At 63.5% G+C, this 230,686-nt stretch carries 213 protein-coding genes and 3 pseudogenes (2 of these 216 only partly in view); 118 read left to right on the top strand and 98 right to left on the bottom strand.

Features of this window, described 5'->3' with window-relative positions; all coding sequences use genetic code 11:
* From WDS16_RS16475 to WDS16_RS16435, 9 genes are all read left to right on the top strand, one after another.
* A protein-coding gene (locus WDS16_RS16475; protein ID WP_338886301.1) for an antibiotic biosynthesis monooxygenase crosses the window boundary here: on the top strand, window positions 1-790 show its 3' portion. The gene continues 194 nt to the left of window position 1, outside the view; the window shows 790 of its 984 coding nt (coding positions 195-984); its start codon lies off the left edge, out of view; its stop codon occupies window positions 788-790.
* Between the two features lie 115 nt (window positions 791-905).
* Window positions 906-1,421 carry a DUF3558 domain-containing protein gene (locus tag WDS16_RS16470; protein ID WP_338886300.1) on the top strand — a complete coding sequence of 172 codons (516 nt, stop codon included), beginning with the start codon at window positions 906-908 and terminating at the stop codon, window positions 1,419-1,421.
* The gene (locus WDS16_RS16465) at window positions 1,418-1,936 is read left to right on the top strand and encodes a DUF3558 domain-containing protein (RefSeq protein ID WP_338886299.1); all 519 of its coding nucleotides are present in this window, start codon (window positions 1,418-1,420) and stop codon (window positions 1,934-1,936) included. Before WDS16_RS16470 ends, WDS16_RS16465 begins: the two co-directional genes overlap by 4 nt.
* Window positions 1,937-2,239: 303 nt before the next feature.
* On the top strand, window positions 2,240-2,614 hold the full coding sequence (gene rpsL / locus WDS16_RS16460; RefSeq protein ID WP_008714048.1) for a 30S ribosomal protein S12: 375 nt from the start codon (window positions 2,240-2,242) through the stop codon (window positions 2,612-2,614).
* Window positions 2,614-3,084 (top strand): 30S ribosomal protein S7, encoded by a 471-nt coding sequence (rpsG, locus tag WDS16_RS16455; RefSeq protein WP_003941856.1) that lies wholly within the window; start codon window positions 2,614-2,616, stop codon window positions 3,082-3,084. Before rpsL ends, rpsG begins: the two co-directional genes overlap by 1 nt.
* 130 nt (window positions 3,085-3,214) lie before the next feature.
* Window positions 3,215-5,317, top strand: a complete 2,103-nt coding sequence (fusA, locus tag WDS16_RS16450; protein ID WP_338893493.1) for an elongation factor G — start codon at window positions 3,215-3,217, stop codon at window positions 5,315-5,317.
* Window positions 5,318-5,440: 123 nt separating this feature from the next.
* Window positions 5,441-6,631, top strand: a complete 1,191-nt coding sequence (gene tuf, locus WDS16_RS16445; protein WP_338886298.1) for an elongation factor Tu — start codon at window positions 5,441-5,443, stop codon at window positions 6,629-6,631.
* A 282-nt stretch (window positions 6,632-6,913) separates the two neighbouring features.
* Window positions 6,914-8,299 carry a 3' terminal RNA ribose 2'-O-methyltransferase Hen1 gene (locus tag WDS16_RS16440; protein ID WP_338886297.1) on the top strand — a complete coding sequence of 462 codons (1,386 nt, stop codon included), beginning with the start codon at window positions 6,914-6,916 and terminating at the stop codon, window positions 8,297-8,299.
* Entirely contained in the window at window positions 8,296-10,782 is a 2,487-nt protein-coding gene (locus WDS16_RS16435; protein ID WP_338886296.1) for a polynucleotide kinase-phosphatase, read from the top strand. Before WDS16_RS16440 ends, WDS16_RS16435 begins: the two co-directional genes overlap by 4 nt.
* Here the strand turns inward: WDS16_RS16435 and WDS16_RS16430 are convergent.
* Genes WDS16_RS16430 through WDS16_RS16410 form a run of 5 tightly spaced genes read right to left on the bottom strand, consistent with a single transcriptional unit; the run spans window position 10,725 to window position 13,237 of the window.
* Complete coding sequence (locus WDS16_RS16430; RefSeq protein ID WP_338886295.1) at window positions 10,725-11,339, bottom strand: hypothetical protein; 615 nt, start codon at window positions 11,337-11,339, stop codon at window positions 10,725-10,727. The two genes, WDS16_RS16435 and WDS16_RS16430, sit on opposite strands and share 58 nt — an antisense overlap.
* Window positions 11,336-12,268, bottom strand: a complete 933-nt coding sequence (locus tag WDS16_RS16425) for an Asp23/Gls24 family envelope stress response protein (RefSeq protein ID WP_338886294.1) — start codon at window positions 12,266-12,268, stop codon at window positions 11,336-11,338. The genes WDS16_RS16430 and WDS16_RS16425 overlap by 4 nt, the downstream gene beginning before the upstream one ends.
* Window positions 12,268-12,447: a DUF2273 domain-containing protein gene (locus WDS16_RS16420; protein ID WP_338886293.1), complete on the bottom strand. Its 180-nt coding sequence runs from the start codon at window positions 12,445-12,447 to the stop codon at window positions 12,268-12,270. The genes WDS16_RS16425 and WDS16_RS16420 overlap by 1 nt, the downstream gene beginning before the upstream one ends.
* Window positions 12,444-12,743 (bottom strand): hypothetical protein, encoded by a 300-nt coding sequence (locus tag WDS16_RS16415; protein WP_338886292.1) that lies wholly within the window; start codon window positions 12,741-12,743, stop codon window positions 12,444-12,446. Before WDS16_RS16415 ends, WDS16_RS16420 begins: the two co-directional genes overlap by 4 nt.
* The gene (locus tag WDS16_RS16410) at window positions 12,740-13,237 is read right to left on the bottom strand and encodes an Asp23/Gls24 family envelope stress response protein (RefSeq protein ID WP_338886291.1); all 498 of its coding nucleotides are present in this window, start codon (window positions 13,235-13,237) and stop codon (window positions 12,740-12,742) included. The genes WDS16_RS16415 and WDS16_RS16410 overlap by 4 nt, the downstream gene beginning before the upstream one ends.
* A 231-nt stretch (window positions 13,238-13,468) precedes the next feature.
* Between WDS16_RS16410 and WDS16_RS16405 the strand changes: the two genes are divergently transcribed.
* Entirely contained in the window at window positions 13,469-14,479 is a 1,011-nt protein-coding gene (locus WDS16_RS16405; protein ID WP_422395678.1) for an alpha/beta hydrolase, read from the top strand.
* 10 nt (window positions 14,480-14,489) lie between these two features.
* Here WDS16_RS16405 and WDS16_RS16400 read toward each other — a convergent pair whose 3' ends face one another.
* Window positions 14,490-15,533 carry an alpha/beta hydrolase gene (locus WDS16_RS16400; protein WP_422395836.1) on the bottom strand — a complete coding sequence of 348 codons (1,044 nt, stop codon included), beginning with the start codon at window positions 15,531-15,533 and terminating at the stop codon, window positions 14,490-14,492.
* Between the two features lie 172 nt (window positions 15,534-15,705).
* Here WDS16_RS16400 and WDS16_RS16395 point away from each other — a divergent pair, with 172 nt between their 5' ends.
* Window positions 15,706-16,848: an NAD(P)/FAD-dependent oxidoreductase gene (locus WDS16_RS16395; RefSeq protein WP_338886289.1), complete on the top strand. Its 1,143-nt coding sequence runs from the start codon at window positions 15,706-15,708 to the stop codon at window positions 16,846-16,848.
* Window positions 16,845-18,065, top strand: coding sequence for a threonine ammonia-lyase (ilvA, locus tag WDS16_RS16390; RefSeq protein WP_338886288.1), 1,221 nt, complete (start codon window positions 16,845-16,847; stop codon window positions 18,063-18,065). Before WDS16_RS16395 ends, ilvA begins: the two co-directional genes overlap by 4 nt.
* 13 nt (window positions 18,066-18,078) lie before the next feature.
* On the opposite strand, the gene WDS16_RS16385 is transcribed toward ilvA, so the two are convergent.
* Window positions 18,079-18,453 carry a VOC family protein gene (locus tag WDS16_RS16385; protein ID WP_338886287.1) on the bottom strand — a complete coding sequence of 125 codons (375 nt, stop codon included), beginning with the start codon at window positions 18,451-18,453 and terminating at the stop codon, window positions 18,079-18,081.
* Between the two features lie 101 nt (window positions 18,454-18,554).
* On the opposite strand from WDS16_RS16385, the gene WDS16_RS16380 reads away from it, so the two are divergent.
* The 3 genes from WDS16_RS16380 to WDS16_RS16370 all read left to right on the top strand — a co-directional run bounded on the left by WDS16_RS16380 (window position 18,555) and on the right by WDS16_RS16370 (window position 21,788).
* Complete coding sequence (locus WDS16_RS16380; RefSeq protein ID WP_338886286.1) at window positions 18,555-19,871, top strand: PQQ-binding-like beta-propeller repeat protein; 1,317 nt, start codon at window positions 18,555-18,557, stop codon at window positions 19,869-19,871.
* Between the two features lie 160 nt (window positions 19,872-20,031).
* Complete coding sequence (locus tag WDS16_RS16375) at window positions 20,032-21,000, top strand: ATP-binding cassette domain-containing protein (RefSeq protein ID WP_338886285.1); 969 nt, start codon at window positions 20,032-20,034, stop codon at window positions 20,998-21,000.
* A complete protein-coding gene (locus tag WDS16_RS16370; protein WP_338886284.1) occupies window positions 20,997-21,788 on the top strand; it encodes an ABC transporter permease in 792 nt (263 codons plus the stop codon). The genes WDS16_RS16375 and WDS16_RS16370 overlap by 4 nt, the downstream gene beginning before the upstream one ends.
* Here WDS16_RS16370 and WDS16_RS16365 read toward each other — a convergent pair.
* From WDS16_RS16365 to WDS16_RS16355, 3 genes are all read right to left on the bottom strand, one after another.
* Window positions 21,778-23,028 (bottom strand): acyl-CoA thioester hydrolase/BAAT C-terminal domain-containing protein, encoded by a 1,251-nt coding sequence (locus tag WDS16_RS16365; RefSeq protein WP_338886283.1) that lies wholly within the window; start codon window positions 23,026-23,028, stop codon window positions 21,778-21,780. The genes WDS16_RS16370 and WDS16_RS16365 overlap by 11 nt on opposite strands.
* Before the next feature lie 151 nt (window positions 23,029-23,179).
* Window positions 23,180-23,674, bottom strand: coding sequence for a transcription elongation factor GreA (gene greA, locus WDS16_RS16360; RefSeq protein WP_026347856.1), 495 nt, complete (start codon window positions 23,672-23,674; stop codon window positions 23,180-23,182).
* A 234-nt stretch (window positions 23,675-23,908) separates the two neighbouring features.
* Window positions 23,909-24,334: a DUF4307 domain-containing protein gene (locus WDS16_RS16355; RefSeq protein WP_338886282.1), complete on the bottom strand. Its 426-nt coding sequence runs from the start codon at window positions 24,332-24,334 to the stop codon at window positions 23,909-23,911.
* 121 nt (window positions 24,335-24,455) lie between these two features.
* Here WDS16_RS16355 and mca point away from each other — a divergent pair, with 121 nt between their 5' ends.
* The 3 genes from mca to WDS16_RS16340 are packed head-to-tail and all read left to right on the top strand — an operon-like array spanning window position 24,456 to window position 27,621.
* Window positions 24,456-25,349, top strand: coding sequence for a mycothiol conjugate amidase Mca (gene mca, locus WDS16_RS16350; RefSeq protein WP_338886281.1), 894 nt, complete (start codon window positions 24,456-24,458; stop codon window positions 25,347-25,349).
* An 11-nt stretch (window positions 25,350-25,360) separates the two neighbouring features.
* Window positions 25,361-25,609, top strand: a complete 249-nt coding sequence (locus WDS16_RS16345; RefSeq protein ID WP_338893490.1) for a hypothetical protein — start codon at window positions 25,361-25,363, stop codon at window positions 25,607-25,609.
* A gap of 2 nt (window positions 25,610-25,611) precedes the next feature.
* Entirely contained in the window at window positions 25,612-27,621 is a 2,010-nt protein-coding gene (locus tag WDS16_RS16340; RefSeq protein ID WP_338886280.1) for a thioredoxin domain-containing protein, read from the top strand.
* Between the two features lie 6 nt (window positions 27,622-27,627).
* Here the strand turns inward: WDS16_RS16340 and trhA are convergent, their stop codons facing one another.
* Window positions 27,628-28,293, bottom strand: a complete 666-nt coding sequence (gene trhA, locus WDS16_RS16335) for a PAQR family membrane homeostasis protein TrhA (protein WP_338886279.1) — start codon at window positions 28,291-28,293, stop codon at window positions 27,628-27,630.
* Between the two features lie 130 nt (window positions 28,294-28,423).
* Here trhA and WDS16_RS16330 point away from each other — a divergent pair, with 130 nt between their 5' ends.
* Window positions 28,424-29,185, top strand: coding sequence for an isoprenyl transferase (locus WDS16_RS16330; RefSeq protein WP_338893489.1), 762 nt, complete (start codon window positions 28,424-28,426; stop codon window positions 29,183-29,185).
* A gap of 109 nt (window positions 29,186-29,294) precedes the next feature.
* On the opposite strand, the gene coaA is transcribed toward WDS16_RS16330, so the two are convergent.
* The gene (gene coaA / locus WDS16_RS16325; protein ID WP_338886278.1) at window positions 29,295-30,227 is read right to left on the bottom strand and encodes a type I pantothenate kinase; all 933 of its coding nucleotides are present in this window, start codon (window positions 30,225-30,227) and stop codon (window positions 29,295-29,297) included.
* Between the two features lie 212 nt (window positions 30,228-30,439).
* Here coaA and WDS16_RS16320 point away from each other — a divergent pair, with 212 nt between their 5' ends.
* Together WDS16_RS16320 and glyA are read left to right on the top strand one after the other, a co-directional pair.
* Window positions 30,440-31,648, top strand: coding sequence for a DUF885 domain-containing protein (locus WDS16_RS16320; RefSeq protein WP_338886277.1), 1,209 nt, complete (start codon window positions 30,440-30,442; stop codon window positions 31,646-31,648).
* Window positions 31,649-31,741: 93 nt separating this feature from the next.
* Window positions 31,742-33,025, top strand: coding sequence for a serine hydroxymethyltransferase (gene glyA, locus WDS16_RS16315; protein ID WP_338886276.1), 1,284 nt, complete (start codon window positions 31,742-31,744; stop codon window positions 33,023-33,025).
* 83 nt (window positions 33,026-33,108) lie between these two features.
* On the opposite strand, the gene WDS16_RS16310 is transcribed toward glyA, so the two are convergent.
* Window positions 33,109-33,414, bottom strand: coding sequence for a hypothetical protein (locus WDS16_RS16310; protein WP_338886275.1), 306 nt, complete (start codon window positions 33,412-33,414; stop codon window positions 33,109-33,111).
* Window positions 33,415-33,524: 110 nt separating this feature from the next.
* Here WDS16_RS16310 and WDS16_RS16305 point away from each other — a divergent pair, with 110 nt between their 5' ends.
* Complete coding sequence (locus WDS16_RS16305; protein WP_338886274.1) at window positions 33,525-36,266, top strand: helix-turn-helix transcriptional regulator; 2,742 nt, start codon at window positions 33,525-33,527, stop codon at window positions 36,264-36,266.
* Between the two features lie 248 nt (window positions 36,267-36,514).
* Window positions 36,515-37,840 carry a PhoH family protein gene (locus tag WDS16_RS16300; protein ID WP_338886273.1) on the top strand — a complete coding sequence of 442 codons (1,326 nt, stop codon included), beginning with the start codon at window positions 36,515-36,517 and terminating at the stop codon, window positions 37,838-37,840.
* A 101-nt stretch (window positions 37,841-37,941) separates the two neighbouring features.
* Here WDS16_RS16300 and WDS16_RS16295 read toward each other — a convergent pair whose 3' ends face one another.
* Window positions 37,942-38,346 carry a limonene-1,2-epoxide hydrolase family protein gene (locus tag WDS16_RS16295; protein WP_338886272.1) on the bottom strand — a complete coding sequence of 135 codons (405 nt, stop codon included), beginning with the start codon at window positions 38,344-38,346 and terminating at the stop codon, window positions 37,942-37,944.
* Window positions 38,343-39,938: a serine hydrolase gene (locus WDS16_RS16290; RefSeq protein ID WP_338886271.1), complete on the bottom strand. Its 1,596-nt coding sequence runs from the start codon at window positions 39,936-39,938 to the stop codon at window positions 38,343-38,345. Before WDS16_RS16290 ends, WDS16_RS16295 begins: the two co-directional genes overlap by 4 nt.
* Before the next feature lie 127 nt (window positions 39,939-40,065).
* Here WDS16_RS16290 and WDS16_RS16285 point away from each other — a divergent pair, with 127 nt between their 5' ends.
* The gene (locus tag WDS16_RS16285) at window positions 40,066-40,923 is read left to right on the top strand and encodes an acyl-ACP desaturase (protein ID WP_338893487.1); all 858 of its coding nucleotides are present in this window, start codon (window positions 40,066-40,068) and stop codon (window positions 40,921-40,923) included.
* A 105-nt stretch (window positions 40,924-41,028) separates the two neighbouring features.
* Here WDS16_RS16285 and WDS16_RS16280 read toward each other — a convergent pair whose 3' ends face one another.
* Window positions 41,029-42,429 carry a class II fumarate hydratase gene (locus WDS16_RS16280; RefSeq protein WP_338886270.1) on the bottom strand — a complete coding sequence of 467 codons (1,401 nt, stop codon included), beginning with the start codon at window positions 42,427-42,429 and terminating at the stop codon, window positions 41,029-41,031.
* Between the two features lie 47 nt (window positions 42,430-42,476).
* A complete protein-coding gene (gene glpX / locus WDS16_RS16275) occupies window positions 42,477-43,517 on the bottom strand; it encodes a class II fructose-bisphosphatase (protein WP_338886269.1) in 1,041 nt (346 codons plus the stop codon).
* A 123-nt stretch (window positions 43,518-43,640) separates the two neighbouring features.
* Between glpX and WDS16_RS16270 the strand changes: the two genes are divergently transcribed.
* Entirely contained in the window at window positions 43,641-44,210 is a 570-nt protein-coding gene (locus tag WDS16_RS16270; RefSeq protein ID WP_338886268.1) for a DUF4245 domain-containing protein, read from the top strand.
* Here WDS16_RS16270 and WDS16_RS16265 read toward each other — a convergent pair.
* The 3 genes from WDS16_RS16265 to WDS16_RS16255 are packed head-to-tail and all read right to left on the bottom strand — an operon-like array spanning window position 44,207 to window position 46,233.
* Complete coding sequence (locus WDS16_RS16265) at window positions 44,207-44,422, bottom strand: exodeoxyribonuclease VII small subunit (RefSeq protein WP_068381612.1); 216 nt, start codon at window positions 44,420-44,422, stop codon at window positions 44,207-44,209. The genes WDS16_RS16270 and WDS16_RS16265 overlap by 4 nt on opposite strands.
* Window positions 44,423-44,434: 12 nt before the next feature.
* Entirely contained in the window at window positions 44,435-45,655 is a 1,221-nt protein-coding gene (xseA, locus tag WDS16_RS16260; protein ID WP_338886267.1) for an exodeoxyribonuclease VII large subunit, read from the bottom strand.
* A complete protein-coding gene (locus tag WDS16_RS16255) occupies window positions 45,652-46,233 on the bottom strand; it encodes a lipid droplet-associated protein (RefSeq protein WP_338893485.1) in 582 nt (193 codons plus the stop codon). The genes xseA and WDS16_RS16255 overlap by 4 nt, the downstream gene beginning before the upstream one ends.
* 91 nt (window positions 46,234-46,324) lie before the next feature.
* On the opposite strand from WDS16_RS16255, the gene WDS16_RS16250 reads away from it, so the two are divergent.
* Window positions 46,325-47,341 carry a 4-hydroxy-3-methylbut-2-enyl diphosphate reductase gene (locus WDS16_RS16250; protein WP_338886266.1) on the top strand — a complete coding sequence of 339 codons (1,017 nt, stop codon included), beginning with the start codon at window positions 46,325-46,327 and terminating at the stop codon, window positions 47,339-47,341.
* 1 nt (window position 47,342) lies between these two features.
* Here the strand turns inward: WDS16_RS16250 and WDS16_RS16245 are convergent, their stop codons facing one another.
* The gene (locus WDS16_RS16245) at window positions 47,343-48,248 is read right to left on the bottom strand and encodes a DUF6542 domain-containing protein (protein WP_338886265.1); all 906 of its coding nucleotides are present in this window, start codon (window positions 48,246-48,248) and stop codon (window positions 47,343-47,345) included.
* A gap of 20 nt (window positions 48,249-48,268) precedes the next feature.
* Entirely contained in the window at window positions 48,269-49,435 is a 1,167-nt protein-coding gene (locus WDS16_RS16240; protein WP_338886264.1) for a DNA recombination protein RmuC, read from the bottom strand.
* Between the two features lie 222 nt (window positions 49,436-49,657).
* Here WDS16_RS16240 and WDS16_RS16235 point away from each other — a divergent pair, with 222 nt between their 5' ends.
* Entirely contained in the window at window positions 49,658-50,854 is a 1,197-nt protein-coding gene (locus WDS16_RS16235; RefSeq protein ID WP_338886263.1) for an exonuclease SbcCD subunit D, read from the top strand.
* Window positions 50,851-53,841 (top strand): SMC family ATPase, encoded by a 2,991-nt coding sequence (locus WDS16_RS16230; protein ID WP_338886262.1) that lies wholly within the window; start codon window positions 50,851-50,853, stop codon window positions 53,839-53,841. Before WDS16_RS16235 ends, WDS16_RS16230 begins: the two co-directional genes overlap by 4 nt.
* Here the strand turns inward: WDS16_RS16230 and WDS16_RS16225 are convergent.
* The 6 genes from WDS16_RS16225 to WDS16_RS16200 form a co-directional block, all read right to left on the bottom strand.
* Window positions 53,820-55,010: an AI-2E family transporter gene (locus WDS16_RS16225; protein ID WP_338886261.1), complete on the bottom strand. Its 1,191-nt coding sequence runs from the start codon at window positions 55,008-55,010 to the stop codon at window positions 53,820-53,822. The genes WDS16_RS16230 and WDS16_RS16225 overlap by 22 nt on opposite strands.
* Before the next feature lie 81 nt (window positions 55,011-55,091).
* Window positions 55,092-55,595 carry a methylated-DNA--[protein]-cysteine S-methyltransferase gene (locus WDS16_RS16220; protein WP_338886260.1) on the bottom strand — a complete coding sequence of 168 codons (504 nt, stop codon included), beginning with the start codon at window positions 55,593-55,595 and terminating at the stop codon, window positions 55,092-55,094.
* Window positions 55,592-57,037 carry an AlkA N-terminal domain-containing protein gene (locus WDS16_RS16215; protein WP_338886259.1) on the bottom strand — a complete coding sequence of 482 codons (1,446 nt, stop codon included), beginning with the start codon at window positions 57,035-57,037 and terminating at the stop codon, window positions 55,592-55,594. The genes WDS16_RS16220 and WDS16_RS16215 overlap by 4 nt, the downstream gene beginning before the upstream one ends.
* A gap of 74 nt (window positions 57,038-57,111) precedes the next feature.
* Window positions 57,112-57,282, bottom strand: a complete 171-nt coding sequence (locus WDS16_RS16210) for a YbdD/YjiX family protein (protein ID WP_338886258.1) — start codon at window positions 57,280-57,282, stop codon at window positions 57,112-57,114.
* Between the two features lies 1 nt (window position 57,283).
* Window positions 57,284-59,569, bottom strand: coding sequence for a carbon starvation CstA family protein (locus WDS16_RS16205; RefSeq protein ID WP_338886257.1), 2,286 nt, complete (start codon window positions 59,567-59,569; stop codon window positions 57,284-57,286).
* A gap of 124 nt (window positions 59,570-59,693) precedes the next feature.
* Window positions 59,694-60,875, bottom strand: coding sequence for an ROK family transcriptional regulator (locus tag WDS16_RS16200; RefSeq protein ID WP_338886256.1), 1,182 nt, complete (start codon window positions 60,873-60,875; stop codon window positions 59,694-59,696).
* Between the two features lie 142 nt (window positions 60,876-61,017).
* Between WDS16_RS16200 and edd the strand changes: the two genes are divergently transcribed.
* Genes edd through ychF form a run of 5 tightly spaced genes read left to right on the top strand, consistent with a single transcriptional unit; the run spans window position 61,018 to window position 65,742 of the window.
* On the top strand, window positions 61,018-62,841 hold the full coding sequence (gene edd, locus WDS16_RS16195) for a phosphogluconate dehydratase (protein ID WP_338886255.1): 1,824 nt from the start codon (window positions 61,018-61,020) through the stop codon (window positions 62,839-62,841).
* A 28-nt stretch (window positions 62,842-62,869) separates the two neighbouring features.
* Window positions 62,870-63,496, top strand: a complete 627-nt coding sequence (gene eda / locus WDS16_RS16190) for a bifunctional 4-hydroxy-2-oxoglutarate aldolase/2-dehydro-3-deoxy-phosphogluconate aldolase (RefSeq protein WP_338886254.1) — start codon at window positions 62,870-62,872, stop codon at window positions 63,494-63,496.
* Window positions 63,497-63,516: 20 nt separating this feature from the next.
* Window positions 63,517-63,825 (top strand): CD225/dispanin family protein, encoded by a 309-nt coding sequence (locus WDS16_RS16185; RefSeq protein ID WP_422395677.1) that lies wholly within the window; start codon window positions 63,517-63,519, stop codon window positions 63,823-63,825.
* A gap of 42 nt (window positions 63,826-63,867) precedes the next feature.
* Window positions 63,868-64,650, top strand: coding sequence for a TIGR03620 family F420-dependent LLM class oxidoreductase (locus WDS16_RS16180; protein WP_338886253.1), 783 nt, complete (start codon window positions 63,868-63,870; stop codon window positions 64,648-64,650).
* A 12-nt stretch (window positions 64,651-64,662) separates the two neighbouring features.
* Entirely contained in the window at window positions 64,663-65,742 is a 1,080-nt protein-coding gene (gene ychF / locus WDS16_RS16175) for a redox-regulated ATPase YchF (RefSeq protein WP_068381654.1), read from the top strand.
* A 122-nt stretch (window positions 65,743-65,864) separates the two neighbouring features.
* Here the strand turns inward: ychF and WDS16_RS16170 are convergent, their stop codons facing one another.
* Window positions 65,865-66,383 (bottom strand): DNA/RNA non-specific endonuclease, encoded by a 519-nt coding sequence (locus WDS16_RS16170; RefSeq protein WP_338886252.1) that lies wholly within the window; start codon window positions 66,381-66,383, stop codon window positions 65,865-65,867.
* Here WDS16_RS16170 and WDS16_RS16165 point away from each other — a divergent pair.
* The 3 genes and pseudogenes from WDS16_RS16165 (at window position 66,382) to WDS16_RS16155 (ending at window position 68,689) form a co-directional block, all read left to right on the top strand.
* Window positions 66,382-67,248 (top strand): annotated as a pseudogene (locus WDS16_RS16165) (ABC transporter ATP-binding protein). The gene WDS16_RS16170 and the pseudogene WDS16_RS16165 sit on opposite strands and share 2 nt — an antisense overlap.
* Window positions 67,245-67,985 (top strand): hypothetical protein, encoded by a 741-nt coding sequence (locus WDS16_RS16160; protein WP_338886251.1) that lies wholly within the window; start codon window positions 67,245-67,247, stop codon window positions 67,983-67,985. Before WDS16_RS16165 ends, WDS16_RS16160 begins: the two are co-directional and overlap by 4 nt.
* Complete coding sequence (locus WDS16_RS16155) at window positions 67,982-68,689, top strand: hypothetical protein (protein WP_338886250.1); 708 nt, start codon at window positions 67,982-67,984, stop codon at window positions 68,687-68,689. The genes WDS16_RS16160 and WDS16_RS16155 overlap by 4 nt, the downstream gene beginning before the upstream one ends.
* Before the next feature lie 21 nt (window positions 68,690-68,710).
* Here WDS16_RS16155 and WDS16_RS16150 read toward each other — a convergent pair whose 3' ends face one another.
* Window positions 68,711-69,877, bottom strand: coding sequence for a winged helix DNA-binding domain-containing protein (locus WDS16_RS16150; protein WP_338886249.1), 1,167 nt, complete (start codon window positions 69,875-69,877; stop codon window positions 68,711-68,713).
* Between the two features lie 129 nt (window positions 69,878-70,006).
* Here WDS16_RS16150 and WDS16_RS16145 point away from each other — a divergent pair, with 129 nt between their 5' ends.
* The 5 genes from WDS16_RS16145 to WDS16_RS16125 all read left to right on the top strand — a co-directional run bounded on the left by WDS16_RS16145 (window position 70,007) and on the right by WDS16_RS16125 (window position 74,349).
* On the top strand, window positions 70,007-70,399 hold the full coding sequence (locus WDS16_RS16145) for a helix-turn-helix transcriptional regulator (RefSeq protein WP_338893484.1): 393 nt from the start codon (window positions 70,007-70,009) through the stop codon (window positions 70,397-70,399).
* Window positions 70,400-70,453: 54 nt separating this feature from the next.
* A complete protein-coding gene (locus tag WDS16_RS16140) occupies window positions 70,454-72,340 on the top strand; it encodes an alpha-amylase family protein (protein ID WP_338886248.1) in 1,887 nt (628 codons plus the stop codon).
* Window positions 72,341-72,422: 82 nt separating this feature from the next.
* Window positions 72,423-73,376, top strand: coding sequence for an alpha/beta hydrolase family protein (locus WDS16_RS16135; protein ID WP_338886247.1), 954 nt, complete (start codon window positions 72,423-72,425; stop codon window positions 73,374-73,376).
* A 123-nt stretch (window positions 73,377-73,499) separates the two neighbouring features.
* Window positions 73,500-73,865: a VOC family protein gene (locus tag WDS16_RS16130; RefSeq protein ID WP_338886246.1), complete on the top strand. Its 366-nt coding sequence runs from the start codon at window positions 73,500-73,502 to the stop codon at window positions 73,863-73,865.
* Window positions 73,866-73,878: 13 nt separating this feature from the next.
* The gene (locus tag WDS16_RS16125; protein WP_338886245.1) at window positions 73,879-74,349 is read left to right on the top strand and encodes an SRPBCC family protein; all 471 of its coding nucleotides are present in this window, start codon (window positions 73,879-73,881) and stop codon (window positions 74,347-74,349) included.
* Here the strand turns inward: WDS16_RS16125 and WDS16_RS16120 are convergent, their stop codons facing one another.
* The 4 genes from WDS16_RS16120 to WDS16_RS16105 form a co-directional block, all read right to left on the bottom strand.
* Window positions 74,350-75,204, bottom strand: a complete 855-nt coding sequence (locus WDS16_RS16120; RefSeq protein ID WP_338886244.1) for a PE-PPE domain-containing protein — start codon at window positions 75,202-75,204, stop codon at window positions 74,350-74,352.
* Window positions 75,205-75,270: 66 nt separating this feature from the next.
* On the bottom strand, window positions 75,271-76,569 hold the full coding sequence (locus WDS16_RS16115; RefSeq protein WP_338886243.1) for a hypothetical protein: 1,299 nt from the start codon (window positions 76,567-76,569) through the stop codon (window positions 75,271-75,273).
* Window positions 76,570-76,619: 50 nt separating this feature from the next.
* Window positions 76,620-77,429 carry a hypothetical protein gene (locus tag WDS16_RS16110; protein ID WP_338886242.1) on the bottom strand — a complete coding sequence of 270 codons (810 nt, stop codon included), beginning with the start codon at window positions 77,427-77,429 and terminating at the stop codon, window positions 76,620-76,622.
* Between the two features lie 106 nt (window positions 77,430-77,535).
* Window positions 77,536-78,114, bottom strand: a complete 579-nt coding sequence (locus WDS16_RS16105; protein WP_338886241.1) for a TerD family protein — start codon at window positions 78,112-78,114, stop codon at window positions 77,536-77,538.
* A gap of 167 nt (window positions 78,115-78,281) precedes the next feature.
* Between WDS16_RS16105 and WDS16_RS16100 the strand changes: the two genes are divergently transcribed.
* On the top strand, window positions 78,282-79,001 hold the full coding sequence (locus WDS16_RS16100; RefSeq protein WP_338886240.1) for a DUF1906 domain-containing protein: 720 nt from the start codon (window positions 78,282-78,284) through the stop codon (window positions 78,999-79,001).
* Between the two features lie 49 nt (window positions 79,002-79,050).
* Here the strand turns inward: WDS16_RS16100 and WDS16_RS16095 are convergent, their stop codons facing one another.
* Window positions 79,051-80,232 (bottom strand): MFS transporter, encoded by a 1,182-nt coding sequence (locus WDS16_RS16095; RefSeq protein WP_338886239.1) that lies wholly within the window; start codon window positions 80,230-80,232, stop codon window positions 79,051-79,053.
* Window positions 80,233-80,280: 48 nt separating this feature from the next.
* Window positions 80,281-81,093: a hypothetical protein gene (locus WDS16_RS16090; RefSeq protein WP_338886238.1), complete on the bottom strand. Its 813-nt coding sequence runs from the start codon at window positions 81,091-81,093 to the stop codon at window positions 80,281-80,283.
* 289 nt (window positions 81,094-81,382) lie between these two features.
* Here WDS16_RS16090 and WDS16_RS16085 point away from each other — a divergent pair, with 289 nt between their 5' ends.
* Complete coding sequence (locus WDS16_RS16085) at window positions 81,383-82,609, top strand: mannosyltransferase (RefSeq protein WP_422395676.1); 1,227 nt, start codon at window positions 81,383-81,385, stop codon at window positions 82,607-82,609.
* On the opposite strand, the gene WDS16_RS16080 is transcribed toward WDS16_RS16085, so the two are convergent.
* Complete coding sequence (locus WDS16_RS16080) at window positions 82,551-82,841, bottom strand: 4a-hydroxytetrahydrobiopterin dehydratase (protein ID WP_338886237.1); 291 nt, start codon at window positions 82,839-82,841, stop codon at window positions 82,551-82,553. The genes WDS16_RS16085 and WDS16_RS16080 overlap by 59 nt on opposite strands.
* Before the next feature lie 101 nt (window positions 82,842-82,942).
* Between WDS16_RS16080 and WDS16_RS16075 the strand changes: the two genes are divergently transcribed.
* On the top strand, window positions 82,943-83,332 hold the full coding sequence (locus WDS16_RS16075) for a (deoxy)nucleoside triphosphate pyrophosphohydrolase (protein WP_338893483.1): 390 nt from the start codon (window positions 82,943-82,945) through the stop codon (window positions 83,330-83,332).
* On the opposite strand, the gene WDS16_RS16070 is transcribed toward WDS16_RS16075, so the two are convergent.
* Window positions 83,310-83,486 carry a hypothetical protein gene (locus tag WDS16_RS16070; RefSeq protein WP_338886236.1) on the bottom strand — a complete coding sequence of 59 codons (177 nt, stop codon included), beginning with the start codon at window positions 83,484-83,486 and terminating at the stop codon, window positions 83,310-83,312. The two genes, WDS16_RS16075 and WDS16_RS16070, sit on opposite strands and share 23 nt — an antisense overlap.
* 189 nt (window positions 83,487-83,675) lie before the next feature.
* On the opposite strand from WDS16_RS16070, the gene typA reads away from it, so the two are divergent.
* From typA to WDS16_RS16045, 5 genes are all read left to right on the top strand, one after another.
* Window positions 83,676-85,613, top strand: a complete 1,938-nt coding sequence (gene typA, locus WDS16_RS16065) for a translational GTPase TypA (protein WP_338886235.1) — start codon at window positions 83,676-83,678, stop codon at window positions 85,611-85,613.
* Between the two features lie 81 nt (window positions 85,614-85,694).
* Window positions 85,695-87,419: an ABC transporter family substrate-binding protein gene (locus WDS16_RS16060; RefSeq protein ID WP_338886234.1), complete on the top strand. Its 1,725-nt coding sequence runs from the start codon at window positions 85,695-85,697 to the stop codon at window positions 87,417-87,419.
* The gene (mshB, locus tag WDS16_RS16055) at window positions 87,395-88,303 is read left to right on the top strand and encodes an N-acetyl-1-D-myo-inositol-2-amino-2-deoxy-alpha-D-glucopyranoside deacetylase (RefSeq protein ID WP_338886233.1); all 909 of its coding nucleotides are present in this window, start codon (window positions 87,395-87,397) and stop codon (window positions 88,301-88,303) included. Before WDS16_RS16060 ends, mshB begins: the two co-directional genes overlap by 25 nt.
* 30 nt (window positions 88,304-88,333) lie before the next feature.
* Window positions 88,334-88,492: a hypothetical protein gene (locus tag WDS16_RS16050; protein WP_338886232.1), complete on the top strand. Its 159-nt coding sequence runs from the start codon at window positions 88,334-88,336 to the stop codon at window positions 88,490-88,492.
* A 28-nt stretch (window positions 88,493-88,520) separates the two neighbouring features.
* Entirely contained in the window at window positions 88,521-88,970 is a 450-nt protein-coding gene (locus WDS16_RS16045; RefSeq protein WP_338886231.1) for a hypothetical protein, read from the top strand.
* Here the strand turns inward: WDS16_RS16045 and WDS16_RS16040 are convergent.
* From WDS16_RS16040 to WDS16_RS16030, 3 genes are read right to left on the bottom strand one after another with little or no spacing between them, the layout of a single operon-like run.
* A complete protein-coding gene (locus WDS16_RS16040) occupies window positions 88,879-89,637 on the bottom strand; it encodes a uracil-DNA glycosylase (protein ID WP_338886230.1) in 759 nt (252 codons plus the stop codon). The genes WDS16_RS16045 and WDS16_RS16040 overlap by 92 nt on opposite strands.
* On the bottom strand, window positions 89,625-91,142 hold the full coding sequence (locus tag WDS16_RS16035) for a PH domain-containing protein (RefSeq protein ID WP_338886229.1): 1,518 nt from the start codon (window positions 91,140-91,142) through the stop codon (window positions 89,625-89,627). The genes WDS16_RS16040 and WDS16_RS16035 overlap by 13 nt, the downstream gene beginning before the upstream one ends.
* Window positions 91,139-91,627 carry a PH domain-containing protein gene (locus WDS16_RS16030; protein ID WP_338886228.1) on the bottom strand — a complete coding sequence of 163 codons (489 nt, stop codon included), beginning with the start codon at window positions 91,625-91,627 and terminating at the stop codon, window positions 91,139-91,141. The genes WDS16_RS16035 and WDS16_RS16030 overlap by 4 nt, the downstream gene beginning before the upstream one ends.
* A 69-nt stretch (window positions 91,628-91,696) precedes the next feature.
* On the opposite strand from WDS16_RS16030, the gene WDS16_RS16025 reads away from it, so the two are divergent.
* The 5 genes from WDS16_RS16025 (at window position 91,697) to dapC (ending at window position 97,179) form a co-directional block, all read left to right on the top strand.
* Window positions 91,697-92,257: a sugar O-acetyltransferase gene (locus tag WDS16_RS16025; protein ID WP_338886227.1), complete on the top strand. Its 561-nt coding sequence runs from the start codon at window positions 91,697-91,699 to the stop codon at window positions 92,255-92,257.
* A gap of 67 nt (window positions 92,258-92,324) precedes the next feature.
* The gene (locus WDS16_RS16020) at window positions 92,325-94,862 is read left to right on the top strand and encodes a bifunctional FO biosynthesis protein CofGH (RefSeq protein ID WP_338893481.1); all 2,538 of its coding nucleotides are present in this window, start codon (window positions 92,325-92,327) and stop codon (window positions 94,860-94,862) included.
* A gap of 2 nt (window positions 94,863-94,864) precedes the next feature.
* A complete protein-coding gene (locus WDS16_RS16015) occupies window positions 94,865-95,632 on the top strand; it encodes a hypothetical protein (protein ID WP_338886226.1) in 768 nt (255 codons plus the stop codon).
* Window positions 95,633-95,749: 117 nt separating this feature from the next.
* Window positions 95,750-96,073: a ferredoxin gene (gene fdxA / locus WDS16_RS16010; RefSeq protein WP_338886225.1), complete on the top strand. Its 324-nt coding sequence runs from the start codon at window positions 95,750-95,752 to the stop codon at window positions 96,071-96,073.
* 2 nt (window positions 96,074-96,075) lie between these two features.
* Window positions 96,076-97,179, top strand: coding sequence for a succinyldiaminopimelate transaminase (gene dapC / locus WDS16_RS16005; protein ID WP_338886224.1), 1,104 nt, complete (start codon window positions 96,076-96,078; stop codon window positions 97,177-97,179).
* A gap of 10 nt (window positions 97,180-97,189) precedes the next feature.
* Here the strand turns inward: dapC and WDS16_RS16000 are convergent, their stop codons facing one another.
* Window positions 97,190-97,585 carry a hypothetical protein gene (locus WDS16_RS16000; protein WP_338886223.1) on the bottom strand — a complete coding sequence of 132 codons (396 nt, stop codon included), beginning with the start codon at window positions 97,583-97,585 and terminating at the stop codon, window positions 97,190-97,192.
* Window positions 97,586-97,602: 17 nt separating this feature from the next.
* On the opposite strand from WDS16_RS16000, the gene WDS16_RS15995 reads away from it, so the two are divergent.
* Entirely contained in the window at window positions 97,603-99,003 is a 1,401-nt protein-coding gene (locus WDS16_RS15995; RefSeq protein WP_338886222.1) for an acyl-CoA synthetase, read from the top strand.
* Window positions 99,004-99,014: 11 nt separating this feature from the next.
* Here WDS16_RS15995 and WDS16_RS15990 read toward each other — a convergent pair whose 3' ends face one another.
* Together WDS16_RS15990 and WDS16_RS15985 are read right to left on the bottom strand one after the other, a co-directional pair.
* Entirely contained in the window at window positions 99,015-99,635 is a 621-nt protein-coding gene (locus WDS16_RS15990; protein ID WP_338886221.1) for a maleylpyruvate isomerase family mycothiol-dependent enzyme, read from the bottom strand.
* 90 nt (window positions 99,636-99,725) lie between these two features.
* Window positions 99,726-100,316 (bottom strand): CHAP domain-containing protein, encoded by a 591-nt coding sequence (locus tag WDS16_RS15985; RefSeq protein WP_338886220.1) that lies wholly within the window; start codon window positions 100,314-100,316, stop codon window positions 99,726-99,728.
* A gap of 193 nt (window positions 100,317-100,509) precedes the next feature.
* On the opposite strand from WDS16_RS15985, the gene WDS16_RS15980 reads away from it, so the two are divergent.
* The 4 genes from WDS16_RS15980 to WDS16_RS15965 all read left to right on the top strand — a co-directional run bounded on the left by WDS16_RS15980 (window position 100,510) and on the right by WDS16_RS15965 (window position 105,633).
* On the top strand, window positions 100,510-102,639 hold the full coding sequence (locus WDS16_RS15980) for an HNH endonuclease signature motif containing protein (RefSeq protein WP_338886219.1): 2,130 nt from the start codon (window positions 100,510-100,512) through the stop codon (window positions 102,637-102,639).
* Between the two features lie 45 nt (window positions 102,640-102,684).
* Window positions 102,685-103,731: a MerR family transcriptional regulator gene (locus WDS16_RS15975; RefSeq protein ID WP_338886218.1), complete on the top strand. Its 1,047-nt coding sequence runs from the start codon at window positions 102,685-102,687 to the stop codon at window positions 103,729-103,731.
* A gap of 262 nt (window positions 103,732-103,993) precedes the next feature.
* Window positions 103,994-105,292, top strand: coding sequence for an O-acetylhomoserine aminocarboxypropyltransferase/cysteine synthase family protein (locus WDS16_RS15970; RefSeq protein WP_338886217.1), 1,299 nt, complete (start codon window positions 103,994-103,996; stop codon window positions 105,290-105,292).
* Window positions 105,289-105,633: a CoA-binding protein gene (locus WDS16_RS15965; protein ID WP_422395675.1), complete on the top strand. Its 345-nt coding sequence runs from the start codon at window positions 105,289-105,291 to the stop codon at window positions 105,631-105,633. The genes WDS16_RS15970 and WDS16_RS15965 overlap by 4 nt, the downstream gene beginning before the upstream one ends.
* Window positions 105,634-105,637: 4 nt before the next feature.
* Here the strand turns inward: WDS16_RS15965 and WDS16_RS15960 are convergent, their stop codons facing one another.
* Window positions 105,638-106,858: an IS110 family transposase gene (locus WDS16_RS15960; protein ID WP_338886216.1), complete on the bottom strand. Its 1,221-nt coding sequence runs from the start codon at window positions 106,856-106,858 to the stop codon at window positions 105,638-105,640.
* Window positions 106,859-107,116: 258 nt separating this feature from the next.
* Between WDS16_RS15960 and WDS16_RS15955 the strand changes: the two are divergent.
* From WDS16_RS15955 to WDS16_RS15945, 3 genes and pseudogenes are all read left to right on the top strand, one after another.
* Window positions 107,117-107,281: pseudogene (locus tag WDS16_RS15955) on the top strand (CoA-binding protein); the annotation flags it as partial.
* Window positions 107,278-107,700 carry a DUF1810 domain-containing protein gene (locus WDS16_RS15950; RefSeq protein WP_338886215.1) on the top strand — a complete coding sequence of 141 codons (423 nt, stop codon included), beginning with the start codon at window positions 107,278-107,280 and terminating at the stop codon, window positions 107,698-107,700. The pseudogene WDS16_RS15955 and the gene WDS16_RS15950, both read left to right, overlap by 4 nt.
* A gap of 21 nt (window positions 107,701-107,721) precedes the next feature.
* On the top strand, window positions 107,722-108,147 hold the full coding sequence (locus WDS16_RS15945; protein WP_338886213.1) for a 6,7-dimethyl-8-ribityllumazine synthase: 426 nt from the start codon (window positions 107,722-107,724) through the stop codon (window positions 108,145-108,147).
* Here WDS16_RS15945 and WDS16_RS15940 read toward each other — a convergent pair.
* The 4 genes from WDS16_RS15940 to dapD form a co-directional block, all read right to left on the bottom strand.
* Window positions 108,144-109,157 (bottom strand): GAF domain-containing protein, encoded by a 1,014-nt coding sequence (locus tag WDS16_RS15940; protein WP_338886212.1) that lies wholly within the window; start codon window positions 109,155-109,157, stop codon window positions 108,144-108,146. The genes WDS16_RS15945 and WDS16_RS15940 overlap by 4 nt on opposite strands.
* A complete protein-coding gene (locus tag WDS16_RS15935; RefSeq protein ID WP_338886211.1) occupies window positions 109,154-110,527 on the bottom strand; it encodes a cytochrome P450 in 1,374 nt (457 codons plus the stop codon). Before WDS16_RS15935 ends, WDS16_RS15940 begins: the two co-directional genes overlap by 4 nt.
* Entirely contained in the window at window positions 110,506-111,219 is a 714-nt protein-coding gene (locus tag WDS16_RS15930; protein ID WP_338886210.1) for a hypothetical protein, read from the bottom strand. The genes WDS16_RS15935 and WDS16_RS15930 overlap by 22 nt, the downstream gene beginning before the upstream one ends.
* A 111-nt stretch (window positions 111,220-111,330) precedes the next feature.
* The gene (dapD, locus tag WDS16_RS15925) at window positions 111,331-112,284 is read right to left on the bottom strand and encodes a 2,3,4,5-tetrahydropyridine-2,6-dicarboxylate N-succinyltransferase (protein WP_338893480.1); all 954 of its coding nucleotides are present in this window, start codon (window positions 112,282-112,284) and stop codon (window positions 111,331-111,333) included.
* A 121-nt stretch (window positions 112,285-112,405) separates the two neighbouring features.
* On the opposite strand from dapD, the gene dapE reads away from it, so the two are divergent.
* The 10 genes from dapE (at window position 112,406) to WDS16_RS15875 (ending at window position 120,601) form a co-directional block, all read left to right on the top strand.
* Window positions 112,406-113,503: a succinyl-diaminopimelate desuccinylase gene (dapE, locus tag WDS16_RS15920; RefSeq protein WP_338886209.1), complete on the top strand. Its 1,098-nt coding sequence runs from the start codon at window positions 112,406-112,408 to the stop codon at window positions 113,501-113,503.
* Between the two features lie 9 nt (window positions 113,504-113,512).
* Complete coding sequence (locus WDS16_RS15915; RefSeq protein ID WP_338886208.1) at window positions 113,513-114,256, top strand: TIGR00730 family Rossman fold protein; 744 nt, start codon at window positions 113,513-113,515, stop codon at window positions 114,254-114,256.
* Window positions 114,253-114,795, top strand: a complete 543-nt coding sequence (locus WDS16_RS15910; RefSeq protein WP_338886207.1) for a TIGR00730 family Rossman fold protein — start codon at window positions 114,253-114,255, stop codon at window positions 114,793-114,795. The genes WDS16_RS15915 and WDS16_RS15910 overlap by 4 nt, the downstream gene beginning before the upstream one ends.
* Before the next feature lie 65 nt (window positions 114,796-114,860).
* Window positions 114,861-116,639, top strand: coding sequence for a long-chain-acyl-CoA synthetase (locus WDS16_RS15905; protein WP_338886206.1), 1,779 nt, complete (start codon window positions 114,861-114,863; stop codon window positions 116,637-116,639).
* A 39-nt stretch (window positions 116,640-116,678) separates the two neighbouring features.
* Window positions 116,679-117,539, top strand: a complete 861-nt coding sequence (folP, locus tag WDS16_RS15900) for a dihydropteroate synthase (protein ID WP_338886205.1) — start codon at window positions 116,679-116,681, stop codon at window positions 117,537-117,539.
* Window positions 117,536-118,468, top strand: coding sequence for a glucosyl-3-phosphoglycerate synthase (locus tag WDS16_RS15895; RefSeq protein WP_338886204.1), 933 nt, complete (start codon window positions 117,536-117,538; stop codon window positions 118,466-118,468). The genes folP and WDS16_RS15895 overlap by 4 nt, the downstream gene beginning before the upstream one ends.
* Window positions 118,469-118,497: 29 nt before the next feature.
* Window positions 118,498-118,821, top strand: coding sequence for a DivIVA domain-containing protein (locus WDS16_RS15890; RefSeq protein WP_338886203.1), 324 nt, complete (start codon window positions 118,498-118,500; stop codon window positions 118,819-118,821).
* Window positions 118,818-119,426, top strand: coding sequence for a DNA-3-methyladenine glycosylase I (locus tag WDS16_RS15885; RefSeq protein WP_338886202.1), 609 nt, complete (start codon window positions 118,818-118,820; stop codon window positions 119,424-119,426). The genes WDS16_RS15890 and WDS16_RS15885 overlap by 4 nt, the downstream gene beginning before the upstream one ends.
* 98 nt (window positions 119,427-119,524) lie before the next feature.
* Window positions 119,525-119,692: a DUF3117 domain-containing protein gene (locus tag WDS16_RS15880; protein ID WP_068369835.1), complete on the top strand. Its 168-nt coding sequence runs from the start codon at window positions 119,525-119,527 to the stop codon at window positions 119,690-119,692.
* A 72-nt stretch (window positions 119,693-119,764) separates the two neighbouring features.
* Window positions 119,765-120,601, top strand: coding sequence for a methyltransferase domain-containing protein (locus WDS16_RS15875; RefSeq protein WP_338886201.1), 837 nt, complete (start codon window positions 119,765-119,767; stop codon window positions 120,599-120,601).
* Here WDS16_RS15875 and glgA read toward each other — a convergent pair.
* Window positions 120,571-121,746, bottom strand: a complete 1,176-nt coding sequence (gene glgA / locus WDS16_RS15870) for a glycogen synthase (protein ID WP_338886200.1) — start codon at window positions 121,744-121,746, stop codon at window positions 120,571-120,573. The two genes, WDS16_RS15875 and glgA, sit on opposite strands and share 31 nt — an antisense overlap.
* A gap of 76 nt (window positions 121,747-121,822) precedes the next feature.
* Between glgA and glgC the strand changes: the two genes are divergently transcribed.
* A complete protein-coding gene (gene glgC / locus WDS16_RS15865; RefSeq protein ID WP_338886199.1) occupies window positions 121,823-123,037 on the top strand; it encodes a glucose-1-phosphate adenylyltransferase in 1,215 nt (404 codons plus the stop codon).
* A gap of 100 nt (window positions 123,038-123,137) precedes the next feature.
* Here the strand turns inward: glgC and WDS16_RS15860 are convergent, their stop codons facing one another.
* A complete protein-coding gene (locus tag WDS16_RS15860; protein ID WP_338886198.1) occupies window positions 123,138-123,770 on the bottom strand; it encodes an O-methyltransferase in 633 nt (210 codons plus the stop codon).
* A gap of 235 nt (window positions 123,771-124,005) precedes the next feature.
* Here WDS16_RS15860 and sigE point away from each other — a divergent pair, with 235 nt between their 5' ends.
* From sigE to tatB, 4 genes are read left to right on the top strand one after another with little or no spacing between them, the layout of a single operon-like run.
* Complete coding sequence (sigE, locus tag WDS16_RS15855) at window positions 124,006-124,635, top strand: RNA polymerase sigma factor SigE (protein WP_422395835.1); 630 nt, start codon at window positions 124,006-124,008, stop codon at window positions 124,633-124,635.
* 16 nt (window positions 124,636-124,651) lie between these two features.
* Window positions 124,652-125,002 carry a hypothetical protein gene (locus WDS16_RS15850; protein WP_338886197.1) on the top strand — a complete coding sequence of 117 codons (351 nt, stop codon included), beginning with the start codon at window positions 124,652-124,654 and terminating at the stop codon, window positions 125,000-125,002.
* A gap of 59 nt (window positions 125,003-125,061) precedes the next feature.
* Window positions 125,062-126,519, top strand: a complete 1,458-nt coding sequence (locus WDS16_RS15845; RefSeq protein ID WP_338886196.1) for a S1C family serine protease — start codon at window positions 125,062-125,064, stop codon at window positions 126,517-126,519.
* Window positions 126,520-126,528: 9 nt separating this feature from the next.
* The gene (gene tatB / locus WDS16_RS15840) at window positions 126,529-126,951 is read left to right on the top strand and encodes a Sec-independent protein translocase protein TatB (protein ID WP_338886195.1); all 423 of its coding nucleotides are present in this window, start codon (window positions 126,529-126,531) and stop codon (window positions 126,949-126,951) included.
* Between the two features lie 74 nt (window positions 126,952-127,025).
* On the opposite strand, the gene WDS16_RS15835 is transcribed toward tatB, so the two are convergent.
* From WDS16_RS15835 to WDS16_RS15810, 6 genes are all read right to left on the bottom strand, one after another.
* Entirely contained in the window at window positions 127,026-127,778 is a 753-nt protein-coding gene (locus WDS16_RS15835; RefSeq protein ID WP_338886194.1) for an amino acid ABC transporter ATP-binding protein, read from the bottom strand.
* Window positions 127,775-129,232 (bottom strand): amino acid ABC transporter substrate-binding protein/permease, encoded by a 1,458-nt coding sequence (locus WDS16_RS15830; RefSeq protein ID WP_338886193.1) that lies wholly within the window; start codon window positions 129,230-129,232, stop codon window positions 127,775-127,777. Before WDS16_RS15830 ends, WDS16_RS15835 begins: the two co-directional genes overlap by 4 nt.
* 65 nt (window positions 129,233-129,297) lie before the next feature.
* Entirely contained in the window at window positions 129,298-130,431 is a 1,134-nt protein-coding gene (locus tag WDS16_RS15825; protein WP_338886192.1) for an Mrp/NBP35 family ATP-binding protein, read from the bottom strand.
* Window positions 130,432-130,460: 29 nt separating this feature from the next.
* Complete coding sequence (locus WDS16_RS15820) at window positions 130,461-131,327, bottom strand: murein transglycosylase (RefSeq protein ID WP_338886191.1); 867 nt, start codon at window positions 131,325-131,327, stop codon at window positions 130,461-130,463.
* A 142-nt stretch (window positions 131,328-131,469) separates the two neighbouring features.
* The gene (locus WDS16_RS15815) at window positions 131,470-132,006 is read right to left on the bottom strand and encodes a DUF1003 domain-containing protein (protein ID WP_338886190.1); all 537 of its coding nucleotides are present in this window, start codon (window positions 132,004-132,006) and stop codon (window positions 131,470-131,472) included.
* Window positions 132,007-132,026: 20 nt separating this feature from the next.
* Window positions 132,027-133,301: a magnesium transporter MgtE N-terminal domain-containing protein gene (locus tag WDS16_RS15810; protein ID WP_338886189.1), complete on the bottom strand. Its 1,275-nt coding sequence runs from the start codon at window positions 133,299-133,301 to the stop codon at window positions 132,027-132,029.
* Window positions 133,302-133,378: 77 nt separating this feature from the next.
* Here WDS16_RS15810 and WDS16_RS15805 point away from each other — a divergent pair, with 77 nt between their 5' ends.
* From WDS16_RS15805 to WDS16_RS15780, 6 genes are all read left to right on the top strand, one after another.
* Window positions 133,379-134,326 (top strand): CoA ester lyase, encoded by a 948-nt coding sequence (locus WDS16_RS15805; RefSeq protein ID WP_338886188.1) that lies wholly within the window; start codon window positions 133,379-133,381, stop codon window positions 134,324-134,326.
* A 68-nt stretch (window positions 134,327-134,394) separates the two neighbouring features.
* Window positions 134,395-134,886: a general stress protein gene (locus tag WDS16_RS15800; protein WP_338886187.1), complete on the top strand. Its 492-nt coding sequence runs from the start codon at window positions 134,395-134,397 to the stop codon at window positions 134,884-134,886.
* Window positions 134,887-135,073: 187 nt separating this feature from the next.
* A complete protein-coding gene (locus WDS16_RS15795) occupies window positions 135,074-136,396 on the top strand; it encodes an extracellular solute-binding protein (RefSeq protein WP_338886186.1) in 1,323 nt (440 codons plus the stop codon).
* On the top strand, window positions 136,393-137,316 hold the full coding sequence (locus tag WDS16_RS15790) for a sugar ABC transporter permease (RefSeq protein WP_338886185.1): 924 nt from the start codon (window positions 136,393-136,395) through the stop codon (window positions 137,314-137,316). Before WDS16_RS15795 ends, WDS16_RS15790 begins: the two co-directional genes overlap by 4 nt.
* Entirely contained in the window at window positions 137,316-138,149 is an 834-nt protein-coding gene (locus WDS16_RS15785) for a carbohydrate ABC transporter permease (protein ID WP_338886184.1), read from the top strand. The genes WDS16_RS15790 and WDS16_RS15785 overlap by 1 nt, the downstream gene beginning before the upstream one ends.
* Window positions 138,150-138,154: 5 nt before the next feature.
* On the top strand, window positions 138,155-139,321 hold the full coding sequence (locus WDS16_RS15780; RefSeq protein ID WP_338886183.1) for a sn-glycerol-3-phosphate ABC transporter ATP-binding protein UgpC: 1,167 nt from the start codon (window positions 138,155-138,157) through the stop codon (window positions 139,319-139,321).
* Between the two features lie 72 nt (window positions 139,322-139,393).
* Here the strand turns inward: WDS16_RS15780 and WDS16_RS15775 are convergent.
* Window positions 139,394-140,860 (bottom strand): annotated as a pseudogene (locus WDS16_RS15775) (MFS transporter); the annotation flags it as partial.
* A gap of 104 nt (window positions 140,861-140,964) precedes the next feature.
* Between WDS16_RS15775 and WDS16_RS15770 the strand changes: the two are divergent.
* The gene (locus WDS16_RS15770; protein WP_338886182.1) at window positions 140,965-142,080 is read left to right on the top strand and encodes a winged helix DNA-binding domain-containing protein; all 1,116 of its coding nucleotides are present in this window, start codon (window positions 140,965-140,967) and stop codon (window positions 142,078-142,080) included.
* On the opposite strand, the gene WDS16_RS15765 is transcribed toward WDS16_RS15770, so the two are convergent.
* Both WDS16_RS15765 and WDS16_RS15760 read right to left on the bottom strand, forming a co-directional pair.
* On the bottom strand, window positions 142,058-142,921 hold the full coding sequence (locus WDS16_RS15765) for a chromosome partitioning protein ParB (RefSeq protein WP_338886181.1): 864 nt from the start codon (window positions 142,919-142,921) through the stop codon (window positions 142,058-142,060). The two genes, WDS16_RS15770 and WDS16_RS15765, sit on opposite strands and share 23 nt — an antisense overlap.
* On the bottom strand, window positions 142,911-143,627 hold the full coding sequence (locus WDS16_RS15760) for a metallophosphoesterase family protein (RefSeq protein WP_338886180.1): 717 nt from the start codon (window positions 143,625-143,627) through the stop codon (window positions 142,911-142,913). The genes WDS16_RS15765 and WDS16_RS15760 overlap by 11 nt, the downstream gene beginning before the upstream one ends.
* A 33-nt stretch (window positions 143,628-143,660) precedes the next feature.
* On the opposite strand from WDS16_RS15760, the gene WDS16_RS15755 reads away from it, so the two are divergent.
* Entirely contained in the window at window positions 143,661-144,269 is a 609-nt protein-coding gene (locus tag WDS16_RS15755; protein ID WP_338886179.1) for a suppressor of fused domain protein, read from the top strand.
* On the opposite strand, the gene WDS16_RS15750 is transcribed toward WDS16_RS15755, so the two are convergent.
* Complete coding sequence (locus WDS16_RS15750) at window positions 144,266-145,363, bottom strand: magnesium and cobalt transport protein CorA (RefSeq protein ID WP_338886178.1); 1,098 nt, start codon at window positions 145,361-145,363, stop codon at window positions 144,266-144,268. The two genes, WDS16_RS15755 and WDS16_RS15750, sit on opposite strands and share 4 nt — an antisense overlap.
* A gap of 58 nt (window positions 145,364-145,421) precedes the next feature.
* Here WDS16_RS15750 and WDS16_RS15745 point away from each other — a divergent pair, with 58 nt between their 5' ends.
* The 4 genes from WDS16_RS15745 (at window position 145,422) to WDS16_RS15730 (ending at window position 148,591) form a co-directional block, all read left to right on the top strand.
* The gene (locus tag WDS16_RS15745; RefSeq protein ID WP_338893477.1) at window positions 145,422-146,285 is read left to right on the top strand and encodes a PHP domain-containing protein; all 864 of its coding nucleotides are present in this window, start codon (window positions 145,422-145,424) and stop codon (window positions 146,283-146,285) included.
* Complete coding sequence (locus WDS16_RS15740; protein WP_338886177.1) at window positions 146,282-146,896, top strand: MarC family protein; 615 nt, start codon at window positions 146,282-146,284, stop codon at window positions 146,894-146,896. Before WDS16_RS15745 ends, WDS16_RS15740 begins: the two co-directional genes overlap by 4 nt.
* Window positions 146,897-146,912: 16 nt before the next feature.
* On the top strand, window positions 146,913-147,161 hold the full coding sequence (locus tag WDS16_RS15735; protein WP_338886176.1) for a hypothetical protein: 249 nt from the start codon (window positions 146,913-146,915) through the stop codon (window positions 147,159-147,161).
* Window positions 147,162-147,394: 233 nt separating this feature from the next.
* Window positions 147,395-148,591, top strand: a complete 1,197-nt coding sequence (locus WDS16_RS15730; RefSeq protein WP_338886175.1) for an NADP-dependent malic enzyme — start codon at window positions 147,395-147,397, stop codon at window positions 148,589-148,591.
* 83 nt (window positions 148,592-148,674) lie between these two features.
* On the opposite strand, the gene WDS16_RS15725 is transcribed toward WDS16_RS15730, so the two are convergent.
* The 4 genes from WDS16_RS15725 to WDS16_RS15710 are packed head-to-tail and all read right to left on the bottom strand — an operon-like array spanning window position 148,675 to window position 152,082.
* A complete protein-coding gene (locus WDS16_RS15725; RefSeq protein ID WP_338893475.1) occupies window positions 148,675-149,355 on the bottom strand; it encodes an ABC transporter permease in 681 nt (226 codons plus the stop codon).
* Window positions 149,352-150,014, bottom strand: a complete 663-nt coding sequence (locus WDS16_RS15720) for an ABC transporter permease (protein WP_338886174.1) — start codon at window positions 150,012-150,014, stop codon at window positions 149,352-149,354. Before WDS16_RS15720 ends, WDS16_RS15725 begins: the two co-directional genes overlap by 4 nt.
* The gene (locus WDS16_RS15715) at window positions 150,011-151,192 is read right to left on the bottom strand and encodes an ABC transporter ATP-binding protein (RefSeq protein ID WP_338886173.1); all 1,182 of its coding nucleotides are present in this window, start codon (window positions 151,190-151,192) and stop codon (window positions 150,011-150,013) included. Before WDS16_RS15715 ends, WDS16_RS15720 begins: the two co-directional genes overlap by 4 nt.
* Window positions 151,192-152,082: an ABC transporter substrate-binding protein gene (locus WDS16_RS15710; RefSeq protein WP_338893474.1), complete on the bottom strand. Its 891-nt coding sequence runs from the start codon at window positions 152,080-152,082 to the stop codon at window positions 151,192-151,194. The genes WDS16_RS15715 and WDS16_RS15710 overlap by 1 nt, the downstream gene beginning before the upstream one ends.
* A gap of 185 nt (window positions 152,083-152,267) precedes the next feature.
* On the opposite strand from WDS16_RS15710, the gene WDS16_RS15705 reads away from it, so the two are divergent.
* On the top strand, window positions 152,268-153,170 hold the full coding sequence (locus WDS16_RS15705) for a glycine betaine ABC transporter substrate-binding protein (RefSeq protein ID WP_338886172.1): 903 nt from the start codon (window positions 152,268-152,270) through the stop codon (window positions 153,168-153,170).
* Here WDS16_RS15705 and WDS16_RS15700 read toward each other — a convergent pair.
* The 3 genes from WDS16_RS15700 to WDS16_RS15690 are packed head-to-tail and all read right to left on the bottom strand — an operon-like array spanning window position 153,126 to window position 156,462.
* Window positions 153,126-154,064, bottom strand: a complete 939-nt coding sequence (locus WDS16_RS15700) for an alpha/beta hydrolase (RefSeq protein ID WP_338886171.1) — start codon at window positions 154,062-154,064, stop codon at window positions 153,126-153,128. The two genes, WDS16_RS15705 and WDS16_RS15700, sit on opposite strands and share 45 nt — an antisense overlap.
* Window positions 154,061-154,900 (bottom strand): SDR family NAD(P)-dependent oxidoreductase, encoded by an 840-nt coding sequence (locus tag WDS16_RS15695; RefSeq protein ID WP_338886170.1) that lies wholly within the window; start codon window positions 154,898-154,900, stop codon window positions 154,061-154,063. The genes WDS16_RS15700 and WDS16_RS15695 overlap by 4 nt, the downstream gene beginning before the upstream one ends.
* Window positions 154,897-156,462 (bottom strand): NAD(P)/FAD-dependent oxidoreductase, encoded by a 1,566-nt coding sequence (locus WDS16_RS15690; RefSeq protein ID WP_338886169.1) that lies wholly within the window; start codon window positions 156,460-156,462, stop codon window positions 154,897-154,899. The genes WDS16_RS15695 and WDS16_RS15690 overlap by 4 nt, the downstream gene beginning before the upstream one ends.
* Window positions 156,463-156,531: 69 nt before the next feature.
* Between WDS16_RS15690 and WDS16_RS15685 the strand changes: the two genes are divergently transcribed.
* Window positions 156,532-157,173, top strand: coding sequence for a TetR/AcrR family transcriptional regulator (locus WDS16_RS15685; RefSeq protein WP_338886168.1), 642 nt, complete (start codon window positions 156,532-156,534; stop codon window positions 157,171-157,173).
* A gap of 171 nt (window positions 157,174-157,344) precedes the next feature.
* On the opposite strand, the gene WDS16_RS15680 is transcribed toward WDS16_RS15685, so the two are convergent.
* From WDS16_RS15680 to WDS16_RS15655, 6 genes are all read right to left on the bottom strand, one after another.
* Window positions 157,345-161,160 (bottom strand): multifunctional oxoglutarate decarboxylase/oxoglutarate dehydrogenase thiamine pyrophosphate-binding subunit/dihydrolipoyllysine-residue succinyltransferase subunit, encoded by a 3,816-nt coding sequence (locus WDS16_RS15680; protein ID WP_338886167.1) that lies wholly within the window; start codon window positions 161,158-161,160, stop codon window positions 157,345-157,347.
* A gap of 112 nt (window positions 161,161-161,272) precedes the next feature.
* On the bottom strand, window positions 161,273-165,070 hold the full coding sequence (locus tag WDS16_RS15675) for an ABC transporter ATP-binding protein (protein ID WP_338886166.1): 3,798 nt from the start codon (window positions 165,068-165,070) through the stop codon (window positions 161,273-161,275).
* Between the two features lie 35 nt (window positions 165,071-165,105).
* Window positions 165,106-165,870: a hypothetical protein gene (locus tag WDS16_RS15670; RefSeq protein WP_338886165.1), complete on the bottom strand. Its 765-nt coding sequence runs from the start codon at window positions 165,868-165,870 to the stop codon at window positions 165,106-165,108.
* On the bottom strand, window positions 165,867-167,009 hold the full coding sequence (locus WDS16_RS15665) for an ABC transporter ATP-binding protein (protein WP_338886164.1): 1,143 nt from the start codon (window positions 167,007-167,009) through the stop codon (window positions 165,867-165,869). The genes WDS16_RS15670 and WDS16_RS15665 overlap by 4 nt, the downstream gene beginning before the upstream one ends.
* Before the next feature lie 143 nt (window positions 167,010-167,152).
* The gene (locus WDS16_RS15660) at window positions 167,153-167,992 is read right to left on the bottom strand and encodes an LLM class F420-dependent oxidoreductase (RefSeq protein ID WP_338886163.1); all 840 of its coding nucleotides are present in this window, start codon (window positions 167,990-167,992) and stop codon (window positions 167,153-167,155) included.
* A gap of 4 nt (window positions 167,993-167,996) precedes the next feature.
* Window positions 167,997-168,749, bottom strand: a complete 753-nt coding sequence (locus WDS16_RS15655; protein WP_338886162.1) for a hypothetical protein — start codon at window positions 168,747-168,749, stop codon at window positions 167,997-167,999.
* Between the two features lie 87 nt (window positions 168,750-168,836).
* Here WDS16_RS15655 and WDS16_RS15650 point away from each other — a divergent pair, with 87 nt between their 5' ends.
* Complete coding sequence (locus WDS16_RS15650; RefSeq protein WP_338886161.1) at window positions 168,837-169,667, top strand: AraC family transcriptional regulator; 831 nt, start codon at window positions 168,837-168,839, stop codon at window positions 169,665-169,667.
* A gap of 19 nt (window positions 169,668-169,686) precedes the next feature.
* Window positions 169,687-170,079 carry a VOC family protein gene (locus WDS16_RS15645; RefSeq protein ID WP_338886160.1) on the top strand — a complete coding sequence of 131 codons (393 nt, stop codon included), beginning with the start codon at window positions 169,687-169,689 and terminating at the stop codon, window positions 170,077-170,079.
* Here WDS16_RS15645 and WDS16_RS15640 read toward each other — a convergent pair.
* Window positions 170,061-171,068 (bottom strand): glutathione S-transferase family protein, encoded by a 1,008-nt coding sequence (locus WDS16_RS15640; protein WP_338886159.1) that lies wholly within the window; start codon window positions 171,066-171,068, stop codon window positions 170,061-170,063. The genes WDS16_RS15645 and WDS16_RS15640 overlap by 19 nt on opposite strands.
* Window positions 171,069-171,077: 9 nt before the next feature.
* Window positions 171,078-171,794: a GNAT family protein gene (locus tag WDS16_RS15635; RefSeq protein ID WP_338886158.1), complete on the bottom strand. Its 717-nt coding sequence runs from the start codon at window positions 171,792-171,794 to the stop codon at window positions 171,078-171,080.
* 148 nt (window positions 171,795-171,942) lie between these two features.
* Here WDS16_RS15635 and WDS16_RS15630 point away from each other — a divergent pair, with 148 nt between their 5' ends.
* Window positions 171,943-172,146: a cold-shock protein gene (locus WDS16_RS15630; protein ID WP_068369974.1), complete on the top strand. Its 204-nt coding sequence runs from the start codon at window positions 171,943-171,945 to the stop codon at window positions 172,144-172,146.
* A 181-nt stretch (window positions 172,147-172,327) separates the two neighbouring features.
* Here WDS16_RS15630 and WDS16_RS15625 read toward each other — a convergent pair whose 3' ends face one another.
* Window positions 172,328-173,473, bottom strand: a complete 1,146-nt coding sequence (locus tag WDS16_RS15625) for an acyl-CoA dehydrogenase family protein (protein WP_338886157.1) — start codon at window positions 173,471-173,473, stop codon at window positions 172,328-172,330.
* Between the two features lie 85 nt (window positions 173,474-173,558).
* Here WDS16_RS15625 and WDS16_RS15620 point away from each other — a divergent pair, with 85 nt between their 5' ends.
* Window positions 173,559-174,350, top strand: coding sequence for an enoyl-CoA hydratase/isomerase family protein (locus WDS16_RS15620; RefSeq protein ID WP_338886156.1), 792 nt, complete (start codon window positions 173,559-173,561; stop codon window positions 174,348-174,350).
* 10 nt (window positions 174,351-174,360) lie between these two features.
* Window positions 174,361-175,302, top strand: a complete 942-nt coding sequence (locus tag WDS16_RS15615; protein ID WP_338886155.1) for an adenosine deaminase — start codon at window positions 174,361-174,363, stop codon at window positions 175,300-175,302.
* Here WDS16_RS15615 and WDS16_RS15610 read toward each other — a convergent pair.
* Window positions 175,289-176,770 (bottom strand): molybdopterin-dependent oxidoreductase, encoded by a 1,482-nt coding sequence (locus WDS16_RS15610; protein WP_338886154.1) that lies wholly within the window; start codon window positions 176,768-176,770, stop codon window positions 175,289-175,291. The two genes, WDS16_RS15615 and WDS16_RS15610, sit on opposite strands and share 14 nt — an antisense overlap.
* Window positions 176,771-176,903: 133 nt before the next feature.
* The gene (locus tag WDS16_RS15605) at window positions 176,904-178,208 is read right to left on the bottom strand and encodes a D-arabinono-1,4-lactone oxidase (protein ID WP_338886153.1); all 1,305 of its coding nucleotides are present in this window, start codon (window positions 178,206-178,208) and stop codon (window positions 176,904-176,906) included.
* Between the two features lie 68 nt (window positions 178,209-178,276).
* On the opposite strand from WDS16_RS15605, the gene WDS16_RS15600 reads away from it, so the two are divergent.
* Together WDS16_RS15600 and WDS16_RS15595 are read left to right on the top strand one after the other, a co-directional pair.
* Complete coding sequence (locus WDS16_RS15600) at window positions 178,277-178,909, top strand: helix-turn-helix domain-containing protein (RefSeq protein WP_338886152.1); 633 nt, start codon at window positions 178,277-178,279, stop codon at window positions 178,907-178,909.
* A 72-nt stretch (window positions 178,910-178,981) separates the two neighbouring features.
* Window positions 178,982-180,211 (top strand): alanine racemase, encoded by a 1,230-nt coding sequence (locus tag WDS16_RS15595; protein ID WP_338886151.1) that lies wholly within the window; start codon window positions 178,982-178,984, stop codon window positions 180,209-180,211.
* Between the two features lie 31 nt (window positions 180,212-180,242).
* Here the strand turns inward: WDS16_RS15595 and WDS16_RS15590 are convergent, their stop codons facing one another.
* Window positions 180,243-183,653: a TM0106 family RecB-like putative nuclease gene (locus tag WDS16_RS15590; protein WP_338886150.1), complete on the bottom strand. Its 3,411-nt coding sequence runs from the start codon at window positions 183,651-183,653 to the stop codon at window positions 180,243-180,245.
* A gap of 56 nt (window positions 183,654-183,709) precedes the next feature.
* Here WDS16_RS15590 and WDS16_RS15585 point away from each other — a divergent pair, with 56 nt between their 5' ends.
* Window positions 183,710-184,324: an alpha/beta hydrolase gene (locus tag WDS16_RS15585; RefSeq protein ID WP_338886149.1), complete on the top strand. Its 615-nt coding sequence runs from the start codon at window positions 183,710-183,712 to the stop codon at window positions 184,322-184,324.
* A 73-nt stretch (window positions 184,325-184,397) separates the two neighbouring features.
* Here WDS16_RS15585 and WDS16_RS15580 read toward each other — a convergent pair whose 3' ends face one another.
* A complete protein-coding gene (locus WDS16_RS15580; protein WP_338886148.1) occupies window positions 184,398-186,185 on the bottom strand; it encodes a long-chain fatty acid--CoA ligase in 1,788 nt (595 codons plus the stop codon).
* A 270-nt stretch (window positions 186,186-186,455) separates the two neighbouring features.
* Between WDS16_RS15580 and WDS16_RS15575 the strand changes: the two genes are divergently transcribed.
* A complete protein-coding gene (locus WDS16_RS15575) occupies window positions 186,456-188,372 on the top strand; it encodes a DEAD/DEAH box helicase (RefSeq protein ID WP_338886147.1) in 1,917 nt (638 codons plus the stop codon).
* 54 nt (window positions 188,373-188,426) lie between these two features.
* Here the strand turns inward: WDS16_RS15575 and WDS16_RS15570 are convergent, their stop codons facing one another.
* Complete coding sequence (locus WDS16_RS15570) at window positions 188,427-188,552, bottom strand: hypothetical protein (RefSeq protein WP_338886146.1); 126 nt, start codon at window positions 188,550-188,552, stop codon at window positions 188,427-188,429.
* 9 nt (window positions 188,553-188,561) lie between these two features.
* Here WDS16_RS15570 and WDS16_RS15565 point away from each other — a divergent pair, with 9 nt between their 5' ends.
* The 4 genes from WDS16_RS15565 to WDS16_RS15550 all read left to right on the top strand — a co-directional run bounded on the left by WDS16_RS15565 (window position 188,562) and on the right by WDS16_RS15550 (window position 193,769).
* Window positions 188,562-190,040 (top strand): carboxylesterase/lipase family protein, encoded by a 1,479-nt coding sequence (locus WDS16_RS15565; protein WP_338886145.1) that lies wholly within the window; start codon window positions 188,562-188,564, stop codon window positions 190,038-190,040.
* 176 nt (window positions 190,041-190,216) lie between these two features.
* A complete protein-coding gene (locus WDS16_RS15560; RefSeq protein WP_338886144.1) occupies window positions 190,217-190,711 on the top strand; it encodes a 2Fe-2S iron-sulfur cluster-binding protein in 495 nt (164 codons plus the stop codon).
* Window positions 190,708-191,703, top strand: coding sequence for a xanthine dehydrogenase family protein subunit M (locus WDS16_RS15555; protein ID WP_338886143.1), 996 nt, complete (start codon window positions 190,708-190,710; stop codon window positions 191,701-191,703). The genes WDS16_RS15560 and WDS16_RS15555 overlap by 4 nt, the downstream gene beginning before the upstream one ends.
* A complete protein-coding gene (locus WDS16_RS15550) occupies window positions 191,700-193,769 on the top strand; it encodes a xanthine dehydrogenase family protein molybdopterin-binding subunit (RefSeq protein ID WP_338886142.1) in 2,070 nt (689 codons plus the stop codon). Before WDS16_RS15555 ends, WDS16_RS15550 begins: the two co-directional genes overlap by 4 nt.
* 83 nt (window positions 193,770-193,852) lie before the next feature.
* On the opposite strand, the gene WDS16_RS15545 is transcribed toward WDS16_RS15550, so the two are convergent.
* Genes WDS16_RS15545 through WDS16_RS15530 form a run of 4 tightly spaced genes read right to left on the bottom strand, consistent with a single transcriptional unit; the run spans window position 193,853 to window position 197,166 of the window.
* Window positions 193,853-194,599 (bottom strand): amino acid ABC transporter ATP-binding protein, encoded by a 747-nt coding sequence (locus tag WDS16_RS15545; RefSeq protein WP_338886141.1) that lies wholly within the window; start codon window positions 194,597-194,599, stop codon window positions 193,853-193,855.
* Window positions 194,596-196,083 (bottom strand): ABC transporter permease subunit, encoded by a 1,488-nt coding sequence (locus WDS16_RS15540; RefSeq protein ID WP_338886140.1) that lies wholly within the window; start codon window positions 196,081-196,083, stop codon window positions 194,596-194,598. The genes WDS16_RS15545 and WDS16_RS15540 overlap by 4 nt, the downstream gene beginning before the upstream one ends.
* A 30-nt stretch (window positions 196,084-196,113) precedes the next feature.
* A complete protein-coding gene (locus WDS16_RS15535; protein WP_338886139.1) occupies window positions 196,114-196,596 on the bottom strand; it encodes a RidA family protein in 483 nt (160 codons plus the stop codon).
* A 3-nt stretch (window positions 196,597-196,599) separates the two neighbouring features.
* Window positions 196,600-197,166 carry a histidine phosphatase family protein gene (locus WDS16_RS15530; RefSeq protein WP_338886138.1) on the bottom strand — a complete coding sequence of 189 codons (567 nt, stop codon included), beginning with the start codon at window positions 197,164-197,166 and terminating at the stop codon, window positions 196,600-196,602.
* 84 nt (window positions 197,167-197,250) lie between these two features.
* Here WDS16_RS15530 and WDS16_RS15525 point away from each other — a divergent pair, with 84 nt between their 5' ends.
* Complete coding sequence (locus WDS16_RS15525) at window positions 197,251-198,426, top strand: acyl-CoA dehydrogenase family protein (protein WP_338886137.1); 1,176 nt, start codon at window positions 197,251-197,253, stop codon at window positions 198,424-198,426.
* Window positions 198,427-198,436: 10 nt separating this feature from the next.
* The gene (locus WDS16_RS15520) at window positions 198,437-199,534 is read left to right on the top strand and encodes an acyl-CoA dehydrogenase family protein (RefSeq protein WP_338886136.1); all 1,098 of its coding nucleotides are present in this window, start codon (window positions 198,437-198,439) and stop codon (window positions 199,532-199,534) included.
* A 97-nt stretch (window positions 199,535-199,631) separates the two neighbouring features.
* Here the strand turns inward: WDS16_RS15520 and WDS16_RS15515 are convergent, their stop codons facing one another.
* Window positions 199,632-200,426, bottom strand: a complete 795-nt coding sequence (locus tag WDS16_RS15515) for an alpha/beta hydrolase (protein WP_338886135.1) — start codon at window positions 200,424-200,426, stop codon at window positions 199,632-199,634.
* Between the two features lie 172 nt (window positions 200,427-200,598).
* Between WDS16_RS15515 and WDS16_RS15510 the strand changes: the two genes are divergently transcribed.
* Window positions 200,599-201,504 carry a phosphodiesterase gene (locus tag WDS16_RS15510; protein WP_338886134.1) on the top strand — a complete coding sequence of 302 codons (906 nt, stop codon included), beginning with the start codon at window positions 200,599-200,601 and terminating at the stop codon, window positions 201,502-201,504.
* A 4-nt stretch (window positions 201,505-201,508) separates the two neighbouring features.
* Here WDS16_RS15510 and WDS16_RS15505 read toward each other — a convergent pair whose 3' ends face one another.
* Window positions 201,509-202,357, bottom strand: coding sequence for an alpha/beta hydrolase (locus WDS16_RS15505; RefSeq protein WP_338886133.1), 849 nt, complete (start codon window positions 202,355-202,357; stop codon window positions 201,509-201,511).
* Window positions 202,358-202,408: 51 nt separating this feature from the next.
* On the opposite strand from WDS16_RS15505, the gene WDS16_RS15500 reads away from it, so the two are divergent.
* Window positions 202,409-202,783 (top strand): MerR family transcriptional regulator, encoded by a 375-nt coding sequence (locus WDS16_RS15500; RefSeq protein ID WP_338886132.1) that lies wholly within the window; start codon window positions 202,409-202,411, stop codon window positions 202,781-202,783.
* Window position 202,784: 1 nt separating this feature from the next.
* On the opposite strand, the gene WDS16_RS15495 is transcribed toward WDS16_RS15500, so the two are convergent.
* From WDS16_RS15495 to WDS16_RS15480, 4 genes are all read right to left on the bottom strand, one after another.
* A complete protein-coding gene (locus tag WDS16_RS15495) occupies window positions 202,785-204,200 on the bottom strand; it encodes a stealth family protein (RefSeq protein WP_338886131.1) in 1,416 nt (471 codons plus the stop codon).
* A 228-nt stretch (window positions 204,201-204,428) separates the two neighbouring features.
* Entirely contained in the window at window positions 204,429-204,779 is a 351-nt protein-coding gene (locus WDS16_RS15490) for a VanZ family protein (RefSeq protein ID WP_338886130.1), read from the bottom strand.
* Window positions 204,780-204,796: 17 nt separating this feature from the next.
* Window positions 204,797-205,414 (bottom strand): class I SAM-dependent methyltransferase, encoded by a 618-nt coding sequence (locus WDS16_RS15485; protein ID WP_338886129.1) that lies wholly within the window; start codon window positions 205,412-205,414, stop codon window positions 204,797-204,799.
* A 122-nt stretch (window positions 205,415-205,536) separates the two neighbouring features.
* Window positions 205,537-206,553 carry an NADPH:quinone reductase gene (locus tag WDS16_RS15480; RefSeq protein WP_338886128.1) on the bottom strand — a complete coding sequence of 339 codons (1,017 nt, stop codon included), beginning with the start codon at window positions 206,551-206,553 and terminating at the stop codon, window positions 205,537-205,539.
* Between the two features lie 166 nt (window positions 206,554-206,719).
* Here WDS16_RS15480 and WDS16_RS15475 point away from each other — a divergent pair, with 166 nt between their 5' ends.
* Complete coding sequence (locus WDS16_RS15475; RefSeq protein WP_338886127.1) at window positions 206,720-207,226, top strand: mycothiol transferase; 507 nt, start codon at window positions 206,720-206,722, stop codon at window positions 207,224-207,226.
* Here the strand turns inward: WDS16_RS15475 and WDS16_RS15470 are convergent.
* Window positions 207,223-208,650 carry an MFS transporter gene (locus tag WDS16_RS15470; RefSeq protein ID WP_338886126.1) on the bottom strand — a complete coding sequence of 476 codons (1,428 nt, stop codon included), beginning with the start codon at window positions 208,648-208,650 and terminating at the stop codon, window positions 207,223-207,225. The genes WDS16_RS15475 and WDS16_RS15470 overlap by 4 nt on opposite strands.
* A gap of 66 nt (window positions 208,651-208,716) precedes the next feature.
* Here WDS16_RS15470 and WDS16_RS15465 point away from each other — a divergent pair, with 66 nt between their 5' ends.
* On the top strand, window positions 208,717-209,373 hold the full coding sequence (locus tag WDS16_RS15465; protein ID WP_338886125.1) for a TetR/AcrR family transcriptional regulator: 657 nt from the start codon (window positions 208,717-208,719) through the stop codon (window positions 209,371-209,373).
* Here WDS16_RS15465 and WDS16_RS15460 read toward each other — a convergent pair.
* Window positions 209,364-209,858, bottom strand: coding sequence for an SRPBCC family protein (locus WDS16_RS15460; RefSeq protein ID WP_338886124.1), 495 nt, complete (start codon window positions 209,856-209,858; stop codon window positions 209,364-209,366). The two genes, WDS16_RS15465 and WDS16_RS15460, sit on opposite strands and share 10 nt — an antisense overlap.
* Window positions 209,855-210,679: an SDR family oxidoreductase gene (locus WDS16_RS15455; protein ID WP_338886123.1), complete on the bottom strand. Its 825-nt coding sequence runs from the start codon at window positions 210,677-210,679 to the stop codon at window positions 209,855-209,857. Before WDS16_RS15455 ends, WDS16_RS15460 begins: the two co-directional genes overlap by 4 nt.
* Window positions 210,680-210,807: 128 nt before the next feature.
* Here WDS16_RS15455 and WDS16_RS15450 point away from each other — a divergent pair, with 128 nt between their 5' ends.
* On the top strand, window positions 210,808-211,833 hold the full coding sequence (locus WDS16_RS15450) for an iron-siderophore ABC transporter substrate-binding protein (RefSeq protein WP_338886122.1): 1,026 nt from the start codon (window positions 210,808-210,810) through the stop codon (window positions 211,831-211,833).
* A 4-nt stretch (window positions 211,834-211,837) separates the two neighbouring features.
* Here the strand turns inward: WDS16_RS15450 and WDS16_RS15445 are convergent, their stop codons facing one another.
* Together WDS16_RS15445 and WDS16_RS15440 are read right to left on the bottom strand one after the other, a co-directional pair.
* Complete coding sequence (locus WDS16_RS15445; RefSeq protein ID WP_338886121.1) at window positions 211,838-212,368, bottom strand: GbsR/MarR family transcriptional regulator; 531 nt, start codon at window positions 212,366-212,368, stop codon at window positions 211,838-211,840.
* Window positions 212,369-212,395: 27 nt separating this feature from the next.
* Window positions 212,396-213,874, bottom strand: a complete 1,479-nt coding sequence (locus WDS16_RS15440; RefSeq protein WP_338886120.1) for a cryptochrome/photolyase family protein — start codon at window positions 213,872-213,874, stop codon at window positions 212,396-212,398.
* A gap of 93 nt (window positions 213,875-213,967) precedes the next feature.
* On the opposite strand from WDS16_RS15440, the gene WDS16_RS15435 reads away from it, so the two are divergent.
* The 4 genes from WDS16_RS15435 (at window position 213,968) to WDS16_RS15420 (ending at window position 218,386) form a co-directional block, all read left to right on the top strand.
* The gene (locus WDS16_RS15435; RefSeq protein ID WP_338886119.1) at window positions 213,968-214,870 is read left to right on the top strand and encodes a ParA family protein; all 903 of its coding nucleotides are present in this window, start codon (window positions 213,968-213,970) and stop codon (window positions 214,868-214,870) included.
* Between the two features lie 76 nt (window positions 214,871-214,946).
* Window positions 214,947-216,620: an alkaline phosphatase D family protein gene (locus WDS16_RS15430; RefSeq protein WP_338886118.1), complete on the top strand. Its 1,674-nt coding sequence runs from the start codon at window positions 214,947-214,949 to the stop codon at window positions 216,618-216,620.
* A gap of 46 nt (window positions 216,621-216,666) precedes the next feature.
* Window positions 216,667-217,509 carry a rhodanese-related sulfurtransferase gene (locus WDS16_RS15425; RefSeq protein ID WP_338886117.1) on the top strand — a complete coding sequence of 281 codons (843 nt, stop codon included), beginning with the start codon at window positions 216,667-216,669 and terminating at the stop codon, window positions 217,507-217,509.
* Between the two features lie 70 nt (window positions 217,510-217,579).
* A complete protein-coding gene (locus tag WDS16_RS15420) occupies window positions 217,580-218,386 on the top strand; it encodes a pseudouridine synthase (protein WP_422395674.1) in 807 nt (268 codons plus the stop codon).
* Window positions 218,387-218,472: 86 nt separating this feature from the next.
* Here the strand turns inward: WDS16_RS15420 and WDS16_RS15415 are convergent, their stop codons facing one another.
* The gene (locus WDS16_RS15415; RefSeq protein ID WP_338886115.1) at window positions 218,473-223,938 is read right to left on the bottom strand and encodes a carboxyl transferase domain-containing protein; all 5,466 of its coding nucleotides are present in this window, start codon (window positions 223,936-223,938) and stop codon (window positions 218,473-218,475) included.
* A 793-nt stretch (window positions 223,939-224,731) separates the two neighbouring features.
* Here WDS16_RS15415 and WDS16_RS15410 point away from each other — a divergent pair.
* The 3 genes from WDS16_RS15410 to WDS16_RS15400 form a co-directional block, all read left to right on the top strand.
* Window positions 224,732-229,336 carry an AAA domain-containing protein gene (locus WDS16_RS15410; protein WP_338893472.1) on the top strand — a complete coding sequence of 1,535 codons (4,605 nt, stop codon included), beginning with the start codon at window positions 224,732-224,734 and terminating at the stop codon, window positions 229,334-229,336.
* Between the two features lie 92 nt (window positions 229,337-229,428).
* The gene (locus WDS16_RS15405) at window positions 229,429-230,073 is read left to right on the top strand and encodes an NAD(P)-dependent oxidoreductase (RefSeq protein WP_338886114.1); all 645 of its coding nucleotides are present in this window, start codon (window positions 229,429-229,431) and stop codon (window positions 230,071-230,073) included.
* A 197-nt stretch (window positions 230,074-230,270) separates the two neighbouring features.
* On the top strand, window positions 230,271-230,686 hold the beginning of the coding sequence (locus WDS16_RS15400; RefSeq protein ID WP_338886113.1) for a metallophosphoesterase. It continues 781 nt past the right edge of the window; only the first 416 of its 1,197 coding nucleotides appear in the window; its start codon is at window positions 230,271-230,273; its stop codon lies off the right edge, out of view.

Genomic DNA, 230,686 nt, shown 5'->3' with positions numbered 1-230,686 from the left:
GCATGCCTGGCTCGACAGCCCGGAGCGCGCTGGTCTGCTCCACCAGGGTGACGCGCAAGGCCATCACCGGATCAGCACCGACCTCGTCGTCATCGAAGGAAGTGCGCCGTCGACCGGCGTCGGGATCATCGCGCACGACGTCGCGAATGGCAGGCAGGACGAGTTCCTGCGCAGTCAGCAGGAGCTTGTCGATCTCAGCGCGGGATTCTCCGGATTCGAAGGTGCGGTACTCCTCGGTCCAGGACGACCGAGCGACGAGGTGCTCGGTGATTCCGCGTCGAGGTGGTTGTCGGTGCTGCGGTTCCGTACGGACCGGCAGCTGTCTGCGTGGATGCAGTCCGACGTCCGAAGTGCCGCGCTACCGGAACTTCGCAAACAGCTCACCGGCGACTTCTCGGTGATCACGCACAGCACTCCGTTCGGTTCCATCGTCCGCGTCGAGGATGGCAAGACGCAGGTGACGCCGGACTGGAAGACGGCGATGCTCGTGCTCCTCGTGCTCTATCCGACGGTGATGACGCTGTCCCGGTTCGTCGGGCCGTTGCTCGATGACGTCGGTTCGCCGCCGTGGCTGTCGATGTGGCTCAGTCAGATCCTCAGCGTCGGCCTGATGACGTACTTCTTCATGCCTGCCGTCACGGGGTGGTTCAGGCGCTGGCTCGACCCGATCGACGGCGCCCCGCGCAGGGTCAGCATCGTCGGAGCGTTGGTGGTGGTGGTTGTCTATGGCGTCACGCTGACGCTGTTCGCGTCGATCAAGTGGCTGCAGTTCTGGGACTATTTCGACTGACAGGCTGTGTGGGCGAGGGCGGCGGCTCCGCCCCCAGTGGCACGGTTAAGTGCATTCCCGTGCACCCAATCGTGCCACTACGACGGAGTCGGTGGTCTCGAGTACTGTCCAGGACATGCGCGCACCAGTGATTCTCGGAGTGGTGGCCTGCAGCCTCCTGCTCGCGGGGTGCGGGGGCCGCGACGAGCCGTCGTCCAGCCAGGATTCCACCACCGCGAATCCCGGTGCCGCGGGCCCGTTCTTCGGCCAGTGCGGATCAGTGGACGACGAGGAAGTCCGCAGCACCTTCGCGGTCGGGGCCTTCACGATGATCACCCGCAACTCCGTCGGGTGCGAGTGGGAGGTGAGCGGGTTCGCCGGGCCGTCGGTCAGCTTCTCGTGGTACCGGGGCAGTCCCATCGGCCGGGAACGCTCGGGCTCGGAACTCATCGGCCGACCTGCCGACGACATCGAGATCGACGGGCACCCGGGCTTCTCTGCAGCCACCGACAACTACTTGTGCGAGGTGGGCGTGGAGTTCGGGAAGGATTTCATGCATTGGTCTGTCACCTACGGTGATCAACCGCCGACGGCCGACCCCTGCGGCGTTGCGCAGCAACTCGCCGAACTGACCATCGAGCGAACGCAATGAAACGCGCATTCGTTGCTCTCGGTGTCGTATTACTTGCCGGCTGCAGTACCACCGTCGAAGGCACTCCCACCGCTCAGCCGTTCGGCAGTGGCACAGACTCCGCGTTCACGGATCTCCTTACCGAGTGCGACGCCGTCGCAGACGACCGCATTGCCGAAACCGTGGGTGGCGACGCCATTCAGCGCGGCTTCTTCGGGGCCATCTGCAGGTGGGACGTGGCAGGGCCGAACGGGATCGTGAAGGTGACTTTCAACTGGTTCGAGAACGGTTCGCTGGACTCGGAACGGGACGCGAACGAGAAGATGATGTACTCGGTGGAGGACATTACGGTGCAGGGCCGCAAGGCGATTCGCTCCCAGCCGCCGAACGACCCCGGGTCCTGCGGGGTGACCGCAGGGTCGCCGGACTCCGGCGTCGTCGGGTGGTGGGTGCAGTACCTGCCTGGTTCGGGATCCACCGATCCGTGCGCGGCGGCGACGACGTTGATGGATCTGACGATCAACCTCAGTCGATAGCACAACCGATACCGTTTTGACCCGAGGCCGCGCCGCCGGGTATCGTTATGGGTCGTGTCCGGCCTGGCCGGACCGTCTGTGTGCCTATGCGAGGTACAGCCGTGCTCATGTTCAGTTTCGAGCGTGCGTTTCGGCTGCCGTGTGGGGGTATGCGACACACCCGACCGCGGGGTGCAAGAGACCCGCGGTAGAAGTACTGGAGCAGCAGCAGTACCGGGTGAGGAGCAGTGTTCTCTTGCTCCAACTGCTAGATCCCTGAAGTCTTTTTCAAGTAGAGACTCGCGACACGAAGAAAGCCGGTTCATGCCAACTATCAACCAGCTGGTCCGCAAGGGTCGCACCGACAAGGTTGCGAAGCTGAAGACCGCTGCCCTCAAGGGCAGTCCCCAGCGCCGTGGTGTGTGCACTCGCGTGTACACCACCACTCCGAAGAAGCCGAACTCTGCTCTGCGTAAGGTCGCGCGTGTGCGCTTGACCAGCTCGGTAGAGGTCACCGCCTACATCCCCGGTGAGGGCCACAACCTGCAGGAGCACTCCATGGTGCTCGTTCGCGGTGGTCGTGTGAAGGACCTCCCGGGTGTGCGTTACAAGATCATTCGCGGCTCGCTCGACACCCAGGGTGTCAAGAACCGCAAGCAGGCTCGCAGCCGCTACGGCGCCAAGAAGGAGAAGAGCTAATGCCACGCAAGGGCCCAGCACCCAAGCGGCCGCTGATCAACGACCCGGTCTACGGATCCCCGTTGGTCACGCAGCTCGTCAACAAGATCCTTCTCGACGGCAAGAAGTCGACCGCCGAGCGCATCGTCTACCAGGCTCTCGAGCAGGCTCGCGAGAAGACCGGCACCGACCCCGTCGTCACGCTCAAGCGTGCACTCGACAACGTCAAGCCGGCCCTCGAGGTTCGCAGCCGTCGCGTCGGTGGCGCCACCTACCAGGTGCCCGTCGAGGTTCGTCCCGGCCGTTCCACCACGCTGGCACTGCGCTGGCTGGTCACGTTCTCGCGCGCTCGTCGTGAGAAGACCATGGTCGAGCGTCTGGCCAACGAGTTGCTCGACGCCAGCAACGGCCTCGGTGCCGCTGTGAAGCGTCGCGAGGACACCCACAAGATGGCGGAAGCCAACAAGGCGTTCGCGCACTACCGCTGGTGACTTACGGCCGGAAGGATGCGGCGAAACTTTCCGTATCCTTTCGGCGTTGTACCGAGTACCTGGACCGGCCTGATCACCATCAAAGCTGGACCAGTCCCACTTCTTCGACTTACAAGGCGGGATGAATTCCGTGGCACAGGACGTGCTGACCGACCTCAACAAGGTCCGCAACATCGGCATCATGGCCCACATCGATGCTGGTAAAACCACCACTACCGAACGCATCCTCTTCTACACCGGTATCTCGTACAAGATCGGTGAGGTTCACGATGGCGCAGCCACCATGGACTGGATGGAGCAGGAGCAGGAGCGTGGCATCACGATCACCTCTGCTGCCACGACGTGCTTCTGGAACGACAACCAGATCAACATCATCGATACGCCCGGCCACGTCGACTTCACGGTCGAGGTCGAGCGTTCGCTTCGCGTGCTCGATGGCGCCGTTGCCGTGTTCGACGGCAAAGAGGGTGTCGAGCCGCAGTCGGAGCAGGTGTGGCGTCAGGCCGACAAGTACGACGTTCCGCGTATCTGCTTCGTCAACAAGATGGACAAACTGGGCGCGGACTTCTACTACACCGTGCAGACCATCATCGATCGTCTCGGCGCCAAGCCGCTGGTCATCCAGCTGCCGATCGGCGCAGAGAACGAGTTCGAGGGCGTTATCGACCTCGTGCAGATGAAGGCTCTCGTGTGGAGCGGCGAGACCAAGCTCGGCGAGAAGTACGAGATCCAGGAGATCCCGGAAAACCTCAAAGAGCGCGCAGACGAGTACCGCAACATGCTGCTCGAGACCGTGGCCGAATCCGACGAGGCGCTTCTGGAGAAGCACTTCGGCGGCGAAGAGCTCACGATCGACGAGATCAAGGGCGCCATCCGCAAGATGACCGTCAACAGTGAGCTGTACCCGATCCTCTGTGGCTCCGCGTTCAAGAACAAGGGCGTTCAGCCCATGCTCGACGCCGTCATCGATTACCTCCCGTCCCCGCTCGACGTTGCCGAGACCATCGGACACGCCGTCGGCGACGAGGAGAAGGAGATCACTCGCAAGCCGTCCGCAGACGAGCCGTTCGCGGCTCTTGCGTTCAAGATTGCGACGCACCCCTTCTTCGGCAAGCTGACCTACGTCCGCGTGTATTCGGGCAAGGTCGACTCCGGCGCTCAGGTCATCAACTCGACCAAGGGCAAGAAGGAGCGTCTGGGCAAGCTTTTCCAGATGCACTCCAACAAGGAGAACGCGATCGCGACCGCGTCTGCCGGTCACATCTACGCCGTGATCGGGCTCAAGGACACCACGACGGGTGACACGCTCTGCGATCCGCAGAACCAGATCATCCTCGAGTCCATGAGCTTCCCGGACCCGGTCATCCAGGTGTCGATCGAGCCGAAGACCAAGTCCGACCAGGAGAAGCTGGGAACAGCTATCCAGAAGCTCGCCGAAGAGGATCCCACCTTCTCGGTGAAGCTGGACGAGGACACCGGCCAGACCGTCATCGGCGGAATGGGCGAGCTGCACCTCGACATCCTCGTCGACCGTATGCGTCGCGAGTTCAAGGTCGAGGCCAACGTCGGCAAGCCGCAGGTTGCGTACCGTGAGACCATTCGCAAGACGGTCGACAAGCACGACTACACGCACAAGAAGCAGACCGGTGGCTCCGGCCAGTTCGCGAAGGTCATCATCAAGCTCGAGCCTTTCGAGGGCGAAGATGGTGCTACCTACGAGTTCGAGAACAAGGTCAGCGGCGGTCGTGTGCCGAGGGAGTACATTCCTTCGGTGGACGCCGGAGCTCAGGACGCCATGCAGTACGGCGTCCTCGCCGGATACCCCCTGGTCAACGTCAAGGTCACACTGCTCGACGGTGCGTACCACGACGTCGACTCGTCGGAAATGGCCTTCAAGGTCGCCGGCTCACAAGCGTTCAAGGAAGCCGCACGCAAGGCCGGCCCCGTCATTCTCGAACCCGTCATGGCCGTCGAGGTCATCACGCCCGAGGATTACATGGGTGAGGTCATCGGCGACCTGAACTCCCGCCGTGGTCAGATTCAGGCCATGGAGGAACGCAGCGGTGCCCGTATCGTCAAGGCACTGGTTCCGCTGTCGGAGATGTTCGGCTACATCGGAGACCTTCGGTCGAAGACTCAGGGCCGCGCTAACTACTCCATGGTGTTCGATTCCTACGCCGAGGTTCCCGCGAACGTCGCGAAGGAAATCATCGCGAAGGCGACCGGAGAATAATCTCTCTGCTAGCTGGACACGCTGTATCTGAAACACCGTACGACCATGCAGTTCACAAGAGCTGTACGAGACAACCGCACTGCTGCATTTCACGCAAGCACCAACAGTCCAGGAGGACACACAGTGGCGAAGGCGAAGTTCGAGCGGACGAAGCCGCACGTCAACATCGGGACCATTGGTCACGTTGACCACGGCAAGACGACGCTGACTGCAGCAATCACCAAGGTTCTGCACGACAAGTACCCGGACCTCAACGAGGCTTCGGCCTTCGATGAGATCGACAAGGCGCCGGAAGAGAAGGCTCGTGGTATCACGATCAATATCTCCCACGTCGAGTACCAGACGGAAAAGCGCCACTACGCGCACGTCGATGCCCCCGGTCACGCCGACTACATCAAGAACATGATCACCGGCGCGGCACAGATGGACGGCGCAATCCTGGTCGTGGCAGCTACGGACGGCCCGATGCCGCAGACGCGTGAGCATGTTCTGCTCGCCAAGCAGGTCGGCGTGCCGTACATCCTCGTTGCACTCAACAAGGCCGACATGGTCGACGACGACGAGATCATCGAACTCGTCGAGATGGAGGTCCGCGAGCTTCTCGCTGCGCAGGACTTCGACGAGGACGCACCGGTCATCAAGGTGTCCGCACTCAAGGCGCTCGAGGGCGACGAGAAGTGGGCCGAGAGTGTTGTCGAGCTCATGCAGGCCGTCGACGATTCCATCCCGGACCCGGTCCGCGAGACGGAGAAGCCGTTCCTCATGCCCGTCGAGGACGTTTTCACCATCACCGGTCGTGGCACGGTTGTGACCGGACGTATCGAGCGCGGCTCGGTCAACGTCAACGAAGAGGTCGAGATCGTCGGCATCCGCCCCGGCTCGACCAAGACCACGGTCACCGGTATCGAGATGTTCCGCAAGCTGCTCGACTCGGGCCAGGCTGGCGACAACGTCGGTCTGCTCGTTCGTGGCATCAAGCGTGAAGATGTCGAGCGTGGACAGGTCATCATCAAGCCGGGCACCACGACTCCCCACACGGAGTTCGAGGGCAACGCTTACATCCTGTCCAAGGACGAAGGCGGCCGCCACACGCCGTTCTTCAACAACTACCGCCCGCAGTTCTACTTCCGTACCACGGACGTTACGGGCGTCGTGACCCTTCCCGAGGGCACCGAGATGGTCATGCCCGGTGACAACACCGAGATGTCCGTCACGCTGATCCAGCCGGTCGCCATGGACGAGGGCCTGCGTTTCGCAATCCGCGAAGGCGGTCGTACCGTCGGCGCCGGTCGCGTCACGAAGATCATCAAGTAGTCTCCGCAGGCTCCGCCTACGGCGATCATCAAGTGATCTAGCTCCACCCAGCTGTACCCAAAGCGGCACTCACCCGAAAGGGTGGGTGTCGCTTTTTTTGGGCTCTCAGGGGCTCCGCCCCCAGTGGCATCAGGGGCTCCGCCCCCAGTGGCATCAGGGGCTCCGCCCCCAGTGGCACGGATGAGTGCACCCCAGGACGCTTAACCACGCCACTGGAGGCGGAGCCGCAAATAAACCGCGCGCGCCTGAACCGACCGTCCCGTAGCGTGGGCAAATGTGCTCATGACTCTGACCGCCGATGCGACAGCCGATTTCACGGACTCCACCGATCTCGGGTACCTGTTGCACAAGCACCCCGACAAGGTGCAGACCTTCGGGCTGTCGGTCGGATCGGCGACTGTGCTGTACCCGGAGGCAGGACAGGAATCGACCTGTGTCGCACTGCTTCTCGATGTCGATCCGGTCCAGCTCGGGCGAACCCAGCCTCGATACTCGTCGAGCGAATTCGCACTCGGCCGCTATGTCAACGACCGTCCGTATGCGGGAGCGTCGATGCTGGCGGTAGCGCTCTCACGGGTGTTCAAGCAGGCGATGTCCGGTGTATGCACGGCCCGGCCCGAGTTGCCGGAGCTTCCGCTGAACCTGACGATCAACCTGCCGTCCGTCCCGTGCCGCGGTGGCAGCGAGCTTGCCACGGAACTGTTCGGACCGCTCGGCTGGACGGTCCAGGCCGTGCCGCGCGCGTTGGACGAGCAGATTCCGGACTGGGGCGACTCGATCTACATCGACCTCACGCTTACCGGACGAGCGACGGTGTCGGTGGCACTCAGACAGCTGTACGTCCTGCTGCCTGTGCTCGACGACGTCAAGCACTATTGGGTGGGCGAGGAGGAAGCAGACAAACTCGTTCGAGCAGCGGGGGATTGGCTTGCCGAACACCCGCACATCACACTGATCACCGAGCGGTACCTCAAGCACCGCCGCGAGCTTGTCGCATCGGTGGTGGAGAGGTTGGTTCCGGATGCGGACCGAAGCGAACCGATGCCGCGGGATCCGAGTCTCGGTGAACTGCGAGCGACTGCTGTTCTGGGCGAGCTGAAGGCTGCAGGTGCGAAGAGTATCGTCGACCTCGGTTGCGGGGAAGGTCGGCTTCTACGAGAGTTGTTCGCGGACAATGGCTTCGAGAAGATCGTCGGAGTCGATGTCAGTGCACGTGCGCTGGACTCCGCGCAGCGCCGGCTACGCCTTGCCGATCTGCCGGATAGACAGCGGGCGCGGATCGAGCTTCTTCAGTCCTCTGCCACCTACCGTGACTCGCGGCTCGTGGGGTTCGACGCGATGGTGCTCATGGAGGTGATCGAACACGTCGATCCGGATCGACTTGCGGCACTGCAACGTTCGGTGTTTCGAGAAGCGCGAGCCGCGACAGTGGTTGTCACAACACCCAACAGCGAATACAACCAGTTGTACGACGGCATGGCCGCAGGCGCATTCCGTCACCCTGATCACCGGTTCGAATTCACTCGCGCCCAATTCCGGGAATGGGCGAATGCAACAGCCGACGACGGCGGCTACGACGTGCGCTATGCGAGCGTCGGTCCCGTCGACGACGCACACGGCGCACCAACCCAGATGGCAGTGTTCACCAGAAGAGAGGACGCGGTATGACGCAGTACGAACTTCCGGACCTCTCGCTCGTGGTCCTGGTCGGCATCAGCGGATCCGGCAAATCATCCTTTGCTGCACAGCATTTCGGACCGTACGAAACGGTATCCAGCGACACCTGTCGGGGCATCGTGAGCGACGACCCCAACCAGCAGAGCGCGACGAAGGATGCATTCGAGCTGCTCGAATTCATCGTTGCCAAACGCCTCGCTGCTGGACGGTTGACGGTAGTCGACGCCACGAACGTACAACCCGCCGCGCGGAAGGCTTTCGTCAAGCTCGCTCGCGAGCACGACGTGCTGCCGGTAGCCGTTGTGCTGGATGTGCCGGAATCGGTGTGCGCGCAGCGCAACGCCGCGCGCGAGGACCGATCGTTCGGCCGCGATGTATTGCGTCGGCAGCACCAGCAGCTGACGCGGTCGATGCGTGGTCTGTCGAAGGAAGGCTTCCGTGCCGTGCACGTCCTCGACGGAACCGACGCGGTGACCGAGGCAACCTTCGTCCGGACCCCACTCCGTAGTGACAGGAGGACGACGGAGGGCCCGTTCGACGTCATCGGTGATATCCACGGCTGCCTCGGGGAGTTGACGACGCTGCTGACAACGCTCGGCTATCGAGTGCGGCGAGATGATGACGGACGTGCAATCGGCGCAGTACCGCCGGACGGCCGAACTGCCGTGTTCCTCGGTGACTTCGTCGACCGGGGACCGGATTCTGCCGGCGTTCTACGGCTCGTCATGGGAATGGTCGGTAGCGGCGGCGCACTTGCTGTTCCGGGAAATCACGAACACAAGCTCGTGCAAGCGCTGCGTGGCCGAAAGGTCAACGTATCGCACGGCCTGGCCGAGACCCTCGCGCAACTTGCCGCGGAGACCGACGAGTTCCGCCGTGAAGTACTGGAGTTCTGCGACGGACTCGTTGCGCACCTCGTTCTCGACTCCGGGAGGCTCGTCGTGGCACACGCCGGGCTGATCGAGAAGTACCACAACAGGGCGTCGGGCAGGGTTCGTAGTTTTGCGCTGTACGGTGACACCACCGGCGAGACCGACGAGTTCGGTCTGCCGGTCCGATACCCGTGGGCACAGGACTACCGCGGTTCGGCCATGGTTCTGTACGGGCACACTCCGATTCCGGAAGCCGAGTGGCTGAACAACACGATGTGTCTCGACACCGGCTGCGTGTTCGGCGGGAAGCTGACGGCGTTGCGTTACCCGGAGCGCGACATCGTGTCCGTTCCGGCAGAGAAGCAGTGGTATGCGCCGGCGAAGCCGTTGAATCAGTTCGTACGAGAGGAGAATTCACTCGATCTGAGCGATGTCCTCGGACCGACGGGTGTCGAGACATCTCTGCGCGGACGCGTCAGCATTCGCGCCGAGAATGCGGCCGGTGCGCTCGAAGTGATGAGCCGGTTCGCCGTCGCCCCCGAGTGGCTGAAGTATCTGCCGCCGACGATGGCGCCGTGTCCGTCGTCGACTCGGGACGGTTACCTCGAGTATCCGACCGAGGCGTTCGACGCGTACCGACGGGTGGGGGTGACGGAGGTGATCTGCGAGGAGAAGCACATGGGCTCGCGGGTCGTGCTCGTCCTTCACCGCGGTGGCGATGGCATCGCCTACACCCGCACCGGTCGACAGGTCTTCGACGACGGTCTCACCCGCGAGTTGGTTACCGCAGCCGACGAGGGTTTCGCCGCAGCGGGAATGTGGGAAGAGCTCGACGCCCGATGGGTGATCGTCGACTGCGAGCTGATGCCGTGGTCCGTCAAGGCGGAGGGTTTGATCCGTACCCAGTACGCGTCGGTAGGGGCGGCTGCGCGGGCCGACCTCGAAGCCGAGCGCTCAGTGTTGGAGCGAGCGGCCGCGCGAGGTCTGTCGGTAGCGGATCGGCAGGAGCGAAACAGCCGACGGCGCGACGGGATTGCGAAGTTCACCGATGCCTACCGCGGTTACGTCTGGCCGACGGTCGGTCTCGACGGCGTATCGCTGGCTCCGTTCCAGATCCTGGCGACGGACAGGGGAGTACACGTGGACAGGCCGCACCTGTGGCACCTCGGAGTTGCGGACCGTCTGGCCGAGGCGCGTCCGGACGTGTTCACTACGACCCGCAGGATCGTGGTCGATCTGGCATCCGAGGAATCGGTGGCCAACGGTGCGTGGTGGTGGGAGGACCTGACGTCGGACGGCGGCGAGGGCATGGTCGTCAAACCTGCTGCGAACAGACCGACCGGAAAAGTGCAGCCGGGCATCAAGGTTCGCGGTCGTGACTACCTACGGTTGATCTACGGCCCGGACTACACCGAACCGGACGCCCTGACCGCGTTGCGTGATCGGAACCTCGCGCACAAGCAGTCGATGGCGTTGCGTGAGTACGCTCTCGGCGTCGAAGCCCTCGAGCGAGCGGTTCGCGGGGAGCCGCTGTGGCGCGTGCATCAGGCAGTGTTCGCGGTGCTTGCGATGGAGTCGGAGCCGGTGGATCCGCGGTTGTGAGCGAGGGGCGAAGCCGCGCCTACATGGACCTGGACACGGAGAGCGACGTCCCCACCCTCCATCGAATCGGCTACGAACTGCGCCTTCAGTTCGGCGTGGCGGGTGAGGGCGTCGATGTCTATGTGGGGGGACGTCTGCACGGTCACCGCGAGAGTCGCGGTTCCGCAGTCGTCGATCGCACGCCCACGTGCGGACTCCACGCCAGGAAAATCGGTGAGATCAGCTGCGACCCCGCGTGCGAGGGAACCGAGATCGACTCGGACGGCAAGAGCGTCGTCGGAGAAGATCTGCACCGTTCCGGTCCGGCGCGGCGACAGGTTGCCGATCAGTAAGGCGACCGCGACGAGCGTGCACACCACCGCAGTGGCAGCGAGAGCGGTTTCCCACCAGCTCTGAATCGGGAAGCCGGCGAAGATGTCGCGGTCGAATCGCGACAGGGTCTTCAAGGCGATCGGCACGTCGAAATACCACCCGAGAGCGAAGACTCCAGCGCCGACGAGTGCGAGTCCGAGCAGCACCACGAGGAGACGGTCGACGGCCGCTGTCGCGCGCTTCACGAGCGAGTCTCCCCGACGCCGGATGGATGCAGTAGGCGGACTCGCACTTTTCTGGTGTCCGCGAGTACTGCCAGTACGGGTGCGACGGCGTCGCGCACCGACTCGGTCAGGATCGCATCGTCACCACTGGCGACGCGTCGCACCTCGACCGTCACCTTCTTCTTGGTCACCGTCGTCCGCACCGATTCGCTACCGGGGACGTTTCCGGCGTGATCGCTGCACATTCGGGCTACATCGGTGGGGCGCAGCCACACCATGGGTGACGGTGAACTCGGGGACCGGACACCCGTATGAGTCTTGGAGCGAGGCGTGAGCCCCATCCCCACCAGGATCGATCCGACCGAGATCAACCCGGCAGCGCCGGCGATCATCCAGGTGGCCCAATGCAGATCGGCGATCCACTCGACGGTATTGGCGATCCACGGAGCGCCGACGATGGTGCCGTGGACGATCAAGAATTCACGGCCGGCGACGAAGGCTACGCCGAGTAGTGCGACCGCCAAGACGACCGCGGCGTAGTGAGCCGCCGGACTCGCGGTCGGCGGCCTCGGTCGAAGAACTGGGTGCGTGTTCTCCGAGATCGGGCTCTGGGCATCGCTTCTCGGTGATGTTCCGGCCACGACAACGTTGAGGCGGTGCAGGGGTAGACCGACGATTTCGTCCAGCGCCCGCGCGACCTCGTCGTGGACTGCGTGTGCGACATCGGAAATCCGCGACGGCCACTGCACCGCGATGTAGAGATTCACCGAGGCGGAGTGTTCACCGACCGAGACATCGGCGCGGGGCAGGTCGCGTCCGGTCAGCCGCGACATTCCGCCGACCTGTCGCACTACATCCGGGACTGTCAGAGCCGCAGCGACCGCGACTCGCGATATGACCCGCTCCTTGATGACGAGCGTGCCGGGTCCACCGGTATCGACGTCGGTCATCAACCACGGCCACGGCTGCGTAGCAGGGACGTCAGATCCAATCGGCCATCGAAGTGGGCGCCGAGAGCCAGCCCGACCGCCCCGAGGAACAAGGCCAGGACGAACCCGCTGAACCCACCGATGATTCCGGCGAGGGCCAGCAGCAATCCGGTGAGCAATCCGACGAAGGTGTAGGTCATGACGTACTCCCTGGATCGATGATGTCTTCGACGGTCACCGAGATCGGAACGGACACGAGCGGCTGTACGGCTCGGCGAACACCGCGAGCAACTCCGTTGACGTCGGATGGGTACGCGGCGCTGATATGGATGTCGCACTGCTCCGAATCGATGCGGATTCCGACGACTTTCCGGCCCGGCAGATACGTCGCGATCTCCCCGAACTGGCCGCCGTGCATCGCCGCGACGCCGGACACCGTCAACGTCGTCGCCGCGACGACATCGGCCAGATCGGCATCGGCGAGATGGGCGGTCATTGAACCCGGCGACGAACGTCGGTGCCCTCGCCCGAGTGCGTGGCTTGCCCCGGGCCGCGGGAATTCTGCCCGGTGACCCGGAGGCCCTGTTCGGTCTCGTCGAACAGAATGACGTCGTAGACGGTGATGTCGACTTCGGTGACCTCCAACCCGGTCATGCCTTCGACTGCGGAGATGACATTGCGGCGGATCGCAGCGGCGAGTTCGTGGAGCGCCACGCCGTACTCGGCGACGATGCCGATGTCGATGGCCGTCTGTTTCTCGCCCACCTCGACGGCGACGCCTTGACTGTGGTTGACGCGGGCTCCTGGGATGCGGTCGCGCAGTGCGCCGACGGCGCGCGCGGTGCCGCCGCCGACGTCGTAGACCCCGTCGACCTCGCGCGTGGCGATACCTGCGATCTTGGCTACCACCGCGTCGGCGATGATCGTCCGACCCTGCGTGGTGGTCAGCGCTGCCGGGGCGGCTGCGGCGAAGCTGGGGTCAGTGCTCATGGAATCGATCGTAGACGGATCCAGGCCGACGGCATGCCTGTCTCGACGCCGATTGCCTACGCCTCGTTCGTTCATCACGTTCGCGCGTCGGATTTCGCACCAGTAACGAACAGTTCGCGGATGAAGACATAAGGTATCGATGGATATGTCAGCCGCAACCACGACGCTGGGTTGGGGAACAACTGCTACGACGGAGCCGACGGCGGCCCGTGGACTGGAATCGACTGCGCAATGAGGCTTTCTTCGCTACGTAAACGAGCGGCGGTGCGGAATACGGCAGTGGCCGTGGCCGCAGCCCTGACCTTCGCCACTTTCGGTGGCGTCGCTGCGGCAGAACCAGGAACTGCATCGTCGGTCTCGTCGGTCGCGAAAGACGGCCGCACCTGGAATCTGCAGGTGTACTCGGCGGCGATGAACAAGGACATCACCGTCCAGGTGCAGCGTCCCGTCGACGAATCCAAGCCGGCACCGAACATGTACTTGCTGAGTGGTCTCGACGCGGGCGAGGGTACGGCGAGCTGGCAACAGCAGACGGACGCGCTGACCTTTCTCTCCGACAAGCAGGTCAATGTCGTTCTTCCGATCGGCGGCCGCGGCAGCTACTACGCCGACTGGCAGCAGGAAGATCCCGCTCTCGGAGTGAACAAGTGGCAGACCTTCCTCACTCAGGAGCTTCCACCGCTCCTCGACGAGACCCTCGGTTCGACGGGGCTGAACTCGCTTGCCGGGTTGTCCACTTCCGGGACCGCAGTGCTGCAGATGGCCGAGGCGAAGCCCGGACTGTTCAAGTCCGTTGCGGCGTACAGCGGCTGTGCACAGATCGCCGACCCGTTGGGTAGGCAATTCGTCAAACTGTCGGTGGAGACATGGGCCGGCGGCAACACCGTGAACATGTACGGCCCCGACAACGATCCAGCATGGGCAGCGAACGACCCGGTCATCAACGCCGAGAAGCTTCGCGGAACCAACCTCTACATCTCCAGCGGTAGCGGGGTTCCGCAGCCGGAGGACGTGCGGTACTACACCGAAGGCAAAGGACCGCAGGGTGTCGTGAACCTGGGCCTCGGCATCGTCATCGAGGGCGCAACGAACTACTGCTCGCACAACTTGCAGAGCAAGCTCGACTCCCTTGGTATCCCGGCGACCTACCAGTTCCCGCCGGTCGGGACACACTACTGGCCGTACTGGGAGCAGGCCCTGCACGATTCCTGGCCAGTGTTGGCCAAGGGGATGGGTATCTGACCGAAGTCCGCTACTCGCCAGCGCCGAGACCGCTGGCGAGTAGCGGCCAGGACTTGTAGAAGGCGTCCTGCCAGTAGCTCCACGAATGGGTGCCGACGGGATCGAAGTCGAACGTAGCCGGTATCGCTAGCTCGTCGAGACGGTCCTGCAGGTTGTGGGTACACCAGTTGACCGCGCTCTCGATGACACCGCCCAGGACGATCTGGTTGGCGACGCCGACTTGCTTCGCGATGTTCTCGGTCGTGGGATCGAAGGTGGCCGGATCGTCGAACATGTCGTAGGGGCCAGGCGATCCGCTGCCGCTGGAGATGTACAGCTTCGACCCCCTCAGACCTTCTGCGTTGACGACGGGATCGTTGTCTACCCAGGCTGGATCGTCGGGTTCGCCGTACATGTTGCGGACATCGCCACCTCCCCATGTTTCGGTGACGAGTTCGACGAACGCCCGACCGACCGGATCGGACGTTTGCGCGCATCCGCTGTATCCGGCCACGGCCGAGTAGAAGCCGGGCCGCGCGATCGCCAATTGCAGCACGGAAGTGGCCGTCATCGAGTTGGCAGCGATCGCCTGCACGCCGTCGGTGCCCAGTGCCGCGTCGACGAGCGGAGGCAGTTCGTCGAGTAGGAACGTGCGCCACTTGTTGCGACCGAGAACTGGATCGTCCTGCTTCCAGTCGGTGTAGTAGGCGAATCTTCCCCCTGCCGGCATCACCATGTTGACGTCCTGCTCGGCGAGAAAGTCGCCGACGTCGGTCTTTTCGAGCCACGTCGCATCGTCGGTGCCGCCGCCGGCGCCATTGAGCAGGTACAGCACCGGCCGCGGTACCGAGGCGTCCTTAGGGCGCTGCACCGTCACCGAGATGTCCTTGTCCATCGCGGCCGAGTACACCTGCAGGGTGAGAGTGCGTCCGGCGATCGACTCGGAGACGATCTTCGAGCCGTCGGCGGAAACTGGGTCGGCCAGCAGTGCATTCGAGGCAATGATGGGGTCGGTCGACAACTCGTCCGCGGCGGCGATGCCTACGCCGGTGGTGGAGGCCACCGCCGCCGCCATGACGCCGGTCATCGCAATCCGTCGAGAGCGGCCGAACACCCTGCGTCTCAATTTCCCACCCTAAGTCTCGTATCTCTTCTCACCCGCCACCTGCTGACCGGACGATACGTCAACGCACGGACTTCGACGTGCCCCCGCCGGTTCACTCGCGCATCTCTGGTAGAGATCTTTCATGACGATCGTGATCGTGGGTGCCGGACTGGCTGGGCTTCGTAGCGCGCAGGAGCTGCGCAAATTGGGGTACGACGGCGAGCTCGTGCTCGTCGGCGACGAGACCCACCTTCCGTACGACAGACCACCGCTGTCGAAGGAGGTGATTCGCGGAGAACGTGAGGACACCACCCTCGAGCCGCGGGGGTACTTCGACGAGCATCGCATCGAACTGCGCCTCGGTTCGGCCGCGACGGCGCTCGATCCGGTGAACCGTGTTCTCGAGCTCGCCGACGGTACGAGGATCGACTACGACCGACTGGTCGTCGCCACCGGACTGCGACCCAGGCAATTGCCCTCGGTGCCGGAGCGTCCAGGTGTCCACGTCCTCCGCTCGCGCGACGACGCCGATGCGCTGCGCCGCGCCGCGATCTCGAGCACTCACGCCGTGGTGATCGGTGCAGGCTTCATCGGGTGCGAACTGGCCGCGGGATTTCGGCATCTCGGGGTGGCCGTGACGCTCGTCGAACCTCAGTCCACTCCGTTGGCGTCGGTTCTCGGTGAAGACGTCGGTGCCCTCGTCGGTCGCATGCACATCGCGGAGGGCGTGGACCTGCGCACCGGTGTCGGCGTGGATACGATCTGTGGCGCCGAGCGGGTGACGCACGTGCTTCTGACCGACGGCACCGAGATCGAAGCTGACACCGTCGTGGTCGGCGTCGGATCGACGCCGGTGGTGGACTGGCTCGATGGCTCCGGAATCGAGATCGGCAACGGCGTCCTTGCCGACGCAACAGGACGGACCAGTGATCCGCACGTGTGGGCAGTCGGCGACGTGGCGGGATGGACAGTGGATGGGACGGTCCGGAGGGTCGAGCACTGGAGCAATGTCGCAGACCAGGTCAAGGTCATGGGGCCTGCCCTGCTCGGTATAGAGCCGGGCGCAACGCGTGCTGTCGTGCCCTACTTCTGGAGTGACCAGTACGAGCTGAAGATTCAGGCCCTCGGATCGCCATCGCCCGACGATACCGTTGAAATCATCGAGGACGACGGTCGAAAATTCCTGGCATACTACGTCCGTGACGGAATTCTTACTGCAGTCGTCGGTGCAGGTAAAGCAGGTGCAGTCATGAAGATGCGCGCCAAGATCGGTCAGCCTACGTGAGCGGCGGTCTCCTCACCGCTCAGGACATCGCCGACGCCGAAGTTCTGCTCGGGCCGGTCATACGCCGCACCCCGGTGGTTGCATCGCGAATTCTGTCCGACCTCACTGGCGTCGAAGTGCGGCTCAAGTGCGAAAACCTGCAGCGCACAGGATCTTTCAAGCCGCGGGGTGCGTACAACCGGATCGCGAAACTGTCTGCCGCCGACCGCGAAAACGGTGTCGTCGCGGCGAGTGCAGGCAATCATGCGCAGGGAGTTGCTTGGGCGGCATCGGAACTGGGTATTGCCTCGACCGTCTTCATGCCGACAGGTGTGTCTTTGCCCAAGCTCGTCGCCACCAAGGCGTACGGGGCAGAGATCACCCTGGTCGGTCAGACGGTCGACGAGGCGCTCGGTCACGCCCGTGAGTTCGCCGCCCGGACCGGTGCGGTTCTCATTCACCCGTTCGATCACGCGGATATCGTTGCCGGACAAGCGACATTGGGTACCGAACTGCTGGGGCAGATGCCGAACGTCGGGACCATCGTCGTACCGACCGGCGGAGGTGGGCTGCTCGCAGGCGTCGCCGCTGCGGTTCACCTGCACAAGCCAGGTGTGCGGGTTGTCGGAGTGCAGGCGGAGGGCGCCGCGGCATGGCCGGCATCGCTGAAGGCGGGCCACCCGATCGCCGCGGAATCGATGTCGACGATGGCCGACGGTATTGCCGTCGGACTGCCGGGCAGCGTGCCGTTCGACCATGTCGTCGACCTCGTAGACGACATCGTGACCGTCTCCGAGGACGCGTTGTCCCGCGCGCTGTTGCTGTGTGTCGAACGCGCCAAGCTCATCGTCGAACCGGCAGGCGCAGCGGCCGTCGCCGCGCTGATGACGCGCGAGGACCTGATGCTCGACGGTCCGGTGTGCGCCATTCTCTCCGGCGGCAACATCGACCCACTGTTGCTGACCCACGTCATCACGCACGGGTTGCGTGCCGCAGGTCGTTACCTTGCCGTGCGCGTGACGATTTCGGACCGGCCAGGTGGCCTGCTCAGTCTGCTCGACGTCGTCAAGAAGCTCGGCGCCAGCGTCGTCGATGTGGTCCATTCTCGTACCGGCGGGCAGTTGGGGCTCGAGGAGGTCGACGTCATGTTGACGGTGGAGACCCGCGGCCCGGCGCATCGTCAGGACGTGCTCGATGCGCTCGCAGCCAGCGGGTATGCGGTCACGGTCGAAAGCTAGAGGTGTCGAGAAGCTAGAAGTACGCCCGCGTGATCAATTCCAGATAGTTTCCGCCTGGGTCGAGGAAGTAGACGCCCCGCCCGTCGTGTTCGGTGTTGGTTTCACCTGGTCGGGTGCGCTGTGGATCGGCCCAGTGCTCGATGTCGCGGGTCCGGATTCGGTCGTAGGCCCGATCGAACAGGGCGTCGTCGACGAGGAATGCATAGTGCTGTGGGTGATACTCGAACGGCGGACTCGCGAACTGCAACATCACCTTGTCGTCGAGCAGGATGTTGACGAACGGCCCCCATGATGGAGCCTCGGTCGCTTCGAGAACGTCGAGGTAGAACTGCGCCGTCGACTGTGGATTCGTGGTGGCAATGATGGTGTGATTGAACGTGATCGACATATTTCATGCCTTCTGCTAGGCCCGTCGGGGGCTCGCCTCGAACGTTAACCGAGCTCGCACGTCGGCGCAAGAAATGGCGCAATAGAAGTACAGTGACCGTGGTGAAGACCGGACGTTGTATTGCGGGGCTTGTCGTGGTGGCGGGACTCATCGCCGGTTGTACCGCCGAAGAGTCACCTCCTCGATCGTCGGGCGACGTGGTCGACGCACGCTTCGGCGCAGGAGACTTCGCGACTGCACCGACGCCTGCCTGGAGACTCGATCCTGCGGCGCGGGGTACTGTCACGCATGCGCGCGGGTTCGCGCTACCGATGATCCCGGGTGACGCCGCGCCCATGTTGGTTGGGCTGGCCGACGGTGACTACACGCAGAATCCGATCGGCCTGAGGGTTCTCGCGTTGGACCCAAGCAGTGGAGAACGGTTGTGGCTCCGCGATATCGGGCCGGTTCGGCAGTGCGCGGAAGAGATCGACGACACCGTGCTGGCCTGCTACGGCGACCATCGCGTCGTGTATCTCGACATCACCGACGGACGCATCCTGGGCGACATCGCCACCGACTTCTACGTTTACCACGTGCGGGCGGCGGCAGGCGTGGGATACGTGTCGGCCAGAAGCGAGGACATGTTGCTGTCCACGATCCACCGCGGAACACTGACCGATCTCGACGCACATTGGCATGCGAGCTTTCCGTCGCCGGTGCCTGGACAGCCTGCGTCACCTGCTGCGTTTCCGGATCGGGGAATCGTCGATGTCTACTCCAGCGGCACGCACCAGATCATCGACATCGACTCGGGTGAACCTCGTTTCACGTTTGCGGGTGAAAATCCGCTTCCTCTGGGGAACGAGCTGTACGCCAATGTGACTCGTAACCCGGATGGCTCGCTACGCGAGGTGATCCTCGACGGGATGGGGCAGATCCGTACCGAGGTACCCGTCGCAACGTTCGGACTCTCACCACAGCCGTGGGCGAACATCGGGGAGGAGGACCTTCCTCTGTTCCTCGGTGACGGTGCATACGACCCGAACTCCGGGGCCGAGCTGTGGCGCAACCCGGCCACGCTGGAAAACAACGGGGGCGCCAACTCTGCGGTGCTTGCCGTGGTGGGCAGAACGGTCATCGTGCGATCGTCGGAGACCCGTACATTTTCGGGTATCGACCTCGAATCCGGTCGGACGACATGGACGACGCCATGGCCGGACGCGTACTGGGCGCGCGCGGGTACGACCGACGGCGAGCACTACGTGTTCGGCGACTACACCGGTATGCATGCGATCCGCGCCTCGGACGGCACGATGATGTGGTCGGTGCCGTGGCCCGCAGGGGCGGATCCACGTGAGATGTCCGTAGCGAAGGTCGCTGGAGTGCTGACCGTATCGGACCGAAACGGTTCGACGGTGTGGGCTCCCACACGCTGAGGGACGACCGAAGCGAACATGTCGGTGTTGCCCAGTACCATCCCCTCCTGGGCGCTGCTCGAAGGATCTGTGGACGGCAGGTTCGATCCGGAGCGGTTAATCTTCGACAGGTTTCGAGTCTGAACTTTCGACCGCTCTACTGGAATGGGGAACTTACATCATGGCGAATGCCATCGAAGTCGAGAATTTAGTACTCGAGTACGGCAAGAACGTGGCTCTGAACGGGATCAGCTTCGTTGTGCCGGAGGGAACGGTCCTCGGCGTGCTGGGTCCGAACGGTGCCGGGAAGACCACTGCGGTTCGTATTCTGGCGACGCTGCTCAAGGCGACATCGGGAACGGCGAAGGTGCACGGCATCGACGTCGGCGACAAGCCGAACGAGGTTCGAAAGTCCATCGGACTGACCGGCCAGTTCGCGGCCGTGGACGAGTATCTCACCGGGTACGAAAATCTGGAGATGGTCGGACGCCTCTTCGGTCTGAAGAAGGCCGAGGCGAGAACGCGCGCCGGCGAGCTGTTGGCTCGTTTCGATCTGGAATACGCCCGGGACCGCACGGCCAAGCAGTACTCGGGTGGAATGCGGCGGCGGCTCGATATCGCTGCCAGTCTCATCGGCCGACCCAAGGTCGTCTTTCTCGACGAACCGACCACCGGCCTCGATCCGCGCAGCCGAAACGCGATGTGGGACTTCATCTCCGACCTGGTCCAGGACGGGACGACAATCCTGCTGACCACGCAGTATCTGGAAGAAGCCGACCGGCTTGCCGACAAGATCATCGTCCTGGACAAGGGGTCGATCATCGCCGAGGGCACAGCCGACCACCTCAAATCTCAGGTGGGTGGCGAACGCCTCGAGTTCGTTCTCACCGACGCGTCGGACAAGGATCGCACGCTCGCGCTACTCGCCCCGATCGGACTCGACGAACCGTCCTACGACGAGCAGACGCGTCGTATCGGCATGCCCGTCAGCGGCGGTGCCGACGATCTGACCACCGCTCTCGTGCAGCTGAAAGAAGCAGGTATCCAGGTCGTGGACGTGGGTCTGCGGCGCCCCAATCTCGACGACGTATTTCTCACTCTGACCGGCCACGCCACCGAGGAAGACGCACCAGTGGAGGAAGCGAAATGAGTGTTCTTCACGATTCCCTCATCATCACCAAACGGAACCTGATCAAGCTCAAGCGAGTTCCGGATCTGCTGTTCTTCGCGACCCTGTCACCGATCATGTTCGTGCTTCTCTTCGCTTACGTGTTCGGCAGTGCGATCGACATTCCCGGCGTCGACTACAAGAGCTTCCTGATGGGAGGCATCTTCGTTCAGACGATGATCTTCGGCGCGTCCATCACCGGATCCTCGCTCGCCGAAGACCTGCAGAAGGGCGTCATGGATCGGTTCCGGTCGCTGCCGATGGCCCGCTCTGCGGTCGTCATCGGGCGTACCGCGGCCGACGTGGGCAACAACATCGTGACCATCACGATCATGTCCATCACCGGTCTCATCGTCGGGTGGCGCATCACGTCGTCGTTCTTCGAAGCGCTGGCCGGCTACGTACTACTGCTGCTCTTCGCGTACTCGATTTCGTGGGTCATGGCGTTCGTCGGATTGACGGTGCGCTCACCCGAGATCTTCAACAACGCGTCGTTCATCGTCATTTTTCCGCTGACGTTCATCGCCAACACGTTCGTTCCGATCGACGGATTCCCGACCGTCCTCAAGACCATCGCCGAATGGAATCCGATCTCCTCTGTGACGCTCGCCGTACGCGAACTGTTCGGAAACACCAATCCGTTGGCGCCGCCACCGGAAGCCTGGCCGTTGCAGAATCCTGTTCTCTACACACTGATCTGGGTAGTTCTGTTCCTCGTCATCTTCGTACCGCTCTCGGTCCGCAAGTACGAAAGAACCCTCACCGCCTGAGATTGTCCTCGAAGAACCTCAGCGTTTCGGTCCACATCCGACGTTGACCTTTCGCGGTCCCGGCCGGAGTGCCACCGGAGACGATGCTGTCGTTGCGGTCCACTGTGGTCGGGGTTGCGGGGGGCCTGAGGAAGTGCCCGGCGTTGGGCAGGATCAGCAGGCGATCGGTGTCTCGACCTCGTCGAGCGATGAGGGCTCGCGCCATTCGATCCGCTGGATACGATTGGTCCGCAACACCGGCTACAGCGAGGATCGGCGCATCGATCCTCTCGACGGGAATTGCCGCCGCAGACACGGCCGCGTCGTCGCGCAGACCTGCTTCGTACGCAGGCCGGAGTTTCAGTGCGCGCGATGTCGGCGCGCGCGAGAATAACCGCCGCGATGCAGTTCTGAGCATCTGACCGACGAGTTTGTCGGCGCGAATCGGCATGTAGGACAGTGGCTTTCCGTCCAATGTGAGTGACGATGTCTTAGGTGGCTGTCCATCGGCCAGCGCCTGCAGCACGACGTGCGCAGGAGCAATGGCGACGACGGCGCGCACCGAGATCGACGGGATGTAGGCGAGTGTGGCGAGGGTGACCGACACTCCGACAGATGCCGAGAACACCGCAATGTTCTCGGGGTCGACGTGCTCGTGCTGGGCGAACGCCGCCATGGCGTCGGCGATCGCTTCGAGACGTATTTCCTGAAAACTCTCGGGCAACCCGGGCTCGGCCATGTACACCAGCACGGCCGCGACGTACCCGTGCGAGGCGAGCAGCGCCGCCGTCGGTGCGGCAGGTCGAGCGCCGGTCGTGCCGGGTACGACGATGACGGCCGGTGAGATATCGGTGTCCGTGTCAGGGAGATAGATCCGAAGCCTCCACCCATCGCCTGCGAGGTCCTGCCGCACGACGGCGTCGCCCCACGTTCGTCGGACGGTCGTGCTCGACGACCCTTCGAGTGCGTGAATCGACACGGAGAAGTCGAGGCCCTCGTCGGAACCCGCGAACGTCACCGGCGGAACTCCCTCGTCGACGAAAATCATGTTCCACCACGGCCGGTCGGGATCATCGATCTGCAGTAGGCCATCGGCGTCGATCGGGTAGTCCTGGTGTGACACCCATCGGTGACCGTTCGCGTCGACGACGGCGACATCGAGATGGACGGGTAGGCCGGGTGCGACTCCATGTGCGCGAAACACCGTCGGGCCGTCTATCGGTCCTGAAACCGGGTCGACCTGAAGTGAGACGGGTTCCATGAGTCAAGTGTGCGATAGATCCCTCGCGGGTACCGTCCATCCGCTCATCCATACCGGATGATTTGTCTCGCCGCGATCGACAAAGCCCCCGGCCAGGTACTTCTGGCCGAGGGCTTCGTATGACACCTACTCGCGTGCAACCTAGCGGTGTTTACGTGTGGTACGGCTCCGCACTCAGCAGGGTGACCTTCATGGTCTTGCCGTTGGGGAGGGCGTACTCACGGGTGTCGCCGACCTTGGCGTCGATGAGAGCTCCACCGAGCGGTGAGCTGGGGGAGTACACCTCGAGCTTGCCGTCACGGGCGCCTTCTTCGCGGGTCGCGATGAGGAACGTTTCGGTGTCCGACTCGTCGCCGTCGTAGTAGACCTTCACCACGGATCCGGGCAGCGCCACGCCGGACTGCGTGGGTGCTTCGCCGACCTTGGCCGAGTTGAGCAACTCTTGAAGCTGGCGAATACGGGCTTCTTGCTGGCCCTGCTCCTCGCGTGCTGCGTGGTAGCCGCCGTTCTCTTTCAGATCGCCCTCTTCGCGTCGCTCGTTGATTTCGGCGGCGATGACCGGGCGATTGGAAATGAGTTGGTCGAGTTCGCTCTTGAGCCTGTCGTGGGATTCCTGGGTCAGCCAGGTCACCTGGGTCTCGGTCATCTCGATCACTCCCTTGTAGTCGAAGTCGCGGTGGACTCCCGGTCTTGATGCTGACGGGCGCACGCGTATGTGCAGAGAATTTCCATGAAACCTCTGATCGGCCCGCTTCCTGAGCCGGCTGCCGTGTCAGCGCCCGTAGGCGCCGTCACCTGCTGCTCTGGCCGTCAATGCAGCAATACACGGCTCCAGTTCGGAACCGTGTACAGCGCAATCTTACCACGAGGCAGCGGTAGGTCAGCCTGCCCGTAAATAGTCGGGGACATTCGTGCTGCACCCGTATACGTCGCCCATGGCGGGAGGCTTCGAGGTGCGTACGACCGACGTCACCTCGACTTCCTGCGCGGACGAGCCAGGCACGAGTACCTCACGCCGACCGCTCTCCGAACCGTCACGCGAGCGAGCACGAACAATGCAGACGACGTCGTCCGACGGATCGGCGCGGGTGACACTGAACCCGATGGAAATGGTCGAATCGTCCACCAGATCGAAGGACAGTGCTTTTCCCTCGACGTCCTGCACAGAGAAACGGAGGTAGCCGAGGTAGGCGACCGCAAGCCCGACGAGCAGGACGACTACCAGCAGGATGTTCTTGGTTCGACCTCCCACTGCACGACGCGTGGTCGATACCGGATACCGGCCTTCGGGGAGCGTGGCAGTCATACGAACTTTCGTCGGAACGGAACCTTGTCAGGTCTGCGGCAGCCGGTGCGAGGCATGTCGGCGCCAAGTGGAACTATAGGGGGAGCGAAAGAAGCAGGCGAAGCTGAGGTGAGGAAAGAACGTGTCCGGACTACGGCTCATGGCGGTGCACGCCCATCCTGACGACGAGTCGAGCAAGGGTGCCGCGACGACGGCTCGGTACGCAGCCGAGGGAAACGACATCCTGATCGTGACCCTCACTGGTGGCGAGCGAGGAGACATCCTCAACCCAGCGATGGACATCCCTGGTGTGCGCGACCGCATCCAGGAAGTTCGGCGCGAGGAGATGGCCGAGGCTGCGCGCATCCTGGGAGTTCGGCAGACGTGGCTCGGTTACGTGGATTCGGGACTTCCCGAGGGTGATCCGCTGCCGCCCCTGCCCGAGGGCTGCTTTGCGCTCGTGCCGCTCGAGGAGTCCACCGAAGCACTCGTCAAGGTCATCCGCGAGTTCAAGCCGCACGTGATCACCACGTACGACGAGAAGGGCGGCTACCCGCACCCCGACCACATCCGGTGCCACGAGGTATCCGTCGCTGCGTACGAAGCTGCAGGCGATCCGGAGAAGTTCCCCGATGCAGGTGAGCCGTGGACCCCGCTCAAGCTGTACTACTCACACGGTTTCCTTCGAAAGAAGATGCAGCTCTTCCACGACTGGTTCATCGATCGCGGCGAGGAAAGCCCGTTCGTCGACTGGTTGAAGAGATGGACTTCCGAGCGTGACGAGATCATGGAACGCATCACCACGCAGGTCACCGTCGGCGATTATTTCGAGCAGCGGGACGACGCCCTGCGCGCGCACGCCACCCAGATCGATCCCAACGGTTCGTTCTTCGCCGTGCCTCTCGAAGTGCAGCGCAAGCTGTGGCCGACCGAGGAGTACGAGCTGGCACGGACTCGGGTGAAGACCTCGATTCCGGAAACGGAACTCTTCGCAGGAATCGACACCGCCGACATCGAGACAGGGACCGACAGGTGATCGTGCAGTTGATGGCCCAGGGTGCGCCTGGTCCGGAGTTCGGCAAGTCCTCGCCGATCGGTCTGGTCATCATCGTCGCTCTGCTCGTCGGCACCGCTCTTCTCATCTGGTCCATGAACAAGCAGATCAAGAAGCTCCCCGATACCTTCGAGAAGGACGATCCGGCGGCAGATCAGGAGCTCGACGAGGGCACCGACAGGGGCGCTGTTCACGATCTCGGTCCTGAGCACGGAACGCAGTCGAAAGCCGGCGAGAACTGACTGTGCTGGACGGCAATGCGCTCGGTACGGCTACGAGTCCGTACCTGCGCCAGCACGCCGACAATCCCGTCCACTGGCAGCAGTGGACTCCCGAGACGTTGGAGTCGGCTCGGGACCGCGACGTGCCGATCCTGTTGTCGATCGGGTACTCCGCGTGCCATTGGTGCCATGTCATGGCCCACGAATCCTTCGAGGACGACGCCACCGCCGCCCTGATGAACGCGAGCTTCGTCTGCATCAAGGTCGATCGCGAGGAACGACCGGATCTCGACGCCGTGTACATGAACGCCACCGTCGCAATGACGGGTCAGGGCGGGTGGCCGATGACCTGCTTCCTCACCCCGGACGGCGAACCGTTCTACTGCGGCACCTACTACCCGCCGAGGCCCCGCGCGGGAACTCCGTCGTTCCCGCAACTGCTCGAGGCCATCGCAGACACCTGGGCGACTCGGCGAACCGAAGTGTTCGACGCCTCCGCCGCGATCACCGAGGCGATGCGTGAGAATTCCGGCCGGATTCCGACGTCGGATCGGCCCGTCGACTCGGATCTGCTGGCCGAAGCCGTCGCGTCGGTGCTCGGGGACGAGGACGTCGATTTCGGTGGATTCGGTGGCGCACCGAAGTTTCCACCAGGAGCGCTACTCGAAGGGCTGCTGCGACATCACGAGCGGACCGGATCTGCAGCGGCTTTGGCCGCAGTGCAGCGCACGGCGGCGGCGATGGCGCGCGGGGGTATCTACGACCAGATCGGTGGCGGCTTCGCGCGCTACTCCGTCGACGCGGAGTGGATCGTCCCGCACTTCGAGAAGATGCTCTACGACAACGCACTCCTGCTGCGGCTGTACGGTCATCTCGCGCGCGTCACCTCCGATCCGCTCGCGACCCGGATCGCCGACGCGACTGCACACTTCATGCTGCGTGAACTCCGCACCGACACAGGTTGTTTCGCCTCCGCTCTCGATGCCGACACCGAGGGTGTGGAAGGGCTGACCTACGCATGGACCCCGGAGCAGCTGGTGGACGTTCTCGGATTCGAGGACGGTGTCTGGGCTGCGGGGCTGTTCGGTGTCGACACCTCGGGCACGTTCGAGGCTGGAATGTCGGTGCTGCAGCTGCCGGAGGATCCCGAGGACTTCGGGCGCTACACCGCCGTCACACAGAAGTTGATGGACGCACGCAATCAGCGGCCACAGCCGGGTCGCGATGACAAAGTTGTGACCGCATGGAACGGATTGGCGATCACCGCTCTTGCCGAAGCGGGTGCAGGATTGGGACGCCCCGATTGGATCGATGCGGCCGTCGAGTGCGGTGAGCAGATCTTCGCTCGGCACGAGGAGAACGGTCGGCTTCGTCGGGCGTCGCTCGGCTCTCACGTCGGCGACGCAACTGGAGTGCTGGAGGACTACGCATGCTTGGCTGTGGCTTCGCTGTCGCTGTTTCAGGCGACCGGTGACCTCGTCTGGTCCGGGCGGGCGCGGGTGCTTCTCGACGCCGCAATCGAGCACTTCGCCGACGCGGACCATCGCGGTAGCTGGTTCGATACCGCCGACGATGCCGAGACATTGGTCACGCGCCCGCGAGATCCCCTCGACAATGCGACGCCGTCCGGTGCGTCGACGATCACCGAAGCCCTGCTGATCGCCGAGGCCCTGATGGCTCCCGATGCCGGGACGAGGTACGGCGAGTTGGCGTCGGCCGGCCTTGCTGGGGCTGCGCTCGTGCTCGAGCGGGCTCCGCGTTCGGGAGGTCACTGGCTGGCCGTCGCGGAAGCGTCCGTCCGCGGGCCGCTGCAGGTAGCGATCTCCACCGACGGAGACAGTCGGTTGCTGCGGATTGCTCGTGCGCACGCACCGGGCGGCACGACCATCGTTGCCGGCGCGGTCGATTCCTCACCGCTGTTGTCCGACCGGCCGACGGTAGACGGCCAGGAGGCTGCGTATGTGTGTCGCGGCTTCGTGTGCGACAGGCCGGTCACGACCGAGCAGGATCTGCTCCGGGCGTTGCACCGATAGCGAAAGCTAGAACAACACCAACCAGACTGCGACGAGATGACAGATCGCGGCGAGCACGGTTGCGGCATGGAAGAACTCGTGATGGCCGAATGTCGAAGGCCAGGGGTTGGGCCACTTGGTGGCGTAGAGAATTGCGCCGATGCTGTACAGAACCCCGCCGACCAGGAGCAGCACGAACGGCGCGTAGCCGACGTGCTCGATGAGCGTAGGCGCAACCGGGACGATTGCCCACCCGAGAATCAGGTACAGCGGAACGCCGACCCAGCGCGGGCTCTGGGGCCACAACATCTTCAGCGCGACGCCGCCCAGCGCTCCGAGCCAAACGACGATCAGAAGAGTTCGACCGGTGTTCGGAGGGAGTCCGAGGACTGCGAACGGGGTGTAGCTGCCGGCGATGAACACGAAGATCATCGAGTGGTCGGCTCGCTTCATCCACGTTCGATGGACAGGGTTGTCCCAGTGCACTCGGTGGTAGGTGGCACTGACTCCGAACACCCCACACACGGTGACGGCATAGACAGCGGTGGCGACGCCGGCGCTGGCGGACACCATGCTGAACGCAAGCGTCACCAGTACGATTCCGGCGACGACTGCGACTCCGAATGCATACAGGTGTATCCACCCGCGCATGCGGGGTTTGACGGGGAGTTCGTCGATTCCGAACATCGTCACTGGCACAACCTCCTCTGCATTACCTACGCAACCGTAGGTTCGCCGCCTACTCTACCGGCGGGTTCCGATTGGGTCTCGGCGTAAGGTTGTGCCCCGTGGTGATGTCCCGGTGAAGATTCTCCCGACCAAGATGCGAAGCGTCCTCTACAACGTGTACGAGCGACGTCTACTGACGCAACTCGATGATGTGGCGCACCCTCGTCACGTTGCTGTGATGTGCGACGGCAACAGGCGTTGGGCTCGGGAGAACGGATTCACCGACGTCGCGCACGGACATCGGATGGGCGCACTCAAGATCGCCGAAATGCTCGGCTGGTGCGACGCTGCCGGCATCGAAATGGCGACGATCTATCTGCTGTCGACGGAGAATCTGCGCCGCGACCCCGACGAGCTGGACTCCCTGCTCGAGATCATCACCGATGTCGTCGAAGAAATCTGCGGACCTGAGCAGAACTGGGGCGTCAAGATCGTCGGAACTCTCGAGTCGCTGCCCGAGCCGACTGCGCGCAGGCTGAAAGAGGCAGCCCGCTTGACCGCGGGACGAACCGGAACCCACGTCAACGTCGCCGTCGGATACGGCGGGCGCCAAGAGATCGCCGATGCAGTGCAAGCGCTACTCGCCGAGAAGATCGCCGAGGGCGTCACCGGCGACGATCTCGTTCGAGCGGTCAGCGTCGACGCTATCGACAGTCACCTCTACACCTCCGGTCAACCCGACCCGGACCTCGTCATCCGAACGTCGGGCGAGCAGCGGCTGTCGGGGTTTCTGCTGTGGCAGAGCGCATATTCCGAAATATGGTTCACCGAGGCCTACTGGCCAGAGTTCAGGCGCGTCGACTTCCTGCGGGCGTTGCGTGACTACGCTGCGCGGCACCGGCGGTTCGGGATCTAGCGCTCGGTGCGACTTGGGCGGCTCCGCGGTGTCGCTGGGCGGCTCCGCCGCCAGTGGCATGGTTAAGTGTCCTGGAGTGCGCTTTTCCGTGCCACTGGGGCCGGAGGGCCTACAGCTTCCTCAGCCGCAGCCTGTTGATGGTGTGGTCGGCGTCCTTGCGCAGCACCATCGTCGCCCGCGGCCGCGTGGGCAGAATATTGTCGACGAGGTTCGGCAGGTTGATCGAATGCCACAGGTCCTCGGCCGCGATCCGGGCATGCTCGTCGGACAAGTTGGCATAGTGGTGGAAGTGCGCGTCGGGATCCGCGAACGACGTCTCACGCAGTGCGAGAAAGCGTTTGACGTACCACGCCTCGATATCCTCGATGCGAGCATCGACGTAGATCGAGAAGTCGAACAGGTCGGACACCATCAGGCGAGGACCTGTCTGCAGCACGTTGAGGCCCTCGACGATGAGGATGTCCGGTTGACGGACCATGTGGAACTGGCCCTTGATGATGTCGTACGAGACGTGTGAGTAGACAGGCGCCGCCACTTCCTCGGCGCCGGACTTCACCTCCGTTACGAAGCGCAGCAGCTTGCGCCGGTCGTAGCTCTCCGGAAACCCTTTGCGGTGCAGGATCCCGCGCCGCATCAGCTCTCCTGTCGAATACAGGAATCCGTCGGTGGTGACCAGATCGACGCGGGGATGATGGTCCCACCGCGCGAGCAACGCCTGCAGAACACGCGCTGTCGTCGACTTTCCGACAGCAACACTTCCTGCGACTCCGATGACGAACGGCACCTGACGGTCGGGGTGCTTCTCACCGAGGAACGTCGCGGTTGCGGCGAACAGACGCTGTCGTGCAGCAACTTGAAGGTGAATGAGACGTGCGAGAGGAAGGTAGACCTCGGCCACCTCGTCGAGATCGATCTGCTCGCCGAGCCCCCTGAGACCGACGAGTTCTTCCTCGGTGAGAACAAGAGGGGTCGACTGCCGCAGCGTCCGCCACTGAGCGCGGTCGAACTCGACGTACGGACTGGATTCGCTCACTCGCGACACCGAATGCTGCGCAGGTAGCGGTGGCCCGGAAGGCGTGTGCTCCGACAGAGCGCTAGTCGCATGGCTTCAGATTGTGCTCGCTGGCACAAAGACTCGCACGGGCGGGGTGGTTCACCGCGCGTTCATGTCGGCTCCGACTCCGCTTCGCTCCACTCCTGACGCCCGGGTCGTTCCGCAGGCTCCACTCCTGACGCCCGCTAATGTCGATCCACATGAATGCCGATTCCTTCGTCCGCGAATATCTTCTGCTCGGTCTGAAATTCGACCGACTCGAAGAAGGGTTCGTCGACGCGTACACCGGTGATCCCGAGCTGCGCAGGCAGACCGAGAACGCACCTGCGCCCGAACCCCGAGCCCTGGCGCGGAGGGCCGCCGAGCTACGTGCGGAACTTGCGAGCACCGACCTGCCGCAGCAGAGAGTCGACTTCATCGATGTCCATCTGCGTGCGCTCGAGTGTTCGGGCCGTAAGTTCGCCGGCGACGACATCGGTTTCGTCGACGAGGTCTTCGCATACTTCGATGTCCGGATCGAGCCGGGTGATCAGGATGAGTACCGGGAGGCACATCGACGAATGGACGAGGTGCTCGACGGTCCAGGCTCGCTTGCCGAACGTCTCGCGGCACACCGGTCTGCAGACGTCGTGCCCGCGGACCGACTTCAGGACTGCGTCGACGCTTTTTCGAGCGCCCTTCGTGACCGGGTTCGCGCCGAGTACGCACTGCCGGAGACCGAGCAGGTGAACTACGAAGTCGTCGGCGACAAGCCGTGGTCCGGATTCAACTACTACCTCGGCAACTACACGTCCACAGTGGCGATCAATTCCGACCTGGATCAGCAGATGGCGCACCTGCCGTACCTGATCGCGCACGAGGCGTATCCCGGCCACCACACCGAGCACTGCCGCAAGGAAGCCGGACTTGTCTCGGCCGGTCAGCTGGAGCAGACACTGTTCCTCGTCAACACCCCGCAGTGCTTGATGGCCGAAGGGCTTGCCGATCTGGCTCTGAAGTCCATCGTCGGGCCAGGCTGGGGGATGTGGGCGCAAGAGATCTACGCCGATCTGGGGCTTCGATTCGACGGAGAGAAGGCCGAGCGATTGTCGGCTGCGTCCAGTCAGCTGCTCGGGGTCCGTCAAGATGCGGCTCTGTTGCTGCACGACCAGCACAAGTCGCACGACGACGTCGCGGCATATTTGGAGCGGTGGTCACTGACGTCGCCCAAGCGGGCGCGTCAAAGCTTGAAGTTCTTGTCCTCGCCGCTGTGGCGGGCATACATCAGCACGTACGTCGAGGGATACAAGCTTCTCGACGGTTGGCTGAACCGCGGTGCGACGGTCGGCGAGCGCTCGGCGCTGTTCGGTCGGCTCCTCGACGAGCCGCTCGTTCCGAGTGCGCTGCGCACCCCGGAAAGCTGGGCGTGACGGCGGGCGGCAACCATGCGCACACGGGTGCCGAGGGCGCATATCTTAAGCTGTGTACGCCCACCTCGCCGCGTTCCTTTGGAGATTCTTGAAATGACCGACGTCAACAACCTGTCTTTGGCCGAGCTCGACCCCGAGGTCGCCGAAGCCATGGCGGGTGAGCTCGGTCGCCAGCGCGACACCCTCGAGATGATCGCGTCCGAGAACTTCGTCCCGCGCGCCGTGCTGCAGGCTCAGGGCAGCGTTCTGACCAACAAGTACGCCGAGGGCTACCCCGGCCGTCGTTACTACGGCGGTTGCGAACACGTCGACGTCGTCGAGGATCTCGCGCGCAACCGGGCCAAAGAACTGTTCGGTGCCGAGTTCGCCAACGTCCAGCCGCACGCGGGTGCTCAGGCCAACGCCGCGGTGCTGATGGCGCTGATCAACCCGGGTGACAAGATCATGGGCCTCGATCTGGCACACGGTGGGCACCTCACACATGGCATGAAGCTCAACTTCTCCGGCAAGCTCTACGAGGTCGAGTCCTACGGCGTCAGCAAAGAAGACCACCGGATCGACATGGACGAGGTGCGCAAGCAGGCCGTCCAGGCCAAGCCGCAGGTTCTCATCGCCGGTTGGTCTGCATACCCGCGGCATCAGGATTTCGAGGCGTTTCGTTCCATCGCCGACGAGGTCGGTGCGCTGCTGTGGGTCGACATGGCTCACTTCGCCGGTCTCGTGGCGGCAGGCTTGCACCCCTCGCCCGTCCCGTACGCGGACGTCGTGTCTTCGACAGTGCACAAGACGCTCGGCGGTCCTCGCTCCGGCCTGATCCTCGCCAAGAAGGAGTGGGCCAAGAAGATCAACTCCGCGGTCTTCCCCGGCCAGCAGGGTGGGCCACTCATGCACGCCATCGCAGCCAAGGCCGTCGCCTTCAAGATCGCCGCGACGCCCGAGTTCAAGGAACGTCAGGAGCGCACACTCCTCGGCGCCTCACTGCTGGCCGAACGCCTGAACGGCGCCGATGTCGCAGAGAAGGGCGTGTCGGTGCTGACCGGCGGCACCGACGTTCACCTCGCGCTAGTGGACCTGCGCAACAGCCAGCTCGACGGCCAGCAGGCCGAGGACCTTCTGCACGAGGTCGGCATCACCGTCAACCGCAACGCTGTCCCGTTCGACCCGCGTCCGCCGATGGTCACTTCCGGCCTGCGTATCGGCACCGCGGCACTGGCGACGCGTGGGTTCGGCGAAGCCGAGTTCACCGAGGTCGCCGACATCATCGGTACCGCCCTCGCGACAGGTGTGGCCAGCGATTCCCTGAAGGAGCGCGTCGTCAAGCTCGCGCAGAGCGTCCCGTTGTACGACGGACTCGAGGACTGGGGCCTGCTCGGCTAGGTTTTCTTCCGCACCGACTTATCGACATGAATGGGCCACCGCAACGATTGCGATGGCCCATTCATGCGTCGCAACCACGTCGGTTACGGCTCCCACACCTCCATCACCGGGAACAGCTCGACGCGATCGGGCCCGGTGAGAAGCGCGGGATCCTCGTCGGGTAGCAATTCGGTCGCCATGATGGCTTTCTGGGCGGACAGCAACGTGTCCTCCGAATCGGCGAGTACGACCACCACTTCGCTGCCGTCGTGCGCTCGCAGCACGTAGACACGATGAACTCCGTCGACCCGGGATACGGCGGGTTTGATTCTGTGCTCGGTGCCGAAGTCCGCTGCCGCAAGCTGCTCGGTTGTGCGTGGGCCGTCGAAGTAGGTCAGTTGTGCGTGCATGATGTCCTCCTGGAACGATTGTGTGTTTCCAGGATGTTCTGTTGCTCCGCCGAGCACATCAGTGCTGATACGTAGGCAGGTACTGAGGTTTCGGCGGATACTTCTTGTTCATGATCGTCGACGAGCCTGACGCGCTTCGGGTAGTCGGGCGGGCCGCGGAACTCGCCGAGCTGCGCGCTGCGCTGGTCGGCTTGTCGCGTGGTCGAGGAGGAACGGTCGTGGTGTCCGGCGGGGCGGGCATCGGCAAGACGACGCTGGTCGAGTCGGTGGCGCGTATCGCCGAACACTACGGAATCACGGTCGCGCGCACCTATGGGATCGACGATGACGGCATGCCGCCGCTGTGGCCGTGGCGTCGACTCGGAAGGTCCGTCGCGTCGGTGGCGACGGCTTTGGATCGGACGGATCCCGTCGGTACCTCGGCCCATGCGCGTTTCGCCATGTTCGACGACGTTGCGACGGCCGTTGCGGCCGCAGCTCCCGCCGCCGGACTGCTGGTGGTCCTCGAAGACCTACATTGGTTCGATCCGTCGTCGATGTTGTTGCTCGAGCACGTCGCCCGGGCCGTTCTGGACCGTCGAGTGCTCTTGCTGTGCACCTCCCGTCGTGCCGAACCTTCGTTGGGATCGTCGTCTTCCTTTGCACTTCAAGGTTTTTCCACCGACGAGGTCCTCCAGTGGTTGAAGGGTTCGGTACCTCACCTTGCCGAACGCCGACATGCTGTCCGGCTGCGCGACGCCACCGGGGGCAACCCGTTGTTCGTGCGACTGCTCGCCTCACGCGCGGAAGCCTCTGGGCGGCTCGATTTTCCCTCGGTACTTGCGGACGATCCGACGTTGCGCGCATTGGCGCTCGAACCGGTTTCCGTACTCGACGCCGATGCCCGCGACCTCCTCGACCACGCCAGCGTGATCGGCGACCGCATCGACCTCGTCGTGCTGTCCGAGGTTGCCGGTACGAGTGCGGCCTGGGTCGAGTCGAAGTTGGATGACGCGTTCAGGGCTGGAGCGCTCGTGGCGGACTGCGATACCGGCACGGTTGCCTTCGCGCATTCGCTCGTTCGCGATGCCACCTATGCGGACCTGTCGCCGTCGAGGCGTCGGGCACTCCACTGTAGGTATGCGCAGGTTCTGTCGCGCGGCGAGAGTGATGCCGCGACGACAGCCGTGCAGTGGCGTCGGGCCGGCGAGCGCGCCGAGTGTGCGCGGTGGGCGCGGATCGCTGCCGAGCAGGCCACGTCGATACTTGCCTACGACGAAGCCGCTGCGATGGCCGCACTGGCATGTGAGGCAGCGCCGTCCGCCCTCGCGACCCTCGAACGTGCGGAAGCCGAGTTCGCAGCCGGGCATGTGGAGTCGAGCGTCGAGCTGTGTGAGCGGGTGGTCCTGCAGTACCCCGAGGACGACGACCTTGTCGTGCGAGCTGCGGCGCTCGTTCGTGGCGTCGGGGTTCCGGATCTGCTGATGCGGGTGGATCGCATGTGTACAGCCGTGTTGGCGCGCGCCGGAATCCCCGCGGGTGCCAAGGCGCGTCTCCTCGCAGGGCGAGCCGTCGCTGCGGCCGAGACCGATCGACCCGATGCCGCGTCACGCTGGTCGGCCGAGTCCTTGGAACTCGCAGATTCCCTGCTCGACGATGACACGGAAGTGGACGACACGGATGTGAACGCCGACGCCGTGCTCGACGCCGTCCGGGCCCGGCACATTGCGCTCGCGGACATGCGACACGTGAAGCAGCGGCGGGAATTGGCTCTACGGGCGATAGCAGTCGGGCCGAGGGCGAGCGAGGCGCTGGCCGAGCTGTGGGGGCACCTGTGGCTGCTTCAGGCCGCGCTGCAGACAGGTGACCTGAACCTCGTCGACGAACAGATCGATGTCGTGCAGCGAATAGCGGACCGAGGTGCGCTGCCTGTGGCGCGCTGGCACTACCACCGTGTGTGCGCCACTCGGGCGGCATTGATAGGGGACATGGCAGCTGCGCTGCGCTCGAACGACGACGCGCTGGCGGTGAGTTCGTCGACGGGTGACCTCTCGCTCATCGGGTTGCACTTCGCGTTTCTCGGTCAGTTGGCTGCGGTGCGTGGGGAAGTGGACGAGGTGACCCGGTCTTCGATTCTCGATGCCTTCGAGCACGCCCCGAACATCCCTCTGGTGCGCATCTACGAGCCGCTGCTGGCGTCGCTGGCCGGTGACAAAGACTCGGCGCGGGCGAGTTTCGCGCCGTTCCGTTCGATGCCGTCGACTGCGCGACGCGGTCCGCGGTGGACGCCGCTGATGACTCTCGTCGGGACGGTCGCTGTGGCGCTGGACGACGTCGAGACTGCACTCGATGTGTACGAGCAACTCCGCGAGTACGCCGAGTACTTCATGTGCGACGGCTCCGGCGTCGTGTTCTGCGGCGGGTCGATGGCGCGCCTGCTCGGCGATCTCGCGTCCACCGCCCGTCTGGACGCAGATGCCGACAGGTACTTCACCAGTGCCATCGAGGCCAACGACGCAATCGGCGCGCGGCCGTTTGCCGCGATGAGCAGGTTCGGGCTCGCCGAGGTCCGATACCGGACTGGCGATACCGCCGACGTGCGAGAACTACTCGCCGCGGCCGCCGCGGAGTTCACTGCGCTCGGGCTGTGGGCGCGTCTGCGCGCAACCCGCGACCTCCTCGACGAACTCGATCGACTGACGCCCAGAGAACGAGCGGTGGCCGCCGAGGTTGTCGAGGGGCTGAGCAACCGTCACATCGCGGAGAAGCTCTTCCTGTCCGAGCGGACCGTCGAAACTCACGTCCGCAACATTCTGGCCAAACTGGGCTGCAACCGGCGCGCCGACATCGCGCAGGTGTGGCGACACGGCTGATTCGGGAGTGTCGGTTAACGCGTTGTTCACCGACACACCCCATTCTCGGCGAGCCAACCGCAGGTTTCGGCTGTACCGTCGGCAATAACAGACAGCGGGGAAGCTGCCTGTGCGGGAGGTTCTGATACGTGACTGAGCAAGTGAGCGCGAGAGGGCCGGCACCCGGTCCTCGTGTCACCTGACACGTCAGACCGACCGGCCGAGCAACAGACGTCTGAGCGGTGCCGCGCCAGACATAGGAGCCCCACGTGACCACTTCACGCTCCGTTTCCGCCCCTCTCCGAACATTCGTGCTGGACACCTCGGTTCTCCTGTCGGATCCGTGGGCTGTCATCAGGTTCGCCGAGCACAATGTGGTTCTCCCGCTGATAGTCATCAGCGAACTGGAGGGTAAACGCCATCACCACGAACTGGGATGGTTCGCGCGGGAATCCTTGCGCATGCTCGACGATCTCCGTGTCGAGTACGGTCGTCTGGATCAGCCGGTTCCCATCGGAACAGACGGTGGGACACTGCAAGTCGAGCTGAACCACACCGATCCTTCGGTCCTGCCAGTCGGCTTCCGTACTGATTCCAACGACTCCCGTATCCTCGCCTGCGCGTTGAATCTCGCCGCCGAGGGTAAGGACGTCGTCCTTGTCAGCAAAGACATTCCGCTTCGAGTCAAGGCGGGTGCCGTCGGACTCCCCGCCGACGAGTATCACGCACACGACGTGGTGCCGTCGGGATGGACCGGTATGGCAGAGCTCGAAGTGCAGGCGAGCGATATCGACCAGCTCTTCGCCGAGGGCGTCATCGATCTGGACGGTGCTCGGGAAATGCCGTGCCACACCGGCGTTCGACTCCTAGGAGGGCGCTCGAGCGCTTTGGGTCGTGTCACCCCCGACAAGCAGATTCAGCTGGTCCGTGGCGAGCGCGAGGCGTTCGGACTGCACGGTCGTTCCGCGGAACAGCGTGTGGCGCTGGATCTTCTGCTCGACGAGAGCATCGGCATCGTCTCGCTCGGCGGCAAGGCAGGTACGGGCAAGTCGGCTCTTGCTCTCACTGCTGGGCTCGAGGCTGTACTCGAGCGGCGTACGCACCGGAAGGTCGTGGTGTTCCGACCGCTCTATGCAGTCGGTGGACAGGAGCTCGGCTACCTGCCCGGTAGCGAGAGCGAGAAGATGGGGCCATGGGCTCAGGCTGTCTTCGACACGCTCGACGGTCTCGCCAGCCCCGAGGTGATGGAAGAGGTCATCGCGCGCGGCATGTTGGAAGTGTTGCCGCTCACGCACATTCGTGGACGGTCGCTGCATGATTCGTTCGTGATCGTCGACGAGGCGCAGTCCCTCGAACGTAACGTGCTCCTGACGGTTCTGTCCCGACTCGGGAGCGGTTCACGTGTGGTACTCACCCACGATGTCGCGCAGCGTGACAACCTGCGGGTCGGACGGCACGACGGCGTCGCGGCTGTCATCGAGAAGCTCAAGGGGCACCCACTGTTCGCGCACATCACCCTTACGCGCAGTGAGCGGTCTCCGATCGCCGCACTGGTCACGGAAATGCTCGAGGAATTCGGTCCTACCAGCGCCTGACCACTGGCGGCTCCGCCGCCAGTGGCACGGTTAAGTGCATCCCAGTGCACTTAACCGTGCCACTGCGCGGGACGCGCTCGCCACTGCGCGGGACGCGCTCGCTACGGCATCAGGGCGCGGAACGCGCCCCGCACAATCCCTTTGAAGAAATCCACGTTGTCGAAGTAGTCCCGCCACACGAGTATTTTGCCGTCGCGAAGTTCGAACGTGCCGCACACCCAGAATTCGATTCGGAGCCGGTGCCACACGAGGACGTCGGTACGTTCGGTCAGCACGATGTTGCCGTCTGCGGCGATGTTGTGGACGGTGACATCGAATCCGTATCCCGGTTTGGCCAGCAAACTCATGTACCTGCCGACCTTCGCGATCCCCCGCACCTTCGGTAGCCCGACGTTGTGCCAGATGATGGCATCGTCGAATCGGTCGACAGCTCGGTCGGTATCTCGGTTCTTCAGCGCGTCGAACAGCGCTTCGACGACCTCGGTTGCCTGCTGCGTTTCGGTCACTTGGTGAATCGCCCCAATCCGTCGGTATCGAAGTACTCGAGAGTGACCGTGTTTCCACTGAACGTCGCCTGCGATACGGTGCCGTCCGGCGCATTCTCCCCGGTCAGCTCGAAGGTGAACGTATCACCGTCCCAGTGGGTCAGCTCATAGGAGGTTCCCTTGGGACCTATCGTCAACTCCAATTCGCCGTTGACCTCCGCGACCGCCGCCGGCCCCCAGAAGCTGTTCTCGTACACCCCGACGTACGACGGAAGAGGCTGTGGCGGGGCGGGGTTCGCTGGCGGAGTCTTTCCGGCGAGTTCGCCTTCTGCTTCGCTCATTCCAGCAAATGCGTTTCGATAGAGGGTCCGCCAGTCCTCGCGTACCTCGCCGAACTGGACGAGGTCGGCGAATTCGGCGGTCACAGTCTCGGCGATGCCGATGGGTGCTGCGTTCGTCAGCACGACGATAGCGACGTCGAGAGAGGGAATCCACACGAAGTTCGTGCCTGCTCCGAGCGCGAATGCTCCCGAGTGGCTTACCGTCGTTCGTCCCGCCGCGCTGTTGGAGACGTTGAATCCGTAGCCGTAGTAGCCCGCGCGCGAATCCGGTGTCGCCGACGGGTTGGAGACGATCTCAGCCGTGACAGCGGGCAGCAGGGCGTCGGGATCGACGATCGTCTGGCCGTCGTAGGTGCCGTCGGCGGTGAGCATCGTCAACCACTTGGCCATGTCGTTCACCGAGGAGCTGACACCGCCGGCGGGCGTTTGCGGATCGGGCTCGCGTTGGTACTTCGCCTGGTATTCGCCGTCGACGAGAACGTGTGGGACGGCTCGATCGGCCCGGCCGATGTAGTCGGAGAACGTCGAGCTCGTCGAGGTCATGCCGAGCGGACCGTAGATCGCGTCCTGACTCAACGTGTCCCAATCTTTGCCGGCCGCGGCGGCAACGGCTTCGGCTCCGGCCGTGATCCCGAAATTTGTGTAGTGGTACGTGGAGCGGAACGGGTCGAGGGGTACTTCCCGCAGCCGTTCCAGCACTTGGCGACGGTCGTATCCGAGATCTTCGAGAAGGTCACCGGCATGATCGGGCAGACCGCTGCGATGGGCATAGAAATCGCCGACCGTGACGTTCTGGGTCACCCAGGGATCGTTCAACGCGAACCACGGCAATTGCGACACCACCGGCGTCGTCCACTCGACGACGCCTTCGCCCACCTGAGATGCCACGACTGTCGACCCCACCGATTTCGACAGCGATGCCAGCTGGAACACGGAGTCGCCGTCGATGGCGTCGTCCTTGCCGACCTCGCGGACGCCGAAGCCCTTCGAATAGACGACGTCACCGCCGTGCACGACTGCGATTGCCATTCCGGGAATTTTCGACGACTCCATCAACTCGGCTGCGATGCCGTCGAGCTTGCCGACCGCGTCGTCGATGTTGTCGGCGGGGGAATCGACGCCCGGGACCTGCCCAGGGGACAGATCGCTGCTCGGTGGCGCTTCGGACGTCGAGGGACTCTCTGCAGTAGGGGAATCGTTCGAGCATCCGACCAGCACCGTCAGCGAGAGCGCAACACCAATACACAGGAACTTTCGACCCGATCGCTTCACGAGGAGTCCAATCCTTCGGCGAGTAGATGCTCGTTGAGGATAGACCTGCACAGACCTGGCGTTGGGAGAATTCACAGAGGTCAGGGGCACACAGTTTGACGTGCAGACACAGGCGCTACGGTTGGGTATGCCTACTTTCATGACGGACGGTGACCTGCTGCTCCGACTGGAGCCCGCCGTCGAAGAAAATCTGACTCGCCACATCGCCGAATCGGACGACTGGCATCCTCACGATTTCGCGCCGTGGGACGAGGGTAGAAACTTCGCGTTTCTCGGTGGCGAAGACTGGTCTCCCGAGCAGTCCCACCTGAGCGACGTCGAGATCTTGTCGGCGACGGTCGGAGTACTCGTGGCCGACAACCTGCCCGCCTACCACCGTGAACTCGCTCGCGCGCTGACCGGCCTCGGGGCGTGGTGGAAGTGGACCGGTCGTTGGACGTCGGAGGAGAACCGGCAGGCAATCGTGCTGCGCGACTACCTGGTGCTGACCCGCGCGGTCGACCCGGTCGCTCTCGAGCGTGTGCGAATGGAAGAAATGACCAAGGGATACGACGCCCCCAGCCTGCACGTGCTGGACATCATCGCGCACTTCGCGATCGACGAAACTGCTGCGGCCCTGCGAAACACCAACACGATCGCCCTCGGCGGTGACGAGGTGCTTGCGAAGATCCTGACCAAGATTGCAGCCGACGACACCCGGCAGGCTTCGTTCTACGTCAACATTGTCAACGAGGCGTTCGGCGTCGCACCGGACCAGATGGCTCGGGCGATTGCGGACCGCGTGCTCGGCTACGCCATCCCGGTGGTCGATCTGCCGAGCAAGGCGAACAGTACCGAGGCTTTGAAAGACGCGGGCATCTACGACGAGGATCAGCAGTGCGACAAGGTGTTCAAGCCGCTACTGGAGCGTTGGAACTTCTTCGGTCGTGACGACCTCGGCGACGAGGGTAAGAAGGCGCGCGAGGAGCTCGCTCACTTGGCGTGAGCTCTGCACCGACCGCTTGAATGGTCCATTCATACGATCGAATCGTAAGAATGGACCATTCAAGCGATGCAGGGTCAGGTACCCAGGTGGAGGGTCAGGTGCCTACTAGTCCTTGACCTTCGCCATGGCCAGGACATCGAGACGCTTGTCGAGCTCTTCCTCGCTCAGCTTGTCGCCGATGAGTCCGCGGTCGATGACGGTCTGACGGATCGTCTTCTTCTCCTTCAGCGCCTGCTTCGCGACGGCCGCTGCTTCCTCGTAGCCGATCGCGGAGTTCAGCGGCGTCACGATGGACGGCGAGGACTCGGCGAGGGTCTTGAGGTGCTCGACGTTGGCTTCGAGCCCGACGACGCACTTGTCGGCGAACAGGACCGAGACGTTGGCGAGCAGCTTGAACGACTCGAGCACGTTGCGTGCCATCATCGGGATGTACACGTTGAGCTCGAATGCGCCCGACGCGCCGCCGAATGCGACTGCGGCGTCGTTGCCGATGACCTGAGCCGCGACCTGCGTAACGGCCTCGGGCAGAACGGGATTGACCTTGCCGGGCATGATGGAGCTACCGGGCTGTAGGTCGGGGAGGGTGATCTCGCCGAGTCCGGTGAGCGGCCCCGATCCCATCCAGCGAATGTCGTTGGCAATCTTGGTCAGTGAGACCGCGATGGTGCGCAGTGCCCCCGAAGCCTCGACGAGTCCGTCACGTGCAGCCTGAGCCTCGAACGAGTCCTTCGCTGCGGTGAGAGCGTCGATTCCGGTCGACTTGACCAGTTCCGCAACGACTTTCGGGCCGAAGCCGTCGGGAGCATTGAGGCCGGTGCCGACGGCGGTGCCGCCGATGGGCAGCTCGCCCAGCCGCGGCAGGGTCGCTTCGACGCGCTCGATGCCTGCTTCGATCTGGCGGGCGTAGCCGCCGAACTCCTGGCCGAGCGTGACCGGAACGGCATCCATCAGGTGTGTGCGGCCGGACTTCACGACTGTCTTCCACTCGACGGCCTTGGCTGCCAGCGCCTCGTGGAGGTGCTTCAGGGCGGGAACGAGCGAGGTGACGGCTGCCTCGGTGGCGGCGACGTGAGTAGCCGTCGGGAAGGTGTCGTTGGAAGACTGCGACATGTTGACGTGATCGTTCGGGTGAACCTCGACGCCTGCCGCCTTGGCGATCGACGCGATGACCTCGTTGGCGTTCATGTTCGAGCTGGTGCCCGAGCCGGTCTGGAAGACGTCGATCGGGAACTGATCGTCGTGCTTGCCGTCGGCGATTTCGGTGGCAGCGGCGATGATCGCGTCGGCCAGTGCGCCGTCGAGCAGACCCAGGTCCTTGTTGACCTGCGCGCAGGCTGCCTTGAGCAGGCCCATCGCGCGGATCTGAGTGCGCTCGAGCGGACGCCCGGAGATGGGGAAGTTCTCCACTGCGCGCTGCGTCTGTGCACGCCAGAGTGCGTCGATGGGGACGCGAACCTCTCCCATGGTGTCGTGCTCGATCCGGAACTGCTGTTCGTTCTCTGTCATTGACCTCTTGCCTCGGTAGGTGAATGGAAACGTAGTCGAGCGAACCGTCAGAAGGACGGGATAGCGCCGGAGGTGTCGCCGTCGAAGTCGATGTTCGAGTACTCCTTCAGCTTGTTGAGCTGGTGGTACGCGTCGATCATGCGGACGGTGCCGGACTTGGAGCGCATCACGATGGACTGCGTGTGTGCGCCGCCGCCCGAATATCGGACGCCTTGGAGCAGGTCGCCGTCGGTGACGCCGGTCGCGGTGAAGAAGACGTTCTCGCCCGAGACCAGGTCCTCGGTGGAGAGGACCCGATCGAGATCGTGTCCGGCGTCGATTGCCTTCTGGCGTTCGTCGTCGTCGGTCGGAGCAAGCATGCCCTGGTGGGCACCGCCCATGCAGCGCATGGCGGCTGCGGCGATGATGCCTTCTGGGGTTCCGCCGGTTCCCATCAGGATGTCGATGGGCGAGGTGGGTCGGGCGGCGGCGATAGCACCGGCGACATCACCGTCGGAGATCAGTCGAATGCGAGCACCGGTGTCGCGTACCTGCTGGATCAGCTCGGCGTGCCGGGGCCGATCGAGGATGCACACCGTGACGTCGGACGAGGATCCCTTCTTGATCTTGGCGACACGGGCGATGTTCTCCGCGACCGGAGCCGTGATGTCGATGGCGTCGGCGAAGTCGGGTCCGACGGCAATCTTCTTCATGTAGAAGACAGCGGACGGGTCGAACATGGCGCCGCGCTCGGCGACTGCGAGAACCGAGATGGCGTTGGGCATGCCCTTGGCCATCAGCGTGGTTCCGTCGACGGGATCGACAGCGAAGTCGACCTCGGGGCCGTTGCCGTTGCCGACCTGCTCGCCGTTGTAGAGCATCGGCGCTTCGTCCTTCTCGCCCTCACCGATGACCACGACGCCGCGCATCGATACCGAGCTGACCAGCTGACGCATTGCATCGACGGCTGCTCCGTCGCCACCTTCTTTGTCGCCGCGACCGACCCAGCGACCCGAGGCGAGCGCACCGGCCTCGGTGACACGGACGAGTTCGAGTGCGAGGTTGCGATCTGGCGCCATGGCGCGAGTGGACTCGGTGCTGGCCGTCATCGGTTTGTAGCCTCCTGGTAGGTGGGGTGTTACCCAGGGGCGATTATCTCATTCGTGGCGTCGCGGGTGGGACGGAGGGCATGCGCCGACGGGGGCCCGTCGCCGAGTGGGGATACTGGTGTTGTGGCGAACAGTAAACCCCGGATCCTGAACAACAACCGTGACATGGTGTGGTCTCTCATTCCGCTCGTCATCGCGTGTCTGTTGATCGCTGGTATCGCCAGCCAGTGCACACTCAGCCCAGGTGGCCCGAAGCAGGGACCGATCCCCAATTTCGACGTCGACGCAGCGCTGCAGTACGACGCGGCGGAGCTGGATTTCCCGATCCGCAACCCTGTCGTGCCGGAGGACTGGACGCCGAACTCCGGTAGTCGTCAGTCCATCGCGGGAGACCAGGGCGGGGATGTGAGCAACGTCGGTTTCATCTCGGGCGCCGGCCGCTACATCAAGCTGACACAGTCGAGCGCGATGGAAGAGGTGCTCGTGCCGTTCGCGGTCGGGGAGAGCCGATACGCGGCGGGTAGCGAGTCGATCGACGGCAACGAATGGGTCGTCTACGAGCAGGAAGGCGCCGAACCGGTATGGGTCACCGATCTCGGTGACGTCCGGTTGCTCGTGACCGGCAGCGGAAGCGTCCAGGAATTCACCGAACTCGCTGCTGCGACGACGAGCGCAGAACCTCTGACGCCCTAGTCCTCGTCGGCGATGTGAGCGAGTGCATTCTCGACGCGCTTGCGGGCGCCGGCGAGGTGCTCTTCGCATCGGGTGGCGAGTAGTTCTCCGCGCTCCCACAGTGCAAGCGACGCGTCGAGATCGAGACCGCCCTGTTCCAGCACCTTGACCACATCGACCAGTTCGTCGCGTGCGGCCTCGTATCCCATTTCTGCAACGGGTATTTCGTCCATCGAAGATCCTTCCTATCGAACTTTGCCCATGACCGCGGCCGTGACAGCGCCGTCGGCCACACGTACTCGGATCTGTGTGCCCGGAGGTGCGTCGTCGACCGATCGCAGCACTTCGGGATCGCCGCCGGCGACCATACGCTGCACGACGGCATAGCCGCGCGCGAGCGTCGCCGCCGGGCCGAGAGTCTGTAGTCGCGCGCGTAGATGCTCGAGGAGGGTGTCCTGTTTAGCGAGCTCGCGAAGGACGTCGCGGCGGCCTGCGTCGACGAGCCTGACGATCTCCTCGCGTCGGTGATCGAGGCCGGCGATCGGATCGGCGAGGACCGGTCGGTGCCGGATCATCTCCAACCCGCGTGCCTCGCGTGCCACCCAGTTGCGCAGCGCGGCGGCAGTTCTCGCGCGTAGTTCGACAACAAGGTTCTGTTCGGCGACGGCATCGGGTACCACCAACTTGGCGGCGTCCGTCGGGGTTGCTGCCCTGAGGTCGGCGACGTGATCACTCAGGGGACTGTCGGGCTCGTGGCCGATGGCGCTGACGATCGGCGTCGTCGCCCGCGAAATAGCGCGGCACAGGGCCTCGTCGGAAAATGGGAGAAGGTCCTCGACGCTGCCACCTCCGCGCGCGAGAATGATGACGTCGACGTTGCCCTCGAGTTCTTTCAAGGCGTCGAGAATCGCCGGCACCGCGGTCGGGCCTTGAACCGGCGTGTGGCGAATGTCGAACTGCACTGCTGGCCAGCGCCTCTGAGCGACGGTGAGGACGTCTTTCTCGGCCGCCGACGCTCGTGCGGTGATCAAGCCGATCCTGCTCGGCAGGAACGGAAGTGGACGTTTCAGTCGTGGATCGAACAGGCCCTCTGCGGCGAGCAGTGCGCGCAGCTTCTCTACACGGGCCAGTAGTTCGCCGACGCCTACTGCGCGAATGTCAGTGGCGCGCAAAGAGATCGTTCCACGGCCGGTGTAGAACGACAGCTTCCCGTACAGAATGACCTGGGCGCCCTCGCTCAGTGGAACGGGGGAGCGGTCGAGCAGCTGCGGCGAGCAGGTCACCGACAGTGACATGTCCGCGGACGGGTCACGCAGGACGAGGAACGCAGTCCGGGTGCCGGGCCGGGCGTTGATCTGAGTCAGCTGACCTTCCACCCACACACTGCCGAGCTTGTCGATCCACCCCGCGACCTTCATCGCGACAGTGCGAACGGGCCACGGCTCTTCGGCTGTACTCGCGGTCACTTGGCTTTCGCGGTGGTGATTCGGTTCTCCAGCATCGTCAGGAACGGCGCACGCCGCAGCGACGCGTCCTCGTACTCGCGGAGAGTCTGGAGATCGTCCAAGGACAGCGACCGTAGCCGTGCGCGCAACTGCGCAAGTGCGAGCGTGTCGTAGTCGACGAGATCGACGATGTCCGGACGGTCGACCGGCGCCGCAGGCTTCGCGTTCGACCCGTTGCCACTGGAAGGGGTCTCGCTGGGCGGGGTCGAATACAGCGCGAACCGACCGGTCGCAGGTGGTGGCTCCTGGTCTGGAACGTCGACCTCTCCCTCCCCATCGGCCGGCACATCGTCCTCGAACACCGCCCACGACGGCTGCTCCTCGTCAGGCGTTCCGATGATCGGGAGGACTGCGATGACCTGATCACCCTTGATGGCGAGAGCAGTCACCTGCTGCTGTAGCCGCATCGAGCTTGCAAGGACCTCGCTGACGACGGTCATCGGGAACATGATGGCCGTAGTGGGGAGTTTGCGCGCCTCTTCGACGACGGTCACAGCCACACCGGCAGCCACGCGTGCGGCAAACGGGACACGAGTCATGATCACCAGCCTGCCTGAAGTCGGCACGTTTGGGTAGCCGACGCGCTTCGCTCGACGCAGCGGGGTGCGGAACGACCCGTATCCTGTAGGCATGTCTTCGGCTGTTCCTCTGAATCTCGGTATCGCACGTCCCTCGGGCGAGGGCGCTCCCTCGTACTCCGGGGCCAAACGGGTTCTCCTGGCAGAGCCGCGCGGTTACTGCGCGGGCGTGGATCGAGCCGTCGAGACGGTGGAGAAGGCCCTGGAGAAGCACGGTGCCCCCGTATACGTCCGTAAGGAGATCGTCCACAACCGGCACGTCGTGGAGACGTTGGCCGATCGCGGGGCGATCTTCGTCGAGGAGACCGACGAGGTACCGGAAGGTTCGCTGCTGGTGTTCTCCGCGCACGGAGTCTCGCCAGCCGTCCACGCCTCTGCGGCCGAGCGTTCGCTCCGCACGATCGACGCGACCTGCCCACTGGTCACCAAGGTGCACCAGGAAGCCAAGCGATTCGCGCGCGACGACTACGACATCCTGCTCATCGGCCACGAGGGCCACGAAGAGGTCGAGGGCACCGCCGGTGAGGCGCCCGAGCACGTGCAACTGGTGGACGGCCCCGACTCCGTGGACAACGTCACCGTGCGCGACGAGAACAAGGTCATCTGGCTGTCACAGACCACATTGAGCGTCGACGAGACCATGACCACGGTCGCTAAGCTTCGCGAGCGTTTCCCGACTCTGCAGGATCCGCCGAGCGACGACATCTGCTACGCCACCCAAAATCGTCAGGTCGCGGTCAAGGCCATGGCGCCCGAGTGCGACCTGGTGATCGTCGTCGGCTCGACCAACTCGTCCAACTCCGTTCGGCTGGTCGAGGTCGCACTGACGGCCGGCGCGCGGGCGAGCTACCTCGTCGATTACGCCAAGGAAGTCGACACCGCCTGGCTCGACGGCATCACCACCGTCGGCATCACCTCGGGCGCGTCGGTACCGGAAATATTGGTGCAGGGCGTCATCGATCTGCTCGGTGAGCACGGTTTCGGAGACGTGCAGCCCGTCACGACTGCCAACGAGACGCTCGTGTTCTCACTGCCCCGAGAATTGCGTACGAGCGCGACACCGCGGTGAGTCAGGAATCTCCGCGATCGCGGTAACGCACCTGGGGAACCGGATGCGGCGGGATATGCGCACTGGTGGGGGTGCCGCCTCGCGGAGACGAGTACGGGTCCACCTCGGGTGGCCGGGGAACGCGTGGAGCCTGCGGTCTCGGAGTGGGTCGACGAGGCGGTTCGGACGCTGATCGATCGGGACGGTACGGATCTGCAGCGGGCCGGTCGTACTGAGGCTCGAGCCGTTCCCGACGTGCCCGGCGGCTTTCGCTCGGCCCTGCCGGTTCGCTTCTTCGCCGACGCTCCGCTGATTCGTTGGTTCTGTTGTGTTCGGCGCCCCTGGGGTCGGGCACGGCCGTCGCGGCTCCGCGAGGGCGAACCTCCGGCTCGCGGGCACGGTCGTCCTTGGACTGCCCGCGAGTGTGCGAGGCGCGCTTGTCCTTGGTGCGGTCGCGCTTCGCGCGCGTGGCAGCCCCTGCAGGTGCGTGGGTCGCCTGCCTCTTCAAGAAAATGCGTGCTGCTCCGACTGCGATCGCCAGAACCGATCCGAGAAGCATCAGCGGAAAGCGGTTGACCAGCGGAATCGCGACGTTGAGCAGGATGTCCTTGACTCCGGTGCCCGGATTTTCGGTGAAGTACTGATACGACAGCGGCACGGCGACGAACAGGATCAGCGGCGCCTGGACCATGGCAGTGAACAAACCGCGATAGCGGACCAGTACGACCGCTGCGACGGTTCCGATGATGTACAGGCACGCGAACGCCGACGTCAGCTCGGTTCCGCGTGCAGCATCGATGACGAAACCTAGAAATGTTGCGCCGACGGCGATCGCCACTGCCCCCCAAGCAGGGACGCCGGGCACAGACGCGAGCGCTGAACGTTGGTCCAGCGGTACCCCGGAACGGGCACGTTGGGAGGTAGACACCCATCGAGGTTAGCGGCTGTTCATCCCACTGCGTCGCTGACATGACCGAACTGCCCGACCGAGTGCGACGAATCGGACGTTCGGGGCCTTCCGTCGACTCGCCGCACATCGACCACATCGGCATCGAACAGCTCGAGTTCGTGGAGCTTGCGAGCGGTGACGCCGACGCGCGCGTCCACGGATGACACCGTCGCGTTGAACGAGTCGACTGCCTTGCCGATATGCCCTCCGAGCTTGTCGAGATGCGTGGACACCACACCGAGTCGGGTGTACAGCTCACGGCCGAGCTGTTGGATCCGTGCGGCGTCCTCGGCCAGTGACTCCTGCTTCCACGTATAGGCCACGGTCCGCAGAAGTGCGACCAACGTGGTGGGCGTGGCAAGAATCACGTTTCTCGTGAAGGCGTACTCCAGTAGCGCCGAGTCCGACGTCAATGCGGCGTCCAGGAACGGGTCGCCGGGCACGAACAGGACGACGAACTCGGGCGTCGGCTCGAACGATCTCCAGTACTCTTTGGCCGCCAGCTGATCCACATGGGTGCGCAGATGGCGAGCATGACGCGTCATCTGCTTGTCTCGCTTGTCTGGATCCTCCTCCTGGGCGGCGTCGAGATATGCCGCGAACGGGACCTTGGCGTCGACGACGATCTGGCGGCCACCGGCGAGCCGAACGATCATGTCCGGCCTGACGCCGTTCCTGGCGACCTGGGTGTCGAAATCGCAATGCTTGACCATGCCGGCGAGTTCGACGACCCGTTCCAATTGCATCTCGCCCCATCGACCACGAATCTGCGGCGCGCGTAACGCGGTGACCAACTGGGAGGTCTGCGTCGACAACTGCACCGACGCGCGGTGCATGCCCGTGACCTGCTCGCTGAGCCCGGCATAGGCCCGGATTCGATTGTGTTCGACCTGGCGCACATGTTCGGTGAGCGCGTCTACCGCATCGTGCAGCGGCTCGACCAGATGAGACACCTGCTGGCCGATTGCACCAGAATGCCGCCTGGCGGAATCCTCGTTGACGGCCGCGAGCGAACGACGAAGAAGCGCTTCGTTGTCGCGAAGTGCCGCCAGCTGAGCTTCGGCTCGAACAGCCCGGTCCCCGACCCTCGACGCATGCAGCAACCACCCGATCACGCCCCCGAGGACGAGGGCGAAGATCATGCCGAGTGCCGTGAGTGCGTTCATGTTCGACGATGATGCACGAGGGCACCGACAGGTTCGGCCGACTCCTGGGGGTCCGCCCCAGTGGCGTCCGGGGGCTCCGCCCCAGTGGCACGGTTGAGGTTCCTCTGGTGCACTTGTTCGTGCCACTGGGGCGGAGCCCCCATTCCTGGTAACCGGGCCGACACCCGACAGGCCGCGGTGGTTGGCGGAGTTTGTCGGTGTCTGCCGATAGCGTCCTATTTCATGAAGATCCTGCACACCTCGGACTGGCACATCGGTCGCACGTTCCACGGCACCGACCTGCTCGCCGACCAGGCTGCCGCGCTGACGGCCATCGCGGATCTGGTTGCAGCGCACGGAATAGACGTCGTCGTCGTGCCGGGTGACATCTACGACCGCGCGGTTCCCAGCGCCGATGCCGTGCTGGTGTGCAACAAGGGCCTGGAAGCCATCCGCGCAGCAGGCGCAGTCATCGTCGCCACGTCTGGAAATCACGATTCGCCCGCGAGACTCGGAGCAGGAGCCGCATTCGCTGCGGCCGGTGGGCTTCATCTGATGACGCGCGTCGGCGAGGTCGGCACCCCAGTCCTCGTCGACGACGAGTTCGGGCCCGTCGCGTTCTACGGAATTCCTTACCTGGAGCCGGAAACCACGCGGTTCGAGCTCGACATTCCCGCTGCGCGCAGCCACGCAGAGGTACTAGAAGCGGCCATGGCACGGGTCACTGCCGATCTCGACGAGCGCCGCAGTGACGGAATCTCGGTCAGATCCGTTGTGCTGGCTCATGCTTTCGTCGTCGGCGGCGAGTCGACGGGTTCCGAGCGGTCCATCTCGGTGGGAGGCGTCGAGACCGCGCCTGCATCGGCATTCGACGGTGTCGACTACGTTGCGTTGGGGCACTTGCATTCTCCGCAGGCATTGACCGATCGAGTTCGATACTCCGGCTCGCCGCTTCCGTATTCGTTCGGCGAGCGCAGCCACAGGAAAGCCGTTTGGATCCTCGAACTCGACGAGAACGGCTTGGCAGGTGTCGAACGCGTCGATCTTCCGATTATCCGTGGGCTCAGTCGAATCGAGGGCACCGTCGAGGAACTGCTGACCGACGAGCGCTTCATCGACGCCGAGGACCACTACGTGTCGGCCGTTCTCACCGATCCGGTACGCCCGGTGGACGCCATGCGTTCGTTGCAGGCCAGATTCCCGCACGCAATTCACCTCGAATGGAACCGTCCCGCTGAAGATTCGAGCCTTCGCTACCGTGACCGGGTGCGCGGGCGTACCGACAGCGAGATAATGGCCTCGTTCGTGACCGATATGAGGAGTACGCCCACAGCCAGCGAAATTCTGCTCCTCGAGCGCGCACTGGCAAGCGTGCACCAGGACGAGGTCACTGCCGACAGCGTGACCGGGCAGTACGACCTGTTCGGGAAGTCTGCGTGAGACTGCACAAGCTCGAAATCACAGCGTTCGGGCCATTTGCCCGCACCGAAACCGTCGACTTCGACGCTCTCGGCGCGGACGGCTTGTTCTTGCTGCACGGGCAGACGGGTGCCGGGAAGACGACGATTCTCGACGCGGTCGCATTCGCGCTGTACGGAACGGTTCCCGGGGCACGCAAGGACGGCAAACGGTTTCTGTCCGACCATGCCGAGCCCGGGGCTGTTCCGACCGTGATGCTCGACGCGACCCTCGGCGGTCGCCGAGTGCGGATCACCCGCAGCCCCGAGTTCTTCCGGCCCAAGAAGCGCGGGGCCGGAACGACCAAACAGAACGCCAAAGCGGCGCTGACCTGGTTGGACGGCACTGGTCAAAACCTGACGAGGCTCGACGAGATCGGTGATGCCGTCGGCACGGCACTCGGGATGAGTGCCGACCAGTTCTTTCAGGTCGTGCTGCTTCCGCAGGGTGAGTTCGCGCGGTTTCTGCGGGCAGACAGTGACGAACGCGGGAACCTACTCGAGCGGCTCTTCGACACCAGCAGGTTCGGCGACATAGAGGAGTGGTTCGCAGACGCGCGTCGCGCGAGCGCGGCTGCGTTGGAGACCAGTCGTATCGCGACAGACAAACTGCTGGGCCAAATTTCGACGGCATCGGGTGAGGACGAGCAACACGATCGGGTGCCGGTCGAGTGGGCGAGCGACGTACTCGACGCCTCCCGCGCGGCACTGAACCAATCCGCGCAGGCGCTGGCGCTCGCCAGGATCACGTCGGACACCGCAGTAGTCACCCTCAGGGAACTCGAAACCACTCGGGACCTGCAACAGCGCAGAACCGTTGCACGCGAACAGTATGCGCAGTACGAGGCGGGCACAGCCGAACGAGCCGCGCTGCGTCTGGAGCTCGAACGGTCGGCCGCGGCCGGACCCGTCGCGGCCTTGGCCGCCGAAGTCGACGAGTCCACGCGGCGACATACCGCCGCCTCGGCAGCGTCCGATCGTGCCTACCGAGCCCTCGCGCAACTCGACGGATCGGAGGCGGTAACGGAGGGACTCTGCACGTCGGGGACGGACTTCGTCGCCGATCGCACAGTCGTCGCGACCGCCGTTCGTGCGTGGACCACCGAGGTCGGGGCGCTCGAACAGCTTCGTATCCTCGTCCGCCGCGCCGAGAGTGAGGAAAGGACGGCGCAGCAGCTGGCGGCAGAACTCGCCACCGTCGAGCGTGCTGTCGAAACCATGCAGTCGGAGCGGGCTACGCTTCCCGACGCGATCGACGCCGTGGAAGCCGCGGTGCACTCCGCTGTTCATGCGGCCGCAGAGATTCCGGCGCTCGACGTCGAACGCACGCGCATCGGAAAGGCGGTGGAAGCGGCCGTCGAGCTGTCGAAGACGCGCACGAAGCTTGCGGCCGCGGAGAAAGCACACGCCAGCGCAAAATCCGCCTTCAACGACGCCCGTGCGCACACCCTCGACCTGCGCGAGCAGCGCCTGGAAGGGATGGCTGCAGAGCTCGCATCACGACTCGTCGACGGTCAGCCCTGCGTGGTGTGCGGCTCGGAAGAGCATCCCGCGCCGACGCAGGCAACCGAGTCGACGGTCACCAAGGAGGACGAGGATGCGGCCGCGGCCCTCGAACACCGGGCTGCGGCGCTCACCGAGAAGAAGGCAGCGCTTGTCCTGGATCTCGTGCGGGCTCGGGACTCGCTCGTCCAGCAGTCGGGGGACCGCGACAGCACACAGCTGGTCGAGGCACTCGGCACCGTCGATGCGGCGCTGAAGAAGGCCAGGACCGAGGCCGCGCAGCTCGACCCACTCCGGGCGCGGCTGACGCACTTGCGCAGCGAGGACCAGCGTATCGCCGCAGCTATCGGTGAAAAACAGTCTGTTGCAGCAGGTCTCGCGGCACGGGCGACGCAAGTCCGCGCGTCGGCTCAGGAGATGCGGTCGAGGATCGCCGCTGCCGTGGATGGCGCGGAAAGCATCGATCAGAGACTCGCGCGTTTGGAAGAACTGATCACGTTGTCGACCGATCTGGTCGACAAGCGCGTCGCCGCGGCCGGATCGGCAACCGAGCTGCAGAAGCTCACCGACGCGCTTGCAGCGAAGGTTGCGGAATCGGGCTTCGACTCCGCCGCCGATGCTGCTCAGCGGGTAGTCCCACCCGCGCGAATCGCATCGATCGAGAAGCATCTTGCGGATGCCAACGATGTGCGGGCTCACGCCGAGCAGGTCCTCGCCGAACCAGCGATCCTCGCCGTCGCGGATACCGAGCCGGTGGACACGGTTGCGGCCAAGAATGCCGTCGACGCCGCCTCGACCCAATTGCATGCCGCAGTGGCCGCGCACGCCGAATGCAAGCGTCGCGTCGAACAGTTGGAAGACCTGACCGCACAGCTGTGGGCAGCGGTGGATCGGGTCGCGCCCATGCAGGCCAAGCACGAGGAGCTCGCCGCGTTGGCGGACGTCGTCGCAGGTCGTGGGCAGAACGCACGCAAGATGTCCTTGCGGTCGTACGTACTGGCTTCTCGGTTGGAGGATGTTGCCGAGTCTGCGTCGGCTCGGCTGCGTCGGATGTCATCGGGTCGGTACGAGTTCGTGCATTCGGACGAGGCCGAATCACGGGGGCGGCGAGGTGGTCTCGGTCTCGATATCCGTGACGACTACACAGGTGTCGTCCGTTCGGCCAAGACGCTGTCCGGGGGCGAGTCCTTCCTCGCCTCATTGTCGCTGGCGCTCGGTCTCGCAGACGTCGTCGCCGCGGAATCCGGCGGTGTCGTACTGGACACGATCTTCATCGACGAGGGCTTCGGCACGCTCGACGCCGACACGCTGGAGTCCGTCATGGGCGTCCTCGACGAGCTTCGTGCAGGCGGACGGGTCGTCGGCATCGTCAGTCACGTCGACGAGATGCGCCAACGCATTCCGAGCCGCCTGCACGTCATTAGGGAGCGGGACGGATCGAGGCTTCAGCTCTTCGCTGCGTCCTGATCAGAGTCCTCGTCGTCCGTCACCAGATCTGCGGGATCGGGCGCCTGATCCTCCAGCTCTTCCTGATCGACTTCGTTGGAATGCTTGTCGATCTGCTCCGAGACGTACCGGATAAGTACCGCAGCGACTGCTGCAGCCGGTACCGCGAGGAAGGCGCCGATGATGCCGAACACCGAGCTTCCCCCGGTGACCGCGAGCAGCACGATCGCTGGGTGCAGGTTCATGCTGCGGCTCTGCAGGATCGGCTGCAGGACGTTGCCCTCGAGTTGCTGAACAGCCAGGATGATGATCAACACGATGAGGGCTGTCGTCGGACCGTTCGCCACGAGCGCGACCAACACCGCCAACGCGCCGGCAACGAATGCACCGACGATCGGGATGAAGCCGCCGAGGAAGGTCAGCGTCGCGAGAACGAGTGCCAGTGGTACACCGAGGATTACGAGTCCGAGGCCGATGAAGAACGCGTCGATCAGACTTACGACTGCCTGTGTGCGAATGAAACCGCCGAGCGTTGCCCACATTCTGGCGAGGATCTCGGCGAGGTGACTTCCTGCGCGGCCACCGGCGAATCCGTGCAGCCACGGAATGAACTTGAGGCCGTCCTTGACGAAGAAGAACGTCAGCACCAGAACCAGTGCGAGTGTGATCAGGATGGAACCTGCCGCCGACACACCGGTGAACACGCCCGACGCGATTGCGGTGCCGCTGTCCTGAAGCCTCGATGTGATCGCTGAGACAGCATTGTCGATCTGCTCGTCCTGCAGGTTGATCGGCGGGCCCTTCAGCCAATTCTGGACCTGCGATACACCTTCCGACGCCTTGTCGACGAGTTCCGGAGCCGAGTCGGCGACCGACGGGACGATCAGTGTGATGATTCCGCCGATGACGAGAAAGAAGACGACGAGCGAGGCGGACGCGGCCAGCGCCGGGGGGAGCCCGACGCGCATCATCCACTTCGTGGGCGGCCACAGCACCGTCGCTACGATGATGGCCAACAACGCGGGCAGGATGATCACCCACAGAGCCGAGATCAACCACCCCAGAACCCACGCGCCCGCAGCGACGGAAACCAGAATCAGCGACCACTTCGCCAACCAGATCCCGCCGACACCGATGAGATCACCCCGATCGCGCCCGAGCTTCGTCTCGGGCGCTGCCTGCTCAGTCACGTCATAGTCCTCACGTCGTGCCACTCTGCGGGCTGCAGTACTCGCTGTACCCGAGTGACTCTAACGTCTGAGGGCGTCACGTCACCGCCCGACGGCCTCGTGTGCAAGAAGCCATTGCTTGGCCGGCAGACCCCACCGAAACCCGCCCAGCGCTCCGCCGATCCGGAAGACCCGATGGCACGGCACGAACAGCGCGGCCGCATTGCGCGCACAGGCGGATGCTGCCCCCCGAATGGCGGCGGGCCGTCCGGCCAAAGCTGCGAACTCCGAATACGTGATCGGCGAACCGGCGGGTACGTCACGAAGAACCTTCCACGCATGGACGAGGAACTCACCTGATTGCTGCGCAACCGGTACGTCGTCGATTGCCCCCAGCTCTCCGCGGTGATAGTTCTCAACCGCGCGCGTGACGCTGCCGAGATCGCCCGTCTCGCGGACGTCGGTCGGGCGAAGCGACGCATGAATCAACGGCCTCAATTCGTCCACCTCGGCTGTCCAGCCGGAGGCAAGAACGTGGCCCTCGGCGTCGACGATCGTCGTGAACGGTCCGATCGGAGTGATGGTGGTGGTAAATGCAGCAGTCATAGTCCCCTTCTTTCCAAGGCAATGCTCCACAGGTGCATCGAGACGTAGGAACGCCACGGTGCCCAGCGGTTCGAATCGGTCAGAGTCATCCCGAGTGCTTCGGCGCCCTGACGGACGACGAGATCGGTGTCGAGTAGAACATCGGGGTCGGCGAGCATGCGCATGACGACGTACCGCGCTGTCCACGGTCCGATCCCTTTGAGCGAGAGAAGATCTCGTTCGAGCTCCTCGGCAGGGAGAGCGGTATGGAGAACGATCTTGCCCGACGCCAACGCCTCGGCAACACCGATGATCGCCTTCACCCGAGCCGTCGGGCCGGTCAGTACCTCGTGACCATGCTCGGCGATGGCCTCGGACGTCGGAAAGAGCCTGGTTATGTCGCCGCCGAGTGGATCGTCGATCGGTGCGCCCAGTGCCTCGACCAGTCGGGCTGTGTGCGTTGCCGCTGCGCGGAGTGAGATCTGTTGGCCGATCATCGTGCGCAGCAGCAGCTCGTCACCGTCCACGTTTCCCGGTACTCGAATTCCTCTGTGTGCTGCGATGTTCGGTGCAAGAGCTGGATCCTCGCTCAACGCGGCGTCGACGGCCTCCGGGTCGGCGTCGAGGTCGAGAAGGTGACGGACGCGTGCGACGGCTGGGGCGAGATCGCGCATGTCCTGCAAACTCAGGGTCGTGTCGACGTAACCGTCTTCGATGCGTAACCCGACGATGGCGTGTCCATGAGGCAGTCGAAGCGAGCGGCGATACAACCTGTCCGTGTAGCTTTCGGTGCAGGGTACGGCGTGCCCACTGAGGAACCATTCGAGCCATCCGCGATCCATAGGTTGCCGGTAGGGGAGACGAACGGTCACCGTTCCGTCGGCGACAACAGTCTTCTTTCTCGTTGCTTCCTGACGCAGTGTGGAGGGATTGACAGCGAACACTTGTCGCACGGTGTCGTTGAATTGGCGGACGCTCGAGAATCCGGATGCAAACGCAATGTCGCTCATCGACATGTCCGTCGTCTGGATGAGAGTCCGTGCAGTGTGGGCTCGGTGTGCGCGTGCGAGCGCGAGGGGTCCGGCGCCGATCTCGGCCGTCAACACCCGGGTAAGTTGGCGTGTGGAATAGCCCAGGGTATGCGAGAGCGAGTCGACCCCACCTCGCTCGACGGCACCGTCGGAGATCAGTCGCATAGCCCGAGAGGTCAGGTCCGAGTGAATGTTCCAGCGCGGTGAACCCGGAGTGGCATCGGGCTGACACCGCCGGCATGCGCGGTAGCCCTCTTGCTGTGCGGCGGCGGCCGTCGGGACGAACGAGACGTTCTTGGCCTTGGGCGTGGTCGCCGGGCACGACGGGCGACAGTAGATGCCCGTCGTGCGCACGGCGGTGAAGAACTGCCCGTCGAAACGGGTGTCCCGTGCAGAAACGGCGCGATAGCACCGGTCGAAGTCCAACTCCATGGACTCCACTGTGTCATCGCTGATCGAGGGTTGCTAGCGGGAATCGGACACGACCGTGCCGCCGCCGTCGGCAATCAGCAGCAGCGAGGGCCGGGTTTGGCGTCTGCCTCCGCGTAGCGGTCCCGCCAGAACTGACGTTCCGACGGAACCGCTTCACCGGGATGCACTCTGCTCATGTGGGCTACATAGCGTTCGTAGTCCTTGTCGCCCATGAGCGAAGTGATCCACCACCAGAGTCCGCGCATGTCAGTGGTGACCTGCGTGTGCGGCGCCCGGCGCTCGGACGGTGCCGTCCTCGATCAACTTGTTCCACTCGCTCTGGATCTCCCTCTCGGCCGCGGTCGGGACGAACCCTGCGGGGCCGAAGATCTTCGACGGCACCTCGGGGTCCTCGTTGTCTTCCACTTCGCCGCCCCGTACTGCTTTGATGCACACCAGAGTTCCGGCCGCGACGACGATCAGCACCAGTACCGCGAAGATGATGGAGAGCGTGCCCTGGATGAAGGTGTTGCGAATGACCGCATCGATGGCCTCGGCCGTTTTCGCGGTCTGGAACTCGGTCAGACCCTGATTCTTCGCTTCGACGAACAAGCTGTGTTGCTTCCAGTAACCGATGGCCGGAATGTCGGAGAAGATCTTCTGGTACGAGGCGGTCATGGTGACGATGAGGTCCCAGACGAGCGGAACTCCCGGAATCCACGCCCACTTGTACAGTCCGCGTTTCACGACGATCGTCATCACCACGGTCAGAGCGATCGCTGCAAGCAGCTGGTTGGCGATGCCGAACAGTGGGAACAACGTGTTGATGCCGCCGAGCGGATCGGTGACGCCCATGAGAAGGATTGCGCCCCACGCTGCAACGACGATGAACGAGCACACCCATGCGCCGGGCCGCCATGACGGATCCTTGAACTTCTTCGCCGTCGAACCCGGCAGGTTGCCGATGCTGTCGGAGAGCATGAAGCGCGCGACGCGTGTTCCAGCGTCCACCGTGGTGAGGATGAACAGCGCCTCGAACATGATCGCGAAGTGGTACCAGAAGGCCTTCAGACCTGTCCCGCCGAACACCTGATGCAGTACCTCGGACATTCCGAAGGCCAGCGTCGGCGCGCCGCCGGTGCGGGAGATGATGGTTTCCTCGCCGACGTCGGTGGCCGCCTGTTGTAGCTCGTCGGCGGTGATGTTGCCACCGCTGATGGGGAGACCATTGACGTAATCTGCTGCTGTCTCGGGGGTTCCGCCCGTGAGGGTCGCGGGGGCATTGAGTGCGAAGTAGATGTGCTGGTCCAGAACGCACGCGGTGATGAGTGCCATGATTGCTACGAACGACTCGGTCAGCATTCCGCCGTACCCGATCATCCGCATCTGCTTTTCCTTCTCGAGCAGCTTCGGTGTGGTACCGGAGCTGATCAGAGCGTGGAAGCCCGAAAGTGCGCCGCAGGCAATGGTGATGAACAGGAACGGGAACAGCGAGCCGGCGAATGCAGGGCCGTTGCCCTCGGTCGCGAACGTCGTCATCGCAGGCATCTGAATCGCCGGTTGGGCGATGAGGATCCCGACAGCCAGCAGCGCGATGGTGCCGATCTTCATGAACGTCGACAGGTAGTCGCGCGGTGCCAGCAGCAGCCAGACTGGAAGGATCGATGCGGCGAGGCCGTATGCGATGAGGCACCACGCCACGGTGACTTTCGAGAGGGTGAACCAGTCGGTGCCCCACTCGGTCTCGGCCACCCAGCCGCCCGAGACGATGGCCAGGAGAAGCAACGCAACGCCGATGAGCGAGACCTCGGATACCTTGCCAGGACGGAGGTAGCGCAGGTAGACACCCATGAACAGTGCGATGGGGATGGTGAGCGCGATGGAGAAGACGCCCCACGGGCTTTCGGCCAGGGCGTTGACCACGACGAGTGCGAGCACGGCGATCAGGATGATCATGATGACGAATACGCCGACGAGTGCGGCGACGCCGCCGACGACACCCAGTTCGTCGCGGGCCATCTGGCCGAGGCTGCGGCCGCGTCGACGCGTCGAGATCCACAGCACCAGGAAGTCCTGGACGGCGCCTGCGAACACGACGCCGATGATGATCCACATCGTTCCTGGCAGGTAACCCATCTGAGCTGCCAGCACGGGGCCGACAAGGGGGCCCGCGCCCGCGATGGCGGCGAAGTGGTGACCGAACAACACGCGACGGTCCGTCGGCATGTAGTCCTTGCCGTTTTCGAGGATTTCCGCGGGTGTGGCCCGATCGTCTCGTGGATGGACGATCTTGTTCTCGATCAATCGGGCGTAGAAGCGAAACGCGAAAATATAGGTACAGACAGCGGCGATCACGAACCAGACGGAGTTGGGATTCTCGCCGCGCACGATCGCGACGATGGTCCACGCGACACCGCCGAGGAGGCCGATGAGGACGAACAGTATTCGTTTGGCCGGAGTCATCGGACTCTTGTCGACTACTCCGACCGGGGGCAGATCCGCATCGGTCTTCAACAACTCGATGTTCGGATCGTCTGCCGCTTTCAATGCCATGGGGACCGCTTTCAGCATCGGTGATGTGACAGCGATCACTGTAAACCGTCGGGGTGACACCCGACGCCATTCTCGCCCTACGTGCGATCAAAGGTTCCGAAACTGCGCCGAGCGGAAAAGTGGGTCAGCTGCCCAAGGCGTCGTCGACGGCCCGCGCGCTCAGTACCTGGTCCAATACCATTGCTGCGCTGCCGATGACCCCTGAGAAGTCGCCGTGCGTCGTGGCTTGGATGGTCAGTGCTTTGGTGGCGAGGGCGGTCGCGTTTCCGTAGACGGTCTCACGTAACCCGGCGACGAAGATGTCGTAGGCCTTGGCCATGTCGCCGCCGACGATGAGTACCTCGGGGTTGAGCAGGTTCACGGCCCCGGCCAGTGTTTCACCGATGTGGCGTCCGCTGTCGCGGATCAATCGACGTGCTTCGGGATCGCCGCTCACCGCGAGGTCGACGACGCCCCGGATGTGGCCGACGTCTCGCCCTTGCTCGCGGAGTGTTCGTACCAAAGCCCAGCCGCCGGCGATTGCCTCCAGGCAACCGCTGTCACCGCACCTGCAGGCGACGCCTGCTGCGGCTGCAGTCTTGGTGTGTCCGAATTCTCCTGCTGCTCCGAGTGATCCACGTTGCAGGGCACCGCCCGCTACAATTCCGGCACCGAGGCCCGTCGAGGCCTTGACCAGTAACGCGTCCTGGAATCGATCACGGTTGTCTCGACGTTCCGCGAGGACCATCGCATTGGCGTCGTTGTCGAGAAAGACCGGCGCCGACGTGGTCTCTGCGAAAAACGGAGCGAGCGGCACGCCGTCCCAGCCGTGCATGATCGGTGAGTCCAGGCTGCAGCCTCGCTCGGTGTCGGCGGTGCCGGGGATGGACAGACCGACCCCGAGGACGCGGTGTCCGGCACGGCCGGACTCGTCGAGCAATGCTTGGAGGCGCTTGGTGATCTGAGGCATCAACTCGTTCGGGCCGACGCCGATCTCCTGGTCGACGGTGTCGCTCGCGAGGAATTCACCGCCGAGGGTGAAAACGCCCAACTGTGAGCGACTGCGGCCGATCGCGGCGGCGAGTACGACACCTGCGTCCACGTCGAAAGACAGTCGCGCCGGCGGTCGTCCGCCTGTCGAATGTGTGTCCTCGGTTTCGATGATCAACCCGAGGCTGGCGAGCGCGGCGACGCGGGAGGCCACCGCCGAGCGTGAGAGGCCGGTGACCTTGCCGAGTTCAGCGCGCGTATCTGCCTCGCCGTCGCGAACGAGCGCGAAGATTTCGCCTGCTGTTGCAGGCGGCGCGCTCGGGCGTGGCGTGGTCATATACGCCATTCAACCAACAAGCAACTTTTGCGGCAACAGCCTAAGGATCCTCACTTATAACTTCAAAAAACCTAAGTTGAGTTGTCGAACCACGTAAGTGGCTCTAGGGTGGGTGATGAGAGACCGAACATCGGAGATACTCATGGACACACTTCACCCGGTTCTGCGTCAGGTCACCGACCGCATCGCGGACCGCAGCCAGTCCGAACGATCCGCCTACCTCGATCGAATCGCAGCCGCAGGAGACAAAGGGCCAGCCCGTGGCCGTCTCGCCTGCGCCAATATCGCCCACGGCTTCGCTGCCTCAGGCACAGCCGACAAAAAAGCGCTCCGCGGAATGGTCAAGCCCAATATCGCGATCGTCTCCGCCTACAACGACATGCTGTCGGCGCACAAGCCGTTCGAGACGTATCCGGCCGTGCTGAAGAAGTCGGTCATCGACGCCGGCGGCATCGCGCAGTTCGCCGGTGGCGTCCCGGCCATGTGCGACGGCATCACGCAGGGCCGCGATGGCATGCAACTTTCGCTGTTCAGCCGCGACATCATCGCGATGTCGACCGCAATTGCGTTGTCCCACGACATGTTCGACGCCACCCTCATGCTCGGGGTCTGCGACAAGATCGTCCCCGGAATGCTCATCGGCGCATTGAGTTTCGGTCATTTGCCTGCGGTGTTCGTGCCCGCGGGGCCGATGACGTCCGGACTGCCCAACGGCGAGAAGGCGAAAGCCCGCCAACTGTATGCCGAGGGCAAAGTGGGCCGTGAGGTCCTACTGGATGCCGAGGCCGCGTCGTACCACGGCAGCGGTACGTGCACGTTCTTCGGAACGGCGAATTCCAATCAGTTGCTCATGGAGGTCATGGGCCTACACCTGCCGGGATCGTCGTTCGTCAACCCGGGAACTGCGATGCGCGACGCCCTGACTCGCGAGGCCGCACACGTCGTGACCGGCCTGACCTCGTTGGGTGAGAACTACACGCCGGTAGGGGAAGTCGTCGACGTAAAGTCGATCGTCAACGGCTGCGTCGCGCTTCTGGCAACCGGAGGCTCGACCAATCACACGATGCACCTCGTCGCCATTGCCAGGGCCGCGGGCATCACGTTGACCTGGCAGGATCTATCCGATCTGTCCGCTGTCGTGCCGTTGATGGCCAGGATCTATCCGAACGGCAAGGCCGACGTCAACCACTTCCACGCAGCGGGTGGCCTCGGTTTCGTCATCGGATCACTTCTGGACGCGGGACTCCTGCACGAGGACGTCAAAACCGTTGCCGGACCGGGTCTTCAGAGATACACGCAGGAACCCAAGTTGGACGGCGACGGCGTGATGTGGCAGGACGGCACTCGAATCAGCCACGACAACAGCGTGTTACGTGGAGCAAACGAGCCGTTCAGTGCCGACGGCGGACTGAAGATGCTGACCGGTCCGATCGGAAAATGCGTTATCAAGACTTCCGCATTGGCTCCCGAACATCGGGTGGTCACCGGACCAGCGCGAGTGTTCGACGACCAAGCTGACTTCCTCGAGGCGTTCGACGCCGGACTGCTCGACGGCGATTTCGTCGCAGTACTGCGCTACCAGGGCCCGCAGGCCAACGGTATGCCCGAGCTGCACAAGCTCACCCCGGCTCTCGGAATTTTGCAGGACAAGGGACGTTCCGTCGCGCTGATCACGGACGGCCGGATGTCCGGTGCCTCCGGAAAAGTACCTGCGGCAATTCATCTCACGCCAGAGGCTGCGAGTGGGGGACCGATCGCGAAAATTCTCGACGGTGACATCATCACCCTGGACTCTCTCGACGGCACACTGTCGATCGACGTTCCGCTCGCCGAGTTCGAGGCCCGCCCTGTCACCGGGCAAGTCCTGGACAAGGACGAGTGGTCCAGCACCGGTCGTGATTTGTTCTCCGGGATGCGTGCGCTCGTCGGTCCGGCCGACGAGGGTGCGATGTTCGTGATGCGCTGACCCCACTGACCATAGAAAAGGTAAGAACTTGACTGCATCTCTGCTCGACCGCGTTCCCGTCATCCCCGTCGTCGTCATCGATGATCTCGATCACGCTGTACCGATCGCCCGCGCACTGGTCAAGGGTGGAGTGCCCGTCATCGAGCTGACCCTGCGGACTCCCGTGGCGCTCGACGCCATCGAGCGCATCGCTGCCGAAGTTCCCGAGATCCTTGTCGGCGCAGGCACGATCGTCACCCCCGGTCAGGCGAAGCAGGCTGCCGACGCGGGCGCTCAGTTCCTGGTGTCGCCGGGCTGTACCCCGGCGTTGACGAAGGCCATGAGAGATACCGGCTTGCCGCATCTCCCGGGTGCCGCAACGGTGTCCGAAGTGCTCGCCCTCCTCGAAGCCGGCTACACCGAGCTCAAGTTCTTTCCAGCCGAGGCATCCGGTGGCGCCAACTTCCTGAAGTCGATCCACTCACCGATCCCGGCTGCACGCTTCTGCCCGACGGGTGGAATCTCGACCTCCAACGCGTCGGCGTACCTGGCGTTGCCGAACGTCGGATGCGTCGGTGGTTCGTGGCTCACTCCGGCCGCCGTAGTGGCGAACGAGGATTGGGACGCCGTGACCGCCTTGGCCGATGCCACCTCGACGCTGAGGACAACCGCGTAAGTGGGTATTACGCTGCGTCCATGACGGACCCGAATCAGCAGTATCAGCAGTATGCGCCGCCACCGCCGCCTCCGTCCAATGTGGGTTGGGCAGTGGCGGCGGTGCTGTTCTTCTGGCCGCTCGCGTTCTCGGCCTTCACCCACTCCTCGAACGTCTACCCGCGATGGGCCATGGGCGATTTTCAGGGTGCGCAGTACGCGTCGGACCGGGCCAAGAAGCTCGGTCAGATCGCGCTGTGGGTGTGGGTGGCGTTCTTCGTGGTGCTCATCGCCTTCTACGTGGTGTTCTTCGCGATCCTGATCAACACGAGCACCTGGAGTGCGGTGTAGAGCCTTGACCTGAACGCCGCTCGAGGTTTTAGCGTCGACCTCATGGACACACTCGGACTCGGCAGAATCGGCATCTCCATCGACGTCGGCCACTCGTACTTGGACGACGCCTGCGAGCTGGAATCGCTCGGATACTCGTCGCTGTGGCTCGCGGGCGGTCAGATCGATCGGCTCGGACGCCTCGCCGACCTCGTCCACGCGACAGAGTCGGCGAACATCGTGCCCGGGATCGTGCCGGTCGATGTGTACGGTCCTGCCGAGACAGGGGAGTTGTACCAGCAACTGCACTCCTCGGGCAGGTTCGTGCTCGGCCTCGGTGGCCCGCAGACAGCCAAACCGCTCGCTGGTTTGAGCGCATATCTGGACGAACTCGACGTTCCAGCCGACCGGATACTTCTGGCAGCCCTCGGTCCGAAGAAGCTCGACATGGCTCGCACGAAGGCTGCCGGGGCCGTCGCACTGCTCGTCACGCCTGAATACACCGCCAACGCCAGGGCCGTACTCGGTGATGCGACGCTGGTGATAGATCAGTTCGTCGTACTCGGCTCGGATCCTGCGCCTGCTCGCGAAGCGCTGTCCTTCTTGGCCACCGTCCCGGGGTACCGGCAGAACTTCCTGCGCATGGGCTTCACCAGTGACGACGTCGACAATCTCAGTGATCGACTCGTCGACGCCCTCGTCGCGTGGGGGAGCGTCGAGGACATTGCGAGACGCGTCGAGGAGCACCAGAATGCCGGAGCGGACCACGTCGTTCTGGCTCCACTCGGCACCTCGTGCATTGCGGCCGGACGGGCGCTGTCCGAGCTGGTAGCGCCGTCAAAGTAGACTCCATAGACCGTGAGCCTCACCCTCGGAATCGTCGGACTGCCCAACGTCGGCAAGTCCACCCTCTTCAACGCACTGACCAAGAACGATGTGCTGGCTGCGAACTACCCGTTCGCCACCATCGAGCCCAACGTCGGTGTCGTTCCGCTTCCCGATCCCAGGCTCGGCAAGCTCGCCGAGGTGTTCGGATCGGAGAAGCTCGTGCCCGCGCTGGTGTCGTTCGTCGACATCGCCGGCATCGTCAAGGGCGCGTCCGAAGGTGCAGGCCTGGGCAACAAGTTCCTCGCAAACATCCGTGAAGCCGACGCCATCTGCCAGGTGGTGCGGGTGTTCGCCGACGACGACGTCGTGCACGTCGACGGTCGTGTCGACCCGTCTGCCGATATCGAGGTCATCGAGACAGAGCTGGCGATCGCGGATCTGCAGACGTTGGAGAAGGCAATCCCACGCGTCGAGAAGGAAGCGCGGATCAAGAAGGACCGCAAGCCCGCGCTCGACGCTGCACTCGCCGCTCAGGCCGTGCTCAACGAGGGCAAGACGTTGTTCTCGCAGAAGAACAAGCTCGACTTCGAATTGCTCAAGGAGTTCCAGCTCCTCACCACCAAGCCGTTCCTCTACGTCTTCAACGCCGACGAGGGTGTCTTGACCGACGACGTGAAGGTCGGCGAGCTCGCCCGGTCCGTCGCACCGGCGGACGCAGTGTTCCTCGACGCGAAGATCGAGTCCGAACTCCTCGAACTCGACGCCGAATCGGCAGCCGAGCTGCTCGAGAGCGTCGGGCAGACAGAGCCGGGTCTCGACGCCTTGGCCCGTGCCGGCTTCCACACCCTCGGCCTCCAGACCTACCTCACCGCAGGTCCGAAGGAAGCGCGTGCTTGGACGATCCACAAGGGCGACACCGCTCCTCAGGCCGCGGGTGTTATTCACACCGACTTCGAGCGCGGCTTCATCAAGGCCGAAATCGTCAGCTTCGACGACCTCGTCGAGGCCGGATCCATGGCTTCGGCCAAGGCCGCAGGCAAGGTCCGTATCGAGGGCAAGGACTACGTCATGGTCGACGGGGACGTCGTGGAGTTCAGGTTCAACGTCTAGGAACGTTCCGGGACGGATTTACGCCCCAGTTGTGCGTCGTACCGACCTTTCAGCGCACAACGCGGGGGTAAATCGCGATGGTGCGCGGCCAACGGTGCCGCGCTGAATCCCAAACCCCGACCTCAGAACACGAGGTCCGAACCGACGTGCAGCTCGGTCCACTCAATCGGCCGAGCTGTCGGAACGGCGGTCAGGCGGTCTGCGTCGACGAGATCGGGCATGGTCAACCCGGTGACCTCCGCGATGTCTTCGACCGGGACCTGGTAGGTCCGATACGCGCCGAGCGGTGGGATTTCCTGGGCGAAAACGTTCTGGTTCACGATCCGATCGATCCGCCGAACGATGTGGTCTCGGTCGATGTCGTTCTTCGCGTACAGTTCCGGCCCTGCCTGCTGGTTCCGCAGCAGTCGGTTGTCGAGTTGCCAATTGTCGCTTCGCTTGACGTTGCGAAGCTTCGAGCCATCGATGTTCACCGCGGTGACCGCAGCAATTCTGCGGACGGTATCCATCGAGACCGTGAAGTGCGTGTAGCTGAGTTCGGCGAGGTGAAGGTGAAGTGTCCGGACGAATGCCCTTGCGCGGGTCGACCGGGCAGGTGTGTGATTGTCGTCGATTCGGAGCAAACTCTGGCTCGATGACATGAGGGGATCGGAATTGATCGATGTCGAAGGGCTTTCGTACACCTACCGGGGTAGTTCGCGGCCCACTGTGCGCGACATTTCGTTTCGCGTGCGTCCTGGAGAGGTTTTCGGATTCTTGGGGCCGAGCGGGGCCGGCAAAAGCACGGTACAGAAGATCTTGACGGGTCAGCTCGACTCCTTCGATGGTGAGGTTCGGGTCAACGGCCAAGACGTTGCGGGCTGTGGGGCGGAGTACTACGAACACATCGGAGTCGGGTTCGAACTGCCCAATCTCTTCATGAAACTGACCGCGCGCGAGAACCTGAGGTTCTTCGCGTCCTTCTACCGTTCCTCAGTCGATCCTGTCGAGTTGCTGGCGCGGGTTGGACTCGACGCGGACGCCGACAGACGGGTCGAGGACTACTCGAAGGGTATGAAGATGCGTCTGTGCTTCATTCGCGCTTTGCTCCACGACCCGCAGGTCCTCTTCCTCGACTAGCCCACCAGCGGCTTGGATCCCGTCAACGCCAGGCTGCTCAAGGACATCATTTTGGAGCAGAGGGAGCGCGGGAAGGCCGTGTTTCTCACGACGCACAACATGCACGACGCCGACGAACTGTGTGATCAGGTGGCATTTTTCGTGGACGGAACGATTCGGCGGGCCGGCTCGCCCAGGCAATTGCGGACGCAGGATTCGGCGCGCACCGTGGTAGTCGAGTTCCGCGAGGGGGACAGTCTCGCTTCGAAGGAATTCCCTCTGAACGGGCTCGGCACAGACGGCGCCTTTCTCGACCTCCTGCGCACACGCGAACTGATGTCGGTGCACTCTCGTGAGGAGTCCCTCGAGGACGTGTTCGTTGCGGCAACAGGGCGGAAACTGACATGACGCAGACGGTCGCGCGGAGCCGAGGAGACGCTGTACGGACCCTGGTCAACGCGGTCGGTTGGGATCTGCGCCTGCAGCTTCGGCATCAGATCGTCACGGTCGCTGTGCTTGTCACCGTCGCGTACGGCATTGGACTTCGACTGATTCCGGAGGGCTGGCGCGTCGACGTGACCGTGGTGCTGGTCCTGTCCGACCCTACGATGATCGGATTCCTGTTCGTAGGTGCCCTTGTGTTGTTCGAGCGTGGCGCCGGCACACTGAATGCCGTCGTGGTGACGCCCTTGACGCCGGCCTTGTACGTGTGGGCCAAAGCTGTTTCTTTAACGGCGATTTCGGTGTTGTGTGCGCTGACCATGACGGTGATCGGGCACGGCAGGGACTTTCGACCGGCGCCGCTGATCGCGGCGGTCGTTCTGACATCGATGCTCTTCGTGTTCATAGGAATCGCGGCCGTCGTTCGAGTACGCACATTGAACGAATATCTCGTGGTTGTGCCGGTCTTTCTGGTGCCCCTGTACCTGCCGTTGCTCGGCTTTCTCGGACTTGGCGGATCTGCGTTGTACTACCCCCTTCCCACGCAGGCGTCGTTGCTGCTGATCGAGCGGTCGCTGGAGACGCGGCCGGCATGGGAGGCCTTCTATTCCATCGGGCTGCTGGCGATCTCGACTGCGGCAGCTTACTTCTGGGCAGTGCGTTCTTTCAGGGCGTACGTGCGGGGATCGGTGAAAGCGGCATGAACGCCACGAAGATCATCTGGTCGAACGACTTCAGAACCATCATCAGGGACCGGACGGCAGCAGGTCTGCTTCTTGTGCCGCTGATTTTTCTCGTGATACTCAGATTCGGCATCCCAGTGCTGCAGCGGCAGTGGCCCGAGCTGAGTGCGTACACCACCGTTCTGCTGGCGCTCTTCTGTGTCATTGCGGGGATGTTTCCTGCGTTCGTGATGGCGTCGATCATGATCGACGAGCGTGATCAAGGGCTTGTGTCGGCATTCAAGGTTCTACCGCTGTCTGCGGCCCGATTCTTGTGGAGCAGGGTCGCGATGGCAACGGTGCTCGGCCTGCTGTATTCGCTTCTACTCGTGCTCGGTGCGGGCGTGGGATCCTACGGTCTCATACGGGCACTGATGCTCTCGATGCTCTGTGCTGCAGGGGGCGTGGCGGCTCTGCTCGCCGCGGTATCGATCGCCAGGAACAAGATCGAATGTCTTACCACCTTCAAGGCGCTCTTCGTTCTGGCTGCCATGGGAGCGACGGGAGCGTTGGGGAGTTTCGAGGGATGGAATAGAGTGCCGGCCGTACTTCCGACCTACTGGGTTTTCGCCGCATTCGACGCGACCGACTCGAGCGGCTTCGTGGCCACCGCCGCACTGGCCGCACTGCTTTACGCGCTAGTCATCGCAATCGTGTTTCGGCTCTTCCGGCGAAACCTGTTCTGACAGAGGTGACTGTCCAGCGCGCTACTTCTTCCCCCTCAACCGCTTTTCGAGCGGCGTCGGGAAGCTCGGGACAACCGCGGCGCCGTCGAGCAGATCGGTGATTCGGCCCGCTTCGGCGACAACATCCGCAGCCTGAGCCCCGATGTCCTCGAACAACTCCGTCGCCACCTCACCGGCGGGACTGACGGCCCAGCCGCCGACGATGCGGCCGTCCGCCCAGATCGTCGGGCCGATGTTGCCGTAGGTGTCGAACAGCGGCGTCTTGTGCTCGCCGAGGTACCAGTTGCGGTGCTTCCATCCCATCGGTGTCGGATCCAACGCAGGCAACAGCATGACACCGGATGCGTCTCCCGAAATATCAGCGTCGGACAACATGATTCCGTCGCCTTCTGCCAATTCCACGTCGACGGTATCGAGCCCCGCAATCGCCGTGCGAGTCTGCGTCTTGTTCCACCCGGTCCACCACTGGACGTCGTCGACGGTCGCTGGTCCGAACACGTCGAGCCAGCGGCGTACGAGCTCCCTGCGTGCCTCGGCCTCGTCCATCATCGGAATTCCGTCCGGCCACCAATCCTCGATCGGCGCCCACGCGTGGCGTCGGGAAGTCCAGGCTCCGCGCGGTTCGACGCGCACCAGTTTCCCCTCCGCTGCCATCATCACCAGCACCTCAGACGTGACGTACCGCTTGACGTCGTACGACTTGTCGGTCGTCGGGAGGAACGCCGTCTTGAGTAGAGGAACCGCCGCGGAAAGTTCTGCACCGGTGGCAGTCCCGACGGACCTCAACTGTGCGTCCGTCTCCTTTTCCACTGCCGCGAGCCACTTTTCGACGTTCTCGACCACCGGCTCGGTCGGAAGCGTCGACACCTGCTTCTTCAACCGTGCGCGCATCGTTCTCGCGACTCCGAGACTGGCCGCAGCGTGCACGACCGGTACATCGTCGTGCGCAAGGACGAACAACGTGCGACGCATCGCCATGAGTCGCACGAGCGAGCGGCGGTCGTACATCGCGTCACGTACGTCCTCGACGGTCGAAGACCGTGCCCGCGCCAGAACCGAGAGGTACACCGTCGCCGGATCGGTTGCGTGTAGCGCCAACACGGACGACACGACGTCCTCCGGCGATGCGGCGTCTGCGAACTGACGTGTCACGAGTCGGGCTCGGCGTTGGGCGTCGGTGATCTTCACGCACTCATTGTGACGGCAAACTTCTGGCGGGTGACGCGAGTCCGTGGAACGATCAGCCCTGTGATTCCCGAATCCATCTCCGCAGAGCGGCGCAAGGATCTCGTGCGCTTGCGACGCGTGCGTGACCGGATGGATCGCGAGTACGCGCAGCCTCTCGACGTCGAGGCTCTCGCCCGTGGCGTGAACGTCTCTGCGGGCTACCTCAGCCGACAGTTCAAACTGGCCTACGGCGAGTCGCCTTATTCCTACCTGATGACGAGGCGGATCGAGCGGGCGATGGCACTTCTGCGGCGCGGCGATCTCAGCGTCACCGACGTGTGCTTCGAGGTCGGATGTTCCTCGCTCGGCACGTTCAGCACCCGCTTCACCGAACTGGTCGGAATGCCGCCGAGCACCTACAAGAAGCTGTCGGCGGATGAAGCCGCGGGAATTCCGTCGTGCATCGCCAAGCAGGTGACCAGACCGATCAGTAAGCGGCCCTCCGGCCCAGTGGCACGGTTAAGTGCACCCCAACACGCTTAACCACGCCACTGTGGCGGAGCCACTGGGCCCCGCGGAACATGCCATCATGAATGTATGGCGCTTTCCGAGGCAGCACTCGAGACCCTCGCGACACTACCCACCCACCGGCGCCAGAGCTTTCAACTGAGACTCGAGCAGTGGTGGCCCGACCTGCATGACGCCGTTACTGCGCTCTACGACAATCCCGACGACGTCGCGGCCCGACTCGTCGAGGTGGCCGCTCGTGGTTTCGCCGACCGGTCGGACGAACTTCACCTCCTGGACCAACGTCGACTGCTGGCACCCGACTGGTTCCAGCGACCGGATATGTTCGGATATGCCTGCTACGTCGATCGCTACGGAACGACGCTGAAGGGGCTCGGGGAGCGGCTCGATCACCTCACCGACCTGGGCGTCACCTACCTCCACCTGATGCCTCTGCTGAAACCGCGGCCGGGGGACAACGACGGTGGTTATGCGGTGATGGACTTCGGGGTCGTGCGGCCGGACTTGGGCACCACCGAGGACCTGCGCGACCTGGCAACTTCCCTGCGGGAACGTGGTATCAGTCCCGTTGTCGATCTTGTTCTCAATCACGTTGCACGCGAACATGAATGGGCGGTCAAAGCTCGCGGTGGAGATCGAAGGTACCGGGACTACTTCCATATCTATCCCGATCGTGAGACTCCCGATTCGTTCGAGCGGACCCTCCCCGAGGTGTTTCCGGACTTCGCGCCCGGCAGCTTCTCCTTGGATCCCGAGTTGGACGAATGGGTATGGACCACGTTCAACGAATGGCAGTGGGACCTGGACTGGTCGAACCCCGATGTGCTCCTCGAATTCGCAGGCATCGTCATGGATCTGGCGAATCTGGGAATCGAGGTGCTGCGGCTGGACGCTATCGCGTTCCTGTGGAAGAGGCTCGGAACGAACTGTCAGAACCAGCCCGAGGTGCACGCGATCACGCAGGCGTTGCGCACCACGTGCCGTCTGGCTGCGCCGGCCACACTGTTCAAGGCCGAGGCAATAGTCGGTCCGCGAGATCTGATGCCGTACTTGGGGATCGGCCGGCACACCGGGCGGGTGTCCGACATCGCCTATCACAACTGTTTGATGGTGCAGATCTGGTCGATGCTGGCGTCCGGCAGCACAGATCTGGCGCGTCACGCGCTGGCGGCTCTGCCTCCCACGCCGCCCAGTGGGACGTGGGTGACCTACGTGCGTTGTCACGACGACATCGGGTGGGCGATCGACGACGGCGACGCCGCAGCGCGCGGCATCACCGGTGTGGGTCACCGACATTTCTTGGCGGACTGGTACGCCGGAGAATTCGACGGTTCGTGGTCGGAAGGTCTTGTTTTTCAACACAACCCGGAAACGGGGGACCGGCGGATCAGCGGCACCGCGGCCGCCCTGAGCGGTCTCGGGCCGTCGAGAATGGACCCCGACGGTGGGTTCGCGCGACTCTTCCTCGCGCACGCGATCGTCGCGGCATGGGGCGGAATTCCCGTCGTGTGGAGCGGCGACGAGATCGGCTCGCCGGGAGATCCCGACTGGGCGAGCGAACCAGGCCACGAGAACGACAACCGCTGGGTTCATCGTCCCCGCGTCACCGACGAAGACCGCGCGCGACGGTTCGAGCAGGGGAGCGACGCGCAACGGGTATTCGACGGCATTGCGCACATCGCCCGCGTGCGGAAGGGGCTCGCGATGCTGCATTCGGAGGCGACGGTAGCGGTCCTCGCCGATTCCGACGACGGACTGCTGGTGCTGCAACGCCGCCACCCGAGCGGAACGTTCGTCGGCGTCTTCAACGTCACCGGACACGATCGCCCGTTCCCACACACGCAGCTGTACGAGCTCGGCCTGACCGATCCCACCGAGGTGCTCACCGGACACGACCTGACTCAGCGCGACGGCGTCGTGTGGGTCCCGCCGTACGCCGCTCTGTGGATCGTGTGAAAGTCACGATCGAGCATCGACGTTATTTCCCTGTTACCCTGCCTCCCGAAGGTCGGTTCGATTCGACGATAGGGATTGTTTGATGTTTTCTCGTGCCCGCAGCTTGACGCTGGGACTCGTAGCCATGCTGATCGCAGCGTTCGGAGCCATATTCGTGGGCACTGGCGTCGCGCAGGCGGACTCGGCTCTGGTGTATGTCCACTCGGATGCGATGAACAAGGACATCCCGGTCAAGGTCTTGAAGGCCGCCGGTGGAGGCCCCGCGCCCACCATCTACCTGCTCGATGGTTTGCGTGCGCCTGATGACAACAACGGCTGGCTCATCGAGACCGACGTCGAGCAGTTCTTCGCCGACAAGCACGTCAACGTGGTCATCCCCTACGGCGGCGGCGGAACGTTCTACACCGACTGGGAGCGTCCCGACCCCAAGCTCGGCGTCGTGAAGTGGGAAACCTTCCTCACGCAGGAGCTGCCCCCGGTCATGGCCGACCAGTTCGGCAGCGACGGCGTGAACAACGCCATTGCAGGTCTCTCGATGAGCGGTACCTCGGCGCTGAATCTTGCAGCCCATCACCCTGACTTCTACAAGGCAGTCGCATCGTTCAGCGGCTACCCGACGGCCAGCAGCCCGGGATATGCGCAGGGCATCCAGGTCTCGGTCGGCGAAATGGGCGGAAACGCCAGCAACATGTGGGGTGCGTGGCCGTCGGCTTCCTGGCTCGCCAACGATCCGCTGTTGAATGTCGGCGCGCTCCGCAACACCTCGGTCTTCGTCTCCGCAGGAACAGGCTCACCACTGACCGACCCGAGCGTCAACCCGGTCAGCGCCAGCTTCGACCCCGTCAAGTTCGCTCAGATGGTTCCGCTGGAAACCGCGTCCGGTCTTAGCAGCAGCACCTACGTGACGGCCCTGCGTGCAGCGGGCATCAACCCGCAGGTTCGCATCACCGGAACCGGAACGCATTGGTGGAACTTCTGGGAAGCGCACCTGCACGACGCATGGTTCACCACCTTCGCACCAGCGTTCGGCCAGTAGTACAACCGCTTCTACGACTTCCGGACGAATGGCACGATGCAACGCCTCAGGCTGAGCATCGTGCCATTTGTCTGTGCCGAACAGGGCTGTGCCGGACAGAGCTGACAGCTAGGGTCGAGAACCATGACAGCCCCGAAGATCGACATGGACTACACCGTTCTCGACTGCCCAGATCCGGCGGCGCTGATGGACTTCTACCGGCAAGTGCTCGGTTGGGAGATCGCCCGTTCGGACGGTGACTGGTCAGTGCTGCAGGGCCCGGGTCAGCTGCGCCTTGCGTTCCAGAAGTCCACCGATTTCGTTCCGATCGAGTGGCCCGCGCATGGCGTCAAGATCCACCTCGATTTCGTCGTCGACGACATGGAAGTGACCGAGCAGTACGTTCTCGGGATCGGCGCGCGAAAGATCGAAGGCAACGAGAATCATCCGGGTTTCTCGGTGTTCCGAGATCCGGTCGGCCACTTGTTCTGCCTGTGTCAGCGCGACTGACTACTATTCGCTCATGGCATCGGACAGCAGCTTCCTGGTCGAACGCTCGACGGTGATCCAGGCATCGCCGGAGAAGATTCACTCGTTGCTGGACAACTTCCAGAAGTGGCGGAGCTGGTCGCCGTGGGAAGATGCCGATCCTGATCTGAAGCGCACCTACTCCGGTCCGGATTCGGGCGTCGGTGCGTCGTACGCCTGGTCCGGCAATCGGAAGGCCGGTGCGGGCAGTATGGTCATCACCGATTCGAAGCCCGGCCAGATCGTCGTTCTGGACCTGGTGTTCACCAAACCGTTCAAAGCTCAGAACGTCACCACCTTCACCATCGATCCGGGCCCGAACGGTTCCGAGGTCACCTGGGCGATGACCGGGACGAGCAATCTGTTCTTCCGACTCGTCGGCAAGGTCTTTCCGATGGACAAAGTGGTCGGCAAAGACTTCGAGAAAGGCCTTGCCCAATTGAAGGTCGAGGCAGAGAAGGCCTGATCAGGCCGCAAGTTCGTAACTTCCGAACGTGGCATTCACCTGTAGCCACTGGGCCAGGATCTGACAGCCAGTCAGTCCACTCTTGTCGAGCGGCTCGCTCGCGTAGGCGACATGCCGGTCCCCGGCCGGATTGGACACACGGTAGCTCCGCCATGTCAGCGAGCTCGGCAGATACCCGGCCAGCTCCCTCGCCGCGACGCGCAGGCGTCGCCCATCACGAACCCACTGCCGCGGCGACAGGCGAGTTTTCGCGGCGTTCTGAAAGCTGTTGGTGCGAGCGAGTTCCCAAAGGTCGTGTCGCCACAATTTCGTGGTTCGGAACGACATCCACCGGGTGAGGTCGGCGATGTCACGAATGAGGCTGTCGTCGCTGGCGTTGCAGATCATGTCGTGCGGGTGCCCGATCCACATCACCTCGACGGCAGCGGGCCACGCCGGTCCGACGCCCGCGACGCCTCGGCCCTGGCAGCCGGTTATGACGCCCTCGGGTTGCTGCGGATCGGAGATCAGGCCGGCCGCCATCACCGAAGGCACAGTCAGTTCACCCGAAGCCATCAGTCCGAGCACCTCGCGGACGACCGAGCTTCCCTGCGAGTATCCGATCAGGGCGATCGGTCCTTCGGTGTCGCGGAGAGCGCTGATCAACCGCCGGACCCCTACCTGTGTGCTCTGCCGATAGCTGAGGCCCCCTGCCGCGACCGGACCGTACGACGCCGGATAACCGACCCATCGAGTAGTGAACCGAGGATCGAGCGCATCGGTCACATGGCGCAGCAGACCGGTCACTTCGGTCCGAGGGTCGTCCGGGTAGGACTCACCTGTGCCGCCGACCGCCAGAACCGTCATGTGCCTCATATACACACTGTGGACGATCATCCTGAGACGAGTGCCCGGTCGATACTGAGAAGACTCTGGCAATCATCACAGGCGTGCAAAAGCGTACGCGACGTCGTCGACTGCGTCGCTCAACAGCGTCTGGTACACATCGGGATCTTCCATCGCGGATTCCGAGGACGTCACGCTCAGTGTCACGGCCTCGCCGATTCCGTGGACTCCGTGGGTGAGCCCCATGACCGGGGAGAGCGCCGGGAATCCGGCGGTGAATCGAACCCGACCGCCACCGAGGTGAAGGTCGTCGTCACCGCGTGCCACGCTCGACACGACGGTGTTTCCGGTGACCAAATCCGGAACTGCGGTGACGTCGAACTGTCGGATACCCCAGTGCAGCAGGATCGCAGGCACCATTTCTGTCGCCAGACTCTGTGCCTCCATCGCCGGGTGTTCGGCTCGGGCCTGTCGATCCGATAGTGCTGTTGCAATCGCATGAGCGCGGCGTGGGAGATCCTCGATCGTCGGAAGGAGATCTACGCCGGCGTTGCGAAAATGGTTGCGTGCTCGTCGTCGACCGGTTTTGCCGAGGGTGATCTCCGCACCGAGCCCTACCGGCACCTCTTCGCCGTGCAGGGCGAGATATCGAGAGAGGGCAAGAGAGATCGCGGTGGACGCACCGACCGTGACACTGATTCCCGACGCGGTGAGCTCGGATCGGTCCCGCACGACGCACCGCACCGAGGTGAGGCCCGACGGCGCAACGTTCACGCGGGTCAGGCGTCGGCCAGGTGCCTGGGGAGGTACCGCTCCGGCGTTCGTGTCGGCGGTGAGTATGCGTTCCATTTCCTGTGCGCGAGAGGATCTTCGGATGAACTCGCGGAATCGGAACCGTCCCCGATCGACCGTGTCGGTCGCCTTCTCGCGGTGATCACCGAACAATCGGCGGGCGACGGCGGATGCGATACGGCCGTCGCCCAGCGCGTGTGACAGTTGCAGTACTGCAACCAAAGCAGGTCCGTGGCATCGTGGGGCCCCGGTCACGTGATCGAAAAGGTGTAGGCGCCAGACTGTTTCGTGTTGATCGAGCTGTCGGGAGAACAGCTCGGCGACCTGGTTCCTGCAGGCATTCCAGCTGCCCGGACGGTCATGCTCGAGGATGTGGCCGTCGTCGATCGGAGCGGGCGCGAGGCGCGGATAGCCGAGCGTCAGTGGGACGTCCGCAATGCGTACGTTCAGTTCCTCGATGCTGCGCGCGTTGCCGAGTAGGTCGGCGCGAACGGATCGAGCCGTAGCGTCGGTATCGAAGCAGTACAGCAGGAATTGATCGTTGGGGATCTTCGTGGACATCCAGTAGGTCTGAGCGTCGGTCGGATGCAAACGTCCGTGCATCGACAGAGGTTATCTCGAAGTCGACGCACGGACGCTGGTGGACGCTTCGATCAGCCGACGTTGACCAACCCGACTGTCGGGAAGAAGAAGCAGCTCTGGTCGCTTCCGTCGACTGCCTTGTGGTTCACGGTGCCGAATACAGCGGCGAGGACGGTGCCGGTTCCGGTCTCGACCGGAACTGCGCGGGCGCCGGCTGCGGGCAGCGCGGACAGTGCTTCGGTCAACGGTCCGCGAATCGCATCCTTGACGAGCGGCAGTACGTCGAGGTTGGCCAGCACCGAGTCGACCAGTGTGGCGGTTGCTCCGCCCATGTCGGCGAAACCGCCCTGGAATGTATTGACGTTGAACCAGGCCACCTGCATGCCGGTCTTGTCACCCGAGTCGTCGACGATCCCTGCAGGCACGAAGGCGAACATCGTCTCACCCTTCTCGACCGCGTTCAGTGCGGGGAGGGCGATGGGCGCCGGAATGGTCAGATTCGGCCACGGTCCGGGCGCGCCACCTGCGACGCCGGGGACGATGCCGAGTGGTGCGCCGGGAGCTGCGGCGCAGTTGATGGCGGCGGTCGGGTAGAAGAACGGGGTGATGCCGAAGTCGGTCAGGATCTTGTTGACGGCGTCGAGCGCCGCGAGTGGATTGGCATCGGTGGCTTCTGCGACGTCAGTGCGGGTAGCCGCGATCGCCTCGGCAGCAGCCTGCGACACCGCATCCACCCCGGCGGGTGCCGCCGGGGCCGGATCCGCTGCCGCGGTCGCAGGAACGGCCAGCAAGGCGGCACACGACAGTGCGGCGAAAGGCAGGGCTACCTTTCCTGCGAAACGACTGCGCTTTCCAGCGAAGAGGCTGTAGCGACGAGACATATGTGGCTCCTGTGACTCATGAGATCAAGGTTACGAATGTGGTGATAGGACCACATTCTCTTTCGACTTCTCAAGCCCAGGACCGCACGGTTACTCAATCGATACGTCAGCTGGCGCTGATTCCGTAGTCGCGAACAATGCCGACGAGGCCCGATGCATAGCCCTGACCTATGGCTCGGAACTTCCATTCCTGCCCGCGTCGATAAAGCTCCCCGAATACCATCGCGGTCTCGGTCGACGCATCCTCGGTGAGGTCGAAACGGGCGAGTTCTCGGCCGTCGGATCGGTCGACGACGCGGATGAACGCGTTGATCACCTGGCCGAAGTTCTGGCCCAGAGCATCGGCGTCGTGGATGGAGACGGGAAAGATGATCGAATCGATCTCGGGGGACAGCGCAACCAGGTCGACGTTGATGCTCTCGTCGTCGCCCTCGCCTTCGCCCGTGCGGTTGTCGCCGGTGTGCTCGATGGCCCCGTCCGGGGATCGAAGGTTGTTGTAGAAGACGAAGAAGAGGTCGCCGGCCGACTTCTTGTCCGGTCCGAGCCCGATGGCACTGGCATCGAGGTCGAAATCACCGCCGGTGGTGCTCCGCACATCCCATCCGAGGCCGATGGACACAGAGGTGAGGTTGGGGGCTTCCTTCGACAGTGAAACGTTGCCGCCCTTGGCCAGTGTGACGCCCATGTGTTTACTCCTTCTCTCGCGGTGTGCTCCCCAGGGTAATGGTTGGGGAAGGTGTGACTGGCGGTGCTGAAGTGAATGTGGTGCAATACCGAAACCGAAAAAAGTATCAGGGCTGCCGACGCAATTGTCGGCGACACGCCGGATGCGCAATCGATGTGGGGACTCACGTGCACGTATCGCGACGAGATTTGTTCAAATACGCCGCAGTAGGGTCGGCGGCTGCCCTTGGCCTGGCCGCAGTCAATGCCAGCGTTGCAGGCGCGGACGGACTGGGAACTCTCGTCGACTACTCCGGTGGTGTGCCTTCGCCGGAGTCGATCCGGGCGGCGGGGCATCTGGGTGCCATCCGATACGTGTCCGACCGACGGCCCGACGCGCAATGGATGTTGGGTAAGCCGATGAAGCGCGACGAGGCGGACGCACTCACCGAGGCAGGACTGGAAGTGGTGTCCAACTACCAGTTCGGTAAAGGCGCAACCTCGGATTGGAAGGGCGGATTCGCCGCAGGCGTCAAGCATGCCAAGCGTGGCCTGGAGCTGCACCGGGCCGCAGGTGGGCCGGAGGGCCGCCCGATCTATGCCTCCATCGACGACAACCCGACGGCGGTGCAGTTCGCAACCATGATCGCGCCCTACATCCTCGGCTGGGAATCGGTCGTCGGACCGGAGAACACCGGGATCTACGCGAATTCTCCGACCATCGAACTGGCATCGATTGCAGGTCTAGGCCAGTGGTACTGGCAGCACAATTGGGGGACTCCCCAGGGATATCGACACCCGAAGGCTCATCTGCATCAGGTGCAGATAGACAAAGGAAAAATCGACGGAATAGGCGTCGACATCAATGTAATTCTCAAGTCCGATTACGGGCAGTGGTCGCTGGCGTAATTGTCACCGAAAGACGTTGCGCAAATGACATCGATGTAATTCAGTGATGTCAGTTCGCTTGTTCGTGGCTTCTGGATTCGGCGATCAACAGAATCAAAGAAACAAGCGCGAGTGCGGCCACCGCTGCCGAGAATACGACACCGGCGGTGACGAGTCCCCAGGCGCTCGCTGCGGCGCCGGCGCCGATCACGGGTACCGAAATCGCAATGTAGAGCACGACGAAGAACGTCGAGGTGACCTCCGCCCGCCGATCAACCGGTAGTTCTGCGGTCACCGCTGCCATGCCTTTGCTGAACGTGACGCCTTGGCCGATGCCGCAGACAAGGGCGGCCACGACGAGCAACGGTAGCGAAGTCAGCAGTAGTGACAGACACAGTGCGCTCACTCCGACAATCAGCACTACGCATCCCGCGCGCATCGCGAACGCGGCGCTGAGCCCGCGAAACGCGATCTGAGCCGTAGCCGAGGACGCGAACGTCAGAAATACGACGAGGCCACCGACTGCGTGATTGTCGATCCCGAGGACGTGTGTCATGAACCCGGGCGAGACGCCGGTGAACAGGCCGAGCACCGCGAAACCGGCGAAGCCGCCGATGGCTGCGCGAACGAAGGTGCCGCGGATGGGCGCAGGTATGGACAGTCGCTGCATGTGTGGCCGTGCACCACGGGCGACGGTGACGGTCTCCGGCACGAAGTAGACAGCGACACCTGCGACCACCAGCAGACCGATGTCCACGACGAACGTCAGGTGGGTCGGCTCGGGCAGGTATTGCACGAGCACTCCGGCGATGAGCGGTCCCAGTCCGAGTCCGCCGATGTTGGCAGCGGTTGCTATCGCCGGTGCTTTCGAACGCCACTTGTCCGGAACGAGTTCGATAAGGGTGACCGTCGCAGTGCCGACGAAGATGCCTGCCGACAACCCGGACAGGACTCGTCCGATCAGAAGTGCAGTGAGCGAACCGGCGAAGACGAACACCAGCGCACTCGCAATGCCGAGCGCCACTCCCGCGAGTAGAAGTGGCCGTCTGCCAAGGGAATCCGACCAGCGGCCGAAGGCCAGAAGAGCCGCCAGCACGCCGAGCGCATAGGCGGCGAAGATGACCGTCACCACGAACACCGAGAAGCCGAACTCTGCCTGATAGAACGAGTACACCGGGGTGGGCATCGTCGTGCCCATCATGGCGACTGCAAAGGCGTAGGTGATCGCCACGAAGGCGAGGGGTCTGCTCACAAGCGGACCTTACTTGCCGCCAGGTCCGTGTGACTCAGGGGTTATAGGTCAAGGGACGTACACGGTCCCGATCGTCGGCAGGAAACCGCAGGTGCGGGACGGAGCCGCAGGGTCTTCCTTCGACTGCGTGGTGATCGAGCCCGATACGACGGCGAGAACTCGGCCCGGACCGGTGTCGGCGATGGCCGACAGGGTCGCCGGGCCGTCAGGATTGATGTTGGACGCGCCTGTGAGGTCCTGTGTGCCCGTGCGACGGTTGTCGAGGTTGAGCCACGTGACAGTCAGCGGCGCCTCTTGGGTCTGCGCGATGGGCGCGGTGCCCAGCGCGGTGAACACGAAGCCTGCCTGACCTGCCGGCGGACCGGGAGGGGGAAGTGTGGCTGGACCGGGAACGGCGAGGGCAGTGCCCACCGAGTCCGCGCTGTCCGAGATGCAGCCCTTGCCGATAGTCGGGTACAGGAACTGCGCGATGACCGGACCATCGGAGGGAGGCAGCTCGGGGCCGCCGCCACCCGATCCGTCGAGGAAGGTGATGACCCTCTCGAGGGTGGACTTCACCGAGTCCGGTAAAGCCGAGCTTTCCAGGAGTGCGCGTGCTTGGCCGAGCAGATCGGCCTGGGGGGCAGCGGCGACATCCGTCGGGCCGGCAGCTGCACCGAGGATCGCGGGAGCGAACGAGGCGAGTGCTTCGATCTGCGCGTAGTCGGGGAGCGGCTGATCAGGAGAGGGGAGGAAGAACGGAGGGAGCTCCGCAGCCGGTGGTGCTGGTTCTGCTGACGCCAGAGCCGGCGCCGTCAGCGCGGCAGCCAATGCCACAGCTGCAACGGTGACGGTCCTGCGCGTTACCCCGGTACGAAGCACTTGATATTCCCCATCCTGATCGAAAAGCGGGCCGTCACTCGGTTGCTGGCTCGAGGGGTCACTCTATGTATCGGACCCAACGTTGTACAGCCGATGTCGCCCATTGCTGCAAACGCACATTAGCCTGTTACTGAAGTGAATAGTGTGGTTGGTGATGCAAATGTTATTTGTGACTGTTGAGTACATGCCGGTTTTGTTTCTGTGAACCGCTCGTTCAGCCCGATTCTGGGTTGCCTATAGGCTCGGCTGTCGATCCGCACTTTCGACTCACCACGGGAGCAGACAAAACGTGAACCGCCTGGTTCGGTATGCCCCGTTCCTGCTGGCCTTGTCGGTACTCGCGCGGTTCCTGTGGGCCTTTGCGACGCCCAATGGAATGAACCTCGTCGACCTGCATGTCTACGTCGACGGCTCGGCAGCTCTGCTCCGCGACGATCTCTACGACTTCACGTACTCGGAGGAGACGCCGGACTTTCCGCTCCCGTTCACGTATCCACCGTTCGCAGCGCTCGTGTTCTTCCCGCTGCACTATCTGCCGTTCTCCTTCGTCGGCGTGTGTTGGCAGCTCGCGACGATGGTCGCGCTGTTCCTGCTGATCAAGCTCAGCATCGGGCTCGTGATAGGCGACGAGGTCGCCCGCTCGTCGCGGTGGACACGGATTGCGATGCTGTGGACCGCGTTGGCGCTCTGGACCGAACCGGTGCGTACGACCCTGGACTACGGGCAGGTCAACGTCTTCCTTGTGCTCGGCGCCATCGTCGCGATCCGTAGTTCCAGGTGGTGGCTGGCAGGTGGGCTGATCGGATTCATCGCCGGGATCAAACTGACACCGGCCATCACCGGCCTCTACTTCCTCGCGACCAAACGATGGAAGGCAGCCGCGTTCTCCGCGGTTGCCTTCGCGATCACGGTCGCTGTCAGCTACCTGGTGCTGGGCAACCAGGCAGCTACCTACTTCACGACACTGCTCGGCGACGCGGACCGAATAGGCCCGGTGGGTTCGGTGTGGAACCAATCGCTGCGCGGCGCACTGAGCCGCATCGTGGGGCACGACGTGGAAACCGGCGCTGCGTGGATTGTGGCAGTGCTCGTTGTCGCCACTCTCGCATTCCTCGCCTGGAGGGCGCTGCGACGCGACGACCGACTCGGAACGCTGATCATCGTCCAGCTGCTGGGTTTGTCGGTATCGCCGATCTCTTGGTCACACCACTGGGTGTGGGTGCTGCCACTACTGGTGTGGCTGCTGCACGGGCCCGACCGACACCTGCTCGGCACCCGACTCGTTGCCGGTTATTGGCTGCTCACCACGGTCGTCGGCGTTCCCTGGGTGCTCAGTTTCTTCCAGGAGTCGATCTGGCTCGTGTCGCGGCCGGGTGTGCTGGCCTGGCTCGGATCAGTCGACATGCTCGGAGTCCTGCTCGTGTACGGATGGACCATCTTTCTCGGGTGGGGCAGGATCAGTCGTCGGGAAGAAGGGAATCGATCTCGTGAGCCAGACGAACGTCCTTCTGCGTGAGGCCGCCCGCAGAGTGCGTCGACAACGTGAAGTGAAGTTTGCGCCACCTGATGTCGATGTCCGGATGGTGGTCGGCGGCCTCCGCAGCCGCAGCGACGCGCGAAACGAACTCGATGGCCACCGGGAACGTCGGCAACTCGACGGTACGGGTGATCGACCGGTTGTCGAGAGTCCACTCCGGCAACCCGGTGAGAGCGTCATCGATCTCGGCGTTGGAAAGTAGCTCCGTCATGCCTCCGATCGTCTCACCCCACGGGCAGCGCTGTGCCTGATTCTCACTCCGCAGGCTCCGCTCGTGTGTCTGATTCTCACTCCACAGGCTCCGCTCGCGCGATGGTCGTCGCAGGTGCCCTGGTCGCCAACGGACTGTTGCTCCTTGCCCAGCGCTCCCGCCCACCCGAGCTGGCCGGGATGTGGGAACTGCCCGGCGGCAAGGTCGAACCGGGGGAGTCGCCGGAAGGTGCGCTCGAGCGTGAACTGCGCGAAGAACTCGGCGTCGAGACTGTGGTTGGGCAGCAATTGGCCGGCGACGTGGACCTGGCAGGAGGATTGGTTCTCCGCGCCTACCGAGTCGAGTTGATGTCAGGAACGCCTGCACCGCTTGATCATTCGGATCTACGATGGGTCGACGCCCGTGGGCTTGTCGGCGCCGACCTGGTCGACGCCGATCGAGCCTGGGTGCCGGAACTGAGCGGGATGCTCAGGCAGCCCGAGCCTTCTTGAGGCCCTTCTTCAGATCCTTACCCGATGCGCCGGCGTCCTCGAGTTTTTTCATCCGCATGATGACTACCGGACACTTGAGGCACCGCGTCTTCTTGCGGCAGCATTTCTTCTTGGGTTTGAGGCCCGAGACGTCCTTGGCCTTGACCTTGCCCATTGATCTCGCTCCGCATTTCTCTTCAATTCCGTGTGAACTTCTGGCCAAGAGTACTGCGTGGTGCAGGTCACCCTGCGCCAGCGGGTAAACTCGGCCGGTCGCGAGAATCTCGCGGTGCAGCGCGCTTCTCTAGCGACATAAGCCCGCTAGCGAACAAGAGCCCGCATTCGACCCAGGAGAATTTTTCGCGTGAGCGCCCCAAGCAGTGCAGACAACATCGATGCCACCACAACGTTCCGCAACGTAGCAATCGTTGCACACGTCGACCACGGTAAGACCACGCTGGTCGACGCCATGTTGCGGCAGTCCGGCGCGTTCGAGGAACGTGCCGAAGCGATCGACCGCGTCATGGACTCGGGTGACCTGGAGAAGGAAAAGGGCATCACGATCCTGGCCAAGAACACGGCCGTCCACAAACGCAACGCCGACGGCACCATCACCGTCATCAACGTGATCGACACCCCCGGCCACGCCGACTTCGGCGGAGAGGTCGAGCGCGGCCTGTCCATGGTCGACGGCGTCGTCCTGCTCGTCGACGCATCCGAGGGCCCGCTTCCGCAGACCCGATTCGTGTTGCGCAAGGCGCTCGCCGCCTCGCTTCCGGTGATCCTCGTCGTGAACAAGACCGACCGTCCCGACGCACGTATCGAGGAGGTCGTGTCCGAAAGCCACGATCTGCTGCTCGACCTCGCATCGGACCTCGACGACGAAGCCTCCGAGGCTGCCGAGCTGGCCCTCGACCTGCCCGTCCTCTACGCCTCCGGCCGCGAAGGCAAGGCATCGAAGGTTCAGCCCGAAAACGGCAATGCTCCCGACGCCGAGAACCTCGACGAGCTCTTCGAAGTCCTGCTGGGCTACGTCCCCGCTCCCAAGGGCAACGTGGACGCACCTCTGCAGGCTCACGTCACCAACCTCGACGCGTCGGCCTTCCTCGGCCGCCTCGCGCTGGTCCGCATCCACAACGGCGAGCTCAACAAGGGCCAGACCGTGAGCTGGATGCGTGAGGTCGACGGCGAACCCGTCGTTCAGAAGGCCAAGATCACCGAGCTGCTCAACACCGTCGGCGTCGAGCGCGTTCCCGGTGAGCGCGGTGTTGCAGGTGACATCGTCGCAGTCGCAGGTTTCCCGGACATCATGATCGGTGACACGCTCGCCGACCTCGAGAACCCGGTGGCGTTGCCCCGCATCACCGTCGACCAGCCGGCCATCTCCGTCACCATCGGCACCAACACCAGCCCGCTGGTCGGACGCGTCAGCGGCCACAAGCTCACCTCGCGGATGGTCAAGAGCCGTCTGGACCAGGAGCTCATCGGTAACGTCTCGCTCAAGGTTCTCGACATCGGGCGTCCCGACGCCTGGGAGGTCCAGGGTCGTGGCGAGCTCGCACTCGCCATCCTCGTCGAGCAGATGCGTCGTGAAGGCTTCGAGCTCACCGTCGGTAAGCCTCAGGTGGTCACCCGTCAGGTAGACGGCAAGCTGCACGAGCCTTTCGAAGAGCTCACCATCGACACCCCGGAGGAATTCCTCGGTGGCGTCACGCAGCTCCTCGCTGCGCGCAAGGGCAAGATGGTTCAGATGACGAACCACGGCGCAGGCTGGGTTCGGATGGAGTTCATCGTTCCGTCGCGTGGTCTGATCGGCTTCCGTACCGACTTCCTCACCGACACCCGCGGCACCGGTATCGCCAACGCGGTCTTCCACGGTTACGCACCGTGGGCGGGCGAGATCCGTGCACGCCACACCGGTTCGCTCGTCTCCGACCGTCAGGGCACGGTGACTCCGTTCGCGATGATCCAGCTCGCCGACCGTGGCACGTTCTTCGTCGAGCCGGGCGCGGACACCTACGAGGGCATGGTCGTCGGCATCAACCCGCGTCAGGAAGACCTCGATATCAACGTCACCCGCGAGAAGAAGCTGACCAACATGCGTCAGTCTTCCGCCGACGTCATGGAGACCCTGGCCAAGCCGAAGAAGCTGGACCTGGAAATGGCCATGGAATTCTGTGCAGGCGACGAGTGCGTCGAGGTGACGCCAGAGGTCGTTCGTGTCCGCAAGGTGCACCTCGATTCCAACGAGCGCGCTCGCGAGCGTTCGCGCAGCAAGTCGCGTGACAAGGCTGCTCTGTAAACTCGCGGAACCCGCCCGTGCGTGTGTAGTTGCGTTCGAAACGTAACTACACACGCACGGGCTACGACGAAGGAGCGGCTATTGCGGCGGGTGCACTCCCTTGGTATCGGAGCCATTGCGTTGGTTCTCGCAGCGTGTACGGCCAATCCACCGCCTCCCGTCGAGAGTGACCCCACCCCCGTCACGACCACGACCGCAGTTGCGGCTCCCACGGAGACCGGTGACCCGGTCGTAGTCGCCATCGACGATGTGGGCATCGGATTCAACCCGCATCTGTTGTCGGATCAATCGCCCGCGAACTCCGCAGTAAGCGCTCTAGTGCTACCCAGCCCGTTCCGGCCGGCCGTCGACCCGGCAGATCCCGAGAACACGATCTGGCTGCCGGACTCGACGGTCCTGGTCTCCGCCGAGGTGACCTCGCAGAATCCGTTCACCATCACTTACCAGCTTCGCGACGAAGCACAGTGGTCCGACAGCGCGCCCATCGCGGCCGAGGACTTTCGCTACCTGTGGCAGCAGATGATTTCTCAGCCAGGCGTCGTCGATCCGGCGGGCTACGCGCTCATCGACAACGTTGCATCGTCCGGCGGTGGCAAGACTGTCAATGTGACCATGAAGCACCCTTATCCGAACTGGCAGCGCCTCTTCGCCGATCTGCTGCCGAGTCACCTGCTCAAGGACTCGCTCGGCGGATTCGAGACCGGCCTGTCCGACAATGTCCCGGTCTCGGGCGGACGGTTCACCGTCAAGTCGATCGACCGAGGTCGTGACGAGATCTTGCTCGAGCGCAACGACCGCTTCTGGGGTGAGCCCGCACTGCCCTTCCAGATTCTTCTTCGGCGTGGTGGCACCGCCGCTCAACTTGCGGATTCGCTGCGCTCGAACGATGCACAGGTGGCGCAGGTCCAGGCGAGCACGGCTACCAACGCCCAGCTCGCAGCGATACCCGGAGTCCGGACGGGTTCACGTCTGCAGCCGCGCGTCCTCGATCTGACCCTCAATGGTCGTGTTCCATTGCTCGCCGATCCTGCTGTGCGAGAAGGAATAATGGGTGTACTGGACTCGTCTCTGCTGTCGACTGTCGCGGCAGGTTCGAGTTCGGCCGACCATCCGGCTCGTGCGCAATTGGCGAGTCCCTCCGATCCTGAGTACACCCCGACCGCCCCCGCGGCCATCGGACGGGACGCCGCCGTCCTGTTGCTCGAGCGTGCCGGTTACGTCGCGCTGCCCGACGGCACTCGCGGAAAAGACGGTGTGCCTGTCGAATTCGTCATCGGCGCGGTTGAGAACGACACGACCGCGCTCGCAGTCGCGAACACCGCGGCGGACCAGCTTGCCGGAGTCGGCATCGACGCGAGAGTAACCCCGTTGCCCGCAGAGGAGCTCTACGGCACTGCATTGACCCAGGGGGAAGTGGACGCGATCGTGGGATGGTCGAGTGTCGGGCTCGACCCCGCGACTGTCATGGCCTCCCGATTCGGCTGTCCCGCAGCTCAATCGACTGTCCCCGAAGCCGAAGTTCAGCAAGAGAATACGTCCGTGATGCCGCCCAGTAATTTGTCCGGACTGTGCTTGTCGGAATTGGAAGACTCGGTCGATCGCGCTCTGCGGGGCGAGCTTTCGGAGGCTGCACTTCGGTCCGAGGCGGAGCCGAAGCTTTGGAATCTGGCGGCGGTGTTGCCCATCGTTCAAGGTTCGTCGGTCGTCGCCGTCGGTAGCGGTGTGTCCGGTGTGTCGTTGGCGGGCCCGATCGAGGTCGGAATCTTCGGTGACGCTGCTACGTGGATGAGGACCGAAACCAAGTGAGACTGCTGCTCGTTCATGCGCATCCGGACGACGAGACCATCACCACCGGCGGAACGATCGCGCACTATGCGCAGGCGGGTGCCGAAGTCACGGTCCTGACCTGTTCGCTCGGTGAAGAGGGCGAAGTCATCGGGGACATGTGGGCGCGACTCGTCGCCGACGAGGCGGACCAGCTCGGCGGTTACCGAATCCTCGAATTACACAGAGCGCTCGACATTCTCGGCGCTCAACCGCCCAGGTTTCTCGGGGGAGCCGGGCGTTGGCGGGATTCCGGAATGGCCGGAACTCCGTCAGCGGCCAATCCGCGCGCGTTCGTCAATGCTGACCGCGACGAAGCGCTGACGGCGATGTTGGCGGTTATCAGAAGCGTGCGGCCGGACGTCGTCGTCGGCTACGACCCGGAGGGTGGGTACGGGCATCCCGACCACCAACAGGTCCACTCGCTGGTGACCGAGGCCTTCGATATTGCCGGTTCGGACCGCTACCCGGCGGCCGGGGCGCCGTGGACTCCGCAGAAGTTCTACTGGACGGTGACCGGCGCGCATCAACTTCGCGACGGCATCGCTGCGATCTCCGAGGTGCCGGAGGGTTGGCGAATGCCCGAGGACGGCGAGCTACCCAGCGTGCCGGAGGACGTGGTCACCACGTCGCTGGATGTGCGAGGTGTGTTCGACCTCAAGCGCGACGCTCTGCGTGCGCACGCCACCCAGGTGACGGTGGCGCCGTCGGGCGTCGAATACGCGCTGTCGAACAACATCGCGCAACCGATCCTCGACGTCGAACAGTACGTTCTGGTGCGTGGTGCGCGCGGCAACGACGTCGACGAAGCGGGTAGAGAGACCGACCTGTTCGCGGGCATACTAGGATATGACTTCGATCACTAGTCGGCTGACAGCAGGGGTGGGACACACAAAATGTACAACTGGATCGTGCAGGACGCCATCGTCGCGTTCGTGAACTCGCTGAAGCCGGACTTTCCGCGTCAGGAGATGCTCTACCAGAACGGTCTGACCGATCTGGCGTCTGCGCTGAGCAACTTGCTGACTGCTTTGGGATACCCGCCGGTCTCCTGAAGTCGCTGCATACGACAGTATTGGACGCATGATCTCGAAGGCCGCATCCAATGCTGTCGTCCTCGTTTCGAGGGCAACTCTCGCAGTACTGATCTTCGACGGTTTCCTGTGCGGCATCCTGTCGGTCTTCTTCCTGCCGACGTATCTCGGCTCGGTACCGTTCCCGGTCAGTGCGCTGCTGGCGGGTATCGCGAATGTGACGCTTCTGTTCGCGGCTCGAAAAGTTGCCGAGAAGCCGCTGGCGATCGCGTCCCCGCTCATCGGGTGGTTCGTGGCGATCCTCGTGTGCATGTTCGGTGGTCCGGGCGGCGATGTGCTGTTGCTGGCAGATTGGCGCACGGCATTTCTGCTGCTCGGCGGTTTGATTCCGCCCGGAATCCTGCTGTTCAGCTGGCGGCTGCAGACACTGACAGCCCCGCATGCGAACCTGCAGCCCGGAGCACATTCTCGATCATCGACGGGGTCAAGCGTCCGGTGAAGGTGTTCTGCTGGCTGACGTGGTAGCTGCCGAACAGACGGACAGTTCCGGGAGCGGGGGTGGAGCCTGCGGAATGACCTGGTGCGGTGATGTCGACCTCGACGCCGTGTCCGAATTTCGGGTTGGGACGCGGTATCTCCCAACCGTTCTTCCGGAGAACCGGCAACAGTGCCTGCCATCCGAAGCCGCCGAGTACGACGATCGACTTCAGAGTCGGCTTCAAGAGTCTTAGTTCGGCGTCGAGCCATTTTTGGCACCGATCACGTTCGGTGACTGTGGGCTTGTTGTCCGGCGGTGCACAGTGCACCGGAGCGGTGATTCGCACGCCGTGCAGCGTCAGACCGTCGTCGATGTGCGTCGAGGTGGGTTGATTCGCCAGGCCGACGGCGTGGAGTGCGGCATAGAGGACGTCGCCGCTGCGGTCTCCGGTGAACATGCGTCCGGTACGGTTCGCGCCGTGGGCGGCGGGAGCGAGACCGACGATCAGCACTGCGGCGTCGGCCGGCCCGAATCCGGGAACTGCTTTGCCCCAATAGGTCTCGTCTCGGAACGCTGCCCTCTTCTCGCTGGCGACCTTTTCGCGCCAGTTGACGAGCCGTCGGCAGGCGCGGCAGTGCGACACTGCGAGATCGAGTTGGGCAATGGTCTTGGGAGTCACCGCACCCATTTGTCACCGGCTCCCGGGGTGACTGCTTCGACGAGAGCCCACGCCTGATCGGCCGGTACGTCGAGGACCTCGTAGTGTCCGACGCCGGCCGGTGTCGCTGCGACGATCGTCGCGACGCCTGCACGTCGTTGGAAGAACGTCTGGCGAACAGTCCAGCCGATGATGCCTGCGGCTTCGAGGCTGTGTCGGGTCCGATCCAGTGAACCGTGCTGAGTGATCAACCATCCGGGAAGGACGGCGTGGCCGAGCCCGCGATACCGGTCCCAGGCAACGAACACGGCGCCGACGAGCGCGATCCCCAGGGCCAACCATGCAATTGCTGGGATCGGCGCGCCCAGTGCCTGGGCAACTGTCAGGCCCGCCGCGACTACGACGACCGGCACGACAGCTCGGGTGTATCGCCGACGTCGAGCGGCGGGGCCATGGGACTGCAGCGGCTTGCGCGCGTCGGCGTGCAGTCCTGCGTCGCCGAGGACCGTGTTCATCACGCGCTGAGCCTCCGCAGTGGGCGCCTGCGGCAGCAGCAGCGAAGATTCTTTCTTCTCCGCGCTGACGCCCGTCATGATGGCGTCGAGCTTGGCGCCTCGCGCAATACGAAGCAGCAGTGGTTCCGACAGGGACGTGCCGCGAAGGCGTTTGCGATCGAGTGTCGTCGACCTGGTTCGGAGCAGTCCGTGGGCAACGTGCAATCGAGTGCCGTCGTCGGTGACCGAGAGGTTTCCGTACGCGATCAGGTAGCGCGCGCACGCGAACAGGCTCGCGAGTATCAGCAGGATCAACAGGCCGACGCCGATCACGAGTGCGATTCCGAACCGTTCGGCGGAGTCGATGCTGTCGGTCACGACCGAAGACTCGGTGATCCGTTCGCCGAAGCCGTACTGAAACAGGATCCCGACCGCTGCGGCAATCGTGACGACGCCGGTGAACGAGAACGGCGCGAAGCGCACCCAGGACGTCCGCCAGTGCCCGATTTCCGTCTCGACCAGCGGTGGTGCGTCCACCGAACGCGGGGATCGCGTGACCGTGTCCAGCAGTTGCTCTCGTAGGACAGGTACAGCCTTCGAATCCAATGCGTTGAGCTCGAATTTCTCGCCCTTGTCTGCTTGCTGTCCGGTACCGATCCGCAGGATCGAGAGACCGAGAACGCGGTGCAGGACGCCGGCCTCGACGTCTACGGAACGAATACGGCTCCGCGGAACCGACAGTAGCTTCTTCTGGAAGACACCGGTTCTCAGCTGTACGTGCACGGGACCGATTCGATAGCTCGTGGTGAACCAGCGGAGAATCGCGAACACGACCACTACCGCCACGATGATCAGCCCCCACAGGTGGTTGCCGCTCTGACTTCCGAGGATGAACGAGACCAGCAGCACGGGAAGTACTTTGACCGCCTCGTTGACCGGATGTACCAGGAGCATCCGCTTGTCCAACCGCAGCCACGGCTGCTGCTCTTCCTCTGCAAGAAGCTCAGGCTCGGCGATATGGTCGCTTCGCTCGGTACTCATGTGGCGTCGCCAAGAGCGCGACCGGCGATCTCGGTGAGCTGCGCGACGGTCTTGTCCGCGACCTCCTTGTCGAGGGCCGTGATCTTCACCGCGCCCGCAGACGACGCCGTCGTGACGGTGACCGTCGACAAGCCGAGCAGTCGATCGATCGGCCCTCGTTCGGTGTCGACGGTCTGCACCCGGGATATCGGTGCGATGCGTCGTTCCTGGTTGAACCATCCTGTGCGCGTGTACACCGCGGTATCGCTGATCTCCCAGCGGTGCACCCGATATCGCCACAGCGGCGTCACGATGATGTCCAGGGCGGCGAGCACCACGGATACGGCGAACACCGCCACGTGCGGCCACGTCGTCCACTCGTCGACGATCACCGCCCACACGATTTGCGCGATGAACAGGGGGATCCAGATCAAAGTGGCATTGATCGCCCACAGTTGCTTCGCACGGGGACTCGGACGCCACGCTGGGTCGGTCATCGTGATCATGGCTACGAATCTATCGCCTGCGTTCGAGAACCGTGGCCTCGGGCGACCGGTCACGTACCGTTCGGTCTCATGGGAACTCAACGTGATGCGATGATGCGCGGTGATCTGTACAAGGACAGCGATCCGGACCTGATCGCCGAACGCAGGGCATGTCAGAAGGTCCTCGACGAGTTCAATGCGACCGCGGCCGACGAGGACGATCGACGTCGGGACCTGCTCACCGGCTTGCTCGGCGGTTTCGGGGAGTCATCTTCGATCATGCCTCGATTTCAATGCGACTACGGCTCGCTGATCCGAATCGGATCGAACAGCTTCTTGAACTACGACGCGATCCTGTTGGACTGCGCTTCCATCACGATCGGCGACGACGTATCCATCGGTCCCCGTGTTCAGCTACTCACCGCTTTGCATCCGATGGACGATCACCAAGCTAGACGGCAACGGTGGGAGAGTGCTGCCCCGATCTCCATCGGCGACAACGTCTGGTTGGGCGGTGGCGTCATCGTGTGTCCCGGGGTCACGATCGGCGCGAACTCGGTGGTCGGTGCGGGGAGCGTCGTGACCCGGGATGTGCCTTCGAACACGTTCGCAGCCGGGAACCCGTGCCGAAAGATTCGCGCACTGCCGTGACGAAAGTCGGCCGTCAGCGTCCCGGTGGCACGCCGACACGTCGGAGGAGCATGATCGACTGGTGACTATGTTGCCCGAAACTGTCCCAGCACCGTCAGCCATGCGTCGTGTTCTGCGTCGTGCACGCGACGGTGTGAGTCTCAATGTCGACGAGGCCACCGTGCTGCTTCATGCACGTGCCGACGATCTGGTGGACTTGATGGCGTCGGCGTCCCGCGTTCGCGATGCAGGACTTCTCGCGGTCGGTCGGGACAAGACCGTGAGTTACTCGCGGAAGGTGTTCATTCCGATCACGCGTCTGTGCCGCGACAAGTGCCATTACTGCACATTCGTGACTGTGCCGGGCAAGCTCGCAGCTCAGGGCCACGGATTGTTCATGGATCCCGACGACATCGTCGAGGTCGCGCGGAAAGGCGCCGAACTCGGCTGCAAGGAAGCACTGTTCACACTGGGGGATCGGCCGGAGGAGCGGTGGCCCGAGGCCAAGGAATGGCTCGACTCCCGCGGTTACGATTCGACGCTCGATTATGTGCGGGCGATGTCCATCCGTGTCCTCGAGGAGACCGGTCTGCTGCCGCATCTGAATCCCGGCGTCATGAGCTGGCAGGAGCTCTCGCGGCTCAAGCCGGTCGCGCCGTCGATGGGCATGATGCTCGAGACGACGTCGCGTCGGTTGTTCGAGGAGAAGGGTCAGGCTCACTACGGCAGCCCCGACAAGGACCCCGAGGTGCGCCTGCGCACATTGACCGACGCCGGCCGCTTGAACATCCCGTTCACCACCGGAATTCTCGTCGGTATCGGGGAGACGATTCGCGACCGTGCCGAGTCCATCATGGCTATCCGCAAGGCGCACAAAGCATTCGGCCACGTCCAGGAAGTCATCGTCCAGAATTTCCTTGCCAAGGGCGACACCGCGATGCGGTCGGCGCCGAACGCCGGAATGGAAGAGTTCCTCGCGACGATCGCCGTGACACGCATTCTGATGGGCCCGTCCATGCGTATTCAGGCGCCCCCGAATCTCGTCGAGACGCAGGAGACCGCTGCGTTACTGGGTGCGGGCGTCGACGACTGGGGCGGCGTGTCGCCGCTGACACCCGACCACGTCAACCCCGAGCGGCCGTGGCCCAACCTCGACACTCTCGCCGAACTCAGTCAGGCTGCGGGATACACGCTGGTCGAACGCACTGCGGCCCAGCCTCAGTACGTACTCGCAGGTGCGCCATGGATCGATCCGCGGATCTCGGCACATGTACATGCACTGGCCGATTCGGACACAGGGATGGCCCGTGACGGCGTCATCCCGACGGGTTTGCCGTGGCAGGAGCCCGACGAGGAGTGGGAGTCCTCGGGGCGAGTGAATCTGAACACCGAGATCGACAGTCAGGGACGAAATACCGACACGCGCTCGGACCTCGCGAACGCATTCGGGGACTGGGAGTCGATCCGAGAGCAGGTCCGGGACCTCGCGGGTCTCGAGCGCGTCGACAGAGATCTCGTGTCCGCGCTCGATGCCGCGGAGAAAGATCCAGCAGGCTTGTCCGACGAGCAATACCTTGCGCTGGCGACCGCTGAGGGTCCCGGGATGGACGCCGTGGCCGCGCTTGCCGACGAGCTGCGCAAACAGGTCAACGGCGACACCGTCACCTACGTGGTCAACCGGAACATCAACTTCACCAACATTTGCTACACCGGCTGCCGTTTCTGCGCGTTCGCGCAGCGCAAGGGTGACGCCGACGCGTTCACCCTGTCGACGTCCGAGGTCGCCGATCGAGCGTGGGAAGCGCACGTCGTCGGCGCGACCGAGGTCTGCATGCAGGGCGGGATCGACCCCGAATTGCCTGTGACTGGGTACGCGGATCTGGTGCGCGCAGTGAAGGAGAGAGTGCCGTCGATGCACGTGCACGCGTTCTCGCCGATGGAGATCGTCAACGGAGCCTCACGTGGCGGACAATCCATTCGGGATTGGCTGACCGAGTTGCGTGCCGCCGGGCTCGACACCATTCCGGGCACCGCGGCGGAGATCCTCGACGACGAAGTCCGCTGGGTGCTGACGAAGGGCAAGTTGCCGGCCGCCGAATGGATCGAGGTGGTGACCACAGCGCACGAGGTCGGGCTCAGGTCGTCGTCGACGATGATGTACGGCCACGTGGACAACCCGTCGCACTGGGTAGGACACCTCAACGTACTCAAGAAGATTCAGGACAAGACGGGTGGGTTCACCGAGTTCGTGCCGTTGCCGTTCGTGCATCAGAGTTCGCCGCTCTATCTGGCGGGAGCGTCGCGACCGGGACCGACCAACCGGGACAACCGTGCCGTGCATGCGTTGGCGCGCATCATGCTGCACGGGCGGATCGACAGCATCCAGACGTCGTGGGTGAAGCTCGGTACAACGGGGACTCAGGCAATGTTGAACGGCGGGGCGAACGACCTCGGCGGAACCTTGATGGAGGAAACCATTTCCCGAATGGCAGGTAGTCAGAACGGCTCGGAGAAGACCGTGGCCGAGCTTCACGACATCGCCGAGGGAATCGGCCGGCCAGCACGCGAGCGCACCACGACCTACGAACTGGTCGAACGGGTTCCATCAGTGGTCGGGCTGGTCTGAGTATGGACGATCGCACCGTCGCGACCGCTCTGGATCGGGCCGTCGCCATCATCGACCCTGTTCTCGACCTCCTGGCGAATCGCGACCCGGTCGGGTTGAAAGCCAGAACATTTCGGCGTCCGACCGAGAACGACACCGTGTTGGACAACGTCCTCGACACGCTCGCGTCGGCGCTCAATGCCACCGACTTTCCCGGCACCGAGGCATGGCAGAAGCTCGATGCCGATGAGCGATCCGAGTGGTGGGTTGCTCGGATCGGCGCATTGAACACCGTCGCTGTCGCGTTCCCCGGGGTGTTCGGTGTGCTCGTCAACCGGCTGCCACTGCAGGATCTACTCGGCTTCGCGAATCAGTCGATGGTTCTGGTCGCCGTAGCGCGGGAGAGCGGAGTCACCGAGCGTTCGGCCCATGTCCGCCTCCTCGCCGAGGTGCTGTGCGAACGTGAGATCGATCTCTCCGAGACCGAACAGAATACCGAGCCGACGCCTCGTCGTGACAACGGTCCGTTCGCGTTGCTGCACGCGATGTGGGATGTGTCGTCCGTGCTCAGGGACGTATCGAGCGAGCTCGCCAAGCGTCCACACAGCCGTAAGGTGTTTCGGATCATCTCGATGATCCCGCTCGTCGGCGGCGTGGCCGGCTACTTCGGCGAACGTGGCGCGCTGTCCAGAGCAGCGAAGCAGGGTCGCCGCTGGGTAGCGGATCACGCCGAGGACCGAAGAGACGTAAGGTCGGACATGTCGACTACGTCGGCGAATCTTCGCAAGTGAGGACACCCTGCGCGGATCGTCGCCGATCTTCGACGAGATACTAGGATGCTCAGGGCGCTGCAGGAATTGTGAGAACAAGCCGTCGCGCCAGTTATCGGAAAGGGAGGGAGAGCAGCAGTGACCTACTCGATTGCGGAACCGTGCGTCGATGTGCTCGACAAGGCGTGCATCGAAGAATGCCCGGTGGACTGCATCTACGAGGGCAATCGAATGCTGTACATCCACCCTGACGAGTGCGTCGACTGCGGTGCCTGCGAGCCGGTATGCCCCGTGGAGGCCATCTTCTACGAAGACGACGTTCCGGATCAGTGGAGCGGGTACGTCAGCGCCAACGTCGATTTCTTCGACAACCTCGGATCTCCGGGTGGTGCAGCGAAGCTCGGAAAGACGGACTACGATCCGCCGTTCATCAAGGCACTCCCACCGATGGGCGAGCACTGACGTTGGCTCGCATATCAGTTGCTGCCAGGCTGCCCGACTTTCCCTGGGACTCGCTCTCTGCAGCCAAGGAGAAGGCAGCATCGCACCCTGACGGGATCGTGAACCTGTCGGTCGGCACCCCCGTCGACCCGGTCGCACAGATCATCCAGGATGCGCTGGTATCGGTGTCGGACCAACCTGGGTACCCGACGACGATCGGTACGGCGGCCCTGCGTACGGCGGCCATCGATGCGTTGGCTCGCAGATACGGTGTGACCGGGATCGACGTCGATGCAGTGCTGCCCGCAATCGGTACCAAAGAGATGATTGCGTGGCTGCCGACGCTGCTCGGCCTCGGGAAAGACGATCTCGTCGTCATCCCCGAGCTCGCGTACCCGACGTACGAAGTCGGCGCGCTGTTGGCCGGTGCACGCATCACCCGCGCCGATGGGCTCAACCGGCTCGGCCCCGAGAACGCATCTCTGGTGTTCGTGAATTCGCCGTCGAATCCGACCGGCAAAGTGTTGCCGGTCGACCATCTGCGCAAGGTCGTCGCTTGGGCGCGAGAGCGCGGCGCAGTGGTGGTCTCCGACGAGTGCTATCTGGGGTTGACCTGGGAGGCCGAAGCCGTCTCGATCCTCGACCCGCGAGTCTCCGACGGCGACCACACTGATCTTCTTGCCGTGCACTCGCTTTCCAAGACTTCGAACCTGGCAAGCTATCGCGCCGGGTTCGTCACCGGAGATCCTGTCCTGGTGAACGACCTCCTCGAGGTGCGCAAGCATGCGGGGATGATGGTGCCGCTTCCGATCCAGGCTGCCATGACTGTGGCGCTGGGCGACGACGAGCACGAGAATGTGCAGCGCGAGCGCTACCGTGCTCGCCGCACGGAACTGAAGAGCGCGATCGAGAAGGCCGGTTTCACCGTCGACCACTCCGAGGCCGGTCTGTACCTGTGGGCCACCCGAGGCGAGCCGTGCCGCGACACCGTCGACTGGCTCGCCGAGCGCGGCATCCTGGCGGCGCCAGGAGAGTTCTACGGCCCGGGTGGATCCCAGCACGTACGGATCGCCTTGACCGCGACGGACGAGCGTATTCACGCCGCGGCACAGCGATTGAGCAGCTAGCTGCCTCCGGTCATTCGTCTCCCCACCCTCCGCGCCTGATGCGAAGGATGTAGACGAGCTCGTTGCTTCCGAACGCCTCTACCGTCGTGAATCGCTTGGGTTCGGTATTGGTCGACGGGTTTCGAGCGTGTGCTTCTTCGTAGATCTGCGTCGCGCGTAGGTCGGCGAGCTCGACTCGCGTCCAGAAGTCGTCGGATTGGACGGAGTAGACGAGTCTCGGAGCACCGTCGGTGACATGTTCGATGTCCAGGTCGTCGTCGGTGTCGAGGTCGTCCTCCAGTTCTTCCTCGGTGTCCGCGTCCTGTTCCGCATCGGTCCCGATGAGATAGACGCCGGGCTGCAAGTCTCCGGCGGGGACGGTCATGTATTCGGCGTAGTCGCCGGTGTCGATTCCGTCGGCATCCATGTATGTACGGTAGCCATGTGCTGCTTCGTTCATTGAACCCACTCGCCGTCGCCCGCGGCGAGGACATTCCCGACGCCGTCACCATCGGCGATATTGCATTGTCCCGCGCCGACATTCTCGGTGCCGCGACGTCGGTCGCCGAGCGCATAGCCCAGGCAGAGCGACTGGCTGTGCTGGCGACACCGTCGGTCAAGACCGTGCTCGCGGTTGTCGGCTGTCTCATCGCCGGAGTCACAGTCGTCCCTGTCCCGCCGGATGCGGGCCCAGCAGAGCGTGAGCACATACTGCGCGACTCGGGCGCGCAGGCATGGCTGGGGGAGGCGCCGGAGGACACGGCAGGACTGCAGGTATTACCCGTCCGGCAGCACGCCAGGTCGTGGCACAGCTATCCAGACCCGCACCCGTCGTCGATAGCGTTCGTCCTCTACACCTCCGGCACTACAGGTCCTCCCAAGGGCGTGCTGCTGTCCCGTCAGGCCATCGCTGCGGGTATCGATGCGCTCGCCGAGGCCTGGCAGTGGACGTGGAAAGACACACTCGTGCACGGTCTTCCGCTGTTCCATGTGCACGGGCTCATACTCGGTCTGCTCGGACCGCTGCGTGTCGGAAGCCCGGTGATTCACACAGGCAAGCCGACGCCTGCGCTCTACGCAGCAGCCCACGGATCGCTCTACTTCGGTGTGCCGACAGTCTGGTCGCGGATTGCGGCCGACGAGGACTCCGCCCGCGCGCTGTCCACTGCACGGCTCCTCGTCTCGGGAAGTGCACCGTTGCCCGTCCCCGTGTTCGAGAAGCTGCGCGCTCTTACCGGGCAGGCGCCGATCGAGCGATACGGCATGAGCGAGACCCTCATCACGATCAGCACCCGCGCCGACGGCGACCGCAGGCCGGGCTCGGTGGGGCTGCCGGTGAAAGGCGTCGAGACTCGGTTGCGCGGTGAGAACGAGGAAATCCTGCCGCACGACGGCGAGTCCATCGGAGCACTGCAGGTACGCGGACCCATGATGTTCGACGGATACCTGAACAACCCGGAAGCGACGGCCAAGTCGTTCACCGAGGACGGCTGGTTCGACACCGGCGATGTGGCCGTCGTCGACCCCGACGGCTTTCACCGCATCGTCGGACGAGCATCGACGGACCTGATCAAGTCCGGCGGCTACCGCGTGGGCGCGGGTGAGATCGAGACCGTTCTGCTCGGTCACGCCAGCGTCGACGAGGTGGCCGTGGTCGGGGTTCCCGACGAGGATCTCGGACAACGGATCGTCGCATTCGTGGTCGGCAGCGACGTGGAGTCGCAGGTGCTGATAGATCTGGTGGCGTCCGAGCTGTCGATCCACAAGCGGCCCAGGGAAATCCGCGTCGTGGAGTCGCTTCCTCGCAACGCAATGGGCAAGGTGCAGAAGAAGCTGTTGGGGTAGATTCACGCGCTCTACGGAGTTCGGCGAAGGTTCCCGTCGACGGTTATCCGGCCGGTCAACACCAACACGACGGTAGCTGCTGGTGCGCTGAGTTCCGGACCATCTCCCACACGGAAGTCGACATCGGAGGCAACGAGCGTGCGTCCTGCGAGATCGCCACCGAAATAGGCGATACGGTCTCTGTCCCTGATGGTCTGCAGTACTACTTGCAACGCTTCGCGGGTAGCCGTCGACGGGACGCCGAGGCCCTCGGTGAGGTCGAGTCCATGAATGACGTCGTGGCAGAGTGAATCGACGAGATCACCTCCCGGGGGTGACCAGTCGGTGGTCACATTCTCGCGCAACGAATCGACCAGTTCGGTCCTCGTCATGCGGTTCACGTCGCGGCGCGCGAGCGAGTCGGCGGCCTTGTCGAAGTTGCCGCGTGAGCGAAGCATCGCCACCGCCAAACGCGGCATGCCGATCCGAAAACTCATCGACAGGTGAGCTGCGAGGTGCTCGGTGGTCCATCCGCTGCACAGAGTCATCCGACGCCATTGGTCGTCGGTGAGGGTGTCGAGCAACGCGACCGTTGCCGCGCGCTGCTCGCTGGTCATCTTTCTGATCAGGTCATCACTGAAGTTCGATGGCACAGTCGAGTGCTCCTTCGTATCCGAGTCGATCTGCTGGAGGTACCGACTCGGTGGGGAAGCGAAAGTCACCGCGAGTGTGGTGGGAGCGTTCTAGGCGAGGGTGCCGAATCCGACGATCGCCGAGTCGGACAGCACATCGACGGTGTGGACACGAATCTTCCCGAGCTCGTTGCCGCCCACAGTGGTTGCGGTGTCGCCATCGACCGCGACGACGATGTTGGTGTGCTGGCCGACCCAGCTGCTGTTGTCGTACAACACCACATCGCCGACCGAAGGGACGTATCCCTTCGGTTCGAACTTGCCCTGCGCCTGGTAGTACTCCGTGAGCGTGTACACCCCCGGGATTCGCCAGCTGCCCGAGTTCGGGTTGCTCAGCGGTTGTCCGGCCTCGTTCATGATCCAGCTGACGAAGTTCGCGCACCACGCCTCGTCGACGCCCTCGGAATAGAACGTCCCCGGACGTTGCCGCTCGTGTTCGGCTCGGACGAGCTCGACTACCGTCGCCTGCTCGGAGGTGAGGGCTGACGTGTCGATCTCGGGGAACGGCGTCGTGTCCCATGGCAAGTATCGGCTCGGCGCCACCCACAGGACGCCTGCAGCGATCACGATCACCGCCGCGATAATCCCCGCGATCCACCGAGCAGTGCGACGCTTGGGCTTGGCGGGGGAGTCGATGCTCATCCATCGAATGTACCGGCTGGTCTGAAGTATGAGCTGGTTCGGGAACCGCATCAGCCCAAGACGGGGTTCGGATGTGAGCTGATTCGCGCGAATGGGGGTGCGTCTGTGCAGGTTTGGTGACTGTGTCGGTGGGGTGGGTTACAGTTCTTGCACGAATCGAACATACATTCGAATAATGCGGAGGTGACCGAGCATGGCGGCGACTGAGCGTGAGGGCACCCTGCTCGACGATGTGATTGGCCTCGACGAAGCGGTCTCCGCATACACAGCCTTCAACGCCGCCCACGCGCACTACCTCGCCTCTGTCGAACGCTTCTACGACTCCCGAATCGCACGCTTCGACACCGAATCGATCCCACGCTCCCTCGACGCCGACCGTATCGCCCACACCTCAGCGATCAACGAGCTCGCCTGCGCCACTACCACCACACCCGGAACCCTAGAGTCCGCACTGAACGTCTGGTGGGGTAGCAGAACCTGCTACCGAGAACTGTTCACCGACGGCGCCATCAGCCTGGAGATTCTCCGCACCATCCGCGACCACACGCTCGGCGCGGCACCGGAAATCCTCGCCGCCCTCGAACCCGACATCGTCGCCGCCACCGCTCACTTCACCCGCGAACGACTCGGCCGCGAAATCGACCGAATGATCACCACCCTGGACCCCGACTTCGACACCCGCGCCCGCAGACGCGCCGCGAACACCACCAAAAAAGTACGCCTCACCCCACTGCCACGCGGAATGGCCCGCATGTCCGCCGTCCTCGGCGCGGCCGACGCCGCCGAACTCACCGCACTCCTCGACAGCCAAACCGCACGCGTATGCCCCCTAGACCCCCGTACCCTCGACACCCGCAGATCCGACGCCTTCATCGCCCTCACCCGCGGCGGACACCTCACCTGCCTCTGCGGACAACCCCACTGCCTCGCAACCGAGCCAGCCCCCACCGAAAGTAGGTCCGAAGACAGTGGACCGGGTGACTGTGGACCGGGTGACTGTGGGCCGGGCGGCTGTGGTGACGGTGGCTCTGACGATGGTGGGTCCGACGATGGTGGGCCGGGTGAGGGCGAGCCTGGCGGTGGTGGACCCGGTGACAGTGGCTCTGGTGAGGGGGGACCGGGCGACGGCTCTCGAACTCCCTTCCCCGCAGCCCCCGACGCCGGGCACTGCACCTGCGGACGCCCACTCCCCGACGCCGTCCGCCACCCAGACGGCATGAGCACCCCGCCATCGACACCACTGATCCACATCACCGCCGACCTCGAAACCGTCCTCGGAATCCACAACCACTCGGCCTACCTGCACGGCTACGGACACTTCGACCCCACCACCCTGCGCGAGATGGCCCGCGACGCCACCTGGCAAATCATCTTCACCGCCAGCCGCCGCTACCTCGACACCCTCACCGACCACGACCCACCACCACAACCCGAACCACCACACACCCCGCACTGCACCTGCACCTGCGGCGCACAGTCACGCCCAACAGGCACCGGCACAGGCACGGGCATGAGTACGGGCGGGGGAACTGCCGCGGGCAGAACGCTGGCCGAGTTCCTCGACCGCGCCGCAAACGAACACGAGCAGCACACCTCCTCACTACCGACCCGCATGAATGCCCCGAACGCCGAACAACGAGCAGACGACCGCCGCCGCACCGCCCTCGACAACCACACCGACAACCACACCGACAACAAACCCGAACCTCACCCCGACACAGATACCGATACCGATACCGATACCGGCATGATCTACGACCCCGACACCCTCGCTCAGATGGTCGGGCCCGAACCTATCAGCGCCACAACCGACCTCGTCGTGGGGCGTACCACAACCCTGCCCGCCGGACACCTCCCGGACCCACCCACCCCAACAGAGACAAACCCACCCGCCGGCACTCTCCCGAGGCTGACAGCGGGACTCCTCGCCGAGCACTACCGCACCCTCGTCGCCGACGATTCCACTCATAGCCACGCCGAATACCCCGACGGCCACGGAGGACACCACACACCGCCGCCCGGGGCGCTGCGCTACACCCCCAGCGCAACCCTTGCACAGTGGGTCCGCACTCAGCATCCCACCTGCCGACACCCCGGCTGCACCGTTCCCTCGGTCCGCTGCGACCTCGACCACATCGTCGAATTCGACCACCGCAACCCCGAACACGGAGGCTGGACCATCGCCACTAACCTCGGCCCCTTCTGCCGCACCCACCACAACCTCAAAACCAGCAAACTGTGGACCACCGAACGACTCCCCGACGACGTCATCCGCACCACCGACCCACACGGCAACAACTACTTCAGCCCACCCGAGCTATGACCGCCCACTTGACCTTCGGGTTACCCGAGACCTGAGGATGAACGAGTGACCACATCGGAACTGATGACAATCGGAGCATTCGCTCGCGCAACGGGTTTGACACCTGGCTCGCTGCGCTTCTACGCAGATTCGTCCGTGCTGCTGCCGGCATGGGTGGACGAGTCGACCGGTTATCGCTACTACGCACCCGAACAAGTTGCGCAAGCCGTGACCGTCAGGCGTCTTCGAGAGATCGATATGCCGCTGGACAAGGTAGCGCGTGTCCTCGCCGGCGACACCGCGCACATCGACGAGCACGTCAACATCCTGTTCGACGACGCTCACCGAGCTCGACAGGCGGCAGGCGACATACGCGCAGCACTCCACCCCGAGAAAGGGAAAACCATGATGACTGTGAACGGACCGATCTTTGCCAACGCCGTCGAGCAGATCCTCACTGCGACAGCGCATGACCCCGACCATCCTGTGCTGGCAGGGGTGTACCTGGAAGCGCAGGACGATGTTCTGACCCTCACTGCAACCGATCGTTTCAGGCTGTCGACCCGCACGATTCAAGTGGCGCAGCAGGTTTCGTCGACATGGTCGGTTCTCATCGACGGCGACGATCTCCGGTCGGCTTTGCCTGCAGTTCGGCAGCAGCATCGGGTGAACCTGAGCATCGGACCGTCCGGTGTCGACTTTCAACCTGCCGACAGACATTGCAGAACGCTTCAGGAGGAGTTTCCGAACTATCGGTCCATGCTGGACTCGCTGCCCAAGGTGACGACCCGCGTCGTGCTGTCCAAAGCTGCACTGCAGAAGTCGATCGAAAACCAGGAGAACAAGTATCTGAACGTGGCGGTGGGGGTGGACTGCGTACGGGTATCGGCACCGGGTTCGACCGCACATTCCGACATCGAGGCGACGACCACGGGAGCGTCGATCGACCTGGCGTTCGCGGTGACGACTCTGTATCCCGCCGTAGCGTCGGCGCTGGGTCCGGACGTCATGATCGATATCAGCGGCCCGGACATGCCGGTCGTGGTCAGGTCCGCCGACAACGGGGACCTCACTACGTTGGCGATGCCCGTGGACCCGAGAACCTTCCAGTGATGCTGCTACTGTCGCACTCGTGACCGCGACTCATGTGACAGCCGTAGTGCTTGTCAGGCGTCGCACTGTCGATTTCGCCCTCGTGTGCACTTCCGGTTGTTGCCGGTTCTGATCCAACCAATCGGTCCGGTTCACAAGCACTCACGAAGGGGACAACTATGTCCACAGCTCTGTCACATCTGGGTTCGGTCACGACGGCTACCCGCGAAGCCGCAGCCAATCCCGTCGAGTACTCCACACACGACTCGAAACGGACTGAGCGATGAGCGAGAGATCATTGGGCCTGCGTACGCGCGCAATACACGCAGGTGCTCGACCCGACCCGTCGACAGGTTCGCGCGCCGTACCGATCTATTCGACGGCCGGCTACGTATTCGAGAACGCGGCTGATGCCGGAGATCTCTTCGCTCTGCAGAAGTACGGAAACGTGTACAGCCGGATAGCAAACCCGACCGTCGCCGCTCTCGAGGAACGCGTTGCGAGCCTCGAGGGCGGCATCGGTGCGGTAGCTTTCGCAAGTGGCCTCGCCGCCGAGTTCGCGGTGTTCGCGGCACTGGCAGGCAGCGGTGACCAGATCGTCGCGGCAGCAGGGTTGTACGGCGGAACGGTTACTCAGCTCGACGTGACGCTGCGGAGGTTCGGCGTCGACACCACGTTCGTGCAGGGCACCGATCCGGGTGATTTCGCAGCCGCCGTGACGGATCGAACCAAGCTGATCTTCGTCGAGATCATCGGTAACCCCTCGGGCGAGATCGCCGACCTGGAAGGTCTCGCTGCGATTGCGCACGAGAACAAGATCCCGCTGGTGGTGGATGCGACCATGGCGACACCGTGGCTGTGCCGTCCGATCGAGTTCGGCGCCGACATCGTCGTGCATTCGGCGACGAAGTTTCTCGGGGGCCACGGTTCGACGCTCGGAGGGCTTGTCGTCGAGTCCGGCCGGTTCGACTGGGGCAGTGGGAAATTCCCGCATATGACGGAACCCGTCGCGTCGTATGGTGGCCTGTCGTGGTGGGGCAATTTCGGCGAGTACGGGTTCCTGACGAAGCTTCGCAGTGAGCAGCTTCGCGACATCGGTGGATCACTGTCTGCCCAGTCTGCGTTCACGCTGATCCAGGGCGTGGAGACACTGCCCCAACGGATGGACGCGCACGTGGCGAACGCCGCGGCAGTCGCAACCTGGCTCGACGGCGACTCCCGCGTGGACTACGTGAAGTGGGCAGGTCTGCCCGGCCATCCGCACCACGGTCGCGCTGAGCGGTACCTCCCGTCGGGCCCCGGCGCTGTGTTCGCATTCGGGCTCCTCGGCGGTCGTGAAGCCGGCCAGAAGTTCGTCGAGAGCGTGCAGGTCGCGAGCCACGTAGCCAACATCGGTGACGTGCGGACCCTCGTCATCCATCCTGGAAGCACTACGCATCGCCAGCTCACCGACGAACAGTTGCGCGGAGCGGGCGTCGGACCGGAACTTGTTCGAATCAGTGTCGGACTGGAGGACGTCGAGGACATACTGTGGGACCTGGACCAAGCGTTGACGTCGGCGACCGGACAGGAGAGGTCATGACAGTGCGTTCGTGGGATGGCCCTTCGGCGCAGCAGCGTCAACGGATCCTGCGTGAGACGAAGACAGTGGCGATCGTCGGCGCCTCCAAGAATCCCTCCAGAGCAAGCTATTTCGTCAATCGATACCTGTCGTCGACGAGTCACTACGAGATCTTTCTCGTCAATCCGACAGTCAGCGAGATCGAGGGCGTCACGGTGTATCCGACCCTGTCCGATCTTCCGAAGGCCCCCGATCTGGTCGACGTGTTCCGCAAGTACGACGACCTTCCTGCGGTTCTCGAGGAAGCTCGCGAAGTCAAGGCCACGACGATCTGGCTGCAGTTAGACATCCCAGGGCCGTAATTTGTCAAGCGGCGGTGGGTTGTTGTTCAGTTCGGTGTGCCCAGGCGATGTGTTCGTCGTATTTGGTGCGATGTCGTAGGCAGCCGTGCAGTAGTCCGACGAGTCGGTTGGCGAGCGCGCGGAGTGCTTGGTGGTGGAGGTCCCCGGCGGTGCGGTGTTGGTCGTAGAACGCGCGAGCTCCCGGGCTTTGGCTTATGGCGCAGAATGCCCATTGGTCGATTGCGTCGTAGAGCCGCCGGTTGCGCACGTGCCTGGACAGAACGGCCCGTTTTTTGCCGGACGCGATCGTCAGCGGTGACGTTCCGGCGTAATTTTTGCGAGACTTGGCGGTGGTGTACCGGTTGACGTCGTCACCGAATTCACCGAGCACCCGGGCGCCGAGGATGACACCGAGTCCTGGCAGGGAGAGGTAGATGTCGGCGTCCGGGTGTGCTTCAAAATGGCGTGCGAGTTCGGCTTCGAGGTCGCCGATCTGACGGTTCAGTTCCGCGATCAGCGCTACCGCCGAGCGGGTGGTGGCCGCGAATGCAGCCGCAACGGGCGGCGGTGCTGCGAGGTGCTCGGTGCGTAGCGCAGCTTGGATCTCTGCAGCTCGTGATTCGATATTGCGTTGCCGCCCTGCCCTTTTCAGTATCGCTCGGATGCTCGCTGCACTCAGGTGTGCCGCTTCGGCGGGCGAGGCGGCACGCGAGAGGACGGCGACCGCGTCGCGGTGGTGGAGACTGTTGAATGCTTCGAGTGCGGCGGGGTAGTACTCGAGGAGCGCTGAGCGCAGTGCATTGATTTGTCGGTTGCGGGACCAGATCAGGTTCTGGTGCCCGCGGGCCAACACCTTGATCGCGGCGGCGTCTGCGGTGTCACCGGCGATGGTGCGGTGGTTGTGTCGGTCGGTGCGCACCAGGTCGGCCAAGAGTTTGGCGTCACCGGCGTCGGATTTCGCACCCGAGAGGTGGTGGCGGTCTCGGTAGCGTGCGGCGGCGAGCGGGTTGATCGCGTAGACGGTGTATCCAGCTGCGAGCAGAGCCGATACCCACATGCCTCGGTCGGTTTCGATGCCGACGACGACGTCGGCAGGTTCGCGGGCATGGGAGGCCACCACGTCGTGAAACCCGCTGATGCCTGCCAGACCTTCGGGTAATCGGCGGGACGCCAAACGTTTTCCGTCGGCGTTCATCACGTGGATGTCGTGGTGGTCTTCGGCCCAGTCGTCTCCTACGAAAATCACGGGCAGTTCTCCTCACGTCCGTTTCGGTCACTGGCGGTGAGCCTCGAGGGATCCGGACGGCGACCTAATGGATCAGTGCTCGACTGGCACGACACCCCATCAGCGTTCTGGGAACCCTCGCCGGCCGGTGGGGCCACGATCTAACCTTAGGAGTCGATCTTCTCTCCGGGGCCATATAGTGATCACCCACCAGCGGCTCGGTGATCAGCTTTCTCCGACTAACTTCGCTACTGTCGAAGACTCGCCGATCAAGTCCCATTAGGGCTGTGGCACGAGCAGGTCGCACGCGATGCCGAGGACGCGGGACTGAATGTCGTGATGGATCGATGCCTGAAGATCGAACACGCCCGATTCCACGGCGGCCTGCACTTGGCGGGTTTCGACACCGGCGTCATCGATTCGAGGAGAGTGCGAGCAGGATGAGCGACTACGACTTGCAGCGGTTCGTCGACGCACAGGATCCGGTGTGGCCGGCGGTGTGCAGCGAACTGAAGGAGGGGCGCAAACGCACACATTGGATGTGGTTCGTCTTCCCTCAACTTGCTGGGCTCGGTCTCAGTGCCACCGCGCAGCATTACGCACTTGCGGATCTGACCGAGGCGCAGCTGTACTTCGAGCACGAAGTCCTCGGTCCACGTCTGCACCAGGCGGCCGCGCTCGTGGAGAAGGTCGAAGGCCGGAGCGTCGCCGAGATATTCGGGTATCCAGATGATCTCAAGTTGCACTCGTCGATTACGTTGTTCGCCGAAGCAGCCCCGACCGACCCGATCTTCGGAAAGATCCTCCACAAGTACTTCGGCGGCACGCCGGATGAGAGAACTCTCGATCTACTCGACCACTAGCATCAAGGAGTGACGGACTACATGCCCGGAACCGTAGCGTTCATTCAAGCCACCTGGCACAAGGATCTCGTCGATCGCGCACGTGAAGGATTCGTACAGGAATTCGGCAGCGATGTCGATCTGTTCGAGGTGCCGGGCGCGTTCGAGATCCCGCTGCACGCCCAGCGGTTGGCGAGGACGGGTAGGTACTCCGCAATCGTCGCGGCAGCCCTTGTCGTCGACGGTGGAATCTACCGACACGAGTTCGTCGAGACCGCTGTGATCGACGGTCTGATGCGCGTGCAGCTCGATACCGACGTCCCAGTGTTCTCGGTTGTGTTGACGCCGCACCACTTTCACGAGCATGCCGACCACAACGAGTTCTTTGCGAATCATCTCGAGAAGAAGGGTGCCGAAGCGGCGCAGGCAGTGGTGCGCACGCTCGAATCGCTCGAGTCGATCGGCTAGTTGCGGTACATGTCGACGACTGCCAGGTGTTCGCCCAGATCGCCTGGATAGACGGAGATGCGCATGCGCGTCGGAATCCACACCTCGGAGCCGGACGAGGCCCTGGTGCGGACGGTGATCTCTTCGTGGCTTCCACCGGCGAGCAACCGCGCGTGCGCATCCGACACGATGGTTCGGTCGTCGGGATGAAAGACGTCGTTGCCGGAGGAGACGTCACGCCACTGCACCCACGGAGCCGGCGTGTCGCAGAGCCACATCGCGAGGTAGCCCCGCCGCGGAGCGAGTAGTGCGGGGTAGATGCCGAGCGCATCCATTCCGCTTTGGCGTGCCAGCACGTCGAGAATCGGTTTGTCCGGGTCGACGGTGTCGGTGACGTCGTGCCAGAGCACGCGCACGCCGACCTCTCCTGGTTCGAGGCAGGCGCGCGCATGACAGTGCCACCGCATGACGCGTCCGTCGGCGTGCAGCACCGAGAACGATCCTTCCCACGTGCCGCCTTCCGTCGGGGAAAGGCAGAGCGTGAACAGTCCTGCGGTGTCGTCGAACCGAATCGATTTCGCGTAGTACTCGGCGGGCGTTCGCTCCGGTACATGTGCTTCCGGTTCCACCCCCGACATCATCGATGCTTCGAGAGTCTGGGCGATAACGCCGCGGTCGAGCAGCCAGCTCACCCCCGACGCCGACCTCGGCGGGCTCGGCTCCCGATCCGCAGGACCGATCCACATCTGCAGAGCGTGGACAGCGCCGGTCGGGCCCATCACCGGCTGGGCGAGCAGTCGATAGGTCGTCGATCCAGCACGGTTGCGAACGTCGATTGTCTCTTCGTAGGGGCCGCGGGCACTCAGCGCTCGGGTGAGAAACGGCTCGACCGCGATCTTCGGATCGGGCGACAGTCGTTGCAGAGACAGCGATTCATGCAGGCTCTTGGGCTGTCCACCTTTGGCGACCACACTCATCGTGCCAGGGACCAAAGTTTCGATCAGCGTCCATTCCGGACTCGAGGCGGTCATCTCGGCACGACTTTCATCCGCATGTTCTGCGGTTTGAGTGTGAGGGATTCCTGCACGTTCAGTTCGTATCCTTCGTCCAGCTCGAAATCGAAGGCTCGTACCAGTTCTGCGAGTGTCAACACCGATTCGTGCAGTGCGAACTGCCGGCCTATGCAGCCCCGCATCCCGGTTCCGAAGGGGCGGTATGCCTGCGCGGGACGCGACTTTGCGCGTTCAGGGGAGAATCGATCCGGATCGAATTGCTCCGGGTCCGCACCCCATACCGGATCTCGGTGGAGACCGAGAGTCAGTACGAAAGCCCATTCCCCTGCTTTCATCGGGTATCGACCCGACGCGAGTGAGGTGTCCTCACGCGCTTTCCGGAAATATCCGGGTGCCGACGGCCATAGCCGCAGAGTTTCGTCGACGACGCTGCGGGTGTAGCGCATCTTCGAGACATCCTCGTAGGACACCGATTCCGCAGACCAGTGCTGCGCATCGACCTCGGCGCGAACCTTCGCCGCGACATCGGGATGAGTGGCGATGAAGTACAGCGCGAAAGCAAGGGTTCCGGCCGTCGTCTCGTTTCCGGCGACGAGGAACGTCAGGACCTGGTGGCGGATGTTGACTCGATCCAACAACTCGCCGGTCTCCGGATCTGGGGTGTGAAGCATCAGGTCGAGCAGATCGTCGTGACGACTGTCGTCGAGTATCCGTTTTTCGATCACCTCGTCGACGACGCCGTGCACGTAGGCGATGTCGCGATCGTTGCGGATGCGATCCCCACGACGAAATACGCGCATGAACGGCATATCGTTCGACGTGCGATTGACATAGCCGAGGATCCGCACGATTGCAGCGACGAACTCGTCGTCGTTGCGAACGAATGCGTCGAAGCTGTAACCGAAACCGGCGCGGGCCATGTTCTCCAGTGTCAATTTGTTGAGGTCGGCGGTCACGTCGATCGACCTGCCCGCACGTGTGTTCCAGTGCTCGACCAGCTCAAAGGCAACGTCGGTCATGACCTTGTGGTAGCGACGCATCGCTTCTCGACTGAAACCGGGCATGAGAATGCGATGTGCCGCTCCCCAGTTGGGTTCGGAATTGAACGCCGTGAACAGACCGTCTCCGCCGAGCGCGCGGAGCTTGCGGTGCGGAAGCGCAAGGAACTTCGCGAACCTCGACTCGTCGTTCAACTCGGCGACTAGATCTGCACCGCTGACGACGATCAGTCGGTGACCGAGGATCTTGCGCTCGAAGATCGGACCGAGTTCGGCCGCCATCTCGAGTTCACGCTGGGTGGGCTTGTCTGCGTCGATACTCAGAACGTCGCCGAGGACCGGGAGGCGAAAGCGGGGTGTCGGTATCGTCACGCCGACATTGTGCCGCATTCCCAATTGGAGGTTCGTTCGCGTAGCCGCTCGTAGGCCGCGGCAGTGCGTGGTGCCAGTTCGGTGGCAGTGATCGTCAGCCCTGCACCGAGATGAGGGTCGTACGGGATCTCGTCGACCGAAACTGCACGAACTGAGAGGCTTTCCCTCAGCTCGGCGACGTCGACGACGGGCGCACCGGGTACCTGATGCGTCAAGACGACCGAGGTTCGGTCGACGGCCCGCTCGCCGATCGTCAGTGAGATGGTCTGGAGTGCGGTCCGCACGCGACTCAGCGCATCGGGCCGGGCTGATACGACCAGCACGATCGCCGCCGACGGGTCGGTCCGAAGAGGACGGGCACTGTCGCGGCCGAACGCACGATGACCGAAGTCGTACAGCGAGATGTCGGAGTTGTGGCGGAGGTACCAGTCGATCCGCTGCAAGTCAGGTTCGGTCGCCTCCAACCAAGCCCGACCCACTACCTGAAGGCCGGAACTGGATACGGATAGATCGCCGTCGGGGAAGCCCGACTCGATCGTCGTCGACGTGACCCTGTAGTCGGCAGCGCGGTCGACCAGGTCTCCTCCGCCGACAGTGGCGTCGACCGCCACCACTGCGGAGCCGTTGATCGCCCACGCGTTGGCGAGACCGACAGCCGTCGCGGTCGCTCCAGCCCCGCCGCTTGCACCCAGTACCAACGTCACGCTCATAGTTGCCCTCGCCGTAATGGTCAACGCGGTGATGCAACGTCCGGGCCGGGTCGACAAGCCGCGGGAAACTCCCGTATGGAAGCGCTCGAGCAGTATACAGAAGCGTCTGACTCAGTCGTTGGCGTGCAGGGCCGCGTTCAGTTCGACGCCGGTGCCCTTCCACGGCACAACCTCGACGGCGCCGGACACCGAGTTGCGTCGGAACAACAGGTTGCTGTTGCCGGTCAACGTTGCAGCTTTCACGACGGTGCCGTCGGGTCCGGTGACCTTGGTTCCTGCGGTGATGTAGAGACCGGCCTCGACGACGCAGTCGTCACCGAGGGAGATCCCCAGGCCCGAATTGGCGCCGAGCAGGCAACTCTTGCCGACGGAGATGACATTCTTGCCGCCACCGGACAGCGTGCCCATGATGGATGCGCCGCCACCGACGTCGGAGCCGTCTCCGACTACGACGCCGGCCGAGATCCGACCCTCGACCATCGAGTTGCCGAGCGTACCTGCGTTGAAGTTGACGAAGCCTTCGTGCATGACCGTGGTGCCGCTGGCGAGGTGCGCACCCAGTCGCACACGATCGGCGTCGGCGATGCGGACACCCGTCGGAGCGACGTAGTCGACGAGTCGCGGGAACTTGTCGATGCTGTAGACGGTGACTTGCCCGCGGGCGCGCAGCCGTGCGCGGACGGTCTCGAAGCCCTCGACGGCGGCGGGACCGAAATTGGTCCAGACGACGTTCGCGAGGAATCCGAACTGACCGTCGAGGTTCACCCCATGTGGCTGAACGAGTCGATGCGAGAGTAGGTGCAGACGCAGGTAGACGTCATGGGCGTCGATCGGCGCATCGTCGATGGAGGCGATCGTTGTGCGGACCGCTACGACGTCGAGGCCTCGCGCAGTGTCGGGCCCGACGAGATCTGCAAGCTCGGCAGGGATCTCGGAGCCCTCGAGCCTGGTGGTCCCGGTGTCGGTGAACTCGCCGAGTTCGGGGCTCGGGTACCAGGTGTCGAGTACGACTCCACTGGTGGTGATGTTGGCTAGGCCGATTGCTGATGCTCCCTGTGCGCTCACAGTTGTCGAGAATACGGTGTAGACATAGGCCAGGTGGCGGGCAGCCATGAAGATCCTCGGCAGTTGAATTCTGTCGGCGCGGTGTACGAGGTCGGCGGAAGCCGAGATCTAGACTGGTTCGGTGAGTTCGTACCCTGAGCTGGACCTGCACGCCGACCCGATCGATCTGACCGCAGCCCTGGTGGACATCCCCAGCGTCTCCGAAGACGAGTCCGTCATCGCCGACGCCGTGGAAGCTGCATTGCGGGCGCAGACCAGCGGATTCGAGATCGTCCGCAGCGGTAATGCGGTCCTAGCGCGTACCAACCGGGGTCTGAGCAGTCGCGTCATGCTCGCGGGGCACCTGGATACCGTGCCGATCGCCGACAATGTGCCGAGCCGTCGGACCGACGACGATGCCGAGGGCGACGTCATCCACGGCTGCGGAACCGTCGATATGAAGTCCGGAGATGCGGTGTTCTTGCATCTGGCTGCCACCGTCACCGACGCCGCCCACGACATCACTCTGGTGTTCTACGACTGCGAAGAGATCGAAGCGTCGAAGAACGGACTCGGTCGAATCGAGCGCGAACTTCCCGAGTGGTTGCAGGCAGATGTTGCAATTCTGGGCGAACCCTCCGGTGGATTCATCGAGGCAGGATGCCAGGGCACGCTGAGGGTTCGGCTCTCGGCCAGCGGCACCCGGGCGCACAGTGCGCGATCCTGGTTGGGAGACAACGCGATCCACAAGTTCGGAGCGGTCCTGAACCGGCTCGCCGCGTACCGGGCGCGTCACGTGGACATCGACGGCTGCGTCTATCGCGAGGGGCTCTCGGCAGTCCGTATCTCGGGCGGCGTGGCAGGCAACGTCGTCCCTGATGCAGCGGAACTCGACGTGAACTTTCGATTCGCTCCGGATCGGAGCGTCGAACAGGCAATCGAGCATGTGCGTGAGCTCGTGGACGGACTCTCCCTCGGTTTCGAAGTCACCGACTCGTCACCCGGCGCGTTGCCCGGTCTCGGCGCCCCTGCAGCGTCCGCCCTCATCGCGGCTGCCGGTGGACAGTTCCGAGCCAAGTACGGCTGGACGGATGTCTCCAGATTCTCGGCGCTCGGAATTCCAGCGGTGAACTACGGCCCAGGCGATCCGAACCTGGCCCACAAGCGTGACGAACGGGTGCCGACTCAGCAGATCACCGATGTTGCACGCGTCCTACGGGGATACCTGACTGCCGGATAGCCTGTCCGCATGGACGACGAGAAGGCGATCAAGCACAAGGGGCCGGTGGTCCTACGCCGGGGGCGAAACTCGGAAACTTCCACCTCCGATCAGCGGTTGCTCGATCAGCGGGGACCCGGAAACTGGATTCACACCGACACCTGGCGGGTGCTGCGGATTCAGAGCGAATTCGTGGAGGGCTTCGGTGCACTCGCCGAGGTGCCCAAGGCCGTCACCGTGTTCGGTTCGGCGCGTACACCGAAAGGCCATCCGCAGTACGAACGCAGTCGAGAACTCGGAAAAGCCCTCGCCGAAGCCGGATTCGCGGTGATCACAGGTGGTGGACCCGGAGTGATGGAGGGCGCGAACCGCGGTGCGTGCGAGGCCGACGGATACTCCATCGGACTCGGCATCGAGTTGCCGTTCGAACAAGGTCTCAACGAGTGGGTGGACCTGGGCATCAACTTTCGCTACTTCTTCGTTCGAAAGACGATGTTCGTCAAGTACTCTCAGGCATTCGTGTGCCTACCCGGTGGGTTCGGCACGCTCGACGAGATGTTCGAGGCGCTGACGCTGGTGCAGACAGGCAAGGTCACTCGGTTCCCGATCATCCTGTTGGGCACCGAATTCTGGTCCGGGCTGATCGACTGGATCAAGAACACCCTCGTGGCCGAAGGCACAGTGTCGCCGTCGGACCTCGAGCTCATTCATTGCACCGACAGCGTCGAACAAGCAGTGCAGATCATTCGGAGTACGACGGGGGAGAAGTTGTGAGTTGGAACGTGTGTGTCTACTGCGCCTCGGGGCCGGTGGATGCATCCTTCATCGAACTGGCCCGCGAGCTCGGGACAGCGATCGGCCACCGCGGCTGGGGTTTGGTGTCCGGTGGCGGCAACGTGTCGATGATGGGTGCAGTCGCCGAGTCTGCGCGGGCGGCCGGTGCCTTCACCGTCGGCGTCATCCCGAAGGCTCTCGTGCATCGCGAAGTCGCCGACGTCGATGCGGACGAGCTGATCGTCACCGACACGATGCGGGAGCGAAAGAAGATCATGGAGGATCGCGCCGACGCCTTCATCACGCTTCCCGGCGGGATCGGCACGCTGGAGGAGCTGTTCGAAACGTGGACGGCCGGCTACCTCGGCATGCACGACAAGCCCATCGTGTTGCTGGATCCAGTGGGGCATTTCGGCGGTCTGCTGCAGTGGGTAGACAGTCTCTCCTCGACGGGATTCGTTCAGCAGCGAGCCCTGGACGCGCTGGTCAGAACGGTGACGATCGAGGCCGCACTCGATGCTTGCTCGCCTCGGGAGTGACCTATCAACTCTTGTTACTCTGGAGTAGGGTAAGAAATCTCACATCGAACACATAAGGGGAGTTCATGGCTGTCGATGCCCGTCAGAAAATCGGAGTGACCGACCTTGCCGTCGCGTTGCCGAAAATGGTGACGGAGGTGCCGAGCCTGCTGAAGGGCTTGGCGGGCTTCACCCGCAAGCCGCACCACAAGGCTTCCATCGGTCAGGTCTTCCAGGACGCCGCTGCCAAGCGCGGCAGTCATCCCTTTGTGCGATTCGAAGGCGAGTCGATCTCGTACACCGACGCGAACGCGCTGGTCAATCAGTATGCGGGTGTGTTCGCCGATCGGGGTGTCAAGCGCGGCGACGTCGTAGGCGTGCTGAGCAAGAACCGCCCCGAGGCGTTGTTCGCTGCGCTTGCGGCCGTCAAGCTCGGGGCCACGGCGGGGATGCTCAACTACAACCAGCGCGGTGACGTACTCGAGCACAGCCTCGGAATCCTCGACGCCAAGGTTCTGGTGTTGGACGAGAACGCGCAGGAAGCTCTCGACTCTCTCGAGAAGGCGCCGCAGGTGGGATCGGTGGTTCCGCTGCGCGAGCTCGCCGAACTCGCGAAGAAGGAGTCGTCGGCCAACCCGGCGGTCACGTCCGAGATCCAAGCCAAGGAGAAGGCGTTCTACATCTTCACCTCGGGCACCACCGGGATGCCGAAGGCGTCTCTGATGAGTCACTTCCGCTGGCTCAAGTCGATGTCCGGGCTCGGAAACATGGGCGTCCGGCTGCGCGGAGACGACGTCATCTACTGCTGTTTGCCGCTCTATCACAACAATGCCCTGACGGTGACGCTGTCCTCGGTGCTTGCCGGCGGTGCGACGATGGCGATCGGCAAGCAGTTCTCGGTCAGCAACTTCTGGCAAGACATCAAGGTGAACAAGGCAACGGCGTTCACCTACATCGGTGAACTGTGCCGTTACCTGCTGACTCAACCGAAGAAGGACACCGACCGCGACAACACGGTCAAGCTCGTCGTCGGCAACGGTCTCCGCCCTGAGATATGGGAGGAGTTCACCGATCGTTTCGGTATCGAGCGGGTCGCCGAGTTCTACGGCGCCAGCGAGTGCAACATCGCGTTCGTGAACGCGCTGAACATGAAGAAGACCGCAGGCGTGTGCCCGTTGCCGTACGCAGTCGTCGAATACGACGAGGAGAGTGGCAAAGCCAAGCGCGGGGAGAACGGAAAGCTACGCAAGGTAGGCACCGGTGAGGTCGGTCTGCTGCTGTCGAAGGTCACCGATCGGGCGCCGTTCGACGGCTACTCCGACGACGCGGCAAGCGAGAAGAAGTTGGTCCGTGACGGATTCAAGGACGGTGACCAGTGGTTCGACACCGGTGACCTCGTTCGGAAGCAGGGCTGGTTGCACGTCGCCTTCGTCGACCGACTCGGTGACACCTTCCGATGGAAGGGCGAGAACGTCGCGACGACGCAGGTCGAGGGCGCACTCGGTGGGCATCCGGCCGTCGACGGCGCGGTCGTCTACGGCGTCGACATCGACGGCACCGACGGCAAAGCGGGAATGGCTGCAGTGACACTGCGGGACGGAGAGGCGTTCGACGGCAAAGCCGTCGCAGAGCATCTGTACGACAAGCTTCCGACGTACGCGGTGCCACTGTTCGTCCGGGTCGTCGAAAGCCTGGAAACGACCTCGACGTTCAAGAGCCAGAAGGTCGCTCTGCGCAAACTGGGGTACGAGGACGACGGCGACAGCGAGCTGTACGTGTTGCGCGGAAAGTCGGGCGGCTACGACAAGGCCTACGACGGCTACGTCGACGAAGTCGCGGCAGGCAAGGCTCCCAGCTCCAAGTAGCCAGCTGGCACGACGCCGAGCCGTGCCAGACTGGTTTTCATGAGCACTCTCTGCGGCAAGTCGGTGCCGGACGATCGCGCACTCGTCATGGCGATCGTCAACCGCACTCCCGACTCGTTCTACGACAAGGGAGCAAATTTCACCGATGTCGCAGCAATGGCTTCGGTGCATCGGGCTGTCGCAGAGGGTGCGGACCTGGTCGACATCGGTGGCGTCAAAGCCGGTCCTGGTGCCGGAGTGGACGCCGCCGAGGAGATCCGACGTGTCGTCCCGTTCGTCGAGGCGATCCGCGGTGAGTACCCGGATCTGCTCATCAGCGTCGACACGTGGCGCAGCGAAGTCGCTCGTCTTGCGTGCGGTGTCGGTGCCGACCTGATCAACGACACGTGGGCGGGCGCAGATCCGGACCTCGTTGCCGTTGCTGCCGCGGAAGGCGTCGGGATCGTCTGTTCTCACACCGGCGGGGCGACGCCGAGAACCCGCCCGCATCGCGTCCGATACACCGATGTGGTTGCCGATGTGGTCTCCGAGGTGACGGCCGCGGCCGAAAAAGCTGTCGCGGCGGGGGTGCGGAAGGGCTCGATTCTTATCGATCCGACTCACGATTTCGGAAAAAACACCTTCCACGGGCTCGAGTTGTTGCGTCGCGTGGACGTTCTTGTAAACACCGGGTGGCCTGTGCTCATGGCGCTGAGCAACAAGGACTTCATCGGGGAGACTCTAGGTGTAGAACTCGCCGACCGGTTGGAGGGAACATTGGCAGCGACAGCATTGGCCGCGGCAGGCGGCGCCCGAATGTTCCGGGTGCACGAGGTTGCGTCGACCAGAAGAGTCGTAGACATGGTTGCGGCGATCCAGGGAACGAGAATCCCGGCTCGGACAGTGAGGGGTCTCGCATGACCCTTGCCGACCGAACCACCGTGACGACATCATGGGCAGACACCAACGGCTGGGATTCTCCGTCGTGGTCACTGGCGGAGTTGGAGGCAGCCAAGGCAGGCCGCACCGTCTCGGTCGTATTGCCTGCGCTCAACGAGGAAGACACTGTCGCCGCAGTAGTGGACACGATCCACCCACTGCTCGGCGGTCTCGTCGACGAGTTGATCGTGCTGGACTCCGGATCGACCGACGCCACCGCAGAGCAAGCCACGGCGGCAGGGGCGCGAGTCATCAGCCGCGAAGAAGCGATTCCAGGGCTGGATCCGGTCAGGGGAAAGGGCGAGGTGCTGTGGCGTTCGGTCGCGGCATCTACTGGAGATCTCATTGCGTTCGTCGATTCCGATCTCATCAACCCGGACCCGGCGTTCGTACCGAAGCTCCTCGGTCCACTTCTGATGCGTGACGGCATCCATCTCGTGAAGGGCTACTACCGTCGACCGCTGCGCACGAGCGGCACGGAGGACGCCAACGGTGGAGGTCGAGTCACCGAGTTGGTCGCGCGACCGATGCTCGCCGCGCTCCGGCCCGAACTGACCGGCGTTATCCAACCGCTCGGCGGCGAGTACGCGGGAACGAGGGAACTGCTGTCCTCGGTACCGTTCGCGCCCGGCTACGGCGTGGAGATCGGGCTGCTGCTCGACACCTACGATCGGCTGGGACTCAACGCCATAGGTCAGGTCAACCTCGGCGTGCGCAAGCACCGCAACCGTCCTCTGGTCGAACTCGGCGCGATGAGCCGACAGATCGTGGGGACCATGCTGAACAGGTGTGGGATGGTTGATTCGGGCGCCGGGCTCATGCAATTTCGCGTCGACGGCGACTCGTTCGTGCCGTTCTCCACCGAGGTGTCGCTGGCCGATCGACCGGCCATCAATACCTTGCACGTGTGACGGGCAGGGCCGCATGAGAACATTCAGCAATGCTGACGCTCCTGATGTACGTCGTCATCATTGCCGTCATCGCGGCCCTGCTCTTCTTCGTAGCGAGCGCCGTATTCGGGCGCGGTGAGGAACTCGAGCCACTCCCGGAAGGGACGACTGCGACGGTTCTGCCGGCCGAAGGGGTGACCGGGGATGACGTCCGGATGCTGAAGTTTCAGCAGACACTCCGCGGATACGATCAGCGCGAGGTCGACTGGGCACTCGACAGATTGGGCGCCGAGATCGATCTACTCAGATCCAGGCTCACTGCCGTCGAAGCGCCGGTCACAGCCGAAGCGCCGACCGTTGCAGACGAACAATGACGTCGGTCGAAGGGCCCGACGGCAAACTCCGATGCCCCTGGGGTGCAGTCGACGACGAGCTGTACCGGGACTATCACGACACCGAATGGGGCCGTGTGCTCCACGGCCGTGACGCCCTCTACGAGCGGTTGTGCCTGGAGGCTTTTCAATCGGGGCTGTCCTGGATCACAATTCTGCGCAAGCGGGAGAACTTCCGTGCTGCATTCGAGGGATTCGACGTCGAGAAGGTTGCCTCCTTCGGGGCGGACCACGTCGAGCAATTGATGACCGACCGATCGATCGTGCGGAACCGCGCCAAGATCGTGGCGGCCATCGGCAATGCCAGGGTCATCCTCGATCTACGCGACACCGACTTGGACTCGCTACTGTGGTCTTTCGCGCCGCCGCCCCGACCACGACGTCTCGTTTCGGCATCGGATGTGCCCGCAGTGACCGAGGAATCGATATCGATGGCCAAGGAACTCAAGCGCCGCGGGCTGCGATTCATCGGTCCGGCGACGGCCTATGCGTTGATGCAGGCCACCGGAATGGTGGACGATCACCTGTCCGATTGCCTCGTGACACCGCCGAATACCGACTCCGGTTCCCGGTATGGCCCTGGATAGGGAAGAATAGGACTCGAGAACATCGCCGCTCACGGCGAGAACATCTTTTTTTGACCGACGCGCAGAGCAGGGTGGCGCAGATCTGGAGGGAGCAGAGGATGGCGGCGATGAAGCCCCGGACCGGGGACGGTCCCCTCGAAGCAACCAAAGAGGGACGAGGGATCGTGATGAGGGTGCCGCTGGAAGGTGGTGGACGTCTTGTCGTCGAACTCACCCCTGACGAAGCAGCCGCACTCGGTGAAGAGTTGAAAGGCGTCACCGGTTAACTGCTCGTCTGTTTCTGTGCCAAGCCCCGCTTGCCGATCCGGTAGGCGGGGCTTCGTGATGGGGTCGGGTACATGCTCTCCGACGTAGTAGACGTACTGATCTGCCCCCACTGCGGTGCCGGTGTCGATCTCGTCGATCGCACGGTCCTGTGCGACCGCGGACATACCTTCGACGTCGCGAGGCAGGGCTACGTCAGTCTCCTGTCCGGGAGTGCAGGCAAGATCGTCGGAGACTCGGCGGAGATGATCGCCGCGCGGACGGAGTTTCTCGATGGCGGGCACTTCGCTCCGGTGTCGGACGCGGTGGTCGACGCCGTCGGTCAGCGCGAGACTATCCTCGAAGTCGGCGTCGGCAGCGGGCACTATCTGGCAGCGGTACTCGAGCGAACCGGTGGGCGCGGCGTCGGCGTCGACGTGTCCAAGGCGGCGGCTCGTCGTGCCGCCCAAGCACATCCTGCCATCGGATCGGTCGTTGCCGATGTGTGGCGGGGGCTGCCCGTGCGTGCGGGATCGATAGCCGCGGTCACGTGTGTCTTTTCGCCACGAAATGCGGTGGAGCTCAGGCGAGTACTCGAACCCGACGGGATTTTGATTGTTGTGACCCCGACGGCCCGACATCAGCAGGAGCTGATCGGCACTCTCGGCCTCATCGGTGTCGACGAGGACAAGGCCCGCAGGCTCGGGGATTCACTGGCCGGAAAATTCGATCTGCTCGACCGCACGAGCGTCGAGTACCGGATGCACCTGGGCCACACCGAAGTCGAGAGCCTCGTCGCTATGGGCCCCTCGGCGCGCCATACGACGGAATCATCGCGGCGGGAGTCGATATCGGACCTGCCGGACACCGTCGAGGTGACGGCGTCCGTCGTGGTCGGGACTTATGCCCGCCGTGCGAGCGCTGCCTCGTAGACCTCGACCGTCTGCTGAGCGATGGCACCCCAGGAAAACTCGGCGACGGCCCGCGCTCTGCCTGCCGTCCCCATGGTCGCCGCCGTCTGTGGATCGAGGGCTACCTCGTTCACTGTCTGTGCCAGCGCCCGCTCGAATGCTGCAGGCTCGTAGGAATTGTAGTGAACCAGGCGCCCGGTGACACCGTCATCGACGACCTCGGGGATGCCCCCGACGTCCGATGCGACGACTGCGGTCTCTGTCGCCATCGCTTCGAGGTTGACGATGCCGAGGGGCTCGTACACCGAAGGGCACACGAAAACTGTAGCAGCAGAGAGTATTTCGCGGATCTTCTCGGTCGGTAGCATCTCGCGGACCCAGAAGACGCCGGTACGGGATCTTTGGAGCTCTTCGACGGCACGCTCGGTTTCGGCAGCGATATCCGGGGTGTCCGGCGCGCCCGCGCACAGCACGAGCTGGATCGACGGATCGAAATGGTGCGCCGCGGCAATCAGATGTCCAACGCCCTTCTGTCGGGTGATGCGTCCGACGAAGGCGACGATCGGTCTGTTCGGATCGACACCGATTGCATCGAGGGCAGAATCGTTGGCATCGGCTGCGGGGCCTGCATGCCAGTTCTCTGTGTCGATTCCATTGCGCACCACATGAACTCGGCTCGGGTCGAGACGGGGATAGGCGTCGAGCACATCTCGTGCCATGCCCTCGCTGACGGCGATGACGGCATCTGCGTACTCGACGGCGTTCTTTTCCGACCACGATGAAATTCGATAGCCGCCGCCCAGCTGCTCGGCCTTCCATGGTCGACGAGGTTCGAGTGAATGGGCGGTGAGGATATGCGGCACGCCGTACAGCTCCGCTGCCAGATGCCCGGCGAGTCCGGTGTACCAGGTGTGCGAGTGCACCACATCGGCACCTGCAGCCGCGTTGGCCATACGAAGCTCCGCCGACAACGTGGTCAGGGCGGCGTTCGCTCCTCGAAGTGCGGGGTCGGGATCGTGAACCTGCGCAGTGTCGCGCGGCGCCCCCATGCAGTGGATGTCGACCTCGCACAGCGCTTTCAGCTGCGCCGCCAGTTCGGTGACGTGTACACCTGCCCCGCCGTAGACCTCAGGCGGATATTCCCTTGTCATCATTGCAACGCGCACACCTGTCAACTTACATTCATCGGGCGAAACGCGTGTACTGCTAGCAAGGTTCATCCGCTACGGATAGGTTGGTAGCGTGAGGACACAACCGCACGTACTAGGGATCGTGCTTGCCGGCGGTGAGGGTAAGCGGCTTTACCCGATGACCGCGGATCGAGCTAAGCCTGCCGTCCCATTCGGCGGCGCATATCGACTGATCGACTTCGTTCTGAGCAACCTCGTCAACGCCGGTTACCTCCGGCTCTGCGTGTTGACTCAGTACAAGTCGCACTCACTCGACCGACACATCTCGCAGACTTGGCGCCTGTCCGGGTTCGCGGGGGAGTACATCACTCCGGTGCCGGCACAGCAGCGACTAGGTCCGCGCTGGTACACCGGCAGCGCCGACGCCATCTTCCAATCGCTCAATCTCGTCTACGACGAAGACCCCGAGTACATCGTGGTGTTCGGCGCCGACCACGTGTACCGCATGGATCCGGAACAAATGGTGCAGCAGCACATCGATTCCGGTGCAGGGGTCACGGTCGCCGGTATCCGAGTTCCGCGGAGCGAGGCTTTCGCGTTCGGGTGCATCGACAGTGACGAGAACGGCAACATCACGCAGTTCCTCGAGAAGCCGGCGCAACCGCCCGGCACTCCGGACGACCCCAACGTCACCTATGCGTCGATGGGTAACTACGTCTTCACGACGAAGGTGCTCATCGACGCGATCAAGGCGGACGCAGAGAACTCCGATTCCGATCACGACATGGGTGGCGACATCATCCCGGCGCTCGTCGAGGCCGGAGTCGCGTCGGTGTACGACTTCAACGACAACGTGGTTCCCGGCGCGACCGAACGCGATCGCGGGTACTGGCGGGACGTCGGCACCATCGATGCGTTCTACGACGCCCACATGGATCTGGTGTCCGTGCACCCGATCTTCAACCTGTACAACCGCCGTTGGCCCATCCGCGGCGCAGCTGAGAATCTGCCCCCGGCCAAGTTCGTTCAAGGGGGACTCGCACAAGAATCTGTCGTCGGCGCAGGTTGCATCCTGTCGGCGGCAACCGTCCGAAACTCCGTGTTGTCGTCGAACGTCATGATCGACGACGGGGCGACCGTCGAGGGCAGTGTGCTGATGCCGGGCGTCAAGATCGGAAAGGGCGCAGTGGTTCGGCGCGCGATCCTGGACAAGAACGTCGTCGTCGGTCCTGGTGAGATCATCGGGGTCGACCTCGAGCGTGACAAGGAACGGTTCAACGTCTCTGCCGGGGGCGTCGTCTCCGTGGGCAAGGGCGTGTGGATCTAGCTGCTCCGCCGGCTAGCAATGGGGTTGGCGGCTCCGCCGCTAGTGGCACGGTTAAGTGCATTCCCGTGCACTCAACCGTGCCACTGGGCGCGGAGCGCCTCTAGGTGCGCGAGGCGCAGATGAGCCCGTCGCCCAGCGGGAGCAGAACCGTCGTCAGTCGTTCGTCCTCGGCGATCGCACGAGCTGCTGCTCGGACTGCCACCGTGGTGGCGTCGCGCTGGGTGGTGTCGGGGACTCGCCCGCCGAGTAACGCGTTGTGCAGGACCAATACGCCGCCTGGCCGCAGCAATCGGACGCTCTCTTGGACGAAGTGCAGCTGATCGACAGGACTTGCGTCGATGAACACCAGGTCGTAGGTGTCGTCTGCGAGACGAGGTAGGACGTCGAGTGCCCACCCGTTGATCAACCGCGTCCGCGACGGCGCGATACCACCGGAGCGGAACGCTTCCTTGGCTGCGCGCTGGTGTTCGGGCTCGGTGTCGATAGTCGTGAGGACGCCGTCGTCGCGCATCCCGTCGAGCAGCCACAGACCGCTGATTCCGGCGCCGGTGCCGATCTCTACGACGGTCTTGGCGCCGAGCATCTGGGTGAAGATGCTGAGCACCGCGCCGACCGATGGAGGGATGGGTGCAGCGCCCAATTCCTCGGCCCGCTCTCGGGCCGAGACCAACACCTCGTCCTCCTGAACGGACTCCTCGGCATACGACAGTGATCTCTCGGCGTTTGTCGGCACAAGTGCAGGTTATCGCGGCTCGAGCGAAGCCCGCGGAGCGACGCGGTCGAGCTGCCCGTCACATTCTCAGCAGCGCCTCAGCTTATTCACACGTCCGCCACACGCGGGTACGAGAGGCTACAGGGGATCGCTTGATCGACAAGCAACACGAAGAGGAACAACTCGTCGGTGCCGTTGGTTGAACACGGCAGCGTGGGCCGCACCGACACGTGTTCCTGAGCAGGAGGATCCAGCCATCTACAAGATCAACGGAGATCTCGACACCGCTCTGCTGCCTGAGTCCGCGACCGAGGACTTGAGCGGCACCGCAGTCTTCGACGCTACCGGCGAACAGAACACGATGCCGTCCTGGGACGAGCTCGTCCGCGAGCACGGCGACCGGGTGTACCGACTCGCGTACCGACTCTCCGGCAATGCTCAGGATGCTGAAGATCTCACTCAGGACACTTTCATTCGAGTCTTCCGATCGCTGTCGAACTACCAGCCGGGGACTTTCGAAGGATGGCTTCACCGCATCACGACCAACCTCTTCCTCGACATGGTCCGTCGTCGCAACCGCATCCGCATGGAAGCGCTGCCCGAGGACTACGACCGTGTCCCCTCCGAACTGCCGAACCCCGAGCAGATCTATCACGACGCACGGCTCGACCCCGATCTTCAGTCTGCACTCGATTCGCTTGCACCCGAGTTTCGCGCGGCCATCGTGTTGTGTGACATCGAAGGACTGTCGTACGAGGAGATCGGTGCAACACTGGGCGTGAAGTTGGGAACGGTTCGTAGCCGTATCCATCGTGGACGCGCGGCGCTACGCGAGTACCTTCGAGTTAGCGGGAAGGTCGACTCGGGTCACGAACGTGTTCAGTAGCTACCAGGAGGGTTGGATGACGCAGGCGCAAGAGCCACGGCGGTTCAGCTCTACCGAGCACTTGGCCAGCGAGGCCGTGGCAGCTTTCGCCGACGGAGAACTGCGGATGGCGGCGTATCTGCGTGCGGCCCGTCACATCGCCGAATGCCCCGAATGTGCTGCCGAAGTCGATGCCCAGCAGCAGGCGCGTGCCGCTCTGAAGGATTCCGGTGAGATGTCGATGCCCGGTTCCCTCCTCGGTCTACTCAGTCAGATACCGATGTGCGAGCCCCCGGCGTGCGCTCCGGGCGAGGCTAAGAACGACGCGGAACGCAGGCGGCGTGTCATCGTCACGTCGGTCGCGAGCCTTCGCAGACGGCGCCGGTAGTTTCGCGCTGTGTAACCTTGGCCGCTGTGACCGACGTTAGCGAGGGGTACCGGGAACGCGTGAGCACTTCTACAGATCCTGAGGCACCGCGGCTGCCCCCGAGGCCCGTGTATCGGCCGAACGTCGACCCTGCGTCCGCTGCGGCATTCGGTCGGCCGAGTGACGTGGACGGTTCTTTCTCGCCTGCGGCGAAACGTGCCGAACCATCGCCCGGCATCTCCGCACGTGTTCCGGATCCAGTCCTCGCAGAGGCCTTCGGCAGGCCCTCCGACGCTGTCGAGTCGCTGCAGCGTGATCCCGACGCCCCGACCGGTCCACCGGAGCCGGAACCCGAACCAGAGGATCCGTGGCGTGATCCGACGTCGACCGTACGACTCGGTGCGGCAGCGGCCGAGACACCTGCGCCCGCGACGCCTCCTGTCGGCCCGAAGCTCGGTGTTCGGGAAGTTCTGCTCGGTGAGCGTGTCGCCCCCAAGACTCTCGTGGTCCTCGGTGCGTTGGCGTTGGCGATCGGACTCGTCGGTGGACTGATCGGCCGGGAGACGGCCGAGGTATCGGGCGCATTGACCAGTCAGAAGGTCAAACTGACGCAGTCGACGGGCGAGGATCTGCCCCAAGGGCAGGTGGCGCGCGTCGCCGACGCGGTACTGCCGTCGGTGGTGTCGATTCAGGTCACGCTCGGCGACAACGCGGGCACCGGATCGGGAGTCGTCTTCGATGGGGACGGATACATCGTCACCAACAACCACGTCATTTCGATGGCTGCGACCAACCCGGACACCGCGACTCTCCAGGTGACGTTCTCCGACGGAACCAAGGTTCCCGCGGACATCGTCGGCCGCGACACCAAGACCGACCTCGCGGTGTTGAAGACAGATGTCGGCAACCTCACCGAAGCCCAACTCGGGAATTCGGCGGATGTACAGGTAGGCGAGGATGTCGTCGCTGTAGGTTCACCGCTCGGCCTGAGCAAGACCGTCACGCGGGGGATCGTCAGCGCACTCGATCGTCCCGTTCGTCTGTCCGGCGAGGGCACTGACACCGATGCCGTCATCGACGCGGTGCAGACAGACGCGGCCATCAACCCTGGGAACTCGGGCGGGCCGCTCATCGACGCCGAAGGCCGTGTCATCGGCATCAACTCTGCGATACGCAGCGAAAGCGGTGGATCCGTCGGGCTCGGATTCGCCATTCCGATCGACGACGTCACCGAGGTCGCGCAGTCCCTCATCAACACCGGCGAAATGAAGCATCCGGACATCGGTATCAATGCGCGATCGGTGATGAACGATGCCACCTCCGGTGCCGAGGTGGCCAATGTGCGGTCCGGCGGCCCGGCGCAGGCCGCGGGCATCGTCGAGGGGGACGTGATCACGAAGGTCGGCGACCGGACGGTGACGAGCGCCGACGAACTCGTCGTCGCAGTGCAGTCCAGTGAAATCGGACAGTCGACGCCCGTGCAGCTCGTGCGATCGGGCCGACTCGTCGATGTCTCCGTCACGCCGGTTTCGGACTAGGCTGGTCACGTGTTCGGCAACATCGGCTGGGGAGAGCTCGTCATTCTCCTGGTAGCAGCACTCGTCATCCTCGGACCTGACCGGCTTCCGGGTGCCATAACCTGGGTCACCAAGTCGATCCGACAGGTCAAGGACTACGCCAACGGCGCGAGTCAACAACTCAAGGACGAGCTCGGCACCGACTTCGAGGACTTGCGCAAGCCGCTCGCCGATCTCAATCAGCTGCGCGGAATGACTCCCCGCGCGGTGATCACCAAGCACCTCCTCGACGGCGACGACTCGTTGTTCAAGGGCACGTTCGACGGCAAGCCGTTCGACAACAAGCCGGTATCGAACAAGCCGGTATCGAACAACCTGTCGGTCCAGAAGCCGTCGCTCGACAAGAAGCTACCCGCAGGCGCGACGCCGCCGATCGATTCCGACGCGACGTAGCCGCTCTTCGGACCGCTTGAATGGTCCATTCATACGATCTGGCAGCATGAACGGACCATCCAAGCGGGTGGGACCTACAGCACCTTGTTCAGGAAATCCTGAGTCCGAGGGTTCTGCGGATTGCCGAACAGCTGGTCCGGAGTTCCTTCCTCGACGATGACACCCTCGGCCATGAAGATGACGCGATCCGACACCTCGCGAGCGAAGCCCATCTCATGCGTCACGACGACCATCGTCATGCCGCCCTTCGCGAGATCGCGCAACACCTGAAGTACCTCGCCGACCATCTCGGGGTCGAGAGCGGACGTTGCCTCGTCGAACAGCATGATCGACGGGCTCATGGCGAGCGCCCGGGCGATGGCGACACGCTGCTTCTGTCCACCGGACAGGCTGGCGGGCTTGTAGTTCGCGCGGTCGGACAGGCCGACCTGCTCGAGCAGCTTCAGCGCCACCTCCTTCGCCTGAGCCTTAGACATCTTCTTCGTCTCGACGGGGGCGAGCATGACGTTCTCCAGCGCCGTCATGTGCGGGAACAGGTTGAAGTGCTGGAACACCATACCGATGTTCTGGCGAACCTTGTCCAAGTCGACGCTCTTGCCGGTCAGGTCGATACCGTCGACGACGACGTGTCCTGCCGTGATGTCCTCGAGCTTGTTGAGGCAGCGAAGGAACGTGCTCTTGCCCGATCCCGATGGGCCGATGACGCACACGACCTCACCGTTGGCGATCTCGGCGTCGATGCCCTTGAGGACTGTGTTGTCGCCGAATGCCTTCTGGAGTCCCTTGATCGAGATCTTGGTGTCGGTGCTTACGTGTTGACTGCTCACTTGTTGATCCTCTTCTCGAGCCGGTTCGACAGTTTGGTGAGAGCCATGATGATGATGAAGTACATGACACCGATGATCAGCCACATGTTGAACGATTCGAAGTTGCGAGCGATGATCAACCGGCCCGTCTGGGTCAGTTCGGCGAGACCGATGACCGACAGCAGTGACGTGTCCTTCAACGTGATGACGAACTGATTGATGTACGACGGAATCATCGTGCGGATGGCCTGTGGCATGACGACGCGTCGCATCGACTTGAGGTAGCTGATACCGAGGCTTCGCGACGCCTCCATCTGGCCCTTGTCGACGGCGAGGATGCCGCCTCGCACGATCTCGGCCATGTACGCACCTGCGTTGAGCGAGAGCGTGATGATGCCGGCGGTGAAGGCGGACATCTGGAAGCCGAGGGCCGCCGGAACACCGAAGTAGATGAAGAATGCCTGCACCAGAAGCGGTGTGCCGCGGAAGATGTCGACATAGGTGGTACCGATGCCGCGGAGCACGATGTTGGTCGACACCCGGAAAAGACCGAAGATGGCACCGAGCACGAGGGCGATCGCGATGGAGATGACAGTCAGCACTATCGTCAGCCAGAGGCCTTTGAGCAGTAGCTGCCAGCTACTGGCGATGAGGCCGGGGATAGAGGTGTCCGACGTCGACGCATCGGCGCTGAGGTACGTATCGAGGATCTCGTCGTACTGCCCGCTGGCGCGCAGGTTTGCCAATCCGGTGTTGAACTGATCCAGCAGCTGGGCGTTGGTGCCCTTTGCGACGGCGAAACCGTAACTGGCGCCGGACTCCTTGTCGGTGACGGTCTTGAATCCGTTGCCCTGCTTGATGCCGTAGGCCAGCACTGGATAGTCCTCGAAAGCGGCTGCCGAGTTGCCGGTCTTGACCTCCTCGAACATCGTCGCCGAGTCGTCGAAACTGCGGATCGTGAAGCCGTACTGGTCGGCTATGGACGCTGCGAACGTTGCGCCCTCGGTGCCGTTCTTGACGGCAACTGATTTGCCGCGCAGGTCCTCGTAGCCTTCGATGTCGTTGTTGCTGTCCAGGATTGCCATCTGAACGCCGGAATCGAAATAGGGATCCGAGAAGTCGAACGTCGCCTTGCGCGCATCCGTGATGGACATTCCGGCGATCATGCCGTTGAACTGTCCACTGGTGACGCCTTGCAGAGCGGTGTCGAATCCGACCTGTTCGACGGTGTACTCGAAGTTCTGATCGACCGCGATCGCAGCGAGCAAATCCATGTCGATGCCGACCAGATTGCCGCTTTCGTCCTGAAATTCGAACGGCGCGAACGTGGTGTCCGTTGCGATGGAGTAGTTCTGGGCAGGCGGCGGGGGTTGAGCGGACGCCAGTGCTGGGCCCAGCATCGATCCCAGCAGGGTTACGAACAGTGCGAGCAGGATCGGTACGAGTACCGGCCTGCTCCGATGCGGCTTCGTCATGCAGGCCACTCTCTATCGACGGGAAGGATTCTTAACGAATCATAAGACTCCGACCCTCGACACACTTACTTCCGGGTGGTATCGATGCTGAGCGACATCCCGACCAGCCCGCGTTCGCGAACCGCCAATTTCTGTGCGACGGACTCGAGAGCTTGTGCCGCGGGGGTTTCCGGGTGGCTGAGGACGATCGGTGTGCCGGCATCACCGCCCACACGAACAGCGGTATCCAGTGGAATCTGGCCGAGCAGAGGAACACTCGCGCCGACGGCTTTGGTCAGACGATCCGAGACATCTTGGCCGCCACCGGATCCGAAGATGTCCATGCGCGTGCCGTCGGGGAGTTCGAGCCAGGACATGTTCTCCACGACGCCCGCGATGCGCTGCCGTGTCTGAAGTGCGATCGCTCCTGCACGCTCGGCAACCTCCGCTGCGGCCTGCTGCGGCGTTGTGACGACGAGGATTTCGGCGCCGGGTATCAACTGCGCGACGGAGATCGCGATGTCACCGGTGCCCGGCGGCAGATCCAGGAGCAGGACGTCGAGGTCGCCCCAGAACACATCGGCGAGGAACTGTTGGAGCGCGCGGTGCAGCATCGGTCCGCGCCACACGACCGGGGTGTTGCCGGACGTGAACTGTGCGATCGAGATGAACTTAACTCCGTGCGCTTGCGGCGGCATGATCATTTTCTCGACCTGCGTCGGCTTCGCATCGTTGCCGAGCATGCGAGGAACGGAGTGACCGTAGATGTCCGCGTCGAGCACACCCACGGTCAGGCCGCGCTTGGCCAACGAGGCAGCGAGGTTCACCGTGACGGACGACTTGCCGACACCGCCCTTGCCCGAGGCGACCGCGTACACACGCGTCAGCGAACCTGGTTGGGCGAACGGAATGATCGGCTCACTGGAGTCGCCGCGCAGGGACTTGCGGAGTTCGGTGCGCTGCTCGTCGTTCATGACGTCGAGTTCGACACTGATCGCGCCCACGCCCGCGACGTCGGCGACGGCTTTGGTGACGCGGTCGCTGATCTCGGTCTTCATCGGGCATCCAGCCGTGGTGAGGTAGATGCCGACATCGACGGACCCGTCGTCCCCGATCCCGATGCTCTTGACCATTCCCAGGTCGGTGATCGGTTTACGAATTTCCGGATCGATGACCTTCGAGAGCGCGCTTCGAACGTCGGATTCCGTCAGTACAGCCATGCACCCATGCTAGATGCAGGCCGAAACGGTCAGTGAATGCGGGGAAGCTGGTCGGAGGTGGGGACGATGCCGGTTGCGTAACCGGTGGACCAGGCGAGCACGTTGGCGACGTAGGCCATCGAGTTGTTGTACCGCAGGATCGCCCTGGTGGTCTGACCGAGGTCGCGCAGGTTCAGGCCTCCGTCGCACAGGTAGTCGCCGGTGGCGAGGGCGGCGTCGTAGAGGTTCTGCGGATCGGAGATGCCGTCACCGTTGCCGTCGGCCCTGTAGCGGTTCCAGGTTTCGGGGAGGAACTGCATCGGTCCGACTGCGCGGTCGAAGTTGGGATCACCGTCGAGTGCTCCGCCGTCGGTGTCGGCGATGACGTTGTTGCCGGCGAGGCTGCCGTCGAGTCGCGGGCCGAGGATGGGTTCGAGCAGCTGTCCGAGCGGGTCGGCCTTGCCGTTGTTGGCGTGGGTGGACTCGACGCGACCGATGCCGGCGATCAACGTCCAGCTGATGCCGCAAGCGGGCTGTACCTCGGCGAGGATCTTCTCTGCGTTCTTGTACGCGGAGACGTTGACTGTCGGGATCGCGATCGGGCTTGCCGCGAGGTTGGTGGGGAGTTCCGGCGTCGCGGGGACCTCGGGCGCCGGGGCGGGGGCGGGCTCGGTCTGCGGTACCGGCGCTTCGGCCTCGGCGACCGGCTGGGCTGCGCCTGCTTCGGGCAACGGCTCAGGCGTCTCGATGACTTGCTCGGCTTCCTGGGAAGTGGAGTTCGCGTTCATGAACGGGATGTACTCGGTCGCACCCGCGCTGGTCGCCGCGGTGATGAGCCCGGCAGGCACGAGACCGGTCAGAGCAATCACCGAACTCCGGCGAACAGTGGAATTCGATGCTTTTCTGTGACGTCCCACGCCTTGATACCTCCTGCTTGTGTACGAACCGCAGTCGAGGGTACCTGATTCGAGACGCTTCTGTTATCGGGCTGTTATCAAGTTCGGTCCAGCTCCGCTGACCTCCGGGTATGGCAGGTTCGCCGCCTCGACCACCGTGATGTCAGGGCGCGTCCACGGGGTCCACACCATCCGCGGGCTCGTCGCGCTTGCGGCTTTGCTGCTTCTTCCGGGACTTCTTCTGCGGTGTCGGATCGGCGCCGAGCTGCTCGATCATCTCGCGAATCTCTTCGAGTTCGCGGCGCAGATAGTCACGCGTTGCCACTTCGCCGACTGCAATACGCAGCGATGCGAGTTCGCGCGCGAGGAACTCGGTATCCGCTTTCGTCTGCTGCGCCCGCGCGCGGTCCTCCTCGAGCGAGACCCGGTCACGGTCGTCCTGACGGTTCTGCGCGAGCAGGATCAGCGGCGCCGCGTAGGCAGCCTGCGTCGAGAACGCGAGGTTGAGGAGGATGAACGGGTAGGGGTCCCACTGCAGGTTGAGCGCGGCGACATTGAGGAAGATCCATACGATGACGATGCCCGTCTGGATAGCCAGGTAGCGGCCCGTGCCGAGAAATCTGGCGGCGCGTTCCCCTGATCTGCCGAGGTCGACGTCGAGGCGAAAGTTCACCAGCCGCGACCCCCGCGGGGTGTCCATGCGCTGACGAGCTGTTTCCTTCACTGTCCTGCCACCTCCTGATCACGCCAGTCCTCGGGAAGAAGATGGTCGAGCACGTCGTCGACCGTCACCGCGCCGACGAGGTGCTCCTCGTCGTCGACGACCGGTCCGCAGACGAGGTTGTAGGTCGCGAAGTACCTGGTCACGGCCGTCAGGCTGTCGTCCGGGCCGAGCTTGGGCAACGCCTTGTCGATGATTCCGCCGACCAGGCTGGCAGGTGGTTCACGAAGGAGCTGCTGTAGGTGCACGCAGCCGAGGTACGCCCCGGTCGGAGTCGCAGTGGGGGGACGGACGACGAACACCAGCGACGCCAGGGCAGGCGTCAGGTCGGGGTTGCGCGCGCGGGCGAGAGCCTCGGCGACGGTCGTGGACGCGCTCAGCACTACGGGTTCGGTCGTCATCAGACCGCCCGCGGTGTCGGGGGAGTGTTCGAGCAGACGACGAACCGGCGCGGAGTCCTCGGGGTCCATGAGGCGAAGCAACGATTCGGCTTCCGTCTCGGGGAGCTCCCCGAGAAGGTCGGCAGCGTCGTCGGGATCCATGGCCTCGAGAACATCGGCGCCTCGGTCGACGCCGAGGTAGTGCATCATCTCGACCTGATCGTCGTCGGGCAGCTCTTGGACGACGTCGGCGAGTCGCTCGTCGTCGAGGGCCAGCGCGACTTCCATGCGTCGTTTGACGGGTAGTTCGCGCATCGCGTTGGCGACATCGGCTGCACGGAGATCCTCGAACTGCATCAACAGCTGCGCGACGCCCTGGCCGGGCAACGACAGTTCGTTCTGAGTGATTCCCTGCACGTGCTGCCAGTCGACGACGTGAATTGCGCCGCGCCTGGCGAGCCTGCCGCGTTGCCGACGCACCGCGACTCGGGCGACGAGCCAGTCGCGAGTGCGGGTGAGTTCGATGCCCAGATCCACGACGACGGAGTCGGAGTCGTGCAGTTCCTCGAGTTCCGGATCGTCTACGCGAACCTTGGAGTCGAGGATCTGCGCGAACACCAGGATTTCGTTTGCGCGTTGCGAGAATCGCCTGAGACTGACGTTGCCGGTGGTCAGCTGTACCGAGTTCGGCTCGATGCTCGTAACCCGAAGCATCGGCACGAAAATTCTTCGGCGCGTGGCAAGTTCGACGACCAGTCCCAACACGCGGGGTTGCGCGCGGCCGACGCGCATCGTCACCACGAGATCGCGGACACGGCCAATGGATTCGCCGTCGGGTCCGAGAACTACCAGACCAGCCAGCCTGGCCGCGAATACCTTGCTCAGAGCTGCCATGATTGCAAGGTTAGAGCCTGCGGCGGCCAATCAGAGAATTGGACAGCAAGTAAAGCGAGAAGGAGAACGCGACCCCCATGACTTCGGTGCATCACAGCCGGCCCCGCCGATCGGTGCTGGCCGTTCCCGGCAGTTCCGCAAAGATGATCGACAAGGCCAAGGGACTTCCCGCCGACGCCGTCTTTCTCGATCTGGAGGACGCCGTCGCGCCGATTGCCAAGGTCGAAGCCCGCGGACGCATCGTAGAGGCGCTCAACTCGGACGGGTGGGGTTCTCAGCTCAAGGTGGTCCGCGTCAACGACTGGACGACGCCGTGGACTTACGGGGATGTCATCGACGTGGTCTCCGGGGCCGGCGCAAATCTCGACGCCATTCTGCTGCCGAAGGTCGAGACGGCAGCGCACGTGAGCGCGCTCGATCTTCTGCTGACCCAGGTCGAGAAGACGAGTGGACTCGAGGTCGGCTCCATCGGAATCGAGCCTCAGATCGAGAGCGCGCGCAGTCTGCGGAACATCGACGAGATCGCCACTGCGAGTGCACGCGTGCAGACTCTCGTGTTCGGCCCGGCGGATTTGATGGCGAGCGTCAACATGCGCACCCTCGTCGTCGGCGAGCAACCCGAGGGGTACGACACCGGTGACGCCTATCACCACATTTTGATGACGATCCTTCTCGCTGCGCGCACTCATGGCCTGCAAGCGATCGACGGCCCGTACTTGCATATCCGTGACCTCGACGCCTTTCGGCGCGCGGCGGGACGCACTGCCGGGCTCGGCTTCGACGGCAAATGGGTACTGCATCCCACCCAGATCGACGCGGCCAACGAGATCTTCAGTCCGCGCCAGGCTGATTTCGACAAGGCCGAGGAGATCCTGGAGGCCTACGACTTTCACACCTCTGCTGCCGGCGGTGCACGGGGCGCAGTGATGCTGGGCGAGGAGATGATCGACGAGGCTTCTCGGAAAATGGCGTTGGTCATCTCGGCCAAAGGGCGGGCAGCAGGAATGGTCCGCACCGGTTCGTGACCTGACTGGGCCAAGAGTTCGCCCGGCTGTCCGTTTCCCTGACGGGCAGAACCGGGCACAATAGAGAAATGACGAACCCACTTTCGCAGCCCGGCCGCCCAGGCCAGGGGCTCCCGACGCCGCCGTCCGGTTGGCCGATCGGCTCCTACCCCACATACGCCGAGGCGCAGAAGGCGGTCGACTACCTCTCCGATCAGGAGTTCTCCGTGCAGGACGTCACGATCGTGGGCGTCGATCTCATGCAGGTCGAGCGTGTGCTCGGACGGCTGACGTGGCCCAAAGTCATTGGTGGAGGCGTTGTTTCGGGTGCATGGCTTGGCCTGTTCCTCGGTTTGGTGCTGGGAATTTTCACCAACGGGAACATTCTCGGGGCGCTGATCATCGGCATCATCGGCGGCGTCATCTTCGGACTCATCTCGGCAGCCATCCCGTACGCGGCCACGAAGGGGCAGCGAGATTTCGCGTCGAGCATGCAGTTGGTGGCCGGCCGATACGACGTCCTGTGCGAACCCAAGAGCGCGGAGAAGGCTCGCGACATGCTCGCCAAGTTGTCGATCTGAGCTCGTGCACATTACGGATTAGTCCCAATATCCCCCCTAATGTCCCCACCGATCCGTGTAGTTCGGTTACGTTTCTTTGCGTGTAGGGCAGTGTCATGAAGCAGCCCTGCACACGTACTCGAAAATACGGAGGCGGAAAGTGCCGAGACAAAGAGGTCCGAGGCCGAGAAACGCAACCAGGATAGGTGTGTTGGCCGCCGCGGCCCTGGTTGCCAGTCCGTTGCTGGCGGCGTGCGGATCGTCCGACGACAGCACGCCTGTGCTGAGCTTCTATACCGCAGCAGACGGCGCGGAACAGTATGCCGCCTCTGCGGAAGCGTGCTCTGCTGCGTCGGGCGGCCGCTACAAGGTCGAACAGAGAACCCTTCCCAAGAGCGCGAACGATCAGCGACTGCAGCTGGCGCGTCGTCTGGCGGGCAACGACGACACGCTCGATCTCATGACACTGGACGTTGTCTGGACGGCCGAATTCGCCGAGGCGGGTTGGGCGTTACCGGTGCCGGACGATCTGGCGGCGTCGCTGCGGGATGGGTCGACCCTGGAAGGTCCGCTGGCGACCGCGGAATGGCAGGACCAGCTCTACGCGGTTCCGCTCAACTCGAACACGCAGTTGCTCTGGTATCGCCCTGACGAAATCCCCGGTGGCGTACCGCCGCAGACGTGGGACGAGATGATCGACATGGCCGAATCCAACGCGGCCGAAGGCAAACCCGCGTACATCGGCGTTCAGGCCAAGCAGTACGAAGGCCTGATGGTCTGGTTCAACAGCCTGCTCGTCAGTGCCGGTGGCCAGGTCGTCGGCGAAGACGGCACCACCGTCGAGCTGAACGACACCCCCGAGCATCGCGCGGCCACCGAGAAGACGCTCGAAATCATGAAGCGCGTCGCCACCGCGGACGGTCACGACCCCTCGATCTCGCAGACCGACGAGGCGACGGCCCGCTTGGGTATGGAAGCAGGCAACTCCGCCTTCCAAGTGAACTATCCGTTCGTGCTGCCCGGCATCAAGGAGAACGCGGCGGCAGGGGCGGTTCCGTTCCTGGACCTCACCAACGTTCCAGCGGATCAACAAGATGCAGCCGTCGCCGAGGTGTTCCGCAGTGCGCCGTACCCGGCGGTCATTCCTGATACTCCAGCGAAGGTCACGATCGGCGGATTCAACATCGGCGTCGCGAAGACCACCAAGCACGAGGACCTCGCGTGGGAAGCCGTCGCGTGCTTGACCAACGAGGACAATCAGCGCAACAACGCAGTCGACGGCGGTGTCCCGCCGGTGCTCGCACCGCTCTACCAGGATCCTGAATTCCAAGCGGTGTACCCCGCGTGGGAAGGCGTGCTCGACGCCATCGAGAACGCCGCGGTGCGTCCGGTCTCGCCCGCGTACCAGAGCATTTCGATTCTTCTCGCGGACGCGCTGAATCCGCCACAGAACATCGATCCGGTCGCCGATGTGGACAAGCTCGCCGATCTCGTTTCCAAGGCAGTCAATTCCGAAGGGCTGATTCCATGAGCGAAACGCGTGACAAAGAAGCAGTCCTGAAGAATCTGTCCGACGGCAAGAAAGCCGAGCGCAGGCTCGGGTTGATCCTGATCGCTCCTGCCGCGATCATGATGCTCGCCGTCACCGGATACCCGATCGTCTACGCCTTCTGGCTCAGCCTTCAGAAATACAATCTGGCGTTCCCCGACGATCGCGAATTCGTCGGACTGTCGAACTACGTGACGGTGCTGAGCGACGGCTACTGGTGGACGGCGTTCACCGTCACCCTCGGAATCACGATCGTGTCGGTGATCATCGAGTTCGTACTCGGCCTCGCCGTCGCACTGATCATGCATCGCACCATCTTCGGCCGCGGACTCGTCCGTACCGTGGTGTTGATTCCGTACGGCATCGTTACCGTCGCGGCCGCCTACAGCTGGTACTACGCGTGGACGCCCGGTACGGGATATCTCGCCAATCTGCTTCCCGACGGCAGTGCTCCGCTGACCGAGCAGATACCGTCGCTGGCGATCGTCGTGCTCGCCGAGGTATGGAAGACCACCCCGTTCATGGCCTTGCTACTCCTCGCCGGACTTGCTCTCGTGCCGGACGACCTGCTCAAAGCAGCGCAGGTCGACGGTGCAGGTGCCTGGACACGCCTGATACGCATCACGATTCCGCTGATGAAGCCGGCCATTCTGGTCGCCGTGCTCTTCCGCACCCTCGATGCGTTCCGCATCTTCGACAACATCTACGTGCTGACCAAGGGCAGCAACGGCACTGGCTCGGTGTCGATCCTCGGTTACGACAACCTGTTCGGTGCATTCAATCTCGGACTCGGCTCGGCGATCAGCGTTCTGATCTTCTTCTGCGTCGCCATTATCGCGTTCGTGTTCATCAAGCTGTTCGGTGCTTCGGCGCCGGGCTCGGACGACGGAGGCCGTAAGTAATGACGACCGTGACGCCTCGCAAGAAGGTCGGTTGGACCGTCATCAACGCGCTCGTACTTCTGTATGCGCTCGTTCCACTGGCCTGGATCATCAGTCTGTCGTTCAAATCGACGGCCACCATCGCCGACGGCAAGTTCATTCCGAGTTCCATCACTTTCGACAACTACAAGGGAATCTTCAGTACCAATCAGTTCACGTCGGCGCTGATCAACTCGATCGGCATCGGGCTGATCACCACGGTCATCGCTGTCGTGATCGGCACGATGGCGGCGTACGCCGTTGCGCGGCTGGACTTCCCGGGCAAGAAGTTGCTCGTCGGAGCAGCACTGCTGATCGCGATGTTCCCGCAGATCTCGCTCGTGACACCGTTGTTCGACATCGAACGCAAGCTCGGGTTGTTCGACACGTGGCCGGGCCTGATCATCCCGTACATCACGTTCGCTCTGCCGCTGGCGATCTACACGCTGTCGGCGTTCTTCCGTGAGATTCCGTGGGAGCTGGAAAAGGCGGCCAAGATGGACGGCGCCACACCGGCACAGGCATTCCGGAAGGTCATCGCGCCGCTCGCGGCACCCGGAATCGTCACCGCCGCGATTCTTGTGTTCATCTTCGCCTGGAACGACCTTCTGCTCGCCATCTCGTTGACGGCGACGGAACGGTCGATCACGGTGCCTGCCGCGATCTCCCAGTTCACCGGCAGCTCGCAATTCGAAGAGCCCACCGGGTCGATTGCCGCGGCCGCCGTGGTCATCACCATTCCGATCATCATCTTCGTGCTCTTCTTCCAACGACGCATCGTGGCGGGCTTGACGTCCGGCGCAGTGAAGGGATAACCGTCATGGCCGAAATCGTTCTCGACAAAGTCACCAAGCTCTACCCCGATGGCGCCGCTGCGGTCAGCGACGTGGACATCACCATCGCCGACGGCGAGTTCATCATCCTCGTCGGACCTTCGGGATGCGGAAAGTCCACGACGCTCAACATGATCGCCGGGTTGGAGGACATCTCGTCGGGAGAACTGCGCATCGCTGGTGAACGCGTCAACGAGCGCGCACCCAAGGACCGGGACATCGCGATGGTGTTCCAGTCTTACGCGCTGTACCCGCACATGACCGTCCGCCAGAACATCGCATTCCCGCTGACGCTCGCGAAGCTCAGCAAGAACGAAATCAACGAGAAGGTGGAGGAGGCTGCGAAGATCCTCGACCTGAGTCAGCACCTCGATCGCAAACCGGCAAACCTGTCCGGCGGTCAGCGTCAGCGAGTTGCCATGGGCCGCGCCATCGTCCGTACTCCCAAGGCGTTCTTGATGGACGAGCCGCTGTCGAACCTCGACGCAAAGCTGCGCGTGCAGACTCGCGCGGAGATCTCGCGGCTACAGAAGCGGCTCGGTACGACGACCGTGTACGTGACGCACGATCAGACCGAGGCGATGACACTCGGCGACCGAGTGGTGGTGCTGCGTGGCGGTCTCGTACAGCAGATCGGATCGCCGCAGGAGCTCTACGACAAGCCTCGAAACTTGTTCGTGGCGGGCTTCATCGGTTCGCCGTCGATGAACTTCGTGCCGGGAACCTTGACCGCAGACGGCGTTGCCACCGAACTCGGCAACTTCGAACTCCCGAGGGAGCGTCGGGCGGCGATCCAGAAGAAGAATCCAGGAAACGAAGTCGTGGTGGGCATCCGCCCCGAGCACTTCGAGGATGCCGCACTCATCGACTCGTACCAGAAGCTCAGCGGCGCGACGTTCACCGCGAAGGTTGACGTCATGGAGTCGATGGGTAGCGACAAGTACGTCTACTTCGAATCCAAGGGCAGCAAGGTGCAGTCGGCGGAACTCCAGGAACTGGCAGCGGATGCCGGCCTGGGCGAAGCTGGTGCCCAGGTGGTTGCGCGGTTGGCCGCGGAGTCCAAGGCAGCCGCAGGCGGCGACGTCGAGCTGTGGTTCGATCCGGCGAAGATCTCGGTATTCGACCAGGCTTCGGGCGACAATCTGACGCTGTAGGCCTCCGGCCCAGTGGCACGGTTGAGTGCATCGGAATGCACTTAACCGTGCCACTAGCGCGGAGCGCTGGGATTATCCTGCGGAACCGGTCGAAAGCACCGTTGTGGGCTTGGCTGTGCGGTCGCTGGCAGGGGGTGTGGGCACCCGAATCGCCAAGGCGGACAACGTCACTATCGCGCATGCGAGGGCTCCGACCACGAAGGCGGCCGTGTAGACGGCCTCACGGGGCACCGAGGTCCCGGCGATGGTGTACGTGGCGAGCATCGTCGTCAGGACGGCGCTTGCAATCGAGGTTCCGACGGTTCGCACGATGGAATTGACGCTGTTCGCGACACCGGTGTCGGCGGCAGATACTTCGGCCATCAGCAGATTGGGAATGGCGGCGAAGGCCAGGGAAACGAAGATGTTGATCACCGCTGACGCAACGATCACCTGCCAGGTGACGGAGTGGAAGAAGGCGAAGAACACGAAACCCGCGGCGCCGATGACGCCACCCGCGATCAGGACTCGACGTGGGCCGTAACTCCTGATGAGTCCGCCGCTCAGAGTTGCCACGACGACGCCCGTCGCAGCACCGGGCAGCAGGTACACGACACTGGCGGAAAGAACGTCCGCACCGAACCCGTAGCCGGCGATGTCCCTGGGCGTCTGTACGAAATACGAGCACGCGAGAAAGTTCACGAACATCCCGATTCCGACGAACACGGTTGCGAGGTTGGTCGCGAGCAGCGGACCATGAGTGAGCATCCTCGGTGCGACGAGGGGTTCCTTGATCCGGTTCTCGAAGATCCACCACAGGGCGAGAACCACCGCTCCGACGAGCGCGCACCCGAGCGTCGCAGCTGATCCCCATCCCCAGGATCGGCCCTGGGTCAACGCGAGGAACAGCAACACCAGCGCCGCTGCGAGCAGTATGGCGCCCCACCAGTCCACTGACCCTCTCGCGTTGCGAGGGCGCAGAGGAACCCCGAACCATGCGAGTGTCATCGCCAGCACGACGAAGGCCACCGTCAGCCAGAAGACTCGGTGGTAGTCGGCGCCGTCGGCGGTCAGCAATCCTGTCAGGACGAGCCCGAAGCCGCCGCCGACGCCGAGGGTGCCGGACAAGATCGCCATCGCGCCGACGAGTTTTCTCGGCGGCAGTTCGTCGCGGAGGATAGCCAGCGCGATCGGGAACAACGCATAGGAGACACCTTGCAGTACCCGGCCGACGAGCAAGAGCGGCAGCGAGTGGGTGAGTGCAGCGAGGAGGGATCCGACGAGGACGACGAGGAGCACCGCAATCAGAACCGGTCGCTTACCGTGCAGGTCCGCAAGTCGTCCGATGACGGGCGTCGCGACGACAGCGGCGAGAAGGTTGGCAGTGAGAACCCAGCCGGCGGCGGTGGTACTGACCTCGAGTTGTGACCCGATGGTCCCGACGATGGGGATGACCATCGTTTGCAGTACGGCAAGGGTCATGACCACGAAGCAGAGGCCGGGAAGGAGCAGACGCCCGGGCCGAAGCTCGTCGGCGCGAGCGTTGGTCGACATTCCGAAAAACCTCGTTACATTTCTAAGCGAAGGGAAGAATCAAACAATTTGATGTACGCATCTAAGTACTTATCAGGTTTCCGGCGATCGGGGAAGGCCAGGAGCAGCTAATGGGTCGCTCACCTGCACTGTCCAACCGCGCTGTGGGCGTCGCCACCCTCGCTCGGCAACATTTGCTCGAACGGGCGGAGATGCCGGCCGAGTCGATGGTCGGTCATCTGCTCGGGATGCAGGCTCAGGCACCGTTCCCGCCGTATTTCGGACTGTGGTCGAGAATCGTTGCATTTCGTGCCGAGGAACTGGCTGGGTTGATCGAGAATGCGCGGGTCGTGCGGATCGTGCTCATGCGCGGCACAGTGCATCTGGTGACCGCAGCGGACGCCGCGTTCCTGCGGCCACTCGTGCAACCGATCCTGGACGCAGATCTTCGAACCAATACCCAGCACCGGCAGGCGCTGGCAGGCGTCGACGCTGCGACGGTTGCCGTCATCGGACGAGAGTTGTTCGCCGACGGTCCGCTAGGGCACTCCGAACTCGGAGAGAGCCTTGCGCGGAGATTTCCCGACGCCTCACCGTCGTCGCTTGTGCATGCCGTCAGGAACTTGATTCCGCTGGTGCAGGTTCCGCCGAGAGCGGTGTGGGGCAAGTCTGGACACGTTCGCCTGATGCCGCTGGAGAAATGGACCGGAGTCGACGTCGAGACGAATCCCTCGCCGGAGAGGATGCTGCTGCGCTACCTCGCGGCGTTCGGCCCGGCCTCTGTCGCCGACGCCCAGAGCTGGTCCGGGTTGACGAGATTGGGTGAGGTGATGGAGCGCGTGCGACCGCAGTTGATCACCTTCACCTCGGAGTCGGGTGCCGAACTGTTCGACCTGCCCGACGCGTCGAGGCCGGAACTGGATACGCGAATGCCGGTCCGGATCATCGCAGCTTTCGACAATCTGTTGCTGTCGCACGCCGATCGATCGAGAGTGATCACCGCTGATTCCCGCGCGAAGTTGTTCACCCGCAACGGGGTGTTTCCGCCAGTAGTGCTCGTCGACGGACAGGTCGCGGGCGAAGTGAAGCTGACACGGGAGAAGGCTCGATCACTGATAACCGTTGTCCCGTACCGGCGGTTGTCGAAAGCGCATCAGGCGACCGTCGCGGCGGAAGCCCGTCGTATGTCGAAGTTCGCCGCTCCCGCCGCTGCCGAGCACGAGGTCACGTTCGCCGAGGTCGTGTAGTGCGGGCGCGTTCCCTCAGTTCCGAGACGATCTCGTCGTTCCAGACATGTTCGCGGACAAGGCGATAGCGCTCGCGGATCATCCACAGGTATGCCTCGGCATCGGTCTGTCCTTCGAGGATGTCGGCGGCACGCACCATCCTGACGACGGGCAGGAATTCCTCGCCGAACCAGCGCCGGGCAACCGTTGCGCGATCGACGAACTCGCACAACTCCTGCATCAATCGGAAGCCCCATGCCTCGACGCTCTCGCTGAGCTCGGCGTAGTCGAACGGATCCGTCACCGTGACCGCTTCCCGAGCCTTGCCGACGAGGGGGACTCGGGACAGGAAGATCCGCCGATGATCCTTGATCAGTAGATCACCCCTGCGGGTGATTCCCTCGGGGGAGATGCGGGTGATGATCTCGGTGACGAGTGCGTCGATCGTTGCGCGATGCATGGCAAAAGCAATCGACACGCGGTGGTGGCCGTCGAGCACGAAATGCATCGACCCGATGCGATAGACCTGGATCGGCGGCATCGCCTCGCCGCGCCGCTGTGCAGCCGCCAGTCGCTGCCACCGTTCGCGGATACGAGCCGATGTGGGCCGGAAGAACCTATCGAAATCCCTTGTGCGGTCGACACTTCCGACGATCGAGTCGACGCGGATCACCTGCACACCCAACTGCCGCTCGCCGACTTTGCCGAGGGCTGCGACTACCTCGTCGAACGGCAGGATCGTGTTGACGTCGTCCGGTTGGCGACGGAGCCAGCCTACGAGGCGTGCGATATCGGCGCGACGGCGCTGACGGGTGAAGTCGTTTTCCGCGTCGGCTACGGGAAAGCCGGTGTCACGTGCCATGGCGTCGCCTCAGGATGGTGGGAGCAGTGACGTCCCGGTCGCCTCCGCCGGGTTCGATCTGAAGAAGTGTGTAGCCGACGGTATTGATGACGGCCGATCCGTACAACTCGAAATCCTCAGGTGTCCGGCCGTGCGGATGGATATGGCCGTGCAGGTGAACCTGAGGGCCCAATGACCGGACGACGTCGTCCAGGCACTCGAACCCGATATGAGCCGGATCGGTGTCGTCGCCGACGCCGAACGGAGGGCTGTGTGTCAGCAACACATCGACGCCTCGTCGGTCCCCACGGACTTTCTCGGCCCAGTTCTTGGTGCGAGTCAGCGTGCGGGCGCGTCGGCGTTGTTGCCGCTGCGTCCACTGATTCGGTCCACCGTTGTACCGGATCGAACCGCCGAGACCCGCAATCCTGAGTCCGGCAGCGGTCACGATCTTGCGGTCCGCGTTGACAGCCCCGACGGGGCCAGGCCATGTGCTCGGTAGGCCCGCGCGCATCCATCCTGCGCGGCCGGCGGAGTAGCCCGTCAGGTCCGCGTCGTGATTGCCGGGAACGAACACACAGGGTGCGTTCAGCGCATCAGTCAGATACTCGATGTAGTCGAACGGAAGATCCCCCGCACCGAGGATGAGGTCCACGTCCAAGGATCGGACCTGGGAACTCCACAGGCTTTCGATCGTTTCGTCGGCGACAGCAAGGACAGAGACCACTCGGACGACGCTACCGGGCGACGGTGGTGTTGGATGGACTTCGTGAGCGACAGTGTCATCGGCAGTGTAATTGCTCGGGTCCGGGCGCATCTGATCGCCGAGATCGGGGACGAGAACCCCTCGTCGGCGTCGGTGACTTTTCTCGGGCTGGAGCCGCTCGACGTGCTTCGATTCACGGCGGGCGAGGAAGACTTGGTCCGATACGTCACGCTCGGCTGCTCCCGCCATCCGATGGCGGATCCCAACGAGATGGTGGCCGATCAGTCCAGAGGACCGCGCGCTGAGCTGATCCTGACACTGCACGGTGGCGCCGGAGTCGCGTCGGGAGTGCACACGAAATTGGCCGTACTGGCCGCATCACCTGCGGTCGAGGGTGTCGTTCTGGTCGGCGATGCGTTGCTCGATCTGGGTGAGCCGCTGTGGGTGGGTTCGCCGTTCACCGCTGTGCTGCTCGGTGACAGTGACATTCCCGATCTACAGTTGCCCGAGCCGGCCGACCCGGTCAAATTCTTGCAGGTCGTGCCGATCACGGGCACCGAAGCGGCGTGGGTGCGGCTACGCGGTGCCGACGCTCTCCGCGAAGCATGGAACGAAGCCGGCATCGATGTCAGGGACCCGAGCAGGTCCGCGGTGAACCTCTAGAGCCAGTTGTTGCGCCGGAACGTGGCGAACAAACCGATGCACACCGACGCCACGATCCCGACGACGATGTAATAGCCGTACTGCCAGTGCAGCTCGGGGATGTTGTCGAAGTTCATCCCGTAGATTCCCGCGACCATCGTCGGCACCGCCGCGATCGCAACCCACGCCGAGATCTTTCTCATGTCCATGTTCTGCTGCATCGTCACGCGCGCCAGCGCTGCGTCGACGAGCGAGCTGAGTACTTCGTCGAACTCTGCGACGCGTTCAGCGACCGTCGTGTGATGGTCCTGCACGTCCCGTAGGTAGCGCCGCACGGCCTTGGGGATCGGAGTGTCTGCGCCCTGCACCAGCTGGTTGAGCGGCGTCGACAGCGGCGTCACCGACCGTCGAAGCTCGACGACCTCGCGCTTGAGCAGGTAGATGTTCTCGATCGGCACGTGGTGGTTGGGGGAGAACACCTCTTCCTCCATGACGTCGACGTCCCGTTCGATCGAACCCGTCACCGCGAGGTACTCGTCGACGACGTGGTCGGCGACGGCATGCAGAACTGCGGAGGGGCCGAGGGCCAAGCGTTCGGTGTTCGCCTCCAATCGGTGGCGCACACCCGCCAGGCCGGAGTGCTCGCCGTGTCGGACGGTGATGACGAAGTCGCGGGCGAGGAACACCATGATCTCACCGCTCTCGACGATTTCGTTGGCTGTCGTCACCGATTCGTGCTCGACGTAACTGACGGTCCGCAGCACGAGGAATGCGACGTCGTCGTACCGTTCGAGTTTCGGGCGCTGATGAGCGTGGACGGCGTCCTCGACCATCAGCTCGTGTAGGCCGTAACACTCGGCGACCCCATTCATCTGACCTTCGTCCGGGGCGTGCAGCCCGAGCCAGACGAATCCCTCGCCGCGCTTACGTACCTCGCCGATCGCGGCGGAATGTGTGTACTTGCCCGGCAGTCTGACGCCATCGACGTAGACGGCGCAGTCGACGATGGCGCGAGCGGTGGGGACGGGGACCTTCGGTCCGGCGGCGTGTCCGCGGTTCGACGGGCGAAGCGAGTGCAGTGACGGCAGCGACGGCCTCGGTGGAAGAGACGGCATGGCGCGAATCGTACGCCTGCGATACGAACAGTTCGGTGAGCCTGAGACACTGGCTCTCGTGCTCATCGACCTCCACACCCACTCCTCGGTCTCCGACGGCACGGACAGCCCAGAGGAGCTGGTGCGTGCCGCTCACAGGGCAGGCTTGGATGTTGTGGCCATCACCGATCACGACACCACAGCAGGGTGGGACGACGCCGTTCGAGCGGCCCCCGCGGGGCTCACCGTCGTGCGCGGGATGGAGATGTCGTGCGTCGGCCGCGGCGTGGACGGTGACCCGGTGCCGGTCCATCTGCTCGCCTATCTCTTCGACCCGACGGACGAGGTGTTCGCGGTGGAACTCGAGCGGCTGCGTACCGAACGGACGGGCCGAATCCGATCGATGGCGGAGTTGCTCGCCGTCGATCATCCCGAAATCGTTCCCGACGAGATCCTGGCCGCGACGGGGGAGTCCGCCGGACGGCCACACCTCGCTCGGGCCCTTGTCGACATCGGTGCCGTCGGCAGTGTGCAGGAGGCATTCGACAGCTACCTGGCAACGGAAAGCCCGTACTACGTGGCGAAGGTGGACACCCCGCTCGATCGTGCGATCGAGATGATCCGCATTGCCGGTGGAGTGAGTGTCGTTGCGCATGCTCGCGCTCGTACTCGGGGCAGGCTGCTGGACCCGCAGCACATTCGCGAACTCGTCGGACACGGTCTGAACGGCGTCGAAGTCGACCATGCCGACCACAACCCAGCGGACACTCGATTCATGCGCGACCTCGCCGACGAGCTCGATCTGATCGCCACCGGATCCTCGGATTACCACGGTGGGAACAAACACCTGCGGCTCGGTGAGCACACCACCGACGTCGAGCAGTACGAGCGGATCTTGGCTGCGGCAACGGGTGTACCAGCCTCTGTGTCGAGCCCGACGTGAGCTTCGACACGACGCTGTACCTGACCGTGCTGATCACGCTGTTCGTGATCATGGACCCGCCGGGCGCAATACCGGTGTTCCTCTCGCTCGTCGGCCGAAAGAGCAAGGAAGAGCGGAACCGGGCCGCATGGCAGGCGCCAGCGGTATCACTGACGGTCATCTCGGTGTTCGCGATCGGCGGTCAGGCGATCCTGAATTACCTGCACATCGGCATCCCCGCACTGCAGGGTGCGGGTGGACTGTTGCTGCTCATCATCGCGCTGTCGTTGCTGACGGGACGTGGAGCGGGTGGTGGGTCCGAGGCCGAAGACGTCAATGTCGCTCTCGTCCCGCTCGGCACCCCGCTGATGGCCGGCCCCGGTGCGATCGCTGCCGTCATCGTCTACGTCAGCCAAGCCGACGGCCACACGGGTTCTCTTGTCGCCGTCGCACTCGCAATCGTGACGATCCACCTTGTGTTCTTCCTCGTTCTCAGGTTCTCGACAGTGTTGATTCGCATCCTGGGCGAAGGTGGCATCACCCTGCTCGCCCGAATCGCGGGTCTACTGTTGGCCGCGATCGCGGTCCAGCTCATTGCGGACTCCGTCCGCGGATTCATCACAGGAGGCTGACGGTTTGCTACGGGGTTTGAGTGGGGCCGTCACCGCAGGTCTCGTCGTACTTGCGCTCGTCGTTGTCGGGGCACAGTATCTCGGAAGCCAGCGCGGCTTCCCCGGACCTGGGACGGTATCCGTAGCCGCGCACCTCGGTGCTGCGATCGTGGCGATCGTGATCCAGCACTTCGCCGACCACCGGCGTCGAGCAGTGTCGGCTCTGGCCTCCCTGTCGGTCTTCGTCGTCGCCGGCGTTCTGCTGTGGACACAATGGTGGGGATAAGGGTGGGAAGGTGGGGGTGGGGATGACGTTTGCGCGTTTCGCTGTTCCGGTGGCACACTTAGCGACTAGTGCAGCCTCGGACGCCACAGCGCCAGGCTCGAATGTGACGGCTCACCCGCCTCACGCGATTATGTGATTTCACGGCAGACGCAGCCACTAAGGGCGCGCTCCGGAGACATCTACTTCGAATTACCTGCCGGTGCGTCATCGGAATGTTTCCTGGGGGCTATAACGTGACAATCGTGACCGAACCGACAAATACCACCGCCGATCTGGCCGCCATCACCGACGAGGAGATTTTCCTCGGACACGTCGGTGGCAAGCTGTCCGTCGAACTGACAGCACCACTCGAAACTCAGCGTGATCTGTCGATCGCCTACACGCCGGGCGTCGCACAGGTGAGCCGAGCTATCGCGCAGGACGCTTCACTCGCCAAGCAGTACACGTGGACCGACCGGCTCGTCGCCGTCATCACGGACGGCTCGGCGGTGCTCGGACTCGGCGACATCGGGCCGCGCGCATCCCTTCCTGTCATGGAAGGCAAAGCTGCGCTGTTCAAGAACTTCGCCGGCCTCAACTCGATTCCCATCGTGCTCGACACCCAAGATGTCGACGAGATCGTGGATACCATCGTGCGGTTGCGGTACAGCTTCGGAGCCGTCAATCTCGAGGACATCTCGGCTCCGCGTTGCTTCGAGATCGAGCGACGCGTCATCGAGGCACTCGACTGCCCGGTCATGCACGACGACCAGCACGGGACGGCCATCGTTGTCCTCGCCGCGCTCAACGGCGCCGCGAAGTTCCAGGGGCGAAGCACGTCGGGTCTGAAGATCGTCATCTCCGGCTCCGGTGCTGCAGGCGTCGCGTGCGCGAACATTCTTCTCGCCGCGGGAATTCCGGACGTCGTCGTGCTCGATTCCAAGGGGATCGTCTCCGCTGATCGCGGAGATCTCAACTCCGTCAAGGTTGAGCTCGCTGCGCGTACCAACCCGCGCGGACTGTCTGGTGGTGCCGGTGATGCGCTGACGGGCGCAGACGTGTTCCTCGGTGTGTCGGCGGGCAAGATCGACGAAAGTTACATCGCGTCGATGGCCCCCGGGTCCATCGTGTTCGCGCTGTCGAATCCCGATCCCGAGATTCACCCGGAAGCGGCTGCCAAGTACGCATCGATCGTCGCGACCGGGCGAAGTGACTTCCCCAATCAGATCAACAACGTTCTCGCCTTCCCCGGCGTGTTCAAAGGCGCACTCGACGCCGGCGCACGTCGCATCACCGAAGGCATGAAACTCGCCGCTGCCGAGGCAATCCTCTCGGTTCTCGGCGACGAGCTGGCTGCGGACAAAATTGTGCCGAGCCCGCTCGATCCTCGTGTCGCCCCAGCCGTTGCGGACGCAGTTGCGGCAGCAGCGCGAGCCGAGGGCGTCGCGTAGGACACTGGGAAAGAAACGCCCCGAACCGAGCCTCACCGGGCTGTGGTTCGGGGCGTTTCGTTTTCTCGTCCAGGAACGTGCGCCTACACCTTGATCTTTGGCTTGAGCCGACCGGTGCCGGGAACCGAGGCCCAAACCGCAAGGGCGAGTAAGCCGTCGATGATCAGGGTCAACAGCGCAACGAGGATCGCCCCGACCAGCACACGTCCGTAGTCGTACAGGGCGAGACCGTCGAAGATGTAGCGGCCTAGTCCACCGAGGTTGACGTACGCCGCGACGGTAGCGGTGGCGATGATCTGCAGGGTGGTGTTTCGCAGTCCGCCGATGATCAGCGGCAACGCATTTGGGATCTCGACGCGAAAGAGCACCTGCACTTCGGTCATTCCCATCGCCCTCGCGGCGTCGACCACGTTGTCGTCGACGTTTGCGATACCGGAATAGGTCCCGGCTAGCAGCGGCGGTATACCGAGGAGCACCAACGCGATGATCGGGGGCACGAGACCGAGGCCGATGACGAGGACCAGAAATACCAGGATGCCGAGGGTCGGTAGCGATCGAAGTGCATTCACGAGCCCGACGATGACCGCCTCGCCTTTGCGCAGGTGGCCGATGAGTAACCCGATCGGTATCGCGATGACGGCCGACAGCACGACGGCGAGCAGGCTGTACCAGATGTGCTCGATGATTCGGGCGCCGATTCCCGTGGGCCCGGCCCAGTTTCCGCTGTCGACGATGTAGGAGAACGCCTCCGAGAACAGATTCATGCCCGCGCCTTCTTCGTCGATGCCGTCCCCAGGCGCGTCCACGGTGTCAGCTTTCGGCCGAGCAGATACAGGCCTGCGTCGAACACCAGGGCCAGGAAGACGATGGAGATGATGCCGGCGACGATCTGATCGGGGTAGTCACGCTGATAACCCTGCGTGAACAATTGGCCGAGACCGCCGATGCCGATCACCGATCCCACCGACACGAGAGAAATGTTGGTGACTGCGACGACCCTGATGTTTGCGATCAGAACAGGAAGCGCCAGCGGCAATTCCACGGCAATGGCTCGTCGCAGCGGTGAGTACCCCATGGCCTCGGCTGAGTCGACGACCGCGAACGGCACCGAATCGAGCGCCTCCGGGACAGCCCGGATGAGCAGCGCTGTCGAGTACACCGCCAGCGCAATGACGACGTTGAGCGGGTCTAGCACCGGAAGGCCGACAACAGCCGGAATGGTGACGAACAGAGCCAGCGACGGGATCGTGAACGCGATGCTGGCCACCGTCATCGTGACCTTCCGGACCCAGCGCGCGTTTCGGATGACGGTGCCCACCGGGATTGCTATGAGCAGTCCGATCAGCAGCGGAACGAGCGACAGGTACAGGTGTGTCTTGGTGTACCCGAGGACGACGTCGAAATTGTCGACGAGCCACGTCACTGTGAGGTGTCCTCGTTGCTGAAGTGATGCCGATTGCGCTCTTCATCTTCGGATCTACGTTGCACAGCAAGGTGTTCGAGGATCTCAGCAGCATCTACGCTGCCGACGGCGGCTCCGGTGGAATCGACGGCGACTCCGATTCCCGACGGAGACGAGATGGCCGAGTCGAGTGCCTGACGTAGATCCCCACCCTCGGTGAACAGCGAGCCACCTGCTGCGGTGCTGTCGTCGAGAGGTCGACCGTCGCGGACCTTCTCGACCCCGGTGGCGTCGATCCAGCCGAGGGGGCGACGCTCGGAGTCGACGACGAGAACCCACTGGCCCTGTGCCAGCCGAAGACCGCGAACTTCGCTTTCAGTTGCCGTGTCGATCGGATGCATCGTGACCGATTGGGCAGAGCGGAACGACAGACCTCGATAGCCTCGATCGCGGCCGACGAACGAAGCAACGAAAGATGTTGCAGGAGCTGCGAGTATGGTCGCCGGCTTGTCGTACTGCTGTAGGCGTCCCTGAGGTCCGAAGACCGCGATATTGTCTCCGAGGCGTACGGCCTCGTCGATGTCGTGGGTGACGAACACGATGGTCTTCTTCAGATCTGCCTGCAGTCGAAGCATCTCGGTCTGTAGGTCCTCACGAACAACCGGATCGACTGCGCTGAACGGCTCGTCCATCAGCAAGATCGGCGGATCCGCGGCCAGGGCACGCGCGACCCCGACCCGCTGCTGTTGGCCGCCCGACAGCTGCGCCGGATAGCGCGACGCGAAAGCCGGATCGAGTCCGACTCTTTCGAGTACGCCGAGCGCGGCTTTACGTGCGGCGCGCCTGGATTCGCCGCGTAGGACCGGCACCGTCGCGACGTTGTCGACGACGGTGCGGTGAGGTAGCAGCCCCGCGCTTTGAATGACGTAGCCGATTCCGCGCCGCAGTTTCACCGCGTCGGTCTCGGCGATGTTGCGACCGTCGACGGTGATCACTCCCGAGGTGGGAGTGATCATCCGGTTGATCATGCGCATCGAGGTGGTCTTGCCACACCCGGAAGGCCCGACGAACACGGTGAACGATTCGGGCTCGATCACCAGATCCAAACTGTCGACCGCGATTGTGCCGCCGGGAGTAGAGCCTGCGGAACGACCCCGAACATCCGGATAGGTCTTGCCGACTCCGTCGAATGTGATCATCAGCTGACCGGTTGGTCCAGTCCCTTGTCCGCCACCCACGCCCTTGCGGCGGCGGCGGGTTCGACCTTCGCGTCACCGGACACGGACGTGTTGAGCGCGATCAATTCCTCGGTGGTGATCTGAGCGGAGACCGCATCGAGAACCTGGGTGAGCTTGTCCGACTGCTTGGAGGTGTTGAGCACCGGAATGATGTTCTGGGCGGCGAAGTTGTTCTCCGGATCTTCGAGCACCACGAGGTCGTTCTGTGCAATCGACGGTGCGGTGGTGAAGATATCGGCTGCGACAACTTGACCGGACACCAGAGCCTCGACGGTGGCAGGACCACCACCGTCGGAGATCGGAACGTAGTTTCCGGGGGCGATGTCGAGTCCGTACTTGGCTTTCAGCCCGGGAAGTCCGCCGACGCGCTCCTGGAACTCCGGCGTTCCCGCGAAGGTGACGTCGGCGGAGAAAGGAGCGAGGTCGCCGATGGTGGTCAGATTGCGTTCGGTTGCAGTTGCCCTGGTCACGACGACTGCATCCTTGTCCTCGCCGGGGGCTTGAGCTGTGACGGTCAGATCCGAGCCGAGTGCGTCGGGCAGTGCCGCGAGAACGTCCTCGGATGATGTTGCGGTCGCTGACTCGTCCAGGTACTGCAGGAGATTGCCGGTGTAGTCGGGGATCAGGTCGATCGATCCGTCTCGCACTGCCGGGATGTACGCCTCGCGGCTGCCGATATTGAGCTTGGTGCTCACCTCGAAGCCATTGGCGCGCAGGGCTTCGGCGTAGATGTTGGCCACTGTTTCGGATTCGGGGAAGTTGGCCGAACCGATCACGATCGAATTGGGATCGCTGTTGCTCTCGCCGCCTCCGGAGGACAGGGGATCACTGTTGCCGCCGCACGCGGTCATGACGACAGCCGTGACGGAAAGTGCAACGACGGCTCGCGCAGATCTGGTGATGTTCAAGTGAATCCCTTCCGGCGGGGCTCGCTGGGGTGTGGTCGAACCAGGTCTTCGAGCATAGTCATAGGGTTGGTGCGATGACTATCTCGTTCGCTCTTGTTCCCGGCGAGCGCAATCGGTAAACCTGCTGCGTGAGCAGGTGGAATGGAGTTTCTGTGGTCGGGTCGGCGCCGAGAGTGCTCACAGCGGCGATCGTGGCGCTGACGTTGGCTGGGTGTGCGGCGGACACCCAGGAGCGCGCGACGATCGTTGTCGGGGCGGGTGAGAACGTCACCGGGGCAGTGCTGGCGCACATCTACGCCGGTGCGGTTCGCTCTGCCGGAGTCACGGCAGAAGTGAAGGAAGGTCTTGGCGAACGCAGCGACTACGTTGCCGCTCTCGACGGTGGCGAGATATCCCTCGTACCGGATTTCACCGGGGATCTTCTGCACACGTTCGACTCGCTGTCGGGTGCTACCGAAGCCGAGGACGTGTTCGTCGACCTGAACAGGTCGCTGCCCGAGGGGCTGTCGGTGGGGGACTACGCACTCGCCGAGGACCGGATGGCCATCGCAGTCTCGTCGAGCGGACCGTTCGCGGAAGTGTCGTCGCTGTCGGACTTCGCGCCGAGCTGCAGCGATGCCGTGGTCGGAATCGTCGAGAAGTCGTCCGGTATCGAACCGATGGAGATCGGAATGCAGCTGGGGCCCGTGTACGGATGTTCGTTCACGGAGTTCACCGTCTACCCGGACTCGGAATCGGCGGTCAGCGCTCTGGATTCCGGTGAAGTCGATGCGTTGGCGCTGCGGACGTCGTCGTTCGGACCACTCGCAGCGGACTTGTCGACCCTCGATGACGACGAGTCGGCGATCATCGCGCAGAATGTGGTTCCGCTCATGCGTGACGGTGCGCTCGACGATGCTGCGTTCGCGACGCTCGGTGTCGTTGCAGGTGAGCTGACCACTGCGGACCTCGCCGAGATGATCGGCGAGGTCCGCAGTGGTGCGAACTCAGGCGATGTCGCTGCTCGATGGCTCGGCGAGCACAACCTCTGACGTCCGGACCCGTGCCCCGAGAAAGGCGCCCATGTGGTGCACGGCCTGGGCGGCTTCACGCAGGATCGAAGCCTGCAGATGCGCTACGTGCCAGAGCTTTTCGTATTCGACGTACTCGACTTCGACGCCCGACAACAGCAGCTTGTCGTGGAAAGCCACGATCTGCGGATAGAGAACCTCGGACGTCCCGACGTGCATGACGATCGGCGGCAAGCCGGTGAGATCACCCTGTAGTGGTGCGTACCCCTGGTCCAAAGGATCGCCGTCGCCGAGGTACGCCACGGCCGCCGCGAACGACCATGCGGTGTTGACGACGAGATCCCGGTCGAACAGCGCGTCTCGTGCAGCCGGATCCACCCACGGTGAGATCAGGCCGAGTGCAGCAGGATTCACGCCGTCGTCGACGAGATGGCGTGCAGTGGCGACCGTGAGCCCGCCGCCTGCCGAATCGCCCGCGATTGCAACACGATCCGCGGTGTAGCCGTGCGACTTCAGTAGTTCGCGGTAGGCAGCGACTGCGTCGTTCAGGCCGGTCGGGTACGGGTTCTCGGGGGCGAGGGAATAGTCGAGAACGTATACAGCGCTTGCTGATTCACGGGCGAGATGCGCTGCGAGCGAGCGGTGGGTAGCCATCGATCCGATCGTGTACGCGCCGCCGTGCAAATAGAGCACCGCAGTGTCGCGTTCGGTAGCACCGACGGTGACCCGTTCCGCTCTGCGTCCGGCCAATGTCAACGGCTGTACCACAGCGCCGTCCGGCATGGTCTGGATCGGAGCGCCGAGGTCGAGGATCCTGCGCTGAACCGTGATGGGGAGCCGCGCATCGAGCGCGAATCGGTAGAACGGTTTCAACGCCGCTCTGACCAGCGGAAGCGGCAGGTAGAAGGATTTCATGACTGCTTCTTTCGCGGCATGGCGCGGCTCGCGACGACCGCGATCACGCGTTGATACTTCGATCCGGTAATGCGCTGAAGCAAATCGAGTGCGATGGCGTCGGAGCCGATCAGCACGCGGCCCTTGCCCTTCTCGACGCCCTTGAGGATCGTCTTGGCAGCCTGATCCGGAGTTGTCTTGGCGAGCTTGGCGTCGAAGAACTTGGCGACCGACTGCTGGTCGTAATTCTCGGCGACGGTGGCGTTGCGCGCGATCGCGGTCTTGATGCCGCCGGGATGCACGACGGTCATCTTGACCGGGGCTTTCGAGATCAGCAGCTCCATCCGAAGTGCCTCGCTGAAGCCGCGGACAGCGAACTTGGCAGCGTTGTAGGCAGCCTGCGACGGCATCGCCAGCAGTCCGAAAAGACTGGAGATGTTGACGATGTGGCCGTCACCGGATTCCTGCAGGTGCGGAAGGAAAGCCTTCGTACCGTTGACGACTCCCCAGAAGTCGACGTCGACGATCCGCTCGATGTCCTTGAACGACGAAGCCTCGACGTCACCGTGGTACGCGATGCCCGCATTGTTGTAGATCTGATTGATCTTGCCGAACCGCGCCCTCACCGTATCGGCGTAGTCGAGCACGGTCTCGCGCTGCGACACATCGAGGAACTGCGAGGCAACCTCAGCGCCGAGTGCTTCGACCTGACGGACAGTCTCTTCCAGACCGTTCACGTCGACGTCCGACAGTGCCAGCTTGGCGCCGCGTTCGGCGAGATTGAGCGCGAGCGCGCGTCCGATACCGGATCCCGCGCCGGTGACTACGGCAACTTTGCCTGCGAATGTTGTGCTCACTGTGCTGCTACCTCGATGTCGTTGTCGGCGGTGGCGCCGACGGCTGGTGTTGGGAGATCGGATGCCGCGACGCTACGGTACGCCGCGAGGTCGAATTTTCTGGTGATCGCGCGGAATCGGAACGTGAAGTCCGGCCACAGCGTCGTGTTGTTCCCGTGCTTGTCGAGGTACCAGCTGGCGCAGCCACCGTTCATCCAGACGCTGTTCGCCATGCGATCCTGCAGGTCGGCGTTGTAATCGTCCTGCACGTCCTTGCGGACTTCGATCTGCCCGATGCCGTGCTTCTCGATCGTGTCCAACGCGTCGATGACGTAATTGAGCTGCGATTCGATCATGAACACCATCGAGGTGTGTCCGAGGCCGGTGTTGGGCCCGACGAGGAAGAACATGTTGGGGAAGCCCGCGACCGCGGCACCCTTGTAGCCCTGCTGGCCTTCTTCCTCGAACGTCTGCGCGAGCGTCTTGCCGCCTGTTCCGTAGATGCCCTGGTAGGCAGGCGAATCCGTGACGTGGAATCCGGTCGCGACGATCAGTGCGTCGATCTCACGTTCGGTGCCATCGGCGGAGACGATGGAGTTCGCCTTGACCTCTACGATCCCGTCCGTGACGAGGTCGACGTTGGATCGATCGAGTGCGGGGTAGTACGCGTTCGAGATCAGCATGCGCTTGCAGCCGATGCGGAAGTTCGGCGTGACCTTCTTGCGCAGCGACTTGTCCTTGATGCCCTTGCTGATCTGCTTCTTGGCGATGACCTCGAACATCCGCATCAGGGCGGGCTTCTTGGCCAGCCCGACGACCTGTGTTTCCCGAGCCGCGTAGATAGCGGTGCGAGACAGTCGCTGGACACCGGGAATGCGCTTGAAAGCGAACTTCTCGATGCCGGTGTATTCGCGATCGAAGCGGGGGAGGATCCACGGTGCGGTGCGTTGGTACACGTCGAGGCGCTCCACCTTGTCCGCGATGGCAGGCACGATCTGGATCGCCGACGCACCAGTGCCGATGATCGCGACACGCTTGCCTGCCAGCGAGACGTCGTGGTTCCACTGTGCGGAGTGGAAGACGTCGCCTTCGAATCCTTCGATGCCCTTGATCGGCGGGAGGTTCGGCTCGCACAGTGCGCCTACTGCGGTGACGACGACCTTGGCCGTGTACTCACCGGTGCTTGCGATGATGTTCCAGCGGTGGGTGTTCTCGTCCCAGGTCACCGACGTGACGTCGGAATTGAAGACATGCTTGCTCAGGACGTTGTACTTTCGTGCAACAGAAGAGATGTACTTCTGAATCTCGGGCTGAGTCGAGAACGAGCGAGTCCAGTCCGGATTGAGTGCGAACGAGTACGAGTACAGGTGAGACGGCACGTCGCACGCTGCGCCCGGGTACGTGTTGTCGCGCCACGTCCCACCGACATCGCTGCCTCTTTCGAGTACGAGGAAGTTGTTCTTGCCTTTCTGGGTCAGCTTGATCGCTGCCCCGAGGCCGGCGAAGCCGCTGCCGATGATGACTGTGTCGACCTGGCGCGGGGCCGTCACGCGCTCCGAAGTATCTGTTACGGAAAGACTCATGAAAACGAGAATAGGAGCTTATTGAGTGTGAGTCAATAGTTATTGACTGTCATTCAGTAAGCTGGTTGCATGGCGAGTGTGAACAACCCAGCAATCAAGCGAACTCGGATGAGCCCGGAAGAGCGGCGTGCCCAGCTGATCGAGCTCGGTACGGAAATGCTGGCGGACCGCCCCCTGGAGCAGGTATCCGTCGAAGACATCGCCGATCAGGCCGGAGTTTCGCGGGGGCTGCTGTTTCACTACTTTTCCTCGAAGCAGGACTTTCACCTCGCGATCGTCCGTGAAGCCAGCAAGACCATGCTCGAGCGCACGGCACCGGATATGACTCTCGGGCCCTACGAAACGCTGCGGGATTCGATCGCGAACTATGTCGACTACGTAACCGAGAATCGAGAAACGTTCCTGTCGTTGCTGCGTGGATCGGCGACGGGAGACCCCGATATGCGCCGAGTGTTCGAGGAGACCCGCACGACCATGGCCGACCGAACCGTCGCGAACCTGTACACGCTGAACGTCGAGGCCAACCCGGCCACGGAACTAGCAGTACGAGGCTGGATCGCGTTCGTCGAGGAGGCCACCATCTCGTGGTTGCGTAATCCTCAGATCAGCAGGGACGACCTCATCGAACTCAACGTCGGAGCCCTGCCTGCCGTGGCCCTCGCGCCGAGCACGATCGCGGCGCTCCTCGGAGCCGGTGCGGCGGCGGAGTGAGATCTGGTCCGCCGCGTGCCCTGGTCCGCTTGAATGTCACCTGCTAGCTATCTGATCGTATGGATGGACCTTTCAAGCGATGGTCGGCCAACCGCCAAAACAGCGAACGGCGCATTCGGTCACCTCATGGGTGACCGAATGCGCCGTTCGCTGTAGAGAAGGGCGGTGAAACTACTCGCCGACGCCGGAGAACGCCTCGTCGATGATTTCGAGCTGCTCGACGGCGTGGACCTTGCTCGAGCCCGAGGACGGAGCGGACATCGCGCGACGCGACACTCGCTTGATTCCGCTCAGAACGTCGGGCATGAGCTCCGGGAATGCCAGGCCGAACAACGGCCACGCACCCTGGTTTGCCGGCTCCTCCTGGACCCAGCGGAACTCGGTCGCGTTCGGGTAGCTGTTGATCGCCTCGGTGATCCGACGAGTCGGAATCGGGTACAGCTGCTCGATGCGCACGATGGCAACATCCTCGCGGTTGTCCTTCTGCTTCCGGGCGAGAAGCTCGTAGTAGAGCTTGCCGCTCACCATCAGGACGCGCTTGACCTTGCTACGGTCACCGGTGCCGGTGTCGTAGGTCGGCTCGTCGAATACCGAGTGGAACTTGCCGTCGGTGAAGTCCTCGATGTTGGACACCGCTGCCTTGTTGCGCAGCATCGACTTCGGGGTGAAGACGATGAGTGGTCGGCGAATGCCGTCACGTGCGTGCCTGCGCAGCAGGTGGAAGTAGTTCGCCGGAGTCGACGGAAGCGCAACCGTCATGGAGCCCTCGGCGCACAGTGTCAGGAAGCGCTCGATACGCCCGGACGTGTGGTCCGGTCCCTGGCCCTCGTGGCCGTGCGGCAGCAGCAGCACGACGTCGGAGAGCTGACCCCACTTCGCTTCACCGGACGAGATGAACTCGTCGATGATGGACTGCGCGCCGTTGACGAAGTCGCCGAACTGCGCTTCCCACATCACCAGTGCGTCCGGGTTGCCCACCGAGTAGCCGTACTCGAAGCCGACGGCTGCGAACTCGCTCAGCGCGGAGTCGTAGACCATGAACTTGCCGGGGTTCTCGCTGCCGATGTTGTGCAACGGCGTGTACTCGGCGCCGGTCTTGCGGTCGATGATGACCGAGTGACGCTGGGTGAACGTGCCGCGGCGGGTGTCCTGACCCGAGAACCGAACGTTGCGTCCCTCGTCCACGAGCGAACCGAGGGCGAGAAGCTCGCCGAAGGCCCAGTCGACCTTGCCCTCGTACGCCATTTCCCGACGCTTTTCCAGAACAGGCTTGACGCGCGGGTGCACGTTGAAGCCGTCGGGAACCTCGAGGAAGGCGTCGCCGATGCGATGCAGAACCGACTTGTCGACCGCGGTGGTGAGCTTTGTGGGCAACTGCTGGTCGAGTTCGACCGACTCGCTGGGCTCGGGGGTGTACTTCTCGAGCTCGCGCACCTCGTTGAAGACCCGTTCGAGCTGTCCCTGGTAGTCGCGCAATGCGTCCTCTGCCTCTTTGAGGGAGATGTCGCCGCGGCCGATGAGGGATTCGGTGTAGCTCTTGCGGACGCTGCGCTTGGTGTCGATGACGTCGTACATCGCCGGCTGCGTCATCGAGGGGTCGTCGCCCTCGTTGTGTCCACGCCTGCGGTAGCAGATCATGTCGATGACGACGTCCTTGTTGAACTTCTCACGGAAGTCGACGGCGAGCTGAGCGACGCGGACGCATGCTTCCGGGTCGTCGCCGTTGACGTGGAAGATCGGCGCGCCGATCATCTTGGCGACGTCGGTGCAGTACTCCGACGAGCGGGAATGCTCGGGCGCGGTGGTGAAACCGACCTGGTTGTTGACGACGATGTGCACGGTGCCGCCGGTGCGGTAACCGCGCAGCAGCGCGAGGTTCAGCGTTTCCGCTACGACGCCCTGGCCCGCGAATGCCGCGTCACCGTGGAGCATCAGCGGCAGAACGGAGAATCCGCCCTCGCCTGCACCCTTGTCGAGCAGATCCTGCTTCGCGCGGACGAGTCCTTCCAGGACCGGGTCGACGGCTTCCAGGTGCGACGGGTTCGCGGTCAACGAGACTGCGATGTCGTTCTCGCCGAACATCTGGATGTAGGTACCTTCGGCCCCGAGGTGGTACTTCACGTCGCCGGAGCCGTGTGCGGCAGCCGGGTTCATGTTGCCCTCGAACTCGGTGAAGATCTTCGAGTAAGGCTTGCCGACGATGTTCGCCAGAACGTTCAGGCGACCGCGGTGCGGCATGCCGATGACGACCTCGTCGAGCGAATGCTCGGCGCTCTGGTCGATAACGGCGTCCATCATCGGGATGACGGACTCGGCGCCTTCGAGCGAGAAGCGCTTCTGCCCGACGTACTTCGTCTGCAGGAAGGTTTCGAACGCCTCAGCGGCATTGAGCTTGCTGAGGATGTACTTCTGCTGTGCCACAGTCGGTTTGACGTGAGTAGCTTCGACGCGTTCCTGCAGCCATGCGACCTGATCGGTCTCGAGGATGTGGGTGTACTCGACGCCGACGTGGCGGCAGTACGAGTCACGCAGAACGCTGAGCACGTCGCGCAGACGCATCTTGTCCTTGCCGTGAAAACCGCCGACCTTGAATTCGCGGTCGAGGTCCCACAGCGTCAGGTCGTGGCTGATCACGTCGAGGTCCGGATGCATCCGGAACTTGTCCTTGGTGAACTGCAACGGATCCGTGTCGGCCATCAGGTGACCGCGGTTGCGGTACGCGGCGATGAGCTCGAGGACACGGGTGTTCTTGTCGACGATGCCTTCGGGGAGATCCTTGCGCCACCGGATCGGCTCGTACGGGATCTTCAGCGAATGGAAGATCTCGTCGTAGAACTCGTCGCTGATCAGCAGGTTGTGGATCGTGCGAAGGAAATCGCCCGACTCTGCACCCTGGATGATGCGGTGGTCGTACGTCGAGGTCAGCGTCATGAGCTTGCCGACGCCCAGTTCGGCGAGCCGTTCGTCGCTCGCGCCCTGGAACTCGGCCGGGTATTCCATGGCGCCTGCACCGATGATGGCGCCCTGACCGTTCATCAGACGCGGCACCGAGTGCACGGTGCCGATTCCGCCTGGGTTGGTCAGCGACAGCGTGACGCCCTGGAAATCCTCGCCGGTCAGCTTGCCGTCGCGAGCGCGGCGAACGATGTCCTCGTAGGCGTTGTAGAACTGCGTGAACGAGTAGTCCTGCGTGTTCTTGATCGCGGCGACGACGAGGTTGCGGCTTCCGTCCTTGCCCTTCAAGTCGATGGCCAGGCCAAGGTTCGTGGCTGCCGGGGTGACTGCATTCGGCTTGCCGTCGATCTCGGCGAAGTGGCGATTCATGTTGGGGAACGCCTTGACGGCCTGCACGATGGCGTAACCGAGCAAGTGAGTGAACGAGATCTTGCCGCCACGCGTACGAGCGAGATGGTTGTTGATCACGAGGCGGTTGTCGACCATGAGCTTGGCCGGGATCGCGCGAACACTCGTCGCTGTCGGAATCTGCAGCGACGCCGACATGTTCTTCGCGACGGCAGCAGCGGCGCCACGTAGAACCTTGGTGGACTCCTCCGCAGCGGATGCGGCGGCAGCGGGCTTCACAGCCGTCGCGGACGGATTGGCACCCGCGGCCTTCGATGTCGCAGGCTTGGACGTCGGCGTCGGCTTTTCCGCTGCGGGCTTGGATCCTGCAGGCTTGGATGCTGCGGGCTGGGATGCACTGACCTTGGACTCGGCAGCCTTGGGAGCTTCGGTCTTGGGGGTTGCAGTCTTGGTCTCAGCAGCCTTCGGAGCTGCAGCCTTCGGGGCGGAACTACCGTTGGCAGGAGGCGTACTGCCGTTCGGAACGGACGCGGTGTCGTCACCCGCCGGCGCGTCCGGGTTGTAGTCGGTGAGGAATTCGTGCCAGCTGGCGTCGACCGATGACGGGTCGACCTTGAAACGCTGGTACATCTCGTCGACCAGCCATTGATTTTGTCCGAATTGGGTAGTGGAGCTGCTGCTCACGGCAGTAGTTCGCCTCGATTCTTCTCTTCGTTCCCGATCAAACGCGCGTACACACCCAGGCTAGACCTCATGCAGGGAGTGCGATCGTCCGGGACGTGACTGTGGTATGTACTCACGAGTAACTATCAGCCTCATTGCTGACTACTCCTTGGACTATCGAATTATTCCCGCCGCGCGTTTCGGCCGCATCCCACAGCCGAGCGTAGTAGCCGCCGCGAGCCCTCAATTCGTGGTGCGTTCCGGTCTCGACGATTCGCCCGTGATCGACGACGACGATCATGTCGGCGTTGGCGGCCGTCGCCAATCGGTGTGCAACGACTACAGCGGTGCGTGTGCGCAGCAGCCTCTCGCTCGCGGCGAGCACCTTGCGTTCAGTGGCGGGATCGAGCGTTGCGGTCGCCTCGTCGAGCAGAAGAAGATCCGGGTCGACCAGCTCGGCCCTCGCCAGCGCGATCAGCTGTCGTTGGCCTGCGGACAGGCCCTGCCCGCGTTCACCCACCGGTTGCCGCATACCGCCCCGAAGTGCAGCGATGGTCTCCAATGCGCCTACCGCGCGCGCTGCAGCTTCGATCTCGGAGCGAGACGCTTCGGGCTTTCCGAAGGCGATGTTGGAGGCGATATCGCCGGTGAACAAGTGGGCTTCTTGCGGTACTACTCCGAGTCGTCGGCGATAGTCCGACAGTCGAAAATCGCGAAGATCGGTGCCGTCGACGCGTACGGATCCGGACGTCGGATCGTAGAAGCGCGCGAGCAACTTCACGACGGTGGACTTGCCCGCGCCGGTCTGCCCGACGAGTGCGACGGTAGTGCCGCGAAGGATTGTGAGATTGACCTCACTGAGGGCGTCGGTGTCGGATCCGGCATACCGAAACCCGACGTGCTCGAAGCGAACATCGCCCTGGAGATGACCGTCGGGGATCGTCACGGTGTCTGAGTTCGAGGCGACCTCGATCGAACTCGGTGTGCGGAGCAGGTCGCCGATTCGGCTGACTCCCACCCTCGCTTGCTGGTACCCGTCGAACACCTGCGACAGCTGCTGGATCGGGCCGAACAACAGCCCGAGATACAACACGAAGGCGACGAGAGTCCCCGCCGAGGTCGATCCGCCCGCGACCTGATGGGCGCCGACGAAGACGACGAGGGCCAGTGCGATGTCCGACAGGAACGTGATGAAGGGGAAGTACACCGAGATTGCGCGTTGTGACCGCATTCGGCTGACTCGGTAGCGGTCTGCGCGTTCGGCGAACCGATCTGCGGCGAATTGCTCGCGCCGGTATGCCTGCGCAGACCGAAGTCCGGCGATGTTCTCCTGAAAGTCAGCATTGACTGCCGATATTCGTTCCCGCGACTCCGAGTACGCCGCGGACGAGATTCTCCTGAATACGAACGTTGCGACGATCAGCGGTGGCACGACGGCGAGTGCGACGAGACCGAGCGAGAAGTCGGTCCACAGCAGCGCCGCGGAGATGCCGAGAACGGTGATCAGACTGATCACTGCGGTCGACGCCCCGGTCTGAATGAACGAGGACAACGCGTCGACGTCGGTGGTCATCCGCGTCATGATCCGGCCGGACAATTCACGTTCGTAGTAGTCCAGTCCGAGTCGCTGTATATGCGCGTAGCTCCTCACACGAAGACCGAACAGCACCCGTTCGCCCGCGCGGGCGGTGATAGTGGTCGTCGCCGCAATGACGAACCACCCTGCTACCGCAAGAACGACGCCTATGGTCGTGGCCGTCCACAGCGCCCCGGAGTCACCGCGAGAGACGCCGTTGTCGACGGCATAGCGGACGATCGACGGAAACGCGATCGACGCGAGGGAATCGAGGGAAAGCAGGACGACGACCGCGAGAAGCAGCGGTGCGACCGGCGAAAGCAAGCGGACAAGTCGGAACTGGGGGTCGGCGGCGCGCAGTGTCGCCCCCGCGAACGTGGGATCCTCGTCGGCCGGTGGAAGCGCTTGAACGGCCGCCTGCATCTGCGGTGTCGACGCCACGTTGCCGAGCGCCCCTGAGACAGGTCCGCTGCTCCCGGCTGCCTGTCGCACAGACCGATCGTCCTTCGGCTGCTGCGCGGCCTCTGGCCCTAGTGCGGTGTCTGGCCATAGTGCGGTGTGGGGAGGTTCGGGGACGTCCAGGGGTGCGGATGTCACGGGCTCGTCCACGTCTTCGGTTGCGAGCAATCTCCTGAACAGAGGGCATCGACGGTCGAGTTCGTCGACGGTTCCGATGTCCAGGATCTTGCCGTTGTCGAGTACGGCCACGCGGTCTGCGAGAGTCAAGGTCGAACGGCGATGTGCGAGGACGATGGTCGTGCGTTCACGCAGGCGACGAAGTGCGTCGAAGATCTTGGCTTCAGTTTCGGCGTCGACGGCCGAGGTCGCGTCGTCGAGAACCAGAACTCGGGGGTCGGTCAGCAGAGCGCGGGCAAGGGCGATGCGCTGCCGCTGACCGCCCGAGAGTGTGAGTCCTCGCTCGCCGACGATCGAGTCGTATCCCTCGGGTAGGGCCTGGATGAATTCGGCGGCCTCGGCGAGCGTGGCGGCGGCGGCGATTTCCTCGGAGGTCGCGTCGGGACGTCCGAGTGCGATGTTGGCGGCAATGGTGTCGGAGAACAGAAACGGTTCGTCGAACACGAGGCCGACGGCCTCGCGGAGCTGCTCGGCGCTCACTCGGTCGACGTCGAATCGCTGCCCGTCCGAGGTGAGTGCGACCGACCCTTCGCGGGCGCTGTAGAACCGCGGTAGGAGCAGGGACAGGGCGGTCTTGCCGGAGCCGGCGTGGCCGACTATCGCGACACTTTCCCCAGGCGCGACGGTCAGGTCGAACGAGCGCAATACGTCGCGATCCGGTTCGAAACCGAAGGTGACCCCGGAAAGATCGAGGCCGAGTGGCCCGTCGGGAAGATGAAGAGGGTGCGACGGTTCCGGCACGGACGGATCGGTGTCGATGACGTCGTACACGCGCTCGATCGCGGCGCGCGAGAGCTGCGCCATGATGACGATGGACGACAACGTGCGGGTGAGCGCGGACAGCGTCGCGACATAGGTGGCGAACGCAAGGAATGTCCCGACGGTGATGTGCCCGTGCATCGCGAGATAACCGCCCAGTGCGATGACCCCCACAAGACCGAGCTGAGGGATGACAGCCATCGACGGCGCAAACCTGGAGTTGATTCGCGCTGCCCTCATGCGCTCCGCGAACAACGTGCGGCCGAGCGACTCGAGCCGGTCGACGGCGCGTGACTCCTGCCCGAAGCCTTTGACGACGCGAACTCCGGTGACGGTTTCCTCGACGTGCTGCGCCAGATCCGCCGCGCGTTGCTGGGCGGACCACGTGGCGGCGTACAGCTTCGGCCGGATTCGGTACACAACGAGGGACACGCCGGGAACGATCAGCAGCGCGACGACGGTGAGCAACGGTGACAAATAGGCCATGACGCCGAGCGCCAGGACGAACTGCAGCAGCGCGCCCGCAGACAGCGGAACCATTGCCAACAGACCCTGCACCAACTGCAGGTCGGTGATGGATCGGGAGACGACCTGACCGGTCCTTATCTCGTCCTGACGCCGACCGTCGAGACGCTGTAGAGAACCCAGAAGCCCGAGCCTCAGGTCGTGTTGGACATCGATGGACAGCCTGCCCGCGAGTAGTCGACGGCCGAACTGGCATCCGAATCGAACGATTGCGAGGGCGCCGATGGCCACGGCGACGGTGAGGATCGTGCCGCTTTTACCCCCTGACGCATCGTCGATGGCAACGCGCGTCAAGAGCGGGAAAGAGATGTCGATGACGGCGGCGATCATCGTGACCGCGAGCGCCCCTGATGCCGTCCTGCGATGCACCCAACACTGAGCGAAGAGCCGACGGATCCACCCCGCCGCGTGTTGGTCGCTACCGTTGGTCACCATCGTTTTCCACGGTAGTCCGCGTTACCGACACGAAATCAGTTGATGTCGCGTTCTCGCGTTCTGAGCCAACCTGCGGCAAGTGCGGCCGCGGCCCACATCATCAGACCGATCGGCGCCCACGGCCACGTTGCGAACGATCCAGCGTCGTCGAGGTTTCCTGCCGCAGTGACCGACATGGTCAACGACGCGGGGGTGAGGAGCCAGGCCCCCTGGAAACCCAGGCCGGACAATATGCCGAGCGTGATCAGCTCGCCGACCGGGAACCACGCGACGATGACGATCGACGGCCAAGTCGGAGATCCGAAGAGCAACCCGAGGCCGGAGCCGATGAGCGACCACAAGACCACCGCGAACAGACCCGCTGCGACGTAGGCCATGGTGTCGCCGGTGAGAGAAAATGTGCCGGCCGTGAACAGAAGTAGACACACGATGCTGCAGATCGAGACGACCAACCCGTAGCCGAGGGCGAACAACGCGGTCACGAGGACTTTCGCCCCGATGACCCGATCGCGGCCGGAAGTGGTCAAGAACGACGTGGTGATCGTGTCGTGTCGGAATTCGGTTCCGGTGTTCACGGCGGAGAACACCGCGGCGAACAGCATGGCGAAACCGAGAGCCACGAACAAACCCACGACGACGATTCCGTCGACGTCCCCGTTGGTGATTTCGTCTGCACCGGTGGCAACGGCCGAGGAGATGGCACTCGCACAGATGCCGACGAAGATGGGAGGCAGCGCCAGCGCCCACCAGAACTTCAACGTGGTTACTTTGCGAATTTCCGACGTCAGAACCGTGGTCATCGTCGATCTCCGTCCCACGTCGATTGTCCCGGCTGCGGTCCGTAACTCGGTGGTGGTCCGTACCCAGGTGGCGGACCGTAACCCGGAGGTGGCCCGTACCCAGGCGGTGGTCCGTACCCAGGTGGTGGCCCGTAATTGGGGACCGGCGCGTACCCGGGTGGGGGTCCGTAACTCGCCTGACCGTATGCGGGAGGAGCGCCGTAGGGCTGCATACCGGGTGGTGGTGCCGCGAACTGGCCGGCCGTCATCGACAGGAAGACCTGTTCGAGGTCGACGTGTTCGTGGCTGGTTCCGAACACGGTCACGTCGGCCTCTTTCGCGACGCGTGCAATGGTGTCGGCGTCGCTGCCGGCGACCCCGAGTCGACCGTCGGGCAGAAGTTGGCTGTTGGTGACACCGCTCGATGCCAGCGCCAACGCCAACGCAGCCGGATCCGACACGGTGACGAGAATCCGACTTGGACGCGACGCGCGGAGCTGCTCGATGGATCCCTGGTAGACGAGTGATCCGGCACTCACGATCACGAGGTTGTCGACGGTTGCTTCGATCTCACGGAGCAGATGGCTCGAAATCAACACGGTCCGACCGCCGGCAGCGAACGACTTCAGGAAGTCGCGCAGCCACGCGATTCCCTCCGGGTCAAGGCCGTTGGCGGGCTCGTCGAGCACCAGAATTTCGGGATCACCGAGCAGCGCGGTCGCCAGGGCAAGGCGCTGTCGCATACCCAACGAGAAGGCGCCGACAGGGCGTCGGGCGGCATCGGCGAGCCCGACCAAGCCGAGTACGTCCTCGGCGCGCGAGTCCGGAACACCGATCGCCGAGGCGAAGATGCCGAGATGCCCGATCGCGGTTCGTTTGGGGTGAAGACTCCGCGAGTCGAGGACCGCGCCGACCGTGCGAGCAGGGTGGGTCAACGCCGAGAACGGGGCGCCTGCGATCAGCCCTACGCCGGCAGTGGGCTTGGCCAACCCCAGAATCAACCGCAGCGTGGTGGTCTTGCCCGAACCGTTCGGCCCGAGGAAGCCGGTGATGGAACCGCGGGGAACGGCGAACGTCAGGTCCGAGACCGCGCGCACCGTTTCGAAACTCTTGGTGAGACCGTGCGTTTCGAGTGCGTGACCGCCGAAGCCGTACGTCATATGAGCGATTCCCCCCGGCCGTGAATGTCAACCTCGTACCGGGCCGGAATTCCGGCCCGGTACGAGATTACGGCTTCACCGAAGTTGTCGCGTCAGTGAGTCAGTGAGTCAGGGCGGGGAGTTGTGCGCGGGGAGTTGTTGGGCTAGCGCAGCGCCGCTGCGACCTCACGATACGTCTGTGACGGGTCGCCGCCGTCGGGCAACGAGTGCAGCGTCACGTGCGATGCGCCCGCGTGAAGGTGCTGGCGAAGCCGGTCGGCGATGGAATCCGCGTCGCCGTGGGCGACGAGGGCGTCGATCAGCCGGTCGCTGCCACCGTCTGCAATCTCTTCTTCGGAGTAGCCGAGGCGCTTCAAATTGTTCGTGTAGTTCCGCAAGTGTAGGTACGGATTGTTCACCGGCGGGCGGCCGATCTCTCGGGCCTTCACCGGATCCGATTCGAGGACGACCTTGTGCTCGGGCGCCAGAATCTTGTCAGGGCCGAGGATTGCATGGGCTTCGGCGGTGTGCTCGGGCGTCGTCAGATACGGGTGCGCACCAGCGCTTCGACTGGCGGACAGCTTCAGCACCTTCGGTCCCAGGGCAGCGAGAACGCGCCGTTCGACGGGGACACCGCCCTCGTCCAACGCGTCGAGGTAGCCCACCAGGGCGTCGTACGGCTTCTGATACTCCTGCGTCGCCTCGGGGTGTCCTGCGCCGATCCCGAGGAGGAATCTGCCTGGATGTTTGCTGTCGATGCGGTGGAACGACTCGGCAACCGCGGGTGCCGCTGCCGACCAGATGTTGACGATGCCGGTAGCGACGATTACCGACTCGGTCGCGTCGAGTACCTCTTCTACCGACGTGAGATCTGCCGGGGGTGAGCCTCCGAGCCAAATGGTGCCGTAGCCGGAGGTTTCGATCAGTCGAGCCAACTCGGGTGGGATACCCGAGAAGTGTCGCCAGATGCCGAACGTGCCGAGGTCAGGTGTGTCGGTGGTCATGGGTTCACTCAACGTCTCGACGTCGCTCGAGAATTCCATCGGGATCGGGTTCGATGATTCGGCTTTCGGGCCACGACCTCGGAGCCGGTCCGAACGCTTCCCGCGAATTGCGGACGACGCCTTTTCCGATGACACGGTTGCCCGCCCCGCCGATGACGGCGCCGATTCCCGCGGGCAGGAGCTTGCCGAACAGCAGTGCGCTGCGTTTCGCGAGGTATTTCTGGACGAACTTCTTGACCAGCGACTTGTTCATGTTCGTCATTGCGCCGCCGGGTATTCGCGACATGACCAACGGTCCCCAGTTCTTCGCTGAGCTGCCCACTGTTTTCTGCACGATCTGCATGCCCGATTCACCCAGCGCCACCGCGAGGACGAGTGCACGGCGTTGCTGGTGGTCGTGCACGGGGATGCCGTGCACGGACGCCACCGACAGCGTGAGAAGGGCCGAGGACTCGATGAAGAACGCGGTTTCGGCGCCGACCGCAGCGAGGGAGGCGACAGTACCGAGTCCGGGAATGGCAGCAGCACCGCCGACGGCACTTCCACTTCCCGTCACAGCGAGAATGAACCGGTTCTCCAACCGTTCGATCAACTGAGCGGGTGTGTCGTTCGGGTGTGCCCGACGCATGTACGCGACGTACTTCTCGACCGCAGGCCCCTGCAGACGGCTGGCGTTGTCGAGGATGGCGACGAGTGATTTCTCCAGCCGCCCGCCCTCCTTGATGACCTCGACCTCGTCCATCTTGTTCTTCGCCATCGGCGGTCCCCGTTCGTGTGTCGTACCGGCTTGTGCGGTCCTTAGAACCCATTGCTACCCGTTTGCCTACGGTTCTACGCTGCGATCATGGCTGACAAGGTCCAGGTGGGTCACTCCGACGGTGCCCAGCGGGCGCCCACCGCTCGCCTGCGTCCGTATGTGGCGTCGTACGACGGCTACCGGCTGTCGGGCTTCGAACCAGGAATCCACGTCGGCATGCCGAGTCCGAACCTGACCGTGATCCTGACTATCGATTCACAGCTGGACATCGCGGATTCGCCTCGCCAAGGATCGTGTGCGTTCGAATCGCTCGCGAGCGGGATCTCGGTAGAACCGGTGACCATCGCGCACGACGGCAACCAGCACGGCATTCAGTTGTCATTCACACCTGCCGGCGCGCGGGCGCTGTTCGGCATACCGACATCGGCGCTGGGTGACTGGATGGTCGACTTGCGTGAAGTGCTGCCCGACACACAGGAGTTGACGGATCGGATCGCGGCCGAGGATTCGTGGAGTGGCCGGTTCGACATCGTCGACGAGATTCTGTGCAGGTCCCGCGGCGACCATGAGCTCGATCCGACTCTCGCCGAGGTATGGAGGCTGTTGGTGCACACGGAAGGGATGGTCCGTGTCGGTGATGTGGCGTCGCAGATCGGGTGGAGCCGCCGACATCTGGTCAACCGCTTCACCGCAGAGTTCGGCGTCGGTCCGAAGGACTCGGCGCGGATCGCCCGATTCGACAGGTCACACCAGGTGCTCAGACGCCCCAACATCCCACCGCTCGCCGACGTCGCTGCGCTCTGCGGGTACTACGACCAGGCGCACATGGCTCGGGACTGGCGTGATCTCGCCGGGTTGTCGCCGTCACGCTGGCGTCGAAACGAGCAGTTCCCATTCATCCAAGACCGCGGCTCGTGATGCGGGCAGCATTGCGGGCATGAGCGATACGAGAACGAACGTCTGGCCGTGCTTGTGCTACTCGGACGCGCACGCTGCGATCCGCTTCATCGTCGATGTGCTCGGCTTCGAGGAAGTAGTTGTGCACGGCGAAGGCAAAGAGGTCGACCACGCCGAATTGCGCTGGCCGGAGGGCGGCGGGGTGATGCTCGGCAGCGTCCGGCCCGACAGCGCGATCGCCGGCCTGCCCGCCGGAGTGGGCAGCGTCTACGTCGTCACCGCCGACCCCGACTCTGTTCACGATCGCGTCGTGGCCGCCGGTGCCAAGCTCACCCGGGGGCTACGCGAGGAGGACTACGGCAGTCGCGGTTTCACCTGCCGAGACGCCGAGGGAGTCCACTGGAGCTTCGGAACCTACGCGGGCACCCAGTGACCGGCGGGAACGCGCTCGTAGGCCTTCGGTGGAGGCGGGGGAGTGCCGTCGCCGAACGGTCGGCCGCCCAGTAGCTCACGACCGTGCGGTTCCAGCCACCCGTGCAGGTCCGGGCCTCGGGGGACGATTCCGGTCGGGTTGATATCGGTGTGGACCTCGTAGTAGTGCCGCTTGATGTGATCGAAGTCGACAGTGTCGCCGAAGCCCGGTGTCTGAAACAGGTCGCGGGCGTAGTTCCACAGGACCGGAATCTCGGTCAGTTTGGTGCGGTTGCACTTGAAGTGGCCATGGTAGACGGCGTCGAACCGCACAAGTGTCGTGAAGAGTCTCACGTCGGCTTCGGTAATTGTGTCGCCGACGAGGTAGCGCTGGTTCGCGAGTCGTTCTACAAGCCAGTCCATGGCAGTGAACAGACGGTCGTAGGCCTCGTCGTACGCCGTCTGCGATCCGGCGAATCCACATCGGTAGACACCGTTGTTCACCTCGCGGAACACTCTTTCGGCGACCTCGTCGATCTCGCCGCGCAGAGCTTCGGGGTACAGGGCGGGAGCGCCCTCGCGGTGGTATTGGGTCCACTCCGTCGACATGTCCAGCGTCATTTGCGGGTAGTTGTTGGTGACAACCCGGCCTGTCTCGATCTCGACGAACGCGGGCACGGTGATTCCGCGCGGATAGTCGGGAAAGCGGGCGAAGTAGGCGTCCTGCAGTCGAGGGATCTTCAGCACCGCATCGACTCCGCCCGGTTCCTCCTCGAAGTTCCAGCTGCGGGGGTCGTGGGTCGGTCCCGGAATGCCAAGTGAAATAGCACCTTCCAGGCCGAGTAGTCGCCGCACGATGATCGAGCGATGCGCCCACGGGCACGCTCGCGCCGCGATCAGCCGGTAGCGGCCGGGTTCGACGGGATAGCCGTCGCGACCGTCCGCGGTGATGCGCGTTTCGATGTAGTTGGTGTCGCGCGTGAATTCCTCACCGTTCTCTACATACGTCATATCTTCAACCTACGTACCGGAGAGCTCGACCGACACGAACACGCCCCATTGCTCGTAGCCGAGTCGTGCGGCGAGGCGTCGGGAAGTCCCGTTCTCGGCGTTGGTGCGCCATTGCGGAATCATGCCCTCGTCGAAGGCATCGTTGGTGGCCAGGCGCGCGACGACCTGACCGTTGCCTTGCCGTCGGGCATCGGGCGCAGTCAATACGCCGACATCGGCGAGCACACCCTCCCATTCCAGATAGGCAGCGGTCGCGAGAGGCTGAGCGGTGTCGGCTGGTTCGTCGTCGCTGAGCACCGTGAACCACGATCGCTTGCGGGTCAGGTCGGCCGCGATGACATCGTCGGGAGCACACGTGGCTTCGAGTGCGAGCACGTGGGACAGTTCGTGCGAGATCAGCGGGTCGTGGCGGTCGATGCTCGTCCCGATGTCGCCGGCGAAGTACAGAACTACCGGGCCGTGGCTGCGTCCAGTTCCGAGCGTGCCCAGTACACCGCGCTCGGACAGTTCGTCGTCCGTGTACGCCGATGCCCACGAGTTCGTCGACGCGGACACAAGGTTTTCGGGTCCGATGAGGGCGCTCGCGTCGCCGAGACGCACAAATGTGACGGACGTCGCATTGTTGTCGATTTCGATGTGGCGGTGGGAGGGGCGCAGTGCCGAATCCTCCAGGCCGAGGCGCCTGGACCACGCGAGGCGGATGATGTCGTGATGATGTGAATCCACCTCGAACAGGCTATCTTGCCGCCCGAAAAACCGAGCTATCGATTTTTTTCGCCCCCGACGTATCGCAATGGGCGTTTGGATGGCATGATCGGGAAATGAGATTGGAGCTTCGACGTGAAGGTCCAGCTCGCTACAGAAGGTTTACGGTATGACGCAGGGCAGTGTTAAGTGGTTCAACGGCGAAAAGGGCTTCGGCTTCATCGAGCAGGACGGTGGCGGACCTGACGTGTTCGTTCACTACTCGGAGATCCAGGGAACTGGCTTCAAGTCGCTCGACGAGGGTCAGCGCGTGGAGTTCGAGGTCGGCCAGGGCCAGAAGGGCCCCCAGGCCACAGGCGTTCGCGCTATCTGATCCCCTAAAGGATCGCCACCCGAAATTGCTGACGGCTTGACGCTGTCTTCAGTTGAGGTTTCTCGAAGGCCGGATACATAGGAAGCAATTCCTGAGTATCCGGCCTTCGTGCTGTTCAGGGCCTCCGGCCCAGTGGCATGGTTATGTGCACCAGAGTGCGCATAACCATGCCACTAGGGGTTTACAGGCCCAGGTCCCGGCCGATGAGTTCCTTCATGATCTCGTTGGAACCGGCCCAGATCTTCGTGACCCGAGCGTCCTTCCATGCACGGGCTGCTCGGTACTCGTTCATGAATCCGTAGCCGCCGTGTAGCTGGACGCAGTGGTCGAGGATCTCGTTCTGGACCTGCGAGGTCCACCATTTCGCCTTGGCTGCATCGATCGCGGTGAGCTCACCCCTGCAGTGGGCGTCGATGCAGTTGTCCACGAACGCCTGTGCCACATCGAGTTTGGTGACAAGCTCGGCGAGCAGGAATTTGTTCCACTGCAGTGAGCCGATCTGCTGACCGAATGCTTTTCGGTCCTTGGCGTACTGAATCGTTTCTTCGAGGATCGGGCGCGTCTGGCCGAGGTTGGCGACTGCGCAGCTGATGCGTTCCTGGGGCAGGAGCTGCATCATGTGGATGAAGCCGCCATCGAATTCACCGATCATATTGGCCGACGGCACGCGTACGTTCTCGAAGAACAGCTCTGCAGTGTCGGACTCGGGCTGACCCACCTTGTCGAGCTTGCGGCCGCGCGAGAAGCCCTCGGTGCCGTTCTCGACGGCGAAGAGCGTGATTCCCTTCGCCTTCTTCTCCGGCGTCGTCCGAGTCGCGACGATGACCAGGTCGGCGCTGTTGCCGTTAGTGATGAACGTCTTGGAACCGTTGATGATGAAGTCGTCGCCGTCTTTGACCGCGGTGGTCTTCAGCGCGGCCAGGTCGGATCCGCCCGACGGTTCGGTCATGGCGATCGCGGTCAACAACTCGCCGCTGCAGAATCCCGGCAGCCACCGCTTCTTCTGTTCTTCGGTGGTGAGCCCCACGAGGTACGGCGCGACGATGTCGACGTGGATACCGAAACACGACGCCACTGCAGCGCTGGAACGGGAGAGCTCCTCGCCGAGGACTGCATTGAAGCGATAGTCTTCGGCACCGCTGCCGCCGTACTCTTCCGGAACCTCCAGGCCGAGGAACCCGTTGCGGCCGGCTTCGAGCCAGATGTCGCGGTCGATGAACCGCTGCTCGATGAGCTGCTCCTCGCGAGGTGTGATCATGCGAGCGACGAACTCGCGGGCGGATTCTCGGAATGCGTCGTGATCCGCGTCGAACAGTGTGCGCTTCATATGTGTTCCTCCAGGTAACGGTAACTCCACCGGACATTACTCGCCGGTAACTGCGGCGCACGCAGCGTATGGCACTCTGGCACTCATGGCTGACCAACCCACTTCACTCGTCAGGTACACCACGGATGCCGGCGCCGAGGTTGCCGTCCTGACCTTCGACCACGGACCGCTCAACCTCTTCGATCAAGAGATGTTCGACGCGGTGATGGCGAATGTCGCAGATCTGACGGCAACTCCACCCCGCGCTGTGCTGCTACGCGCAGAAGGAAAGGTGAACTCAGCGGGTGTCGATGTCCACGTATTCGACGGACTCACCGTGCAGCAGGGCGCCGATCTGTGGCGCACACTCATCGCCGGCATTACGCACCCACTCGAAGCCCTGCCCTGCCCGGTGGTCTACGCCGCACACGGTCTGACGCTGACGGCCGCATTCGAGATATCCCTCGCTTGCGACATCATCCTCGCGAGCCCGAAAGCGAAGTTCGGTCTCGTCGAAACAGTCGTCGGGTTGACACCGTCGATGGGCGGTCCGCAACGTCTCGCGGAGCGTGCCGGATCGGGTCGTGCACGCGAGCTCGTCATGACGGGAGACCTCTACGACGCCCAGACGATGAAGGAGTGGGGCGTCGTCAACGCCATCGAAGACAATCTCGACGAGGTGGCCCGTTCCCTGACCGAGCGGTTGGCCGCCGGTCCGACGGTGGCTCACGCTGCCACCAAAAAGATTGTGGCAGCGTGGCGTTCGGGTGGTATTGCGCACGCGGACGAGATCACCTCCGAGGTGTCCGGGGAGTTGTTCGCGACGGATGACCTCCGCGGTGCGGTGAAGAGTTTTCTGGCCGACGGCCCGGGCAAGGCCACGTACACCGGTCGGTAGAGTCGTTGGGATGACTACGCTTCCCCTCGCTGAACTGCACATGCACATCGAGGGTTCGCTCGAGCCCCCGCAGATTTTCGAGTTCGCCGAGCGGAACGGGATCACGTTGCCGTATGCGGACATCGATGAGCTGCGGGGGTTGTACGAGTTCACGGATCTGCAGTCGTTTCTGAACTTGTACTACGCCAACACTTCGGTGCTGCGAACTGCCGAGGATTTCGCCGACTTGGCGCGCGCATATTTCCGTCGGGCGGCGGCGGGCGGTGTGACGCATGCGGAGATATTCTTCGATCCGCAGGCACACACATCGAGAGGTGTGGCGTTGGAGGCCGTCGTCGAGGGGTTGGCCGATGCGGCGTCGTCGAGTGAGCGGGAGTTCGGGGTCACGAGCGGGTTGATCGCGTCGATCCTGCGGGACCAGCCGGTGTTGCATGCCAACAAGTTGTTGGACGATCTACTGGCGTTGGACGCGCCGATCATCGGGCTCGGACTGGATTCCGCCGAGGCAGGGTTTCCGCCGTCGCTGTTCGTGGATGTGTTCGCGAAGGCACGTGCCGAGGGATTGCACGTCGTCGCACATGCGGGAGAAGAAGGTCCAGCCGAGTACATCTGGGAAGCTCTCGATCTCCTCGGCGTCGAGCGGATCGACCACGGAGTCCGCTGCCTCGAAGACGATGCGTTGGTGAATCGTCTTGTCGAGGAGGAAATCCCGCTGACGGTGTGCCCGTTGTCGAACGTGCGCCTCAAGGTGTACGACGATCTTGCCGATCACCCGATCAGGCAGATGATCGAACGTGGATTGATCGTCACTGTGAACTCCGACGATCCCGCCTACTTCGGCGGCTACGTCGACGACAACTTCGCTGCTCTCGTGGACAAGCTCGGGTTGACCGAGCGTGAACGAGAGATCTTGCACGACAACTCGATCAAGGCGTCTTTCACCTCACGGTGACAAAGACTTTCGGATAGCCGGTGGCGCCGTCGGGAACAGTATCTGCCGTCGTCGATGTCTGGATATCGCCGGTTCGGTCGGTGGCGCGGGCACGGATGGTGTGATCGCCTGGCGTCGCTTCCCATCGATATGTCCATTGGCGCCAGGTGTCCACCGAGTATTCCTCGGACAGTTCGGCGGGAATCCAATCGCCCTCGTCGATCTGTACATCGACGCCGGAGATCCCGGTGTGTTGCTTCCATGCGACGCCGGCGATGACGATCGTGCCTGCGTTCACAGCACTGCCGGACCTCGGCGTGTCGATGCGTGAGGCTGTCTTGATCGGGCCCAGTTCGCTCCAGCCGCGGTCGGTCCAGTAGGCGGTGACCTTGTCGAACCGGGTGACTTCGAGGTCGGTGACCCATTTGGTCGCCGAGACGTAGCCGTAGAGACCCGGCACCACCAGCCGCGCCGGGTAACCATGTTCGACGGGAAGCGGTTGCCCGTTCATCCCGACGGCGAGCAAGGCGTCGCGCCCGTCGAGCAGGACCTCCAACGGCGTCCCCGCGGTGAACGCATCGTGGCTGGAGGACAGCACCATGTCGGCGTCGTCCGAGATGCCTGCCTCCTCGAGGAGATCCTTCAGTGGATAGCCGATCCAGGTCGCGTTGCCGACGAGATCGCCACCGACGATGTTGGACACGCACGTGAGCGTCACGGTCCGTTCGACGGCGTCCCGCGACGCGAGGTCTTCGAACGTGATCTCGAGTTCCTTCTCGACCATGCCGTGGATGCGCAGCGACCAGGTGTCCGACGCGACCTGCGGTATCACCAGAGCAGTGTCGATGCGGTAGAAGTTCTCGTTCGGCGTGATGTACGACGACAGTCCATCGATCCGCAGGTCCGCGCCCGAGGGGATCGGAGGTTGCGGCGTCGGAGTGGGGAGCATGAACCCGAGCCGGTTGGCGGTGACGTCGCGAGCCTGTGAGATCAACCGACCCGCCGTTCCTGCTGCAACAGCGACTACACCCGCAGCCATGGCGAGCCCGAGGAAACTGCGGCGGGTCATGCCCTCGCTTGGTTCTTCGGTGGTTCGGATCAAGGCATGCAGCACGACGATTCCCGCAGCGACACCCAGAATCGTCGGAAGTGCGGAGAGCGGCGTCGCCGTCGATCGGGTGACCGCGGCGAGAACTCCGAGAACGCCGAGCACACCGAAGAGCACCGCGCCGAGCGGGCGCCGCAGCAACCCTGCTCCAGCGGAGATCAATGCGATGACTAGGGCCATGCCGACGAACAGAGCGATCTTGTCGGAGGTGCCGAAGGTATCGATTGCCCACTCGCGGACCGACTCCGGTGTGTTGTCGACGACGGCGGATCCGACGGCGAAGAACGGGGACGAGTTCCGGCCGAACGGAACGGCGACCAGCTCTCCGACACCGAGGATCACTCCGGCAGCGATGATCCCGGCAAGGGCGCGCTTGAACATGACTCCAAGATAGGCGCGTCCCGCGCAGTGGCACGATTGAGTGCACGGGGATGCACTTAACCATGCCACTGGGGCCGGAGGCCCCGCGATGCCACTGGGGCCGGAGGCCCCGCGATGCCACTGGGCCGGAGGCCTATTCCAGGCACACTCGCAGATAGTCGTTCTCGAATCGGCGTTCCGGATCGAGCTTGTCTCGCACAGCGCAGAAGTCCGAGAAGTGCTCGTACATGTCGGCGAAGTCCTCGGCAGTCGACGAGTGCAACTTCCCCCAATGCGGCCTGCCGCCGACGCTACGGGCGATGGCTTCCACAGCGTCGAAGTACTCTCGGTGATCGCGTCGGTGGTACTGATGCACGGCGAGGTATGCGCTGGCTCGTCCGTGCGCCGTCGAGAGCCAGATGTCGTCTGCCGCGGCGAAGCGCACCTCTACCGGGAACGCCACCGTGAAGCCGGAGGATGAAAGCCACCGTTCGAGCTCGCGGAGAACATAGGTGATGGACTCCGCCGGTACCGCATACTCCATCTCCCGGAACCGGACCGTGCGCGAGGATGCGAACACGCGGTAACTGCGGTCGGTGAATTCGCGTGCGGACAGTGCTCGAGCGGAGAACCCGTTGACGCGTGGAATTGCGCCAGGAAATCGCGTGACTGCCCGGTTCACCAGTTCGAAGACAGTGTTGGACAGCAACTCGTCGTCGACGTACGCCCGCACCCGTCCCAGTGGGACAAGTGGGCTGTCCGCAGGAAGTCTGGTGTTGGACTTGGTCAACACACGATCGGTGTGCGGAAACCAGTAGAACTCGAAGTGATCGACCGAAGCCACCGTTTCGGTCAGCGTCGACAGCGTCGAGGTCAACGTGTCCGGCGCTTCGAGCGCGTGCAGCGCGAACGCTGGCGCACACCGCAGGCTTACCCGGGTGATTATCCCGAGCGCGCCGAGTCCGACGCGGGCGGCGTCGAACATGTCCGGCTCGACGTCGCGAGAGCACGTCACGACGCGGCCGTCTGCAGTCAGGATCTCCAGGGCACTCACCTGTGTCGCAATGCCGCCGAACCGCGCACCCGTCCCGTGGGTGCCAGTGGAAATAGCGCCCGCGATGGACTGTTCGTCTATGTCGCCCAGGTTGGCCATCGCGAGTCCCAGATCCCACAGCCGGGCAGTGAGCTCCCGCAGGCGAGTGCCCGCCAACACGGTGACAACTGCGGATCCGTCGGCAGCTGGTTCCACCGACTCGATGCCGCGAAGGTCGTCCAGACTGACCTGGATCCCGTCCGTCGCTGCGATCGACGTGAACGAGTGCCCGGCACCGACGCACTTGACCGTGCCCTCTGCCCGCAGCACGATCGCCTTCAGTTCATCGACCGATTGCGGAACGACCCGTTCGATCGGATTCGAGGTCTGATTTCCCGCCCAGTTGTGCCACGTAAGCCCCGTCATCGCTCAACTATGAATGTGTGGGTCCGACACGGTCAATTATCGACCGGCGACAACTACTATTCATTCCCATGCAGACTCGGCTGCAGGTCGATGCACGACGAGCCCGACTGGTCGCTGCCGCTCTCGATCGCGCCGAACAGGTGGGCATCGAGAAGCTGACGGTCCGCGGCGTCGCCGCCGAGGCAGGGATGACGCAAAGCGCGGTCTACTACCTCTTCGAGTCCAAGGAATTGCTCGTCATCGCAATGGGCGAGGGACTGATAGTCGATATCACGGCTGCTCTGCACTCGGCGTTCGACCACACCCACGACCTCCTCGGAATCCGGGGACTACGTGAACTGGTGCACAGCGGCCTCAACGCTATCTGGCCACTCGTCGAACAGACCGCGGACCGGCAGCTCTTGTCGTACGAGATCAAGACATATCTGCTGCGGCACCGCGCGCTGGGGTCGGACGACGCTGCAGCGATCGCCAGTGGGCAGTACCGAATTCGGGACTCGGAGTCTCGTGCATTCCTAGAGCGCTGCGCCGAGGAAACCCGCACGCGGTGGCTCGAACCGATCGATTCGGTAGCGCGGTTCGGGATGGCAACGGTCGACGGATTGATTCTCAGGTGGCTCGTCGATCGCGACGACATCGCTGTCATCGCGGCAATGGACGATCTGTCCGGGTTGATCGCAGGTAAAGCCGTCGAGATCTGACGGAACCAGCGACAGGTGATTGACTTGGAGCCAGATCTGCACGCGCAACGAAACCAAGGAAGTACTGCTGACGTGACGTCACTTCTCGGTCGAACCTCGCACGACGAGACCGCCCTGAGCCGTATCTCGGCCGCGACCGTACACCTCGAACCTCCGTTCGCGGCCGTCGACGCCGATGCCCTTGCTACCAATGCGGCCGATCTGGTTCGTCGCAGTAGTGGGCTGCCAGTGCGCGTGGCCAGCAAATCTGTGCGCTCACGCAGCGTGCTCGAGCGTGTTCTCGGACAGGGCGTCGGCGCAGCTTCCGGCTTCCGGGGAATCATGGCCTACTCGCCACACGAGGCGATCTGGCTCGCCGAGCTCGGTGCCGAGGACATTCTGATGGGCTATCCGACGGTAGACGCCGGCGCGCTCGCTGCAATTACGCGCGACCGGGTGCTGTCCGGCCGCATCACATTGATGGTGGACGACGTAGCCCATCTCGACCGGATTCGCGCCGCCGCCGGTTCCGACCTGGTCAAGCCGCGCATCTGCATCGACGTCGACGCCTCCCTCCGGCTCGGGCCTCTGCATCTCGGGGTCCGGCGTTCACCGCTCCGGGAGCCGGAGCACGTTGCCGAATTCGCCCGCACCGCCAAAGAGCGTGGCTTTCGCGTGGTCGGGGTCATGTTCTACGAGGCGCAGATCGCCGGACTGCCGGACTCCAACATCGCCGTCGAGCTCATGAAAAAGGTGTCGGCTTCGGAACTGAAAGACAGACGACGTGCTGTCGTCGACGCAGTCACCACCGTCGTCGGGCCACTCGAGATCGTCAACAGCGGCGGCACGGGCTCACTCGAAATCAGCTCGGCCGACCCGAACGTCACCGAGGTCACTGCTGGCTCAGGACTGTTCTCTCCCACGCTGTTCGACAGGTACACCGCGTTCACCGCACACCCAGCCCTCTACTTCGCACTTCCCGTTGTGCGCAAACCTACCGAGAAGATCGCCACCGTGTTCGGCGGCGGCTACATCGCGTCGGGGCCGACGTCGAGGTCCCGAACGCCGTCTCCTGTTGCGTTCTCGAACACGCTCCGCGGCGTCGTCCGAGGCGGATTGAAACTGCTCCGCAACGAGGGCGCGGGCGAAGTTCAGACGCCGGTCACGTCGACGGACAACGTCGAAATCGGAGACCGGGTCTGGTTCCGTCACGCCAAGGCAGGCGAGATCTGCGAGCGACTGGACACCCTGCACATCGTCGAGAGCGACGGCAGCATCTCGGCCGTTCCCACCTACCGCGGTGAGGGAAAAACCTTCGGCTGATCCACCGCAGGTTCCATTCCCGCCCCTTGGGTCATTCCGCAGGCTCCACTCCCGCCCCAGCCAGGGCCATGAACGCGCCCAGCATTTCCAACCCGTCGGGAGTGGCGGGAAGGTAGTGCGTCAGCGTCCGTGATTGCACCAGAACAGCAGCCCACTGCCCACGGGAGAGTGCGACGTTCAAACGGTTTCGCGACAGCAGGAAGCTCGCACCGCGCGGCGAATCCCCGAGGTTCGACGCCGTCATCGACAACAGCGCGATCGGAGCCTGTCGGCCCTGGAACTTGTCGACGGTGCCGACGAGAACCTCGCCCAGACCAGCGTCGTCGAGGTGTCGACGAATCCGCGCGACCTGAGCGTTGTACGGCGCGACGACGATGAAGTCGTGCGGTTCGAGGCCTCGGCTGCCCTCGTGCGTGTCCGGATCGGTCCACGGTGACCCGAGTAGCTTCTCGATCTGTCGACGAATCTCCTCGGCTTCTTCGGGTGACTCGGTGGTGTTGTCATGATGCTCGACGCTCACCGTATGCAGGCCGGGCCGAATGCCCTCGAGAACTCGCCCGCCCGTCGCGGCCTCATTGGAGAACAACTGTCCCTCGTAGGAGAGCGCCGACACCGGCGCGCACAGAGCGGGGTGCATGCGCCAGGTCCGGCTGAGGAAGTACCCACGGTCAGCGGGCAGCGCACCGTGCCCCTCGGCGAGCCACCCGAGAGCTGATTGGTCCACCGGTTCCGGGTGCGTGCCCTGGCTTACCTGGGGGAGCTGTTGTGGGTCGCCGAGCAGCAACAGGTTGCGCGCCGCACCCGCGACCGCGATGGTGTTGGCCAGTGAGAACTGTCCGGCCTCGTCGACGACGAGCAGGTCGATCGAACCCGGCACAACGCGAGTCTCGTGCGAGAAATCCCACGCGGTGCCGCCGACGACGCACCCGGCGTTCGCATCGGCGACGAAGTCGGGGTAGTCGGTGTCCCGCAGCTCGGTGTGCTCGGTCGGTTTCTTCTTGCCGATGAGCTCTGCCGGCACACCGGCCTTGGCTATTCCGTCGAGTAGATTTTCGACGACGGAATGCGATTGCGCGACAACGCCTATTCGCCAGTGATGGTCTTTCACCAGGTGGGTGATCACTGCGGCGGCGGTGAAGGTCTTGCCGGTTCCGGGTGGTCCCTGCACGGCGAGGTACGAGTTGTCGAGGTCGAGAAGTGCGGTACCGATCGCGTCGATGTAGTCGTTTCCAGACACTGTGGGAAGTGGATCGCCGGAGAGGGTTCGTGGAGTCGACAACGACATCAGATCGGCGACGGCGTTACGCGGCAGGTTCGGAAGGCAGTGCTGCACTTCGGTGGCTGCTCGTACGATCGCCTGCTCCATGCTGACGGTGCGAATCGGTGCATCGGGAGCAATGGCCATCGGAAGTTGCTCGTACGGTTCGGCGCCCGCGGCGAGCTTTTCTTCGACGACGGCGTAGGTGTCGCCAAGTTCGAGCACCTCGCCCCGGCTACATGCACGGTAGGTCGGATGCGGCTGCTCGAGGCCCTCGGGCGGCGGCAGATCGTAGAGCAACCGCACCGATGAACCCGTTCCCCCGACGCCGGTGACGCGCAACCGTCGTCTGAGCAGTTTCTGCCGCGGCGACGTTTTCGCCCATTCCGATTCGATCGTTCCCGACTCGATCTTGAACACATCCGTTGCCTCTGCCCATTCGTCCACCGGGCTCTGCAATCTATCGAAGTGCGCCCACCAGAACGGCTTTCGCTCGCGGCGGTGGTAGCCGATCGACCCCGAGTACAGCGCGACTGCCTGGGCGTCCGGGGTTCGCTCGGATACCGGGCCGATTCCGACGTAGTCGCGTAGTGACTCTTCGAGCGCAGTGGTTTCTTCGTTCAGCTCCGGCGCCAGTTCCGCTGGCGGTCGCGGTGCGATGCCCGCGTCGGCTGCCCGTGCCAACAGCCAGTCACGTAGCTCGACCGTCGACTCGCAGTCGTAGCGGTTGTATTCGGCGATCTCCGCCAGCAGGGCCGATGCTTCCCTTGTGCGCCCCTGATCGCGCAGATCGCACCAGCGTGCGTACTCGGCGATCGACGCTGCGGCATTGGTGACGTCGCCGTCGCGGCTGTCCGGCATGTAGAGGGGTTCGAGCTTCTTGATGCTGTAGGAGCGCTCGCCGATTCGAAGCGACGCGCGAACGACGGGATACAGATCCACGAGGACGTTGTCGCGGAGAAGGTCGTCAACGACGTCTTCACCGACGCCGTACCGCCCGGCGAGTCTGAGCAACGCAGTCTTCTCGTAGGCCGCGTAGTGATAGACGTGCATGCCGGGAAACTCCCGCCGTCGCGCCACCACGTAGTCGAGGAACATCTCCAGCGCGTGTCTCTCCTGTGCGCGATCGTGAGCCCAGAACGGGCGAAAAGTCCGGTCCGTTTCGAGGACACCGAAGAGGTATTCGAGTCCCCACTCGGACGATCCGGCTTCGGCCCACAGGGGGTCGCCCTCGAAGTCGAAAAAGATGTCTCCTGGATTGGGCTCCGGAATCGACCCGAGTGCGTCGGCGTCGAAAATCTCGAACTCGGTTCGTCCGCTGTTCCGCTGGGCGATCTGCAATGTTGCCTGAGATCGCAGCGCGGCGAGTGTGCGAGCGGAGATGTCGTCGACCGGGCCGACAGAGGTGGCGAGCTCGACGGTCGTGGTGATCCCTGCGGTATGTAGATGTGCCCGCGTCCCGCCGGTGAGGCCGGCGACGAGAAGGAGATCGTCGCGCGCGAGGACCTGCTGATCGCACGCATCGCATCGTCCGCACGCGCTGTACCGCGAATCGGCCCAATCGACGGGTTCGTCCTCGGCGACGTGCTCGTCGATGATGTCTTCCAGATGTGCCCGTTGCCGTCGATACACCGGTAACAGGTTCACCGCGGAATGGTCGGTGGTACTGCCGTCGCCGAGCATCAGGTGCAGGCGATCGGCGACCTCGATGCCGTTGTTCTCCAGTGCGTCCGCGTAGGCCGCGAGTTGAAGCAGAGCGGGGACGCGGGCGTGCCGCGACAGCTTGGTGTCGTACACCGAGTAGCCGACGCCCTCCTTGACCAGAAAGTCGCAGAACCCGAGGAAGCGGCCGTCGAAGAACGTTGCCTGGTAGAGGACGTCGTATCCCCACAGCGCGGTCTCGATGGTTGCGGCGTTGGCGTCGGCGAGCGCGAGTTCGGTGCGTTCGGGTCTCGGCATGATCGACACGCCCTGGCCGAATCGAGTCTGGAACGCCTCGAGCTGTCGCCGCTCGTGTGCGAGACCGAGGTCGGAGGTTCGCTCGAGCATCGGGTCCGGCTCGTCTCGGACCGCCTCGATTCTTCCGAGTTTGGCGTCGAGAGTGCGCAACATCGCGTACTCGCAGGCAGCCGCGGCCGAGAGGTCGCTGGCGCTGTATACGACACGGCCGCCCAAGAGGAACACGCGCACAACTGTAGGTGAATGCAACGACAGGACTCCCCGACATGCAAAATAGTCGAATGCCGTTTTTCGAAGGAGCTACCGGTGCCGTCCACTATCGTTCGTGGACCACGGCACATCCGCGTCTCGTCCTGGTGTTTCTTCATGGCTTGGGTCAGAACAGCGGGCACTACCATCGGTTCGCCCGCCTCATGAACAACGAGGGCATCGACGTGTGGGCCGTCGACCACGTCGGTCATGGGTTGACGGAAGGTGAGTTGTCCGATGCATCTCAGATCGACGGGCTCGCCGACAACGCGTTGCAGCTCGCGGACATCGCTCGTTCGGAGCGCAGTGGGATACCGATGGCGCTGATGGGCCATTCGTTGGGAGCTGCGACCGCCATCGCGGCCCTCGAGAAGAATCCGAGCGGATTCACTTCGGTAGTCCTGTGTGGAACACCCAAATCGACCACGGGCACGGCTTCTGATCTGAGCAGATCGGCAGTGCCGCTGCTAGCGGTTCATGGCGTCGACGACCGCTTGGCGCCGATCGACGCGGTTCGCGCGTGGATCCCGAACGTGCCAGGCGCCAGGATGCGGGAGTTCGAGGATGCAGGCCACGACCTCCTACACGAGAAGGTGCACCGCACGGTCTCGCTGGAAGCCGCGGAGTTCGTACTCGCACACGTTTGAAATACCGACGGGTGTGAAATACAGACGCGTGTGACGTACAGACACATGCCTGTACGTCACACGCGGGTGGAACCTAGCTGTAGATCGACTCGATCTCGGCGCCGCGCTCCTGGTGGATGATGTTGCGCTTGAGCTTCATCGTCGGCGTGAGCTCGCCGGTTTCGACGGTGAAGTCCTGCTCGAGTATCTTGTACTTCTTGATCTGTTCCGCGTTGGACACCTTTTTGTTCGCGTCCGCGACTGCCTTGTCGATCTCGGCAATGAGGTCAGCGTTCTTCGACAGTTCGGCGAACGACACGTCCTCCGTGATCCCGTGGCGCTCTTTCCAGCCCGGGAGTGCTTCCGGATCCAGCGTGATGATGGCGCCGATGAAGGGCTTCGCGTCGCCGACGACGAGGCACTGACTGATGATTGCGTTTGCCCGCATTGCATCTTCCAGTACCGCAGGAGCGACGTTCTTGCCGCCCGCGGTGACGATGATTTCCTTCTTACGCCCGGTGATGGAGACGTAGCCGTCCTGGTCGATAGCGCCGAGGTCGCCGGTGTGGAACCACCCGTCGATGATCGACTCGGACGTCGCCTTGTCGTTGTGCCAGTATCCGCCGAACACGACAGGGCCCTTGAGGAGAAGTTCGCCATCCTCGGCGATCTTCGCGGCATGACCGCTGAGCGGCTTTCCGACGCTGCCGATGCGCTGAGCGGAGGTGGTGTTGACGGTGATCGCGGCACTGGTCTCAGTAAGTCCGTAGCCCTCGTACACCGGGATTCCCACGCCGCGGAAGAAATGGCCGAGTCGCGCACCGAGAGGTGCGCCGCCGGACACAGCGCGCTCGCAGTTGCCGCCGAGTGCGGCGCGGAGCTTGCTGTAGACGAGCTTGTCGAACACCGTGTGCTTGATGTTGAGCAGCAGACCGGGGCCGCCCTTGTCCTTGGCTTCGCTCCACTCGATGGCGGTGGCCGCGGCCTTGTCGAAGATGCCACCCTTGCCGCCGTCGTGAGCCTTCTGCTTCGCCGAGTTGTAGACCTTCTCGAAGACGCGAGGCACCGACAGGATGAAGTCCGGCTTGAACGACGCGAACTGGTCGAGCAGCGTCGTGACGTCGGAAGTGTGTCCGACGGTGACCTTCGAATCGAACGCTCCGAACGAGACTGCACGCGCGAACACGTGTGCCATCGGAAGGAACATCAGAGTGCGGTTGCCCTCCTTCATCGAGTCGTGCAGCGCCTCCTGCGTGGCCTGAACCTCGGCGTAGAAGTTGGCGTGAGTGAGCTGTACGCCCTTGGGACGGCCAGTGGTTCCCGAGGTGTAGATCAGCGTCGCGGGCGAAGACGCGGTGACCTGGTGGCGACGCGCATGAAGGTCCTCGTCGCTGACGCCTGCGCCGCGGGTGGTGAGCTCGTCGATGGCCCCTGCATCGATCTGCAGAACCTCGCGCAGATCGGCGGCACCCTCGGTGACCTCCTTCAGGGCTTCCGCATGCGCTGGGGTTTCCAGGATCAGCAACGAGGTTGCCGAATCCTCCAGAATCCACTGGGCTTGATCGGCCGAGGATGTTTCGTAGATCGCAACGGTGCATCCGCCTGCGGTCCAGATTGCATAGTCGAGAAGGACCCACTCGTACCGGGTCGCAGACAGAATCGCCACGCGATCGCCGAGCTCGACGCCCGACGCGATAAGGCCCTTGGCGACTGCCTTGACCTCCTTGGCGAACTGCGATGCTGTGACATCGGTCCACGACCCACCGATCAAACGCTGGAACGGGACGATGTTCGGGGACTCCGTCTCGTGCCGGAAAACGGTATCGGCCATCGATGCATCGTCTGGAATTGTGAACGATGCAGGCACAGAATATTCGCGCACTGTAAGACCCCTCCGGGAAAATGACGTAACAGATGTGCATTTCATCACATTCCCAGTCGGGTTGCACTACGGATGGTGTCCGGTTTGCGAATTTTCCGACCAGTCATGTGGAGTTATGTGTGACTCGCAGTGGACCCTAACTGGTCGCGTCACAGTTCGTGAGGCTCGATGCCCAGCGAGTTGCTGTACAAGCCGAGAATGGGCGTGCTGAGCGCATTATCGGCACTTGCGTCCTGCGGAAGGAGTGACAGGGACTAAACTCGCCTGTATATGAGCACAACAGAGCCGAATCAGGATGCCGATGTGAACCCTGACGAGTCCACTTCGAACGAGTCCTCTTCGAACGAATCCACTTCGAACGGGCAGGCATCGGCGCCGATCGACGGCACCCCCGCTGCCGACAAAGCGCCCGCTGCCGACAATGCGCCCACTGTCGCCGTGACTCCCACTGTCGACGAGGCGCCACCGATTACTTTCGCCGACCTCGGCATCGACGAACGGGTCCTGAAGGCCCTGCGCGACGTCGGCTACGAGACCCCGTCGCCCATTCAGGCGGCCACCATCCCGCCGTTGATGGCAGGCAACGACGTCGTCGGCCTCGCGCAGACCGGAACCGGCAAGACCGCCGCGTTCGCGGTGCCGATCCTGTCCCGTCTGGACGTGTCGCGCCGGGTGCCGCAGGCGCTCGTTCTGGCCCCGACGCGTGAACTCGCACTGCAGGTGGCGGAGGCATTCGGCAAGTACGCGGCCAACATCCCCGGGTTGCACATCCTGCCGATCTACGGCGGTCAGGCGTATGGCATCCAGCTGTCCGGTCTTCGCAAGGGTGCGCAGATCATCGTCGGAACTCCGGGTCGTGTCATCGATCACCTGGAGAAGGGCACGCTCGATCTGTCCGGGCTCGAGTATCTCGTACTCGACGAGGCAGACGAGATGCTCAAGATGGGATTCCAGGAGGACGTCGAGCGCATTCTGTCCGACACTCCGGAGTACAAGCAGGTCGCGCTGTTCTCGGCCACGATGCCGCCTGCGATCCGGAAGATCTCCAAGCAGTACCTACACGACCCGGTCGAGATCACGGTCAAGACCAAGACTTCGACCGCGCCGAACATCACGCAGCGCTACGTTCAGGTCGCGCATCAGCGCAAGCTGGAGGCTCTGACCCGAATCTTCGAAGTCGAAGAGTTCGAGGCAATGATCATGTTCGTCCGTACCAAGCAGGCCACGGAGGAGCTCGCCGAGAAACTGCGGGCGCGCGGATTCTCCGCGGCAGCTATCAACGGCGACATCGTGCAGGCCCAGCGTGAGCGGACCATCAACCAGCTCAAGAACGGCCAGATCGACGTACTGGTTGCCACCGACGTCGCAGCGCGTGGTCTCGACGTGGATCGTATTTCACACGTCATCAACTACGACATCCCGCACGACACCGAGTCGTACGTCCACCGCATCGGCCGCACCGGTCGTGCCGGCCGCGCTGGCGAGGCGTTGCTGTTCGTTGCACCGCGGGAGCGTCATCTGCTCAAAGCGATCGAACGCGCGACGCGCCAGCCGATCACCGAGATGCAGTTGCCGAGCGTCGACGACGTCAATGCGCAGCGCGTCACCAAGTTCGGCGACTCGATCACCGAGAGCCTCGGCAACGAGAACCTTGCACTCTTTCGTCGCCTCATCGAGGACTACGAGCGCGATCACGACGTGCCGATCGCCGACATCGCTGCCGCTCTGGCCGTGCAGTCCCGCGACGGCGAGGCGTTCCTGCTCAAGCCTGAGCCGCCCGCGCCCCCACGTGCTCCCCGCGAGCCGCGTGAACCTCGGCCCGCGCGCGGTTTCGACGAGGATGCAGCGAGTTCGCATCATCGCAAGTCCGGCCAGGAGATGGCGACGTATCGCATCGCCGTCGGGAAGCGGCATCGCGTTGCTCCCGGTGCGATCGTCGGAGCCATCGCCAACGAGGGCGGCCTACGCCGGAGCGACTTCGGCCACATCAGCATTCGTCCGGATCATTCTCTGGTGGAGCTTCCTGCCGATCTCGCCGACGAGACAGTGGAAGCGCTGCGGCGCACTCGGATCAGCGGTGTGTTGATCCAACTGACGCCCGACTCCGGTCCTCCCGGTGGTCGTGGTGGTCCTCGCGGGGGTGGCAAGTTCGGAGGCGACAAGCGGGGCAAGCCCCGGCGTAGCTGACCTTTCGACAAAAGCCCCGCTCACCGATGAGGTGAGCGGGGCTTTTTCGTCGATCTACAGGGTGGCGGTGAAGCTGTTCATCACCCGATCCGCGGCATCGAGATCGGCGTCGCTGTAGTCCTCACGGCCGGCAGAGAGACATCCGGATTGCGGCAGGCCGGAGCGGCCCTGAGGGGGCATGATGGTCTGGTGATTGTGACGACCCGGTACGGGCAGGTCATGGGAAGCGTCGACGACGGTGTCGCGGTGTGGAAAGGGGTGCCCTACGCGGCGCCGCCGGTGGGGGAGTTGCGGCTGCGAGCGCCGAGGGAGCCTGCGCCGTGGCCCGGGGTTCGGGATGCGACAGCGTTCGGGCACATCGCTCCGCAGACCGAGCAAGGTCCGCTGCCCATCGATCCCGGTCTGACGATCGGCGAGGACTGCCTGACCCTGAACGTGTGGTCTCCGGAGGGGGCCGCGAACCTTCCGGTGATGGTCTGGATCCACGGCGGCGCATACTTCCTCGGTTCTTCCGCGCAACGGATGTACGACGGGCGGAAGCTGGTCACCGAGGGCCAGGTGGTGTTGGTGACGGTCAACTACCGGCTCGGCGCGCTGGGGTTCCTGGACTTCTCGAAGTTCGGCGACTTCGACTCCAATCTCGGTCTGCGCGATCAGGTTGCTGCCCTCGAGTGGGTCCGAGACAACATCGCGGAATTCGGTGGAGATCCGTCGCAGGTGACGCTGTTCGGCGAATCCGCAGGTGGCGGGTCGGTGACCACGCTGATGGTCTCGCCCGCGGCCGAGGGACTCTTTCACCGGGTCATCGCGGAGAGCTCTCCCGCTACGTCGGTCTACGGCGCAGCACGGGCCGAGAGCATTGCCGAGCGCTTCCTCGAACTTGCGGGAGTCGACGCTTCGAAACTGCGGGGGCTGCCGGTGTCCGAGTTCGTTCGGGTGTGCGGGGAGTTGGTGCAGGAGATACCGGCCAAGGTGCCGGGGACGCTTGCGCTGGCACCCGTCGTCGACCGGGACTTCGTACCGCACTACCCGGTGGCGGCGTTCCAGAAGGGCCTGGCTCATCCGGTCCCGCTGCTGATCGGCACGAACCACGACGAATCCTCGATGTTCAAGCTGATGAAGTCTCCGCTGATGCCCATCACGCCGGACAAGGTGCACGAGATGTTCCAGGCGATCGCGGCCGATCACCCCGACATGCGAGCCGATGAAGAGATAGAGGTCGAAGCGGCGTATCCCGAGCACTCGAAGAAGCGAACGGCACTCGAGATCTCGCGGGACGCAGCGTTCCGAATGCCGACGCTGTGGATCGCCGAGGCACACAGCAGGCGAGCGCGGACGTTCCTGTATCGCTTCGATCAAGCGACGCCGTTCCTGCGTATCACCCGGCTCGGTGCGATGCACGGTACAGAGGTGCCGTACGTGTTCGGCAACTTCGGCGTGGTCCCCAAGGATCCGACCTTCAAGCTAGGTGGTCACCGAACCGCTCTCGAGGTCAGCACTCGGGTACAACGACGCTGGATCGACTTCGCGTACGGCCGCGACCCCTGGACTCCCTACGGCGAGGAATCCAGGACGACTCTGCTGATCGACAAGCACGACCAGGAGGTCGAGGACCCGGACCGTGAACTCCGTCGAGCATGGGGTGAGGAGATCCTGGGCTTCACGTAGAAGCTGGCGCGGCTCCGCCGCAGTGTCTTCGGTGCGGCTCCGCCGCAGTGGCATGGTTGAGTGCACTCCTGAACACTCAACCGCGCCACTAGGGAACTAGAGGATAGCCTGTCCAATATTGTGCGCCACAGTGTTTGAGCGTTTGACCGTCCGTCCACCCGGGTACGTGATCGCGCATGAGCAGAGTGACCCTCCGGGTGAACGGCACCGACCACGAGCTGGACTGCGACGTACGTACCACGCTGCTCGACGCGCTGCGAGAGCACCTCGATCTCATCGGTGCCAAGAAGGGCTGCGACCACGGTCAGTGCGGTGCCTGCACCGTCCTGGTCGACGGTAGGAGGATCAACAGCTGCCTCGCTTTGGCCATCGCCTACCAGGGTCGAGACATCGTCACCGTCGAGGGCCTCGCCGACGGCGACAGTCTCCATCCCGTCCAACAGGCGTTCATCGACAACGACGCCTTCCAGTGCGGATACTGCACGTCCGGCCAGATCTGCTCTGCAGTCGCGGTGATCGAGGAAGCGAAACAAGGTTGGCCGAGCGCAGTCACCGAGGACGATCATCCTCGGCTGACGCCCGACGAGGTCCGCGAGCGAATGAGCGGGAATCTGTGTCGCTGCGGCGCTTACACCGGCATCGTGCCTGCGGTACTCGAGGCAAGCGAATGAAAACCTTCAGCTACGAGGCTGCCGTAGACGTCGAAGACGCGGTCGCCAAGCTTGCATCCGATCCGGACGCAGCCCTTCTCGGGGGCGGTACAAACCTGGTCGATCTCATGAAACTCGGTGCAGCGCAGCCCTCGTCGCTCATCGACATCAGCAAATTGCCGCTCGACGTGATAGACGTCGACGATGACGGCTCCCTGCGCGTCGGGGCCGGCGTCAGCAACAGTGATCTCGCCGTCCACCCGGTTGTCCGCTCGCGCTACCCGGTGCTGTCGCGGGCCGTGCTGTCCGGTGCATCCGGCCAGCTGCGGAACATGGCGACCGTCGGCGGCAATCTTTTCCAGCGCACCCGGTGCGTCTACTTCATGGATTCGAGCAAGCCCTGCAACAAGCGTGATCCGGGCTCGGGTTGCCCCGCGATCGAGGGTGATCACCGAAACTTAGCGATCCTCGGTGCATCCGATCATTGCGTCGCGACGCACCCGTCCGACATGGCTGTCGCGTTGACGGCACTCGACGCAGTCGTCGAGATCGTGGGACCGTCCGGGGCGCACAAGCTCCCCATCGGCGAGTTGTATCGACTCGCGGGCCACGATCCTGATCTCGACACCAACATCGGCCACGACGAGATAGTGACTGGAATCAGTATTCCGGCGCTTCCGCAGCAGGCTGTATCGATCTATCGCAAGGTTCGTGACCGTGCGTCCTACGCGTTCGCGCTGGCGTCGGTCGCAGCAGTGTTGAGAGTCGAGGATGGGCAGGTGACCGAGGCACGCATCGCTCTCGGCGGAGTTGCACACAAACCCTGGCGGGCGATCACCGCGGAAGGGGAGCTTCTGGGACGCTCGGCGAAACACGAAGCATTTCGCGAGGCGATCGATCTCGAGCTGCGTGCAGCGATGCCTCTGAGAGACAACGGGTTCAAAGTGCCGCTCGTGCGCAATCTGGTGACGCAAACCCTTACCGATCTAGCCCATCGGAGCGTGCAGCAGTGAGTACGACATCGATCGGCCAGCCGATTCAGCGAACCGAGAGCACCTCGAAGGTGACCGGCGCGGCGCGCTATGCCGCGGAGCAGCACAATAAAACTGCGCCCGCATACTGTTGTTACGTGCCGGCGACGATCCCCACCGGCCGGGTCGTGGATGTGCAGACCGAAGATTCGGTCACCCTGTTATGGCACTCGAACGCGGAGAAGCTCGGCGAGCTCGAGGACACGGAACTCGCTGTTCTGCAGTCCGATCGAGTGTCCTACCGCGGCCAGATCGTCGCAGCAGTGATCGCTGATTCGTTCGAAACTGCACGGGACGCAGCGGCGCGAGTGCGGGTGAGCTATGCCGACGAAGCGAAACCGGACAACGAACTGAGCGCCGAACACCCATCGTTGTTCGCGCCCGAGTCCGTCAATGCAGGCTTTCCCACCGATGTGACGGTGGGCGATCCGGGGTCCGCGCTCGAATCCGCAGTCCACGCAGTCGACCGCTGGTATTCGACGCCACCGATGCACAACAGTCCGATGGAGCCCCATGCTACGACGGCTCAGTGGTCCGATGGCGTGCTGACGGTGTGGGATTCGACGCAGGCACCCTCCGGTGTCCAGGACGATCTGGCGACGTTGTTCGGCGTGGACCCGTCGAACGTGCGCGTCGTCGCCGAGAACGTCGGCGGCGGATTCGGCGCGAAGGGCAGCACGAGACCCAATGCGGTTCTCGCGGTGATGGCCGCGCGCGCGACGGGCAGGACGGTCAAGCTTGCACTCCCGCGTCAGGCGCTGTTCGATCTCGTCGGGTACCGCACGCCCACCCTCAGCCACGTGCAACTCGGCGCCGACGCGGACGGAACCTTGACGGCGCTGGCTCACGACACGTTCCAACAGACCTCGCAGATCTTCGAGTTCTGCGAGCAGACGGCCGAATCGTCGCGGCACATCTACGCCGCACCCAATCGTCGAACGACGCACCGGCTGGCCGTGCTCGACGTTCCGACACCCCGCTGGATGCGAGCTCCCGGTGAGGCGCCAGGGATGTTCGCCGTGGAGACAGCTATCGATGAGTTGTCCTACACAATCGGGATCGATCCGATCGAGCTTCGTATTCGCAATGAACCCGATGTCGACCCAGCGAGCGGAAACCTGTTTTCCTCACGCAGCGTCGTCGAATGCCTTCGCGAGGGCGCGGAGCGATTCGGGTGGGCGGACCGAGACCCCAGGCCGGGACATCGGCGTGAAGGTCGAAAGCTCATCGGTTCAGGTGTCGCAACTGCCAGCTATCCGGTTCTGATCAGCCCGTCGTCAGCGTCGGCGAGGATCGAAGCAGACGGATCGATCACGGTGTCCGTCGCCGCGTCGGATATCGGCACCGGCGCTCGAACGGTATTGCGCCAGATCGCAGCCGATGCGCTTGCTGTGTCAGCCGATCGGGTCGAGCTGAAGCTCGGCGACAGCGCCCTCCCGACAGCTCCGGGTGCGGGAGGATCCTCGGGCACCTCGTCGTGGGGGTGGGCGGTGACGAAGGCATGCCGCCAGCTCGTCGACAAGGTCGGTGGAATCGACGCGGCGATAGGCCCGGCCGAGGTGACTGCGGAGACCTCCGAGGAGATCGACGGTCAGAAGGATCTGGCGCGAATGGCGTTCGGTGCTCAGTTCGCCGAGGTCGAGGTCGACGTCGACACCGGCGAAGTGCGGGTGCGTCGGATGCTCGGTGTGTTCGGAATCGGACGCGTCATGAATCCACGGCTCGCGCGGTCGCAGCTGATCGGCGGTATGACGTTCGGCCTCGGTATGGCGTTGATGGGGGCGGGCAACACCGATCTCGAATTCGGGGGATTCTCGAATCACGATCTGGCGGAGTACCACGTTCCGGTGTGCGCAGACGTCACCGACGTCGAGGCTATGTGGGTCGAAGAAGAGGACGACGAATTGAGTCCCATGGGCGGCAAGGGAATCGGAGAAATCGGCACCGTGGGGTCACCGGCAGCCATCGGGAACGCGGTCTACCACGCGACGGGCGTGCGGGTACGCGATCTGCCGATCACGCTCGACAAGGTGCTTCCGCACCTCTAGGCGCTCCGCACCTAGTGGCACGGATAAGTGCACTCCAACGCCCTTATTCGTGCCACTGGGGGCGGAGCCCCCAAAAGGCCCGCTCAGGCCAGAATGCGCTGCAGAAACTGCCGCGTCCTGGCCTCGGTTGGGTTTCTCAGTACGGTGGCAGGCTTGCCGCGTTCGACGACGACGCCACCCTCGATGAACAGCACCTCGTCGGCTACCTGTTCCGCGAATCTGATCTCGTGGGTGACGATCACCATCGTCCAACCCTCTGCCGCAAGGCCTTTGATAACGGCGAGGACCTCGCCGACCAGTTCGGGATCGAGCGCGGAGGTCGGCTCGTCGAACAACATCAGCTTCGGTCGCAATGCGAGAGCCCGGGCGATTCCCACCCGTTGCTGCTGGCCGCCCGAGAGCTGAAAAGGGTATTGGTCGGATTTGACGTCCAGTCCCACTTCGTCGAGCAGTCGGTGGGCCTCGGCAATCGCCTCGTCGCGAGCCCGCTTCTGCACGATCACCGGGCCTTCGATGACGTTCTGCAGCACCGTCTTGTGCGGAAACAGGTTGTGCTGCTGGAACACCATGCCGCTCTGCGCGCGGAATGCTCGCAACTGTGCGGGGGAGACCGTGGAATCGAAATCCACGGCGACGTCGCCTATCCGGATGCGCCCGCCGTCAGCCGGGTCCAACGCATTCAGCGCTCGTAGCACCGTCGTCTTACCCGAACCTGAGGGCCCGATGATCACCGTGACAGTCCCGGACGGCACCGAGAACGACACGTCTTTCAGAACTTCGACCGCGCCGAAGGACTTCTTCAGAGACTTGACTTCGAGGAGATCGGTCATTTCGCCACATACCTGTCGAGTCGAACTTCGAGTTTTCCTTGGAAGAAGGACAGAACCATGCAGATAACCCAGTAGTACAGGGCAGCAACGCTGTACAGCGCAAAGAAGTCGAAGGTCGGTGCCGCCGCGAGCTGGGCCACGCGCAGCAGTTCGGTCACGAGGATGGTCGACGCCAGAGACGTGTCCTTCACCAGCGAGATCAACGTGTTCGACAACGGCGGCACCGCGGTGCGTAGGGCCTGGGGAAGAATGATGCGTTGCAACGTCGTTCGGTACCCCATGCCGATGGTCTGCGACGCCTCCCACTGGCCCTTCGGCACGCTGAGGATAGCGGCACGGATCACTTCGGCGGCGTAACCACCGACGTTCAACGAAAAGGCAATGACCGCGGCCGGGAACGGATCGATCACAACGCCGAACTGCGGCAGTGCGTAGAAGACGATGAACAGCTGCAGCAGCAGGGGCGTGCCGCGGATGATCGACACGTAGAACCGCGCGAGGCCGGCGAGCACTGTGTTCGACGAAATCCGTGCCAGCGCAACACCGAGGGCGATGACCAATCCGACTACGAAGCTGATGGCCGTCAACGGAATGGTCATCGTGATCGTGGCCTTCAGCATCGGCCACAGGTTGTTCAGAATGAGGTCGAGTTTCGACTGTTGCTCCGAGCTCTCGCCCTGCGATGTCGGCGCCTGAGTGTCCGCCGTGGGTGCCGCGACGGCCGAGCCGAAGTACTTCTCGGAAATTTGCGCGAGTGTGCCGTCGGCCTGCAGGGTGTCGATCGCGGCGTCGATCTCGCTCATCAGACCGCTGTCCTTGCGAGCTGCGAACGCTTGATAGCTGGTATCGCCGGTTTGTGCGGCGATCTTCACTCCGGTGTCACCGGTCTGGTTCAGGTACTCGGCGATGGCGAGACTGTCGTTGACGGTGGCGTCGACGCGCCCGTCCTTGACGAGGGTGACGGCCTGGACGAACCCCTCCACTGCCTCGACGTTCGCGCCCGCGTCGGCGGCGACCTCTGCCCAGTTGCTCGTCGACGACTGCGCTGTCGTCTTTCCGGCGAGGTCGGCGACGGACGTGATCGACGAGTCGGTCGCGGCGGTGAGAATCTCGCCCTCGGACACTGTGTAGGGCTTCGACAGGTCGTATGAACTCTGCCGGGCAGGATTGATCGTCACCTGATTCGCGATCAGATCGAAGCGCTCCGATTCGAGTCCGGCGAAGATGGAGTCGAACGGCGTCTGCACGAACTCGACGCGTACACCCAGTTCACCGGCCACCGCGTTGACCACGTCGATGTCGTAGCCCGTCAACTGGCCGTCGTCACCCTGGAAGCTGAACGGGCTGTACGTGCCCTCGGTACCGACGACGAGCACGCCGTCGTCGGTGATCCGATCGATCAACGGGGCAGAGGACGATCCACAACCGGCTATCGCCAACAACGCGACGATCGCGGCCAGCAACGCGAGGACCTTGCGGAGCATGTGGGACGCCTTCCCTGACCTGAAGAATATTCAGCCGTCGATCTCGATCTCAGCCGATACAACCACGGCATTGTTCATCGGGAGCGCTGCCACTCCGATCGCCGTCCGTGCATGAGCACCGACCTCCGGTCCGAACACCTGAAGAACGAGATCGGAGAAACCGTTGATGGCGGTCGTCGTCTGAGTGAACCCGTGATCGGCATTGACCATTCCGGTGACGGTCAACCATGCGCTGATCCGGTCGAGGTCTCCGATTGCTCGATGAACGCTCGCCAGAGCTGCGAGGGCTGCATCACGCGCGGCGTCCGTCGCCGCGTCGAGCGGTACTTCGGACGGGACCGCGCCGAACGGTCCTGCGAGCGAACCGTCGGGCCGTTGTGGCGAGTGTCCGGACACGAACATCCGGTTGCCACGCACCCGTACCCATTCGAACGAGAATTCGAAGCCAGGAGGCGCCTGGGCCTCGGAGGGAAGTACGAAACCCAGTTCGGAAATGCGTCGTTCGATGTACACGGTTCACCACAACCTTCGCGTCGGGACGCCGTTGATGGTCTTCACGGTCCATTCGGAACCGTCGTGGACGAGCGTCGACACGCCTGCATTGAGGATCCGTGGCGACGGTACTCCGCGCAGAGCTTCCAGTATTCCGCGGATGATGCCCCCGTGGGCCACCGCGATGACCGACGCGGTGGGGTGAGTGGCGGCCAGCTCGTCGACTGCGCGGACGCCCCTGACGATCATCTCGTGTCGCGGTTCGAGGCCCGGGTATCGCCCGTGGGGCCAGTGGGAATAGGCGTCGTAGTCGGTGAAGCCCTCCGCGGAACCGAAATGGCGCTCGGCGAGATCGGGATAGGTGGCGGTACGCGAGATACCGAGGTGCCCGCCGATGATGTCGGCGGTTTCGGCTGCCCGCGACAGCGGCGAACTCACCAGCACCTCCCAAGGATGGTCTTCGAGTTCGTAGACGGCCTCGCGTGCCTGTGCCCGTCCCGTCGCGTTGAGCGGGATGTCCGAGCTGCCCTGGAGACGGCCGTGCAAATTCCAATCGGTTTCACCGTGCCGAACCAGCGCCAGAAAAGTCATAGTGGGCGAAGATTATCGCAGTTGACCCCGGAGTACGGTCGAGTAGGACGTCAATGACGACAGTGGAAATAGCGGAGGGATCTCATGAATCTTGCCCTGACAGAAGAGGAAGCTGCATTTCGCGACGAGATGCGGACGTTCTTCACCACCGAGATTCCCGCGGAGATTCGCGAGAAGACCAGGGTGGGCGTCGAACTGAGCCGCGACGACGTGGTGAAGACGATGCGAATCCTCAATGCCAACGGTCTGGCCGTCCCACATTGGCCTACCGAGTTCGGTGGGCGGGATTGGACGCCCGTGCAACGTCACATCTGGCTCGACGAGATGCAGCGAGCTTCGGTACCGGAACCGCTGGCGTTCAATGCGTCGATGGTGGGTCCGGTCATCGCGACGTTCGGCTCGCAGGAGCAGAAGGAGAAGTTCCTTCCGAAGACGGCGAATCTCGACATCTGGTGGTGCCAGGGATTCTCCGAACCCGAGGCAGGCTCCGATCTCGCATCTCTGCGGACGACAGCTCTGCGTGACGGCGACGACTATCTCGTCAACGGACAGAAGACGTGGACGACGCTCGGGCAGTATGCCGACTGGATCTTCGCGTTGGTGCGAACCAACCCGGACGCACCGAAGAAGCAGGCGGGTATCTCATTCCTGCTGATCGACCTGAACACACCGGGGATCACGGTGCGCCCGATCAGGTTGATCGATGGCAGCGTCGAGGTCAACGAAGTGTTCTTCGACAATGTCCGTGTTCCCGCCGAAAACCTTGTCGGCGAGGAAAACCAAGGCTGGAGCTACGCGAAGTTCCTGCTCGGAAACGAGCGTACGGGGGTTGCGCGCGTCGGGCACACCAAGGTCCGTCTCGATCTCGCGAAGGAGTACGCCGCGGCGACCAAGGTCGGCGGCGGCACACTCCTCGAGGATCCGATCTTTGCGGCACGGTTCGCCGAACTCGAAAACGAGGTTCTTGCACTCGAACTCACTCAGCTGCGGATGGTGTCGAGCTCCGAAGACGGCAAGCCCAACCCGGCGTCGTCGATTCTGAAGCTGCGCGGATCGGAGTTGCAGCAGGCGGCGACCGAGATGCTGATGGATATCGCCGGACCGGATTCGCTGCCCTACGAGGCGGGGGAGGACATCGAGAGTCCGGGATGGGCGCAGCGATCGGTGCCGACCTACCTCAACTATCGCAAGGTGTCGATCTACGGCGGATCGAACGAAGTGCAGCGTCAGATCATCGCGTCGACGATTCTCGGATTGTGAAGGCGGAACAATGGATTTCGAACTGAACGAAGAACAGAAACTCCTTCGGGACACCACGCGTGAGGTTCTCGCCCGTGCGTACGACACCGAGAAGCGCAACAAGATCGTTGCCGAAGAGCCTGGATGGTCGAAAGACGTCTGGAAACAACTGGCCGAGGTCGGATTGCTCGGGCTCACCTTCGCCGAGGACGACGGCGGAATGGACGCCGGTCCTGTGGAGATCATGGCCGTCATGACCGAGGTGGGTCGACGGCTTGCGCCGGAGCCGATTCTCGATGCAGTGCTCCTGCCGGGAGGGTTGATCTCTGCTGTCGGTTCGGTCGATCAGCGCGCACGGGTTCTGCCTTCAGTCGCCGAAGGATCCACACTGCTTGCGTTCGCGCACAACGAGTCCGGGAGTCGGTGGCCTGATATTCAGGTTGACACAACCGCGTCGGAGGACGGTGGGTCCTGGTCGCTGAACGGCGTCAAGAATCCGGTTCAGCACGGAGGCAGTGCCGACGTCTTCGTCGTCAGCGCGGCGTTGCCCGGCGGAGGTAGCGGGCTGTTTCTGGTCGACGGCGATGCAACGGGACTCGAGCGGAAGGCGTACCGGACTCACGACGGTCAGCGGGCAGCGCAGATAACATTGTCCGACGTGGCCGCCGAGCCGCTGGGTGATGGATCGGACGCGACGGACGCCATCGTGGCTGCAGAAGTGAAGGCGCAGGCCGCGCTGTGTGCCGAGGCTGTGGGTGCGATGGAAGAAGCGCTGCGGCTCACCACCGACTATCTCAAGCAGCGCAAGCAGTTCGGGGTTCCGCTTGCCAAGTTCCAGGCGCTGACATTCCGTGCGGCAGACATGTATGTGTTGCTCGAGCTGGCACGCAGCATGGCGCTCTACGCGACGATGAATCTTGCCGACGACATCGTCGATCGGAAGGTGGCGTCGAGGGCGAAGCTGCAGGTCTCACGGTCGTCACGCAAGATCGGCCAGGAGGCCATCCAGCTGCACGGCGGCATCGGCGTCACCGCCGAATATCCTGTCGGGCATTACGTGAGTCGGCTCGTCGCGATCGAGCACACCCTCGGCGGTGCGGACGAGCATCTGCGGGTGCTGTCCCGGTAAATCCTCGGTGCGGCTCCGCCGCAGTGGCACGGATGAGTGCATTCCCACATACTCAACCGTGCCACTGCGGAGCGCTCGACACATGGCCGCGGACTGACTACGAGGCCGCGACCACCAGATCCACCACGGCACCCGGGTTCGACACCAGGATCGCGTGGGACCCCGGTACCTCGGTGATCTGGGCGCCCGCGCGTTCGGCCATGAATTTCTCCGCCGCGGGCGGGATGATCCGATCCTGCTGTGGGATCAATGCGTAGCTCGGTGTGTCTGCCCAGGACGGCGGCTCGCTCGGTTCGATCAGTGCGGTTGCAGCGATCGACTTCTGATTCGCGATCATCTTCGCGGCTTGCTCGTCGGTGACGTCAGGGGCGAAGTACTGCTTGAACAGTGCAGGCGTGATGTACGAGTCGACGTTCTTGCCGAGAATGTTCGTCGAATCGTCGACGACGCCTACGCCGAGCACCGGCGGCAGCAGAGAAGTCAGTCCGAACCGGAACGGGTCGAGGGCGAGCGCGGCAGGTTCGCCCGCCGCAGGTGCGAAAGCCGCCACGTAGACCAGCGAAGTGACGTTGTCCGCGTGCGTGTTGGTGATGACGGTTCCGCCATAGGAATGTCCGACGAGAACGACTGGACCGGGGATGTCCTCGACTACCTGCTCGATGGCTGCGGAGTCGTAGCCGGGACCGCGGAGCGGATTGTCGGGGGTGACGACGCTATACCCGCGCTCGCGCAGCTCGCCTGCCACTCCGTCCCAGCTCGAGGTATCGGCGAATGCCCCGTGGGCCAGCACGACGGTGGGTAGTTCCTGGGCGGCTGCCGTACCTGCGCTCAGCATCATGCCTGCCGCCACGGTGACCGTGGCTGCCGCAGCTCTGGTGCGAGTGATCTTCATGGGTTCCTCTCAGGTGGACGTTTGGTTTCAACGTAGTGCGTCTGCGCCCGGAGTTCTTTCCTCGTTGGTGTGTCGTACCCACAGCATTTCTCTCAGGCAGCTTGACTAGGGTGATGCACGAGGGCCACGCGATCAGCGTCCCCACTGATAGCCGATCGGAAGCGAGTTACCGATGAAGGCTCGGACGGCGGAGCACCCACGCCCGAATCATTGCCTGCTGCATTTGAGTGACACCCACCTCGTCGAACGTGGGCAGCTCTACGGCGGGGTCGACAGCACCGCAACTCTGCAGCGACTTCTCGGTGACGTCGAGGCGTCGGGAGTTCGGCCCGACGCATTGGTCTTCACCGGCGATTTGACCGATCGCGGCGAACCAGCCGCGTACGACGCACTTCGTGCCCTCGTCGAACCGGTCGCGGAGGCCCTCGGCGCTCAGGTCATCTGGGCGATGGGCAATCACGACGATCGGGCTGCCTTTCGTGCCCGGCTGCTGGACCAGGAGCCGTCGACGGGCACGGTGGACCGGGTGCACGACATCGACGGATTGCGCGTGATCACCCTCGATTCGACTGTTCCCGGCCACCATCACGGTGAAGTGACAGCCGAGCAAATGGATTGGCTCGCCGGTGTTCTCGCGACGCCCGCGGAGTTCGGAACGATCCTTGCGATGCACCATCCTCCGGTCCCGGCGGTGCTCGATCTCGCCGTTCTCGTCGAACTGCTCGATCAGAAGGGCCTCGCCGACGTCGTGCGCGGAACCGACGTCCGCTCGATTCTCGCTGGTCACCTTCACTATTCGACGACGGCGACGTTCGCCGGCATTCCGGTGTCGGTCGCGTCGGCGACCTGCTACACGCAGGACCTCAATGTGGAACCGGGTGCGATCCGGGGCCGCGATGGTGCGCAGGCCTTCAACCTGGTTCATGTCTACGACGACACGGTCGTGCACTCGGTGGTGCCGATAGGCTCCTATGACACGGTGGGTGAGTACGTTTCTGCCGATGAGGTCGCCCGCAGACTGACCAACTCCGGTGTCCGCATCGCCGACAGCACCCGCAGTTCGAGAGTGAGTATCTGACTCCTCACTCCATTGCGGTACCGATCCAGTCCTCGAGTGCGGAGTTCACGATCTCGGGAGCCTCGATCGGTGCGAGATGGCCTACCTCGCCCAGCCTGACGATGCCCGGCTGATTCGGCAGCAGACGCGCCAGTTCGACGGCCTGTGCCACAGGTATCCATGGATCTTGTTCACCCCAGCCAATTTTCACTGCGCAGCGCGTGTGCTGCAAACCGTCGGCGATAGGTCGGGTGTGCTCGGGGCGCAACGCCTCGATCTGTCGGTAGAACGCCGACTGTCCGCGAGTGCTCATCCACGGTGCGCTCAGCTCGTCGATCCATGTGTCGGAGAGCATGTTACGTGCGGCACCGGCGATGTACTCCTTGACGAGCGCGGCATGAAGAGGAGCTGGTAATTCGGCGAACACGGCAGAGTTCTCGGCGACGAGTCCGAAGAACGGTGACCCCCACGGTTCGAGAATCACCGGATCCCACAGAAACAGGCTCGAGTACTGACTTCCATGAAGTAGGTGTGCGCCGAGCGCGACGCTTGCGCCCACGTCGTGAGCGACGACGTGTGGTTTGTCCAGGTGCCAGTGCTCCAGTAATCGAGGTAGGCGCCGCATTTGGCTGGACAGATCGACGGGAGCTGCTGCGTCGTCCATCGACCGTCCGTAGCCGGGCATGTCCCAGAGGAACACTCGGTAGGTAGCGCTGAGATGTCGTGCTGCAGCCGACCAGATTCGAGACGACCACGGTGTTCCGTGGCAGAACACGACATCGCCGATCGGTGAAGAGATCGCGGGCTCGAGAGTGTAGGTCGCAACGTCTACGCCGTCGATGGTGACATGGACTGCATCGGGCATTGGGTTCATGTTGCGAAAATAGAACCTCAGGTCGACCCGAGGTCAAGCGATAATGATCGGGTGAAGATCGGAGAGGTGTCGCGCCTGCTCGAAACTCAGGTCCATGTGCTGCGCTACTGGGACGAGATTGGCGTCGTCAGTCCCCGGCGGACATCGGTGGGCCACCGCGACTACAGCGACGAGGATCTGTACCGTCTCCGCGTCCTTCACGCATGTCGGCGGGTGGGAATGAGCCTGTCGGAGATACGCCTGGTCTTGCACAGACGCGAACCGGACAGAGCGGCGGTGATCGAACACAGGCTTGCGGCCATCCGTACACAGAGGGCGGAGCTGGAAGCGTCCGAGCGATTTCTGGTACACGTGATCTCGTGCACGCACGACCTGCTTACCCGGTGCGATCAGTGCATTGTTTTCGTCGCAGATCGCCCCGGGTGAACTACGTTTCCCAGGGAGCCACGATCGGGAAGTACCGATCGAGGAACGCCGTGACGCGACGGGTGCGTACTTTCAGATCGACCTCGGGAAAGCTCCCGTCGTTCAGGCAGAAGAAGTCGACCGCGCGCTTCGGCAGCAGGCTGTCCATCGCGCGTAGCCCCGAGTGCGCTGTGGTGTCGATGTAGGTGACCTTGGCGTCGCGTTGGACCACCGCCCGCCCGCTCATCAGGGCGTAGTAGTGGTACAGCGAATTTGTTACCGAGATGTTGGTGCTTGCGCGGAACACACTTGCTGCGGTAGCAGCGAACTCGTCGGGAAACTCGCTTTCCATTTCCCGTAGGACGCTCTTCCGAAGTGGTGTCGCAGCATGTTCGAGGTGTCGAGTCGTCATGAGCCCGAACCGATCCTGCAGAAGTCGACGGTTGACGCGGGCAGCGTTTTCGAATCCGCTGCGGTCTTCGTCGTTGTAGCCCAATCCGATTCGGATGGGTGCTTCGATGAACATGCTGATTCCACCGGGGGAGAAGAACATCTGTGGACCGACCGGACGGCCGAAGAACATGTCGTCGTTCGAGTACAGGAAGTGCTCGGACAATCCCGGAATATGGTGGAGCTGACTCTCCACTGCCTGCGAATTATGCGTCGGCAGAACAGATTTGTCGACGAAGAACGTCTCGCTCGGAACGAAGGTGACCCGAGGATCGTCGGCGAGCCAGGCCGGCCGTTGGGAATCCGTTGCAACGAAGATCCGCCGAATCCATGGCGCATACATGTGAATGGAACGCAGTGCGTACTTCAGCTCGTCGATCTGTCGGAAACGTGCGGCAGAAGAATCTCCCTCGCCGACGATGTAGTTCTGCATGCGCCTGGCCCGCTGCGCCTGGAACTCGGCCGAAGATCCGTCGACCCAGGAGAACACGATGTCGATGTCGAAATTGATGTCCGACGCGTGGTCGGCGAACATGTTCTCGATGGTGGGCCAGGTCTTGCCGAACCGCTCGACGGTTCCGCGTACGGCCTCGTTGGGCCGGATGCTGCGACGGGTCAGTGAGTTCTCGACCGGAAGTTGGATTTCTGTCGGTGAGAACGACCAGAGCTCGATCTGAACAGCCGTCGACGCGCCGTAGTACAACGAGCTGACAGGTTCGATGCGGGGGCGGTACAACCGAAAGATGCGGGCGTCTCGGGCCGGGGACAGGGCGCCGTCGGCAACGAGGACTGCTTTGGTTCGCTTGACGTCGACGGTCTTGGCATAGAACGGCTCGCGCAGGCAGGCGTCGACCAGGGCGGTTTCGAGCTCGAGACGCGCCGTGACATCCACCGCGATGACAGGGCGTTCGTCGTTGCCGCGAACCAGCAGATACCTGATGCCTGCGTGGTCGAGAGCCGATCGGATGAACAGAAGATCCTCGACCATTGCCTGGTGAGGTGTGGTCGAGGTGATGCTCAGTGTGAATCGGCCGTCGAACTTGACGACGTCGGTGCGGTCGCTGAGGCGTGCTGCGGATTCGGGCGACTCCCCGGTGACCGGGTCGGCGGTGTCCTGCTCCGGTGGAACGAGGTAGATGTCATGCGGTGCGGACGTCGAGGTAATGATGACCCTTCCGGAGGTGGCGTGCGAGCCGAGAACCCCCGGAGCGTCCTTTCAGTGTATAGCCGGTCGAGCAGGGGCGACGACGACGGCAAGCACCAGGCCCGCAATGACTCCGAGGACGTCGAACAGGGCATCCGACACCGAGCCGCTGCGGCCGAGAGGCAGAATCGCTTGGAGCACTTCCGACAGCCCGGCGAACGTAACCGTCCACACCGCAGTCCGGGCCGCGGAGATCGTCGCGACCCGGGACGAGTAGGCGAGTGCTGCGAACAGAGCGAAGTGAATGATCTTGTCGCTGTGCTCGAATCCGGTGGGCACTCCCGACGCAGGGGTGAACAAGATGATCATGGCGGCGATCATCGAGATAGCGAGCGGAAGATAGAACTTCAACGGGAGCGGCACCGGACCTAGTGTAGAAACTACTTTCTGCGCAGCAGGACCACGGTGTCCGCACGCTCGGCCGGAGATCCATCGGGGTCCACACCGGGACGAACCCGGTCCTCGGCGACGACGGCTGTCCACTCGGTGGCGTCGAACAGTTGGGTAATCGTGTCGACGTCGAACAGCATATCGCCGTGTTTGTGCTGTGACGCAATAGCGTCGTGCGGGCTGTGGCCGACGATCAGCAAGTGCCCACCGGGCGATACAGCGTTGCCGAACCGGGTGAACGCGGGGCCGAGCTGATGCGGAGGCAGCTGGAAGAAGTGCGCGGTGACCAGGTCGTACTGCTTCTCGGGCTCCCACTCGAGCAGGTCGCGGTGCAGCCACTCGATGGAGCGTTCGCCTTGATGGGCGCGGGCTCGCTCGATGGCGACCTCGGAGATGTCGGCGCCGGTGGTGGTCCAGCCGTGGTCGGTGAGCCAGCGGGCATCTCCGCCCTCTCCGCTGCCGATGTCCAATGCAGTTCCGGGTGTGAGCTTGGAGGCCTCGGCGATGAGAACGGGGTTGGCGTTGCCGCTCCACCGCTGCGCCTGCTCGGTGTAGAGGTTGTCCCAGAACGGCTGGTCGAATACGGGCTGCTCGTCGTGTGTGTGCATGGCACCAGGATGCCGACTCTCACCAACATTCGCAACATTGTTTGCCGATTCGGCAAAGATGGCGGCTCCGCCGCAGTGCACGGTTGAGTGCACTGGGGCGCACTCAACCGTGCCACTGGGGGTTACTGCACGTCGATCAGAACCTTGCCGACGAAACCGTTCTCCACTGCATCGTGAGCAGCAGCGGTGTCGGCCAAGGGGAATCGTCGAATCGGCAGTCCGGCGTCCTCGCCGACGTCGAGCGCACCCGCTGCTGCGGCGTTGTTGACATCGTGCTCGGCGGCTTTCAGCGCTGCCTCCCCGACGGTGTAGAGCAGGATGAACTGGTATCTGACGTTCCGGACCATGTTCGGTCGGACGTCGAGGGTGACCGTGTCGCCGCCGTTGTTGGCGTAGATGGCGATGGACGCGCGGGTCGACGCCACTGCGGAATTCAGTTCTGCGTTCTGCGCGGGCGCAACCTCGACGATCAGGTCGACGCCGTCCGGTGCAATTGCGCGGATCTCGGCTGCAGCGTCTCCGGTCTTGTAGTTCACGACGTGATGGGCGCCCGCAGCAGCGGCGAGCGAAGCCTTCTCCGGCCCGCTCACGGTCGTGACGACGGTCGCTCCGGCCCATCGCGCCAGCTGTATCGCCGCATGCCCGACGGCACCCGCGCCGCCGGCCACGAGCACGGTCTTGCCCTCGAGTGCTCCAGGATGCAGCCGTGTCGGTCCGTCCTCGGAGACCGTCAGCGCGCGGTGAGCCGTCATCGCGGGTACACCCAGGGAGGCGCCGACGTCGAAGCTGACGTTCTCGGGTAGGCGTACGACGTGCTCAGCGGGCACTACGGTGTATTCCTGTGCGGTTCCGGTGGGGCGTTGGTGCTGGGAGAGGTAGAGCCACACCCTGTCGCCGATTGCGAGTCCTTCCACGCCTGCCCCAGCAGCATCGACGATTCCTGCGCCGTCCTGATTCGGGGACACTTCGTCGAAGGCGAGCTGTCCGGTTGCCCCGGTCCGGTTCTTCCAGTCGGTCGGGTTGACGCCCGAGACTGTGACCTTGACGCGTACCTCGCCCGGACCTGGTTCGGGGACGTCTCGGTCCACGAGGTTCAATACGGATGAGTCGCCGTTGCGGGAATACGTGATTGCCTTCATGGTGAGTCCAACAGGGCTCGTGGTGATGAAAATTCCGAGGCTGGGTATGCGACCCCAGTGGCGTGGTTGGGTGCACTGGAACGCACTTAACCACGCCACTGCGGCGGAGCCGCACCACGCCACTGCGGCGGAGCCGCACGCACCGCACGACGAAAGGACCCGGCCCGTGAACCAAGCCGAAGTACTGATCGACGCGTTCGAGCGGATCAAGGGCATCGTCGACGACACCCTCGACGAGGTTCCCGCGCCGGCGCTCGTCTACCGCCCGGACACGGGCGCGAACACGATCGCTTGGTTGATCTGGCACCTCACGCGAGTGCAGGACGACCACGTTGCCGGCGTTGCGGGTAGCGAGCAGGTATGGACCGCGGACGGATGGAACACCCGGTTCGGGTTGCCGTTCGACGACGACGCCATCGGGTATGGACAGAACACCGAGGACGTCGCGGCTGTCACGACCGGCGCGGATCTGTTGCGCGAGTATCACGCCGCTGTCCACGCGAAAACCGCTGCCTATGTCGAATCCCTGAGTGCCGCAGACCTCGACCGCGTCGTCGACGACAATTGGGATCCGCCGGTGACCCTGGGGGTTCGGCTGGTGTCCGTCGTGTCCGACGATCTTCAGCACGCCGGTCAGGCTGCCTACGTCCGTGGGCTGTTCGAGCGGTCCTAGACCGAGGTTTCGAGATTCTCCGCAGGAGTCACGATTCCGTTGTCGATGGGTTTCGGGAACACCAGCGACAGCACGAACCCGACTGCGAGTAGTCCGGCGCCCGCGAGCAGTGCCGTGCTGTAGCCGTGCACAAGCCCGTCGAGGGGCGCGCCGTCGTACCTCGCAGTCGACGCCGCTGCAATACTGACAAGTGCTGCAAGTCCGATCGACCCGCCGATCTGACGCGAGGTGCTGAGAAGCCCCGACGCCATGCCTACTTCGTCGGCGGGCAGGTCTGCGGTGGCGATATTGGACAGTGGCATGAAGCTGAGCCCGATTCCGATGCTGAGTACCAGTGACGGTCCGAGCAACGTGGCGAGGAAGTCGCCGTCGACCTCCATGCGGGAGAACCAGAGCAAGCCTATCGATGCGAGCGCAGTGCCGGCGGTGAGCAGTGGCTTCGCACCGAGTCTGGGCAGCAGTTTCGTCGAGGCGATGATGGCGACCACGAGCCCGATGCAGAACGGGAGGAATGCGAGTCCCGTTCTCGTCGGCGAGTATGCGAGTCCGTGTTGCAGGTACAGCGAGACGAAGAAAAACCCGCTGAACTGTGCGGCGCAGAGGATGCACATGATGGTGTTGGCCATAGCGATTCGAGGTCGCCGCACCGTGGCGAAGCGTACGAGCGGAGTCTGCACTCGCGTCTCTGCGAGGGTGAATGCTGCCAGCAGCACGAGCGTCAGGCCGAAGCCGGCCAGCACGTAGCCGTCGGACCACCCACGGGATTCGGTCTGAACGACGGTGTAGGCGAGCAGGATCAACGCTGACGTTGCCAGCAGTGCTCCCAAGATATCGACGCCACCGCGATGCTCGCCGACATGGGTGGGCATTCCGATATACGCAGCGATGCCCGCGATCACTGCGAACGGAACCGCCGAGAACATGACCAATCGCCAGTCGACGGCATCGGTGAGCAGTCCGCTGAGCACGACGCCGATCGCCCCGCCGCCTGCGGATGCCATCGCGCCGATCCCGAACGCCTTCGAACGTTCCTTGCCGATGGGGAATGTCGAACTCAACGCCGCGAGCCCGGCGGGCGCGATCAACGCCGCGCCGACGCCCTGAACGGCCCGGGCCGCGACGAGCATCCACGGGTCCGTCGCTAGTGCGCCGATTGCGCTCACGACACCGAAGATGACGAAGCCGACAAGCAGAATTCGACGCGTCCCGAACACGTCGCACAACCGGCCGCCGAGTAACAGCAGTCCGCCGAAGGCCAATGCGTAGGCGTTGATGACCCAGGACAGGTCGGCGCTGCCGAAGCCGAGCGAGGACTGAATGTCGGGCAGAGCGACGTTCATGACGGACATGTCGAATGCGACGAGGAACTGCGCAAGCGCTGCGGCAGTAAGGACCAACCCCTGAGTTTGTATACGCTGTCTCATAATTAAGAAGGTTTACCTTACTCAAGCCCGAGGTGCAATGCCGACGACGCATGGTTGACTGCACGAGTGAGCACTCGAACGCCCCGTCGCGGAAGGCCGCCGACAGTCGACCGCGCGACGATAGTCGCGGCCGCGAGGGCCCAACTCGAAGCGGACGGTATCGATGGTTTCAGCATGCGGGCGCTGGCATCGGAGATCGGAGTGTCGCCGATGGCGCTCTACCGGCATGTCGGGGATCGGGAGCATCTTCTGGCGCTCGTACTGGACGAGGTCTCCGCGACATTCCCGTCCACCGACTTGCCCGAGGATCCACGAACTCGAGTGGAGAAGCTCATCGGCGACGTCTTCGATGTGCTCGTCGCAGACCGCTGGATCGCCGATGTGCTGCGGACGGGCAATCGCGGGGGAGCTGGTGCGTTGTGGCTCGTCGATCGAATATTGGGCGCTGCAGCAGAACTCGGCTTGTCTCCGGCCGAGGGAATGGTTTTGTACCGAGCTCTGTGGAATTACACGCTCGGTGCAATCCTCAATCTTGCGGCCACCGAACCCCGACGCGAGGACGACCTGTCGCCGTTGGCTCAGCGCGTCAACGACCTAGGCAGCGAGAACTTCCCGCATCTCGTGGCTGCGTCGAATCAGCAGCCGAAAGGCACGACAAAGGAGGTGTACATGCAGGGGATCGGCTTTCTGGTCGACGGCTATGTTCGACGAGCTCAGGCGTAGTGCTTCTGTAGGTTCGCGAGCGTCTTCGCGATGTTGCGGCGCTGGAACTGCGGGAATGTCCGGCCGCTCGTGACGATCTTGTCGAACACGAAAGTCAGTGCATCAGGCCACTTTCGGCGATCATCTGTCCAGGTTTCGGTCACCTTGGTGCCGCCGGGTACCGGTTCGAAGTCGTAGCGCCACGTCGCGTTGGCGCCCTTGAATCTCGGCGACTTCGCACCGATGGCGTAGACCCGAAACTCGAATGCCTTGCTTGGATCTGCCACCGTGACAGTCGATCTGGTGATCCACCGTACCCTGCCTCGTTTGTTGTGGCCGTCGAACGTCATTCCGACGTACGCGCCGCCGCGAGGGTCCAACACGACCGCGCCCAGGTTTTCCGGACTCCACGAGCCCATCTTGGTCGGATCGCTGATGGCGTCGTACAGCACCGATGCGTCGGCGTTCACGACGACGCTGTCGGATACCGAGAATTCGCGGTTCACGAACGAGACTCCTTTCGAAGTCCCGGGTGAATACGAGCGAGTGCGGGCACCAGCAGGGTTCGCGGAGTCACCGCGGCGAAAATGGACCCGATGCGATTGGCCAAGCCGGGAATCGCGACCATCTGTCCCTTGGCCATACCGTCGACAGCGGTCTTCGCGACCACCTCCGCGGTGACCCACATGACCTTCGGTAGTGCGGCCTCGGCGTCGTCCTTCGCGAACCCAGCGGCTTCGCCGAATCCGGTGTTCACGGGGCCCGGGCACAGTGCAGTCGCGGTCACGCCCGAGCCTTTCAGCTCGCCGACGAGACTTTGCGTGTACGCCAGCACGAACGCTTTGCATGCCCCGTAGCCCGCCTGGCCCGGCAGCGGTTGGAACGCAGCGGTGGAGGCGACGTTGAGCACAGCACCTGTGCGGCGGGTGGTCATCCCCGGCAGAAATCTGCTGCACAGGTCTGCAACCGACGCGACGTCCACCTCGATCATGTTCAGTTCGGCGTCCGGATCCGATTCCGCAACGGGCCCGAGCGTCGACAGGCCCGCATTGTTGACGAGGATGTCCGGCGTCAGTCCGAGGGCCTCGACGCGAGAGAGGAGGTTCGCTCGATCCGCCCTGACCGACAAGTCCGCGGGCAGAACCTCGGCGCGCACTCCGCGAGCGGCAAGTTCCTCGGCCAAGGCGGTCAATTTGTCGGCCCGACGCGCCACGAGTGTCACGCCGTGGCCCCGGGCGGCGAGCTCGCGTGCAATTGCTTCGCCGATTCCCGACGATGCGCCGGTCACCACGGCGGTTCGATCGTAGGCCGGGCGGGGGAGGCTCATGAGTTCCACCGTACCCATGGCCGGTGTGGACAAAAGCTCCGGCGGGGCGACTCGAAGTTTCATGACAATTGAAATTTCAGATAAGGTAAGCCTATTCTTTGTCGGATTTATATATCGAAAGGCTCTCGATGCATCTCGTTTCTCGTCGACGCACAGCGGTGTTGTCCGGTGTGCTGGCCGCAGTCCTGGTGATCGGCGGATGCAGTTCGTCGACCGACACCGCCCGATCCGACACCGGCGCAGACTTCGAGGCCGTGACGATCGATTCGGCGCTCGGCCAGGCTGTCGTCACCTCCAAGCCCGAGCGCATCGTGACCCTCGGGATGGGTTCCGCGGAAACGGCCATCGCACTTGGAACCGTCCCGGTGGGCATGGAGGAATACCCCTGGGGCAGCGATGATTCGGGCTACCTGCCGTGGGTGAACGACGCCGTCAACGACGTGGGCGCAGAGCTACCGGAGCAGTTCGCCGGTGGAACCGAGCTGAACGTCGAAGCAATTCTCGCTCTGGACCCCGACCTCATTCTTGCTCCGTGGTCGGGCATCACCCAGCAGCAGTTCGACGCTTTGAACAGCTTCGCGCCCGTGGTTGCCTACGCAGAGCAGCCGTGGACCATCACATGGGAAGAGCAGATCTCCGTCATCGGCAAAGCCATGGGGGAGGCCGAGAAAGCGTCCGACGAAATCGCCGAGATCAAGAACCGGTTCGCCGACGCCACCGCCGCCCACCCGGAATATCAGGACGTCACGTTCTCGTACATCTACAACACCGGACCGGGCACTCTCGGGGTGTTCCTCGCCGAGGAACAGCGAGTGGCGATGGTTCGGGCCCTCGGGCTCACAGTCGATCCCGTCGTGTACACCCTCGACGAAACCGAAGGAACGGACTCGTCGGTGATCGGTCTCGAGAACGCGAATCTGCTGAACGACTCCGATCTGATCTTCACCTTCTACTCGGACGGGCAGAACCGTCGCGACACCGAGGCGCAGCCGGCCTACAACCAAATACCGGCGATCTCGCGTGGGTCGGTGGTCGCACCGACCGATCAGCCATTCGTCACCGCTTCCTCGATCATCAACCCTCTGACCGTGCCGTGGGCGCTCGAGCGATACGTACCGATGATCGACGAGGCGGTCGGGAAGCTGGCTGGTTGACAGGTCACTCCGCAGGCTCCGCTCCCGGCCCATCGCGCTCGGCCTTGAACCGATTCCACTCGCTGCGAAGCATGCGGTTGTCGATGATCCAGCCCATGTAGTCGCGCATGTTGAGCACCCGGAGGTACGCCGGCCCACTCGGGTCGGTGTACCTCAATGCCTCAGTGGCGAGCGCTCGCTGGTTCTCCAGGTACGCGTGCTCGTTCTCGAGGAATCCGCCCCACACGTCGGCGTCCATGACGTAGTAGTGCATCCGGTCTTTCGGGCGTCGTACCTGCTTGACGAAGCCCCGGGCAATCAGCCGCCTGATGTAGTTCGACACCGAACCGCGGCTGGTACCGAGTGCTTCGGCCAGCTCTGCCGCTGAGACACCGGGTGACTCGTTGACGAGAAGATAGCCGACGATCCGGCCCTCGATGCGTGACGCGCCGCCCGACTGCCAGTAGCCGGCGAACCGATCGACGAACCATTCAGGGAAGCTCTCGGGCGTGGAGGGTCCAACCTCCCCACCAGCAATCTCCTCGCGATCGGACATCGGGACGATTGTGCCACGCACCGACCGTCAGAACACCTCGCGCTGTGCCTCCTGCTCGAGCACCTGCTCCAGATCGGACAATCGGTTCATAGAGGACACCTGTCGTGCAGTTCGGTGGTTGTGCGCCAGACGATCTCGATGGCGGTGCACGAACGACCAATATCCAGCAGTGAACGGGCACGCGTCACGCCCCAGGCGCTTCTTCGGGTTGTATTCGCACCCGCCGCAATGATCGGTCATCCGATTCAGATAGGCGCCGCCCGACGCGTACGGCTTGGTGGCGATCAGGCCGCCGTCGGCGTGTTGGCTCATCCCGATGACGTTGACGGGCATGACCCACGCGAACCCGTCGACGAATGCGGTCGCGAACCATTCCGTCAGGGCCTTCGGGTCGTAGCCACGTTGCAGTGCAAAGTTTCCGAGGATCATCAGGCGCGGAATGTGGTGTACCCACCCGCGGTCCCGCACTTCACCGAGCGTGTGCGCGAGGCATGCTGCGATGGGCTCGTCGCCGTCCAGGTCGGTGAACCACTTCGGCAGTGGGAAATGTGCGTTCAGTTCGTTGCGGTCCAGGTATTCGGGACCGAAGTGCCAGTACAGGTGCCACACGTACTCACGCCAGCCCAGCACCTGCCTGACGAAGCCTTCCACCGAGGCGAGCGACGCATCGCCGTCGCGCCATGCCTTCTCGGCCTCCTCGGCGACATGCACGGGTTCGAGCAAGCCCAGGTTCAGCGGCACCGACAGCAGCGAATGCGCCATCGTCCAGTCCTCGGTCATGACGGCGTCCTCGTACGTGCCGAAGTCCTGCAGACGGTAGGAGACGAAGTGGTCCAGCGCGCGTCGTGCCTCGTCCGCGGTGACCGCGAACAGGCGAGGCCCATCGGTTCCCACCGTCGCCAGCCCCATCGAATCGAGGTCGGCCCTGACCTGTTCGTCGATCGCGTCCTCGGTCGGCCACCACGGCGGATCGACGCCGATAGTCACTTGCTTCTTGGGCGGAGGTTCTCGGTTCTCCTCGTCGAGGTTCCATGTGCCGTCGACGGGATCGTCGCCCGACATCAGGATGTCGAACCGTCGGCGCTGATCACGATAGAAGGTCTCCATCCGAAACTGGTGGCGATTACCCGCCCATTCGGCGAAATCCGCGCGGCTCAGTGCGAACATCGGAGTCGGCAGGACATCGGCGACGAGACCCTCGTCGAACAGTCTCGTCACGAACTTCTCGGCCGAATGCGATGTCGGTTCGAATACCACCACCGGACGCCCGAACTTCTCGAGTGCCTCCCGGTACGTCTCGGTCCGAAGGTACGTCGCGCGCCCACCCAACTCGTCCGCCAGATGACGCATACCGGACAGCACGAGGTGCAGTTTCTGCCGGTGGAAGGTCTTCCTACGAAGAACCCGCACGCTCTCGACGAGCAGCACGTCCCGGTCCTGATGTTCCGGCGTGGAGTGGAAGTGCGGGCCGAGCTGGTCACCGAACAGCCATAACGGGGAGCTCATACCCACGAGAGTGCTCGGATCGATACATCAGCAAACCCGTCGGCTCTGTGCTGAACTAGGCCGCGACACTCACGCGCAGAAAGGGTCTCTGCCATGGCGACTGTCATCGCAACGATCAACCTCAAGGGTGGCGTCGGGAAATCGACGACGACGGCGGCGCTGGCCGAGTTCATGTCGGCCGAGTTCGGCTATCGAGTGTTGCTCGTCGACCTCGACCCGCAGACCAACCTGACGACGATGATGATCGGCGAGCAGCGTTGGCAAATCGTCAACGACGAGGGCTCGACGGTGAACTCGTTGTTCGCGAGCGCGCTCGATGCGGGGCTACCTGAGTTCGACGTCGAGAAGGCCGTCCAGCACGGTGCGTCACCGCTCGAATCGGTGCGAGGCGTCGATCTCATCGCCTCTTCCCTGGACCTGATGGAAACCCAGGAGGAGATGAACGCCTGGCAGTACGAGGTGCCAGGATCCTTGGAACCACTGTTGGTGCTGCGGGCTGCATTGGCCGGGCTGCAGTCCTCGTACGACTTCATCCTGCTCGACTGCGCACCGAACCTCGGGATCGTAACTGCCAACGGCCTGATGATGGCCGACGCCTACGTCGTCCCAGCGATTCCCGACGTCCTCTCCACTTACGGCATTCCGCAACTGCAACGACGTGTACAGCGATTCACCGACCGAACCGGGCACGGGGTGACGCCGCTCGGTGTGATCATCACGAAGTATCGGTCGAGTTCGACGTTGCACCGAGCCACCATCGAGCGGCTGCAGAGTGCAGTGTTCGAGTACGAGTCGCTGCCCGCATGCGAACGGGAAGCGCGGCCCCGCCCACCCACAGTGATCCCGCATTGGATCCCGGAATCCAACCAGATTGCTCAGTCTGCCGATTTTTTCGATTTCGGCACCCTCCGCCAGAAGTACGGCAATCACGGCCAGTTCGACGCTCTGCGGAACATGACCGAGCACATCATCGCCGGCGTCGGCGTGTACCTCTGACGGTCGGAAAGTGCATTCTCGGCCCCGGTGGCCAGCCCGACTTGACCGCGCGCCGAAGTTCGCATGGACTGGATCGGTGGTTGTGAGACAGGGTGTGTCCAGACGTGGGTTCCTTCGAACGTCGACGGTAGCGATCGCTGCTGCGGGAGCAGCCTCGGCGGTGCCGGCGGTGGCGCATGCGGAGGGCGAGGAATTCGTGCCTTTTCAACACGGCGTCGCGTCCGGTGATCCGACCCCCGATGCGGTGATTCTCTGGACGCGGGTCACCCCGACTCCGGACGCGACGCCGGGCTCCGGAAACGGACCGGCGACGACGGTGCGGTGGCGGGTGGCCACCGATCCCGAACTGACCGCCCTCGTTCGCAGCGGGACGACGACGACCGATTCCGGTGTGGACCACACGGTGAAGATCGACGTCGACGGTCTCGTCTCCGCGACGACCTACTATTACTGCTTCGAGGTACTCGACGGGGCGGCTGCGGGTATCCAGTCCGTCGTCGGATCGACTAGGACTGCCCCGGCGAACGATGCCGACGTCCAGCGCATCAGATTCGGTGTCGTGTCGTGCTCGAACTGGGAGTCCGGCTATTTCGGTGCCTACCGTCACCTGTCGAGTCGGAGCGATCTGGACGCGATCATTCATCTGGGCGATTACATCTACGAGTACGAAACCGGGGGTTTCGCGGGCAAGAACGGAGTCGTTCGCCAGCATGACCCGGTGCACGAGATCGTCAGCCTCGCCGATTATCGAATTCGGCATGGACAGTACAAGAGCGACCCCGATCTGAAGGCGGCGCACCTCTCGGTTCCGTGGATCTGCACGTGGGACGACCACGAGAGCGCCAACGACGCGTACGACGGCGGCGCCCAGAATCACCAACCCGAGACCGAGGGGCCGTGGGCGGTCCGCAAGGCCAACTCGGTGCAGGCGTACTACGAGTGGATGCCCGTCCGGGCGGCCGGCACACCGCAGAATCGGCACCTCTACCGCCGGTTGCGGTTCGGCAACCTCCTCGAGCTGTCCATGTTGGACTTGCGGACCTATCGGACGCAGCAGGTTCTTCCGTTCCAAGGCACCGACGTCGATTCTCCGAACCGCACGATCACCGGCGCGGACCAGATGCAGTGGTTGACCGACGGCCTCGTGTCTTCGCCGACCAGATGGAAGATCGTCGGAAACCCGGTGATGATCACCCCGGTGTTGCTGCCACCCCTCGAGAGCGAGGCAACGCGTGCACTGACTGCTCTGCTCGGCATTCCCGAGGGCGGGTTGCCGTACAACGCGGATCCATGGGACGGGTACACAGCCGACCGCCGAAAACTGCTGAGCGCGATCGCCGAGAACGATGTTCGCAATGCGGTATTCATCACCGGCGACATCCACTCGGCATGGGCATGCGACATTCCCCTCGATGCTGCGTGCTACTTCGAGACCGGAGGTGTCGCGACCGAGCTCGTGGTGACATCGGTGTCCTCGGCCAACGTCGACGATCTGACCATGACCCCGCCGCACACACTCGGACGTGTCGCGGAAGCCGCGCTGACCACGTTGAACAAACACATCCGGTACGTCGATCTCGACAGCCACGGATTCGGCGTGTTCGACGTGACACCCTCGGGTGTCCAGATGGACCACTGGTATCTCGACGCCAAGGAAGACCCGCTCACCGGGGTGTATTGGGGCGCCGGGTTCGCGGTTCTCGACGGCGTCGCCAGGGTGGACGCCGCTGTGTTGCCGGTGCGCACTTAAGTCACTCGTTCGTCTGTCACTTCGCACTCACGGCATACTTGGCGGTATGGCTGTACCGAAAATCGTGCTGTTCTACGTGTTCACCCCCCTCCCGGACCCGGAGGCCATCCGGCTCTGGCAGCACACACTTGCTGCGTCGAACAACCTGACCGGACGCATCCTGATCTCGGAACACGGGATCAACGCCACGGTCGGTGGCGATCTCGACGACGTCAAGCAGTATGTGCGAGGCACCCGCAGCTATGCCCCGTTCAAAGACGCCGACATCAAATGGTCCGAAGGTCTCGGCGACGATTTCCCGCGCCTGTCCGTCAAGGTGCGCTCCGAGATCGTCACGTTCGGGGCGCGGGAGGAATTGAAGGTCGACGACGCAGGCGTTGTCGGTGGGGGAGTACACCTCAGCCCACAGCAGGTGCACGAGCTCGTCGACGAGCGCGGAGACGATGTGGTGTTCTTCGACGGACGCAATGCGTTCGAGGCGCAGATCGGTAAGTTCAAGAATGCTGTCGTTCCCGATGTCGAGACCACCCGCGAGTTCGTCGCGCAGCTGGATTCGGGACAGTACGACCACCTGAAGAACAGCCCGGTCGTCACGTACTGCACTGGTGGAGTCCGCTGCGAGGTCCTGTCCTCACTGATGCGCGCCCGAGGCTTCGAGGAGGTCTACCAACTCGACGGCGGCATCGTGCGGTACGGCGAAACCTACGGCGACGACGCCCTGTGGGAGGGCTCACTGTACGTCTTCGACAAGCGTATGAAGATCGACTTCTCCGACAAGACCTCGGTGATCGGTCGATGCACCGTGTGCGCGAATCCGACGTCGCGCTATCAGGACTTCGACGGTGACGCCGGGCGCGGCCTCCGTCTCGTGTGCGTGGACTGTGCCTGACCCACTTCGGTATCGGGATGGCCTGGCCCCTTTGCGGATTCGCCTGCCACACGGTGAGTCTGCCGCGACCGTGCTCGAGTTCTTGGCCCGCGAATACCCAGACGACCGGTGGGCGGAATCCATGGCCGGGGGAGAGGTGGTCGACGAGAAGGGTCGACGGTGGAATGACGGTAGCACCTACGCGCCTGGCCGATTCGTGTACTTCTACCGCACGCCTGCACCCGAGACACCGGTGCCGTTCGAACTCGAGGTCCTCTACGACGACGGAGGCATCGTCGTCGTAGACAAACCGCACTTCCTCGCAACCATCCCTCGGGGAATGCACGTCACCGAAACTGCGACGGTAAGGTTGCGGCGTCTGCTGGACTGCCCGGAACTGACGCCGGCGCACCGCCTCGACCGCGCGACCGCAGGCGTGCTGATCTTCACCCGTACCAAAGAGTTGCGACGGCCGTACCAGGAATTGTTCTCCACCCGTTCGGTTCTCAAGGAGTACGAGGCGGTGGCCGGCTTCGACCCAGCGATGGACTTTCCACGCGTGGTTCGTAGCCGGATCGAAAAGGACCACGGAGTGATGGTTGCGCGCGAAGAACCGGGCGAGCCGAACAGCGAAACTCGGATCGAGTTGATCGACACGGTAGGCGATTTGGCCCGCTATCGACTGTTCCCACTCACCGGCCGCACGCACCAATTGCGAATACACTTGTCGTCGTTGGGTATTCCGATCTTGGGTGATCCGTACTATCCGGTGTACACCCGCACGGCTGCCGACGACTTCAGCAATCCTCTGCAATTGCTGGCGAGGGCGGTCGAGTTCGACGATCCCATCACCGGTGCGCGGCGACGCTACGAGAGCCGCCGTACCCTGCGCATGTAACCGAAACGCTTGTACCGAAACGACAGCACCCCCGGTCACTGGGTGACCGGGGGTGCTGTGGGTGCTACTGCTTATGCCCCTGCTGCTTACGCCTCTGCGCGCGCCATTCCTCGTTCGATGGCGGCGATGAGTTGGGGTCGTAGTTCGGCGGCGGGGACGATGTGGTGGACGGATCCGACGGTTTGTGCTCGTTGGATGTTGTGGATTGCTTCGAATTCGGCGGCGACTTCGCCGAGTTTGGCGTTGCGGATGTCTGCTTTCTTGGTGGCGAGTTCGACGCGTAGGTGCGCGCGGTCGGCGTCGGTCTCTGCGGCGTTGAGTTTGGCTTCGAGTTCCTTCACCGCCGGATCTGCTGCGGTGCGGGCGTTGACGTCGCGGGTGAAGACGACTGCTGCTGCGGGTGCACCGCCGAGGACGGAGGCGAAGGATCCTTCGACGGCGAGGACTTCCATGTTGTCGTTGAGTGCTCCGGAGAAGACGACGAATGCGCCGCCGTGGTAGCGGGAGACGACGCAGAAGACGATGGGGCCGTCGAAGTTGACGATGGCGCGGCCGATTTCGGCACCGTATTCGAGTTGGATGTTGCGTAGTGATTCGGGCGAGCCGTCGAAACCGGACAGGTTGGCCAGGACCACGATCGGACGCGAGCCGCTGGCGGCATTGATTGCACGAGCGGTCTTCTTCGACGAACTCGGGAACAATGTGCCCGAGGTCCACTGATCCGGTCCGTCGGCGGGGAACCAGCCCTTGCGTGGGATGGCGCGTGATTCGATACCGATGACGGAAACAGGGATTCCGGCGAGGTGAGCATCGAAGACGACGGAGGTGTCGGCGTCGGCCATGTCGGCCCAGCGTTCGAGAACCGAGTGGTCCTGGTCGACGACGGCGCGCATGACGGTGCGAATGTCGAACGGCTTCTTGCGATCGGGGTTCGTGACACTCGAGAAGATGTCACCGACGGTGGTGAAGTCGCTCGCCGGGTGCACGTGCGGGTAGCTGCGGACGTCACGGTCGGTCGGGTCGGCGGTGGCTGCCCGACGCGGGAAGCGCTCACCGGGAGCGGTGTAGGCGTGCTCGTAGTGCGCGAACAGTACCTCTACTGCGGCACGGAGGTTCGGGGCCCAGTATTGGGCTTGTCCGTTCGGTCCCATGACGCGGTCGTAGCCGCCGATGCCGAAGTTGTCTTCGGCGGAGACGCCGCCGGAGTAGTCCAGGGATTGTTTTCCGGTCAGGACCATGGCGCTGTCGGGGGTCATCACCAGGATGCCTTTGGTGTGGGCGAGCATGGTGGCTTCGGCGTTCCAGTAGGGCTGGGCGCCGACGTTGATGCCGGCGACGATGATGTTGATTTCACCGCCACCCTGGGTGAAGGTGATGATGCGGCGCAGTCCGCGCGATACCCAGTCCATGTTCTCGGTGCCGGTGGACATCGAGATGGTGGCGCCGGAGGACAGGGCGAACCATTCGACGGGTGCGCCGAGCTGTTCGGCGAGGTCGATGGCGGCGACGATGCGGGAGCATTCGGCTTCGGCGACGGTGCCGAGGGCTTTGGTGGGGTCACCGAACAGCGCGACGCGGGTGATGCCGTCGGGATACCGCTCGGAGGGGGTGGTGACGAGACCGGTGATGATGCCGGCGGTGTTGTGTCCGTACGGACGCTCGACCGGTGAGAGGACACCCGATGTGTCGACGTCGTATTCGGTGAACGAGCCATCGGTGCCGGTGAGCAGGGGGATCAGCTCGTAGGGGTAGACGGTGCCGCGGGCTTGGGATCGTTGGACCTTCTGGGTGTATTCGTCGAGTGGGCGCAGCGGTTCGGTGGGTTTGTCGGTGACCTTCGCAACGACGCCGGCGCCGGAGCGGTAGGAGAAGCGGATCGCGACGTCGCGGGGGGCCGAGCCCGGTCCGTTTTTGAGGCGGGCGATCAGGGTGATTTCTTCCAGGCCTGCGCCGATGGTGGAGGGTGCGATGTGGCGGGCGATGGTGGCGAGGCGGTCGTCGGGGACGTCGAGGACGGGCCAGACGTAGAGGGTGACGCGGTTGGCGTCGAGTCGTTTGCGGCCGCGTAGAGATTGGGTGCGGCGGATGCCGTCGAGGCAGGCTGCGACGGTGCGTTCGATTTCCGGTACGGCCACGACGTTGCCGTGTTCGTCGAGTTGGGTGGTGACGCCGCGGATTTCGGCGAGTGCCATCAGGCGTTCGTCGGAGGGGTTGTCTTTCGCGGTGAGGTGGAACAGGTACGTTCCCGCTGTCGCGGGTAGTCGGGTGCCGTCGAAGTTCTTCAGGCGCCACAGGTCCAACCGTTGCCCCGTCAACGGATGCATGTCACGGATGACGACATCCTCGACCAACGGCTCCGACCCCTCGGAGGTGGTGCGCCGGAACGTCACGTGTCGAACATCGTTGCCGCACACGGTGATCGTGATACGACGCCACCCGCGGGTGGACGGGTGCTCGCTGAGTACTGCGAGGATGACCTCGGCGATCTCGTCACCGTCGTCCGGCGCGTCGGGCCACGCGAGGTACAGATCGACCGCGAGGTGCTCGGGGGCTGGGCCTGCGATGTCGTCGATTGCGTCGATCGTCGCGGACAGGTCCGCGAATGCCGTTGCCGTAGAGACCAACTGGAGACGCTCGCCGGCGAGCTCGAAATTGCCGGTGACGAAGTGCTTTCCTTCACGATCGAACGCCTTGATGTCTTCGAGGGTCCGAATTTCGTAGAACTGACGAGTGATGACTTCGAGCAGGGCGCCCGGGTTGTCGATCCTCGACGACAGCAGGTCGATCAGCGGTTCCGGCGTCGAGACGAGTGCGTCGATGCGTGCGGCGTAGTCGGGTGCGTCGGGGTTTTCGGTGAGGTATTGCAGGCTGCCGCGGACTCCGTCGTAGACCTGATCGCGTGCGCGGCGGATTTGTGGGGCGTCGAAGAGACGGAATCGGAGGTTGCGTGCGACGTCACCGATGACGGGGTAGCGGGCTTGGGTGGCCACGATCAACCGTTCGAGGACCTCCCCGATCCCGGATGTCGGTTGCGCTGCGGTGTCGGTGAGCCAATGATCGAGCAACGCTGCGATGACCGGGACTTGATTCTCGATGCGCTGCAACGCCAGGAACACCCGGTAGACCGCTTCTTCGAGCTCGGGACTGCGACCGGCATCGGCATCGGCATCGTAGTGATGCAACACACGAGAAAGCTTGCTGCGGAACGCCTCCGGTAATCCTTGAACGTCCGAGTCCAGTGAATGCAGAAACGAATGGAAATGCTCACGGGGAGAATGAACCCGTTCGTCGGTGTTCTCCTCGTCCATCGTCGGACGATTACGCGACAGTTCACAAATATCAGCGAAAGTGTTCAGCAACGCCAACTCCGCCTCCAGCACCGCAGTGTCCTCCCGCGGCACTGCACTGCGCAGTCGTTCGTAGTCGGCGAGCAGAACACGAGCCCGAGGTGCACCGACATCGAAACCGGTGATCAACGCCGACAACTCGCTCAACCGCGCCAACGCCCGACAACTCGCGCTTTCACCCTCGACGCTGGGCACAGTCCGAAACTCCACCCGCGCGGTCTGCGAGGACGCTTTCTGCTCCCCGGCCTGATCGACCCGCAACAGTGCAGCCCCGGAATCGACCTGCCCGTTCACCGACGCCAACACCTCCCGCACCGTCCCCGCATACGGGGAACGGACCGCGGTCTCCATCTTCATCGACTCGAGCACCACCAACGTCTGACCGGCCTCGACCTCATCGCCGACAGCGACAGGAACCGCGACGACGACAGCCGGAGCAGGAGCACGCACCAACCCCGCTTCGTCTTGGCTGATCTGATGCGAAATCCCATCGACCTCGACCAGGAAATGCGCAGCACCAGCGACAGTGACGACAGAAAAACGCCGATCCCCGAGCGTCAACCGGCTCTCGTACTGCCCGAGACGTTCGAGATCGACCTGCAGATCCCCACTGTCCCCGTCGACCTGGTAGCGGTGCGGCCCGATCTGACCGACACCGAGCTTGTAGGCCTGACCCTGATAACTGAGCTCGACCGTCCGTCCGATGGTGTGACTGGCCCGCGGGCGACCACCCCGAGCCGAAGACAAGAACGCCGCCCGCTCACGGGCCTCCTCGGCGTCGTAGGCATCGATCGCGGCAGCGATGATCGCGACATCAGCAGTCACGGTCGGACCTGCCGGGGTGCCGGCATCGGTGCGATCGAGCCACCCGGTATCAGCGGAAGCAGACATGACCTCCTCTTTGTCGAGAAGGCTGAGCAGGAACGACTTGGTGGTCGTGCCGCCGTCGATGACGACCGTGGTCTCGCGGAGCGCGTTGCGTAGTCGCGCGAACGCTTCACTACGGTCCCGGCCCCAGGCGATGACCTTGGCGACCATCGAATCGTAATCAGGGGGAATGACATCACCCTGCGCGATACCGGTATCGACACGGATACCGGAACCGAGGGGGAACTTGAGCAGTTCCACACTGCCCGGGGCCGGTGCGAAACCATTATCGGCGTCCTCGGCGTTCAACCGGGCTTCGACAGCATGCCCGAACTCGGCCGGGCACTCACCCTCGAGGGCGTCACCGTCGGCGACGAGGATCTGCAGCTTGACCAGATCGATACCGGTGGTGAACTCGGTGATGGGATGCTCGACCTGCAAACGCGTGTTGACTTCGAGGAACGTGAAAATCTTCTGCTCCGGCTGATACAGGTACTCCACCGTCCCCGCACCGGCATACCCGGCAGCACGCACCAACTCCGCCGACACCGCCCGCAGATGATCGGCCTGCTCCTTCGTCAGCAGCGGTGAGCTCGATTCTTCGATGACCTTCTGATTGCGGCGCTGAATCGAGCAGTCCCGCACACCCGGCGCCCACACATTGCCGTGAGTGTCGGCGATGACCTGCACCTCGACGTGGCGGGCATCGGTGACCAAACGTTCGATGAACACCACCGGGTCACCGAAGGAACGTTCGGCTTCACCCTGAGTGCGCTCCAACGCCAGTTCGAGTTCGTCCTCGGCGAAGACCTTACGAATCCCGCGGCCACCACCACCGGAACGGGCTTTGATGATCAACGGATACCCGATCGCCGCAGCATGGCGGCGGGCATCAGCACGAGTCTCCACCGGGCCCCCCGACCACGGAGCGACCGGCACCCCGACCTTCTCCGCCAGAAGTTTCGCCTCCACCTTGTCCCCCAACAGACGCATCGCCGCAGCAGAAGGCCCGATGAAGGTGATGTTCAACCGGGCCACGATATCGGCGAACTTCGGGTCCTCCGCCACGAAACCCCACCCCACCCACACCGCATCCGCACCCGAGGCCACCAACGCCGCCTCGAGCACCCCGTAATCGAGATACGCCGACCCCACCTCCGGCTTGGCCAACATCACAGCCTCATCAGCCTGACGAACGAACATCGCCCGCCGCTCCGCCTCGGTATGCAACGCCACCGTCCGAATGCCGTAGTCGTACTCGGCGTTGAGTTCCTTCACAGCCCTGATCAGGCGAACAGCCGCCTCACCCCTGTTGACTACTGCAATCCGCTTGAACAACGTGTCTCTCTTCGTCTCGGGTGTACTTCGGTCGGGCCCACGGCGAGCACATCGTGAATGCCCGTCGGGGTTCATATCAGATATCCGGCTGTCTGGAGGCCGAATTCGTTTTTCATCGTTCGTCTGAGAGGAGTCGTCCGCGTCTTGTTCGCCGCCACTGCGACAGCGACCACGCCCGAATCTCCGATCTCGACTGCTCCCCGTCGCGCCCGTGCCGGTACCGGATGGGCTTGCCGGATGTCGACTTATTCTAGCGGCACACAGGCGGTTTGCTACATCAACGACGCCGACGTCAAGTGTGACTGATATCGCCTTGTTCAAACATCAACCAAGACAGGGGATTTCACGACGGATTCTCGCAACTGCTGTGAATTCTCATGGAACCCTTGACGACATACTGGCGAGTAGCGTTGTCGGAATTGGCTTTTCGTGACTTCGCAGCGGCGCTGGCTACTGGCGGGTACGTTACCGGTGGGTAGTGGAACGGTCTGTCCTGTCGGATCCGCGCGACCGTGCAATGTTCCGGTGTCGGGATTCAAGCGTCGGCGCTCGTGTCCGGCGCGAGAGGCGGTCCATGCGACGGACGTCTAGCCTGTGATGTGGACTCGAATGCCGGGTGGCTCATTGTGAAAAACCACGAGTGAACAGTCTCGGAGTACGCAGCCGATGACCAATGCGGATGTGACGACTACTCTGACGCGTGATTGCAAGCATCCGCCCTGTTCTAGGATGGCCGTTCGAGTAGTTCAGAGGTTCAACAGTGTCGACTTCATCGCTTCCCGGTCGTGACCACGTGGATGGCCCCGGTTCGCAGAACGTCGCGGGCCGCGTACTTCGACTACTGCAATTCTTGCGAGAGATTGTCACGGCGCGCACCGAACCGGTTCTGGACTACGACGATCACCTGCGGATTCAGTGGATCGACGACGAAGCGGGCGTTGCACGGCTCGATCGGAACGCGGGATCTGGCGGCGTCGTCTTTCGCGCTGGACGTGTGGATACCGCGGACCCTCCTGAGTTGCCGAAGCTACTGCTCGGACTCGTCGATCCCGCCATGGTGTCCGACAGCAGGTACCGAACCCTCGAGTTGGTCGAGGCCGCGCAGCCGGGTGCCGACGAGGATTCCGATGCCGATTTCGACGTGCGGAAGGCGTACGAGGTCCGCCAGGAGTTCGCCGCGTACCTGGCCGAATGGCGAAGGTGGGCCGAGGCCGACCGCAAGCTCAGGCCGCGGGCGTCGTTGTACGAATCGCTCCAGTTGATGATGCAGGAGCTCACGTCAAGGCCTGAGTCCGTCGAAGTCGTCGTCGCATCGGGTCTGCTCGGCCTCGCGGGAAGCGAGTCCGCGAGTGCAGTGCGCACTCATCTCATCACGCAGAGTGCCACCGTCGAACGTGACGTGCGGACCGGGGATCTGCTGGTCAGGTACGCCGCACATGCGCAGCCGCGTGTGGAGGACACCCGTCTGCTCGCCGGGAACGACGCCTTCGACGCATCCAGCTCCGTCGCGCTGCAGCGGTCGCTGACCGACCGGGTTCCCTCCCCGCTGGCACCGGCGGTGTCGGAGTTCCTCGTCGAGTGGGCTCGGACGGCGCTGGACGTGCAGGTCGACACCCCGGACGCTCTCGATCGACCGACGTCGTTCGGGGCTGCGACGCGACCGACGCTCGTACTGGCCCCCGCGCTGGTGCTGCGCAAGCGCGATTCGTACGCCTTGCTGGACTACTACGAGCAGATGATCGCTGACTTGGGTGAACACGGTGCCTCCATTCCGTTGGGGCTTGCGCAGCTCGTCGAACCCATCGAACCCGAGGATCGGCTCGCCTGGCTCGAACGGACGGGGGCTGCGGACTCGGGGGAGCTCGCCGAAGATCCGATGTTCCCTCTCCCCGCCAATGCCGAGCAGTCTCAGATCGTCCACCGGCTCGGTCGCGACAGTGGAGTGGTCGTGGAGGGCCCGCCTGGGACAGGTAAGACGCACACGATCGCGAACCTTGTCTCGTCGTTGCTCGCGCGCGGCCAACGTGTTCTCGTCACCAGTGAGAAGTCACAAGCGTTGCGTGTGCTCCGGGACAAGCTTCCGCCCGAGCTCCAAGAATTGTGTGTCTCGATCACCGACTTGTCTCGCGGGGGTTCTGAGGAACTCAGTCGCAGTGTCTCGCGAATCGCTGACCGCAAAGCCGCCTACAACGACATCGACGAAGCCGAGAAGATCGAATCGCTGAAGGTTCGGCGCGCCGAAGCAGTTGCCAAGCGGGCAGCCCTGCTCGACGCCGTGGCAGAGCTCCGAAACTCGGAAACAGTTGTACACCAATACATCTCCGACGGATTCGGTGGCACGGCCGCTTCCGTAGTTCGCAAGGTCACCTCGTTGGAGGAAGCCCACGAGTGGCTGCCGGGCCCGCTGTTCACAGAGCGACCGCCATTGAGCGGCACCGAGGTCGACCGATTCAGGCGGCTCATCGCCACGTCACCGCCGGGCAGGGCTGCGCGTACCCGTCAGTCGTTGCCCGCGCTGGATTCGATGCTGCCGAATTCGGCCGAGCTGCGGTCGCTCTGTCTCCGGGCGAGGGCCGCTGCGGACACTACGTCCGAGCAATCCTCACAGCTCGTCGAGTTCCTGGGGGGAGTCGACCCCGCGGCAGCCTTCGACATCCGGCGCCTGTGCGAGGAACTCGATGCGCGCGTACGCGAAGTTATGGAGCTGGACGCGGTCTATCGGCAGCTGACCGACTCTGTGCTTTCCGGTGAGGCTGCCCACCTGTGGTCGAGAGTGAGCGGGATCGTCTCCACCGTCGAGGTCGCCGCGCAGTCGGATCGCTTCGTCGGCGCGCACGACGTCGAGTGCTCGGTGACCTCGAATGCGGCACTGCATGCTTTGGAATCCTTTGCGCTAGCACTGGAGTCAGGTCAGGAGTGGAAGGGGCGATTCCGCAAGAGCGATCAGCAGAAGGCCGTCGAACAGCTCGACATCGTTGCCCTCGTGGATGGTGCGCCGGCGGTGTCTGCGTCCGCCGTGCGTCTGGCGACCGAGCATGTTCGTGCCCTCGATATCGTGCACACGGCGGCAGTTCTGTTGAGCGATCTGGGGATCACGGTTTCGACGGAGGGGTCACGGTCGCGTCAGGTCAACGATCTCCAGCTCGTGACCAGCAAATTGGTTCGGGTAGCGGGTGCGCTCCAGGCCCGTGACGCCCTGGTCCAGCGCCTCTACGCGGTCTCGCCCTCGGCTCCCTGGATTCGAAATCTCGACGACGCAACGAAGTTTGCCGGCGCGGCCGGCGCGATCGCAACACGAATCGACGCCGATGTCGCGCGCGGTGAGCTTGATTCGATCCTGTATTCCGTTGCCGTGCAAATGGATGCTGGACCATCGCCCGAGGGGAATGCACTCGTTGCGGCCCTGAGTTCGGCCGACGCCGACGCGGTTGCAACCGCCTGCGAGAGCTACCTCCTCGCCTGCGAGGAGCAGACTGATCAGATCGATCAGGACGAACTCTCCGCGAGGCTCGTCGAAGCGGCGCCAGCGCTCCATGAGCTGGTCGTCGATACCGCCGCAGATCCCGAATGGGACGAGCTGAGCTGGCAGATGTCCAAGGCGTGGGCCTGGCGACGCGCACGCGAATGGGTCGGTGAGCAACATCAGGCTGGACTCGAACACCGCCTCGACGCCGAATTGAATGCCGCCGAAGCGGATCTGGCGTATCTGACGGCAACGCTCGGTGCTGCAATGGCGTGGCGTGACTGCCTCGAGAGGATGACGGCAGTGGAAGTCCGTGCGCTGCAGACGTATCGAGAACACGTCTCCGCCATCGGTGCCGGCGCGGGCAAGTACGCGGAGACATTCCGCAGTGCAGCACGTTCGGCGATGAGAGACGCGCAGAGCGCAGTACCTGCTTGGGTGATGCCGCTTGCACAGGTACTTGCGTCGGTGCCTCCTGTCGCGGACAGCTTCGATGTGGTCGTCGTCGACGAGGCGAGCCAGGCAGACATCAGCAGCCTGTTTCTTCTGTATCTGGCACCCCGGGTCATCGTCGTCGGCGACGACCGCCAGTGCGCGCCCGCCGACGTTCCGCAGACGGGAACGCTCGAAGATGTTTTCAACAGGCTCGACGTTTATCTCCCCGACCTTCCCGAGCATGTTCGTGCGACCTTGACCCCACGTTCGAGCCTGTTTTCTATGCTGCGCACGAGATTCGGCCAAGTGGTTCGACTCCGAGAACACTTCCGGTCGATGCCCGAGATCATCAACTGGTCGAGCCAGCAGTTTTACGGCGACTCGCCCTTGGTTCCTGTCCGGCAGTTCGGCGCGGATCGTCTTCCGCCGCTGCGTCACACCTTCGTACCCGACGCGACGGTCGTCGGCAAGGGTGCCTCGCTGGTCAATCGCGTCGAGGCATTGGCCATCGTCGGACAGATCGTCAAGTGTCTTGCCGACCCCCAGTACGACGGCAAGACGTTCGGCGTCGTCGTGCTGCAGGGGACGTCGCAGGTCGACGAAATCAGAAACGAACTGATCAAACGGATCGGTATCGACCAGTGGGAGGACCGCAGGTTGAGGGTCGGAACGCCACCGGACTTCCAGGGTGACGAGCGGAGCGTTGTGCTGCTGTCGATGGTGGTATCGCCAAGTCAGCCATTCGTGGCCCTTACCGCGAATCAGTTCAAGCGGCGCTACAACGTTGCCGCATCTCGTGCACAGGACCAACTGTGGCTGTTCCATTCGGTGACGGTGGACCGTCTCAAGCGCGCAGATTTGCGCAACTCACTTCTCAGCTATATGACGTCCGTATCGCCCGCGCCCGCTGCACCCATGCCGATCGGCGTCGACCCTGAGATTCGGCGTGAGGAGTTCGCGTCACTGTTCGAGCAGCAGATCTTCTGCGATCTGCGCAATCGTGGCTACCATGTCAATCCCGGGGTTGAGGTCAACAACCGTCGCATCGACCTGGTCGTGACCGGGCAAGCCTCTAGATTGGCCGTGGAATGCGACGGTGACACAGCCCTGGCCAGCCCCGAGCGCACGATTGCCAATCTTCGTCGCGAGCAAGAGCTGAAGCGGTGCGGGTGGACGTTTTGGCGAGTGCGTGAGTCCCAGTACTACCTCGATCGCGAAGCGGCACTGAGCAGCCTGTGGTCGACGTTGGCGGCCTCGGGGATCGAGCCTGATTCGGTTCGCCTCGAACTCGGCCCTGTTCAGCCGATCGAATGGGCCCCGGTCGAACTGGATCAGGGGCACGATGACGTCGTCACCGAAGTTGTGTTGCCGAGCGCGGTGCCCGGTGATTTCTCCGATGCCGTATCGACCGAGGTCTGGACGATGCCTTCCGGCGCCGCCGACAGCTCTGTCGTCTCGATCGAGTTGCCGGTGAACGGATTTCACGACAGGAGGATCTGAACTCCCGGTCCCTGAAAAGGCGGCGTCGGCGCCTCGGTGCCCAGGTGCGATAGCGTGGGCAGCGACTTGTCCCGACGCCGAAGGAGATGTCCATGTCGCGAATCGCCATTTTCGGAGGCCACGGTCAAGTTGCGCTCCGTCTGGCGCCGCTGCTCATCGCGCAAGGCCACCAAGTCGGTTCGATCGTGCGCAATCCGGATCATGTCGACGACATCGCAAATATCGGTGCCACGCCGCTGGTCGCGGACATCGAGTACCTCGATGTAGAGAAGATTGCGGCGCTGATCGACGGTTTCGACGCCGTCGTCTGGTCCGCCGGAGCAGGCGGTGGTAACCCCGATCGGACGTACGCCGTCGATCGTGATGCCGCAATTCGTTCGATGGACGCAGCTGGCAGAGTGGGGATTTCCCGCTACGTGATGGTGTCGTATTTCGGGGCAGGCCCCGACCACGGCGTAGAGGAAAGCAGCTCGTTCCACGCGTACGCGGAAGCGAAGGCTGCTGCTGACGAATACCTGAAGAGCACGTCGCTGTCGTGGACCATTCTCGGGCCGAGCGCGCTGACTCTCGATCAGGGCACCGGATCCATCACCACCCGAGAGAACGGTGCGACGGGGACATCGGTGACGCGTGACGACGTCGCAGCCGTGGCGGCGGTCTCCGTCGACAATCCGTCCACGATTCGCCGTTTCATCGAGTTCGACAACGGGGACACCCCGATCGGTGACGCACTGTAGCCGGGGCAAGGACTGCATCCTGACCGCTCCACTCGTTCGTCACGACACGTGCGGGCTAGTCCCAGCTGGCATCGGAATCCAAGCTCTGAACAGGCCGATCGCACGCAATGGTGTGCCCGGTGCATAGGTTAGCTGTCCGCGTATCTTGGTACTACCGCCGGTTCGGCGACCGCAGTCACATCAGTGGGGGTTTGCTCATGGCACAAACACGTCCAACCGAGGTCGATGATCTCACCCCGGCTCCGCATCGGCTCAGGCGCCGGCTCTTCGTGACCTCGATCGTTGTGCTGGTCGTCGTTCTGCTGTTCGGGGTACCGTTGTGGACGGTGTTCTTCGCGGGTTCCGAGTGGCCGACGACTCTACGGATCGCGGGCTGTGTGCTGGTCGGCGGAGCCGCCGTCGCGCTGCCTGTTGCAATGGCCGCCGGACATGCACGTGGCAGCGATCGTGCCGCACGAATCGGGGACACTCTGCTGGGAACGGCGTGGGTCCTGTTCGTCTGGAGCGCACTCGGTGCACTACTCGGTTCGATTCTGGGACTGGTCGGATTCGAGGATCCGCTTCGCTCGCGAGCTATTGCAGTGGCTGTGGTCATCGTCGTTGCAGGACTGTT

It is taken from the genome of Rhodococcus sovatensis, assembly GCF_037327425.1.
GTDB lineage: Bacteria > Actinomycetota > Actinomycetes > Mycobacteriales > Mycobacteriaceae > Rhodococcoides > Rhodococcoides sovatense.
Note: the sequence above shows the minus strand (reverse complement) of the source record. Positions and strands in the feature narration are given on the sequence as shown.

Coding starts and splice junctions, on each gene's coding strand:
- WDS16_RS16470 (WP_338886300.1), top strand. CDS start 906: ATGCGCGCACCAGTGATTCTCGGAGTGGTGGCCTGCAGCCTCCTGCTC.
- WDS16_RS16465 (WP_338886299.1), top strand. CDS start 1,418: ATGAAACGCGCATTCGTTGCTCTCGGTGTCGTATTACTTGCCGGCTGC.
- rpsL (WP_008714048.1), top strand. CDS start 2,240: ATGCCAACTATCAACCAGCTGGTCCGCAAGGGTCGCACCGACAAGGTT.
- rpsG (WP_003941856.1), top strand. CDS start 2,614: ATGCCACGCAAGGGCCCAGCACCCAAGCGGCCGCTGATCAACGACCCG.
- WDS16_RS16440 (WP_338886297.1), top strand. CDS start 6,914: ATGACTCTGACCGCCGATGCGACAGCCGATTTCACGGACTCCACCGAT.
- WDS16_RS16435 (WP_338886296.1), top strand. CDS start 8,296: ATGACGCAGTACGAACTTCCGGACCTCTCGCTCGTGGTCCTGGTCGGC.
- WDS16_RS16425 (WP_338886294.1), bottom strand. CDS start 12,268: ATGACCGACGTCGATACCGGTGGACCCGGCACGCTCGTCATCAAGGAG.
- WDS16_RS16420 (WP_338886293.1), bottom strand. CDS start 12,447: ATGACCTACACCTTCGTCGGATTGCTCACCGGATTGCTGCTGGCCCTC.
- WDS16_RS16415 (WP_338886292.1), bottom strand. CDS start 12,743: ATGACCGCCCATCTCGCCGATGCCGATCTGGCCGATGTCGTCGCGGCG.
- WDS16_RS16410 (WP_338886291.1), bottom strand. CDS start 13,237: ATGAGCACTGACCCCAGCTTCGCCGCAGCCGCCCCGGCAGCGCTGACC.
- WDS16_RS16405 (WP_422395678.1), top strand. CDS start 13,469: ATGAGGCTTTCTTCGCTACGTAAACGAGCGGCGGTGCGGAATACGGCA.
- WDS16_RS16400 (WP_422395836.1), bottom strand. CDS start 15,533: ATGGCGGCGGCGGTGGCCTCCACCACCGGCGTAGGCATCGCCGCCGCG.
- WDS16_RS16395 (WP_338886289.1), top strand. CDS start 15,706: ATGACGATCGTGATCGTGGGTGCCGGACTGGCTGGGCTTCGTAGCGCG.
- WDS16_RS16385 (WP_338886287.1), bottom strand. CDS start 18,453: ATGTCGATCACGTTCAATCACACCATCATTGCCACCACGAATCCACAG.
- WDS16_RS16375 (WP_338886285.1), top strand. CDS start 20,032: ATGGCGAATGCCATCGAAGTCGAGAATTTAGTACTCGAGTACGGCAAG.
- WDS16_RS16370 (WP_338886284.1), top strand. CDS start 20,997: ATGAGTGTTCTTCACGATTCCCTCATCATCACCAAACGGAACCTGATC.
- WDS16_RS16365 (WP_338886283.1), bottom strand. CDS start 23,028: ATGGAACCCGTCTCACTTCAGGTCGACCCGGTTTCAGGACCGATAGAC.
- greA (WP_026347856.1), bottom strand. CDS start 23,674: ATGACCGAGACCCAGGTGACCTGGCTGACCCAGGAATCCCACGACAGG.
- WDS16_RS16355 (WP_338886282.1), bottom strand. CDS start 24,334: ATGACTGCCACGCTCCCCGAAGGCCGGTATCCGGTATCGACCACGCGT.
- WDS16_RS16345 (WP_338893490.1), top strand. CDS start 25,361: ATGGCCCAGGGTGCGCCTGGTCCGGAGTTCGGCAAGTCCTCGCCGATC.
- WDS16_RS16330 (WP_338893489.1), top strand. CDS start 28,424: ATGCGAAGCGTCCTCTACAACGTGTACGAGCGACGTCTACTGACGCAA.
- WDS16_RS16320 (WP_338886277.1), top strand. CDS start 30,440: ATGAATGCCGATTCCTTCGTCCGCGAATATCTTCTGCTCGGTCTGAAA.
- glyA (WP_338886276.1), top strand. CDS start 31,742: ATGACCGACGTCAACAACCTGTCTTTGGCCGAGCTCGACCCCGAGGTC.
- WDS16_RS16310 (WP_338886275.1), bottom strand. CDS start 33,414: ATGCACGCACAACTGACCTACTTCGACGGCCCACGCACAACCGAGCAG.
- WDS16_RS16305 (WP_338886274.1), top strand. CDS start 33,525: ATGATCGTCGACGAGCCTGACGCGCTTCGGGTAGTCGGGCGGGCCGCG.
- WDS16_RS16285 (WP_338893487.1), top strand. CDS start 40,066: ATGCCTACTTTCATGACGGACGGTGACCTGCTGCTCCGACTGGAGCCC.
- WDS16_RS16280 (WP_338886270.1), bottom strand. CDS start 42,429: ATGACAGAGAACGAACAGCAGTTCCGGATCGAGCACGACACCATGGGA.
- glpX (WP_338886269.1), bottom strand. CDS start 43,517: ATGACGGCCAGCACCGAGTCCACTCGCGCCATGGCGCCAGATCGCAAC.
- WDS16_RS16265 (WP_068381612.1), bottom strand. CDS start 44,422: ATGGACGAAATACCCGTTGCAGAAATGGGATACGAGGCCGCACGCGAC.
- WDS16_RS16255 (WP_338893485.1), bottom strand. CDS start 46,233: ATGACTCGTGTCCCGTTTGCCGCACGCGTGGCTGCCGGTGTGGCTGTG.
- WDS16_RS16250 (WP_338886266.1), top strand. CDS start 46,325: ATGTCTTCGGCTGTTCCTCTGAATCTCGGTATCGCACGTCCCTCGGGC.
- WDS16_RS16240 (WP_338886264.1), bottom strand. CDS start 49,435: ATGAACGCACTCACGGCACTCGGCATGATCTTCGCCCTCGTCCTCGGG.
- WDS16_RS16235 (WP_338886263.1), top strand. CDS start 49,658: ATGAAGATCCTGCACACCTCGGACTGGCACATCGGTCGCACGTTCCAC.
- WDS16_RS16220 (WP_338886260.1), bottom strand. CDS start 55,595: ATGACTGCTGCATTTACCACCACCATCACTCCGATCGGACCGTTCACG.
- WDS16_RS16215 (WP_338886259.1), bottom strand. CDS start 57,037: ATGGAGTTGGACTTCGACCGGTGCTATCGCGCCGTTTCTGCACGGGAC.
- WDS16_RS16210 (WP_338886258.1), bottom strand. CDS start 57,282: ATGCGCGGACTCTGGTGGTGGATCACTTCGCTCATGGGCGACAAGGAC.
- WDS16_RS16205 (WP_338886257.1), bottom strand. CDS start 59,569: ATGGCATTGAAAGCGGCAGACGATCCGAACATCGAGTTGTTGAAGACC.
- WDS16_RS16200 (WP_338886256.1), bottom strand. CDS start 60,875: ATGACCACGCCACGCCCGAGCGCGCCGCCTGCAACAGCAGGCGAAATC.
- edd (WP_338886255.1), top strand. CDS start 61,018: ATGGACACACTTCACCCGGTTCTGCGTCAGGTCACCGACCGCATCGCG.
- WDS16_RS16185 (WP_422395677.1), top strand. CDS start 63,517: ATGACGGACCCGAATCAGCAGTATCAGCAGTATGCGCCGCCACCGCCG.
- WDS16_RS16180 (WP_338886253.1), top strand. CDS start 63,868: ATGGACACACTCGGACTCGGCAGAATCGGCATCTCCATCGACGTCGGC.
- WDS16_RS16170 (WP_338886252.1), bottom strand. CDS start 66,383: ATGTCATCGAGCCAGAGTTTGCTCCGAATCGACGACAATCACACACCT.
- WDS16_RS16160 (WP_338886251.1), top strand. CDS start 67,245: ATGACGCAGACGGTCGCGCGGAGCCGAGGAGACGCTGTACGGACCCTG.
- WDS16_RS16155 (WP_338886250.1), top strand. CDS start 67,982: ATGAACGCCACGAAGATCATCTGGTCGAACGACTTCAGAACCATCATC.
- WDS16_RS16145 (WP_338893484.1), top strand. CDS start 70,007: ATGGATCGCGAGTACGCGCAGCCTCTCGACGTCGAGGCTCTCGCCCGT.
- WDS16_RS16140 (WP_338886248.1), top strand. CDS start 70,454: ATGGCGCTTTCCGAGGCAGCACTCGAGACCCTCGCGACACTACCCACC.
- WDS16_RS16135 (WP_338886247.1), top strand. CDS start 72,423: ATGTTTTCTCGTGCCCGCAGCTTGACGCTGGGACTCGTAGCCATGCTG.
- WDS16_RS16130 (WP_338886246.1), top strand. CDS start 73,500: ATGACAGCCCCGAAGATCGACATGGACTACACCGTTCTCGACTGCCCA.
- WDS16_RS16125 (WP_338886245.1), top strand. CDS start 73,879: ATGGCATCGGACAGCAGCTTCCTGGTCGAACGCTCGACGGTGATCCAG.
- WDS16_RS16120 (WP_338886244.1), bottom strand. CDS start 75,204: ATGAGGCACATGACGGTTCTGGCGGTCGGCGGCACAGGTGAGTCCTAC.
- WDS16_RS16115 (WP_338886243.1), bottom strand. CDS start 76,569: ATGCACGGACGTTTGCATCCGACCGACGCTCAGACCTACTGGATGTCC.
- WDS16_RS16110 (WP_338886242.1), bottom strand. CDS start 77,429: ATGTCTCGTCGCTACAGCCTCTTCGCTGGAAAGCGCAGTCGTTTCGCA.
- WDS16_RS16105 (WP_338886241.1), bottom strand. CDS start 78,114: ATGGGCGTCACACTGGCCAAGGGCGGCAACGTTTCACTGTCGAAGGAA.
- WDS16_RS16080 (WP_338886237.1), bottom strand. CDS start 82,841: ATGACGGAGCTACTTTCCAACGCCGAGATCGATGACGCTCTCACCGGG.
- WDS16_RS16075 (WP_338893483.1), top strand. CDS start 82,943: ATGGTCGTCGCAGGTGCCCTGGTCGCCAACGGACTGTTGCTCCTTGCC.
- WDS16_RS16070 (WP_338886236.1), bottom strand. CDS start 83,486: ATGGGCAAGGTCAAGGCCAAGGACGTCTCGGGCCTCAAACCCAAGAAG.
- WDS16_RS16050 (WP_338886232.1), top strand. CDS start 88,334: ATGTACAACTGGATCGTGCAGGACGCCATCGTCGCGTTCGTGAACTCG.
- WDS16_RS16045 (WP_338886231.1), top strand. CDS start 88,521: ATGATCTCGAAGGCCGCATCCAATGCTGTCGTCCTCGTTTCGAGGGCA.
- WDS16_RS16040 (WP_338886230.1), bottom strand. CDS start 89,637: ATGGGTGCGGTGACTCCCAAGACCATTGCCCAACTCGATCTCGCAGTG.
- WDS16_RS16035 (WP_338886229.1), bottom strand. CDS start 91,142: ATGAGTACCGAGCGAAGCGACCATATCGCCGAGCCTGAGCTTCTTGCA.
- WDS16_RS16030 (WP_338886228.1), bottom strand. CDS start 91,627: ATGATCACGATGACCGACCCAGCGTGGCGTCCGAGTCCCCGTGCGAAG.
- WDS16_RS16025 (WP_338886227.1), top strand. CDS start 91,697: ATGGGAACTCAACGTGATGCGATGATGCGCGGTGATCTGTACAAGGAC.
- WDS16_RS16020 (WP_338893481.1), top strand. CDS start 92,325: ATGTTGCCCGAAACTGTCCCAGCACCGTCAGCCATGCGTCGTGTTCTG.
- WDS16_RS16015 (WP_338886226.1), top strand. CDS start 94,865: ATGGACGATCGCACCGTCGCGACCGCTCTGGATCGGGCCGTCGCCATC.
- WDS16_RS16000 (WP_338886223.1), bottom strand. CDS start 97,585: ATGGATGCCGACGGAATCGACACCGGCGACTACGCCGAATACATGACC.
- WDS16_RS15985 (WP_338886220.1), bottom strand. CDS start 100,316: ATGAGCATCGACTCCCCCGCCAAGCCCAAGCGTCGCACTGCTCGGTGG.
- WDS16_RS15980 (WP_338886219.1), top strand. CDS start 100,510: ATGGCGGCGACTGAGCGTGAGGGCACCCTGCTCGACGATGTGATTGGC.
- WDS16_RS15970 (WP_338886217.1), top strand. CDS start 103,994: ATGAGCGAGAGATCATTGGGCCTGCGTACGCGCGCAATACACGCAGGT.
- WDS16_RS15965 (WP_422395675.1), top strand. CDS start 105,289: ATGACAGTGCGTTCGTGGGATGGCCCTTCGGCGCAGCAGCGTCAACGG.
- WDS16_RS15950 (WP_338886215.1), top strand. CDS start 107,278: ATGAGCGACTACGACTTGCAGCGGTTCGTCGACGCACAGGATCCGGTG.
- WDS16_RS15945 (WP_338886213.1), top strand. CDS start 107,722: ATGCCCGGAACCGTAGCGTTCATTCAAGCCACCTGGCACAAGGATCTC.
- WDS16_RS15940 (WP_338886212.1), bottom strand. CDS start 109,157: ATGACCGCCTCGAGTCCGGAATGGACGCTGATCGAAACTTTGGTCCCT.
- WDS16_RS15935 (WP_338886211.1), bottom strand. CDS start 110,527: ATGCGGCACAATGTCGGCGTGACGATACCGACACCCCGCTTTCGCCTC.
- WDS16_RS15930 (WP_338886210.1), bottom strand. CDS start 111,219: ATGAGCGTGACGTTGGTACTGGGTGCAAGCGGCGGGGCTGGAGCGACC.
- WDS16_RS15915 (WP_338886208.1), top strand. CDS start 113,513: ATGGACGACGAGAAGGCGATCAAGCACAAGGGGCCGGTGGTCCTACGC.
- WDS16_RS15905 (WP_338886206.1), top strand. CDS start 114,861: ATGGCTGTCGATGCCCGTCAGAAAATCGGAGTGACCGACCTTGCCGTC.
- folP (WP_338886205.1), top strand. CDS start 116,679: ATGAGCACTCTCTGCGGCAAGTCGGTGCCGGACGATCGCGCACTCGTC.
- WDS16_RS15895 (WP_338886204.1), top strand. CDS start 117,536: ATGACCCTTGCCGACCGAACCACCGTGACGACATCATGGGCAGACACC.
- WDS16_RS15890 (WP_338886203.1), top strand. CDS start 118,498: ATGCTGACGCTCCTGATGTACGTCGTCATCATTGCCGTCATCGCGGCC.
- WDS16_RS15885 (WP_338886202.1), top strand. CDS start 118,818: ATGACGTCGGTCGAAGGGCCCGACGGCAAACTCCGATGCCCCTGGGGT.
- WDS16_RS15880 (WP_068369835.1), top strand. CDS start 119,525: ATGGCGGCGATGAAGCCCCGGACCGGGGACGGTCCCCTCGAAGCAACC.
- WDS16_RS15875 (WP_338886201.1), top strand. CDS start 119,765: ATGCTCTCCGACGTAGTAGACGTACTGATCTGCCCCCACTGCGGTGCC.
- WDS16_RS15850 (WP_338886197.1), top strand. CDS start 124,652: ATGACGCAGGCGCAAGAGCCACGGCGGTTCAGCTCTACCGAGCACTTG.
- WDS16_RS15830 (WP_338886193.1), bottom strand. CDS start 129,232: ATGACGAAGCCGCATCGGAGCAGGCCGGTACTCGTACCGATCCTGCTC.
- WDS16_RS15825 (WP_338886192.1), bottom strand. CDS start 130,431: ATGGCTGTACTGACGGAATCCGACGTTCGAAGCGCGCTCTCGAAGGTC.
- WDS16_RS15815 (WP_338886190.1), bottom strand. CDS start 132,006: ATGGACACCCCGCGGGGGTCGCGGCTGGTGAACTTTCGCCTCGACGTC.
- WDS16_RS15810 (WP_338886189.1), bottom strand. CDS start 133,301: ATGGCAGCTCTGAGCAAGGTATTCGCGGCCAGGCTGGCTGGTCTGGTA.
- WDS16_RS15805 (WP_338886188.1), top strand. CDS start 133,379: ATGACTTCGGTGCATCACAGCCGGCCCCGCCGATCGGTGCTGGCCGTT.
- WDS16_RS15800 (WP_338886187.1), top strand. CDS start 134,395: ATGACGAACCCACTTTCGCAGCCCGGCCGCCCAGGCCAGGGGCTCCCG.
- WDS16_RS15790 (WP_338886185.1), top strand. CDS start 136,393: ATGAGCGAAACGCGTGACAAAGAAGCAGTCCTGAAGAATCTGTCCGAC.
- WDS16_RS15785 (WP_338886184.1), top strand. CDS start 137,316: ATGACGACCGTGACGCCTCGCAAGAAGGTCGGTTGGACCGTCATCAAC.
- WDS16_RS15780 (WP_338886183.1), top strand. CDS start 138,155: ATGGCCGAAATCGTTCTCGACAAAGTCACCAAGCTCTACCCCGATGGC.
- WDS16_RS15770 (WP_338886182.1), top strand. CDS start 140,965: ATGGGTCGCTCACCTGCACTGTCCAACCGCGCTGTGGGCGTCGCCACC.
- WDS16_RS15765 (WP_338886181.1), bottom strand. CDS start 142,921: ATGGCACGTGACACCGGCTTTCCCGTAGCCGACGCGGAAAACGACTTC.
- WDS16_RS15755 (WP_338886179.1), top strand. CDS start 143,661: ATGGACTTCGTGAGCGACAGTGTCATCGGCAGTGTAATTGCTCGGGTC.
- WDS16_RS15750 (WP_338886178.1), bottom strand. CDS start 145,363: ATGCCGTCTCTTCCACCGAGGCCGTCGCTGCCGTCACTGCACTCGCTT.
- WDS16_RS15725 (WP_338893475.1), bottom strand. CDS start 149,355: ATGAATCTGTTCTCGGAGGCGTTCTCCTACATCGTCGACAGCGGAAAC.
- WDS16_RS15715 (WP_338886173.1), bottom strand. CDS start 151,192: ATGATCACATTCGACGGAGTCGGCAAGACCTATCCGGATGTTCGGGGT.
- WDS16_RS15710 (WP_338893474.1), bottom strand. CDS start 152,082: ATGACCGCGTGCGGCGGCAACAGTGATCCCCTGTCCTCCGGAGGCGGC.
- WDS16_RS15700 (WP_338886171.1), bottom strand. CDS start 154,064: ATGAAATCCTTCTACCTGCCGCTTCCGCTGGTCAGAGCGGCGTTGAAA.
- WDS16_RS15690 (WP_338886169.1), bottom strand. CDS start 156,462: ATGAGTCTTTCCGTAACAGATACTTCGGAGCGCGTGACGGCCCCGCGC.
- WDS16_RS15685 (WP_338886168.1), top strand. CDS start 156,532: ATGGCGAGTGTGAACAACCCAGCAATCAAGCGAACTCGGATGAGCCCG.
- WDS16_RS15675 (WP_338886166.1), bottom strand. CDS start 165,070: ATGGTGACCAACGGTAGCGACCAACACGCGGCGGGGTGGATCCGTCGG.
- WDS16_RS15670 (WP_338886165.1), bottom strand. CDS start 165,870: ATGACCACGGTTCTGACGTCGGAAATTCGCAAAGTAACCACGTTGAAG.
- WDS16_RS15665 (WP_338886164.1), bottom strand. CDS start 167,009: ATGACGTACGGCTTCGGCGGTCACGCACTCGAAACGCACGGTCTCACC.
- WDS16_RS15660 (WP_338886163.1), bottom strand. CDS start 167,992: ATGACCACCGACACACCTGACCTCGGCACGTTCGGCATCTGGCGACAC.
- WDS16_RS15655 (WP_338886162.1), bottom strand. CDS start 168,749: ATGGCGAAGAACAAGATGGACGAGGTCGAGGTCATCAAGGAGGGCGGG.
- WDS16_RS15650 (WP_338886161.1), top strand. CDS start 168,837: ATGGCTGACAAGGTCCAGGTGGGTCACTCCGACGGTGCCCAGCGGGCG.
- WDS16_RS15645 (WP_338886160.1), top strand. CDS start 169,687: ATGAGCGATACGAGAACGAACGTCTGGCCGTGCTTGTGCTACTCGGAC.
- WDS16_RS15640 (WP_338886159.1), bottom strand. CDS start 171,068: ATGACGTATGTAGAGAACGGTGAGGAATTCACGCGCGACACCAACTAC.
- WDS16_RS15630 (WP_068369974.1), top strand. CDS start 171,943: ATGACGCAGGGCAGTGTTAAGTGGTTCAACGGCGAAAAGGGCTTCGGC.
- WDS16_RS15625 (WP_338886157.1), bottom strand. CDS start 173,473: ATGAAGCGCACACTGTTCGACGCGGATCACGACGCATTCCGAGAATCC.
- WDS16_RS15620 (WP_338886156.1), top strand. CDS start 173,559: ATGGCTGACCAACCCACTTCACTCGTCAGGTACACCACGGATGCCGGC.
- WDS16_RS15615 (WP_338886155.1), top strand. CDS start 174,361: ATGACTACGCTTCCCCTCGCTGAACTGCACATGCACATCGAGGGTTCG.
- WDS16_RS15610 (WP_338886154.1), bottom strand. CDS start 176,770: ATGTTCAAGCGCGCCCTTGCCGGGATCATCGCTGCCGGAGTGATCCTC.
- WDS16_RS15605 (WP_338886153.1), bottom strand. CDS start 178,208: ATGACGGGGCTTACGTGGCACAACTGGGCGGGAAATCAGACCTCGAAT.
- WDS16_RS15600 (WP_338886152.1), top strand. CDS start 178,277: ATGCAGACTCGGCTGCAGGTCGATGCACGACGAGCCCGACTGGTCGCT.
- WDS16_RS15585 (WP_338886149.1), top strand. CDS start 183,710: ATGCCGTTTTTCGAAGGAGCTACCGGTGCCGTCCACTATCGTTCGTGG.
- WDS16_RS15575 (WP_338886147.1), top strand. CDS start 186,456: ATGAGCACAACAGAGCCGAATCAGGATGCCGATGTGAACCCTGACGAG.
- WDS16_RS15570 (WP_338886146.1), bottom strand. CDS start 188,552: ATGCCCCCTCAGGGCCGCTCCGGCCTGCCGCAATCCGGATGTCTCTCT.
- WDS16_RS15560 (WP_338886144.1), top strand. CDS start 190,217: ATGAGCAGAGTGACCCTCCGGGTGAACGGCACCGACCACGAGCTGGAC.
- WDS16_RS15555 (WP_338886143.1), top strand. CDS start 190,708: ATGAAAACCTTCAGCTACGAGGCTGCCGTAGACGTCGAAGACGCGGTC.
- WDS16_RS15545 (WP_338886141.1), bottom strand. CDS start 194,599: ATGACCGATCTCCTCGAAGTCAAGTCTCTGAAGAAGTCCTTCGGCGCG.
- WDS16_RS15540 (WP_338886140.1), bottom strand. CDS start 196,083: ATGCTCCGCAAGGTCCTCGCGTTGCTGGCCGCGATCGTCGCGTTGTTG.
- WDS16_RS15530 (WP_338886138.1), bottom strand. CDS start 197,166: ATGACTTTTCTGGCGCTGGTTCGGCACGGTGAAACCGATTGGAATTTG.
- WDS16_RS15525 (WP_338886137.1), top strand. CDS start 197,251: ATGAATCTTGCCCTGACAGAAGAGGAAGCTGCATTTCGCGACGAGATG.
- WDS16_RS15520 (WP_338886136.1), top strand. CDS start 198,437: ATGGATTTCGAACTGAACGAAGAACAGAAACTCCTTCGGGACACCACG.
- WDS16_RS15515 (WP_338886135.1), bottom strand. CDS start 200,426: ATGAAGATCACTCGCACCAGAGCTGCGGCAGCCACGGTCACCGTGGCG.
- WDS16_RS15510 (WP_338886134.1), top strand. CDS start 200,599: ATGAAGGCTCGGACGGCGGAGCACCCACGCCCGAATCATTGCCTGCTG.
- WDS16_RS15505 (WP_338886133.1), bottom strand. CDS start 202,357: ATGAACCCAATGCCCGATGCAGTCCATGTCACCATCGACGGCGTAGAC.
- WDS16_RS15495 (WP_338886131.1), bottom strand. CDS start 204,200: ATGGTCGAGGATCTTCTGTTCATCCGATCGGCTCTCGACCACGCAGGC.
- WDS16_RS15485 (WP_338886129.1), bottom strand. CDS start 205,414: ATGCACACACACGACGAGCAGCCCGTATTCGACCAGCCGTTCTGGGAC.
- WDS16_RS15480 (WP_338886128.1), bottom strand. CDS start 206,553: ATGAAGGCAATCACGTATTCCCGCAACGGCGACTCATCCGTATTGAAC.
- WDS16_RS15470 (WP_338886126.1), bottom strand. CDS start 208,650: ATGAGACAGCGTATACAAACTCAGGGGTTGGTCCTTACTGCCGCAGCG.
- WDS16_RS15455 (WP_338886123.1), bottom strand. CDS start 210,679: ATGAGCCTCCCCCGCCCGGCCTACGATCGAACCGCCGTGGTGACCGGC.
- WDS16_RS15450 (WP_338886122.1), top strand. CDS start 210,808: ATGCATCTCGTTTCTCGTCGACGCACAGCGGTGTTGTCCGGTGTGCTG.
- WDS16_RS15445 (WP_338886121.1), bottom strand. CDS start 212,368: ATGTCCGATCGCGAGGAGATTGCTGGTGGGGAGGTTGGACCCTCCACG.
- WDS16_RS15440 (WP_338886120.1), bottom strand. CDS start 213,874: ATGAGCTCCCCGTTATGGCTGTTCGGTGACCAGCTCGGCCCGCACTTC.
- WDS16_RS15435 (WP_338886119.1), top strand. CDS start 213,968: ATGGCGACTGTCATCGCAACGATCAACCTCAAGGGTGGCGTCGGGAAA.
- WDS16_RS15425 (WP_338886117.1), top strand. CDS start 216,667: ATGGCTGTACCGAAAATCGTGCTGTTCTACGTGTTCACCCCCCTCCCG.
- WDS16_RS15405 (WP_338886114.1), top strand. CDS start 229,429: ATGTCGCGAATCGCCATTTTCGGAGGCCACGGTCAAGTTGCGCTCCGT.